The 226,111-nt window shown below is 48.4% G+C and carries 202 protein-coding genes, 3 tRNA genes, 1 rRNA gene and 2 pseudogenes; 54 read left to right on the top strand and 154 right to left on the bottom strand.

Translation table 11 applies throughout. The features are described from left to right. Both LX24_RS05380 and LX24_RS05375 read left to right on the top strand, forming a co-directional pair. The coding region (locus tag LX24_RS05380; protein ID WP_166511111.1) for a transposase at positions 1 to 225 on the top strand (225 nt) is incomplete at its 5' end. A 121-nt stretch (positions 226 to 346) separates the two neighbouring features. After that, positions 347 to 727: a copper amine oxidase N-terminal domain-containing protein gene (locus LX24_RS05375; RefSeq protein ID WP_166511110.1), complete on the top strand. Its 381-nt coding sequence runs from the start codon at positions 347 to 349 to the stop codon at positions 725 to 727. Between the two features lie 513 nt (positions 728 to 1,240). On the opposite strand, the gene LX24_RS05370 is transcribed toward LX24_RS05375, so the two are convergent. Continuing rightward, positions 1,241 to 1,852 (bottom strand): N-acetyltransferase, encoded by a 612-nt coding sequence (locus LX24_RS05370; RefSeq protein WP_166511109.1) that lies wholly within the window; start codon positions 1,850 to 1,852, stop codon positions 1,241 to 1,243. Next, on the bottom strand, positions 1,853 to 2,026 hold the full coding sequence (locus LX24_RS05365) for a hypothetical protein (protein WP_166511108.1): 174 nt from the start codon (positions 2,024 to 2,026) through the stop codon (positions 1,853 to 1,855). A gap of 490 nt (positions 2,027 to 2,516) precedes the next feature. On the opposite strand from LX24_RS05365, the gene LX24_RS14930 reads away from it, so the two are divergent. Then, positions 2,517 to 2,639, top strand: a complete 123-nt coding sequence (locus LX24_RS14930; RefSeq protein WP_243131625.1) for an HD domain-containing protein — start codon at positions 2,517 to 2,519, stop codon at positions 2,637 to 2,639. Between the two features lie 98 nt (positions 2,640 to 2,737). Here the strand turns inward: LX24_RS14930 and LX24_RS05355 are convergent, their stop codons facing one another. Together LX24_RS05355 and LX24_RS05350 are read right to left on the bottom strand one after the other, a co-directional pair. Beyond that, entirely contained in the window at positions 2,738 to 3,253 is a 516-nt protein-coding gene (locus LX24_RS05355) for a hypothetical protein (RefSeq protein WP_166511107.1), read from the bottom strand. Positions 3,254 to 3,269: 16 nt separating this feature from the next. Beyond that, the gene (locus LX24_RS05350; RefSeq protein ID WP_166511106.1) at positions 3,270 to 4,526 is read right to left on the bottom strand and encodes an HD domain-containing protein; all 1,257 of its coding nucleotides are present in this window, start codon (positions 4,524 to 4,526) and stop codon (positions 3,270 to 3,272) included. Positions 4,527 to 4,741: 215 nt separating this feature from the next. Between LX24_RS05350 and LX24_RS05345 the strand changes: the two are divergent. The 4 genes and pseudogenes from LX24_RS05345 to LX24_RS05330 form a co-directional block, all read left to right on the top strand. Beyond that, positions 4,742 to 5,117, top strand: a pseudogene (locus LX24_RS05345) (transposase); the annotation flags it as partial. Positions 5,118 to 5,409: 292 nt separating this feature from the next. After that, positions 5,410 to 6,864, top strand: coding sequence for an IS21 family transposase (gene istA / locus LX24_RS05340; RefSeq protein WP_166511105.1), 1,455 nt, complete (start codon positions 5,410 to 5,412; stop codon positions 6,862 to 6,864). Then, the gene (gene istB, locus LX24_RS05335; RefSeq protein WP_166511104.1) at positions 6,864 to 7,673 is read left to right on the top strand and encodes an IS21-like element helper ATPase IstB; all 810 of its coding nucleotides are present in this window, start codon (positions 6,864 to 6,866) and stop codon (positions 7,671 to 7,673) included. Before istA ends, istB begins: the two co-directional genes overlap by 1 nt. 81 nt (positions 7,674 to 7,754) lie before the next feature. Further along, the gene (locus LX24_RS05330; protein ID WP_279233182.1) at positions 7,755 to 8,123 is read left to right on the top strand and encodes an HD-GYP domain-containing protein; all 369 of its coding nucleotides are present in this window, start codon (positions 7,755 to 7,757) and stop codon (positions 8,121 to 8,123) included. A gap of 673 nt (positions 8,124 to 8,796) precedes the next feature. Here LX24_RS05330 and LX24_RS05325 read toward each other — a convergent pair. The 23 genes from LX24_RS05325 to LX24_RS05215 form a co-directional block, all read right to left on the bottom strand. After that, positions 8,797 to 10,191: a phosphohexomutase domain-containing protein gene (locus LX24_RS05325; protein ID WP_279233181.1), complete on the bottom strand. Its 1,395-nt coding sequence runs from the start codon at positions 10,189 to 10,191 to the stop codon at positions 8,797 to 8,799. 71 nt (positions 10,192 to 10,262) lie between these two features. Continuing rightward, positions 10,263 to 11,633, bottom strand: coding sequence for a UDP-glucose dehydrogenase family protein (locus LX24_RS05320; protein ID WP_166511102.1), 1,371 nt, complete (start codon positions 11,631 to 11,633; stop codon positions 10,263 to 10,265). Continuing rightward, on the bottom strand, positions 11,630 to 12,658 hold the full coding sequence (locus tag LX24_RS05315) for a glycosyltransferase family 2 protein (protein WP_166511101.1): 1,029 nt from the start codon (positions 12,656 to 12,658) through the stop codon (positions 11,630 to 11,632). The genes LX24_RS05320 and LX24_RS05315 overlap by 4 nt, the downstream gene beginning before the upstream one ends. A gap of 63 nt (positions 12,659 to 12,721) precedes the next feature. Further along, a complete protein-coding gene (locus LX24_RS05310) occupies positions 12,722 to 15,001 on the bottom strand; it encodes a hypothetical protein (protein ID WP_166511100.1) in 2,280 nt (759 codons plus the stop codon). A 60-nt stretch (positions 15,002 to 15,061) separates the two neighbouring features. Further along, positions 15,062 to 15,973, bottom strand: a complete 912-nt coding sequence (locus LX24_RS05305; protein WP_166511099.1) for a hypothetical protein — start codon at positions 15,971 to 15,973, stop codon at positions 15,062 to 15,064. 6 nt (positions 15,974 to 15,979) lie between these two features. Continuing rightward, positions 15,980 to 16,624, bottom strand: coding sequence for a class I SAM-dependent methyltransferase (locus LX24_RS05300; protein ID WP_166511098.1), 645 nt, complete (start codon positions 16,622 to 16,624; stop codon positions 15,980 to 15,982). 152 nt (positions 16,625 to 16,776) lie between these two features. After that, positions 16,777 to 18,159: a mannose-1-phosphate guanylyltransferase/mannose-6-phosphate isomerase gene (locus tag LX24_RS05295; protein WP_166511097.1), complete on the bottom strand. Its 1,383-nt coding sequence runs from the start codon at positions 18,157 to 18,159 to the stop codon at positions 16,777 to 16,779. Between the two features lie 59 nt (positions 18,160 to 18,218). Then, positions 18,219 to 19,391 carry a glycosyltransferase family 4 protein gene (locus tag LX24_RS05290; protein ID WP_166511096.1) on the bottom strand — a complete coding sequence of 391 codons (1,173 nt, stop codon included), beginning with the start codon at positions 19,389 to 19,391 and terminating at the stop codon, positions 18,219 to 18,221. Then, positions 19,388 to 20,293, bottom strand: coding sequence for a GDP-mannose 4,6-dehydratase (locus LX24_RS05285; protein WP_166511095.1), 906 nt, complete (start codon positions 20,291 to 20,293; stop codon positions 19,388 to 19,390). The genes LX24_RS05290 and LX24_RS05285 overlap by 4 nt, the downstream gene beginning before the upstream one ends. A gap of 29 nt (positions 20,294 to 20,322) precedes the next feature. Beyond that, a complete protein-coding gene (gene gmd / locus LX24_RS05280; RefSeq protein ID WP_166511094.1) occupies positions 20,323 to 21,357 on the bottom strand; it encodes a GDP-mannose 4,6-dehydratase in 1,035 nt (344 codons plus the stop codon). A gap of 23 nt (positions 21,358 to 21,380) precedes the next feature. Continuing rightward, positions 21,381 to 25,163: a glycosyltransferase gene (locus LX24_RS05275; RefSeq protein WP_166511093.1), complete on the bottom strand. Its 3,783-nt coding sequence runs from the start codon at positions 25,161 to 25,163 to the stop codon at positions 21,381 to 21,383. Continuing rightward, the gene (locus tag LX24_RS05270; protein WP_166511092.1) at positions 25,160 to 26,647 is read right to left on the bottom strand and encodes an FkbM family methyltransferase; all 1,488 of its coding nucleotides are present in this window, start codon (positions 26,645 to 26,647) and stop codon (positions 25,160 to 25,162) included. Before LX24_RS05270 ends, LX24_RS05275 begins: the two co-directional genes overlap by 4 nt. A 4-nt stretch (positions 26,648 to 26,651) precedes the next feature. Next, a complete protein-coding gene (locus tag LX24_RS05265; protein ID WP_166511091.1) occupies positions 26,652 to 27,887 on the bottom strand; it encodes an ABC transporter ATP-binding protein in 1,236 nt (411 codons plus the stop codon). Next, the gene (locus LX24_RS05260; protein WP_166511090.1) at positions 27,884 to 28,678 is read right to left on the bottom strand and encodes an ABC transporter permease; all 795 of its coding nucleotides are present in this window, start codon (positions 28,676 to 28,678) and stop codon (positions 27,884 to 27,886) included. The genes LX24_RS05265 and LX24_RS05260 overlap by 4 nt, the downstream gene beginning before the upstream one ends. Next, entirely contained in the window at positions 28,678 to 29,799 is a 1,122-nt protein-coding gene (locus tag LX24_RS05255) for a glycosyltransferase (protein ID WP_166511089.1), read from the bottom strand. The genes LX24_RS05260 and LX24_RS05255 overlap by 1 nt, the downstream gene beginning before the upstream one ends. 84 nt (positions 29,800 to 29,883) lie before the next feature. After that, on the bottom strand, positions 29,884 to 31,434 hold the full coding sequence (gene wbaP / locus LX24_RS05250; RefSeq protein ID WP_166511088.1) for an undecaprenyl-phosphate galactose phosphotransferase WbaP: 1,551 nt from the start codon (positions 31,432 to 31,434) through the stop codon (positions 29,884 to 29,886). Positions 31,435 to 31,487: 53 nt separating this feature from the next. Next, positions 31,488 to 33,917 carry an O-antigen ligase family protein gene (locus LX24_RS05245; RefSeq protein ID WP_166511087.1) on the bottom strand — a complete coding sequence of 810 codons (2,430 nt, stop codon included), beginning with the start codon at positions 33,915 to 33,917 and terminating at the stop codon, positions 31,488 to 31,490. Positions 33,918 to 34,450: 533 nt separating this feature from the next. Continuing rightward, positions 34,451 to 37,585, bottom strand: a complete 3,135-nt coding sequence (locus LX24_RS05240) for an efflux RND transporter permease subunit (RefSeq protein ID WP_166511086.1) — start codon at positions 37,583 to 37,585, stop codon at positions 34,451 to 34,453. A gap of 4 nt (positions 37,586 to 37,589) precedes the next feature. Then, positions 37,590 to 38,801 (bottom strand): efflux RND transporter periplasmic adaptor subunit, encoded by a 1,212-nt coding sequence (locus LX24_RS05235; RefSeq protein ID WP_166511085.1) that lies wholly within the window; start codon positions 38,799 to 38,801, stop codon positions 37,590 to 37,592. A gap of 15 nt (positions 38,802 to 38,816) precedes the next feature. Next, a complete protein-coding gene (locus LX24_RS05230) occupies positions 38,817 to 39,284 on the bottom strand; it encodes a MarR family winged helix-turn-helix transcriptional regulator (RefSeq protein WP_166511084.1) in 468 nt (155 codons plus the stop codon). A gap of 313 nt (positions 39,285 to 39,597) precedes the next feature. Beyond that, positions 39,598 to 42,024: an S-layer homology domain-containing protein gene (locus tag LX24_RS05225; RefSeq protein ID WP_166511083.1), complete on the bottom strand. Its 2,427-nt coding sequence runs from the start codon at positions 42,022 to 42,024 to the stop codon at positions 39,598 to 39,600. Positions 42,025 to 42,180: 156 nt separating this feature from the next. After that, positions 42,181 to 43,305 carry a TolC family protein gene (locus tag LX24_RS05220; RefSeq protein WP_166511082.1) on the bottom strand — a complete coding sequence of 375 codons (1,125 nt, stop codon included), beginning with the start codon at positions 43,303 to 43,305 and terminating at the stop codon, positions 42,181 to 42,183. A gap of 151 nt (positions 43,306 to 43,456) precedes the next feature. Continuing rightward, positions 43,457 to 45,688, bottom strand: a complete 2,232-nt coding sequence (locus tag LX24_RS05215; protein WP_166511081.1) for a copper amine oxidase N-terminal domain-containing protein — start codon at positions 45,686 to 45,688, stop codon at positions 43,457 to 43,459. Between the two features lie 567 nt (positions 45,689 to 46,255). On the opposite strand from LX24_RS05215, the gene LX24_RS05210 reads away from it, so the two are divergent. Both LX24_RS05210 and LX24_RS05205 read left to right on the top strand, forming a co-directional pair. Next, positions 46,256 to 46,858, top strand: coding sequence for a sigma-70 family RNA polymerase sigma factor (locus tag LX24_RS05210; RefSeq protein WP_166511080.1), 603 nt, complete (start codon positions 46,256 to 46,258; stop codon positions 46,856 to 46,858). A 20-nt stretch (positions 46,859 to 46,878) separates the two neighbouring features. Continuing rightward, the gene (locus LX24_RS05205) at positions 46,879 to 48,024 is read left to right on the top strand and encodes an anti-sigma factor family protein (protein WP_166511079.1); all 1,146 of its coding nucleotides are present in this window, start codon (positions 46,879 to 46,881) and stop codon (positions 48,022 to 48,024) included. A 25-nt stretch (positions 48,025 to 48,049) separates the two neighbouring features. On the opposite strand, the gene LX24_RS05200 is transcribed toward LX24_RS05205, so the two are convergent. The 8 genes from LX24_RS05200 to murA (LX24_RS05165) form a co-directional block, all read right to left on the bottom strand. Next, a complete protein-coding gene (locus LX24_RS05200) occupies positions 48,050 to 48,280 on the bottom strand; it encodes a type II toxin-antitoxin system HicA family toxin (RefSeq protein ID WP_166511078.1) in 231 nt (76 codons plus the stop codon). Next, positions 48,273 to 48,491 carry a type II toxin-antitoxin system HicB family antitoxin gene (locus tag LX24_RS05195; RefSeq protein ID WP_166511077.1) on the bottom strand — a complete coding sequence of 73 codons (219 nt, stop codon included), beginning with the start codon at positions 48,489 to 48,491 and terminating at the stop codon, positions 48,273 to 48,275. The genes LX24_RS05200 and LX24_RS05195 overlap by 8 nt, the downstream gene beginning before the upstream one ends. A 116-nt stretch (positions 48,492 to 48,607) precedes the next feature. After that, complete coding sequence (locus LX24_RS05190) at positions 48,608 to 52,723, bottom strand: S8 family serine peptidase (RefSeq protein WP_166511076.1); 4,116 nt, start codon at positions 52,721 to 52,723, stop codon at positions 48,608 to 48,610. A gap of 148 nt (positions 52,724 to 52,871) precedes the next feature. Beyond that, complete coding sequence (locus LX24_RS05185; protein WP_166511075.1) at positions 52,872 to 54,590, bottom strand: stalk domain-containing protein; 1,719 nt, start codon at positions 54,588 to 54,590, stop codon at positions 52,872 to 52,874. Between the two features lie 259 nt (positions 54,591 to 54,849). Then, the gene (locus LX24_RS05180) at positions 54,850 to 55,902 is read right to left on the bottom strand and encodes a rod shape-determining protein (RefSeq protein ID WP_166511074.1); all 1,053 of its coding nucleotides are present in this window, start codon (positions 55,900 to 55,902) and stop codon (positions 54,850 to 54,852) included. Positions 55,903 to 56,141: 239 nt separating this feature from the next. Next, positions 56,142 to 56,402, bottom strand: a complete 261-nt coding sequence (spoIIID, locus tag LX24_RS05175; protein ID WP_166511073.1) for a sporulation transcriptional regulator SpoIIID — start codon at positions 56,400 to 56,402, stop codon at positions 56,142 to 56,144. A gap of 347 nt (positions 56,403 to 56,749) precedes the next feature. Next, positions 56,750 to 57,712 (bottom strand): stage II sporulation protein D, encoded by a 963-nt coding sequence (spoIID, locus tag LX24_RS05170; RefSeq protein WP_166511072.1) that lies wholly within the window; start codon positions 57,710 to 57,712, stop codon positions 56,750 to 56,752. A 276-nt stretch (positions 57,713 to 57,988) separates the two neighbouring features. Next, positions 57,989 to 59,239, bottom strand: a complete 1,251-nt coding sequence (gene murA / locus LX24_RS05165) for a UDP-N-acetylglucosamine 1-carboxyvinyltransferase (protein ID WP_166511071.1) — start codon at positions 59,237 to 59,239, stop codon at positions 57,989 to 57,991. Positions 59,240 to 59,411: 172 nt separating this feature from the next. Here murA (LX24_RS05165) and LX24_RS05160 point away from each other — a divergent pair, with 172 nt between their 5' ends. Then, on the top strand, positions 59,412 to 59,810 hold the full coding sequence (locus LX24_RS05160) for a putative toxin-antitoxin system toxin component, PIN family (RefSeq protein WP_166511070.1): 399 nt from the start codon (positions 59,412 to 59,414) through the stop codon (positions 59,808 to 59,810). Between the two features lie 124 nt (positions 59,811 to 59,934). Here the strand turns inward: LX24_RS05160 and LX24_RS05155 are convergent, their stop codons facing one another. The 10 genes from LX24_RS05155 to LX24_RS05110 all read right to left on the bottom strand — a co-directional run bounded on the left by LX24_RS05155 (position 59,935) and on the right by LX24_RS05110 (position 67,369). Further along, positions 59,935 to 60,345: a F0F1 ATP synthase subunit epsilon gene (locus LX24_RS05155; RefSeq protein WP_166511069.1), complete on the bottom strand. Its 411-nt coding sequence runs from the start codon at positions 60,343 to 60,345 to the stop codon at positions 59,935 to 59,937. A gap of 2 nt (positions 60,346 to 60,347) precedes the next feature. Beyond that, positions 60,348 to 61,772, bottom strand: a complete 1,425-nt coding sequence (gene atpD / locus LX24_RS05150) for a F0F1 ATP synthase subunit beta (protein WP_166511068.1) — start codon at positions 61,770 to 61,772, stop codon at positions 60,348 to 60,350. Between the two features lie 115 nt (positions 61,773 to 61,887). Continuing rightward, entirely contained in the window at positions 61,888 to 62,736 is an 849-nt protein-coding gene (gene atpG, locus LX24_RS05145) for an ATP synthase F1 subunit gamma (RefSeq protein ID WP_166511067.1), read from the bottom strand. Between the two features lie 40 nt (positions 62,737 to 62,776). Next, positions 62,777 to 64,285, bottom strand: a complete 1,509-nt coding sequence (gene atpA, locus LX24_RS05140) for a F0F1 ATP synthase subunit alpha (RefSeq protein ID WP_166511066.1) — start codon at positions 64,283 to 64,285, stop codon at positions 62,777 to 62,779. A gap of 24 nt (positions 64,286 to 64,309) precedes the next feature. Next, positions 64,310 to 64,852, bottom strand: coding sequence for an ATP synthase F1 subunit delta (atpH, locus tag LX24_RS05135; RefSeq protein WP_166511065.1), 543 nt, complete (start codon positions 64,850 to 64,852; stop codon positions 64,310 to 64,312). Next, positions 64,846 to 65,352, bottom strand: a complete 507-nt coding sequence (gene atpF, locus LX24_RS05130) for a F0F1 ATP synthase subunit B (protein ID WP_243131624.1) — start codon at positions 65,350 to 65,352, stop codon at positions 64,846 to 64,848. The genes atpH and atpF overlap by 7 nt, the downstream gene beginning before the upstream one ends. A gap of 99 nt (positions 65,353 to 65,451) precedes the next feature. After that, on the bottom strand, positions 65,452 to 65,685 hold the full coding sequence (atpE, locus tag LX24_RS05125; RefSeq protein WP_166511064.1) for a F0F1 ATP synthase subunit C: 234 nt from the start codon (positions 65,683 to 65,685) through the stop codon (positions 65,452 to 65,454). Between the two features lie 96 nt (positions 65,686 to 65,781). After that, positions 65,782 to 66,531 (bottom strand): F0F1 ATP synthase subunit A, encoded by a 750-nt coding sequence (atpB, locus tag LX24_RS05120; RefSeq protein WP_243131623.1) that lies wholly within the window; start codon positions 66,529 to 66,531, stop codon positions 65,782 to 65,784. 35 nt (positions 66,532 to 66,566) lie between these two features. After that, positions 66,567 to 67,004, bottom strand: coding sequence for an ATP synthase subunit I (locus LX24_RS05115; protein ID WP_166511063.1), 438 nt, complete (start codon positions 67,002 to 67,004; stop codon positions 66,567 to 66,569). 137 nt (positions 67,005 to 67,141) lie between these two features. Then, entirely contained in the window at positions 67,142 to 67,369 is a 228-nt protein-coding gene (locus LX24_RS05110) for an AtpZ/AtpI family protein (protein WP_166511062.1), read from the bottom strand. Between the two features lie 520 nt (positions 67,370 to 67,889). Between LX24_RS05110 and LX24_RS05105 the strand changes: the two genes are divergently transcribed. Together LX24_RS05105 and LX24_RS05100 are read left to right on the top strand one after the other, a co-directional pair. Further along, on the top strand, positions 67,890 to 70,016 hold the full coding sequence (locus tag LX24_RS05105) for a sigma-54-dependent Fis family transcriptional regulator (RefSeq protein ID WP_166511061.1): 2,127 nt from the start codon (positions 67,890 to 67,892) through the stop codon (positions 70,014 to 70,016). Positions 70,017 to 70,022: 6 nt separating this feature from the next. Continuing rightward, positions 70,023 to 70,259: a hypothetical protein gene (locus LX24_RS05100; protein ID WP_166511060.1), complete on the top strand. Its 237-nt coding sequence runs from the start codon at positions 70,023 to 70,025 to the stop codon at positions 70,257 to 70,259. Between the two features lie 22 nt (positions 70,260 to 70,281). Here LX24_RS05100 and LX24_RS05095 read toward each other — a convergent pair whose 3' ends face one another. From LX24_RS05095 to LX24_RS05040, 12 genes are all read right to left on the bottom strand, one after another. Next, positions 70,282 to 71,394: a sodium ion-translocating decarboxylase subunit beta gene (locus LX24_RS05095; protein WP_166511059.1), complete on the bottom strand. Its 1,113-nt coding sequence runs from the start codon at positions 71,392 to 71,394 to the stop codon at positions 70,282 to 70,284. Positions 71,395 to 71,451: 57 nt separating this feature from the next. Next, positions 71,452 to 71,601, bottom strand: coding sequence for an OadG family transporter subunit (locus LX24_RS05090; protein ID WP_166511058.1), 150 nt, complete (start codon positions 71,599 to 71,601; stop codon positions 71,452 to 71,454). Between the two features lie 201 nt (positions 71,602 to 71,802). After that, positions 71,803 to 72,597 carry an enoyl-CoA hydratase/isomerase family protein gene (locus tag LX24_RS05085; RefSeq protein ID WP_166511057.1) on the bottom strand — a complete coding sequence of 265 codons (795 nt, stop codon included), beginning with the start codon at positions 72,595 to 72,597 and terminating at the stop codon, positions 71,803 to 71,805. 125 nt (positions 72,598 to 72,722) lie between these two features. After that, complete coding sequence (gene acd / locus LX24_RS05080) at positions 72,723 to 73,880, bottom strand: glutaryl-CoA dehydrogenase Acd (protein ID WP_166511056.1); 1,158 nt, start codon at positions 73,878 to 73,880, stop codon at positions 72,723 to 72,725. Between the two features lie 318 nt (positions 73,881 to 74,198). Beyond that, positions 74,199 to 75,371, bottom strand: coding sequence for a non-hydrolyzing UDP-N-acetylglucosamine 2-epimerase (wecB, locus tag LX24_RS05075; RefSeq protein ID WP_166511123.1), 1,173 nt, complete (start codon positions 75,369 to 75,371; stop codon positions 74,199 to 74,201). A 35-nt stretch (positions 75,372 to 75,406) separates the two neighbouring features. Further along, on the bottom strand, positions 75,407 to 75,733 hold the full coding sequence (locus LX24_RS05070; RefSeq protein ID WP_166511055.1) for a MazG-like family protein: 327 nt from the start codon (positions 75,731 to 75,733) through the stop codon (positions 75,407 to 75,409). Between the two features lie 11 nt (positions 75,734 to 75,744). Then, entirely contained in the window at positions 75,745 to 76,185 is a 441-nt protein-coding gene (locus LX24_RS05065) for a deoxycytidylate deaminase (RefSeq protein WP_166511054.1), read from the bottom strand. Then, a complete protein-coding gene (gene glyA, locus LX24_RS05060) occupies positions 76,163 to 77,440 on the bottom strand; it encodes a serine hydroxymethyltransferase (RefSeq protein WP_166511053.1) in 1,278 nt (425 codons plus the stop codon). Before glyA ends, LX24_RS05065 begins: the two co-directional genes overlap by 23 nt. 121 nt (positions 77,441 to 77,561) lie before the next feature. Next, entirely contained in the window at positions 77,562 to 78,023 is a 462-nt protein-coding gene (gene rpiB / locus LX24_RS05055; RefSeq protein ID WP_166511052.1) for a ribose 5-phosphate isomerase B, read from the bottom strand. A 255-nt stretch (positions 78,024 to 78,278) separates the two neighbouring features. Further along, the gene (locus LX24_RS05050; RefSeq protein ID WP_166511051.1) at positions 78,279 to 78,746 is read right to left on the bottom strand and encodes a low molecular weight protein arginine phosphatase; all 468 of its coding nucleotides are present in this window, start codon (positions 78,744 to 78,746) and stop codon (positions 78,279 to 78,281) included. Between the two features lie 97 nt (positions 78,747 to 78,843). Further along, positions 78,844 to 79,389 carry a manganese efflux pump MntP gene (locus LX24_RS05045; RefSeq protein WP_166511050.1) on the bottom strand — a complete coding sequence of 182 codons (546 nt, stop codon included), beginning with the start codon at positions 79,387 to 79,389 and terminating at the stop codon, positions 78,844 to 78,846. 77 nt (positions 79,390 to 79,466) lie between these two features. Continuing rightward, a complete protein-coding gene (locus LX24_RS05040) occupies positions 79,467 to 80,549 on the bottom strand; it encodes an L-threonylcarbamoyladenylate synthase (protein ID WP_166511049.1) in 1,083 nt (360 codons plus the stop codon). A gap of 584 nt (positions 80,550 to 81,133) precedes the next feature. Between LX24_RS05040 and LX24_RS05035 the strand changes: the two genes are divergently transcribed. Then, positions 81,134 to 81,454, top strand: coding sequence for a hypothetical protein (locus tag LX24_RS05035; RefSeq protein WP_166511048.1), 321 nt, complete (start codon positions 81,134 to 81,136; stop codon positions 81,452 to 81,454). A gap of 45 nt (positions 81,455 to 81,499) precedes the next feature. Further along, positions 81,500 to 83,425: pseudogene (locus LX24_RS05030) on the top strand (ATP-binding protein); the annotation flags it as partial. 16 nt (positions 83,426 to 83,441) lie between these two features. Here LX24_RS05030 and prmC read toward each other — a convergent pair. From prmC to LX24_RS05015, 4 genes are all read right to left on the bottom strand, one after another. Further along, entirely contained in the window at positions 83,442 to 84,311 is an 870-nt protein-coding gene (gene prmC / locus LX24_RS14925) for a peptide chain release factor N(5)-glutamine methyltransferase (RefSeq protein ID WP_243131622.1), read from the bottom strand. A gap of 1 nt (position 84,312) precedes the next feature. Then, on the bottom strand, positions 84,313 to 85,380 hold the full coding sequence (prfA, locus tag LX24_RS05025; RefSeq protein ID WP_166511046.1) for a peptide chain release factor 1: 1,068 nt from the start codon (positions 85,378 to 85,380) through the stop codon (positions 84,313 to 84,315). A gap of 81 nt (positions 85,381 to 85,461) precedes the next feature. Continuing rightward, positions 85,462 to 85,662: a 50S ribosomal protein L31 gene (gene rpmE, locus LX24_RS05020; RefSeq protein WP_006522307.1), complete on the bottom strand. Its 201-nt coding sequence runs from the start codon at positions 85,660 to 85,662 to the stop codon at positions 85,462 to 85,464. A gap of 140 nt (positions 85,663 to 85,802) precedes the next feature. Beyond that, positions 85,803 to 87,041 (bottom strand): radical SAM family protein, encoded by a 1,239-nt coding sequence (locus LX24_RS05015; protein ID WP_166511045.1) that lies wholly within the window; start codon positions 87,039 to 87,041, stop codon positions 85,803 to 85,805. A 284-nt stretch (positions 87,042 to 87,325) separates the two neighbouring features. Here LX24_RS05015 and mntA point away from each other — a divergent pair, with 284 nt between their 5' ends. The 3 genes from mntA to LX24_RS05000 are packed head-to-tail and all read left to right on the top strand — an operon-like array spanning position 87,326 to position 88,389. Further along, complete coding sequence (gene mntA, locus LX24_RS05010; protein ID WP_166511044.1) at positions 87,326 to 87,736, top strand: type VII toxin-antitoxin system MntA family adenylyltransferase antitoxin; 411 nt, start codon at positions 87,326 to 87,328, stop codon at positions 87,734 to 87,736. 57 nt (positions 87,737 to 87,793) lie between these two features. Further along, positions 87,794 to 88,201, top strand: a complete 408-nt coding sequence (hepT, locus tag LX24_RS05005; protein WP_166511043.1) for a type VII toxin-antitoxin system HepT family RNase toxin — start codon at positions 87,794 to 87,796, stop codon at positions 88,199 to 88,201. Between the two features lie 35 nt (positions 88,202 to 88,236). Then, the gene (locus LX24_RS05000; protein WP_166511042.1) at positions 88,237 to 88,389 is read left to right on the top strand and encodes a hypothetical protein; all 153 of its coding nucleotides are present in this window, start codon (positions 88,237 to 88,239) and stop codon (positions 88,387 to 88,389) included. A gap of 22 nt (positions 88,390 to 88,411) precedes the next feature. Here LX24_RS05000 and LX24_RS04995 read toward each other — a convergent pair whose 3' ends face one another. The 18 genes from LX24_RS04995 to sleB all read right to left on the bottom strand — a co-directional run bounded on the left by LX24_RS04995 (position 88,412) and on the right by sleB (position 107,656). Further along, entirely contained in the window at positions 88,412 to 89,320 is a 909-nt protein-coding gene (locus tag LX24_RS04995) for a M23 family metallopeptidase (RefSeq protein ID WP_166511041.1), read from the bottom strand. Between the two features lie 235 nt (positions 89,321 to 89,555). Then, positions 89,556 to 90,854, bottom strand: coding sequence for a transcription termination factor Rho (gene rho / locus LX24_RS04990; protein ID WP_423244323.1), 1,299 nt, complete (start codon positions 90,852 to 90,854; stop codon positions 89,556 to 89,558). 24 nt (positions 90,855 to 90,878) lie between these two features. Then, positions 90,879 to 91,352, bottom strand: a complete 474-nt coding sequence (locus LX24_RS04985) for a DUF2062 domain-containing protein (RefSeq protein WP_166511039.1) — start codon at positions 91,350 to 91,352, stop codon at positions 90,879 to 90,881. 13 nt (positions 91,353 to 91,365) lie between these two features. Then, a complete protein-coding gene (gene fsa / locus LX24_RS04980; RefSeq protein ID WP_166511122.1) occupies positions 91,366 to 92,013 on the bottom strand; it encodes a fructose-6-phosphate aldolase in 648 nt (215 codons plus the stop codon). A 113-nt stretch (positions 92,014 to 92,126) separates the two neighbouring features. Further along, on the bottom strand, positions 92,127 to 92,981 hold the full coding sequence (locus tag LX24_RS04975; protein WP_166511038.1) for a class II fructose-1,6-bisphosphate aldolase: 855 nt from the start codon (positions 92,979 to 92,981) through the stop codon (positions 92,127 to 92,129). A gap of 315 nt (positions 92,982 to 93,296) precedes the next feature. Next, positions 93,297 to 93,980, bottom strand: a complete 684-nt coding sequence (locus LX24_RS04970) for a hypothetical protein (RefSeq protein WP_166511037.1) — start codon at positions 93,978 to 93,980, stop codon at positions 93,297 to 93,299. A 124-nt stretch (positions 93,981 to 94,104) separates the two neighbouring features. Then, entirely contained in the window at positions 94,105 to 94,458 is a 354-nt protein-coding gene (locus LX24_RS04965; RefSeq protein ID WP_166511036.1) for a response regulator, read from the bottom strand. A 78-nt stretch (positions 94,459 to 94,536) separates the two neighbouring features. Then, on the bottom strand, positions 94,537 to 95,358 hold the full coding sequence (locus tag LX24_RS04960; protein WP_166511035.1) for a Yip1 family protein: 822 nt from the start codon (positions 95,356 to 95,358) through the stop codon (positions 94,537 to 94,539). 116 nt (positions 95,359 to 95,474) lie between these two features. Then, positions 95,475 to 96,392 (bottom strand): signal peptide peptidase SppA, encoded by a 918-nt coding sequence (gene sppA / locus LX24_RS04955; RefSeq protein WP_166511034.1) that lies wholly within the window; start codon positions 96,390 to 96,392, stop codon positions 95,475 to 95,477. A gap of 645 nt (positions 96,393 to 97,037) precedes the next feature. Next, positions 97,038 to 98,636, bottom strand: a complete 1,599-nt coding sequence (locus LX24_RS04950; RefSeq protein ID WP_166511033.1) for a CTP synthase — start codon at positions 98,634 to 98,636, stop codon at positions 97,038 to 97,040. 98 nt (positions 98,637 to 98,734) lie between these two features. Further along, entirely contained in the window at positions 98,735 to 98,899 is a 165-nt protein-coding gene (locus LX24_RS04945; protein ID WP_166511032.1) for a XapX domain-containing protein, read from the bottom strand. Positions 98,900 to 98,912: 13 nt separating this feature from the next. Beyond that, complete coding sequence (argS, locus tag LX24_RS04940) at positions 98,913 to 100,577, bottom strand: arginine--tRNA ligase (RefSeq protein ID WP_166511121.1); 1,665 nt, start codon at positions 100,575 to 100,577, stop codon at positions 98,913 to 98,915. Between the two features lie 313 nt (positions 100,578 to 100,890). Continuing rightward, positions 100,891 to 101,490: an indolepyruvate oxidoreductase subunit beta gene (locus LX24_RS04935; protein ID WP_166511031.1), complete on the bottom strand. Its 600-nt coding sequence runs from the start codon at positions 101,488 to 101,490 to the stop codon at positions 100,891 to 100,893. Next, positions 101,483 to 103,240 (bottom strand): indolepyruvate ferredoxin oxidoreductase subunit alpha, encoded by a 1,758-nt coding sequence (gene iorA, locus LX24_RS04930; RefSeq protein WP_166511030.1) that lies wholly within the window; start codon positions 103,238 to 103,240, stop codon positions 101,483 to 101,485. Before iorA ends, LX24_RS04935 begins: the two co-directional genes overlap by 8 nt. 105 nt (positions 103,241 to 103,345) lie before the next feature. Further along, positions 103,346 to 104,602: an aminotransferase class I/II-fold pyridoxal phosphate-dependent enzyme gene (locus LX24_RS04925; protein WP_166511029.1), complete on the bottom strand. Its 1,257-nt coding sequence runs from the start codon at positions 104,600 to 104,602 to the stop codon at positions 103,346 to 103,348. Then, positions 104,599 to 105,096, bottom strand: a complete 498-nt coding sequence (locus tag LX24_RS04920) for an Lrp/AsnC family transcriptional regulator (RefSeq protein WP_166511028.1) — start codon at positions 105,094 to 105,096, stop codon at positions 104,599 to 104,601. The genes LX24_RS04925 and LX24_RS04920 overlap by 4 nt, the downstream gene beginning before the upstream one ends. Before the next feature lie 420 nt (positions 105,097 to 105,516). Further along, positions 105,517 to 106,884 (bottom strand): germination protein YpeB, encoded by a 1,368-nt coding sequence (ypeB, locus tag LX24_RS04915; protein ID WP_166511027.1) that lies wholly within the window; start codon positions 106,882 to 106,884, stop codon positions 105,517 to 105,519. 40 nt (positions 106,885 to 106,924) lie between these two features. Further along, positions 106,925 to 107,656: a spore cortex-lytic enzyme gene (gene sleB / locus LX24_RS04910; protein WP_423244324.1), complete on the bottom strand. Its 732-nt coding sequence runs from the start codon at positions 107,654 to 107,656 to the stop codon at positions 106,925 to 106,927. A gap of 232 nt (positions 107,657 to 107,888) precedes the next feature. Here sleB and LX24_RS04905 point away from each other — a divergent pair, with 232 nt between their 5' ends. Next, the gene (locus LX24_RS04905) at positions 107,889 to 108,149 is read left to right on the top strand and encodes a hypothetical protein (RefSeq protein WP_166511025.1); all 261 of its coding nucleotides are present in this window, start codon (positions 107,889 to 107,891) and stop codon (positions 108,147 to 108,149) included. Between the two features lie 385 nt (positions 108,150 to 108,534). On the opposite strand, the gene LX24_RS04900 is transcribed toward LX24_RS04905, so the two are convergent. The 9 genes from LX24_RS04900 to LX24_RS04860 all read right to left on the bottom strand — a co-directional run bounded on the left by LX24_RS04900 (position 108,535) and on the right by LX24_RS04860 (position 116,312). After that, positions 108,535 to 109,956: a cobyrinic acid a,c-diamide synthase CobB gene (locus LX24_RS04900; RefSeq protein ID WP_166511024.1), complete on the bottom strand. Its 1,422-nt coding sequence runs from the start codon at positions 109,954 to 109,956 to the stop codon at positions 108,535 to 108,537. Between the two features lie 146 nt (positions 109,957 to 110,102). Next, on the bottom strand, positions 110,103 to 110,423 hold the full coding sequence (locus LX24_RS04895) for a TusE/DsrC/DsvC family sulfur relay protein (RefSeq protein ID WP_166511023.1): 321 nt from the start codon (positions 110,421 to 110,423) through the stop codon (positions 110,103 to 110,105). 40 nt (positions 110,424 to 110,463) lie between these two features. Then, positions 110,464 to 111,846 (bottom strand): (Fe-S)-binding protein, encoded by a 1,383-nt coding sequence (locus tag LX24_RS04890; protein ID WP_166511022.1) that lies wholly within the window; start codon positions 111,844 to 111,846, stop codon positions 110,464 to 110,466. A gap of 3 nt (positions 111,847 to 111,849) precedes the next feature. Next, positions 111,850 to 112,674, bottom strand: a complete 825-nt coding sequence (locus LX24_RS04885; protein ID WP_166511021.1) for a respiratory nitrate reductase subunit gamma — start codon at positions 112,672 to 112,674, stop codon at positions 111,850 to 111,852. A gap of 51 nt (positions 112,675 to 112,725) precedes the next feature. Further along, complete coding sequence (locus LX24_RS04880; RefSeq protein ID WP_166511020.1) at positions 112,726 to 112,911, bottom strand: ATP-binding protein; 186 nt, start codon at positions 112,909 to 112,911, stop codon at positions 112,726 to 112,728. Between the two features lie 429 nt (positions 112,912 to 113,340). After that, entirely contained in the window at positions 113,341 to 114,183 is an 843-nt protein-coding gene (locus LX24_RS04875) for an Mrp/NBP35 family ATP-binding protein (protein ID WP_166511019.1), read from the bottom strand. A gap of 47 nt (positions 114,184 to 114,230) precedes the next feature. Further along, positions 114,231 to 115,088 carry an ATP-binding protein gene (locus LX24_RS04870; RefSeq protein ID WP_166511018.1) on the bottom strand — a complete coding sequence of 286 codons (858 nt, stop codon included), beginning with the start codon at positions 115,086 to 115,088 and terminating at the stop codon, positions 114,231 to 114,233. Beyond that, the gene (locus LX24_RS04865; RefSeq protein WP_166511017.1) at positions 115,066 to 115,929 is read right to left on the bottom strand and encodes a nucleotide-binding protein; all 864 of its coding nucleotides are present in this window, start codon (positions 115,927 to 115,929) and stop codon (positions 115,066 to 115,068) included. Before LX24_RS04865 ends, LX24_RS04870 begins: the two co-directional genes overlap by 23 nt. Further along, positions 115,926 to 116,312, bottom strand: a complete 387-nt coding sequence (locus tag LX24_RS04860; RefSeq protein ID WP_166511016.1) for a NifB/NifX family molybdenum-iron cluster-binding protein — start codon at positions 116,310 to 116,312, stop codon at positions 115,926 to 115,928. The genes LX24_RS04865 and LX24_RS04860 overlap by 4 nt, the downstream gene beginning before the upstream one ends. 218 nt (positions 116,313 to 116,530) lie before the next feature. Between LX24_RS04860 and LX24_RS04855 the strand changes: the two genes are divergently transcribed. Further along, a complete protein-coding gene (locus LX24_RS04855) occupies positions 116,531 to 116,773 on the top strand; it encodes an FmdB family zinc ribbon protein (protein ID WP_166511015.1) in 243 nt (80 codons plus the stop codon). A gap of 59 nt (positions 116,774 to 116,832) precedes the next feature. Beyond that, the gene (locus LX24_RS04850; protein ID WP_166511014.1) at positions 116,833 to 117,999 is read left to right on the top strand and encodes a DVU0298 family protein; all 1,167 of its coding nucleotides are present in this window, start codon (positions 116,833 to 116,835) and stop codon (positions 117,997 to 117,999) included. An 85-nt stretch (positions 118,000 to 118,084) separates the two neighbouring features. Here the strand turns inward: LX24_RS04850 and LX24_RS04845 are convergent, their stop codons facing one another. The 5 genes from LX24_RS04845 to dsrA form a co-directional block, all read right to left on the bottom strand. Next, positions 118,085 to 118,726: a YkgJ family cysteine cluster protein gene (locus LX24_RS04845; protein ID WP_166511013.1), complete on the bottom strand. Its 642-nt coding sequence runs from the start codon at positions 118,724 to 118,726 to the stop codon at positions 118,085 to 118,087. Continuing rightward, positions 118,710 to 119,348 carry a tetratricopeptide repeat protein gene (locus LX24_RS04840; protein ID WP_166511012.1) on the bottom strand — a complete coding sequence of 213 codons (639 nt, stop codon included), beginning with the start codon at positions 119,346 to 119,348 and terminating at the stop codon, positions 118,710 to 118,712. The genes LX24_RS04845 and LX24_RS04840 overlap by 17 nt, the downstream gene beginning before the upstream one ends. Positions 119,349 to 119,514: 166 nt before the next feature. Further along, the gene (locus LX24_RS04835; protein WP_166511011.1) at positions 119,515 to 119,748 is read right to left on the bottom strand and encodes a dissimilatory sulfite reductase D family protein; all 234 of its coding nucleotides are present in this window, start codon (positions 119,746 to 119,748) and stop codon (positions 119,515 to 119,517) included. Between the two features lie 121 nt (positions 119,749 to 119,869). Next, positions 119,870 to 121,057 carry a dissimilatory-type sulfite reductase subunit beta gene (gene dsrB, locus LX24_RS04830; RefSeq protein WP_166511010.1) on the bottom strand — a complete coding sequence of 396 codons (1,188 nt, stop codon included), beginning with the start codon at positions 121,055 to 121,057 and terminating at the stop codon, positions 119,870 to 119,872. A 12-nt stretch (positions 121,058 to 121,069) separates the two neighbouring features. After that, entirely contained in the window at positions 121,070 to 122,488 is a 1,419-nt protein-coding gene (gene dsrA / locus LX24_RS04825) for a dissimilatory-type sulfite reductase subunit alpha (RefSeq protein ID WP_166511009.1), read from the bottom strand. Between the two features lie 671 nt (positions 122,489 to 123,159). On the opposite strand from dsrA, the gene hflX reads away from it, so the two are divergent. Beyond that, the gene (hflX, locus tag LX24_RS04820; RefSeq protein WP_166511008.1) at positions 123,160 to 124,971 is read left to right on the top strand and encodes a GTPase HflX; all 1,812 of its coding nucleotides are present in this window, start codon (positions 123,160 to 123,162) and stop codon (positions 124,969 to 124,971) included. A 127-nt stretch (positions 124,972 to 125,098) separates the two neighbouring features. On the opposite strand, the gene LX24_RS04815 is transcribed toward hflX, so the two are convergent. After that, a complete protein-coding gene (locus tag LX24_RS04815) occupies positions 125,099 to 126,793 on the bottom strand; it encodes a glutamine--tRNA ligase/YqeY domain fusion protein (RefSeq protein ID WP_166511007.1) in 1,695 nt (564 codons plus the stop codon). 498 nt (positions 126,794 to 127,291) lie between these two features. Between LX24_RS04815 and LX24_RS14920 the strand changes: the two genes are divergently transcribed. The 6 genes from LX24_RS14920 (at position 127,292) to LX24_RS04785 (ending at position 133,956) form a co-directional block, all read left to right on the top strand. Further along, entirely contained in the window at positions 127,292 to 130,030 is a 2,739-nt protein-coding gene (locus LX24_RS14920) for a M3 family metallopeptidase (protein ID WP_243131620.1), read from the top strand. 335 nt (positions 130,031 to 130,365) lie between these two features. After that, positions 130,366 to 130,827 (top strand): hypothetical protein, encoded by a 462-nt coding sequence (locus tag LX24_RS04805; protein WP_166511006.1) that lies wholly within the window; start codon positions 130,366 to 130,368, stop codon positions 130,825 to 130,827. A 106-nt stretch (positions 130,828 to 130,933) separates the two neighbouring features. Next, positions 130,934 to 131,395, top strand: a complete 462-nt coding sequence (locus tag LX24_RS04800; RefSeq protein ID WP_166511005.1) for a hypothetical protein — start codon at positions 130,934 to 130,936, stop codon at positions 131,393 to 131,395. Further along, complete coding sequence (locus tag LX24_RS04795; protein ID WP_166511004.1) at positions 131,392 to 132,033, top strand: accessory gene regulator ArgB-like protein; 642 nt, start codon at positions 131,392 to 131,394, stop codon at positions 132,031 to 132,033. The genes LX24_RS04800 and LX24_RS04795 overlap by 4 nt, the downstream gene beginning before the upstream one ends. A 4-nt stretch (positions 132,034 to 132,037) precedes the next feature. Further along, a complete protein-coding gene (locus LX24_RS04790; RefSeq protein WP_166511003.1) occupies positions 132,038 to 132,175 on the top strand; it encodes an AgrD family cyclic lactone autoinducer peptide in 138 nt (45 codons plus the stop codon). A 95-nt stretch (positions 132,176 to 132,270) separates the two neighbouring features. After that, positions 132,271 to 133,956: an ATP-binding protein gene (locus tag LX24_RS04785; protein WP_166511002.1), complete on the top strand. Its 1,686-nt coding sequence runs from the start codon at positions 132,271 to 132,273 to the stop codon at positions 133,954 to 133,956. A gap of 276 nt (positions 133,957 to 134,232) precedes the next feature. Here the strand turns inward: LX24_RS04785 and LX24_RS04780 are convergent, their stop codons facing one another. From LX24_RS04780 to LX24_RS04700, 16 genes are all read right to left on the bottom strand, one after another. Next, positions 134,233 to 135,435 (bottom strand): NADP-dependent isocitrate dehydrogenase, encoded by a 1,203-nt coding sequence (locus LX24_RS04780; RefSeq protein WP_166511001.1) that lies wholly within the window; start codon positions 135,433 to 135,435, stop codon positions 134,233 to 134,235. Between the two features lie 362 nt (positions 135,436 to 135,797). Next, positions 135,798 to 137,582 carry an NADH-dependent [FeFe] hydrogenase, group A6 gene (locus tag LX24_RS04775; protein ID WP_166511120.1) on the bottom strand — a complete coding sequence of 595 codons (1,785 nt, stop codon included), beginning with the start codon at positions 137,580 to 137,582 and terminating at the stop codon, positions 135,798 to 135,800. Between the two features lie 14 nt (positions 137,583 to 137,596). After that, entirely contained in the window at positions 137,597 to 139,324 is a 1,728-nt protein-coding gene (locus LX24_RS04770) for a NuoF family protein (RefSeq protein ID WP_166511000.1), read from the bottom strand. Beyond that, on the bottom strand, positions 139,315 to 139,848 hold the full coding sequence (locus tag LX24_RS04765) for an NADH-quinone oxidoreductase subunit NuoE family protein (RefSeq protein WP_166510999.1): 534 nt from the start codon (positions 139,846 to 139,848) through the stop codon (positions 139,315 to 139,317). Before LX24_RS04765 ends, LX24_RS04770 begins: the two co-directional genes overlap by 10 nt. Before the next feature lie 502 nt (positions 139,849 to 140,350). Continuing rightward, the gene (gene rlmH, locus LX24_RS04755) at positions 140,351 to 140,830 is read right to left on the bottom strand and encodes a 23S rRNA (pseudouridine(1915)-N(3))-methyltransferase RlmH (protein ID WP_166510998.1); all 480 of its coding nucleotides are present in this window, start codon (positions 140,828 to 140,830) and stop codon (positions 140,351 to 140,353) included. Positions 140,831 to 140,903: 73 nt separating this feature from the next. Then, the gene (locus LX24_RS04750) at positions 140,904 to 141,398 is read right to left on the bottom strand and encodes a spore coat protein (RefSeq protein ID WP_166510997.1); all 495 of its coding nucleotides are present in this window, start codon (positions 141,396 to 141,398) and stop codon (positions 140,904 to 140,906) included. A gap of 79 nt (positions 141,399 to 141,477) precedes the next feature. Next, positions 141,478 to 142,239 (bottom strand): imidazole glycerol phosphate synthase subunit HisF, encoded by a 762-nt coding sequence (hisF, locus tag LX24_RS04745; RefSeq protein WP_166510996.1) that lies wholly within the window; start codon positions 142,237 to 142,239, stop codon positions 141,478 to 141,480. A gap of 207 nt (positions 142,240 to 142,446) precedes the next feature. Then, positions 142,447 to 143,700 (bottom strand): UDP-N-acetylglucosamine 1-carboxyvinyltransferase, encoded by a 1,254-nt coding sequence (gene murA, locus LX24_RS04740; protein WP_166510995.1) that lies wholly within the window; start codon positions 143,698 to 143,700, stop codon positions 142,447 to 142,449. Continuing rightward, complete coding sequence (locus LX24_RS04735) at positions 143,701 to 144,639, bottom strand: peptidase MA family metallohydrolase (RefSeq protein ID WP_166510994.1); 939 nt, start codon at positions 144,637 to 144,639, stop codon at positions 143,701 to 143,703. A 102-nt stretch (positions 144,640 to 144,741) separates the two neighbouring features. Continuing rightward, complete coding sequence (locus tag LX24_RS04730) at positions 144,742 to 145,380, bottom strand: tetratricopeptide repeat protein (protein WP_166510993.1); 639 nt, start codon at positions 145,378 to 145,380, stop codon at positions 144,742 to 144,744. A gap of 105 nt (positions 145,381 to 145,485) precedes the next feature. Further along, positions 145,486 to 146,808, bottom strand: a complete 1,323-nt coding sequence (locus LX24_RS04725) for a peptidoglycan DD-metalloendopeptidase family protein (RefSeq protein ID WP_166510992.1) — start codon at positions 146,806 to 146,808, stop codon at positions 145,486 to 145,488. A gap of 205 nt (positions 146,809 to 147,013) precedes the next feature. Beyond that, on the bottom strand, positions 147,014 to 148,363 hold the full coding sequence (gene scfB, locus LX24_RS04720) for a thioether cross-link-forming SCIFF peptide maturase (RefSeq protein WP_166511119.1): 1,350 nt from the start codon (positions 148,361 to 148,363) through the stop codon (positions 147,014 to 147,016). Between the two features lie 54 nt (positions 148,364 to 148,417). After that, the gene (scfA, locus tag LX24_RS04715) at positions 148,418 to 148,567 is read right to left on the bottom strand and encodes a six-cysteine ranthipeptide SCIFF (RefSeq protein WP_166510991.1); all 150 of its coding nucleotides are present in this window, start codon (positions 148,565 to 148,567) and stop codon (positions 148,418 to 148,420) included. Positions 148,568 to 148,704: 137 nt separating this feature from the next. After that, entirely contained in the window at positions 148,705 to 148,872 is a 168-nt protein-coding gene (locus tag LX24_RS04710; protein WP_166510990.1) for a hypothetical protein, read from the bottom strand. A 102-nt stretch (positions 148,873 to 148,974) separates the two neighbouring features. Beyond that, positions 148,975 to 149,949, bottom strand: a complete 975-nt coding sequence (locus LX24_RS04705) for an SDR family oxidoreductase (protein ID WP_166510989.1) — start codon at positions 149,947 to 149,949, stop codon at positions 148,975 to 148,977. Between the two features lie 17 nt (positions 149,950 to 149,966). Beyond that, on the bottom strand, positions 149,967 to 151,346 hold the full coding sequence (locus tag LX24_RS04700) for a nucleotide sugar dehydrogenase (RefSeq protein ID WP_166510988.1): 1,380 nt from the start codon (positions 151,344 to 151,346) through the stop codon (positions 149,967 to 149,969). A gap of 566 nt (positions 151,347 to 151,912) precedes the next feature. Between LX24_RS04700 and LX24_RS04695 the strand changes: the two genes are divergently transcribed. Beyond that, a complete protein-coding gene (locus LX24_RS04695; RefSeq protein WP_166510987.1) occupies positions 151,913 to 153,004 on the top strand; it encodes an inositol-3-phosphate synthase in 1,092 nt (363 codons plus the stop codon). Beyond that, a complete protein-coding gene (locus LX24_RS04690) occupies positions 153,004 to 154,332 on the top strand; it encodes a sugar phosphate nucleotidyltransferase (protein ID WP_166510986.1) in 1,329 nt (442 codons plus the stop codon). Before LX24_RS04695 ends, LX24_RS04690 begins: the two co-directional genes overlap by 1 nt. Positions 154,333 to 154,406: 74 nt before the next feature. Here LX24_RS04690 and LX24_RS04685 read toward each other — a convergent pair whose 3' ends face one another. Next, positions 154,407 to 155,264, bottom strand: a complete 858-nt coding sequence (locus tag LX24_RS04685) for a histidinol-phosphatase HisJ family protein (RefSeq protein WP_243131619.1) — start codon at positions 155,262 to 155,264, stop codon at positions 154,407 to 154,409. A 334-nt stretch (positions 155,265 to 155,598) separates the two neighbouring features. Here LX24_RS04685 and LX24_RS04680 point away from each other — a divergent pair. Both LX24_RS04680 and LX24_RS04675 read left to right on the top strand, forming a co-directional pair. Next, positions 155,599 to 155,673 (top strand) — tRNA-Gly (locus tag LX24_RS04680). A gap of 207 nt (positions 155,674 to 155,880) precedes the next feature. After that, positions 155,881 to 156,432, top strand: a complete 552-nt coding sequence (locus tag LX24_RS04675) for a Uma2 family endonuclease (RefSeq protein ID WP_166510984.1) — start codon at positions 155,881 to 155,883, stop codon at positions 156,430 to 156,432. Here the strand turns inward: LX24_RS04675 and LX24_RS04670 are convergent. The 7 genes from LX24_RS04670 to LX24_RS04640 form a co-directional block, all read right to left on the bottom strand. Further along, positions 156,409 to 156,969 carry a 2-oxoacid:acceptor oxidoreductase family protein gene (locus LX24_RS04670; RefSeq protein ID WP_166510983.1) on the bottom strand — a complete coding sequence of 187 codons (561 nt, stop codon included), beginning with the start codon at positions 156,967 to 156,969 and terminating at the stop codon, positions 156,409 to 156,411. The genes LX24_RS04675 and LX24_RS04670 overlap by 24 nt on opposite strands. Further along, on the bottom strand, positions 156,966 to 157,778 hold the full coding sequence (locus LX24_RS04665; protein WP_243131618.1) for a thiamine pyrophosphate-dependent enzyme: 813 nt from the start codon (positions 157,776 to 157,778) through the stop codon (positions 156,966 to 156,968). Before LX24_RS04665 ends, LX24_RS04670 begins: the two co-directional genes overlap by 4 nt. Beyond that, positions 157,765 to 158,898 (bottom strand): 2-oxoacid:acceptor oxidoreductase subunit alpha, encoded by a 1,134-nt coding sequence (locus LX24_RS04660; protein ID WP_166510982.1) that lies wholly within the window; start codon positions 158,896 to 158,898, stop codon positions 157,765 to 157,767. The genes LX24_RS04665 and LX24_RS04660 overlap by 14 nt, the downstream gene beginning before the upstream one ends. Continuing rightward, complete coding sequence (locus LX24_RS04655) at positions 158,870 to 159,094, bottom strand: 4Fe-4S dicluster domain-containing protein (protein ID WP_243131617.1); 225 nt, start codon at positions 159,092 to 159,094, stop codon at positions 158,870 to 158,872. The genes LX24_RS04660 and LX24_RS04655 overlap by 29 nt, the downstream gene beginning before the upstream one ends. A gap of 297 nt (positions 159,095 to 159,391) precedes the next feature. After that, on the bottom strand, positions 159,392 to 160,222 hold the full coding sequence (locus LX24_RS04650; protein ID WP_166510981.1) for a hypothetical protein: 831 nt from the start codon (positions 160,220 to 160,222) through the stop codon (positions 159,392 to 159,394). A 54-nt stretch (positions 160,223 to 160,276) separates the two neighbouring features. Further along, positions 160,277 to 160,885 carry a hypothetical protein gene (locus LX24_RS04645; protein ID WP_166510980.1) on the bottom strand — a complete coding sequence of 203 codons (609 nt, stop codon included), beginning with the start codon at positions 160,883 to 160,885 and terminating at the stop codon, positions 160,277 to 160,279. A 121-nt stretch (positions 160,886 to 161,006) separates the two neighbouring features. Next, entirely contained in the window at positions 161,007 to 161,453 is a 447-nt protein-coding gene (locus LX24_RS04640) for a hypothetical protein (protein ID WP_166510979.1), read from the bottom strand. Positions 161,454 to 161,803: 350 nt separating this feature from the next. Here LX24_RS04640 and LX24_RS04635 point away from each other — a divergent pair, with 350 nt between their 5' ends. Further along, entirely contained in the window at positions 161,804 to 163,048 is a 1,245-nt protein-coding gene (locus LX24_RS04635) for an N-acetylmuramoyl-L-alanine amidase (RefSeq protein ID WP_166510978.1), read from the top strand. Positions 163,049 to 163,237: 189 nt separating this feature from the next. Here LX24_RS04635 and LX24_RS04630 read toward each other — a convergent pair whose 3' ends face one another. From LX24_RS04630 to LX24_RS04610, 5 genes are all read right to left on the bottom strand, one after another. After that, positions 163,238 to 164,215, bottom strand: a complete 978-nt coding sequence (locus tag LX24_RS04630; RefSeq protein ID WP_166510977.1) for an LCP family protein — start codon at positions 164,213 to 164,215, stop codon at positions 163,238 to 163,240. A gap of 113 nt (positions 164,216 to 164,328) precedes the next feature. Then, positions 164,329 to 165,270 carry an NAD-dependent epimerase/dehydratase family protein gene (locus tag LX24_RS04625; protein ID WP_166510976.1) on the bottom strand — a complete coding sequence of 314 codons (942 nt, stop codon included), beginning with the start codon at positions 165,268 to 165,270 and terminating at the stop codon, positions 164,329 to 164,331. Between the two features lie 67 nt (positions 165,271 to 165,337). Beyond that, a complete protein-coding gene (locus tag LX24_RS04620; RefSeq protein WP_166510975.1) occupies positions 165,338 to 165,964 on the bottom strand; it encodes a sugar transferase in 627 nt (208 codons plus the stop codon). Between the two features lie 2 nt (positions 165,965 to 165,966). Next, on the bottom strand, positions 165,967 to 167,007 hold the full coding sequence (locus LX24_RS04615) for a lipid II:glycine glycyltransferase FemX (RefSeq protein ID WP_166510974.1): 1,041 nt from the start codon (positions 167,005 to 167,007) through the stop codon (positions 165,967 to 165,969). After that, entirely contained in the window at positions 167,007 to 168,410 is a 1,404-nt protein-coding gene (locus LX24_RS04610) for a UDP-glucose dehydrogenase family protein (protein WP_166510973.1), read from the bottom strand. Before LX24_RS04610 ends, LX24_RS04615 begins: the two co-directional genes overlap by 1 nt. A 321-nt stretch (positions 168,411 to 168,731) precedes the next feature. Here LX24_RS04610 and LX24_RS04605 point away from each other — a divergent pair, with 321 nt between their 5' ends. Then, positions 168,732 to 169,058: a DUF3307 domain-containing protein gene (locus tag LX24_RS04605; RefSeq protein ID WP_166510972.1), complete on the top strand. Its 327-nt coding sequence runs from the start codon at positions 168,732 to 168,734 to the stop codon at positions 169,056 to 169,058. 123 nt (positions 169,059 to 169,181) lie between these two features. Here the strand turns inward: LX24_RS04605 and LX24_RS15105 are convergent, their stop codons facing one another. After that, positions 169,182 to 170,756 carry a PucR family transcriptional regulator gene (locus LX24_RS15105; protein ID WP_279233178.1) on the bottom strand — a complete coding sequence of 525 codons (1,575 nt, stop codon included), beginning with the start codon at positions 170,754 to 170,756 and terminating at the stop codon, positions 169,182 to 169,184. 182 nt (positions 170,757 to 170,938) lie between these two features. Between LX24_RS15105 and LX24_RS04595 the strand changes: the two genes are divergently transcribed. The 6 genes from LX24_RS04595 to LX24_RS04570 all read left to right on the top strand — a co-directional run bounded on the left by LX24_RS04595 (position 170,939) and on the right by LX24_RS04570 (position 178,198). Next, positions 170,939 to 172,093, top strand: coding sequence for an iron-containing alcohol dehydrogenase (locus LX24_RS04595; RefSeq protein WP_166510971.1), 1,155 nt, complete (start codon positions 170,939 to 170,941; stop codon positions 172,091 to 172,093). Between the two features lie 41 nt (positions 172,094 to 172,134). Further along, positions 172,135 to 173,841 (top strand): aldehyde ferredoxin oxidoreductase C-terminal domain-containing protein, encoded by a 1,707-nt coding sequence (locus LX24_RS04590; RefSeq protein WP_166510970.1) that lies wholly within the window; start codon positions 172,135 to 172,137, stop codon positions 173,839 to 173,841. After that, complete coding sequence (gene thiS, locus LX24_RS04585) at positions 173,841 to 174,041, top strand: sulfur carrier protein ThiS (RefSeq protein WP_166510969.1); 201 nt, start codon at positions 173,841 to 173,843, stop codon at positions 174,039 to 174,041. The genes LX24_RS04590 and thiS overlap by 1 nt, the downstream gene beginning before the upstream one ends. A 340-nt stretch (positions 174,042 to 174,381) precedes the next feature. Continuing rightward, positions 174,382 to 175,296 carry a glycosyltransferase family 2 protein gene (locus LX24_RS04580; RefSeq protein WP_166510968.1) on the top strand — a complete coding sequence of 305 codons (915 nt, stop codon included), beginning with the start codon at positions 174,382 to 174,384 and terminating at the stop codon, positions 175,294 to 175,296. Beyond that, entirely contained in the window at positions 175,293 to 176,789 is a 1,497-nt protein-coding gene (locus LX24_RS04575; RefSeq protein ID WP_166510967.1) for a lipopolysaccharide biosynthesis protein, read from the top strand. The genes LX24_RS04580 and LX24_RS04575 overlap by 4 nt, the downstream gene beginning before the upstream one ends. A gap of 185 nt (positions 176,790 to 176,974) precedes the next feature. After that, the gene (locus tag LX24_RS04570; RefSeq protein WP_166510966.1) at positions 176,975 to 178,198 is read left to right on the top strand and encodes a LysM peptidoglycan-binding domain-containing protein; all 1,224 of its coding nucleotides are present in this window, start codon (positions 176,975 to 176,977) and stop codon (positions 178,196 to 178,198) included. A gap of 48 nt (positions 178,199 to 178,246) precedes the next feature. Here LX24_RS04570 and LX24_RS04565 read toward each other — a convergent pair whose 3' ends face one another. From LX24_RS04565 to LX24_RS04555, 3 genes are all read right to left on the bottom strand, one after another. Then, a complete protein-coding gene (locus LX24_RS04565; RefSeq protein ID WP_166510965.1) occupies positions 178,247 to 180,550 on the bottom strand; it encodes an Ig-like domain-containing protein in 2,304 nt (767 codons plus the stop codon). 206 nt (positions 180,551 to 180,756) lie between these two features. Next, on the bottom strand, positions 180,757 to 183,330 hold the full coding sequence (locus LX24_RS04560; RefSeq protein WP_166510964.1) for a glycosyltransferase: 2,574 nt from the start codon (positions 183,328 to 183,330) through the stop codon (positions 180,757 to 180,759). 21 nt (positions 183,331 to 183,351) lie between these two features. Further along, positions 183,352 to 184,458: a glycosyltransferase gene (locus tag LX24_RS04555; RefSeq protein ID WP_166510963.1), complete on the bottom strand. Its 1,107-nt coding sequence runs from the start codon at positions 184,456 to 184,458 to the stop codon at positions 183,352 to 183,354. A 204-nt stretch (positions 184,459 to 184,662) separates the two neighbouring features. Here LX24_RS04555 and LX24_RS04550 point away from each other — a divergent pair, with 204 nt between their 5' ends. Then, entirely contained in the window at positions 184,663 to 185,775 is a 1,113-nt protein-coding gene (locus tag LX24_RS04550; RefSeq protein ID WP_166510962.1) for a GNAT family N-acetyltransferase, read from the top strand. Further along, complete coding sequence (locus tag LX24_RS04545; protein WP_166510961.1) at positions 185,775 to 187,199, top strand: polysaccharide deacetylase family protein; 1,425 nt, start codon at positions 185,775 to 185,777, stop codon at positions 187,197 to 187,199. Before LX24_RS04550 ends, LX24_RS04545 begins: the two co-directional genes overlap by 1 nt. Before the next feature lie 265 nt (positions 187,200 to 187,464). Here LX24_RS04545 and LX24_RS04540 read toward each other — a convergent pair whose 3' ends face one another. Continuing rightward, positions 187,465 to 188,871: a polysaccharide biosynthesis protein gene (locus LX24_RS04540; RefSeq protein ID WP_166510960.1), complete on the bottom strand. Its 1,407-nt coding sequence runs from the start codon at positions 188,869 to 188,871 to the stop codon at positions 187,465 to 187,467. A 233-nt stretch (positions 188,872 to 189,104) separates the two neighbouring features. On the opposite strand from LX24_RS04540, the gene LX24_RS04535 reads away from it, so the two are divergent. The 4 genes from LX24_RS04535 (at position 189,105) to LX24_RS04520 (ending at position 193,488) form a co-directional block, all read left to right on the top strand. Then, positions 189,105 to 190,118 (top strand): Gfo/Idh/MocA family protein, encoded by a 1,014-nt coding sequence (locus LX24_RS04535; protein ID WP_166510959.1) that lies wholly within the window; start codon positions 189,105 to 189,107, stop codon positions 190,116 to 190,118. Between the two features lie 36 nt (positions 190,119 to 190,154). Then, positions 190,155 to 190,763 (top strand): acyltransferase, encoded by a 609-nt coding sequence (locus LX24_RS15100; RefSeq protein WP_207706533.1) that lies wholly within the window; start codon positions 190,155 to 190,157, stop codon positions 190,761 to 190,763. A 101-nt stretch (positions 190,764 to 190,864) separates the two neighbouring features. Further along, positions 190,865 to 191,998, top strand: a complete 1,134-nt coding sequence (locus LX24_RS04525; RefSeq protein ID WP_166510957.1) for a DegT/DnrJ/EryC1/StrS family aminotransferase — start codon at positions 190,865 to 190,867, stop codon at positions 191,996 to 191,998. Positions 191,999 to 192,216: 218 nt separating this feature from the next. Further along, positions 192,217 to 193,488 (top strand): glycosyltransferase family 4 protein, encoded by a 1,272-nt coding sequence (locus LX24_RS04520; protein WP_166510956.1) that lies wholly within the window; start codon positions 192,217 to 192,219, stop codon positions 193,486 to 193,488. A gap of 203 nt (positions 193,489 to 193,691) precedes the next feature. Here the strand turns inward: LX24_RS04520 and LX24_RS04515 are convergent. The 15 genes from LX24_RS04515 to LX24_RS04445 form a co-directional block, all read right to left on the bottom strand. After that, positions 193,692 to 193,767 (bottom strand) — tRNA-Glu (locus LX24_RS04515). 5 nt (positions 193,768 to 193,772) lie between these two features. Next, positions 193,773 to 193,848: transfer RNA gene (locus tag LX24_RS04510), tRNA-Lys, on the bottom strand. Positions 193,849 to 194,187: 339 nt separating this feature from the next. Continuing rightward, the gene (locus LX24_RS04505) at positions 194,188 to 195,474 is read right to left on the bottom strand and encodes an adenylosuccinate synthase (protein ID WP_166510955.1); all 1,287 of its coding nucleotides are present in this window, start codon (positions 195,472 to 195,474) and stop codon (positions 194,188 to 194,190) included. A gap of 12 nt (positions 195,475 to 195,486) precedes the next feature. After that, a complete protein-coding gene (locus tag LX24_RS04500; protein ID WP_166510954.1) occupies positions 195,487 to 196,875 on the bottom strand; it encodes an NAD(P)/FAD-dependent oxidoreductase in 1,389 nt (462 codons plus the stop codon). A gap of 189 nt (positions 196,876 to 197,064) precedes the next feature. Then, positions 197,065 to 198,396, bottom strand: coding sequence for a replicative DNA helicase (gene dnaB / locus LX24_RS04495; RefSeq protein WP_166510953.1), 1,332 nt, complete (start codon positions 198,394 to 198,396; stop codon positions 197,065 to 197,067). A 24-nt stretch (positions 198,397 to 198,420) separates the two neighbouring features. Next, positions 198,421 to 200,346, bottom strand: coding sequence for a Lon family ATP-dependent protease (gene lonC, locus LX24_RS04490; protein WP_166510952.1), 1,926 nt, complete (start codon positions 200,344 to 200,346; stop codon positions 198,421 to 198,423). 34 nt (positions 200,347 to 200,380) lie between these two features. Further along, on the bottom strand, positions 200,381 to 200,827 hold the full coding sequence (gene rplI, locus LX24_RS04485; RefSeq protein ID WP_166510951.1) for a 50S ribosomal protein L9: 447 nt from the start codon (positions 200,825 to 200,827) through the stop codon (positions 200,381 to 200,383). 3 nt (positions 200,828 to 200,830) lie between these two features. Beyond that, positions 200,831 to 201,814, bottom strand: coding sequence for a DUF2232 domain-containing protein (locus tag LX24_RS04480; RefSeq protein WP_166510950.1), 984 nt, complete (start codon positions 201,812 to 201,814; stop codon positions 200,831 to 200,833). A gap of 178 nt (positions 201,815 to 201,992) precedes the next feature. Beyond that, the gene (rpsR, locus tag LX24_RS04475; protein ID WP_166510949.1) at positions 201,993 to 202,223 is read right to left on the bottom strand and encodes a 30S ribosomal protein S18; all 231 of its coding nucleotides are present in this window, start codon (positions 202,221 to 202,223) and stop codon (positions 201,993 to 201,995) included. A 12-nt stretch (positions 202,224 to 202,235) separates the two neighbouring features. Then, a complete protein-coding gene (locus LX24_RS04470) occupies positions 202,236 to 202,658 on the bottom strand; it encodes a single-stranded DNA-binding protein (protein WP_166510948.1) in 423 nt (140 codons plus the stop codon). Positions 202,659 to 202,702: 44 nt separating this feature from the next. Beyond that, a complete protein-coding gene (rpsF, locus tag LX24_RS04465) occupies positions 202,703 to 202,993 on the bottom strand; it encodes a 30S ribosomal protein S6 (protein ID WP_166510947.1) in 291 nt (96 codons plus the stop codon). Positions 202,994 to 203,185: 192 nt separating this feature from the next. Beyond that, positions 203,186 to 203,389: a DUF951 domain-containing protein gene (locus tag LX24_RS04460; RefSeq protein ID WP_423244322.1), complete on the bottom strand. Its 204-nt coding sequence runs from the start codon at positions 203,387 to 203,389 to the stop codon at positions 203,186 to 203,188. A 27-nt stretch (positions 203,390 to 203,416) separates the two neighbouring features. Continuing rightward, entirely contained in the window at positions 203,417 to 204,814 is a 1,398-nt protein-coding gene (locus tag LX24_RS04455) for an aminopeptidase (protein ID WP_166510946.1), read from the bottom strand. A 42-nt stretch (positions 204,815 to 204,856) separates the two neighbouring features. Further along, positions 204,857 to 205,537 carry a CvpA family protein gene (locus LX24_RS04450; protein ID WP_166510945.1) on the bottom strand — a complete coding sequence of 227 codons (681 nt, stop codon included), beginning with the start codon at positions 205,535 to 205,537 and terminating at the stop codon, positions 204,857 to 204,859. Between the two features lie 49 nt (positions 205,538 to 205,586). Next, entirely contained in the window at positions 205,587 to 206,642 is a 1,056-nt protein-coding gene (locus LX24_RS04445; protein WP_166510944.1) for a YkvI family membrane protein, read from the bottom strand. A gap of 131 nt (positions 206,643 to 206,773) precedes the next feature. Between LX24_RS04445 and yyaC the strand changes: the two genes are divergently transcribed. Next, positions 206,774 to 207,373, top strand: coding sequence for a spore protease YyaC (gene yyaC / locus LX24_RS04440; protein WP_166510943.1), 600 nt, complete (start codon positions 206,774 to 206,776; stop codon positions 207,371 to 207,373). A gap of 22 nt (positions 207,374 to 207,395) precedes the next feature. Here yyaC and LX24_RS04435 read toward each other — a convergent pair whose 3' ends face one another. From LX24_RS04435 to rpmH, 11 genes are all read right to left on the bottom strand, one after another. Further along, complete coding sequence (locus tag LX24_RS04435; RefSeq protein WP_166510942.1) at positions 207,396 to 208,088, bottom strand: DUF554 domain-containing protein; 693 nt, start codon at positions 208,086 to 208,088, stop codon at positions 207,396 to 207,398. A 39-nt stretch (positions 208,089 to 208,127) separates the two neighbouring features. Further along, the gene (locus tag LX24_RS04430; RefSeq protein WP_207706532.1) at positions 208,128 to 208,991 is read right to left on the bottom strand and encodes a ParB/RepB/Spo0J family partition protein; all 864 of its coding nucleotides are present in this window, start codon (positions 208,989 to 208,991) and stop codon (positions 208,128 to 208,130) included. Beyond that, entirely contained in the window at positions 208,984 to 209,745 is a 762-nt protein-coding gene (locus tag LX24_RS04425; RefSeq protein ID WP_166510941.1) for a ParA family protein, read from the bottom strand. The genes LX24_RS04430 and LX24_RS04425 overlap by 8 nt, the downstream gene beginning before the upstream one ends. A 142-nt stretch (positions 209,746 to 209,887) precedes the next feature. After that, positions 209,888 to 210,616: a 16S rRNA (guanine(527)-N(7))-methyltransferase RsmG gene (gene rsmG, locus LX24_RS04420; protein WP_166510940.1), complete on the bottom strand. Its 729-nt coding sequence runs from the start codon at positions 210,614 to 210,616 to the stop codon at positions 209,888 to 209,890. A 288-nt stretch (positions 210,617 to 210,904) separates the two neighbouring features. Further along, positions 210,905 to 212,785 (bottom strand): tRNA uridine-5-carboxymethylaminomethyl(34) synthesis enzyme MnmG, encoded by a 1,881-nt coding sequence (gene mnmG, locus LX24_RS04415; RefSeq protein WP_166510939.1) that lies wholly within the window; start codon positions 212,783 to 212,785, stop codon positions 210,905 to 210,907. 9 nt (positions 212,786 to 212,794) lie between these two features. Beyond that, positions 212,795 to 214,183: a tRNA uridine-5-carboxymethylaminomethyl(34) synthesis GTPase MnmE gene (gene mnmE / locus LX24_RS04410; protein WP_166510938.1), complete on the bottom strand. Its 1,389-nt coding sequence runs from the start codon at positions 214,181 to 214,183 to the stop codon at positions 212,795 to 212,797. A gap of 65 nt (positions 214,184 to 214,248) precedes the next feature. Next, positions 214,249 to 214,869 carry an RNA-binding cell elongation regulator Jag/EloR gene (gene jag / locus LX24_RS04405; protein ID WP_166510937.1) on the bottom strand — a complete coding sequence of 207 codons (621 nt, stop codon included), beginning with the start codon at positions 214,867 to 214,869 and terminating at the stop codon, positions 214,249 to 214,251. Continuing rightward, positions 214,866 to 215,528: a YidC/Oxa1 family membrane protein insertase gene (locus LX24_RS04400; RefSeq protein ID WP_423244321.1), complete on the bottom strand. Its 663-nt coding sequence runs from the start codon at positions 215,526 to 215,528 to the stop codon at positions 214,866 to 214,868. Before LX24_RS04400 ends, jag begins: the two co-directional genes overlap by 4 nt. A gap of 34 nt (positions 215,529 to 215,562) precedes the next feature. Beyond that, the gene (gene yidD / locus LX24_RS04395) at positions 215,563 to 215,772 is read right to left on the bottom strand and encodes a membrane protein insertion efficiency factor YidD (RefSeq protein WP_166510935.1); all 210 of its coding nucleotides are present in this window, start codon (positions 215,770 to 215,772) and stop codon (positions 215,563 to 215,565) included. Next, positions 215,769 to 216,122 carry a ribonuclease P protein component gene (gene rnpA / locus LX24_RS04390; protein ID WP_166510934.1) on the bottom strand — a complete coding sequence of 118 codons (354 nt, stop codon included), beginning with the start codon at positions 216,120 to 216,122 and terminating at the stop codon, positions 215,769 to 215,771. The genes yidD and rnpA overlap by 4 nt, the downstream gene beginning before the upstream one ends. A 46-nt stretch (positions 216,123 to 216,168) precedes the next feature. Continuing rightward, positions 216,169 to 216,303, bottom strand: coding sequence for a 50S ribosomal protein L34 (rpmH, locus tag LX24_RS04385; protein ID WP_166510933.1), 135 nt, complete (start codon positions 216,301 to 216,303; stop codon positions 216,169 to 216,171). A gap of 407 nt (positions 216,304 to 216,710) precedes the next feature. On the opposite strand from rpmH, the gene dnaA reads away from it, so the two are divergent. The 8 genes from dnaA to LX24_RS04345 form a co-directional block, all read left to right on the top strand. After that, positions 216,711 to 218,048, top strand: coding sequence for a chromosomal replication initiator protein DnaA (gene dnaA, locus LX24_RS04380; protein WP_166511113.1), 1,338 nt, complete (start codon positions 216,711 to 216,713; stop codon positions 218,046 to 218,048). Positions 218,049 to 218,182: 134 nt separating this feature from the next. Continuing rightward, positions 218,183 to 219,286: a DNA polymerase III subunit beta gene (gene dnaN, locus LX24_RS04375; protein ID WP_166510932.1), complete on the top strand. Its 1,104-nt coding sequence runs from the start codon at positions 218,183 to 218,185 to the stop codon at positions 219,284 to 219,286. 14 nt (positions 219,287 to 219,300) lie between these two features. Then, complete coding sequence (locus LX24_RS04370) at positions 219,301 to 219,528, top strand: RNA-binding S4 domain-containing protein (protein WP_166510931.1); 228 nt, start codon at positions 219,301 to 219,303, stop codon at positions 219,526 to 219,528. Then, positions 219,525 to 220,628, top strand: a complete 1,104-nt coding sequence (recF, locus tag LX24_RS04365) for a DNA replication/repair protein RecF (RefSeq protein WP_166510930.1) — start codon at positions 219,525 to 219,527, stop codon at positions 220,626 to 220,628. Before LX24_RS04370 ends, recF begins: the two co-directional genes overlap by 4 nt. Beyond that, complete coding sequence (gene remB, locus LX24_RS04360) at positions 220,629 to 220,862, top strand: extracellular matrix regulator RemB (protein WP_166510929.1); 234 nt, start codon at positions 220,629 to 220,631, stop codon at positions 220,860 to 220,862. A gap of 157 nt (positions 220,863 to 221,019) precedes the next feature. Continuing rightward, positions 221,020 to 222,918 carry a DNA topoisomerase (ATP-hydrolyzing) subunit B gene (gene gyrB / locus LX24_RS04355; RefSeq protein ID WP_207706530.1) on the top strand — a complete coding sequence of 633 codons (1,899 nt, stop codon included), beginning with the start codon at positions 221,020 to 221,022 and terminating at the stop codon, positions 222,916 to 222,918. A gap of 124 nt (positions 222,919 to 223,042) precedes the next feature. Continuing rightward, complete coding sequence (gene gyrA, locus LX24_RS04350; RefSeq protein WP_166510928.1) at positions 223,043 to 225,469, top strand: DNA gyrase subunit A; 2,427 nt, start codon at positions 223,043 to 223,045, stop codon at positions 225,467 to 225,469. 485 nt (positions 225,470 to 225,954) lie between these two features. Continuing rightward, positions 225,955 to 226,111 (top strand): 16S ribosomal RNA (locus LX24_RS04345); the annotation flags it as partial.

Here is a 226,111-nt window from a genome sequence, read left to right as displayed (position 1 = left end):
TTACCTGATCGTATGAAAAGGAAGTTGCGAACCCAAAAAGGACGGGCAAAATATGCCTTGCGAAAACAAACAGTTGAGCCTGTTTTTGGCCAAATTAAGGAAGCCCGGGGTTTTCGAAGATTTCTTCTCCGCGGGCTCGACTTGGTGCGCGGAGAATGGGTCCTTCTATGCCTTACGCACAACATTTTGAAGCTATTTGGAAATAAAAAGAAGTTGGCTTGGTAAATAGTTAAAGGGGCACCTCATTCTGCTTAAAATTTTTATATAAATTCATATGAATTTGTTTTAAGGCCCCTAACCACAGTTTTTTAAAGTATCAATTCTTAGACAGGCTGCTAGGCAATATGTGTTAGCAGTAACAGCCCTGGGTCAAGAGGTGGAATGGGACGCTGAAGACAAATCAATCACCTCCGGTGGCATTTGGTTACAGGTTAACAACCCTGTAGCTACCGTTGATGGAGAAAATGTAAATTTGGCGGTTCCCGCCAAGATAATCAACAATGTAACATATGTGCCCCTGCAATTCATCGCTGTTAGCCTGAATAAGGATGTCGCTTTTGACAGCGAACAAAACCGCATCGACATAACTGACGAGCCCGTTGTAGATGAAGAAGTTGATGAAGAGGCTGTAGCGGACGAAGATGTGGCCACCGATGAAGACGCGGATGTGGATGAAGATGCAGCCGCTGAAGAAGAAGCTGATGCTGAAGAGGTTGTAGAAGAATAGGGTGCTCCATGGATTTTTGCTAGACGCTAAATACCCCTTGCCCGGAAGTGGCAAGGGGTTTGGCTTCCGCTCACCCTCTCTGCTTTTATTTTACTGTTTAGCTAAGCTAAAAAATTTCTCCAACGCCAAAGCTTGCTTTAATTGTTCATTCTCTTCTTAAGCACAGCTATGGATTTATTGGTAGCTTTCATTTTAGCATTCAGCTGAAAAATCTTATAAAAAGCTGAACGATCCGCATGGGGTTTCCCGGCTGAAAGCCCTTTAATGCGTTAAAATGTTAGCACGGCGAGGGATAGGCACATACTGGGGGGTTCTGGATAAGGTCGAAGGGCTTAGTCCAGAACAGACCCGTTCATTAAAGCCTCTGGTTTACTGCATATTAAAACCCCGCAAACCCGCATGGCACAAGGGATTGGGGGCTTCTTAACTTTGCATTGTAGCCTTTATGGATATAATTATTAGCAGGTTCCATAAGGTTAGAAGAAATTAGATAATTATTCATAATAGATTTTCTTAGGGTTTAAGGTATTTTAGCAGCTGCACTAAATATTCCCCTTGCATTAAACCAACTTCATCCCTGTCTAACTTCCTTTTGCCGAACTGAACAAATCCGTTTGCCGAATAAAAATTTATTAACTTCGGGTTGTCCTCACACTCTAAATATACTACCCTGCCACCTATTTCTCTTTGTATTGCCTTTATCTTATCGCATGCGAGTTTTAGAAGTTCATCCCCGGAAATTAATTTGTCATAACCGTTAAAAAAGTTCTTTGATAGTTGCCCTATAAGCGGGGCAGGAAAAACATACCTCTTGAAGTCATTATCATACTGTGCAAATTTTGTTATTCTCTTGCGCAAGGTATTACTTAGGCTTGTCCTGTAAACCATAATAATTTTGGTAGCCAAGGTAAAATACCCTATTAAAACGTTTTCGTTTTTATTTGATGCAAATACCAAATATGTTATTGCTATTCCTTGCTTTGAGAACTCTATAGATTTAGATTTCAAAAAATCATCTACATCTTTATTTAGGGGGCACATAAAATTGGAGAGAATAATTTTAGTTTTATCCTCTCCAAGATGCTCAATCATTTCCCGCAAGTTTATAAGAGTATATCCCGTCATTTATATGTTTCCAAATATATCCTTAATTTTTTCTCCTTTTATCTCCCGGCATATACGACTTAACTCAACCTGTTTGCCCTTCTTGGCTTCAGATTTTTCCAATGCCAATATAAGGGCACGCCCCATTCTTCTTTCTCTAATATCTATATTTTTTAGTATACTTTTGGTGGCCATAAAACCATCTCCTGAATAACCTCAATTTTAAAATTTATTGCTTTTCGTTCCCTTCGGCCATCCTAGCTTCATTATACGGTAAAAGTGATCGCTGAACAAGGATTTTTTTACAGACTCAGGCAAGCGCCAACCCTTGTTACTATTATTATATCCAATTCACCCCGAAAAGTTCAGTGAGAAACATTATTACTGGTTTCTCAGAAGCGTTTCCACTTCCCGCTTAAACCCGTACCTGTGTAGATATTCTATCAAGGCTCCTCCCATGACTGAAAACGCTTTTTTAAATGTATTCCAAAAAAGGAACCAGACAAACAAAGGGGAATATACCGGAAAATGCCAGGGCATTAGAGAACAGCCGCATATACAACCGGCAGCGCACATTAATGAACAGTCTGCTCCGGGTTCTGGCCTCGGCCCTTGACGCCCGGGACCGCATATCGCGGGGCATTCCGAAAGGGTAAGCCGCTACTCGGTTTTAACGGCAGCCAAAATGGGGTTTTCTCCTGCCGAACTGGAGGCTCTGGAGCGGGCAGCATTGCTTCACGATGTGGGTAAAATCGGCATCCGGGATAATGTGCTTCTCAAACAGGGACCTTTGAATAATGAAGAATGATTTTTGACGACTCAGAACCCAAATACAATTGCCTCCGCAGTTGTTATAAACCCCTACTAACCCACTTTTTTTATCAATCTTAACTCAAGTTAAACCACTTATCTTGATTCTAATTTAAGCCTGACTCCTGTTAATTCGTTGTATGTAGTAAATGCTTCGTCAAAAAAAGATGCCAAGTGCCCTTTAAAAACATGCAGTTTTTCTTCTAGTGCCGCATCAGCATAGCCTTGATCTTTGAAAAAGATAATCGAGCTTAGCACCTCCAATACCCTTGATTCTTTGGCCGCTAAATATGTTACCAACTGTTTCACTTGTTCATCTTTTTCGATACCTGAAGCATTGGAGTTATCAACTGTTTCGATAATAAATGTGCGGTAACCATGCTCTTCCAGACACCTCTCCCGCAAAATACCGAAAATCTCCCCCACATTCAACTCGCTGGCTAATTCATCCGAATATACTCCGTAAAAGTTCCACCTAAACTCGTAGGGTTTTCTAAAGGGTTTGGCTAGCTGTTGTAATATATAGATAATTTTTTGCATTTTTTTGCGGCCTTTGATTTGCCCCCCAGCTAAATTAATAATATCTCGCACCATATAAATATTCTCCAACATGCTAATCTCTCCCCGACTAAACTTTTATGTACCACCGAATTATATCCTTGCTCAGGGTGGAACCCGCTTGACTGATTACGGTGTCCTCCACCGCTGACAGCGGTATTATTTCATTCTCGTTTTTGTATACAAATATCTCATCCGAAACACCCTTAGTGAGATATAAACTTTTATATGCCACATTTGTGGGCGTATCCTCATAAAAAAAATATTCCCTTTGCTCTTCAGTATCAAACTGCTTAAGGACCTTATCCTTTTGTGACGAGTATTCATTTGGCTTTGCAGAAGGATATATAACTTTATAAAAAGGCTTGCGGCAGAAAAAGTAATGCAACAATTCCTTTAAAATAGGATCATTAGTTTCATAGTACCATTCATTGAACCACCCAATTACAGTAAAGTCATCAAGCTTTAAATACAAATCCATATCCACATTACCGGAATATAAGGCTTTTATTTCTTGATACCCAACCAGTTTATCGTGTTCTTCTTTTATAACCCTCTTGATAACATTGTAAATAATGGTTTCAAAAGCCCTGATTACTTTATGATAGTACACGTGAACATACATATAGTACCTGCCTAAAATGTACTGTTCTAAAACGTTTAAGCCTTTATTGTAATTTATGCAAACCACGGTTTGCCCCTCTACCGTGGGAAAGGTAGCCTTTTCAATGCTAATATTTTTCAATAACCAGTCAACGTCAAACTTGCCGTAATTAGCACCAGTCATATATGAATCCCTTAACAAGTAATCGATACGGTCAGCATCGAACTGGCTGGATATAATAGAACCTACGTGTGTATTAGAATATTCTTTATTAAGAATCTGGCACACCTTATCGGCAAAATTTTCACCGCATTTCTGCAACCGTTCAGTAATATCCTGACATTCTTTGATAATTTGAATTGACATCTTTTCATGGTCAAAAAAACCACCCAGGTTTTTGATAACATTCTCAAAGGCGTGACTAAAGGGGCCATGACCGATATCATGTAATAAAGCAGCAATGGTAATTAACTTTTCTTCTTCCTTTTCCAAATTGAACTTTTTACTATTTTGTTTCAGAGCATTGATAATACGTTTGGACATACCATAAACGCCCAGCGAGTGTGTCAAGCGACTGTGCTCGGCTGCGGGGTACACTAACCAAGCTACCCCTAACTGCCTAATTCTACGCAAGCGCTGGAAGGCGTACGTATCAATGAGATTTATAACGTCATCTTCCACTTCAATTATATTATGGATAGGATCCCTTATAATTTTAGCCATGAATCTCTCACCAAAGAATATTTATTGGTTATTTATTCAACTTAATTGATCTTTTTCCTTCCGAATTTCCAGCATAACAAAGAGCAGCTTAATTAGGGCTTGCTGAATGAAGCAAAACCCCAATAAAATCAAGGATTTTGGAACATATTTGTCGAAATAAGATGCATGAAAAATGCGGTAAACGCTACAAAAACCGTGCACCTGGAGGTCAAAATATGTTCCGCAAGGTAGAAAACCAATTTTATCTGGAAGATTTCATATTGCCATTTGAAGGCAAGTTGGATGCCCATAACCGCTGGGTAAAACTGGCTAAAATTATCCCGTGGAAAAGCATCGAAGAACGTTACGCCAATTTATTTAACCAGCAACCTGGGGAAAAAGGCTAAACCCGTCCGAATGGCCCTGGGTGCCTTGATAATAAAAGAAAAACTAAAACTGACCGACCGGGAAACCGTAAACCAGATCGTCGAGAATCCGTACCTGCAGCTGTTTATCGGCCTAAGGGAGTACCAGAGCAAACCGCCCTTTGATCCCTCTTCAATGGTCCATTTTCGCGAGCGTTTTGGCCTTGGGGCACTAAAGGAAACAAACTGTAGATTCTCATTTTCAATTATCCAAAACCCCCGCTATTTTATCACATTGAACAATCTGCACCCGGTGTCAATACTAAAATAAACTGCAAAAAATTCTTAAATTACATTGGGATTAATATTAGTCAGTCCGTTGTTAACGGACATGATAAAATCCACATAAACGGTCACGAAAAACCCGCACAAATGGCCATCATATAGAGGGAAATAAAACTCGCCCCCTCGAATATCTCATTTACCTACAAACAACATGAGAGAGGGAGCGAGTAAAATTGACAGGGGTGTGGGAAATCGTGAAAATTCAAGAATTAAAGCAAGCCGGTCTTTACAAAAAAACCGTTGCGGAAATACTTTCTATGGATCGTGGAACAGTAGCAAAATACTGGAACTGTAGCGAACCTGAAAAGCAAAAACCAATCTATCATCGAAGCTCTATCCTTGACCCATATAAAGATTATATCAAAGAACGGCTAGAAAAGTGGCCAAAACTTTCGGCCGAAAGATTATTTAATGAAATAAAGGAAAAGGGCTACACCGGCTCTAACCGCACAGTGCGGCGTTACGTGGCCACAATCCGGCCACAGGGATCGAGAGAGTACAAACCCTATGAAACACTACCCGGTGAACAAGCCCAAATTGACTGGGGCCACATGGGTGAAATAATAGAGAATGGCCGACGGAAAAAACTATACGTTTTTGTATTCTGCCTTAGTTGGTCACGACAGCGTTATGTAGAATTCATTACCTCACTTAATTCCGCGGTATTCAATGGTTGTGTGCACCGGGCCTTAAATTATATAGGTGGTGTACCGGAAACAATACTTTTTGACAATGCTAAAACAGTTGTATCTGAACGAGTAGGTACTGTAATTCGTTTTAATGAGAACCTGATGCACATTGCTTTAAAGTATGGTTTTACCCCCAAAGCTTGTTGGGTTAACGACGCTGAAAGTAAAGGTAAGGTAGAATCCAATGTTAAATATGTCAAGCACGGCTTCTATTACGCCAGAGATTTTACCAGTGTTGATGATTTAAATAACCAGGCCATGGAGTGGCTAGAGACAGTGGCTAATGCTAAACCCCACGGCACAACCGGTTGTGTACCGGCGGAACAACTGATAAAAGAACAGAAATATTTAAAACCACTGCCGCCGATAAAAGAAGCACTACCCGTTACAGAAAAACGGAAGGCCACCAAAACCGCACTGATTTTCATTGACGCTAACAAATACTCCGTACCCGCACAATTTGCCCGTAAAACAGTGCGGTATCTACGTTACGAGGATCGGATTGAAATTCTTGATGATAAAAGCGTAATAGCAACACACCAATTGGCTAAAGGTAAAAATCAAACCATCATCAATGACAACCACTACCCATTACACAATCAACCGGCAAAAAAGCCTAAAAATGCCTTACAAGCTAAATTTGAAGCTCTGGCACCCGAGGCGGCAGAATATTTGCAAGGTTTGAGTAGGAGCCGGCACGGTCATTTAAGGGAACAGATGGAGAAAATTATTGCCCTAGCAAAACAGCATGACAGCGCAATCGTTAGTAATGCCATGAAAAGATCACTATCCTTTGGTGCCTTTGGATATGGCATCTTAAAGAGGATAATTGATAGACAAATCAAAGCACCTCGCAGCTTACCAGAACCCCCTAACAACACTAAAAAAGCCAAACTGAATACTCTCTATCATGTAGATGTCGAAAGACGGGATACGAGCTATTATGGGGGTGTAATGTAATGATTAATAAAATACCTGTTGCTGACAGAAAAGCCTTAGAACAAGGGCTAAAACGACTTAAACTGCGATATACCAGAGAAATTATCGATTCTGTAAATGAGTTGGCCATGGAAGAGGAACCAGGCTATATTGACTTTCTAGCCTATTTGGTTGAGCACGAAATTAAAATGCGGGATGAAGCCCAACGATTAAAAAACATGAAAAGGGCTAAATTCCCCCAGTTAAAAACCCTGAATGAGTTTGATTACTCATTCCAAAACTCCATTAACCAACAGAGCATCCGGGATCTAGCAAGTTTAGATTTCATGCATGCCAAAGAAAATGTCGTTTTTCTTGGCCCGTCTGGGGTAGGCAAAACTCACCTGGCCATCGGTCTAGGGGTAGTAGCAGTAAATGCCGGATACAAAGTACGATTCTATACCTTTACCGAACTGGTGGAGGATTTATATGCATCACTGGCCGATTCCAGCTTTAATAAAAGGATTGACACCATACTAAAAAACCACCTGATTATTTTAGATGAGCTAGGCTATGTATCTATGGATGAAACGGCATCAGACCACATATTCCAATTTATAGCAAGGGCTTATGAACAACGTTCCCTTATAGTTACCAGCAACCTTAATTTTGCCGAGTGGGGCACATTATTTGCCAACGCCAGCACAGCTGCTGCTACTTTGGATAGGCTGTTGCACCATGCCCATGTGTTTAACATGAAGGGTGACAGTTACCGTATGCGTAACCGCTTGATACCAACAAATATTGACCAACATAATGAATTACCCGAATTAGTTGACCAACATAATTAATAATCAAGCCATCTATTTATGTTGCCAAATGTGCTGGTTTTTCATGGCCAAAAATGGGGATTTTCAAATGGCCATTGACATTTGAGTAACGAAGAATGGGCCTTAATGAAAAGCCACGCGGAATTGGGTGCTAAAATTTTGGCTAATGTTAAGCCAATTCACCTGGCGGAGAAACTTTATAAAGGCGCATTATGTCATCAGGAAAAATACGACGGGACGGGCTACCCCAGGGGTATAAAGGGCGAGGAAATACCGCTGGTGGCCCGCATCATAGCTATTGCCGATACATTTGATGCCATAACAACAGACCGGCCGTACCGCAAGGGAGCAACCTTTAAAGATGCCCTGGCGGAAATTCAACGCTGCGCAGGCACTCACTTTGACCCCCGGGTGGTACCCTTCTTTATAAAAGCCATATCCCGGGAATTTAATATAGAGCAGCCAGCGTGATGATATCGCTGGCCAAATCTTTTTTACATAAACGCTATATTAAAGTAACCAGATGTATTTGCTAAAATAAAAGGGGGCCATTTTAGCCCTTAGCTCACCCAAAAGGGGACTACCTGATCAAAATTTCCTGTATGCTGTATATGATCAACTGTAGCGGACAGGAGGAAAGGAAATGATCAGCGTGGTCGATAAGATAAAGAGATTATCAGAAGGCTCTACCAAAAGTAAGGAAAATCCATGCGCTGGATAGCCCGGGGCTTAAAATGTCCCGAAAAACAGTACGGAAAGCCATATTTGACGATTCAGAACCCAAATACAATTGCCCGCTGGGATTTATCTTGTACAAGGTGCATCTTTCTGACAAGCTCAATATCAACCACCGAGGGCATCCTTTCAAATCCCCCCTGTAAATTGGTAGTTTAGCTCATTCCCATTTTACAGGTTTGGAAGATTTCGGTGGTATATTTTTTGTTACCCCAGCCGCCCTTTTGGGTACACTTTTAGTTTACCATTACAGTTCAGCATCGAACTGGCTGGATATAATAGGGCCTACGTGTGTATTAGAATATTCTTTATTAAAATTGGCACACCTTATCTTTTATTTTCCTTCGCAATACTATATTTATGACATTTAGACAAAAACAAGATAGCCGGCTTTCCAACCCTTAGTCAACTAAATAGTTTTATCAGACACAGAATCAATCAACGCAAGAATTTCATTTGTTTTTTGCTCAAGAAGTTTAAAATCGCCCTTTGTTTCCACATTTAATCTTAGCAAAGGCTCTGTATTTGACATGCGTACGTTAAAACGCCATGTATCGAATTCCATACTCAACCCGTCCGTTCGATCAATAATTGGTTTTTCTTTAGCAAACCTTTGCTCTATGTATTGTATAACTTTTCCCGGTTGAGCTACCCGGCGGTTAATTTCTCCGCTTACCGGAAAACGATTCATACGCTCCTGTATTAACTCCGATAAACGTTTTCCTTGACGGCTCATTATTTCCAGTACCAGTAACCAGGGAATCATTCCACTGTCGCAATAATTAAAATCTCTGAAGTAATGGTGGGCGGACATCTCCCCGCCATATAATGCATCCTCCAAACGCATACGTTCTTTAATAAAAGCATGGCCGGTTTTACTAAGCACGGGAACACCTCCGGCATCACGTACCAATTCCACGGTATTCCACGTTAACCGGGGATCATGTATTATCTTACCTCCCCGGTAACGCTGTAAAAAAGCTTTGGCTAATAAACCCACTATATAATAACCTTCAATAAATTTTCCCTGCTCATCATATAAAAAGCACCGGTCAAAATCACCATCCCAGGCAATACCAACATCCGCCCCCGATTCCCGCACCGCTTTGGCTGTGACATCCCTGTTTTCGGGCAAGAGAGGGTTGGGGATACCATTGGGAAATGTACCATCAGGTACGTGATTTATTTTAATAAATTGGAAAGGCAAGCATTGTTCTAATAAATCAATCACAGGCCCGGCGCAACCATTTCCGGCATTCACTACCACCTTGAAAGGGCGAAGAATGGATTGATCTACATAAGATAAAAGGTGTTGCACATATTCAGCCATAATGTCCTGGCGAATATATTTCCCTAAGCTAGCATCTGAAGACGGGCTTGACGTGTAAGCACTACTAATTACTCTTTCCTCCAGTTCACGCAACCCGCTATCTCCACTAATCGGCCTGGCACCGGAACGTACTAATTTCATACCGTTATAATCCTGCGGGTTATGACTGGCAGTAACCATAATGCCCCCATCAAGTCCCATGTGGAATGTTGCAAAATAGATTTGCTCGGTACCACATAGGCCGATATCTATAACATCACAACCACTTTCCATTAAGCCTTTGGCAAGTGCATTAACAAGAGCTGGGCTGGATACTCGCACATCATGACCTACCGCTATTTTTTTTGTTTTAAATAGATTTACATAGGCTCTTCCTATGCGGTAAGCTATTTCTTCATTTAATTCGTCCGGAACCTTACCCCGAATGTCATATGCTTTAAAAGCTGTACGGCAGGCCTCTATTGATTTATGCAATTAAATCACTCCATGTATTTCATCATTATTATCCAATATGATTACAATCATCTATGGGTTGGATATGAAAGTTATGATATATTCCATCTCTTTTCAGCAATATTGTAAACATCAACCATGCTTTCTTTTACAAAACCTCTATTCTCTACGGAAGGCCTGCCAATACATGAATAATAAAACCCGTTTGCAACAATAGTATGAGGGTCATATACATTGCGACCATCAATTAGTACTGGTTGTGCCATACCCTTTTTAAGCCTCTGCCAATCTATATTCAAAAATTCTTGCCACTCAGTTACCAGTATAACTGCATCCGAGCCTTCTGCGGCCGCATAAGGATCTGTACAGAAAGTAACCCCTTCGAATGCTCCCCCTACCGGTCCTTTAATGACAGGATCATATACCTGAACAACCCCGCCCAACCTGTTTATTTCTTTAATGATTAGAATTGAAGGGGCTTCACGAGTATCATCAGTACCTGGCTTAAAACTTAAGCCCCATATAGTAATAGTTTTTTTCTTAATATCCCCCAATAAAAATTCTAACTTTTCAACAACTTTCTTCCATTGCAAATTATTAACCTCTACCACAGCCTTAAGCAACTTGAAGTCATGGGCCACATGACCGGCAATTTGAATCAATGCTTTTGTATCCTTTGGAAAGCAGGAACCGCCATAACCAATACCGGCACGAAGAAAATCGGATCCAATGCGTTTATCCTTACCCATGCCGCGAGCGACCTCAATTATATCGGCTCCAACTTTATCACATATATTAGCTATTTCATTAATGAAGGATATTTTTGTTGCCAGAAAAGCATTTGAAGCATACTTAATCATTTCAGAGCTTCTAAGATCAGTAATTATAACAGGAGCATCAACAAATTCATAAAGTTTCTGCATTATATTCCTTGCTTTTTTACTACCGCACCCCAGTATTATCCTTGACGGTTCCCTGGCATCTTTTAAGGCCGTCCCTTCCCGAAGAAACTCTGGATTAGATACAACATCAAAATCGTATAGATCTTCTTGATTTTCACGAATAATCCGCTTTGCAAGATCACAAGTCCCTACCGGTACGGTACTTTTAATAACAATTACCTTGTAATCACGCATCAACTTTCCAATTTGGGTACAAACTTTAATTAACCCGGATAAATCAGCTTCCCCGGAAGGAAGTGACGGTGTACCTACAGCAATAAAAATAATTTCCGAATTATGTATTTTTTCTTTCAGATCTTGATGAAAGGAAATCTTTCGTTCTCTGATTAATTCATTTAAGGCCTGTTCCAATCCAGGTTCAAAAAATGGAGAGATACCATTTTTAAGCTTTTCCAGCTTGTCCATTTCTTTTTCAACAACACACACCTCATTTCCAGTTTCAGCCAATGACACAGCAGTAGCTAACCCAACATAACCGGCACCCACAACTGATATCCTCATTTACTTTCCCCCGTTTTCCTCCTTAACTGGATAAGTTCTATTCCTTTTTGCATACTACTTAAGTATAATGAATTACCCTTATTAATATCAGCATCTATTTTTCTCACCTTGGTTAAAATCTGCTCATTTAACTTTCTATTGTTGGCTATTAAATCAGCTAACATCCCAAAAATAATTAATTGGAATCCCATAATAAGAAGTACGGCCATAAGAATTAATGACTGTATATGTCCTATGCCTTGCCCCATAAAATAAAACACCAAATATCTGATACCGATTATTGAACCTAGTATCATGGAAAATATACCCATGCCCATAAAGACTTTTAATGGTTGATACATGGTATATATTCTAATAATGGTTGCTGCCGACCGTGATACATATTTTCTTATGCTACTAAACAATCTCGATTCCCTGAGCTTTTCGTTGGTAGATATGGGAACGGATTCTATTCCCATCCTTCGATGGCCGGCAGAGATAATGGTTTCCAAAGTATACGTGTAATCAGATGTCACGTTAATCTGTAAAGCAGCGTCCCGGCTATAAGCCCTGAACCCGCTTGTGGTGTCGGGAACATCTGTGGACGATGCTTTTCTAACTACCCAACTACCTAGTTTTTGCAACATAATTTTTGTTTTTGAAAAATGATCTATGGTTTCTACCTGTCTATCTCCAATTACAATTTCAGCCCTGCCCTCTAAAATCGGCCTAATCAGTTTGGGAATATCCGCACCGTTATACTGGTTATCCCCATCTGTATTTACAATAATGTCTGCTCCCAACCTCAAGCAAGCGTTCAATCCTGCTGCAAATGCCCTGGCCAGTCCTTTATTTTTAGGGAAACTCACAATATGATCCACACCGATTTCCCTTGCTACCTCTACTGTTTTATCAGAACTTCCGTCATCGATAATCAAAATTTCGACCTTATCAATACCGGGTATTTTTCTGGGTATATCAGCCACTGTTAAAGGCAATGTTTTTTCTTCATTATAACAAGGAATCTGCACTATAAGCTTTTTCATTTTAATCAGCCCTTTAAACACATATTAATTTTATTATCGCCCCTGCTGTTATACATAAAGTTATTATAATAAAGAAGGATTTTCGTTGTCATCGATGGGGATTAGTGAATAACCGGTTAACTCAATGTCCACCAGCTCGTCCACCCAAACCCGCACTTCCAAATCACTAACCGCCTTATCGAGCACCACTTTCTTATTGAGCAAGACAGTCTCATCACCCAAATTCACACCATCCACCCCTTCAAAACGCGCGAAAGTATGCTGTCCTTTATCACCTACCACATCCGTAATCACCCTTCCGTTGGTTGAATTGATCATACCACGCAATTCGAGCATGTAACTCCCTGCATTCATAGTTTTATACGGCCCATATACCAAAAACCCGGATTGACCAGTTGAACGTACTGCATTCGATACCTGTTTTCCTACTTTCATGGGGATGTTTTCATGTTCTGCCTCCCAGTGCAAGCATTTCGGCGGCTGGCAATTGTATATCCGAGAGGCCTCGCGTAAGGCTGATTGAATGTGTTGCATATTTGCATCTGGGGAAAGTGAAATTATTGCATATAATTTCTCATTCTTTACATTAAACAAAGAGTCTTTTTCAAAAATATCAACCACATGCGAAAACTTTTCCTTTCGAGTAATAATTTCATTTCTATTAGGAGGCCAAGCATGTGCACCCCAAAGCATATCGAAATATGGTATAACCACATAGTCAGCTATATCATCCAGAAGAATAATTTTTAGCTCTTCAACAAAATATGGACCCGGATTGAAAAGTTGCATTTGCTTAATAGGCTGGGGCCAGGCTTTTCGAGCCATTTCAAGATTTTTGTCTCCTCCAATATTAAAAGCGCGGTAGTTACCAGTTGCGGCCAGATAATTTACAATAAAATCGTTACCCGGTGGTGCAAAAAAGACTCTTGCCTCCTTTCCTAAATAATCTGCTAAGGGAGCGAAATCAGTATCCATCTGGTGCATTGCAATGTGATAATTTATTCCTTGTTTTAACCTGTTTGGAATATCCGGAAGGTTGGAAATAATTAAGAAAGCTATAATTATGCTACTTATAAAATAGCCTGTATAAGTTGACGACATTGATATTATGAAGAGTACTGAAAGACCCCAAAGTGCTGTAAACATCAACCCCGACCAGCGATAAGTTGCACGCATACTATTAAAACCAGGCACATGTTCGTAAATGATCGCATTACCTGTTGGTATTAATGCAGCCTCAGGAGGCATCAACTGCCCTTGCACCAGAACCTTCCCGTTCTCATCGACAGGACGAACAGAATTCACCTTTAAAGACGGGCCAAGAGAAAAATAAAACCCTATTAAGGCTACCAGCAGCAATGGAAGAGCGTAACGATTCCTTCTTGCAAAGCAATAGCCAACTACACCAACAATAATTAAAGGAAGCGCAAAGGTTGTCATCCATACTGAAGCATCGCCAAAGAAATCATTACTACTACGTGGAACACTTATTCCCAGTGCATCCCACAGCCATGCAACCCCCTGGCTTGGAATTAACAACATCACCAGATCAACCCCCCATCCACGGAAGAAACTCATAGGGGATGGGGAATACTCGGAAGTTCCGACATAAAGTGTGTAAAGCAAATAGGAGACTAACGCAGAGAGTAAAATGACCGGCAGTGACTGATAAACAAGTAACTTTCTTTTAACATCTTCACGTATAAATGCTACAAACCAAATGAGCCCACAAGCAGCAAAAAACATTACAAATGTATACCCATCCATAAACACGGAAAGCAATGAGACTGCAATAAATTTAAAGACTGTGATCAACCAATACCTTGAATACAATCTTGTTTTAGGCAAATCATAGATCACCCTGAACGCCAGATACAGATATAGAGGCAACAATGCAAAGCCAAAAGAGAGCATTGAAAAAATATCGTGCCGCCAAACAATTGGTAGAGTAAGATATATTAACGATAAAAAAGAGCCTAGCGCGAAACTGGTGCCAAGAAATTGGCAAAGCCTGATCGCCCCCCAAAGAGACAATGCAAGCCACAAAACGGCACCCATAGCATATGCATCCGCCGGGTGCATGCCAAAAATGGCAATGAATGTGCTTTGCAAGAATGCTCCGGCGAGACCGAAAGCAATTGCGGCATTATCGGGCAAACCAAAATTAAATGCTTTTATGGATGGCCAACCCGCATTAACAAAGGACTCGGCAAACCCTGAAGCCCATACTACTTGTGCTAGTGTGGGAACCGACAAAAATGGAATTGCACCATAAACAGTCAAAATTATTAAAAGTGCAATGCAATAGGCCGTAATAGCTGACCATTTACTCTTTATAAACATAGCCGACTCCCTTTGTGAATTGATTTATATAGAGAATTAGTTCCAAACATTCTTATCGTTTTATGGGTTACTGCTCTGATTTCCTGAACTTAGTCCATTGGCACTGGCATCAAACCCTTTTGTTCGCATAATAACCGCGATTAAATAATAAACCACATCCCCAACCACAGTCACGCTTCGCCCAAGCACAATGGCGGCAAGCAAATCAGCCTCACTGACCACAGTATGTAATATCGCAAACAACACAAACTCCCTAACACCAGCACCAGCTGGCGCACCCGGTGTCACCAATCCAGCCAGCCAGGAAACCACATATGCGCCGCAGATACCCGTAAAAACAGAATTAATAGCTGAGCCAGTAGGAACAATAAGATATAAGACAATAGCAAAAACGGTCCCCGACAACGCAAGAAAAACGACATACATACCCATGGACCTCGCAACCCAATAGCTAAGCCAACGATACGCAAGATACACACAAACCAAGACAGAGATGAGAAAGATTAATAATGCCGTCAAGCCCGTTATTTTGCCCACCAAAAAAGGTAGAACTAGAAGAGCAAATAAGCTGCCGGTAATTGAAATTACGCCCAACTCCCATAATGCCGATTTTGCCAATGGCCAGGCAGGCAATCCCGCCGCCACACCGACCGCCTGCCGCCCAGCAAGGTGAAAGATATTCCCAGGTACATATTTTGCGAGCTGAGATATTCCATAAACTCGGACAGTCCAACGTGCATTTGCATTTATGCCAAAATGATTCAATAGGTCACGCCAAGCAAACGCCAGCAAAAGATTAGCTATTCCGTATGCCACCGTCAGGCCGAACAACGAAATTAACGTACCGGCATCAAACTTTGAGTATTCAATTTGATCACCGTATTCCACCAGTTTTATAATAACAAACACAACACCGAGGGCACCAAATGCTCCCCCAACCAAGTGGAGCAACCGTTTCATGAACTTAGACATTATAGTTCAGGCAAGCCGTGAACGGCAGCGGCATAACAGCATTGTCCACGGAACAGGCTTGCGAACCTCCTCTATATCGAAATAACGGGAAACAAGTTGTATAAACTTACTCCGCGACCAACGTTGAATATGACCCGGAGTATTGCCCAAATTTCTTAAATACTTGCCTCTGACTATATTCATAATACTCCAAATAGGCTCGCACGGTACACTTACAATGAGGTAAGGGTTAGCAACCAACTGCAAACGCTGCAAACCATCCTGGGGCCTTTCCAAATGTTCTAGCACTTCGCAACATACAACTAATTCCGCAGCATCGGACGCAGAATCCAAATCATAGATACTACGAATCTTAAAAACCTCTGGGGAAAGGTTTCGCTCCAGCGCATTCATACGCGCCAACTCAATAACTTTCTCTGAAAAGTCACTACCGCGTACTGCAATACCCTGTTCTAGCCAGCGTAATGTCCAATAACCCTCCCCACAGCCCACTTCGTGAATATTAGACGGTTTTACCTTGTCTACCAGCTCCGTCAATGCAGATTCAAAACCTTTTATCAACCGTCGCGCTATAGGGTTACGCGAGCCATATTTATCATAACAATTACCTACAACCACACCTTTTTCAGTAAGACCACCGGAAATTTTCAATAAAATTCCTCCGTTCGTCCAACGAAAATCGGGCAACTGAATGCTATTAAAAGAAACGTCTTTTGTGCGCTAGCTTTACTCATACAGCTCAAATCAATTTTTGCGCCTTATATAGTACGGTCTAATTAAACAGAAGCATCTGCATCTCAAAATCAAGAATTACTAGTCGCCCTGCCAAAATCATCATCAAACCGGACTATATCGTCTTCTTCCAAATACTCGCCAAGCTGCACCTCTATTACCTCCAGCGAAACCTTCCCAGGGTTCTCCAAACGGTGTTTGTACCCTGTTTTTACAAAAGTGCTTTCACCGCTTCTAACGAAAGACTCAACACCTTCCACGGTAACCATGGCTGTTCCCTTGACCACGATCCAGTGTTCGCTACGGTGATGGTGAAGTTGATAACTCAATTTTTTCCCCGGCAAAACAGTGATGCGCTTTATTTTATAAAACAGCCCTTCCTCTAAAATCGTATAGGAACCCCAGGGCCGGTAAGTGGTCAAATGAAAATCCACCCTCGGGTTATTGGTATTCTTTAACCGGTCAACAACTTCTTTAACTTTTTGTGATTGGTCTTTTTTACATAATAACAACGCATCTTTTTGATCAACCACAATTAAATCCTCAACACCAATTAACGCTACGGTTTTATCCTTATTGGTGTAGAGAAGATTATTTGATGAATCAATTAATATATCACCATTAAAAGCAATATTTCCGTTTTCATCTCTGTCAAATCTTTCATAAAAAGCATCAAAACTCCCCAGGTCACTCCACCTAATGTTTAAAGGAATAACCGCCACCCGTTCAGTCTTTTCCATAACACCGTAATCTATGGATATATTTGGTGTTCTCTCATATATTTCATTAATATCGCTTGATTTAAAAGCCTCATAGACTTCTGGGTTAAACCGTTTTACTTCTTCTGTAAAAATATCCGTACGGAACATAAACATACCACTGTTCCACAAATAACCATTTTCTACGTAATTCAGCGCTGTTTCATAATCTGGTTTTTCTTTAAATTCATCTACTGTATAACCTTGCTCCAAAGGCAATGCAGGCTTAATATAACCGTAACCTGTATGTGGCTTGTTTGGACGTATCCCGTAAGTAATTAAATATTTTCCAGCTATATTTTCACCCTGCTTGATGGTACGGATAAATTTTTCTTCATCGTCAATCAACTGGTCAGACGGGATAACTACTACTATATCATCACCCTGTTTTTGAATTTCTTTTATAGCATAATAAACAGCCGGAAGCGTATTTTTGCCTGACGGCTCGACTAAAACATGATTCTCGTCGAATCTGTAACCTAGCTCCTCAATTTGTCCCAGCACTAAAAACTTATAGTTTATGTTTGTTACTATGTAAATTTCCGCCAATCTAGCGAGCTTAAGACATCTTTCAAGTGTTAGTTGGAAAATAGATTTATCCATATTTCTTAGTTTTAAAAACTGCTTCGGATACTGGTTTCTACTAAGAGGCCATAGCCTGGAGCCGCTACCCCCGGCCAAAATAACAGCTTTCATAAGTAGTCCTCCCATTTTTTCTTGATTGCATATATCAAAAAACTTTAAGTACATGAAATTCACTTTTTTAATGCAGCCCGATAAGCCTCGACTGTTTTAGCAATACAAGCTTCCCAGTTCAATTCCGATGCTCTACGAAGGCCTTCCTTAACAGCTTTAGAACGCCAGGATTCATCCTCTATCGCCGATAATAAGCCATCCCGAAGATCATCTACGTCTTCGGGCTCAACAAGCCACGCAGCCCCACCCGCTACTTCCGGCATTGACGAACGTTTAGATGTCAGTACGGGAACTCCGCTGGCCATGGCCTCTGCAATGGGCAACCCAAAGCCTTCGTAAAGGGAGGGATAGACAAATAGCCTGCAACCTGCATATAGCAAGGGTAGCAAATCTTGCGGAACAAAGCCCATATATTTCAGCCATCCTTCTTGCGAAGCCTGCATAATGGATCGGTGAATGATTTGGCTGTTCCATCCCGGCTCACCCACCAACACAAGGGGGTAACGATGGCGAAGACGAGCGGGCAACATCCGGTAAGAATTAATTAGGCGTACTAAATTCTTACGCGGCTCAATGGTAGAAACACAAAGGCAATAACCACCGGGCTGCAGGGCAAGTTTTCCGAGTGGCGTCCGTAGATAAGTCGTAGCCCTGGGTCTGAAAGTCGCATCAACACCTAGAGGTATAGCAACCACCCGATCCTCCGCCAAGCCAAAGTAAGACAGCATCTCCGCCCGGATTGCCTGGGAATCGGTAATGACCAGCCTGGAGTTAGCTATAGACCTGAGCATCATTTTATTTATTCGTTCCGCCCGAGGGGCCGGATGCCAGTCTCGGCTAACAAGGGTGGAGAGATCATGTACCGTAACCACACAGGGTAAATCTACCTCCGGCACAAAATAATTCGGCCCGTGAAAAAGGTCTGCAACTGCTTTGCGTAGTTTAGCTTTAGCCAGAAATGGTGCCCAAAAATCATAAATTCCACCCACAACCCGGTTCTGGCCAAAATAGCGATAAAGATTCCCAACTTTGCAGTCCGCACTATCTCTTTCAGCACCATACTTAAGCCCGACTTTTTCAATTGCCTCCGGACTTTTCCAACGGCCATGCGCCAAATACAATACAGATTGAATGCCATTATGATTTGGCAAACGGGTGGCCAGTTCCCAAGCATACCTGCCGATACCGGTAAGGGGCGGTTTTATTGCCTCCGCTGCCAACACCACCCTCATAATGTAGTTTCACCTGCATCGGCTCTGAATAAAGACAATTCATCTTCATACATCCATGCCAACGTCTCCCGCAACGGGCGCCGCGGTATTTCACCAATGAGCGACTGCAGCAAGCTGTTGTCTCCCCGAAGTTCCTTGACTTCGTTTGGACGCACAAAGTCCGGATTGACGCGAACTTCGATAGTATGCCCAGTAATCATAACCATCGTTTCAAGAACATGCTGCAAGGAGTATGAGGCGCCAGAACATATATTCACCATCAAACTGTGCGCCGGGCACTCAAGCAGGCAACGATAAATACGCGCTACGTCTCTTACATCCGACCAGTCTCGGGCCACGTCAAGATTCCCTAACTCAATCTCCGGCGCCCGGCGAACAAAATGATTAACAATCTTGGGCGGTAGAAATATTGAAGCTTGACCTGCACCGGTATAATTGAACGGTCGCGTTACTATAATCGGCATACGGTCAAACCACAACCTGGCCATGTGTTCCATGGCCAGCTTGCTAACCGCATAATCACTTACCGGAGCAGGGACACAGGATTCCAAAATGGGCGATTGTGTTTGGTTCCCATAAACATGAGCACTACTGGCCAGTATGATCTTATACGGACAACATTTGCTGTCTTCAATCGCCTTTAACAAGGATAAAGTGCCTAACAGGTTAACCCGGTAAATTTCTTTTATGGAATCGTGCGCCGCAAAGGATATACCGGCAAGATGTACAATAACATCCGGCTTTATATCAACCAGTAGCTTAGTTAAACACATCTGGTCATCAATATCACATGGATAGCTCACTGTTCCATCGATGCGGGTTTCCCGGTGTACCAAGCCAAAAACTTCGTAGCCGTTTGCATGTAGTTCAGTAGCTATATAACGACCTGTAAAGCCTCCCATACCAGTAATAAAAGCACGTTTGCCTGCACTCAGAAAGAGTACCCCCTTTCATTGCGGCGCAAATCCGCCTCCACCATCATTCGACAAAGTTCCTCCAAAGTAGTCTTGGGCTCCCAGCCCAGCTGACGTTTAGCTTTAGAAGGATCACCCAGAAGCATGTCCACCTCGGCCGGGCGGTAAAACTTCGGGTTAACACGCACCAGGGTTTTACCGGTTAATGTATCAATTGCTGTTTCTTCCAATCCTTCACCACGGAAGGCAAGCTCAATACCAGCTGCTCGAAAGGCCATGTGCACAAAATCCCTTACCGTTGTTGACCGGCCTGTAGCCAGCACATAAGTATCCGGTTGAGAAGCCTGCAACATCATCCACATACCCTCCACATATTCTTTAGCATAACCCCAATCCCGTTTAGCATCGAGGTTTCCCAATTCCAGGTAATCCAGCCGGCCAAGCTTAATTTTAGCTACAGCGTCGGTAATTTTCCGCGTTACAAATTCAAGACCCCGTAAAGGTGACTCATGGTTAAACAGAATTCCGCTGCAGGCAAAAATATCATAACTTTCGCGATAGTTGACAGTTATCCAGTGAGCATAGAGTTTTGCTGCACCGTATGGGCTACGCGGGTAAAACGGCGTTTGCTCATTTTGCGGTATCGCCTGAACTTTACCGAACATTTCAGAGGTAGATGCCTGATAAAAACGAATTTGTGGATTAACTATGCGCACAGCCTCCAGCAGGTTCAGCACCCCTAGACCGGTAATCTCAGCAGTAGTAATAGGCTGGTCAAAGGACAACGCTACAAAACTTTGCGCTGCCAGGTTATATACTTCATTTGCACCGGTTTTTTGCAGCAAACGAATAGCTGCACTCAAATCAGTAAGATCATATTCAACCAGATGAAGATTTGGATGTTTTGCTATGCCAAGTTCTTCAATGCGCCAAAAATTTACGGAACTCGTTCGACGGTAAGTACCATATACTGTATATCCTTTTTCCAGCAGAAGCTCAGCCAGGTAAGCCCCATCCTGGCCGGTGATACCGGTAATGACAGCTGTCTTCATATTATCTATCCTTTCTTCTATTATTAATTTTTGGTTAATTTGCTATTGGAAGCGGGCAGCCAGTGATGTATCCAATTAGGGTGGTTTGAATCTGTTAATAATTCAACAATTTGTTTAGTACTGTCCGCCCATGTCTGCCAGGGCATACCTTCTGGAAAAGGCACGGTTCCAGACTGCAAGGCTATTAGCCACTCCCTTAACGCCTCCGCCAGCTCTTCCGGGGTGTCAGCGGAAAAATAGCTGGCGTAGTCCCCGGCCACTTCTCGGAACACAGGAATATCCCGGGCCAAAATTGGCCGGCAATGCCGGGCGGCCTCGATTAGAGGAAGACCGAAGCCCTCCCCTTCGGAAGCTATAAGCACGCCAGTTGCCGTTTCATACAGCTTGAGCAGTGCCTCATCACTAATACCCTGGTACCAAAAAAGACGTTTGCCTAACTCCGGGTGATTTTGCAACCGCCCAGCCAACTCTTCAACCATCCAACCTTGTTTCCCGACAATCACCAAGTTTGCCTCCATCCCCTGCGCCCAAAGCCGTTCGAAGGCCGCCAGGGCCTGGGAATGCCCTTTGCGTGGCTCCACCGTGCCTACCATCAACACACTAGGCAGGGTGCGTAGCTGAGCTAGCTGGGCATCAAAACGATCGGGTAATCCTCTGGTGGGCAGGCTGGCATCGATGTCCGCACCTAAGTGAAACCAGCCGATTTTAAAGGGGCGATGACGATGCACTTGAACGCTTTCCAACCACATGGCAAGTTCATCCGCCACAGCGCGGGAAATACAGAGTGCGCCGTACCCTTGTCGGGTAATGGTGTTTAACCATTTTATATGCAAGTCACGAACAGCTGTAGAGAAAAAGTCCGGATATAGAATTGGCAAAATATCATATATAATAAAATACACATATCCACCCTGGTCACGCATTTTTGCGAAAAATTGGGAATGGTGTGGGACAATCCCTGAAGCCAGGTCAAGACCCAGAAAAATATCGCCTTGATGAAACTCAACGGGTTCATCAATAAGCACATCATCAGGACACGACATAAATTTCATAGTGAAACGGCGGGCATAATGATAAGGAACTTCCGTTTTGGCATATACAGGCTCCACCCGGAAACCCGCCGGAGGATGCTCCAATAATTCCATCAACACACTGCGCACCACCCGCTGGATTCCACTCTTAGCATCCTGTTCGACCAATACCGATATATCCACCAGTAATTGCTTTTGTGGTTGAGGCAACGGCAGATCCTCTGTTACAGCCCGGGCTAGATTAAGCCACGAACCTTCTTCGCCGGGGGCACCCTCAATGGCAACAATGGATTGTATTAATCGTTGGCGAAGCACCGCGGGACTATTATAAAAACTTTCAATGGCTTGAGTATACTGGTCGGCAATCCGACGCGGTGCATGATGCGCTAGTATATGATTGCTGGCTCGATTGCCAATAGCTTGACGCTGTTGCGGGTCACGCCATAATGCTTCCAGCGCCTGTGCCAACTGTTCGTTTGTAAAATCATCAGGGAGCATGACAACACAGTCTCCAGGAAGCTCCGCCAGTGAACCGTGGGCGTTTACCAAAGTTGGCAAGTTGTAATTCATACAATCCAAAACGGCTGCCGAAGTTTCGCCCCGAGAAAATGAACGAAGTTGAACGGCTACATCCGCTGCCGCCAAGTACTGCCGGTACTGTTCCACAGGCATAAAGCCCGTTATACTAATTCGATCAGCGCAGCCGCTTTTTCGAATAGCTTCAAGCATCTTGGCTCCGTATTCTCCGCTTTGATTTTCCCCCACGAAAAAAAGGCGGCAGTTTTTGTCTTTAGCCAAAGGTGTAGTCAACCAAGCCTCTAGTAGTCGATGGTTTAGCTTGGTAGGTCCTAGCATGCCAAAGCTACAGACCACAAAACCGGACTCCTCCAATCCCAGCGCCCGCCTAGCAATACTACGACTCAATGCATGCGCCGGTCCCCTGAGAAGGGGAATTACGTGCCATTCCTGTACCATCTCAGCACCATACCATTGAACTCCCAAACAGCGAGAAAACTCGGAATGCACAATAACACCTATGGCTTGCTGTAAAACAGAAAAATTACATGGATATTTTAAAATCACATTCGCCTTATCCGTCGCCTGAAAACGCTCACAGACAGCATGATAGCCATGTGAAAGATAAAGTGATTTAATCCATTCATATGTATTTGAACCAAGCTCCTCCATGTGTGCAATAATATTGCTTAAGAAAAAGTCGTGTAATACCACTACACCAGGGTGCTGATTCAATAACCCAAACATGTGCTGATGAAAGGGAGAATTACCGAAATGGTAAAGCACCCGATCATACTTATATGAGTTGACGGTAAACCATTCAGTGCTGCGCACCTGGCAGTTAGCCTTGACCCAGGGGTCTACAACTTCCCGCTGATTAACAATAACATCAATATCATAATAGCGCGCCAACTCGGGTAACAACTCAGCGCTATAGTCCGCAATACCGCTTTTCTCGGGAGGCAAAGGCGAAATATATGCTAGACGCGGTCTAGATGGCATATTGCAATATACTTGTTTACTGTTTACCTGTTGGCACGCTTTGTGTAAACGAGTCATGGCATCCAAAGCACGACGAGCACTGCGATCCCACGAGAACATCTTAGCTTGTTTGAGACCGTGCCGCTTTAGTTCAGCACGAAAAGATTCATCTATTAAGACCTTAGTTAACTTGGCAGCAATATCATCGTCATCAAAAGGATCAAACAGAGCATCTGCTTTACCAATCACTTCCGGCAGGCTGGAGGTGTTTGCACCAATTACCGCCACCCCGCAAGCCATAGCCTCCAAAACAGGTAGGCCGAAGCCTTCATGCAATGAAGGAAAAATAAAGGCATGGCAGAGATTGTATAAGGCGAGAAGATCCTCGTCCGGCACAAAACCGGTAAAAACGATCTCATCGGCAGCCACACCATGGGAGATAGCAAGGCGTTCTAAAGCTTGTTTATCCCCGGGCTGTATCGAGCAAACAATAGCTAGTTGATAAGTCTGCCTTATGGTCACCGAAAGCCTGGAATAAGCGCGTATCAATCCTTCAATATTTTTACGGTAATCAATGCCCCCGGTATACATAACAAAGGGTCGTACTAGTCCGTAACGCTTATGAACGGCCTCAACTTTGTCACCAGGCAGGTCAATCGGCCGAAAGCGAGCATCAGCAGCAGTAGAGATGTTGACTACCCACTCCTCTGGCAACCCCAGATATTCAATCCCTTCCTGCCGCGATGACTCTGATATAGCCAGCCACAAATGTGCCCGTCGCAAATGATCCAGTTTGCGCTGGTACCAGGCTTCCACCGCCGGTTTTTGTAAATAGTGTTCACGATAAATGAGGGGAATCAAATCATAAAGAGTAAGTGCAGTAGGCAATGTGTTGGTAAAGACGCCAACGCTAGTAATCGCATCGTCCATTAGGCCTTCGAATAAACTAGACACAAAAAGCACATCTGGCTTAAGGCTGGACATAAAGGCCTCACGCAGGCGCTCAGCTGCATGGCGTTGCCAAAGGTTACCAAAATTCATGTCCTGCACCGGTCCCGGCACATGCCAGAGCCGAATGTTCTCCTGGGGAATTAAGCCATCAAAGGTCGCTCTGACCAGTTCGACGGTTTCAGGAAATTGACTGTTTAAAGCAATTATAATCTCATGTTCTCCGGCTAAGCGTGCTATTGCTAGCGCCAGTGAAAGAGAATAACGGCCAATACCACGGTTACGACTACCTGTACTTTGAACACCTTGTAAATCCAGCACGATTCTCACGGGCACCCCTCCTTTTCCCGGTTTTGGACAACCTGGCCACGAGCTACCCAAAGCTGCAGGTAAGTTGTTCTAACTGAAGCCGGGCAACCGCTTAGGTCTAGACTGCCAGTGGGAACTATGGTAGATGGGGAGGAGGTCTTTATTGTTGTCTGATTATTTCGCGCTTCCGCAATAGCATAGATTTGCGCTTGTAGCCGCGGCCAGCGGGCCAGGAGACCTTTAATGTAGGCTTTACGCCTAGGGTGTCTACGCACATGGGCTAATCCTAACTCAAGAAACCACCGGGCAAGACGCCGAGGTAAATATTTAGCATATAATAATGTGGCTTTAATGTATCCGGGGATACTTTTTAAAAGTTTGTTCACCAACCGTAAAGGCTTTGTCAAGCGCCAAGACATGCTGGCATATACCGACTGCAGTTCACGATTAACCCCATCCGCCACCATCCACCATTGATGAATTTCACCGTTAAGTGCATCAATCTTAGCTTTTGCAGAGTTCCATTCATTATTTAACCACTCAGCCCGAGCCTGCAGTTCGCTATAAGCTGCCTCCTGCCGAACTTGATTAGACTCAAGTTCATGAAGACGTTTGTTTGTAGATTTCATGTTTTCCTCAATTTCTTCCCGTTCATGGTTTAGCCTTTCAACGCAATCATGCAGCTCGTTGTTCTTCCTTACTTGCTCTGCCAAAGCAGCCGTCAAATGTTGGTTTTCTTTTTTGCTTAGTTCCATTCGGGCATTAAATTCTTGCTCCCGCTGCTCCAATTTATTATTTAGCAACGCACAAAAAACATTACTGCTTGTTCCACTCAAAACAACACTATCAAAGACATTTGGGGGATATCGAAAATACTTCTTGAGCTCCTGATGAGCTCCCGAAACATAAAACCGGTTCAAACCATCAAAATAGACAAATTCGTAACCAAGTTCAAGGAGAATGGGCTCCCACTCACCATGTGTTTCTATTTGGGTTAAAGGCAAGGTGCTTTCGACCACAATTATCCACGGTCTAACCTCCGACGGAGACCAGCCCCGGATTACTTCGCTTTCCATACCCTCCACATCTATTTTTAACCAGTGAATCTGGTAGTCCCGGTAGCGCTCTAAAAATTCTGCCAGCGGCAGGCAAGATACTGCTGTTTCCTTAACACTAAAACCCGCCATCCGGTGTTTTTCAGCAATTTGCGCATCTCCGGTGCTTAGGCCCGTTTCATCAATTTCATAAAAACTGATCACTCCGCTCTTGCTTCCTACGGCGGCCTGGATAACGGTTTCATCAGGGCGTGCAAGACGAAGTTTATCCGCGTAATAAGATGACGGTTCTATATGAACCCCACGCCAACCATGTTCATAAAATGCCAGGCTCACCGAGTCAACCACGGGATCTTGAGCACCTATGTCAATGTAAAAACCCTTTTCCACATGCTTTAGTGCACGCCAAAGCATGACATCCTCAAAGTTTTGCGCATATGAAACAAACATGTCCCTACCTCCGGCTAATGTAAAAGACAGCGTCAAGCCAATTTGTGCCAATAAATGTATCCTTATCTGCATTTATTACGTCAAACACCAGGGCATTATCAACCCATTCATAATTGTTTTCAAGATGAGTGTCCGAACTTACGAGGGCGGGAGAAAATGAATATGATCCCGGTCCCAGGGTACAAGTAAAAGGTAAGCAAAATTCAACTTCATCCCCTGTTTTTAGGTCATGGATTACCTGCCTTGTGTGCCATGTATTTGTGCCCCACACAACATGTCCCGTTCTGTCCCGAAGCATATAACCCAATACCAAACGAGGAATATCCCCGTTAATTACAGCAGTGAGCTTTAATACCAGCCTTTGCCCAACTCTGGCTGTGTCCACAGGCTCTTGCGTGACCCCGTCCAATAATTTCAAGTCTTTTACGGTTGCCTTGAAATTACCTGAACGGGTAAGTAGCCATCCGTCGCGTTGCCGCTTTTGCTCTATACTCAGTTTGGCGTTTTCTTTTTCGGCAATCAGCGCGTTGTAATAATCAACAACTTCATCGGGTTGGCCATCTTTTATGATTTTACCATTGTCAAGCAAAATAACACGGTCACACAATGCCCTTACATCGCCCATGCTATGAGTCACTAACAGAATAGTAGTGCCCAGTTCCTTAAACTGTCTTATTTTATCAAAGCTTTTATGTTGGAAGTAACTATCTCCAACCGAGAGTATTTCGTCAACAATCAACACATCGGAGCGCACGGCTGTTGCTACAGAAAAGGCCAGACGTGCTTGCATGCCACTGGAATAAACGCGCAGCGGCTGTTCAAAAAACTCACCCAGTTCGGAGAAGTCTTCGATAACCGGGATAATTTCGTCAATCTGACGTGTAGAAAGGCCCAATAGGCCACCGGCCAAATAGACATTTTGTCGGCCGGTGAATTCCGGATTAAAACCCAGGCCAAGTTCAAGAATGGCACTGATGCGCCCATTGACGGTTATGCTGCCGGTGGTGTTACGCAAGGTGCCAGTGATTAACTTAAGCAAAGTACTCTTGCCAGCCCCATTCTGTCCAATAAGGGCAAGTGCCTCGCCCGCATGCAAAGTAAAAGAAACATCCCTGACCGCCCAGTATTCCTGCTCGGGACGAACAGGAAACCCGAACCATCTAAGAAAACGCGACAGATTGGAACGATAGGAGGCAAAACATTTACCAACATTTCGCACATCAAGAATAACGTCATTCATAAAGCATCCACCAGTTCCGGGCTGGCCTTACGAAACAGCACAAAGGAAAGCATAAACATTGACATAGCAACAACAGACGGGAGCCATAACGTGCTAAAATCAGGCCAGTGGTTGTAGAGCAAGGCATCCTGGTATATACGCACCAGCGGCACCATCAAATTGACATCAGCAAGCCAGCGCAGGTTTTGAGGAATAATTTCGTATGGATATACTATAGGGGTTAGCCAGAACCATATTTGCATAACCACACCCATAACCTGCCCGACATCCCTGGTAAAAACGTTGAATATGCCAAGCATAACCCCCAAACCAAAGGAAAACAGAGAGATCAGCAGTATCCCCAACGGAATAACAAGCCAGGCTATTCCAGGGTAATGACCGAAAAATAGAAATACCACTGTGATCGCCAGCAAAAGCAAGACATGATTGAGCAGGGCACTGCCCCAAACAATCATGGGCAGACACAGGCGGGGAAAGGAAATTTTTTTAAGTGTGCCACCATACTCGACAAAAATATTTAAACAGCGGTTTAATATTTCACTAAAAAGCCCCCACGCAGCCATTCCAGCCATGAGATATATGGGATATGCAGCTTTGTTCTCAACGTTTGGCAACTTGGCGCCAAGCACTTCAGCTAAAACCAAAGCAAATATGGTTGCCTGCGCCAAAGGGTGCAAGACAAACCAAAGGGCACCCAACCGCGAACGCGCGATACGTGACTTAAGTTCTCCCCGTATTGATGAAAGAATGAAGTGGCGATAATGCCATAGAGCTGTAAGCATATTTTTCATTACGTATAAACTCCATCTAATAAATTGGCTTTAAAAACCTTATACTTATCTGTTACAAATTTTTTTATTTCCATTTCGAATCTAGCCTGGCCAAAATGTTTGGCATGGGCTGTTATTGTTTCACATAAAAAATCATCTTCCGAATTAATAAACCTCTTAATAGCATCCTTCAAAGATTCAACCGTTTGCCTCTCAAAAAAGATGCCCGTTTGACCTTCTACCACTGTCTCAAGGGCTCCACCCTTACCAAAGGCAATTACCGGACGACCGCATGCTTGGGCTTCCAAAGGCATAATTCCGAAATCCTCTTCCCCGGGGAAGATAAAAGCCCGGCATTGTTGATACAAGCTACGCAATTCCGAGTCATTAACTTTTCCTAAAAACTTAACGCAGGAACCTGCTATTTTTTTAAGGTTTTTATATTCTTCACCATCTCCGACAACCCAAAGGGGAAGCCGTAGTTGTGAAAAGGCTTCTACTGCCAAATCTATTCTTTTGTATCCCACAAGCCTGCCGCCACATAAAAAAAATTCTTTTTCCTCCCCGCATGGGTAGTAAAAATCCGTATCCACCGGCGGGTAAATGACATAAGAATCACGCTTGTAATGTTTTTTGATTCTGTTAGCAATATAATGAGAATTAGCTATAAAATAATCCACTCGATCTGCACTGGTACGATCCCATTGCCTTATCCTATTCATCTGCCAGGCAATATAACCACGCATCATCAGACCCTTATTAGCGATATATTCGTGATAAAAATCCCAGGCATACCGCATGGGAGTATTGCAATAACATACGTGGCAAACATCAGCACCTGTAATTACACCCTTGGCGCAGCAGGATGATGAACTGAGTACCAGATCATATTCAGATAAGTTAAATTGCTCAACCGCCAGAGGCATAAATTGTAAAAACCACTGGTGTTTTTTGCGTCCGAAGGGAACCCGTTGCAGAAAGGAGGTCCTTATGTCCATCCCTTTGAAACTATCCGGCAAACGGCTCTGATCATAAAAAACTGTAAAAACCGGCGCTGTAGGGAAAATACGATGAAAACTCTCAATTACCTTTTCTGCCCCTCCATAGTTTGTCAACCAGTCATGTATCAGCGCAACTTTCATTAAATTAATTCTCCCACTATAAAACTCACTATTCAAAGTAAGTTCTTCTTATTTTCATATATTTCTTCAACAAGGGCATAAAATCTAATAAGCACCCTTACCCCTCAATACAACAGCCACAGTGCGCATCAATATTGTAATGTCAAGCCATAGCGACCAGTTTCTAATATACCATACATCAAGCCGCAGGCGTTCGTTAAACTCTACATCGTTTCGCCCGCTTACCTGCCAAAGTCCGGTTATCCCGGGCTTTGTTACTAAAATATCCTCTCGCCCCAGCATTTTTTCCTTTTCCCGTGGTAGATAAGGGCGCGGCCCCACCAGGCTCATGTCGCCCTTAATTACATTAATTATCTGGGGCAGTTCATCAAGGCTAAATCTTCTCAAAAAGCCACCCACCCTGGTAACACGGGGGTCATAATCCCTAAGCTTTGCATATTTGTCCCACTGTCGCCGTGCGGAATCGTTTGCCTTCAGATACTGGGCCAGAATTCTATCGGCATCGGGATACATTGTCCTGAACTTGTAACATTTAAATTCAGTACCTTCTTTACCGATACGGGTATCACTAAAAAAAACCGTTCCCCGCGAATCTATCTTAATTGCTATAGCTAGAACCAACATAAGGGGAATGAGTAAGACAAAAAGAATTATAGAGACTATGAACTCAAATATCGTTTTGGTAACTAGATTGGACCTATCGTTCAGGTTGTTCTTCAACTTCAAAACGAGAGTTTTTTCATTAAATAGATGTTGAATTTCCACACCTTCCATGGCCATACCAAAAAGATCAGGGACTACCAACAGGTTATATGTCTTACGCTGCAGCTTATTAACCAGCTGCACAAGTTTTTTACCCGTTAATCCGGGAGCAGCAACAATTATATCGCGAACCCTGCTTTTTTCCAGAACGGCTTCGGCAGCATCGAAACCACCCAGCACTGGAATCTTCTCTCCCGTGGGTAATTCAGGCGGGAACTTTTGCTTGTCAAGATCGTCATCCAAAAAACCAATGGGTTTATAACCAATAAAAGGTTCCTGGTAAAAGGCCTTCAGGATAAGTTTTCCTGTATCGCCGGCCCCCAGAATGATAACCGGTCTTTCCCAAATATGTGCTTTAAACAATAATCTTTTACTAAAGTACCGCAAGGCAGGCACCAGGAACAAGCTGATTATCCAGGCCAGTAGAACCAGTGTCCTTGAATTTTCGTCACCCTGTTTGGTTAAGAACACAAAACTTATCGCTGCTAAAAAAGCCAGTGTGGTAGTCTTGACTATTTGGCCTGCCTCCTGCCAAAAGGGAACCCGCCTGGTATATGCCTTTTCAAAGATAAAAAACATACAAACAAGCATGGGTAACCACCATAGCGCAAATACAAAATCCCATGTGGTTCTGGGTAGGCTGTTAAAAATCAGGGGCAAAAAGTTCACCCGAATTACATAGGCAATGATAATACTAATACAGAGAGCTATACAATCTACCGTCATTAGCAAAGGGGTTGCTAAAAACTGGCGCTTGCTGTAATTAGCCACCGGTATATTCACTGATTCACTCTTATTTGTTCCGGTATACGCCCCGCCCACAACGCCGGGTACCGGTGTTTTTACCATGCCCAAGCCGTTATCAAGACTCATTTATACCACAAGCCCTTCATCCGGAAACTCACCGGCGCTTTTGGGGCCGGTTTCTATAAAACGGGAAGACTCTTTAACGCTGCATAGTTTTGCATTAGTTGAGGGTTTAACTGGTTAATTTGGTCGATTAGCTTGTTAGCTTCCTCCTGGTTGCCTTTTCTTTCTTCAATTAATGCCAGCCAAAGCAAAGATCGGCCTTTTAAATCAGGGTCCTGGGACTGGGCAACCTGCTGTAAATAACCGAGGGACTCGGTAAACATGCCCAGGCAATAGGCAGCCTGCCCCTTTACAAGGTAAATCGCTTCAGTGTCCTCCAGCAGCGGACCCTCCCATAAACTTTTATCAATCTCAGTTAATGTTTCCCCTTGCCGGTTTAATAGATCACTTACACCTAACACCTTATTTAAATAAACCCTAGCATCCGTCTTGTTTCCCGATTGCAACTCTTGAGCCCCCAGGTTCAAGTAATGTTGGGCATACACTTCATAAGTTTCTATATTATTAGGCGCAAGCTCATATAATAGTTCATTTTCCTTTGCAGCCAGTTTATTTTCACCTGCGGCTATAGCAACTTGGATATAATTATTTCTGGTGTTAAAGGAATACTTGCTTTGCTGCACAGCCGTTTTTGCCTCTTCCACGGCTTTTTTGGAATTGCCCTGGTTAACATAGGCACGGGATAAAAGCATGCGATATTCAGGGTTCAAGGGGTTGCACGATGACGCCTTTTCAAGGTGATCAATTCCTGCAACCAGATTATTTGAATTAAGATACTTGTACCCTTTGCCGGCAAAGCTGTTGGCCTGAACAAGAACACCGGCCATCGAGAAAATAATTAGCGCTGCCGTGGTAACGGTCGCCACAGACAAATATTTTGAAGTTTGGCGCGCTGATTGTGGCCCTGGTTTGCCGGGAGCGGCACCCGGAGCGGCCATAGCGGAGGTCATACCAAATACTGACCATAGAACTATAGTTATTGCCGATAGCGAAAGATCAAAATCTATTGCAGCATGACCGCTGATCATTAAGAATATAGCAAAGAACAGCCATAATATTTGCCTGCGAAATATATTGTTTATGTTTTCCATAAAAAGCCTGTATGCTTGTACGATGAAGGAAATCCAAATGCCTAAAACAACTGCTAAACCAACAATACCTGTCTCCACGCCAGTCTGGAAATAGTAACTGTGCGCCTGACGGGTGGTGTAGCGAAAATTCAAAAAGGATTCGTAAGCTTCTTGCCAACCGCCACCGCCCCATCCCAGAACGGGTCGCTCCTTAATCATGTCCGTAGCGCTTTCCATATAATAAACTCGATGGTAGGCCGTCCAGAGATATTCAAAACTGGATATTTTATCAACAACCCCAGGTTTGCCGGAAATCCATATTACCCCGGCCACCAGTACCACCGCCACTAGTGAAGCAAAGGCTACCATGTATTTTTTACTGTTATCTATCCATTTGTTTTCCACAAAATTATGTATCAAGCTTAGCAACATTTGCCCGGCGATTGCAAGAAGAATTCCACCGGCAATCCAAAGCCAGCCCTGGCCGTAATTTTCGGTCTGAACTAAACTAATGAACTTACCACTAATAATATATGCTGCAGCGCCCAATCCCCCGGTCATAAGCAGTGCATACAGGCGTTTTTTACTTCCTACGCCCAGTAAGTATATAGCAAACACCAGTGCGAAGACCAGCAGTCCTCCCCTGGACTTGGAAGCAAACAACACCAACAGAAGCAAGAAGTTGCCGCAAGCATAAAAATACTCCACCAACCTGGTTAACACGCGCTGGGTTAGATATCTTCGTAGCCCTGAGTCGGCCAATGTCCCGTCAACCACAGTATGCAGTTGTTTACTGAAAGACTGATACCACAGGTATATGCCGACAAAGAAAACTGCTCCTAGGTATGTTGCCAATGCATTATGGTATTGAAAAGTTGATGATATGATACCTCCAGCATGGGGGGTAACATTATATCCATCTTTAATAAATACAATCCCCGTGGCCGTAGCCAGCCCGGCCAAAGCCACGCCAATAGCGCTAATATAAATAACGTGCAGCAGTTTATGTATATCTTCCTGGTTGCGGATAAGCCGCGAAGCTGACCAGTAGGTAAGGAAGTATAATATATTTTTAACCACTTCATCTATAGCTAAACCTTTATTAACCGCAGTAAAGCTTGATATTATGTAAACTAACGGCAGGGCCAGAGCAAAGTAATCCAGCGGCCCGCGCAGGAATTTATGATCATTTTGCAGCCAGCGCCAAAGGAATGTGAGCCAGAACACCAAAGTGGCCAGCATGAGCGCCTTTTCCTGCTCCGGGGCAAAGAAAAGTCCCCGGAAGTAGGGCGGAAAGAAGAGCAGCAGGGCCAGACCCCAGAATGCTATCTGGTGTAGCCAGTCGGTCTCTTGGTTATTTTTTATAACAGTTTGATTAACTGTTTCTTTTCTTATTCTTCTCTTTTTGGCAGTCATTGTATTGTTCTCCAACACGTTCTATTATATTAAATTGCCCCGGAAACCAAATTATCCCGGCGTATATTTAGAATAAGGAGGATTATGGATCGCATACTTGATAATCTAAACAACAAAAGAATCTTTCTAGTATTTGATTAAAAATAGCTTTGGAACACCAGGTTAAACATACTAATACTTCTACAGATTGTTACACGTTCCTGCAACATTTTGGCATAAAATTGTCCCTCTTCAATATAATATTGAAAAATTAGGCAGTAATTGCCGGTGCGAACGTTGTCTCGCCAGGATAGGATTACCGCAACAAATACTGCAATGGGGACAGGCAAAATGTCTGTCCCCTTTTCCATAACTAAAAGCAAGTTGTTAACATTTTTTCGACGGAAGCCCGCAATAGGTCTTCTTTGAATTTCAACGTTGGCTTGCCCCCGGCGCTCAACTATTCCCGTGTAAGCTTCGTCGCAAGCTTCGCTCCGAAGGTTTACGTGTTATCCGGTGGCACCGGGTATTGAAAGGCTGAAAATCAAGGATTTTCAACCTTTCATGCTTATATCACCAGCCTTACTTTTTCTCCTGAATATCTTCTCGCTTACCTTTTTAGTGAAATCATCCATCAACGTATACCCCACCGGTACCAACACAAGGGTAATCAGCGTGGAGAACAGCAGTCCGCCCACCACCACCGTGGCCAGGGGAGCCTGGGTTTCTCCCCCTTCACCGAGACCCAAAGCCATGGGGAACATGGCCATGACGGTGGTCAAAGCCGTCATGAGAATGGGCCGCAGGCGCACGGGGCCGGCCTGCAGTATGGCCTCGTTCCGCTCCATACCGCGCCGCCGTAAAATATTGATGTAGTCCACCAGTACAATGGCGTTTTTCACCACAATACCCACCAGCATGATCACGCCGATAAAGGCCACCACGCTGAAGGTACGGCCGGTGATGAGTAAAGATAACACCACCCCGGTTAGGGTTATGGGCACCGAGAACATGATTACGAAGGGGTAAAGCAGGGATTCAAACTGGGCCACCATCACCAGATACACCAGAATTATGGCCAGTACCAGGGCCAATCCCAGGGAACCGAAGCTTTCCATCATCTGTTCCTGCTCGCCGCCGTAGGTGACATTGTATCCCGAGGGCATATCGATTTCCGCTATTTTTTGTTGGATATCCCGGGTCACGCTGCCCAGGTCACGGCCGGCCAGCTGGGAGTTGATGGTTACAATACGGGCCTGGTTATTCCGGTTGATGGAATTGGGGCCTTGATCCTGCTTGATTTCCGCCACCTGGTCCAGGGTTACCAGAGCACCTAAGGGGGAGGTAATGGTTAAAGCGGATAGTTGGCCCGGGGTAAACTCGCCGGGGTTACCGGACAATTGCACCCGAATATCCACTTCTTCACCGCCCACCCGGTAGGTGGTGGCCACTGTACCGTCAACCGCCGTGCGCACTGTGGAGGCCACTTCGGCCAGGCCCAGCCCGTACATGGCGGCCCGGTCCCTGTTTACCACCACATGCATTTCGGGACGTCCCTCTTCCAGGCTGCTGGTCACCTCACGGGTACCGGGCACCTGCCGCACCGCGGCGGCCACTTGGTTACCTAGTTGGGCCAGGGTGTCCAGATCATCGCCGCTGATTTGTATTTGCACCGGAGCTCCGCCATCACCCATTCCCTGTTCCATAGCGGAGACGTTAATGTCGGCGCCTGGAATCCGCTGCAGTTCGCTGCTTAGCTGCGTGGCCAGTTCATCGGAGGATATACTCCTCTGGGTCAGGGGCAGCATTTTCAACACTATTTGGGCCTGGTTGGAATCCCCGCCCCCCAGCATGGAACCGCTGCTTCCCACACTGCTGGAAATGCTTTCGATACCCGGCTTGGTTTCCAGCACACCTTCGATTTCCCTGACCAAACGGTCGGTTTCACTTAGCGAGGTTCCCTTGGGCATTTCCACGGATATCGTAACATAACCCTGGTCCGCACCGGGCATAAATTCCATCCCCAGCAGGGGTATGGCAAACAGGGTCAGCACAAATATTACCACCACCAGCAGTATGGTCAGCTTGCGTCGCCGCAGTGCTTTTTGCAGCAGCGCGCGGTAATATGTGTCTATTTTGTTAAACCAGCGCTCCGATGCATTGTATACCCGTTTCCAGCCACGTGGGTTTGGCTGGTTTGCCGCCCCGTTTTCCCCGGTTTTATATACATTCAGCCACCGGGAGGATAGCAGTGGCACCAGGGTAATGGCCACCGCCAGCGAGGCCAGAATACAGAAGCTGATGCTTAGTGCCATGGGCTTGAATAGCTGGGCGGCCAGGCCTTCCACGAAAACAATGGGCAAAAACACCGATACTACGGTCAGCGAAGCGGCAATAACAGCCGAACCCACTTCATCGGTGGCCTGCCGGGAGGCGGTCACCCGGTCCAGTCCTTGCCCGCAGTGCCGGTAAATGTTTTCCAGCACCACAATGGCGTCATCCACAATTAACCCTATACCCAGGGCCAGGCCGCCCAATGTGACCATATTGAGGGTCATGTCGTTGAAATACAGCAGCACAAAGGCGCCGATGATGGCGATGGGTATGGATGTGGAGATGATGAGGGTGCTGCGGAAATTGCGCAAAAAGATTAGGATAACCAGTATGGCCAGGATAGCACCCTCTATGGCACTCCTGACCAGGTTATTGATGGAATCCTCGATATACTCCGCCTGGTCCATAATAATATCGAATTCTACCGCAGGGACTTCCTGCTGCAGCTTCTCCAGTTCAGCCCTAACTTCCCGGGAAGTGGCCACTGTATTGGCGCCGCTTTGCTTGTTGATCATCAGGGCTATGCCGGGCTCGCCGTTGACCCGGTTGATCTGGGTCACCTTTTTCTGCCCGTCCACCACCCGGGCAACATCTTCCAGGTACACCGGGGAACCGCCGAAATTGCCCACCACTATGCGGCGCACCTGGTCAAGGTTTTTAAATTCACCGGTGACCCTTAGCAGAAAGTCATCCCGGCCCTCCCGCACGGTGCCGGCGGAAAAGTTCAAGTTTTCACTGCCTAAAGCGCCGGTGAGGGTGTTCAGGCTCAGGCCATAGCCGTTTAATTTCACGGGGTCCACCTGCACCTGAATTTCCCTTTCCCAGCCACCCACATACCAGACACTGGCCACCCCGCTCACCCGTTCCAGGCGGGGAATGATCAAATCATCCAGCACCTGCTTTAGTCCCATTGGATCTGTACTGTGGGCCGCCACCTGCAGTATGGGCATCATATTCAGGTCGGCCTTGAAAATGGTCGGGGCACCCGCCCCGTCCGGGAGAACATCCCGAATGATATCGATTTTTTCCCGGATGTCCAGGGCAGCAAAGTCCATATCTGCTCCCCAGTCCAACATCAATATCACTGTGGAGCTACCCATGCTGCTGGTTGAAGATATGGTATCCAGATTGCTTACTGAGCTTAGTACCGATTCCAGGGGTTTGGTGATTTGCTGTTCAATCTCTTCCGGGCCTACCCCGGAATAACTGGTGCTGACAATGGCCACGGGCAATTCCAGCTCTGGGAAAAGATCTATGCTCAGCCGGGTCAGGGATACCCCGCCCAGCAAAAGCACGATGATTATTATTACCGTTACCAGCATCGGCCGCTTTATAGAAATATCAGTAATTTTCATAAGCTTACTTCACCTGGCTTTTTATTTCCACTTTGGCATTGTCCTTGAGCACGTTCTGGCCGGAAACAACCACCTGCTCTCCCACCTCAAGACCTTCGAGAACCTGAATTTTTTGCCCGTCACTGGCACCAACGGTGACTTCCCGGGTGGTTACCCGGTCTCCGTTCACCAGCCAAACAACATCGGTATCACCTGACTTGACAACGGCTTCCCTGGGTACCAGCAGAGTTTCCTGCAGAGGATTATCTATTTGTACTTCAGCAAACATTCCCGGCTTTAAAACATGCTGGGCATTATCTATCTGCACCTTGATGGGGTAGGCTTTGGTGGCCGGGTCCGCCGCCAGGGCTATGTTGGTAATCACCCCGGTAAAGGGCTCAGCCGAAACCGCGCTGATGAGCACCGGTACTTCCTGACCCTGCTTGATTTTGTTGATCTGGCTTTCAGTTACGTTGGTTTTAACTTCCACTTTGGACAGGTTAACCACGGTCACCACAGGGGCCTGTGCGGCAGGGCTGGCCAGCTCACCGGGATTGACATTGACGGCAGTGACCACACCACTGATGGGTGACTTGATCAGTGAGTTGTTTTGTTGTTCCTGGTATCTTTCCCTGGCCGCAGCCACGGCCGCCTCAGCACTAGCCAGCGCTGCAGGGGCCACCTGCTCATAATTAACCTTGGCTTGTTTGTATGGTATTTCATAGACGGTTTCAAAACCCGCCTGTCCCGCCTGGGGGATTGCCCCTGCGTCATAGAGCTGCTTGCCCCGCTCATAATTGGCCGCAGCTTGCTCAAAATTGATACGGGCAATTTCCAAATTGGACTGGGCCTGGGCCACACCCTGCTCGGCCTGGTGAATCGCCGCCGCCAGCGAAGCTTCAGAGGGATTTTCCAGGGTTATCAGCGTTTGCCCTTTACTGACCTGGCTGCCTACTTCCACATTAACGGCTAAAACCTTGCCGCCCGGACCGCTGGGCACAACATTAGAAGTAGCAATGGCTTCCAATTTACCAGTGACAACAATGGTGTCATTAATGACACCCCTTTCCACCGCCGCCGTTTGAACTGGAACGACTGTTTCTTCCTGTTCGGTATTTGGTTTATCCTGGCCGCCGCAGCCGGCCAGGGAAAATGATATAACCAGCAGGCTGATTAGTAAATAAATTACTTTGCGCTTAATCCTAACTCTCCCCTCTCTACTTGTGAGTTGACTCAAAATGTATAGGTAAAATTACACCTTGCCCGGTGTTTGCTGTGCCTCCTCCTGCCTCATAAAAGCTATTATTCTTTCGTAAATTTTTATCATATGTAATAAATCTTCTTCCGTGACCAGTTCCAGGTAGCGCATAATTATCCGCCTCCGCCCTTCGTCGCATAATTGAACCACCCGCCGCCCTTCCCCGGTGATTTCCAGCCAAACCACGCGGCGGTCTTCTTCGGAACGACGGCGTTCCAACATCCCGGCTTTGCACAACCGGTCCACCATCGCGGTAACGGCGCTTAAAGAGACGCCCAGGTATTCAGCCACCTGGGATACCGTCATCTGGCCGCCGTCTTTGATCATTTTGAGCACCACAAACTGGTGACCGGTAATGCTGGGGTCCAGCATGCCCACCAACTCCTGGTGAATGCGACGGATAAAGCGCCCCTGCATCTCCTCCAGGCGATCAATATAACGCAACATGATTTCCTGATTCATTCCCATCTCCCCCCTTTTTGTTTTTGTAGATTTTTTCAACACCCGGCACCCGCGCGGGCAACGCAAAAAGCCAGCCAGCCCAGGGATCACAAGTGGATCCCGCCGGGACTTTTCGGACAGTTTTTTGCAATGTTTGTTTGTGCCGTGAATAATTTACTGGGTTAAGTATAATTTGTTATGTTAATGCTTGTCAATCGCAATTTGAATGGGAGAAAAAGGAAAAAGCCGCCCTTTGCATTAAAGGACGACCTTTTTTGAGATAGTCATATGGAAGCTGTTCGCCAAAAATTCTTCATACTATTCGAAAGGACTCTTACTCAACGACAACCTCGTAAACCATATCCCGGAATGTATATATTACAACCCTGTAGCCGCTCTTTAAATCTCCTTTACCCAAGGTTTTTCCGCTTGCGTTGTGAATATACACATCACTGTGTAAATTATATCTCTCCCAGCTGTTACCCTTTACGAGGTAAATGCTATCGGCATCCCTTTCAGCACTAAAGGCCAGTTTGCTGGATACTTCCTCCATAACCCTGAACACATAGCCACCGTCACTGTTTTCTATAACTTCCACCCGGTCACCCGTGGTCAGGGCGCTCAGGTTGGAGTATGTTCTGCCACCATCGTTCACCATACTGCGGTTTCTGAAGTCAAGGGTGGTGGTTCTGCCGTTAAAGAGCTGCAGGGTTACGGTGCTGCGGGCGGTATCGATAAATGTCACCTGACCATACAACGGTTCCAGCACTTCCACGGACTTCAAATCATCTCCACTGAAAACAGCCCTTACCAGATCGCCCTCTTTCACATCTGAAACACCGGGGTAAGTTATACCGGGGATGATTAGTTTCACACCGGACCGGATATACAACCGGTCGCTGTCGTCATCATCATCCACCACATCCAACCGGTCTACGGAGTCCCTAACCCTTTCAACCCGGTAGATTATTGTACTCTTCAGGTCTATTTCCAGCACCTTATCGCCGGACAATGTCAGGTAAGCATACTCGCCCCTTCTAATTTCATCTATATCATCACGGTTATCCTTGCTGTTTACGTCGGCGCTTTTAGCTATAAAGTAGGTTTTTCTCTCGCCGTTATCCCTTTGAAACTCCATAATCAGGCTGTCGGCATCGATGCTGGTAATTATGCCGCCCACTTTGTTGTCGGTTTCCAGGTAAATGATATCCCCATCCTTGAGCCGGAACTTAACATCCATATCCTGTTTAAGGTCACTTAACTCTGCATCATCATCGTCATCTATTATGATACGGGCATTGCTCAGTACATCGTAAACATTTATTTTGCCATTGCGGTCTTTCAAGGTAACCCGGTCATTAACAGTATCCACGGCCATGATAGTGGCATTTAAATCATTGTCCCCCCGGCGACCGGTAACAGTCAGGGAAGTTATTTCGCCGTTATTGATGGTAGCGGTAACCGTATCCCCTTCCTGCACATCGGAAATATACGCATTGGTCATACCCGAAATGTTTACCTGAACACTGGCCGGCAGGGAATAAACATGCATTCTGCCGTCAACCTCCAGGTTGACAAAATTCATGGCGGTGTTGAGCGTAATAACTTTACCGGTTACGGTGAGCCGCGAGGCAACCTCTAGAATTTCAATGCCAATGACTTCGCTGCCTTCAACAGTTACTTTAACCCGGTCGCCTGTGATGATGTCATTCAGGGAAGGGAATCTGACCCCCGGAGCCGTTACATTTACATATTTGCCTAGCCGGTATGGCTGCAAGCGATTATCATTTAATTGAAGGGTTAACAGCATATTATCCAGATCCAAGTCAAAAACAGTGCCTTCCGTACCCGGATAACCGCTACGATCTGTCACACTGATGCTGATAACGTAGCCCCGGCTGTCCAGTCCAACACTTACCTCATCACCGGGCTGCAACGCATTTAAGCCCTGACTGCTGGAGCCCACCACGGAAATAGAGGCGTTTTCCGGCAAGTATAGTGTCCTGAGATTGCCACCGGCCTCCTCCACAACAAATGCACCGATTTCCGGGTAAACCTTTACTATCAAACCTTTGACCGTCCCGGCCGCCTGCTGAACGCCGACGCTACCAGTATTGCCGGCAACACCACCCGTTCCTGGCAGTTTATCCATGGCACGGCTTAAAAAGGAAACCATTTCCGCCCGGGTAACTTCCCGGTAAGGCTTAAATGATTTGTCCGGGTAGCCCGCTATCAAATCATAATCCTGGGCCACCCGCACATAGTAAACGGCCCAATCCGGGATCTGGGACATATCGGTGAACACGGGCATTAATAGTTCTTCCTGGGCTTCGGATTCTTTGCCGATCATCCGCACCAATAACCTGGCCACCCAGGCCCTGTTGGCAGCACTGTAAGCGCTGAATTGGTCGGTGTCCTTGATCAGGCCATGCTGCAGGGCAAGTTTGACATCGTTTTCCGCATAACCGGGTACAGGAAAAGTAATCTCAGGTAATGATCCCTGAGACGCAGCCTGCAGGCCCATGCTTCTAACAGCCATACACACCGCTTCCACCTGGCTCACGGTATTGTTTGGTTTAAAGGTGCCGTCTGGATAGCCGCTTACAATTCCTTTCTCCGACATTGTTTTAATTATATTGGCCGCCCAGTGGTCGGCCTTTACGTCTGAAAAACCGGCTAGTGCCGCTCCGCTGAAAAGCATGGCCAACAGCAAGGCCAGCGAAATAACCATGCATTTCCCAAGCAGGCTTCGCTTTCCCATGATATAATTCACTCCCCTGGTATTTCTTTCACCATTGCTTTAAATTTTAACTTCGACAAACATGATGCCAAGTCCTGTCCAAGAAGGGGAAAAACTTACACAATAATAAAGCGCAGCACCCTTTTGTGACGGGACTGCGCGTAAAAATTATAATACTTAGGCCATAAATGATAACCAGGGCTTTTTAAAATTCAGCTTGCTCAATTCGTAACTTATTGTTAGGTTAAGCAAAGCATTCTCGGCCCGGGCAACAGCCATCTCGCTATTTAAAACATCATCCTTAGTTATCATACCGGCCTCATATAAAATTTGGGCGTTCTTTAAATTCAATTGGGCGGTTGACAATGCCTCTTGGGCAGAAATATAGGAAGCCTCCAGTGTCTTCAGGGTTTCGTTTAGCTCATTCATTTTGTTGCGCGTCTCCACCCGGGCTTCTTCATAAGTCAGCTTGGCTTTATCAATATCAATTTTACCGGCTTCAGCAGGCTGGGTAATAGTCCAAGTATATTTTTTCAGCTCGTGGCCTTCTTTTAAAGACCACAAATAGGGGTTTTGGTTGGGATTCATTGCCCTTGCAATTTCAGCCTCCAAGGAAGGTATCTCCAATTTTTCAAAATTTACCGGCGTTGTCAATTGAGGTCTCAACTTTTCATCTTTGCCCATCAGTTTATTCAATGAACGGTAGGCGTTTTCCAAGCCGGCCTGGGCAGCTTCCAAAGCACTCCTGGCATTTTCCAGCTCCGCATTTTTGGCCTGTACCGTTGCTTCGGTGCCCATGCCCACTTGCTTTTGCATCCTGGCTATTTTGCAACCCCGCTCAGCTATTTCCACTGCCAACTTGGCCGTTTCTATTTCATTTTGTTTTTTAATAATATCATAATAGATTTGGGTAACCTGCATCGCTAAAGCATCGCAGGTTATTTCAAAGGTTCTCTTCTGGATGTGCGCCGCGCGATCTGCACCCAGGGCCTGGAAAAGGGAGTTATCATCCATGCCGGGCAAGGTCATATAAGCCTGTTCCGTTTCCACCCATGTTCGTTGCATCATGTAACCATGCAGATCCCAGGCCTTATCCCGGACTTCATTAGCCCGGTCAACATCAAGTTCCGCCTGTTGTATACTGAAACTGTTTTTAAGCGCGTTGTTTATTGCATCTTCCAAGGAAAGCTCTTCACGTACAGGTTCCTGCAAATTCTGTTCTTCTTCAGAAGCGAATGATACCAGGGCGAAACAGAAAATCATAGCAAAAGTAGCCAAAGTAATAACTACGGCCCGCCGCATGCCACCAACCCCTTTGATTGATAAATTATTTACCTATTTAAGTATAATAGTACTTGCCTGGCTAGTCAAGCCAACGCCATCATTACAAAGGGTCCTGTAATGTAAAAACCCGGGCTATAAAAGCCCGGGTTTTCCGTTCAATTAAGTTTAATTACTTAACGAACTTGAAGGTAGCGGTCTTGGTGGCGTCATCCCAATCGAGTTCTCCACCAAAGGCCATTTGAATGCCGCGCAGGGTTGCATAGGTGAAATCATTGATGATTTTACCGCCCTGGTCAACAGCAATTTTGGTGCCATTGATGTAGATGGCGTTTTCGCCCATCGGGAAGGCAACCACTTTGCCGTTCAGTACAAAGTAAGCAGTCTTGGTGACTTCGTCCCAGCTCTTTTGCATGCCGAGCACGTCACACAGTTTGTTTACTTGTACCAGAGTACGACCGTTCACAACGGCTACGCCTTCGTCACCAACTGCGAAGGTAGCAACGATTTCATTTTCGTTAGCGACGGTTGCGTTGGCTACTCTAGCAATTACGCCGGTGTCGTCGTATCTATCAAGATTGTTAGAAACAGAGTCACTGATATAAGTATTTAATGGAAGTTCTTCTTCGTTTGCAATAACTTCTGGGTCAACAAAATAAGCCTTAAGTTCCACATCACCGTTCAGAGCTAGGCGGCCAGTGTCGTAGTTGATGTTGTAAAGCCTGATTTCACTGGCATCAGAGCTTTCTTTTTTAACTTTAATAGCAATGTACTTATCGTCAACTACACTGATGTCACCGTCAAAGTTACCCTCTACTACGTCCAGCTTGGGCTTGCCGTTCAGCTCAATGCCGGAGGGCAGTTCCAATACCAATATGCCGTCTTTTTTCAGTGCTCCGTCACCAGTTTCGGTGATTGTTATGTCGCCGGCTTGTTGGTTCAAAGCTTCAGCAAGAATCGGGGTTTTCTCAGCACTAAGTGTAATGGGAGCAGCTGCCACACCAATGGTTACTTCGCCCAGATCACCGTAGTCGCCATCGATGGTCAGGGTGATGTCGCCGGGTTCAACATCGTTAGGTAAAACAATGTTGAAATTGCTCAAAGTAAATTTTTCTTCGCCACCGTTAAATGACACGTAGAAAGATTTATTGTTATTGTAAAGATCTACATCTTGACTACTACTGCTATTGTTAAATTTAACTGTAGGAACTGCATTAAAAACAAACTCACCTACATTGAGCGTAAACTCCATCGAATCGTCTTTCTTGAATTCAGCATCGCCTTCAGCTTCAATGGTTATTTCAACGTCCAAATCGGTCACTTGGCCACTGTATGCAATGGTGTCGTTGTCTTCCAGCTTATCAACTACCGCCTTGGTGTCGCCAACGGTAGCTACAACCACAGTGGTTCTGCTAATGGTTGAGGTGCTCTTGCCAGCAGTAAGATTGCTACCACTACCATCTGCTTTCGCACTGCTTACACGGATCTCAATTTCGCCAGTCACATCAGGGTCTACGTCAAGCTTTGGTGTGAATACAATATCCCCGGGGAATATTGAAGATGTCTTTGCAGGCTGATAAACGATCTGATCCTTGTCATTGTTTGTAATATTAACTGTTCCTCGATCACCTGTTGCATCCGTAAAGCTTGCTACCTGCCAATTAACCCATTGGTTGGAGCCATTAGTAGTATTATCATTGAATTTTACACCATTGGTCATAATATCGAACACTACTACTTCATCAACTGGAAATACGCCATTTTTGGTTTCGTAAACTTTAATGTCTGCACCTGTCTTATTTTTACCTTTAGTTATACTTTTGGGGGATTTAGCTGACACCATAACTTTTTCGGAACCTGCTACCTTAGCTATGGTAAGGTCATCAGACTCGCTCCATAACACCTTGTCACCCTTAATACCCCAAACTTCAACATTAACATCTATGTTACCAGTAAAATCTGAATCAATATCAATTTTCTTCTTAGCAAAATCAAACACTACGCTTGTTGTACCATTAGCATCCCAATCAGTAATGTTTCCGCCGTAATTATTTCCGCCTCTCACAGTTATACTAGAGGAATCGGATTTAATATACGTAAAAAGTAATCCAGTAAAGCTCACGAATTGACCACTGCCAACATCGCTACTTTTTGGTTTGTCAGTAAATTCTACACCGGATGGTAATGTTAACTTAATCTGAATGTCTTCAGCATCACCATAAGCTTTGGATTTCACAGTAGCAGAGCCTGCATTAACTTCGTCCTCAGCTGTAAGGTAGTTATAGGCACTACTAAACTTTGCATAATCAGTGTCAGCAAATGCGCTCATCGGCATAATTACTGTGAACAAGAACACCAGAGCAACTGCCAATGAAATTGTTCTCTTTGTTTTGGGTTTAAACAAAACCGTTTCCCTCCTTAAAATAATTGTTTCGTCGATTTTTCAATCAACCAAATACAAAAATCTAATGTTGCACATCCCTCCCCCGATTGGTGCAATGTTTGTCCGTGCGCCGTGGCACTTAACTGCCGGGCGCTTTCCTTACCCTTTTTGTATTGTGAGAGCAGGAGTTTTGCAAACTCCTGTTCCCCCTATTTACGGGTAAGACCGACAGGAAAAGCATATTCTACATTCTCCGCCAGTTTTCCTGCCTGTTGATTAAATTTATGCAGTTGTGTATCGACAAGGTTACGCAGTTTATGTTTTACTATTTTGGCTGCCCTCTCCTTGCCATCTGATTAATTAGACACAGTGGTTTCTTAAAAAGTTCCTTGGTTCCATAATTTTTTTTGCAGCTTAAATTTTAACCATTTGAAACGATGGCTTTTTTCAAGTACTATTAAGGAAGGGTAATATCACTATAAATGACTTTCAATATTCTTTAAAAAATTTCGCTCCCATCCGGAACTTTAGGGTAAGAATAATTGTCTAAAAATTAACCGGAGCGAAGTACGGAAGGAATGTCTTTACTTGGACAACACCGTAAAGCTGCTGGTGGATAAATCAAAAAAGGGACACACCGAGGCGTTTGAGCAGTTGGTCAAAATGTACCAAAACAAAGTTTATGCCCTTTGTTATCAATTGACTAACAGCCAATCCGACGCCCAGGATCTTGCCCAGGAGGCTTTTGTCAAAGCTTACCGCTCCCTGTCCGGATTTCGGAATGAAGCGGACTTCGGTACCTGGATACACCGCATCACCGTCAACCTGTGGATAAACACCAAACGGCGCCGGAGGCCGGAGTTGTCGCTGGACGCCACCATAACTACGGATAACGGTGAAGTGTCCTTTGATGTACCCTCGGATGATGAGTCTCCCGAAGATATCATTGAACGCAAAGAGTTTAGCTCTCTGGTTCAAAGGACAATGAATGGGTTATCCGAGGAGCACAGGACCGTTTTAATTTTAAGGGAAATGCATGGCTATAATTATGATGAGATTGCCCAAATTATGAACTGTTCCCTGGGTACGGTAAAATCAAGGATTAACAGGGCGCGGCAGAATTTAAAGAAAATGATTTTAAAAGAGGCCTGGGCCAGGGATATACAATTACCCGGCAAAAAAAAGCATTGAACTGACAGGCGGTGATATATATGCAATGCGACAATCATATAAAGGAAATGATTTCGGCCTGGCTTGACGGCGAATTGGATCAGGCCCAAGCCGAAGCAGTGGAAAGGCACCTGGGCGAATGCACCGCCTGCCGGGAAGACCTGGTAATTTTACAGGAGATTCAGGCAGAATTGCGCGCATGCGCGATGGAAATACCTGCACCCGAGGGGTTTTCTGCTGCGGTGATGAGCCGCATCGCCGAACCGGAAGCAGGTTCACAGAGCTTGACAGCCAGCGGCGGGCACAATAGTAGCAGGGGCAGAGTAGGAAGATGGGCGAGCGCAATGGCCAACTGGAAGCGGGGCATTGCCGCCGCGGCAGCCACTGTCCTTATTGCCTGCGGGAGTTATGCCATGGCCACCTACTCAGGCTTGACCGAGGGAACCCAGCTGGCCGGTATTAACAAAGCCCTGATAGAAAAAACAGAGCCTGGAGATAACGAAACCACCGCACCGGTTCAGGAACCCGGCAATGACACGGAAACTGTTCCCGGCGGTAACAATACCCCCGGTGACCGGGTTGGGGAAGATACCGGCCCTCAAAATAGTAACAGTGAAAATGACCACGATGTGAATACCCCGGATAATCCGTCAACAGGGAACGGGGACAGCGATACACCGCCGGCAAACCAGAATACACCTAACCCGGCCACCGGCACAGAGCAAGATCCTGAGATAGTCGCACTGCTCAGCACGGAAAAACAGAGGCTTATAGAAAGCACCCTGATTAAAACCAGGGTGGAAGAGCCCGAGACGGTCAGGGAGCAGGTAAATTCACTTGCGGGACAGCATAATGCAAACTTGCGCTTGATGGAATCCCGAAACACCGCCGGGGAAAAGTATTTGGCCTATGAGCTTACCGTAGACCAAAGTAACGCCGGCCAATTAATCGCCGGTCTGGAAAGGCTGGGGGCTCTGCAGGTTAAGGATAAAAACAGCAAGGATATCAGCGACCAGTACAATAACCTGGTGGAACAGTATCAATGGCTGGATGCTCAATTAAGGAGCGGCGCCAGTGCTGGAGAACAGGAAAAAACACAACAACGCATGAACGAAATCAAGCAGCAGTTAAAAGACTGGGAAAGCGATACTGGCAAGCATAAAATTGTCATTTGGTTAGAGCAATAAAAGGGAGCGAAATTCGCTCCCTTTTTTACTGTTCTTCACCTGTAAGTTCTTCAATACTCAGGCTGGCTTGTCTCAAAATTGAAGCCAGAGTCCCAGTCGCTAATTCTTTATGAAGCGGCACAATAACGATTCTACTCATCCCGTTACGCACGCCCTTTAATTTTACATGGCTTCCTTTCTGAGCCACTTTAACAAAGCCGAATTGAGATAGCAATTGAACAACTTGAGTACCTGATAGAACTGGTAGCTTAGCCATTGCAAATATTTACCTCAAGGGGTGCAATAATTGGTGTTTGGAAGTTTTCTGGGATTTTCTCATCTTCAAAGTATAATTCTAATGCTTCCTTCAGATTAGTTAAGGCTTCTTCTAATGTCTCACCCTGCGAAGTTACCTCCACTTCAAGGCTCCGGGCCACATACCATTTACCTTCCCTGGCAATGGCAGCAGTGAAACGCCTAATGGCCATCTTTCCAGCCTCCTAAAATTTGTTCTATTGCCTTTAATTATATCACATAATCGCTCGCTACAATAACAATTAAGGGTGGCGTTGCCCTATAGGAGCCGGCACCACCGGAAAGTACACTATTGTGCTTGGGCAGCGGGTCTGTTCAATAATTTTAGCAGCCGGTTCATTACCGCCGCTGTTTCTGCCCGGGTAATGTTTGCCTGCGGTTCAAACTTGTTGCCGGGCCTGCCGGTCAGCAGGCCCGCCCGCCCGGCACTATCCACACTGCTTAGCGCCCAATCGGGTATGCTGACCGCATCATTGTATTGGGGAGCGGGTTTTGTTTCATCCCAGCCCATATTCAAAGCCTGGGCCAACCGGATAAACATAACGGCAGCTTCCGCCCTGGTGAGCAGTGCCCGGGGGCGGAATGTGTCATCTTCATAACCTGTAATCAGTCCCCGGGAACTGGCCAGGTACACCGAGGACCTGGCCCAGCTGGGTATATCGTCATCATCTTTAAAGCCTTGCCGGGGTACGGTATTGTTTTGCCCCCCCAGCAACCGGGCCAGCATCACGGTAAACTCGGCCCTTGATATGGGTTGCCCGGGCCGGAAAGTATCACCGGCATAGCCGGCAATTAATCCCCGTGAAACCAGGCTCAGCACATCGGTCTCGGCCCAGTGCCCGTCCAGGTCTTCAAAGACCTTACCCTGGTTGTTGGGCAGTTTTACACTTATTCCCGTAACTGCGCCACTTGCTTCATCCACAGCCACAAGCTGCACACCGCCCCCGTGGGGGTAATATACCGGGTAATAGAATTCCCCGCCGGTCAACTGTACGGGCTCGGATCTACCGTCGGCATACCAGGCCGTAAGCTTGGTGGCCGGCGTCTTTCCCTTAATTATGGTGAACTCCTCAAAGGGTATGGTGGAGTCAACGGACAGGGACAAATTGCTGTTTTCAACATAGCTGCTGGCCGCTGCCGATACCAGTATCTGCTTGTTATTCTGCCCCCGCAGGGAAACCAGTGCAACCTCTTCCCCGGAACGCAAATCCCCGGCATGTACCGGGTAACCGTTTTTGGTTACTGATGTTTTGGAGCTGATAATATACTCCTTGCCGGATGTGGTGCTTAACCGGCTGTTTTGCCGGTCCCAGGACTCAATAACTTCCTGGCCCTGAAAACCGGTTTCGGCAATATCCACCCTGAATAGCGTGTTGGTGCCGGTATCTATAATTAAACGCACCCACTGGCCCGGCGCCAAAAGTGAAGTGTCCGAGGCCAGGCCCCAGCGGTAGACCTGGGTTTTGGGTGTAAATTTATACTCCCGGTTCACCTGGTTGTTGTCGGTAATATATAGGGTATTCTGGCCTGCAAAAAACACTTTCCCGTATACCCAGGTGGTGTAAACCGTAAGGCCCAGCAGCTGGTTGGTACCCGGGTTGACGGTGCCCATAACCAGGTCGCCTGGTCGCAATGCCTGCATTGATGATTCCCGGTTATTCCGGAGCATTTTAACACCGGGCAGTACCTGGTATTCCCCACCGGAAGTTAATGTAATTTTTCCGCCGTTTACGTCCACCGCTGCAATGCCGCCCACAACAATGTGGCGATCCAGCGCCATGTAATAAACGGTTTGGTCCTGGTCCATTATCAGGCGCACGGGCATTCCGGGCACAATATTTTCCACATCGCTGGACACCGGGGCACCGAAGGGCAGTGCCTCGGGATCACCTTCAACAATGGTGTCATTTAGCATAATGGCGAGATTGGGGTCGATCTTCAGCTTGTCATTATTTAATAGCTCCAGTTCCCGGTTATCAAGATCGAGGCTTTTAATAATCCCTTCCTGCTCGTGGCTTGTGGCTTGTACCCGCCATAACCTTTGGCTGGTGGGATTAACCGAGGCTTCAATACCAGCACCGGGTGGTATGCCCGTTGCTCCGGATAGTTTCATGCCATTGAGTTCAATGGTGTTTTTGGGATGCTCATCAATATAATACCCACCTTCCCGGTATTGTCGATTAATCCTGACCAGCAGCGTGCCCTCCTCTGAGGTGAGCACCTTGATACCCGGTACCTGCAGGTTCCGGCTGACTGCCAGCGCCGCCGGGTTAACGGACGGCCCGGCCAGGTAAAGGTCGGCACCGGGCAGCACAACTCCGGAAACGATTTCTCCGTTCAGGATGGTTTTTAAATTTTCGGGCCTGTCCACAGTAGTTCCATCAGCCAGGGTCAATTTGTCCTGTGCAACACCTGTTACCGTGCTTTGCACGGGTGGCTGCCCGTATACCAGGGCAAAATCCTGTTTCACCATGTTTAAAACCGCAGAGGCATTTGTATCCACGGAGGTACCGTACACTTCAATTTTATACTTACCGGGAGCAGGTTTTTCAATGACCACCTGCTCAACGTTATTTATGTTATCCTGCAGCCCGCGACCGTCGCGGTCATTACCCAGGTATTTTTTACCCCCGGGGCCTGTTACCACCAGATCCAAGTTATTAACCAGTGCAGTTTTGGCCGCCGGGGATGCCGGAGGATCTGTCCAGGCCAGGGTAACCTTAAAAGGTGCCTTGGAGTCTGTCACTTCAAATTCCCAAGCCAGCGTTTCCCCTTCGGCAACGCCCTTTTGCTCATCAACTAGATAGAAAAGGTCTTGTTCCAGAGCCAATATTGTTCCGGTCATGTCCAGCAAACCAAAACCGGTTTTGTAGAGATCACCCTCCAGGGAACGGGCACCGTTGATGAGCACTGCTTTGAACAGAGCCGCCGATGGTTTTTCAATACCGGTGGTATGGCGCTGTAAATACTCGGCCAGCAGGGCGGCCGATCCCCCAGTTACCGCGGTGGCCATACTGGTGCCCTGCATTCTGGTGTAATGGGTTTGACCGGGCCAATTGCTTTCCACCAGGCTGGAGCAAGCAGATATAATTGAAGTTCCCGGAGCCACCAGTTCAGGCTTGATTCTACCGTCACCGGCGGGACCGCTGCTGGAGAAGCCGGCCACCTGGAAGGTGTTGCCCTTGTCATTATCAAATGCCGGCCTGGGACTGCGGGAAGCGCCCACCACCAGCGCGTTTTTACTGTTGGCCTCGGTGGTCAGGGTACCGACATCCGGCCCGAAATTCCCCGCCCCGAATATGGGCAGAAAGTCAACCTGCCCGCGCACAAACCGGTCTATTTGGGCCGAGGTGCTGGTATATCTATTGTTTTTTCTCCCCCAGCCATTAACATGGATGCGCACGCCGGCTTCATAGGCGGGCATAAAAAGCCTTTGCAAATCCAGGGGGGGTGATATATTGCCGTTGGCGTCCACTATACCCTGAAAATATATACTTGCCTCCGGTGCTATGCCCGCGTATTTACCACCGGAAGCCGCGCCGCTGCCGGCAATGGTGCCCGCCATGTGGGTACCGTGACCGATTTTGTCGGCGGGGACACCGGTACCGGCCAGTGAGTTGATCATCAACACCCGGGGTTGTTTACCGGGATCATTGCTTAAATCGGGATGTAAATTACCCATTTTACCGGTGTCCAGGCCGCTGTCGGCCAGCCCGATAATTAAATTTTTACCCGTGAGGCCGCCCGGTGTAATGAAATCCGGTACTGCCAGCGGCGCGGCCCCGGTGATATCCCCGGCCCGGTCATTTAAAAATTCCGGCTGGTGATATTCTTCCACATATAGTACCCGTGGGGATGCGGTTAATTGTTCAAGGTTAGTAACGGGCAGTTTTATCCGCAGGTAAACGTCTGGTGTGGCAGCGCCATCTATAACCGCACCGCCGGACTGTTCCACCAGTTTAACTATGTCCAGTTTATCTTCCCCTTTGACCAGGGTAACCATTAATTCTATTTGTTCGCCGGCCGGCGGGTGTGTTCCACCGGCTGCCTCTCTGTCACCGTTGTTTTTTAATTCTCCAGTTATCTTCTCCTGGGGCTGGTATGTATTGATTTCCTTAACGTATGGCAGTTCCTTTAACCTGTTTATATTTTCAGGTTCAGTGCGCACCAGGATGGCATTACCTTCAAGCCGCCCCATCCAGTCAACCTTTTCAGCCAATTCATCCCTTTCACTGCTTGTCAGCGGGCGGCCCATTTGAATGCTGTATAGTTCCAGTGTTTCATCAACAACCCCACCGGTTTTTTCCGCCTCACCCGAATCCGGGCTCACACCGGATGGCCAGATGATTAGTACAACAGCCACCAGTGACAACGCCAGAAAAACCACTACCCTATTGGAACTCACTAAAAACCCCCTTCCAGACACCAAGGAAATTCTCCATAAGGAGTATATTATGTTGACTTTAGCCATAAATCACTATGTCTGTCATTTTCGACAGACATAGTGTAAAACCTCTTATTTGAAGTAATTAATATTTAACAATATTAACTAATTAAAAGGGAATTACCAATATATTCACAGGTAAATAAGAACCCCCCGGGGGAATGAATTGCAGCACTTTGCGCTCCCCTGGTTCGATAATACCCAGCAGGGCAGCTTCTTCCTTGGTCTTCATGATACCGCTTTCGGGAATATAAAAGGGTTCTCCGTCCCAACTGCCGGCCCCGGCAAAGGTACCTCCCCGGGGGTTCAGCAACAAACCAACTCTGTACCGGGACTCAATGGTAATACTGTAAACCACTCCGTAGTTGCCCACGTTTCTGGTATAAACCACATTTCGGCCACTGGTTAAGTCCTTGCCGTAAAGAAAGGTATCATCCTTTCCGTCGGCGATGATAAGTCTCGAGGGTTGGTTATCAGTTACGCGTACCGTCATGTTGCGGCTGGGCAATTGAAAGGTGCCTCTGGTATGGGTTTCCTCCCGGGGCAGCATAATTAGTTCATCATAATCATTTATGGGATCCTGTTTTCCCACCGCAACAACTGCAAAGGTGACAGGGTTATCCGAATGGACGTCGAAAATGCCATGCACAGTCTGGCCGGGCCTTAATGGATTTTTGGCGTCCTTGTTTAATATAACTTTTTCCCCCGGCTGCAGTTCCAGGGTATACGCCCGGGAGGGGTCAAATCCCAGGAAATTGTAGGCGGCCAAACGGCCTACGCCCATGGGGTCCGCAGGCCCCGCCACGCCATGCCGCTTCACCTGAACCGTAGCGGGTTCGGAACCGTTGTTAATGGCCAGCAAATAAACGCTTTTGTCCTGGTTTGTGCCGTTGGCGTGATGGTATAGAATGCGGTTGTCGCCCACAACCTCGTCTTTGTATAATATACCGTCCCTTTTAAAGGTCTCGGGATTGTCACTAAGTAAGAAGCTCTCTCTGGTCTGGGTAACCACCCGGTTCAGTGTATTGAGGCTCAGCACGGGTATCCCTGAAACATCGATGTTTTTACCCAGCACGGGATTGTGCAAGTAATAGGTCAATTGGTCCATGAGCTCTTCTTCGGTGATTTTTATATTCCGGACAAACGGTTCACTCCATGCACCACGGCTGTCCTTTACCGTGAGGGAAACTTGGTATTCTCCCGGCGCGAAATATGCGTTTTCCCTGCCTTCCCACTTTCTTTCGATAATTTCATCGCCGTCGGGGTCATAGCTGGTGTCTTCATATTCTATAGTTTCGCCCTGGGCATATGTTTCCCGGGACAGCTTGAACATGGCCACAGGAGGCTGGTTGGGTGGCGGTAGTTTTTTGATGCGAATTTCCTTGCTGTTTGTGTTGTAGTCAACTTGATAATTCATGTTCTGAGCCAAAAATCGCAGCGGCACCAGAGTGTTGCCATCCTGTATGATTGTGGTAACATCAAAGGCGCCCGGGGTAGCGCTATGGTAGGCTTTATTGTTACGGGTGTCAATTCGCATTGTATGCCCATCTTCCAGTTTCAGGTTAATAACTCCCGTGTATTGTTCCCACGTGGCCCTTAATCCGAAAATGTCCGAGATTGCCCGCAGGGGCACCAGCGTAACCCCTTCATGAACAGTTGGCGCCACTGGCATTATGTGGGCTTTTTCATCAACGTAGTACTTGGTTTGCCCCAGTGTCATTATCACACTGCCGGCATCCGGGTTGGCCCGGGCCATGCCGGGATAAACCAGGCACAATACGAAAACCATAATAAATACCCGGCTTAACCACTTTTTTACTACAATCACAGCGATACCTCCATAAGGACAATGATATTAAACTGATCAGACTCCTCTTTTGTTTTAGACGAACTAATCAAGTTTTTGTTCCTGCAAATTTTTCCTTTGGTTTAGTTTAAACAAAAAAATTGAGCTGTCCCATCGAACAGCCCGGTATAAACCTTGTTTAATATTTCCTCCATTTTCACCGGCAAGTTTCGGTAAGAATAAAATGTAATACACCAAAGGGATACATACAAACATGTTTGGTGAAAATACATGGTTCACTTTAACCTGCATAGTGGTTTGCCTTCACAGCTTTGCGAAGAGGACTTCTTTTCTGCTGCGGATTAAGCACATGCAGCATAGATAAGGCCCGTCCCGTACCTATAGCCACACAGGACAGGGGATCTTCGGCAATGATCACATTGAGCCCGGTTTCACGGGCAATCAATGTATCGATGTCCTGCAATAAAGCCCCGCCACCGGTGAGGACAATGCCCTTGTCTATGATATCCGAGGCCAGCTCCGGGGGTGTTTCCTCCAGAACTTCTTTAACGGTATTGACTATCAAAGACAGGTTTTCGCTAATGGCATGATATATTTGCCAGCTGTTTACCGTTATTTCCTTGGGAAGACCGTCCAGCAAATTCCGGCCCCTGACCTGCATTTCCACGATTGGCTTGTCTTCGGGGCAGGCGTTGGCAATTTCCACTTTGATTTCTTCCCCGGTACGCTCGCCAATGGCCAGGTTGAATTCCTTGCGTATGTATTTGACAATGGCCTCATCAAATTTATCGCCGCCCACCCTGACGGCGCGGCTGGCGACAATGCCGCCCAGGGAAAGAACGGCCACATCGGTGGTGCCCCCCCCTATATCAACCACCATGGTGCCCCCGGGCTGCGATATGTCCAGCCCGGCCCCCAGGGCTGCAGCCAGCGGCTCTTCAATTACGAAGGATTGCCTGGCACCCGCCTGAATGGTGGCTTCCCTTACGGCCCGCTCCTCCACCCCGGTTACGCCGGAGGGTATGCATACCATGACCCGGGGTTTGAATAATACTTTATTGCCATTGACTCTACCGATAAAATAGCGCAGCATTTTTTCGGTAACGTCATAGTCGGCAATTACACCGTCGCGCAGCGGCCGGATGGCCACTATGTTGCCGGGGGTACGGCCCAGCATACGCCTGGCTTTTGATCCCACCGCTATCACTTTGCCCGAGGATTTGTCTATGGCCACCACCGACGGTTCTTTAAGCACTATACCTTTACCTTTAACGTATACGTATATATTGGCTGTGCCCAGATCAATACCAATATCGGCACCCAAATGGAGCATCTGAACTTGTCCCCTTTCCGAATGACAAACAACAAGCCGCCCGGCATGTTTCACTGCGTAAGGCAGCATCCACCCAGCTTTAATGCAACAATTACCAATTTTGTTTAATTGGCGGGCGTTGCTTTATCGATTATACAGGGCTGCCCAATTTGTTTTGCAGTGAAATCAGCTATTTACTTACACAGACAGCTATTCGTAAGTGTATTTCTACCTGTTGGGACAAATTCCTCCAAGATATGCTAGTTTTGTTCCAAATCCGGCCGGTATTTTTTTCTGGTGGCCTCTCCGCCGCGCAAGTGCCTCTCGGACTTATTATAATCCAGTACCTTTTTTACCTGCTTAGCCAGTTCTTTATTTAATGAGGGAAGCCTTTCGGTCATATCTTTATGCACGGTGCTTTTACTAACGCCAAAAACTTGTGCCGCCTGGCGGACCGTGGCCTGTGTCTCCAGTATGTAGGTACAAATTTCCAGAACCCGCTTTTGGATGTATTCCTGCATTGCTTTACCTCCCCGGGCATTTAGTACATTATATGCAGGAGGAGGTTAGAAATGCTCTTACCGGCGGAACACTTTATATACATGATTGTAAAATTTTTGGAATAATGAAGCGGTGCGGGTTGCCGCCCATCAACCACCGCTTTAACCAGCGCCTGTGTTTTTCCAGCGCGTTTTGCTCCCGTAATCTTTTCCCAAAGGGCCACATAACCTATCCCCCTTTAAAGATTAGTGGTGGATGTAAAGCGGTGCCAGGTTTTCAAAATACTTGACACCGGGGGTTGTTGGACAGTTTTATTATGGCCCGTTGTTTATTTTTCATGCTTCCATTTTTCAGTTAATATTCGCTTTCAGTTATTATTGTTGATATTATTAATCTGAACCCCCGTATAGTAATGATTAATTATCTGTTTGTAATCGTAGCCGTGTTCAGCCAGCCCTTTGGCCCCGTACTGGCACATACCCACACCATGGCCGTAGCCGGTGGTGGCAAAGATAATTTGGCCGTCCCTGTACTGCCAGGTGAAATTCGTGGAGCGCAGGCCCAATTTCTGGCGCATTTCCGAAGCGGTCACATGCCGGTCACCAACCAGTAAAGTCTTGGGCCTACCGGTGGCTGTGCTTTCCACCACCTTGATAAGTTGAGCCTGGCCGGTGGAGACCGGAACCGGTTGCAGATCCACGCCCAGTGCACCGGCCACCTTCTCCAGGGGCAGGGCCACCCGGCGAACCGGTTCGGGATCCGCTTCATAGGGGCAGGCCACTCCCTTCAGGTAGGGCACGGCAAATTTCCACACGTCCTCCGCGTTTTCGGTATGCCCGCCGCAGGCGGCGTGAAACACCGGGTCAATGGGCTGCCCCTGGTGGGTGATAATCTCCCCGGCGGTATCATCCACGGCCATGCGAATTTTATAGTAATACTGGTAATACTTTAACTTCCCCCAGCGTTCCTTCATGGCTTCCCTGGTCAACCAGCCCTGGGCATGGCTGGGGTTGTCGCATGTATCGGCACCCTCGTGGCAACTGTTCACCACCCCGCCGGCCACCATACGTTTGACGACGTAGGTGCGGGCCGCCACGGCCTGGGCCTTTAATGCTTCAGCGGGGAATAACGCGGGCATTTCGGCCGCCACCACCCCCGTCACATAATCCTCCAGCGATATTAGCTCCACGGTGTCTGTATCATGCCTGTACAGTCGTACAATGGTGCCCTCTTCCTGCACCTTGGGCTCGGTCATTCGCTGCACCACCCAGGGCACCCCCAGAGCCAGCAGCAGTGCCAATATCAATGTAATTATAAATATTTTGCGCATGCGCCTTCACCCTTTAGGAAGCAGGGAGACGGTTCTCTTGCTTCCGTAATTATTACCATAGTGGCGATTCATTTGCCCATAAAGACTGCCGCTATACTTTTACCGATATAGAGCAGTATATGAGCTTATATAGGTAATTATTACCTAAAGGGATCCGGGTTAAACTTATTCTGCCGCAGAGGTGGGGGTGCGGGAGACGGGGGAGCACGGGGGCGTTGCTGCTGCCGAGGGAGCACGGGGACGGTTCTTTTGCTTCCCCTTGCTCCCCTTGCTTCCTCATGCCCATATGGCAGCGCCCAGGTTGCGTAATTTGTCCATGAGGTGTTCATAGCCACGCTGGATATGGTGGACGTTGCTCACCTCGGTGACTCCCTCGGCACATAAACCGGCCAGCACCAGGGCCGCTCCGGCCCGGAGGTCGGTGGCCTTGACCGGGGCACCGCTCAAATGAACCGGCCCCTGGATGACTGCGTTACGTCCCACCGTTTTGATCCGGGCCCCCATGCGCCTTAACTCGCTGACGTGCATAAAACGGTTTTCAAAGACCGTTTCGGTGATAATTGCAGTGCCGCGCGCGCGGGTCAAAAGGGCCATCATCTGGGGCTGCATGTCAGTGGGAAATCCGGGGTAAGGCATGGTTTTTACATCCACCGCAGTGTATTCTTGCTGCCCGATAACCCTAAGGCCGTCGTTCTCCTCATATACCGTTACGCCCATTTCCAGCAGCTTGGCCAGCACAGGTTTAACGTGGTTAGCAATGACATTCTCCACCAGGACATTTCCGCCGGTGATGGCCCCGGCCACCAGGTAGGTGCCCGCCTCGATGCGATCCGGTATTACCGTATGGGTTACCCCGTGCAGCTCTTTAACCCCGGTGATTTTAATCACTTTGGTGCCCGCCCCTTTAATTTTGGCCCCCATGGCACAGAGAAAGTTGGCCAGGTCCACCACTTCCGGCTCCTCGGCGGCGTTTTCGATCAGTGTTTGGCCCCGGGCCAGCACGGCGGCCATAATGATGTTTTCGGTGGCCCCCACGCTGGGAAAGTCCAGGTAAATACGGTTGCCCCGGAGTCCACCCTTTTCGGCCCTGGCCCGGATGCTGCCGTAACCGTGTTCTATGCGGGCACCCAGCATTTGCAAGCCTTTAAGATGCAGGTCGACGGGCCGGCTGCCGATGGCGCAACCGCCGGGCAGCGATATGGCCGCCAGGCCCGCGCGGGCCAAAAGCGGCCCCATCACCAAAAATGAGGCCCGCATTTGGCGTACAAATTCATAGGGTGCCTCGGTGCTGGGTTTTTCCGGCGGGTGGATCACCAGGGTTGTACCCTTTCGCTCCACCCGGGCGCCCAGGTGCTGCAACACCAGGCAAATGGTATGAACGTCCGCCAGGCCGGGTATATCCTCCAGGGTACACGGGGATGTGGGCAGCAGGCAGGCCGCGATAATGGGCAGCACGGCGTTTTTCGAGCCACTGACGCGCACTTTGCCGTGTAAAGGCCTGCCGCCCCTGATAAATAACTTTTCCACCGTATCCCTCCGTTGCAGTTGATTGATGTTACCTATTGTTACCAGTTTGCCTGTGGTGCATACCAGCGTTAATTACCAGTTATCCCGTGGGATAGGACATTCAGATTGAACAGCGTAAATAGATATTGCTGGGTAAGAAAAGGCATAATATAATACATGTAAGAATATCTTAATGAGGGTGGTAAGATGGAATGGCCCGGAAGCCGCTGTCATCGAAATGGTTCTGGAATCAAAGTTGGAGCTTTGCCTTTCGGCTCAGATATTAAGCGAATTTTACAGGGTGACTCAATATCCAAAATTCCGTTTTTCCAATGATGAAGTTGATGGTTTTATTGGAAGGCTTTTGCCTGTAATTACCTTTATAACTCCTACTGAAAAAATTGATATCGTTATTGCTGACCCTGACGATAACAAAATAATTGAATGTGCTGTTGCCAGCGGATCGAGTTATATAATTTCAGGCGATAAACATTTATTAAAGTTAGGTGAGTACAAGGGGATAGCTATAATTAAAGCGCCTGATTTTTTGCAATTGATTATAAATGATAAGATTTTGCAGGAAATTCCATAAAATATTTTTTCGAGTAAATGTAGCAAAGGGTTTCTTAACCCACCGGCACAGCAAACATGCCGGGCAAACACAAAAGGAAGCAAGGGAACCGTCCCCCTGCTTCCTTTTAAGTTTGAGTTAAAGTTTAAGCCTGGCCCGCCGCCTTGAGGCGGTTGAGGGCCCTTTTCAGAGCGGCTTCGGCTCGGACCACGTCGATGTCCGAACCGCCGGACGCCAGGCGTTGTTCGGCACGTTCCTTGGCGGCCTGGGCACGCTGAACGTCGATTTGGTCCTCCCGCTCGGCAGCATTGGCCAAAACGGTTACTCTGCTGTTACGCACCTCGGCAAAGCCGCCGCTGACGGCTATTTTTAATGTTTTTCCCTCATGCTGCACACGAACCAGGCCGGTTTTCAGGGAGGTGACCAGCGGGGCGTGCTCGGGTAAGATACCCAATTCACCCTCGGTGCCGGGCAGAACCACGAACCGGATATCCTGGCTGTATGTCTTTTTCTCGGGTGTAACAACTTCCAACCGTTGCAGTTTTTCTTCCGCCATGCTTATGCACCTTCTCCTGCCAGACGTTTGGCCTTGGCTACTGCCTCCTCAATGGTGCCTACCATGTAGAACGCATCCTCAGGCAGCTCATCGTGTTTACCATCCAAGATTTCCTGGAATCCACGGATACTGTCTTTCAGTGATACATACGCACCGGGATAACCTGTAAATGTTTCCGCCACGTGGAAGGGCTGGGAGAGGAAACGCTGCAGCTTCCTGGCCCGGGCCACAATTAATTTGTCATCATCCGATAATTCTTCCATACCAAGGATGGCGATGATGTCCTGCAGCTCTTTGTAACGCTGCAAAACAGATTGCACGCCCCGGGCTGTTTCATAGTGTTCCTGCCCGACGACGTTGGGGTCCAAAATCCTTGATGTGGAGTCCAGCGGGTCCACAGCCGGGTAAATACCAAGCTCGGCAATCTGACGGGACAACACAACGGTGGCGTCCAGGTGAGCAAAGGTTGTTGCCGGCGCGGGGTCAGTCAAGTCGTCAGCGGGCACGTAAACGGCCTGCACCGAGGTAACTGAACCTTGCTTGGTTGAGGTAATCCGCTCCTGCATCTGACCCATCTCAGTGGCCAGCGTGGGCTGGTAACCCACGGCGGAGGGCATCCGGCCCAAGAGAGCCGAAACCTCGGAACCGGCCTGGGTGAAACGGAAAATGTTATCGATGAACAGCAATGTGTCGGCACCCAGTTCATCCCTGAAGAACTCAGCCATGCACAGGCCGGTCAGGGCAACCCGGAGACGCACTCCGGGGGGTTCGTTCATCTGGCCGAACACCATAGTGGTTTTGGGCATAACGCCCGATTCGGTCATTTCATGGTAAAGGTCGTTACCTTCACGGGTACGCTCACCCACACCGGCGAAAACCGAGATACCACCGTGCTGCTTGGCGATGTTGTTGATGAGCTCCATAACGATAACGGTTTTGCCCACACCGGCACCACCGAACATACCGACCTTACCACCCTTGAGGAATGGTACCATCAGGTCGATAACCTTGATACCGGTTTCCAGCTGTTCCGTTGAAGTGGATTGGTCCACCAGCTTGGGAGCCGGGCGGTGAATGGGGTATTCATGATCACTCTTGATTTCACCTTTACCGTCAATGGGATTACCCAGCACGTCCACCATACGTCCAAGCACCGGCTCACCCACGGGCACGCTGATGGGTTTGCCCAGGTCTACCGCTTTCATGCCACGTACCAGGCCGTCCGTGGTGGACATGGCTACGGTACGTACTATGTTGTTGCCCAGGTGCTGGGCAACCTCCAGGGTAAGGTCTATTTTTCTGCCGAATGCATCTTCTTTCTCGCTGGTTATTTTAACAGCGTTATAAATATCAGGTACCTGGCCGGGTGGGAAACGAATGTCCACCACCACGCCAATGACCTGTACTACTTCACCTACGTTAGCCATTAACTATTCCGTACCTCCTTTGCCTTCAATTGTCGGAACATAATCAATTGGAGACATTCATCAGTTGGGGTATTCCCTTTCTCATACCGGCTACCGTACGGAACCCCCGCCCCGCTTACTCAAGAGCGGCAGCGCCGCTGACAATCTCGGTAATTTCCGTGGTAATGGCGGCCTGACGGGCACGGTTCATAGAAAGTGTCAGCCTTTCAATCATGTCCGCAGCATTCTTGGTGGCATTATCCATAGCCGTCATCTGGGCGCTGTAGAAACCGGCGTTGGTTTCCAACAGGGCCTGAAAGATCGAGTTTTGAATATACATGGGCAGTATTTGGCCCATGATGGTTTCCGCATCGGGTTCGAATATATAATTCACTTTCTTTTCGCCGGCCTCACCTTCCGGAGGTTCAACAGGCAAGATCTTCTGTACCACGGGTTTTTGTACCAGCACGTTTACAAACTGGCTGTATATCAAATAAACTTCATCATATTCTTCGGCTGTGTATTTGTCTATGACAAAGTTGGCCACTCTAATGGTCAGGTCAAGGTTGGCATCGCCGATACCGACATATTGCTGTGCAATGTTGTAGCCACGGTTGCGATAGTAATCCCTACCCTTGCGACCAATAGTTATAATATCAGCGTTCTGGTGCTTTTTCATCTCCTGAACGCTCGCTTTGATGACGTTGGCGTTAAAGCCTCCGCACAGGCCGCGGTCCGCAGTCACTATTACATATGCTACCTTTTGCGGCTCGCGTACGGCAAGCAGCGGGTGCTTCATCCCCACGGATGCAGACCCGACCCTGCCCAGCACATCCCGCACCCGCCGTGCGAAGGGCCTGGCAGCCAGCACATTCTCCTGGGCACGCCGCATTTTGGCCGCGGCCACCGCCTTCATGGCCTTGGTAATTTTCTGGGTGCTGCTGATACTCTTAATACGACGCCGCAGGTCGCGCAAACTAGCCATCTAGTGTATCACCACCTCGCTATATCATTCGCCGGGCGCTTTATTTAACAAAACTGTCCTTAAATTCCTTAATGGCAGCCATGAGCTTTTGTTCGATATCCTTGGTGATTTCCTTTTTCTCGCTTAATTCCTGGCGCACATCGGCTTTATTGCTCTTGATAAATTTGAGCAGTCCCGCCTCGAAGGGGAGTACCTTCTCCACCGGCAGGTCGTCCAGGAAGCCCTTGGCACCGGCGAAAATGGAGATGACCTGGTCTTCAACGTCCATGGGTACATACTGGTCCTGTTTGAGCAGTTCCACCATGCGCTGACCACGGGTCAAACGGGCCTGGGTGGATTTATCCAGGTCGGAACCAAACTGGGCAAAGGCCGCCAGTTCACGGTACTGGGCCAGGTCCAAACGCAAAGTACCGGCCACCTGTTTCATAGCTTTAATCTGGGCCGCGCCACCCACCCGGGATACCGAGATACCCACGTTAACAGCGGGACGTATACCGGCATAGAACAGGTCGGGCTCCAGGTAAATCTGACCGTCGGTAATGGAGATAACGTTCGTGGGAATGTAGGCCGAAACGTCACCGGCCTGGGTTTCAATAATGGGCAGCGCCGTCATGGAACCAGCACCCCGTTCATCACTGAGCTTACAGGCACGTTCCAGCAAGCGGGAGTGCAGGTTGAAAACGTCACCCGGGTAAGCTTCCCGTCCGGGAGGACGGCGCAACAGCAGGGAAAGTTCGCGGTAAGCGGCCGCTTGCTTGCTCAGGTCATCGTATACGATCAGCACGTGCTTGCCCTGTTCCATAAACTCTTCGCCGATGGCGGCACCGGCAAAGGGAGCGATATACAGAAGCGGTGCCGGTTCGGAAGCGGTGGCGGATACGATGATACTGTATTCCATGGCCCCGGTGTCCTTAAGTTTTTGGTGCACGTTGGCCACGGTGGAGTTCTTTTGACCCACCGCCACGTAGATGCAAATAACGTCTTTACCCTTTTGGTTGATGATGGCGTCCACCGCAATGGCGGTTTTACCGGTTTGGCGGTCGCCCAGGATCAATTCCCGCTGGCCGCGGCCGATGGGAATCATGGAGTCAATGGCTTTAAGGCCGGTTTGTAGAGGCTCGTGCACCGATTTCCGTTCAATAACACCGGGAGCAATACGCTCAATCGGGCGGAATTTATCAGTGTTGATGGGTCCCATACCGTCCAGGGGTTGGCCCAGCGGGTTAACCACGCGGCCAATCATGGCGTCACCTACGGGCACGGATATAATCCGGCCGGTACGTTTAACAGTGTCGCCCTCTTTAATGTGGGTGTAGGGTCCCATAAGCACGCAGCCGATATTGTCCTCTTCCAGGTTCAGGGCCATACCCATTGTGCCGCCGGGGAATTCCAGCAGCTCGCTGGCCATACATTCTTCCAGTCCGTAGACCCTGGCAATACCGTCACCCACCTGGATGACCGTGCCAACGTCACTGACCTCAATTTCGGCTTTATATTTCTCGATTTGCTGCCGAATGATCGAGCTGATCTCTTCAGGTCGCAAATTCATCTACTGTTTCACCCCTATCCACTATTAACTTATTTGTCTGAGGTGCTCGCGCAGGGTTTGCAAGCGGGTACGCACGCTGCCGTCGATGACCTTGTCACCGACGCGAACCACCAATCCGCCCAGCAATTCTTTATCCACATTATAGCTGAGCTTAACCTTCTTACCGGTGGACTTGGCCAAAACCGCAGCCAGTTTTTTCTTCTCCTCTTTGGTCAGTTCCACCGCCGATGTTACCTGAACATCACTGATATTGCGGGCCTTATTGGCCAAACCGGTAAAATATGCGGTTATATCGGCAATGTATACCTCCCGCTGGCGATCCACAACAAGACCAAGGAAATCCATGGCAATACCGGATATATGATCTTTAAAGAGGCCATTTAGCACTTCTTTTTTTTCAGCAGCGGTAATCCGGGGATGGAACAGCACCTTTTTCAGCTGTTCAGATCCCTCAATCACTTCCACTACGGACTTTAATTCAGCTTCCAACTGGTCAACCAATTTCTCTTTCAGCGCAATTTCATAAAGTGCCTCGGCATAACGCCCAGCTACAGCCCCTTTTAGCATGGCAGATCCCCTGCCTCTTTGATAAACTCATCAATCATGCCGCGCTGCACATCGGCAGTAATTTTTTCACTGACAACTTTGCTGGCCACCAGTATGGATAATGTAGCCACCTGGTCGCGCAATTCTGCAACAGCTTTCTCCTTCTCCCTGTTAATATCCTGCAAGGCGGATTCCTTGATGCGGGCGGATTCAGCCTTGGCGGATTCGATAATCTCCTGGGCTTGCACTTCAGCAGCTCTGGTCGCCTTCTGGACAATTTCCTGGGCTTCGGCTTTAGCTTTGTTTAATTCGTCCAGATACTGCTGGCGCAGTGCTTCGGCCTGTTTTCTTTCTTCTTCGGCCGCCGTCACACTGTTGGCGATATAGTTTTGCCGCTCTTCGAGGATTCTGACTATGTGCGGGTATACTACAACACGCAGGAAAATTAATAACATAATAAAGTTAAAAACCTGTGCCACCAGTGTATTGTTCAAGCCCAGAGCATTTATAACACCATCCACAACTTACCCTCCTTCCTTTAGGGCGTGGACAAAAGGAAGGCGATAGCGGGTTTGGCCCGCTACACCGCCTTTCGCCACATAATTCCTTGCGAGAAAGAACTAACCCATTCTACCCATTAAAATAAATGCGATAACAACGGCGATAATGGGCAGTGCCTCGATCAGACCTACGGAAATGAACATCATGGTCATCAGGTTACCCCTGAGTTCGGGTTGGCGGGCGATACCCTCCACAGTTCTACCGGTAACCAAACCGTTACCAATACCAGCGCCAATGGCTGCCAGGCCCACGGCCAGAGCAGTACCGATTGCAGCAGCAGCTGCTAATTCCATATTTTTCCCCTCCTTTCTCCTCAAAATTTAAACATAAATTATGGTGGCATATCTCTGTATATATGGTGAGATATAAACTGGTTACCGTAAAAAGCGTTAATGTTGATCAGTGGTCGCCTGTGAAATATAGGCTATGGTCAACATGGTAAAGATAAATGCCTGGACGAAACCGACAAAGATACTGAATGACAACCATACGACCGATGCGACGAAACCGCCGAAAATAGTGGCAGTCAGGGGGATTAACCCTAAAAGCACCGCGATAAGGACCTCACCGGCATATATGTTGCCATAAATACGAAAGCCCAGTGTCAGAGGCTTGGACAATTCCTCGACAATGACCAGTGGCAGGAAGAATACAAAGGGCTCTATGAAGTGCTTGAAGAACTTAAGTTTTTTGTAATAAAGACCTAAAATCTGTACCAAAATGAATACTGAAATAGACATCCCCAGTGTGGTGTTTACATCCGCCGTAGGTGACATCATAGTGGGGATAAGCCCCCACAGGTTACTGAACAGCAGATAGATGAACAGGCTGAAAACCAGGAACATCAGGCTGTTCGCTTTCTGGGTGCCCAGGTTTTCAACAGCCAGGCCCCGCAGGAACTGGAACACCTCTTCCACCATCAATTGCATCTTGCCGGGTCGTTTTAATTGCATGTTACGGGTGGCCGTAACGGTGAACAATATCACCAGCCCCATCACAACCCAGGTCATGACCAGTGTTTTCAGGTTTACGGGACCGAACCCCAAATCCACCGGCGCTTCGGGAAACCCCCAAAAGTTTAAATCATGGTGTACCCTGGTTAACATATCCTGACTTGCATGACCTGCATCTGCAGCCAACTCTCTCTCACCCCTTTCCCTTTAAAAAAATATTTTTATATTTTATCAACGGCATCATGCGCCGTATAATAACGGTACAGCGCCAAATTGGCATCCACCGTGGTAATAAGTGTGGGCAGTAAAATCCCCGCCCCCACACCGTAAACATTCAAGAAATCAATTTGGCTGGCCAGGGCACAGATGCCGATGATCATCCCCATCCGGGGGTAAAAGCCGGCCTGCATAAAAAATACAGCCTGCCGGTAGGAAGCGCCCTTATCGATGATTAACTGGGACAGGGTGTTGATACGCCGGGCCAGGAAGAAAATATTCAGCAGGCCGAAAACACCGCCCACGAGATAACCAAGGATCAATGCATCCCCGGGATTAATGATCAGCCCCGGAGATACGAGCACCATGGTAATAACCATCGCCTTTTTGGTGCGGGTAAACTGCTGGTCTATATTTCTTATGGGTGTTGGTTTGAACAGCAATTTTATCGCTCCTTAACCTACTTTTTACCCCGCTGACACTTGCTTGTTTCCTAATTTATGTAAGGCGGCATTTATTATTTATTTAATTAAACCGTAAATAGCCGGTGTCATCCCGGGGGAATCCCTTGCAGGCCGTCTCAACCGGGGAAAAACCGCTGCAGCGTTTTAACTATCCCCATAATGCCCAGGCCCACGCCTGCCAAAACACCGGCCACCAAAAACCAGGGTTCGGTGCCCAGCTTGTCATCCAGCAACCTGCCACCGTAAAATCCCAAAAGGGTAGTGATGGCTAGCTCGGTGCCGATGGTGGTGGTGACGGCTATGGCAGTCAGTGCCCCGTTTTTCTTACCCTTTGGTTCCCCCACAATAACCACGCCTTAATTTTGCGAAAATTGTCGTATAAAATGCATTTTATTGTCGCGCACTTTACATTTCGCTTAATGATTAGATTTCTACAAAAAAGATAGTATTCCTTCAGGGAGATCCGCACTTTTTGTAAATTTATTTTGCGCACTGTGTCGAACTTTATTTAACCCCATAACACAAACCATCCTACCAAAAATTGTATGACGGTATGTATAATTATATGATAAAATGCTGCTTTTCAAACAAACTCCTTTAAAGGATTCTCCGCTAAAGCTTTTTTTCCTTCAGTCTCTATGGATTATACAGGCCTTTTTGCACCACAAAATCTGGCATTATTGTTCGTCTTTAGCCTTTCAAACCACCACTGGTTATATGCATTACTGCCCCTTATTTGGTGCCGGGTGTTGAAAGGGGCACCAAAGCAAAAGGCAGCAAACCGGACCTTTTCGAACAGCCTGTTCAGGCGGTATAATTATTAAAAATATTCGCATATTACAGGGAGCCAAAGGCGGTGATAAAATGTTGGTAAAGGATATCATGCTCCCAAGCAACACCACTGTCAACCCGGAGCAATCCGCCCGTGAAGCCTGGCAAATTATCAGCCGGGCCGGGCTCATCGGCGTTCCCGTCACGGACCACGGCGGCCGCATCACCGGCATTGTGTCCCGGGACGAAATAATAAACGCCGGTCCCCGGGTACTGGATGACAACGTGAAAGTGCGAGACATCATGCAGCGGGAAGTTTGCATACTTAAAGAGGACGCCCCCCTTTCCGACGCCTGGACCCTGCCGGCCAATGTTATTCCGGTGGTGGATGATAGCGGTCGCTTTACCGGCATACTGGACCGCTCGGAAGTGGGCCATACCCTTTTTAAAATGGCCGCCCAAATGCTGCAGCAGGCTGAGACCATTTTGGACTCGGCCCATAACGGCATCGTGGCCATTGACAAGGATGGCATTGTCACCACCTTCAACCTGGCGGCGGAAAAGATCACCCGCCGCAGAAAAAGCGAGGCCCTGGGCCGCCACCTTTCCCAAGTTATCATTCCCCAGGGACTGCTGGATATTCTGGAGCACGGCAATTACCAGTCTCAATATAAATTCTCGGTGGAATATTCGTCGGGTACGCACATCTACCTGACCAATCGCAGCCCCATCATTGAAAACGGCCGGGTGGTGGGGGCCATCGGCGTGTTTCAGGATATATCGGAATTTGAATTTATTTCCGAGGAACTAAGCTCGGTCAAGCAGTTGAACAGGGAACTGGAAACCATCATCGAATCATCCTATGACGGCATTATCATCACCGACCGCCAGGGAAAAATAATCCGGGCCAACAAGGCCCATGAACGCATCACGGGCCTGCCCGGGGCCAGCATACAGGGCAAGACCATGGCGGATCTGGTAACTGCGGGGGTTTATGCCCGGTCCGTGGTGGATGCCGTAGTTGAACAAAACGGGGTCGTCACCTTGTCTCAATTGACCGCCCACCGGAATCAATTGCTGATTACGGGCAACCCGGTGTATAACCAGCGGGGTGAAATTGAGCGGGTGGTCATCAATATTAGGGATATGTCGGACTTGAACAGCCTGAAAAATCAATTGGAACAGAGCATTGCTTTGAGCGAGCGTTACCGGGGTGAACTAAACCAGCTGCGCAGCAAATTGATCCACCAAACCGGCATGATTGTCAAGTCCACCAAAATGCAAAAGGTGGCGGAGATGGCCCTGCGTCTGGCCCAGGTTGATACCACGGTGCTGCTGCTGGGGGAATCGGGCGTGGGCAAGGAAGTGGTGGCCAAAACCATCCATAAAAACAGCAAAAGGGGCAGCGGCCCCTTTATCACGGTAAACTGCGGTGCCATACCCGAAAACCTGCTGGAATCGGAAATGTTCGGCTATGAAAAGGGTGCTTTCACAGGGGCCGGCCGGGAGGGCAAGCCCGGTATGTTTGAACTGGCGGATAACGGTACATTGTTCCTGGACGAAATCGGCGACCTGCCCCTGCTATTCCAGGTTAAATTACTGCGGGCATTGCAGGAAAGGGAAATTACCCGTATCGGCGGGACCAAATCCCGGCCGGTGGATGTACGAATCATCGCGGCCACCAATAAACAACTGGAGGAACTGGTCAAGGAGGGCAAATTCCGGGAGGATTTATATTTCCGGTTGAACGTGGTGCCCATTACAATACCGCCCCTGCGGGAGAGAAAGGACGATATCATCCCCCTGGTCTACTGGTTTAAAAAGCAATTTGAAAAGTTGTATAACATTAAAAAGGAATTTGCTCCCGCGGTGTTCAAGGCGCTAGTGGAATACCACTGGCCGGGAAATGTGCGGGAAGTCAAGAATGTGGTGGAGCGGCTGCTGGTCACCTCCGCCGGGCCGGTTATTCAATCCGTGGAAATACCGCTGGACATGGCACCCCCGGTACTACCCGAGCAACTGCCCGGCGGGCAAAATCACATAACCGTGCGGGGGATTATTCCATTGAAAGCAGCCCAACTGGAACTGGAACGCCAGCTTATCGGAGCCGCCCTAAAAGAGCTGGGCAGCACTTACAAGGCCGCCAGGGCGCTGCAGGTGGACCAGTCCACCATTGTTCGCAAGGTAAACCGCCTAAGAGAGCAGGGGCTACCCCTTTGAGCACTGTTGCAGCAGCATTATAACGGTGCCGGCTACGACGGTGCCGGGCGTTGTTTCAACCTTGGAACACCCGGCACCAATGCCGGGGAGCGGGAACTACCGCCTTTATCCGTGGCGGCAGAAAAGCCCGAGCTTGGCGCAATGGCGGCGGGCAGCCTTTCAACCTGTATAAATAAAATTACCGGGCTGTGTAACAGACAGCCCGGCATTTTATTGTACCGTCAAGGTAACATATCTAATTAGTTGTTTAAATCAAGGGCTAAGGCTACATGATCGCCGCTATGAAAGCACCGGCGGCTACAGCCGTGCCGATAACACCGGCCACGTTGGGTCCCATGGCGTGCATCAACAGGTAATTTTGGGGGTTGGCCTCGGCACCCATGTTATGGACCACCCGGGCCGCCATGGGTACGGCGGACACGCCGGCGGCACCGATAAGGGGATTGACCTTATTTTTGACGAACAGGTTCATCAGCTTGGCGATCAATACACCGCCCGCTGTAGCAAAGGCAAAGGCCACCACGCCCATGGCAAATACGCCGATGGTTTTTGGGTTCAGAAAGGTTTCCGCCGTCATGGTGGAGCCAACGCCCAGCCCAAGGATAATAGTAACGATATTCATCAACTGATCCCGGCTGACATTGGTCAACCGTTCCACCGCACCGCTTTCCATGAACAGGTTACCCAACATGAACATGGCAATCAGCGGTGCTGACTTGGGCACCAGCAGCATAACAATAATTGACGTAATAATGGGAAAAATAATTTTCTCCGTTTTGCTGGGCATGCGGGTCATCTGCATCACCATGGCCCGCTCTTCTTTGGTGGTGAGTAATTTGGCAATGGGCGGAATAATTATGGGCACCAGTGCCATGTAAGAATACGCCGCCACCGCCACCGAGCCCATCATGTGCGGGGCCAGGTTGGCGGAAAGGAATATGGAGGTGGGGCCGTCGGCACCACCGATAATGCCGATACAGGCCGCTTCGGCAACGGTGAAACCCACCAGCAGGGCCCCAAAGAATGCTGCATAAACACCCAGCTGGGCAGCCGCTCCCAGCAGCAGTGTTTTAGGATTGGCCAACACCGGACCAAAGTCGGTCATCGCCCCCAGGCCGAGGAAAATAAGGGGCGGGATCAATTCATTGGCAATGCCGTAATGATAAAAGATATAAAACAGTCCACCCTCTTCCAATAGGCCGGTCAGGGGAAAGTTGGCCGCAAATATCCCAAAGCCGATGGGCAGCAGGAGCAGCGGCTCAACTCCCTTCTTGATGGCCAGGTAAAAAAGGACAAAGGCAACCAGCCACATGGTCACATTGCCCAGGGTCAGCTGCATAACCCCAATTCCACTAAATATTTCTGCCAGCTGTTCCATGAATAGAGAATCCTCCTAATGATATGATTTAATAAGGCCTAATTCAATTCAACTTATTCAGGTATTTTGTTTTTGGGATTGCTTTTTAGCCTGGCTGTCTATAACCATACCGGTGATTTGTACTCCGATTTGTAGCATTATCAGTACCGCAAAAACAGATACAATTCCCGATATAGCCACCGATGCGGCCATACCCCAGTCAACCATACACTTACCTCCCTATGCAAAGTTTTTTCAAAATCTTTCACGAATTTTCGTATTTCGCTGCACAATATTGATTTTCCTGCCAGAACTAAGTGTTAAATGATAGAAGATTAACGGTGAAGTCCCTAAACTGGTACCGGGTGTTGAAGTGTTGAAAGTTTTAACTTTCAACATTTCAACACCCGGTACCATCAGCACAGGTCTTTACTCGTCCCTGGTGGTAAAATTGGGCTTGCGCCTTTGGGCAAAGGACTTTATGCCTTCGGCGTGGTCTTCGGTAAACTGTACCACGGCAAAGTGGGATGAAATCATGTCCAGGGCCGTGCGCAGGTCTGTTCTCATGCACTGGTACACAGCCCGCTTAATGGCCCTGATGGCCACCTCCGGCCCCGTGGCCAACCTTTCAGCAAAGGAATAGGTTTCGTCCAGCAATTTGTCCCCGGGGTAGACCCTGTTCACCATGCCGATACGCAGAGCTTCCCGGGCATCAATAAAGTCACCGGTCCAGAGCAGTTCCAGGGCTTTGGCCGCGCCAACCAGCCGCGGCAGAAAATACGCGCCCCCATCTCCCGGCACCAGGCCCACCTTGACATACCCTTCGGAAAAACGGGCGGTGTCAGCGGCGAAGCGCAAATCACACATCAGCGCCATGTCCAGGCCCGCCCCCACGGCCACACCGTTTACCGCGGCGATAACAGGCTTATCAAGGTCTTCCAGGGTCAGCGCCACCCGGTGCACGTTTTTCCATAAAAAATTTTTACTATCCAGGGGCGTCTGGTCCTCGGGTTTGAGGGTGCCGACGTCGCCGCCGCTGCAAAAGGCATTACCCGCGCCGGTCACCACCACCACTTTTACAGCGGGATTGCTGCGGCATTCCTCCAGCGCCTCCACCCACTGGCGGATCATGTTTAAATTGAAGGCATTCTTTTTTTCCGGCCGGTTCAAAGTTATTGTTGCTATACCGTCCTGCAGGTTAAATAATATGTCACGACTTTCCACTCAAAGCCCTCCTTTAATCCTTTTCGGCTTGTTTATTAAATTTCCTATTTTTCTTCAGGTGGGGTAGAATCCCCACCTGAAGCCCGGTGCCCAGCTTTAACTGAACGAGTTTATTAATTATACGGTTAACGGTTGGCCTTGCGGTATCCGAGGGCATCCTGGGCAATGATAAATTTCTGTATATTGCTGGTGCCTTCAACAATTTGATAGGATTTGGCGTCGCGGTAGTAGCGGGCCACCGGGTATTCCTCGGAATAACCGTAGGAGCCGAAAATTTTCATGGCGCAATCCGCATTATAGTTGGCCGCTTCGCCGCAGTAGTATTTGGCCATGGAGGTTTCCAGGGTATGGGGTTTGTCCTGGTCCTTGAGCCAGGCCGCCTTGTACAGCAGCAAACGGGCCGCTTCGGTTTTAACGATCATCTGGGCAATAAGATCCTGGTTCATTTGAAATTTACCAATGGGCTGGCCAAATTGCACCCGCTGGTTGGCGTATTGCAGCACGGCATCAATACAGGCCTGGGCCACGCCGAGGCCGCCGGCGGCACAGCCCAGACGGGTGTCGTTAAGCTGCTCCATGCAGATTTTAAAGCCCTGCCCTTCTTCACCAAGCAGCGCTTCCCGGGGCACAGGGGTGTCTTCAAAGGTAATCACGCCCACCGGGGCGGCCCAGGTGCCCAGCTTTTCGGTGATGGGTTCCACGGTTATACCGGGGGATTTCATATCCACCGCAAATGCGGACATGCCCTTGACCCTGATTTCGGGGTTGGTATAGGCATATACCAGGGCCACGTCGGCCACGGGAGCATTGGAGATCCACATTTTGTCACCGTTTAGCACGTATTTTTCGCCATCCCAAATAGCTCTGGTTTTCATGCTGGCCACATCGGAACCGGCATTGGCTTCGGTAATGGCAAAGCAGCCCATTTTACTGGCATCCACAAGGCCGGGCACCCATTTTCGCTTGGTTTCTTCATTGCCATAGCGCAAAATAGTCAGCGCGGGGCCCAGGGCGTTCATATTGAAGGGCAGGCGCATGGAACTGTGTACCCGGGCTATTTGTTCGGCAATGAGAGTAATGGCCAAAAAGCCGGTTTCATTGCCGCCATATTCCTCGGGCACCACACAGCCAAAGAAACCCAGTTCGCCCATCTTTTCAACGATATCCCGGCGGAACCGGTGGGCCTTGTCATCCTCGTCCACAGTGGGGGCAATTTCCTTAAGGGCAAAATCCCGGGCCATCCTTTGAATATCAAGCAACTCCTCGGTTAATTCAAAATGCATCTTTAATCCTCCCTGTTATTCATTAGCTTGTTTGTTCATTTTCTCCCTCAATCAAATATTTAATTTTCAAATTTATTGTGCAATATATATGCCACCAGCAAAAGGCAGCGCAGCGGGAGGCAGCCAGGGCAGGGAAACCCCGTATTGCAACGATTTAATTTTTTTGCCGTGCTATGGTAACAAAAAACCGGCTTTGGTATCGCAAAGCCGGTGCTGCACTATTGCATCATTAATGCACTTTTGCAAGGTAATATCAGTAAGAGGGCTATACACAGCCATTCCCGGTCAATGCAATTTTGCATTGGAGGAATGCACCCTTTACAGCCCGAATTCCGCAGGCCGCTCAGGGGAAAGTTTAAAAGCGTGCCTGATGGCCTGCACTATCCGGTGGCAGGCCCGGCCGTCGCCGTAGGGGTTGACCGCCTCGGCCATGGACCGGTAATAGGTTCGGTCGTCAAGTAAACGCTCGGTTTCGCTGCGCACCGCGGCGCGGCCGGTACCCACCAGGCGCACCGTGCCGGCCTCCACGGCCTCGGGGCGCTCGGTGGTGTTGCGCAGCACCAGCACGGGCTTACCCAGGGAAGGGGCCTCCTCCTGCATGCCCCCGGAATCGGTGAGCACCAGGTGACAGCGGGCCATTAAGTTAACGAAGGGCTCGTAATCCATGGGCTCAATTAAATGCACCCGGGGCGAGTTACCCAGCACCTGTTGCACCACCCGGCGCACGGCTGGGTTTTTGTGTACCGGGAAAACAACCCGCACATCGGGATGGGTTTGCAAAACATCCCCCAGGGCCAGGTAAATATCCCGCATGGGGTCGCCCAAATTCTCCCGGCGGTGGGTGGTGATCAGAATCAACCGGTGGCGATCAAAATCCAGCCCGGCCAGCAGCGGGTCGTTGAATATGTACCCGGGACGCACCGTGGCCAGCAAAGCGTCAATCACGGTATTACCCGTGACATAAACCCGTTCCGGGTCCACTCCTTCCCGTAAAAGGTTGGCCCTGGCCCGGGCGGTGGGGGCAAAATGCAGGTCGCACAGCGCCCCGGCCAGGCGCCGGTTCATCTCTTCGGGGAAGGGGGAATACTTGTCACCGGTGCGCAGTCCCGCTTCCACGTGCCCCACCGGTACCTGCATGTAATAGGCGGCCAGGGCTGCCACAAAGGTGGTGGTGGTATCACCATGCACCAGCACCAGATCCGGCTTTTCGGCCTCCAGCACCCCCTGCAGGCCGGCCAGTGCCCGGCCGGTGATATCAAACAATGTCTGCCCGGTCTGCATAATGTTCAAGTCGTGGTCGGGCACAATATTAAATAGCCGCAGCACCTGGTCCAGCATTTCCCGGTGCTGGGCCGTCACAGCCACCCGGCACTCCAGCCCCCCGGCGCTTTTTAGCGCCTGCACCAGGGGGGCCATCTTGATAGCTTCGGGCCTGGTACCAAAGACCACCAGGATTTTGGGGTCAGGCTTAAAGTTTGTTAAACTAACCATATTATCTCCATATCCCAATTTCTGCATTATAAATCCTACTCATCACCCGGCCCGTGCACCAGGTACCCTTTGCGCAGCAACTTGGCCATATGCTCATCCAGGGCCTTTTCGATGCTGACGCCGTAGTTTTCCTCCAGCACAAACATCATGGAAACGGCAGTCTGGGCCACATCCAGCAGTTCCCGGGTAATACAGGCCAGCGCTTCGCTTTCGCTGGCGGTGCGGCTTTCCCCGCTCATGCCCCGCAGCTTGCCGATGGCCTGGGCCAACTCCCCCGCCTCTTCCATCAATTTAAGGGCGGTGGACTCCATGGTGGGGGTTAAATTATTCAATTTGGGCAGGGCGATGATCTTCTTTTGCATTTACTCAGACCTCACAGCCGTACCAGTTCGATGTTACATTCAAGTAACACATCCAGGGCCATCCGGTCGGGATAGGCTCCCCTGAAAACCACCTTGCTGATCTGGGCATTGGCAATCATTTTGGCGCAGAGCACGCAGGGCTGGTGGGTGACGTAAAAAACGCCCCCTGCAATGGAGATGCCGTGGAGGGCAGCCTGCAAAAGGGCGTTTTGTTCCGCATGCAACCCCCTGCAAAGCTCATGGCGCTCACCGGACGGTATCCCCTGCTTTTCCCGCAAACAGCCTACTTCCAGGCAATGGCGCATACCGGCGGGGGCACCGTTATAACCTGTGGCCAGGATACGGTGATCCCGCACGATCAGCGCCCCCACCTGGCGGCGCAGGCAGGTGGAGCGCCGGGACACCACACCGGTTATCTCCATAAAATACTCATCCCAACCGGGGCGCTGCATACATACCACCTTCTTCATACAAAGGGAAACGCCGGCACAAATCGGCGGCCATGGCCCTGGCCTGTTCCCGGCGACGGGCATCATTGCCGAAGCTCAGGGCCAGGTGAATGATCTCGGCCACTTCAACCATTTCGGCCTCCTTCAGACCCCGGGTGGTTACAGCGGGGGTACCGATACGAATACCACTGGTTACCATGGGGGGCTGCGGGTCAAAGGGAATGGCGTTTTTGTTCAGGGTTACACCCACTTCTTCCAGGGTATGTTCGGCCTCCCGGCCCGTTACCTGCTTGTTGCGCAGGTCCACCAGTATCATATGATTGTCGGTACCGCCGGAAATAAGTTCAAATCCACGCCGGACCAGTGCTTCGGCCAGCGCCCGGGCGTTTTTGACTATTTGCTGCTGGTATTCCTTAAAACCGGGCTGTAGCGCCTCGCCAAAGGCCACTGCCTTGGCCGCAATGACGTGCATCAGCGGGCCGCCCTGAATGCCGGGGAAAACCGCCTTGTCCACGGCGGCACCGTATTTTTCTTTACACAGTATCATACCGCCCCGGGGACCCCGCAGCGTTTTATGGGTGGTGGTGGTAACCACATCGGCATGGGGAACGGGGCTGTTATGCAGGCCCGCCGCCACCAGACCGGCAATATGGGCCATGTCCACCATCAGGTAAGCACCCACGGCGGCTGCTATTTCAGCCATCCGGGCAAAATCTATCTCCCGGGGATAAGCACTGGCTCCGGCAACGATCATCCGGGCCTTGCTTTTCTGCGCCGCTTCCATAACTTGATCATAATTGATACGGCCCGTGCTTTGTTCCACACCGTAGGAGACTATGTTAAAATACCGGCCCGAAAGATTCAGCGGGCTGCCGTGGGTCAGGTGCCCCCCGTGGGCCAAGCTCATGCCCAATATGGTATCGCCCGGCTGTAGCAGGGCGAAATAAACAGCCATATTGGCCTGGGAGCCGGAATGGGGCTGCACATTGACATGCTCGGCACCAAAGATTTCCTTGGCCCGCTGGATGGCCAGCGTTTCCGCCACGTCGACAAAGGAGCACCCCCCGTAGTAGCGCCGCCCGGGCAGCCCCTCGGCATATTTATTGGTTAGCACCGTACCCTGGGCCTCCATGACAGCCCGGCTGACAATATTTTCCGAAGCAATCAGTTCCAGGGTGCTGCGCTGCCTGTTCAGTTCCTGTTCTAAAACCCGGGAGATTTCAGGATCCACCTGGGCAAGGGGGCTGTAAAAACTCATTCCACTTCCTCCTAAACTTATTCAACAAAACTGTTTGCCTGTTAAAACAGCATGCCAGCATGTCTTTAATTAATTATTATTTGGTTCATCATGACCGGGTACCTGCGTTTTGCTGTTGCTGTTACCGCTTCTCTCCGGCGGCAATTTCCCTTTCCAGGGCCGCTATTTTTTCCAACCTGCGGGCGTGCCTTCCCCCGGCGAATTTGGCATTGAGCCAGGCTCCCACAATATCCCGGGCCAGGCCGGGGCCGATGACCCGCTCCCCCAGGGTGATAATATTGGCCATATTATGCTCGGTGGCCATGCGGGCGGAAAAAGTATCGTGACAAAGGGCGGCCCTGATGCCGGGTATTTTGTTGGCGGCTATACTTACTCCGATACCGGTGCCGCAACATAGCACGCCCCGCTCAAATTTACCGGATGCCACCGCTTCGGCCACCGCCCGGGCAAAATCGGGGTAATCCACCGAATCATTGGTATATGTACCGAAATCATGGTAGGCGATGCCCTGTTCCTCAAAGTATGCTATAAGTTCGTTTTTTAATTTAATACCTCCATGGTCACTGCCAATGGCCACCTGCAATATTGACACATCCTTCAAAAGTATTAAAAGCGCCAAGCTCTTTGCCGCACAAGACAAAATCCAACCGAAGGCTTGTCACCACGCGCGGCATAACTCATCACCCGGCTTTAACCAAAAATTATTCTACAATATTTGCCCCGTTTCCTCCATAATCGAGTCGAAATATAAAAGTTACCAGTATGTAAAAATAACGGGCGAGGAATTACCAAATGAGTTAATTATAATATTAAAATGCTATGGTTGCTTTAACAAACTTTAAGCCTGACCCCCTAATTTTCGCAGCATGGCCCGGGAGAGGTTGTCCAGCTCGCCGGCCACAAGGCGGTAAAACTCTTCGCTGGCACCGAAGGGGTCCGGTATATCATTGCCCGAACCCGCATATTCGGATAGAGTATATATTTTACCCGCTGCACCGGGCATGAGCTGTTTTAAATTATCCCGGTGCGTGCGGGTCATGGTCAGCACCAGGTCCGCCTGTTCAATATCCTCCGGGCCGAGCTGGGCCGCCTTGTGCCCGGTCAGGTCAATGCCCATTTCCTTCATTACATTAACGGCCTGGTGGGCGGCGGCGCCGCCCGGCAGCGCGGCAATCCCCGCCGAGGCAAATTCTATATCCTCCCGCCCCGGGAAGAGCTCGGCCAGCGCCCGGCGGGCCAGCGCCTCGGCCATGGGACTGCGGCAGGTGTTACCGGTGCATACAAAAAGGATTTTCCTTTTGGCCATAACCATCCTCCTTTATACGGGCTGTTCCAAATGAGCCATACCCGCTTGTGATCTCTACGCCGGCCGGCTTGTGCGCTTTCACGCAGGTGCCGCGCTTTTAGGATAACACCATGTGTATCCCGATCCCGATCAACAGTATACCACCGCCCAGGACGGCCCGCCGGCCCACCCGGACACCGACAAAACGACCAAGAACAAGGCCCGCAAAGGTCATCACCCCGGCCACAATACCAATCACTCCGGCGGTCAGGAGCAGGTTAACCTGCCTGGTGCCCAGGGAAAATCCCACACTCAGCGCATCCATGCTGACACTGGCCGCCAGCAAAAACAACCCCCAGGTATTGACCAGCACCACTTTGGGATCCAGAGAGTCACCGCCCTTGATTGAGGAGCGGATCATTTTAACACCAAGGTATACCAGCAACAATGCGCCGGCAATGCTGGCGGCCCGTCCCGCCAGTGTGCCTATGAATTCACCGGCGTACCAGCCCATCAGGGGCATAACGACGTGAAACACCAGCACGGTAACGCTGACCACCAGTATCTGGCGGCGGGTAATGCCGGCCGTACCCAGGCCGAGGCACATGGAAAAGGCGTCGGTACCCAGGGCCACGGCCAGGGCAAGCAGTGTATATAACTCCAAAATATTTCCTCCAACATGCTTTCTATGTAAAATTCCTCTTATTATATTTATGCAGTAAAAGTTGGTTTTATCTGTAATTAACGGTTTATCGTCACCACGTGTCCTCCCGCAGCACGGTACAGCCTGTTCATCACCGCCAGGCCCAGGCCGCCGGGGGGCATACCTTCGGCCAGTATCACATCCACCCCCAAACGGTCGAAACGACGCAGGGAATCGTACAATACAGCGGCCACCGTACCGGGATCGGAACGTTTACCGGCCACCACTACGGTATATCCCTGTCCATGGTACAGGGGTGCTGTCTCACTGTAGGCCAGTATGCCCACCTTGCGCCCCCCCGCGGCCAATCGCCGGGCCTCCGCCAGTACACCGGCCGCCACTTGCCGGTGATCAGGCCCTGCATAGAGTACCAGCGGGGCCCGGGGGGCGTAGTGAGTATATTTCATCCCCGGCGACCGGGGCCTGTCCCCGGGCCCGGCACCGCCGTCAACCGCCGGGTCCACGGCCACCGGGCCGAGCACTTCCTCCAAATCCCGCCGGGTCACGCCGCCGGGGCGCAAAATCACCGGCCGGGGGCCGGAAAGGTCCAGCACGGTGGATTCCACCCCCACGCCGGTGGGTCCTCCATCCAGCACCAGCTCTATTTTCCCGGCCAGGTCCTCCAGCACGTGGCCCGCCGTGGTGGGACTGGGCCGCCCCGAAGCATTGGCGCTGGGGGCCGCCACAGGTACACCCGCCGCCCGGATCAAGGCCAGGGCCACAGGGTGGCCGGGCACCCGCACCCCCACGGTACCCAGGCCGCCGGTCACCTCCGGGGGAAAGGCATGCCCGCCCCTTAAAACCAGGGTCAGGGGGCCGGGCCAAAACCGCGCCGCCAGTTCGGGTACCACGGATGGAATTTCCTCTATATAGCGACCAAGCAGCCCGGGGCTATCCAGGTGTACAATCAACGGGTTATCCCGGGGCCGCCCCTTGGCCACGAAAATACGGGCTACGGCCCGGGCGTCCAGCGCGTTGGCGCCCAGGCCGTAAACCGTTTCAGTGGGAAAAGCCACCAAACCGCCTTGCCGCAAAACCACACCGGCCTGCTGGATTAAGCCGGTTTCCGGGTGTGCGGGATCCACCGGCAGGCAACGGGTATTACAATTTGCCAACTCCATCTTACACCCTTCCCCCAAAGATCCGCTTTGCCCCTTAAAGCCCGGCGACCGCCGCCAGACCCGGGCAGGCCAAAGTTGCAAGCGTAGTTTCCTCTGGAGTAGTATACCACAAAGGACCAGGTGATAAAAGAACGGCAAAAATGTACCGGAATAGCTATACAAGTAAATAATCCCTTGACGGTTTATTAAACCGGGGTCGAAAAACCTTTATTTTTCAAACTATTTGTTGGAAATAATTTTCTTTTTCTTGCAGGTTTTTTTAGTTTTCAAGTGTAAACCTTCTACAAATACTACAATTTTACATTGTTCACCTGACACTGGCAGTCATACCCGGAAGGGAATTGATATTTTATGTCAAAGACAATACGGGTTATATCCCGTTACCTGGCCAGGAAAGCGGTTTGAATTCCGAAGTTTATATTTATGCCATTAAAGTAGTGCCGCTGAATGCCAATCCAATCGGTTTCTGTTTTTCCCTTCAGGTTTCCCCGGTTGCCATAATGGATTTTTCAGGGGTTATTAATTATAATTAGAAAGGAGGGGTTGGTAAAAATGAAAAAAAGCTGGCATTTGCATGCCGGCTATTGATAAACCTAAACGGCGTGCCGGGCATGCACACGGCAGTGGCCACCTTGACACCGGCACCGCTGGTATTTTTATTTTACCGGACACCCAAGCACCTGACCCTGGCTGTAAGCATTATTTGCATGGCCTTTATCACGCTGGGCGAGCTACTGACTTACCAGGCCCCGGCAATATTCTTCAGCCTGGAAATTAGTGAGCTGTCCAATCAAAAATTACTGTGGTTAATAGTCAACCGGCTACCCATCATTGCCACGGCTTTAACCGCTTTTTGGCTTTCCAAAACCAGGTGGTACATGAAATACGGTGCAATCAATCACTGAGGCACGGTAAACACCGTGCCTTTCACACGCACATACTGGGGGATTATGGTCATGAAGCTGGAGAAAGGTTTGATTCAGCTCAGAGAATGTTACATTTTTGCCCATCTGACCTATTGCATATTATCGGCTTCTTATTTGATGGGTTGGGTAAAAACCATCCAACTAAGCCAGTCAAACACCCAATTACGTATCCTTTGGCTGGCCTGTATGATTGCCGTACTGGCCCTGATACCGATCCAGCACAGGATTATCACCAAAACATTTTACCGTGTGGAGCAAGGATTATTATGGGATAAGATTATCTACAGCTTCACCATCTGCGCTGTTTACCTGCCCATTGTCCAGGTATTGCCCGGCGGTGCAGGAACGGGTATTTTGGTTATTGTACCGGTAATATTAAATTCAATTATCTGCGGCACGGTATACGGCATTGGCACATCACTGGTGATTTCAGTCTGGATATTAACGTCTCAAATCAGTGCAATTATAACGTCCCCGGAATTACTGACCAGCTATATAATTAATTTGTTGCTGCTTATCAGCACCGCCTGGTTTGTCGGCCAATCCTTTCAGTATATTAAAAAGCTATTTTACAATCTGGTGGAAAACGAGCGGCACCGCAATGATTTACTGGATAACCTGGGCGTTGCCACCCTTTATATTGACAATTCCGGTGATGTTGTATTTTGCAACAAGCGTTTCATTGATTTATTCGGCTCAGCTCAATTCAACAAGATCAATGTTCGAGACATCATTGAAAAGCATCTACCCTTTATACATATCGACAGTAACATTACCAAGGGTCAATTAGCCGGTTTTCTGCTGAAAATCCCTCCGGCATTCGGCCAGGCGGTGGACCAACGGGGCAAACAGCTGCCGGTGCAATGCTTTACTCACCCGGTAAGTTCCGGACTGGACGGGAAAAACGATATCGTTATCTGTGTGCATGATATTTCCTTATCCAAAACACTGGAAACCGAACGGGCCAGGTCAAATTACTTTTTTGATTTTTTCAATACCGGGTTAATTGTGACCGACAGCTCGGGAAAAATTATCGAAGCCAACCCCAGGGCTGAAGCATTGTTGAATATCAACAAAGACAACATATTAAACGATAACCTGGGCAACTTCATCAGCCGTTTAACAGGTTACCAGGCAAGCTTCGCCTTGCAGCAAAGCGCGAATTATGAAGTGGAGATAGAGAGCCGCACCATACTGCTGCATTGCACCGAGTTGAGCGGCACCACCCGGGATAGACTGGGCGGTTTATGTATTGTAGACGATATTACTGAAAACAAAGATATGGAGAGAAAAGTGCAGCGTTCGGCCACACTGTCCGCCATCGGTGAGCTGGCGGCCGGTACTGCCCATGAAATAAGGAACCCCCTGACATCAATCAGAGGATTCCTGCAGCTTTTGCAAGAAAAAAAGGAAGCCCGCATCGGCGATTACAATAATTATTTTACCATTATGCTACGGGAAGTGGACCGTATCAACAGTATTACCACCGAGTTTTTAAAACTGGCTCGAACGGAAAAGCCGGTTTTAAACAGGGTCAGTTTAACCGGGATTACCAACAGCATTTGGGAACTGCTTCAAAGCGATGCATTGTTAAAGGATATAACTCTGGTCCGTGAGCTGGATCCCCATATCCCGCCCATCATGGGCAACGACGATTTAATCAAGCAAGCAATCATCAACCTGGCTCAAAACGCCCTGCAATTCACCAGCCGTGGGGGAACCGTCAAGGTGACGGTGTCGAAAAACAACCGGAATGTTGTATTAACCGTCGCAGATAACGGCTCCGGTATTGACCAGTCCATATTGCCCCGCATTTTCGATCCCTTCTTTACCACCAGGGCCGAAGGAACCGGTTTGGGGCTGGCCATTACCAGTAAAATAGTCAACGACCTTGACGGCACCATCAGGGTAACCAGCCGGCCCGGCCAGGGTACCTCCTTCAGTATTAAATTCCCGGTAGCCGACCCTAACTATACCTCGTCCCCCAGACCAGGCGCGGGTGACCGGCCAGATCCCGTAACAGCCGGACCCGCCAACCCGCAGGCGCCAACAGAGACAAAGCGGCCTGCGCCTGTTCGGGCCCAATTTCCATGAACAGGTGCCCGCCCGGTGCCAGCAAAGTGCCCGCCCGGGGCACCAGGCGGCGGTAGAGTTCCAAACCGTCAACCCCGCCATCCAGGGCCAGAACGGGTTCATATTGACGCACGTCCCGGGGCAATCCGGCCAGGTCACGGCTGGGTATATAGGGCAGGTTGGCACATATTAGGGCCACTGACCCGGCGGGCAGCACCCCGTCAAGGGGGGTAAGCAAATCACCGGCATAAAAACTTACCGGTACGCTGTGCCGGGCGGCATTGGCCCGGGCCATATCCAGTGCCCGGGTTGATATGTCCGTGGCATACACCCGGGTACCGGGCGGTGCCAGGCGGGCCAGGCTTACCGCCACCGCACCGCTGCCCGTACCCACATCCACCGCAATCCGCTCTTCCCCGGACCAGCCGGCCAGAACCGCTAGGGCCTTTTCCACCATCAACTCGGTTTCAGGCCGGGGAATTAAAACATGGGGCCCAACCATAAAGTCAAGCCCCATGAATTCTTTATGTCCCGTCAGGTAGGCCACGGGTTCACCGCCCGCCCGGCGCCGGAGCAATGCCCGGTAGCGCAGGCGGCATTCCTCGCTAAGCACCAGGTCGGCCTCCCGGTACAGGTACACCCGGTCCCGCCCCAGCACATGGGCCAGCAACACCTCGGCGTCCAGCCGGGGGGTGGGGGCTCCGCTGTCCTTTAAATACCGGGCCGCCCGGCCAAGGCACTCCCGCAGGGTGTTGCCCGGCATGTTAATCCACCTGCTGCAGGCGCTCGGCCTGGTCGGTGGTTATAAGGGCATCCACCACTTCCTGCAAATTACCCATGAGCACTTCCTGCAGCCGGTGCAAGGTCAGCCCGATGCGGTGGTCGGTGACCCGGTTTTGGGAGAAATTATAGGTGCGGATACGCTCGCTACGGTCGCCGGAACCCACCTGGGATTTACGGGCCGAGGCCATTTGCTGCCGCTGTTCCTGCTGGGCCTGGTCCAATAGCCTGGCCCGCAGCACCCGCATGGCTTTATCCTTATTTTTATGCTGGGACTTTTCATCCTGGCAGGAAACCACTATACCGGTGGGGAGGTGGGTTATCCGCACCGCCGACTGGGTGGTGTTCACCGACTGCCCGCCCGGCCCGGTGGAACAAAAAACATCAATGCGCAGGTCGTTTGGGTTGATGTCCACGTCCACCTCTTCGGCCTCGGGCAGCACCGCCACAGTGGCGGCGGAGGTATGAATACGACCGCCTGACTCGGTGGTGGGCACCCGCTGTACCCGGTGCACACCACTTTCGAATTTAAGCTGGCTAAAGGCCCCTTTACCCTCAATGAGAAAAATTATTTCCTTGACACCGCCGATGTCGGTGTAATGGGCATCCATAATCTCGGTGCGCCAGCCTTTCAGCTCGGCAAAACGGGTATACATGCGAAATAAATCGGCCCCGAAGAGGGCCGCCTCTTCACCGCCGGTACCGGCCCTGATTTCCATGATCACGTTTTTATCATCATTGGGGTCTTTGGGTAGCAGCAGCACTTTAAGCTTGCCTTCCAACTCTTCTTTTTTACTGTCCAGCTCTTCTTCTTCCAGTTCCGCCATTTCCCTCATTTCGGCGTCCAGTTTGTCCTTGAGCATTTGCCGGACGTCTTCCAGCTCTGTTACTACCTTCTTATACTGGCGGTAGACGGTTACCACTTCACTTAATTCCGCATGGGACTTGACATACTGCTGCCAGCGACCCTGGTCCTCCATTACTTTGGGGTCGGCAATCAGCTCGCTCAATTCTTCATATTTTTTTTCCAGGCTTTCCAGCTTATCCAACACTGACCTCACCTCTGTTTAAACTGGCACGGCATACCTAAAAACAAATAAAATAAAAGCAGAGCACCCGCCCTGCTGATAAGACTATTTTAAGCCATACTTTTTGCGGAATTTTTCCGCTCGCCCGCCTGTTTCAACGGTCCGCTGGGAACCGGTGTAAAACGGGTGGCATTTGGAGCAAATCTCCACCTTGATTTCCTTTTTTGTGGAGCCGGTGGTAAAAGTTTCACCGCATACGCAGGTTACTTTAGCTTCTCCATACTTGGGATGAATTTTTTCCTTCACTGGGGCTCACCTCTTTCCGGTAAAATATATATGGGCAATCCGACAATAGCTTAAAACGAATATCTTTCCGTGTAAGACACTTAGTTATTATAGCATAACAGGGTTTGTCAAGCAAGAAAATATTACAATGACCAGGGAAACTACACCGGCCTTGAAAAGTTACCCAGCTCTAATCCCGGAATACCCCGCAGCGCCTCAATGAGCCCGTCAATGCCGCATATTTCCCCCGCGGCGGGTACGAAGCGGAAAAGAAAATCGGGGTCAATGTTTAAATTGCGCAGCTGCACCTTGTTCACACCGTTATCGGTAATAAATTTAACCATCGCCTCAATTTCGATGTCGCGGTCATTAAGACCGGGCAGCACCAGCAAGTTCAGCGACACATACACCCCCCTGGAGCGGGCGATGCTGATGGAGCGGGCCACATCGGCCAGGCGGTAGTCCCGGGGCCGGTAGTAGGCCTGGTACACCTGCTGCCGGGCACTGATCAAACTGACCCGCAGGGAATCCAACCCGGAGCGGCAAATTTTCTCCACCCCCCGGGTATACCCCCCGTTGCTGTTCATATTAATGGTGCCCCGGCCGGTTTTTTGCCGCACCCGTTCAATCACCGGCGCTATATCGCCCGCCGCCAGCGCCGGTTCCCCCTCGCAGCCCTGGCCAAAGCTGATGATTCCCTCCGGGGCGTGCAGCAGGTGGTGCAAAGCCACTTCCACCGCCTCGGAACCGGTGGGTTTAAAGGTGAGCCTGCTCTGGGGGGAGGGACAACACTCGGCGGGCTGCAGCGATATACAGCCCAAACAGCGGGCGTTGCAGGCCGGGGACATGGGCAGTCCACCTTCCCAGCGGGTGTAAAAAATATTTTGGGCGGTATAGCAGCTATACTCCAGGGCGCAGTGGGCCAGCTGGGCCAGTATCCGGTTTTTCGGTGCCCGGGCCAATCTCCTTTGCACCAATTGCGGCAAATCCGCCGTGTTATAATGTACCGGGTCCCAGCGGTCCGGCTCATCGGTGCGGGTGGCGGCCACATAAACCCGGCCGTCCCGCCAGGCCACCGCGGCATAACCCAGCAGGGGCAAGGGCTTGCCCGCCCGGCGCCGGTACCCGGGCAGCAGGGTGCGGGTATATCCCTGGGGCAGCAGGGCACCCACGGCCAGGGCCGGCCCACCTCCGCCGGGCACCCGCTGCAGCAGCTTGAAGTCACCGCGCCCGTCCATACCCACCGGAGTGCTGCCGGGTAACAACGTTAATGACGCCCCCGGCGGCAGCTCCAGCATATCTTCTTCAACTATCTCCACCAGGCGGTCACCGGTGCGGCCCACCGCCCCCAGCCCGTGGTCGTACATACGCCCCTGTTCATCGGCATACAATAATTGCATGACACCTGGCACTCCTGTTTTTCAACATTTTTTGTCTTGATCCACTTCAATTAAGTATAATGCAATTTGCCACGCAGGTGAAGCGGGTTGCCCGCCATGCAGTCGCCTATGGCAAATTATTATACCCGTGCCAGGCAGTCCTTGCGGCACCCATTTTTTGCTAGTATAATAAGATAACTATGTTATAGTTCCCTCCCTTTGCCTGAAAAACAGGTTTTGGTGCCGGGTGGTTTTTTCGAACGGACCCTTTAAAATAAAGTTTTATCATCAGAAGGTGTTTTTTATTGTATCTGGATAAGCACAAAATTGAGCTAATCAAGGCATATTTAGTGGAAAAAATAGCGCCTTATTTAATTATTGTTTTCGGCTCGGCAGCAGCGGACAAAATGCTGCCCACAAGCGACGTAGATATTGCCTTTTTGGCCGAAAAAAAATTCAGCGGCTACCGGCTGTTTATGATTGGCCGGCAACTGGCGGACAAACTTGGCCGGGATGTGGATTTGGTGGATTTACAATCCGCCTCCACGGTATTTCAGGCCAGGGTAATAACCACCGGAAAGATTATTTATTGTACCGACGAGACCAAGCGCATGTTATTTTACATGCTCACCCTGAAAAAATATGCCCGTTTGAATGAAGAACGCCGCCCGGTGCTTGATAAACTGTTAGCCGGGGGAAATAAATCCCACTGCTAAACAGCGGCTGGAACAACAACTTTAATTCATAGCCAGTGACAAAGGGGATTTTATACCATGACCAGTGATGTAATAATGAACAAAGTAATGACTATTAAACGCTGCATTAACAGGATCCATGAGGTATATGACAACAATCCGCGCAATTTATCAGACTATACCAAACAGGATTCCATAGTATTGAATATCCAGAGGGCCTGCGAGGCGGCCATTGACCTGGCCATGCATATTGTGGCCGAAAGGGACCTGGGCCTCCCCCAGAGCAGCCGGGAGGCCTTTGATTTATTACAGCAAAATGGTATCATTAACCGGGAGTTAAGTGCAAAATTGAAGGCTATGGTGGGCTTTCGCAACATTGCAGTGCATGATTACCAGGCTCTCAACCTGGATGTGGTACAGAACATTATCAATAAGCATTTGACGGATTTTAGCGCCTTCGCCGGTCGGGTATTGACCTTAAAGTAAAAAGTCTTTGCCCATCGCGGGCGACTTCCTTTTTTATGCAAGGCAGATACCCCGCCGGTGCTGTTGACAAACCCAATGGTGCCGGGTGCCTGCCGGTTGAAAGTTTTAACTTTGAACCGGCAGGTACCCGGCACCAGAGCAAGAAAGGCACCAGAGTAAAAAGTCAAACTTTTCGCCCGGTACGGTAAAAAGCATGCACTGGTTATGCTGTTAAGAATATGCCCGCTCCAGGCAAAGCAGCGGGTCCACCGGTGTACCGTTCAGCAGCACTTCAAAGTGCAGGTGCGGCCCGGTGGAACGACCGGTGCTGCCCACCAGGGCGATGCGCTGGCCGGCGGTTACCCGCTGCCCCTCACTCACCAAAACCCGGGAGTTATGGGCGTAAAGGGTGCGCAGCCCATTGCCGTGGTCGATGATTACCGTGTTGCCGTAAGTACCCCGCGGCCCGGCAAACACCACTTTTCCTTCCCTAACGGCCCGCACCGGCTGCCCATGGTCGGCGGCGATATCCAGCCCTTCATGCATGGAACCGTCCCGTATACCATAGGGGGAACTGATCCAGCCCACCACGGGCCATTTAAGCTGGCTCAGGGGCAAGCCCCGGGAAACCTGGCCCTCCGGGCCACCCCGGCCCGCCGGGATCAGCAACTGCTGCCCGGCCAGCAGGCGATCCGGGTCATCCAGATCGTTCATTTCCACCAGCTTTTCCTCCGGCACCCCGAACCGCACGGCAATTAAGCTGAGGGATTCGCCCCGGCCCACCTGGTAGGGTATCACATTGCCGGGCAGCATCAACACCTGCCCTTTAATGATATGATTATCATCCTTTAGATTATTAAGCTCCACCAACTGCTTTACATCGAGATCATACCGCGATGCAATATGGCTCAGGGTGTCCCCCTTTTGCACCACATAAACCCCGGGCACAGCCGCCACCGGCTGGTTCGCGTCCTGCCGCCCGGTTTGGCCGGCCACAGGTTCTGTCACATATGGTGCATCAGGGCTCAACAGTTCATCCAACCTGGCCTGGGCCGGCTTAAGCCCGGCGGCCAAAAAGCCCGCCACCAGCAAAACTGCCAGGCCCGCAATGATGATGTTATTTTTACTGCATTTAAACATTTTCTCCCTTAACCTCTCCCGCAATAATTAAAAAAATAATATACAATATTAGACTTGTCATCACCTTTAATTATTGCCAGGCAAGCCAGGGTTTATACTAATTTGCAGGATTTTCAGACTCTCAACACCCGGCACCAAAGCATTTAACGGCACCACGCTTTTCAACCAAAAACCCGGTTTGCACCGGGTTTTTCAGTGTTTAATGCAATTATGTTTCATCGAAAGAGTGGGGGGGTTAATCCGGAAAACCAGGGCATTCCCCCGGTTTGGAATTTTTTTGCCCGCGGATATTACAAAAGGCCCGGAGCAACTCTCGGTTGGATTTAGTCTTTTTCAGTCGCTCGCTGATGTATTCCATAGCTTCGGCGGGTGACAGGCCGGCGGTGGCTTTGCGGAAATACCAGTTCAGCTCCAGCTCGTCTTTGCTGAGCAGCAAATCTTCCCGCCGGGTGCCGGAACGGAGCACGTCAATGGCCGGGAAAATCCGGCGTTCCGCCAGGCGGCGGTCCAGAATCAGTTCCATGTTGCCGGTGCCCTTGAATTCCTCGAATATTACATCATCCATGCGGCTGCCCGTCTCCACCAGCGCGGTGGCCAGAATGGTCAGGGAACCGCCCTCCTCCAAATTACGGGCGGCACCGAAAAAACGCTTCGGCCTGTGCAGTGAAGAGGGATCCACACCGCCGCTCAACGTGCGACCGCTGGGCGGCACCACCAGGTTGTGCGCCCTGGCCAGGCGGGTGATGCTGTCCAGTAAAATCAGCACATCCCGGCCGTGTTCCACCAGCCGCTTGGCTCGTTCCAGCACCAGGTCGGCCACCCGGACGTGGTTTTCCGGCGGCTCGTCAAATGTAGAACTAATTACATCGCCGCGTACCGAACGCTCCATATCGGTAACTTCCTCGGGGCGCTCATCTATAAGCAGTACAATTAAATAAATTTCCGGGTGATTTGTGGTAACGCTGTTGGCTATGGACTTTAAAAGCACGGTTTTGCCCGCCTTGGGCGGCGATACCAAAAGCCCGCGCTGGCCTTTTCCAATGGGAGCAATCAAGTCGATGATCCGAGTGGAGAGTTTATCCTTATCGGTTTCCAGGGAAATCCGCTCTCGGGGAAATAGAGGGGTGAGTCCGGCAAAATGCAGCCTTTTAGCAGCTTCTTCAGGGTCGGTATTGTTCACCTGCTCAACACGCAGCAGCGCTGAATACCGTTCTGTGTCCTTGGGGCCACGGACTTGCCCGGCTACCAGGTCACCGGTACGCAAGTCAAATCGCCTGATTTGGGAGGATGAAACGTATATATCATCGTAACTGCGCAAAAAGTGTCCCGGCCTTAAAAAACCGTAACCGTCCGGGAGTATTTCCAGCACACCGCTGGAATACTGCAGGCCGCTTTTCTCCATCTGCGCCCTGACAATCTCGGCAACCAATTCCTTTTTGCGTAACCGGGAGCACCCGGTAAGTTCCAGTTCCTTGGCCAGGGCGTATAACTCAGCCAGTGTTTTACTTGCTAATTCATTTTCATTATAATTCAAGGGCATCCCACCTAATTAAAATAGTTAGCATTTTATATCCTTGCGTTTGATCCCTCTGCGGGTGTGCCTGGCCAGCAGCAAGCGCCGTACCACGAAATATAAGGCCAGCCAGGCCAGTAGCGCGTTCACCGCCGCCCCTACCAAAAACGGTATACCCAACTGTACCAGTTGGTCCATCCAATTGGCCGGCGTACCCGCCATGGCCATTGCCGCCATATCCTCTGGTAATTTAAAGCCCAGCAGCAGGTTGCCCGTAGCCACGTTCATCAGGTAGAAAAATGGTACCGCCCATTTAAAGAAAGCAGCCGTCAAAGCACCGGCCAGACCATTACCGCCCACCACCCGGGCCACCAGATAGGCAACGGGGATACTGATTACAGGGATGGGTAAAAAGTCAAGGGCCACCCCCAGGGCTGCGCCCCGGGCCACCTTGGTGGGCGCATCCGGCAGGTCCATTACCCGGTTGTAATAATCTTTGATGCGCCCGGTAATACGCAAAGGGATTACCTCCTTACTTTTTGGGCACCTTGGCCCAATCGGCCAGAAATTTTTCAATACCTAAATCAGTCAAAGGATGCTTGAGCATTTGCAGCAGTACTTTGTAGGGAACGGTGGCAATGTGGGCACCGGCCAGCGCCGATTGCGTCACATGCAGGGGATGACGGATGCTGGCGGAGATGATTTCTGTTTCCAGGCCATGCAGGTCATATATTTCGACAATGTCCCGGACCAGCCCCACCCCGTCATGGCCGATATCATCCAGCCGGCCCACAAAGGGGCTCACGTAGGTAGCTCCGGCCAGGGCGGCCAGCAAAGCCTGGTTGGCTGAAAACACCAGAGTAACATTGGTTTTGATTCCTTTTTTGGACAGCGCGCTGACACACTTTAATCCTTCACCGTTCATGGGTATCTTGACCACGATATTGGGGTGGATGGCGGCCAGCTCCTCGGCTTCGGGTATCATGGCCTCGGCCCTGGTACTCACTGCTTCGGCACTTATGGGGCCGTCCACAATGGTGGTAATTTCCCGGACCACTTCGCCAAAGTCACGTCCCTCCCGGGCAATTAACGATGGGTTGGTGGTTACTCCACTAATCACGCCCAGTTCGCTTGCCGACCTGATCTCATCCACATTGGCTGAATCTATGAATAGTTTAATAACCGGACACCTCCAAAATGGTTATCGCGCGTCTTAAAGCGCCTGGTGTCATTGCCGCTGCACCGGCATTGAAAAGTACGCCCGGTGCGGTGTCAATGGAAAAAAAACATGTACTAAGCTTTGCCGGAACTGCCGAAAATACTGATTTTTTCTCTAATCAGTTCCACCGCCGCCTCCCGGGCCGGGCCCAGTATTTTACGCGGGTCTATTTCATCGGGGTAATCGGCCAGCACTTTACGGCAGCGATCCACAAATGCTTCGCGGATATTGGTATCTATGTTTACTTTACAAACCCCCAACCGGATAGCCTCCCGGATAGCCTCCTCGGGTACTCCTGAAGAGCCGTGCAGCACAATGGGGATGTTCACCAGTGAGTGTATCTTTTCCAGCCGGGCAAAATCCAGCTTCGGTTCGCCCTTGTAACGGCCGTGGGCCGTACCGATGGCTACGGCCAGCGCGTCCACCCCGGTTTCCTCTACAAAAACCCGTGCTTCCTCGGGATCGGTAAAGAAAGCGTCGGCCTCACTGACATGAATGTCATCCTCCGTACCACCGATTTTACCCAGTTCGGCCTCAACCGATACCCCCACCGGCCTGGCGGCGGCCACAACCTGTTTGGTAAGGGCGATATTTTCCTCAAGGGCATGTTTTGAGCCGTCGATCATAACGGATGAAAACCCGGAACGGATACACTGCATCACCTGCTCAAAACTGGTGCCGTGGTCCAGGTGCAGCGCCACAGGCACGCTCACCATGGATGCGGCTACACCCACCATGGCGGTAATATATTCTATGCCGGCATATTTAATCGCCCCCTGGCTGGCCTGCATGATCACCGGTGCCCTTTCAGCTTCGGCGGCGGCGGCAATGGCCTGTACAATCTCCATGTTATTGCAGTTGAAAGCACCCACCGCATAACCGCCCGCCCGGGCTTCCCGCAGCAATGTACTTACCGGAACCAAACTCATATATAATCCTCCTCGTCAAATATATATACGTTATTTTACCTGAATTTTATAGCTATCCGTAAGATAATTTTCCAACAAAAACCTCAGTTATGCAACATTAACTTATCTTCCCGTAAAGCAAACCTTCGGTGATCTTCTTCTTGTGGTGGCCTCGCGCAAAAGGGCATAGTGACCTGTAAACCACACCTCGACAGGTGCCGGGTGTTAAGAGGTTGAAAGCCTTAGACTTTCAACCTCTTAACACCCGGCACCGAAAGCTTATTTTTTAAATAAGCTCCAAAAGTATTATACACCCCGCAGGGGGTGTTTATTATTTTATTTACGCCGGTGTTTGGGTTTTTTACCTGTTTTGGTGGTGTTGGACAAACTGTCCAGGCATTCAAAGCCGTTGCGGACCAGTTCAATGGTTTCAACTTCCCTGATCACCCGCAGGTCATCATCCGTCTCGGCGTAAATAATATTTACACTGTCGCAGTCCTTGCAGTGCAGTTCCAGGCGGTCGGGGAATATATCCACTTCAACGTCCCGGTTACCACACTGGCAGTAAAGTGACCCCTGCTCGGCAATATCATGCAGGCAATTAAGCACCTCGTACATTACTTCTGAGTTGTTGAAATATTCATCCTCGGCTTCAAAATCATCCGCCAGGGCCTCCATAGTTTCCTGCTGTGCAGCGGCCATGGCTTTAACCTCGTCACAAGGACCGATATAACCCAATTCAAGACCGGTTTCATGACAAAACAGGTAATTTACCCGCTCGGACCAAAGCATCTTTGAGCTAAAGGAATGTACGTGCTTGCTCTCGCAAACAACGCAGGGCACCTGAAGCCAAAAACTTTTACGGTCTTTGGAGGTTATGACAAGTTTCACATAACCGCATGAACAAAAAATTTCAACTCTTTTCCGGCCGCTAAAACTGAACCGGGAAAGATTGTGGTAATCCAGTTTTCCACATTCAGGGCACCGCATGGCTAGTAGCGTATCGGTATCTATAATCATGGCTATCCTCCTGCCCTACAGGTTTACTCATTTTAAGAGGTATTCGACATGTTAATAAACAAATCCTTTTTATTGCCTCTTCAACCAACCATGGGTGTGCAGCGACAACAAGATAATATTAAACTTATGCTCGCAGGTTTTCCCGCACTAATTTACGCAATTCGTTCAAATCAAAAGGTTTGGTGATCTGTTGGACGGTTTCCTCCATATCCAGCTCACCATAAGCCGTCATCATTACCACCGGCACCTGGCTGTCCACTTTTTTGATGGCCTGCAATGTTTCCAGGCCGTTCATCCCCGGCATTTTCACATCCAACAATATCAGGCGATATTTATTTTCGCCCAGCTTTGCCAGGGCCTCATAACCGTTGGCGGCCTGATCTACCGAATACCCCTCATCAATTAGTGCTTCACGGATTAACCAGCGTACACCGGCTTGGTCGTCAATGACAAGTATATCGCAATTAGGACCAGGCATATTCTAACCTCCCCGGGCAAGCATTTAAATCATTTTTCTCTAAGATTTTAAAAATACCTGCATTAAATCGTTGAATCGTTAAAAAATTTGCGGTGCCATAAAGGGAGCCATAATGGTTGAGGCAACGGTACCAATGAAGATCAACGTTACCAATACCATCAATAACAGCACCAGAGCGGGGGTAAAAACAGTGAGTACCGCCCTGCCCGTGCTAAAACCGTGTACTTCCCGCAGCCCGGTGATTAGCAGCACAACGCCCCAGACATACAGTCCCAGGGTCACAAGCCCGCTGGTGAAGCCAAACAGTCCCCCGGTGTCCAAAAGGCCGGCGGCTATTTGGACCGGTATCATAAATACGGCGGGTAAAGCGGCCGCGCCATATACCGCCCATACACTTTTCGCCCGGCCTGTACCGCCGTATAGTGCCGCCAGCAAGTGCAATAAACCGGCCATAAAAAACCATTTTATAACACTGAATAAAAAACCGGCCACGGCGGCAAACGACATAATGGTTTGGGCAGTTCCGGCGCTTCCCCAGGGCAGGTCCCTGAGATCCACCCGGTTAAGATATACCGGGGTGGTAAAAATAGCGGTCAAGGCCTCCGCCAGGTTAAGGGCCACAAAAAGGATTACGATTGCCCCAATGGGAGGATTTTGGGCAAAGCCGGCGAAAGTACGGGCCGGTTCAAAAAGAACGCCATAAAAAATTTCTAATATGTTATTTTTATCCTGGTGGTTATTAACGATATTATCCTTTTGTTCCGCTGTATATACATTTTCTTCGCCACTATTACGGGGAACAGGCTCACCGCCGGGCACAGCCAAGTTATCCACCGGTACGTGGCCGGCGGAATGATCCTCCGGCCGAAAATGCTCGTGGTTTGTTTGCCGGTTATCCATTCGTTGCCTCCCTTGCTCAACTTTTAACCAAGCGCTCGTATTAAAACAGCCGGTATACCCTTTCCACTTTTGCGCATCCAAAAGCTTATTACTTGATGCGGTCAGCTACTTAAAGCTTAATGGATTGGCGGAACATCAAGCAGTAACCAGGCCCACCGGTCAATGGACAACAGCCCTGATTCCAGGCCGCCGAGCATACCCCACCAGGGATATACGGGCGACAGGTTCAGTACCTCGGGCTCTCCCTGGATACCGGCCAAATCAGCCGCTATATCAATGGCATCATAATAGTTGCCCAGGTAATCCACCAGGCCGTTTTCCATGGCCTGGCTGCCCGTGAAAACCCGCCCGTCGGCCACTTCCCGCACCCTGGTCTCCTCCAGACCCCGCCCCTCGGATACGGTTTTTACAAATTGCCGGTACATATCATCCACCATACTCTGGAAAATGCGCTGTTCCTCTTCGGTAACGCCTCTAGAAGTCGAGCCCATGTCCTTGTGCGGGCCGCTCTTGAAAACCACGGGGTCCACACCCAGCTTTTCATAAAGACCCTGCAAATTCTGAGATTGCATAATCACCCCGATGCTGCCGGTCATGGTGCCGGGATTGGCCACTATTTTATCACAGCGACAGGCAATCCAGTATCCACCGGAAGCCGCCACATCGCCCATGGAAGCCACCACTTTTTTGCCCGCCCGGCGCAACCGGTCCACCTCCAGGGCGATTTCCTGGGAGGCCGCCGCAGTGCCGCCGGGGGTATTCAAACGCAGCACCACCGCTTTAACCGAAGGGTCACCGGCGGCCCGGCGCAACTGTTCCATGATGGACCCGGAACCGGCCACCACCGAGAACAGGCCACCGGATCCGGCGCCGCCGGCAATGGTGCCGTTAATATCAATAACCCCCACCACGTTGCCGGAACGGCCCTTACCGGGATAACCATCTCCCCCACCACCCCGGTACAGGGCGGCGGCCATAAGGGACAGTACAGCTATACCGATAATCAGACCGGCTATTATTTTACGTTTGAGCATAATTCACAACCTTTCCCAGATATATACAGCACCCTCAAAGGTAATACTGATCAATAGTATGTGGAGAATGGCCGGGTGATTTACTGCCAACAAATTGCAAAATAAAAATTTTCCCCTTACCGGCCAACAATGTGCGGGTAAATTGTGTTTGGCTGTTACTTTACCTGATTTCAACAGGAGTGGCAAATTAAACCTGTGGGTGTAAATGCAAAAAAAGCTTTGGGCTAATTCACCAAAGCTTATAAAGACTATGCGAAAAAAGACCGCGCGAGATCCACTTGTAATCTCTGTGTAAGCCGGCTTTTGCGGTACTCACGCAGGTGCTTTCATGACGTTTTGGGCCCGGGAAAGGCATGCATATAAGGTGTAAAGATTAAAATCTCTCAACCTTATATGCACCCGGCACCAAAGCATAATTTTAGAACAAGATCTTGATAGAAACATATACGGTTTATACTAATTATACGGCAAATCAAACTTATTCCATATAGTACAAAGGTGTGCATACGGCAGTACTTTTATACTATCAAATTAGAATTTACAGCCTAGTCTCTCAAGCATTAACACTACCAGCATCCCGGCACCGTATGGCAACGCCGGGGGCTATTAGCATCAACTTCCGGTTATAAATCCACGCCCGGTTATTTAATTTGCCAGCGCGGCCCCGATGAAATCCCGGAATAACGGGTGGGGTTTATAGGGACGTGACTTGAACTCGGGGTGGAACTGGGTGGCCACAAACCACGGGTGGTCTTTTAGCTCCACTATCTCCACCAGGTAGCGGTCGGGCAGGGTACCGCTGAATACCATTCCCGCCCTTGCCAGGTCATCACGGTAACGATTATTCAACTCGTAACGGTGACGGTGCCTTTCATAAATAATGTCTTCGGCGTAAGCGCTGTGGGCCAGCGTGCCGGGCTGCAGCCGGCAGGGATAGCGGCCCAGGCGCATGGTGCCGCCCATCCGGTCCAGTTCCTTTTGTTCAGGCAACAAATCAATCACCGGGTACTGGGTATGGGCATTGAATTCCGCACTGTTGGCCATGGTCCAACCCATAACGTTTCTGGCAAATTCCACCACCGCCAGCTGCATACCCAGGCAAATACCCAGGTAGGGTATCTTGTTTTCCCTGGCATAGCGAATGGCATTTATTTTGCCTTCAATGCCCCGGTCGCCGAAACCGCCGGGAACCAGAATACCGTCCACTCCGGCCAGGAACTTGTCCACCGGTTGTTCCTCCAAATCTTCGGCGTTAATCCAGCGGATATCCACCCTGGCACCGTGAAACAGCCCGGCGTGGCGCAGCGCTTCGGCCACGCTTAAATAAGCGTCGGGCAGGGCTACGTATTTACCCACCAGGGCAATGGTGGTATGCCGGTGCAGGTTTTTCATCTTTTCCACCATGGCCCGCCATTCGGTTAAATCGGGGACACTGGGGCAGTTCAGGTTCAAGCGCCGCACGGCTAAATCTCCCAGGCCCTCTTCTTCCATCATGAGCGGCACTTCGTAAATATGCGAGGCGTCCACCGCCTGCACCACCGCATCCAGGTCGGTGTCACAAAACAAGGCCAGTTTCTCCACCATTTCCCTGGAAAGGGGTTTTTCTGTACGGCAGACCAGCACGTCGGGCTGAATCCCGATACTGCGCAATTCCTTTACACTGTGCTGGGTGGGCTTGGTTTTCAACTCATTAGCCACCCTGAGATAGGGCACCAGGGTAACGTGTATGTACATCACATTCTCCCGGCCCAAATCACTCTTCAACTGGCGAATGGCCTCCAAAAAGGGCAATGATTCAATGTCACCCACGGTACCCCCGATTTCCACCAGCACCACATCGGGGTCCAGTTCCCGGGCCACCCGGTGCACCCGCTCCTTGATTTCATTGGTAATATGCGGAATGACCTGAATGGTGGCCCCCAGGTAGTCACCCCGGCGTTCCTTGTTGATGACCGACCAGTAAATACCACCGGTGGTTACGTTACTGCTTTTACTCAGATCCACATCAATAAACCGCTCGTAGTGACCCAGATCCAGGTCGGTTTCCGCTCCGTCTTCGGTTACAAAAACTTCTCCATGCTGATAAGGGCTCATGGTACCGGGATCAACATTAATGTATGGATCCAGCTTTTGAATGGCCACTTTCAACCCACGGCTCTTCAGCAATCGCCCCAGGGAAGCTGCGGTAATTCCCTTACCCAGGGACGAAACCACTCCCCCGGTAATAAATATGAACTTAGCCATAGGAGCCTCCTGTGTCAATATTATTTCAGCACAATAACATATATTGTATACATCCCCCGCCCCGGGTGTCAATACCCGATACCGGGCACCCGGGGTTGTTATTGACGAACCAGCCAGTTGTTGGCCGCCATATACCCCAAAAACATGCCCACAATGCCCATAACGCCGGCCAGGGTGGGCGGCGCGGGCACGGGCAGTTTGATCTTGGCAAAAATAAAGCCCACCACGAACCCGGCCAGGGTGGCCAAAATTACCTCACGCATATTTAACCCCCCGTTACATTTTCTCCGGAGCCCGTACCCCTAACAGGGCCAGCGCGTTGCGCAGCACCACCCTGGTGGCCTCCATCAGCAGCAGCCGGGCACTGGTTAATTCCACATCACCGGTGATGACCCGGTGTACGTTATAAAAACTGTGCAGCAGTCCGGCCACTTCGTGCACATAACGGGCAATGCGGTGCGGTGCCAGCTGGCGGGCCGCCAGGGCCACCTCTTCGGGGAAGTCCGCCAGGCGGCGGGCCAGGGCCAGCTCGGCTTCCTCCCGCAGCAGTTCCAGGTTTACATCGCCGGCCCGGGGAGGCTGCCCGCCCTGTTCGGCCAGCTGGCGGAAAATGCTGCAAATACGGGCATGGGCATACTGCACGTAATAAACCGGGTTATCGTTGGACTGGGTGCGGGCCAGGTCCAGGTCGAAGTCCAGGTGGCTGTCGGCGCTGCGCATGATAAAGAAGTAACGGGCGGCGTCCAGGCCCACTTCATCCACCAATTCTTCCAGGGTGACAAATTGACCGGTACGCTTGGACATGCGCACAATTTCACCGCCGGAAAACAGCCTGACCAGCTGCATCAACACCACATCCAGGGCGTCCGGGTCGTAACCCAAGGCTTTTATGGCACCCTTCATCCGGGCCACATGACCGTGGTGATCAGCACCCCAAACATTGATCACCCGGTCAAAACCCCGGTCAAACTTGTCCATGTGATAGGCTATATCAGCGGCATAATAGGTGGGAATGCCGTTTTTACGCACCACCACTTCATCCTTCTCCAAACCAAAAGCGCTGGCTTTAAACCACAGAGCGCCCTCCTGTTCATACAAAAAGCCCCGCTCCCGCAGGCGCTGCAAAGCCCCGTCCACCTTGCCGGTATCATGGAGCGACTGTTCCGAAAACCACACATCATAGTGCACCCCGAAATCAGCCAGGGCCTTTTTAATACCACTTATTTTTTCGGCCAGGGCATACCGGGCCAGGGTATCCAGCCGGACCCGGCGGTCAACATCCAGCAGTTTGTCCCCGTTTTCCTCTATGTAACGGCGCACCGTGTCGATGATGTCCTGCCCGTGATAACCCCCTTCGGGCACTTCCCCTTCCCGGCCCAGCAGCTCTAAATAGCGGGCTTCCAGGGAAAGGGCGAAATTTTCTACTTGGTTACCGGCGTCATTAATGTAATACTCACGGGCCACCTGCCAGCCCGCGAAATCCAGTATGGCCGCTATGGCATCCCCCAGGGCGGCACCCCGGGCATTACCCATGTGCAAAAGACCGGTGGGATTGGCACTGACAAATTCCACCTGCACCCTTTTATTAGCCCCCAGCTGCACCCGCCCGTAGTCGGATTGACGCTCTACCGCCAGCGGCACCGCCTGAAGCACCCACCGGGGGTCCAGGGTAAAGTTGATAAAACCGGGGCCGGCTACATCGATATGCTGCAGCCAGCGGGTGGTACGGGGCAGGTACTGGACCAGGACCCCGGCAATTTTCCGCGGGGCCATGCGGGCTTGTTTGGGCAGCAGCATGGCCAGGTTGGTGGCAAAATCCCCGTGCTCCCGCTCCCGGGGGACCTCCACCACAAAATCCGGCAATTCCACCGGCGGTAATTCCCCCGCCTGCACCGCTTTATCCACAGCCTCCACCAGGGCTTTCTCAAGCGCCGCGCGCATTTCTTCCACTACACTGGTTACTTCACTCACTGTGTTAAACAAGCCTCCTTGTTAAGGACGTTCTCCTCGCAAATCAACACTAAATTACAGTATATCACGTTACCTGCCACAGGAATAACCTTCTAAATACTTTTATGGATAAAACTCCTTCGTCGAAAATTATACACCAAATTCATAGTGCATATGCAAAGCGATTTAACCGCAGGGCATAAACACTTGGCCGTGCCCCCATAAAAAGGAAGATGGCACATGACGCCATCTTCCACAAAAGAAAGACTTAAATACCGAAAATTTCCTGTCACCCCTCAGCCATTCAACACCCGGCACCGGAGCCCGTGGCGGCGGTAAAGCCGGCGGTGAAGGCGGCGTTGTTTACCTCCAGGAAGCGGGGTGGTACGGTGGCCGCCAGGGCCTGGCGCCAGGTGGCTTCTTCGATGGGCAGTTTTTGGGCCAGGGCGCCCAGCAACACCACGTTGGCCGCTTTGGCGTTGCCGCATGCAATGGCTTGTTTCGTGGCTTCCAGCACCTGTACATTTATCCCCCGGGCTTTAATTTGGTCGATGATATTTTCCGGGTACTGGGCGGCACCGGCCAGCACGGGTACCGGGTAAATCTGCTGGTTGTTGATGATCAGTGTACCGCCCGGTTTGAGATAGGCAAGCCAGCGCAGCGCCTCCAGTTCTTCAAAGGCCAGAATAACGTCGGCTTCCCCCTGGGAAATCAGGGGCGAGTATACCTTTTCCCCCAGGCGCACCTGGGTGACCACACTGCCGCCCCGCTGGGCCATGCCGTGGATTTCGGAAACCTTGATATCATAACCGGCGGCCCGGGCCGCTGCGGCCAGTACTTTACTGGCCAGAATGGTACCCTGACCGCCCACACCTACCATTAAAACGTCCACCGGTTTAAGCATCAGCCTGACCCCCTTGGATTGCCCCGGTTTTACATACCTGCACGCATAAATTGCAGCCCACGCAGGCCCCTGCATCCACCAAAGCTTTATTTTCAATGACCGAAATAGCCGGGCAGCTCAGTCTCAGGCAGGTTTTGCACCCGGTGCACTTGTCCTGATCCACCGTAACGGCCGGCCTCACTTCCCGCTTGAGCAGGGCGCAGGGGCGCCGGGCAATGATCACCGACGGGCCGGGCGCAGCTGTTTCAGCCTTAATTACTTCCTGCAGCCGGGATATATCCAGGGGATCCACCACTTCCACCCTTTTTACCCCCAGGGACCGGCACAGCATGGTTATGTCCACTTCGGGGGCCTCGTGGCCCATCAGGTTGCGGCCGGTGGCCGGGTGGTCCTGGTGCCCCGTCATGGCGGTGGTACGGTTGTCCAATATAATTACGGTGCTGTCACTGTTATTGTAAACCGCGTTCAAAAGTCCGGTGATACCCGAGTGCAGGAAGGTGGAATCGCCGATAACGGCAACGGTGCGCCCCCTTAGCTCCGGAATCGCCTTGTCAATGCCGTGGGCCATGCCAATGCTGGCCCCCATGCATACGCAGCTGTCGATCCCCTCCAGGGGCGGTAGACCGCCCAGGGTATAGCAGCCGATGTCACCGGTGACGGTTAGTTTAAGCCGCCGCAGGGTATAAAACACACCACGGTGCGGGCAGCCCGCGCACAATACCGGCGGGCGGGGGGGCGCCTGGGGCAGGCCGGCCAGCATCTCCTCCTGCCCGGCCGGAGCGGGCAGCACCCCGGCTTTGGCCAGGCAGCGCCGCAGCAAACCCTGGTCAAATTCGCCGGTATCCGGGAATATTTCCTTGCCGGTCACTTTAATGCCCAGCATGCGGATTTGTTCCTCCAGGTATGGTTCCAGTTCTTCCACCACATACAGGGTCTGGACCTGGGCGGCGAACTTTTTAATCAATCCCACGGGTAGCGGGTTGGTCATGCCCAGTTTAAGCACTGCAGCTTCGGGTAGTACTTCCCTGACCAGTTGATAGCTGATCCCGCTGGTGATGACACCTATTTTATCACTCCCCGGGACAATAAAGTTCACCGGAGTGTTTTCACTATATTCCGCCAGCCTGGCCATCCTTTGGGCCAGGCTGACCCGGCGCAGGCGGCCGAAGGCGGGTACCATCAGGTTTTTCTTGACGTCCCGTTGGTATGGCTTTATTTCCCGGGCCACCGGCTCGCCCAGTTCCACCATGCTCTGGGAGTGGGCTACCCGGGTGGTGGTGCGCAGCATTACAGGAATGTCGTACTGCTCGCTGATGGTAAGGGCCAACCCCACCATGTCCTTGGCCTCCTGGCTGTCCGAAGGTTCCAATAGCGCGATTTTGGCAAACCGGGCGTAATAGCGGTTGTCCTGTTCGTTTTGTGAGCTGTGCATGCCGGGGTCATCGGCTGAAACCAGCACCAACCCCCCGTTGACACCGGTATAGGCTACGGTGAACAACGGGTCGGCGGCCACATTGACCCCCACGTGTTTCATGGTCACCAGCGCCCGGGCACCGGCCATGGCGGCACCGATGCCCACTTCCAGGGCCACCTTTTCGTTAGGTGCCCATTCGCTGTAAATCCCTTCGTAGCGGGACAGGGTTTCCAGAATTTCCGTACTGGGTGTGCCCGGGTAACCCGCGGCCAGGGTAATGCCATATTCATAGGCTCCCCTGGCAATGGCAGCGTTGCCGGAAAGCAATTCCTTCAATATTCCAACCTCCCCTACTTGAGTGGTCCATCATAAACTTTGCCGGGCACAGCCCGGCATGGTTGCATTAGTTATCGGTATAGTTAATGTAAATAAAATTTATTTCTATATTGTTTGACAAATTCCTTCAATCCGGGCACTTTGACTGCCTGAAATTTTTACCGGTGCGGAGATTACCCTGGGCCGTACACCACAGCGGCGTACAAAACGGGTCATGCGCCGGAAAGCCTCGCTCAAATCGTCAATGGAGGCGGCATAGGAAACCCTTACAAAACCTTCGCCGGACCCGCCGAAGGCGTTGCCGGGCACCAGGGCCACCTGCTCCTGTTTAAGCAATTGCTCGGCGAACTCCTCGCTGGTAAGGCCGGTCCCGGTTACCTGGGGAAAGGCGTAAAAGGCTCCGCCGGGCTCAAAACAGGGCAACCCCATATCCTTGAAGGATTGCACCACCAGGTGACGGCGGCGGTTATAGTGCTCCACCATCCGGCGCATGCCGGGCTGGCCGTTTTTCAGGGCCTCCAGCGCGGCCATCTGGGCGGTGATGGAGGTACACAGCATGGAATACTGGTGTATTTTAGTCATGGCACCGATAATTTCGGGATGACCGGCGGCGTAGCCAACTCGCCAGCCCGTCATGGCATAGGCTTTGCTGAAACCGTTGAGCAGCACGGTGCGCTCCCGCATACCGGGCAGTGACGACATACAGGTGTGCCGGCCGGTATAGGTCAACCGGTCATAGATTTCATCGGAGATCACCATCAGGTCGTTTGCCACCGCCACTTCGGCGATTTTGGCCAGTTCCTCCCGGTCCATCACAGCGCCGGTGGGGTTATTGGGATAGCACAACAATAAAACCTTGGTCCGGGGGGTAATGGAAGCCTGCACCTGCTCCGCCGAAATACGGAACCCGTTTTCCATCCCGGTGGGCATAAATACGGGTACCCCACCGGCCAGGGTGGTGCAGGGGGCGTAAGATACGTAGGAGGGTTCAGGTATCAACACCTCGTCCCCGGGCTGTAGCAGTACACGCATGGCCAAATCCAGCGCTTCACTGACCCCCACGGTGATCAGTATTTCGTTCCGGGGGTTATAGTTAACGTTATAGGTGCGGGCAAGATCGGCAGCCACGGCTTCCCGCAGTTCCAACAGCCCCCAGTTGGAGGTGTACATGGTGTAGCCCTTTTCCAGGGAATAAATGCAGGCCTCCCGGATATGCCAGGGGGTTACAAAATCAGGCTCGCCCACCCCCAGGGAAATTACGCCCCTGGTCTCGGCCACCAAATCAAAGAATTTTCTGATACCCGAGGGCGGTAAATTACGGACCACCGGGTTGACTTTATCCGACCAGTTTGTTTGCGTCATGGGGAAATCATCAGCCTCCTGTCTTCCTCACCATCTTCCATTATTACCCCGTCCTGTTTATATGTTTTCAGGACAAAATGTGTGGTGGTGCTGACCACGCCTTCAATGGTAGCCAGCTTGGTGGATACAAAATGGGATACTTCTTTCATGCTGCGGCCTTCCAAAAAAACCGCCAAATCGTATGTGCCGCTCATGAGGCGCATACTGCGCACTTCCGGGAACCGGTAGATGCGCTCGGCCACGGCATCGAAGCCGACATCCCGCTGGGGGGTGATACGCACCTCAATTAATGCACTGACCTTTTCTTCGCCCACCTTTTCCCAGTTAATCAGCGTCATATAACTGAGGATGGCTTTTTTGTCCTCCAATTCCCTGATAATGCCCTGCACCTCGGCCACGTCAATATCGAGCATGACCGCGATTTCCTCCGGTGCCAGTTTGGCGTTATCCTCGAGCAACTCCAATATTTGTCTGGTAATATTGTCCAACACCATCACCCCTTTCGGGTTAATATGACCCGGGTAACCGGGACATTAAAAAACCCCGTCCCCAAAAGCAAGGGACGAGGTATTAACTCGCGGTACCACCCTGATTGATCGCCATGCATTAATAAGGACGATCCTCTCGGGGCCCTTTAACGGGGGCTAAACGGCACAGCTTACTACCCGCGGCTCAGCCACGGTGTTCAGCCTGCGGCTCCGGGGCGGCACGGGCACACACACCCACCGGGCTCTCACCATTCCCGGCTCGCTGAGCGGTGCATAATCACCCTTATTCCCCTTCCCAGCCTTCTTCTGTCAACGCTGAATTAGCATTATTCTAGCACGGGCCATCAAAGGTGTCAATAATACCGGCCATAAAACCCGGGAGGAAACTGTTGTCGCTGATGGTTTGGTTTACCGGCCGGGCGCGTATTACAGGGTAAGTTCGCCACCGGCGCTCTTCACCAGTCGGAGCACATTTTCCTCATCTCCGGTGAGCGCGTTAATATACACCAGGTATGTCTCATTTCCCCGGGTACCCTTGAATTCCCAGGTTAGTATTTCATCCTCCACCCCCACCGGGATAACAGCCAGCCGACCCGTACCCTCTATGTTCAGCCTGTCACTGACCAGCAGGCGGGCCTGGCGCTCCGTTACCTTCGGCCTGGCCAGTTTGCGCGGGTGATGCGACATTAAGTAACTCCGGGCATCAAAGGCTACCACCTGGCCATTATCCAAAGCCACCGTCACCTTGACCAAATCCGGGTAGATGATGACCCCGTCTTGCTTGAGGGCATAATTAAAGGTTACTGTATGGTCGTTGCGCTGGTGGTAGCTGAGTTGCATATTTTTGTAGCCCCGGTCCTTTAAATATTCCGCGGCCCGAGACTGGGCTTGGTCTATGCTCCAGTTGGCCTCGTCTACGCTGCGGGGGATGACCATCCAGATCAGATGCCCCCCCTGTATGGAAACATCGGCCACTGCCGGTTCTCCCACCACTTTGCCCCCCTGGCGCCGGGCTATTTCCACCCGGTGGGCCCGGATATTGCCATCCACCTCACCGGTTACCTGGGCTACAACATTCACATCCCCGGGATTATCATAATATTGCATGGCTATGGATTTTGCCCTGGCCTGGCTGATATTTTCACCGGTTATACCGCGGGCCTTACCCTGTTCCAGGTGATCCGAAAAGGGGCCGTCATAAATAAGGGTAGGGTAGGCCTGCATTTGCCGGTCTATGGTTTGGAAGTTGTCGCTGGCCAGTTTTTGACCCTGCCGGGCCAGGCGGCTTGTTCCGGCCACGGCCAGCTCATAAAGGTTTAAACTTCCGTCAGCCATGCCGGCATGAATATTGTTCAATTCCTTATTCAGCTCCGATGCCTGATTATAAAGCCGGTTCAACGTATCCCACTGCTCGGGAGTGAGGGGTTTACCCTCGTCCACCTGCCGGGCCAGCATGTTGGAGTAGTCCCCCAGTTGGGTAATAAACTTGCTCGTCCGTCCCAATACGGCATCTCCCACCGGCAGCTGGGTCAGGCTGTCCAGCGCCTGGTTGGCTTGCTGCCAAATTTCTTCAAAAAACTGTTCACTTTTTTCCGGGTCCGCCAGGACCAAACTTTTACCCAGTAAAACCTCCATGGTTTGCACATGGTCGGTCAAATTATAAAATGCCCGCTGGTAGCTATTGTTTATAACCGTCTGCAAGGCCAGTTTGGAATTATGTTCCTGGTAACCCCAGTAGCCTATGCCAAGGGCAGCAGCAGCCAGTATCCCGAGCGCGGCAAACCATTTTCTCACAGGCCATCCCCCCTGTTTAAATAATTTCAATGTTTCCGCATTAACGGGCAAACACATGGCGGCCAATCCGGGTGATAATGTTCCTGCTCCAAATCCAGGGGCTGACCGGTTTGGACGGGTTCCAGAAAAATGTAGCGCCACCGGTGGGGTCCATCCCCGCCATGGCCTGCCTGGCCGCCTGCAATGATTCGCTGGTCAAGGGCCGGTTATATTGCCCGTTGGTGACCGATTCGAAGGCATGGGGCTGGTAAATAACCCCGGACAGGGTATTGGGAAAAGCGGAACTTTTCACCCTGTTCAAAATTACCGCCCCCACCGCCAGTTTGCCCGAGTATGGTTCATCAGCCGCTTCACCTTCAATAACCCGGGCCAGCAGCTGAATATCCCTGGAAGTTTCCCAAAAACCCCGGTCCACATATTGTGTAGTACCGGCACCGGTAATATTTTTGCCCCCTCCCATACCCAGGGCGGCCCGGGTTTGGGGACCCACTATACCATCGGCCCTGAGACCGTTCTTACGCTGAAAATCAACTACGGCCCGGTAAGTGGCGGAACCATAGGCACCGTCGACGAAACCATGGAAATATCCCCACTGTTTAAGCTTTTGCTGCAGTACAGTTACCTCACTGCCCCGGCTGCCCCAGTAAAGCGTCTTGGCCTGGGCCCGGGCGGCACTGCCCGGCAGCAATATCAGGGCGGCAGATAGTAAAATTATTGTGCTTATTATTACAGCGAAAATTTTTTTTACTGACCTCAACCTCGTCAATAACAGCACCCCCTGATTGATTTGCCCATAGTTTTTCTAAAAATAACAAAAGCTATGTGTGTTAAAAAAAATTTTGCCCCGCAAGCAAGGATTGGCAATAACAGGGCAGAATATATCAAGGGAGTGTAATTTTAGGATGGACCAAATAAGTGAAGTAAGGAGGTGGATGCCTGGTTTTTGGGGCGGGTTTGCTGTCCACCGTGTAGTCGAAACGGCATTTACAAAACCAGGTTAATTTTTGGTTAAACATATTGATGTGGACGAGTTTGTAAAACAAAGGCAGGATGAGATTACCGGGCTGGTCAATACAGCACTGAACCGGGCGGGGGAAATTGTACAGCAAAGGGTGTCCGCGGGCGAGGTAAACCCCACCATGCAGGACGTACTGCCCCTGCTGCTGTATGAGGTTCTGGTTACCAATACCGTGGCTACGCTGCGGCTGGTGGCGGAAATGATTAACTCGGAAGGTAACCCGGGGAACAGCGGTATGGATCACTAATGGATCTTTAGGAGTTGTTATTTTTGTTAACTATAAAATCAATATTATTTATCATTTTTCTGGCCGTGGGGGGCTTACTGGCCTTTGCATATGGAGCCTACTACGAATACCGCAAAAGAAAGCCGCAGTAACGGGCGAGTTTAGCGGGAAATTATGTACTGCTACTAACCACCAATGCAAGTCTTTACAGGTATACCAAAGCCGGCCAGTTATTGACCGGCTTTTAAAAGCTGTTGGAAAAAGCCCATACGGGAACCCCACTTATGATATCTACGTTAACCGGCTTTTGCGGTACTCACACTGGTGCCGGGTGCTCCCGGGGTTGATAGTGAAGAGCTTTCAACCCCGGGAGCACCCGGCACCAAAGCCTGCTTATCATACAAACTCACTTCCCGGTCCCGTACTTCTCACCGGCGGCCACCAGCCTGGATGCCCAGTTGGTGGTAACCAGGGCGTGCAGGTGGGTATAGCAAGCCAGTACATTTTTGTACAACAAACCGTCATATGCACCGTTGATGCCGTGCCCCCTGGTAACCCTGAAGGCAAATTTAATCTTATCCTCCTCCAGGTTTTCCACCCGGGAGTTATGAAACTCATGACCCTGCAGGCTTTCCCCGGCCTCAAAGTAGGGACTGGAGTTTTCCACCTCCAGGGTAATGTAACCGTGCCCCTGGGGCTTGTCCAGCATGGTCACTTCGAAGGGCAACGCACCGGTCATGGCGTGTTTGGCGCCCCGCCAACGGATACTGCGGCCCAAAAACATCAAGCCGCCGCACTCGGCGTAAACCGGCAATCCCGCTTCAATGCTCCCGCGCAGGTCACTGAGCAACCCCCTGTTGGCACTGATTTCACCGGCGAATATTTCCGGAAACCCGCCGCCAATATATGCCGCATCCACCCGGGGCATTTGGGTATCCACCAAAGCGTTCACCGGCACCAGCTCGGCACCGGCCGCCACCAGTGCCTCCAGGTTTTCCGGGTAGTAAAAGGTAAAGGCCCGGTCCCAAAACACCGCCACCCTGGCCCGGGGCATGGCGGGTTTTAACCCGTCCAACCCCGGCCCCGCCAGCACCGGGGTGTCACCCGGCAAAGTTTGCACCCCCAGGGGGGGGGCCTGGCGGGCTACATTGATTATACCGGGCAGGTCGAGAAACGCACCGGCCGTGCCCCCGGCCCCGTCCACCGCTTCAGCCAGGTCATCATCCTCGGCGGCCGGCACAAGGCCCAGGTGCCGGTCGGGTATACGGAATTTCTCCCCTTTGGGGATAACCCCCAGTACAGGTATGCCACAGTAACGCTCTATGGCCGCCCGGAGCAGGTTTTCATGGCGCGGGCGGGCTACTTTATTTAAAATTACCCCGGCCACCTGTACCCCCGGGTCAAAGTGCTGGTAGCCCGATACCATGGCCGCCACACTACGGGTCATCCGGGTGGTGTCCACCACCAGCAGCACCGGTGCTGCTATAGCTTTGGCCACTTCGGCCGTGCTGCCGCTGCCCTCCAGATCAACACCATCGAATAGCCCCATGGCTCCCTCCACCACCGCAATATCAACATCCATGGCGCTGCGGGCAAAGGAAGCCCGGATGATCTCCCGGTCCATTAAGAAGCTGTCCAAATTACGACAGGGACGGCCGGTGATCCTGGTCATCCAGCTGGGATCAATAAAGTCGGGTCCTTTTTTATAAGACTGCACACGGTATCCCGCTGATTTCAGGGCCGACAGCAGCCCGATGGTGGCGGTGGTTTTGCCGGAGCGCCCGTGGGGCGCGGCCATCACCACCCGGGGGATATCAAGATGCATCATATCTCATCACCGCCTTACAGGCGTTTATCCAATTGATAACCGCAGTGAAAAATAACAGGCACGGCATTCCCGTCGCCTGGCGCGCCGGTGATAACCTGTGCCTGAATATATTATCTCTATTGTAAGACATATTTACACAAACAACCTCAAACACATCCGGTCGGCTTGGCCAGCCCCGCCAGTTTGCAAGCGCCCCTGGCCGGGCCGGACGGGAAAAGCCTGTAAACGTAATTCAAGTTGTAGCCCGTATCATTACAGAGTTTTCGGACCATGGGCGCAATTTGGTATTGCTTGTAATAATCGCGCAGGTAGTTAATCACTTTCCAATGATCTTCGTTTAACCTGGCTATCCCCTCGGAGGCTGCCAAAGCAATGGCCACATCTTCATTCCACAAGTCCGGGTCAATCATGAAACCGTCCTCGTCCAGCTCTATTTCCACGCCGTTCACGACAATGGAACAAGGCATTGCTTAAAGCACCTCCAATTAAAGACAACCGCAAACATCATCACTTCCAAACCAGCGACATGCCTACGAGGTCAATTAATCCTTTGACTTCCACGCCCAGCTCGTGCTCTTCCACCATGGGATACAGCTGGGCCTTGCAAATGGAGCAAGGAGCGCAAAGGATGCCGTTGCCGTCTTTACCGACTCCGGTGGCCCGCACTTGCTCGGCCTTTTTCTTGCTCAGCAGAATGCGGCGCTGGTACATTTCCGGGTCGTCGAACAAAATGGCTGACCCGCCGCCGCAGCAGAAGTTATCCGCGCCGTTGGGGTACATTTCCCGGAAATCGGAAACGCAGGCCCGCATAATGGTGCGCATATTTTCGTTCAACCCGCAGGCCCGCACATAGTTACAGGGGTCGTGCAGGGTAACGGGCCGGGTGATTTTACCTGGATCGAGCTTCAACTCGTTTTTGCGAATCATGTCTGCAACTTCATCGTGGATATGGGTGATGGGCCAGCGCACCGGCCTATCCGCCAGGGACGGGATGTACATTTTAGCAGCCCGCCAGCCGTGCCCGCACTCACCCCAGACAATTTTCTTAACGCCCAGTTCTTGTGCGGCGTTTAACAGGCGCATTACATTACCCCGCTGGGTCCAGTACTGGTCAAACAGGAAACCAAAGTTACCGGCCTCGGTGACTGTACTGGGAATGGTCCAGTTGGCACCAATATAGGTAAAGTACATGCCCGCGCCCATCAGGGTGTAGGGGTTAAGCAAAAAGTCCGCCGACGAAGGTATATACATAATGTCGGATTCGGGCTTGTCAACGGGAAACTCCACTTCCACGCCAAATTCGTCCATGATTTCTTCGGACATAAACTCCAGGGTATCCACAATACCGGGTTTGGGCAAGGCAGTATGGTTACCCACCTTCTCCATGGCCGCACCAGTTGTGGCGTGCAGCTTGGGTGTGATACCCAGCCAGTGCAGAATCTGGCGGCCTATGAAGGTCACTTCACAGGTGTCAATACCGAAGGGACAGACATGGGCGCAACGGCGGCATTGACTGCACTGGTAAAAGTAAGAATACCACTCTTCAATGACATCCAGGCTGATATCTTCAGCCCCCACCAGTTTACCGAACCAGCGTCCCTCCAGGGTAAAATACCGCTTGTAAATCTTGCGGATAAGCTCAGCCCGGTTGGTGGGAATATTGTTGGGATCCCTGGTACCAAGATAGGTGTGGCAGTTTTCCGCGCACTGGCCGCACTTGGTGCAGGATTCCATAGCCAGCACAAAGGAACGGAATTTTTTGCGAATTTGATCCAAGTATTCCAATGCCTTTTCCGGCTTTAGCTCATCGGGCACCGGCTCAATGTGAATTTTACGCATTTCAGCATCTGTTGCCCGCTGTGGTTGCACCATACCTTTATATTCCGGCATAACTTACACCCCCTCCTCGGCAGCATCCCCGGCAGGCACACCAAGGCCGGCCTTACGGGCAGCCGCTACATCAACATTGGGCAAACCGGGGGCGGGATCGTGGTAGACCCGGTTGACGATATAGCGCTCGGCAAACATACCGAACAGGTGCATCAGTTTACTGAACGGGAACACAATCAGCAGAACCTGTACCAGCAGGTAGTGGGCCAGGAAAAATCCACTGTTGAGGATTTCCATGTGCACCACGGGCTGGAACATGATCAGCGCCGCGATATAGTCGAACACCATTTCATATTCAATATGGAAAGCGGGGATAAAACGCATAATATTGCCGATACCCACCAGCACCAGCAGGTAAATGAGCCACAGGTTATCGCTGGGCTTGGTTACCAGCTTGACTTTTTCCAGGGTGAAACGCCTGATCAGCAGGTACAATAAACCAACAAATAATGCTATACCCATAATAGAGCCTAACAAATCAGACAATTCCCTACTGAGTTCCGGGGTGATACCCAGGCCCGGAATCAGGGCGAACTGTTCACCCAAAAAACCAAAGCCCACAATGTGCCCGCCAAGAACGTTTAGCAGAGCAAAGTGCATCAGCAAGGCGCCGGCCCACAGGGCTTTATCGAACCTAAAAAGATTGCGGAATAAAAATGCTTCCGAGCCAATACGCACGGCAACCTGGCCATTGGTTTGCAGCCAGGGTGACAGTGTAATGTTATGCACTATGCGCGCACCGGCCCAGCGCCCCAAACGGTAAAGTATTCCGAGGGTAAACAAGGTTACCGTTATATACGGAAGTATTTGTCCAATTAATAACTTCACTCACACACCTCCCACGGAGCATAGCCCAAAGGCTACAGGTTAGAATCCGTATTAAGATTCTTCCACAGTAACAGCACCGCTGGGGCAGACACTGACACAAGTCTCGCAACCGAGGCAATCATCGGCATTTACCACAGCAGCTTTACCGTCCTCCATTTCCAGTACGGATGCCGGGCAATTATCGACACATTCACCACAGCCCTCACATTTGTCGCGGTCAACGGTAACTACGTACATTACGTTCACCTCCTTAGCAAAATTATGATTGTACACTTCTGCAGGCGGTCTCGCCCAGGGGCAAACCGCCTCCATCGAATAACGACGGGTAAAACCGTACAAATCCCCTATACCATATTCGTGGTTTGCGAAATTATTCCTTCCGCAAATGGACAATAAACAGCGTTTTTTTTCGAAGATAAAGAAAATACCCTCGAAAAAAACCAGCACTGGCGCTTCATAATGCACCTTTGTCAATTAACTGGTTGATCCCGCTGCTGTATAATTAATTGTATACCAGGGAGCAGAGCCAGTCCATAGGGTACTTATGGCAGTAAAGGGCCGGGTTATATGTGGCCCGCAGGGTAAAAACAGGCAAAACCGCCTGCCGCCAGGCGGTTAACTACATTGGAATACTGTTTGGCATGAGCGGGAAAATACCGGGGCATGTCAGGAAACGCTGGTCACCCGGTTGGCAACAATTTCATCCAGGCCATTGAACAGCTCCCGGTCATACTTTTCTATCTGACCGGTATCGCTAAGCTCGGCCAGGGCGGGGTCAATGGGCAGCCTTTCCAGCAGGCGCAATCCCATGGTGTTGGTCAGGGAAGCAGCGTGACTTTCCCCGAATACTTTAATTTCCTTGCCGCAGTCCGGGCAGCACAGATAACTCATATTTTCCACAAAGCCCAACACGGGAACATGCATGTGGTTTACCATGTTGATGGCTTTACGCACCACCATATTGGCCAGGTCCTGGGGCGAGGTGACAATAATCACTCCGTCCAGCGGCAGCGATTGCATAACCGTCAGGGGGACATCACCCGTTCCCGGCGGCAGGTCCACCACCATAAAGTCCACTTTCCCCCAGGCCACATCGGTCCAAAACTGTTTTACGGCACCGGCAATGATGGGCCCGCGCCAGATTACGGGCTGGTCCTCATTTTCCAGCAGCAGGTTCAGCGACATTATTTTAATGCCCTTATCCGTCAGTTTGGCATACATCACATTTTCATCATGCTGGGGAACACCGCTGACACCGAACATTTTGGGAATACTGGGACCGGTAATGTCGGCATCCAATATACCCACCTGGTATCCTTTGTTGGCCAGGCTGAGGGCCACCAGGGCGGACACCGAAGATTTACCAACGCCGCCTTTACCGCTCATCACGGCAATAACATGCTTGATGTCGTTATAATCATTCTGGGGTAAAATATCAATACCGCATTTATCGGGCGAACACCCCTCAGTTTTCTGATTGCAGCTGCTGCATTTTTCGTCTTGAGACATTTCCTCTCCCCCTTGTATTGTTAATATAGCATTCTTTCAAAATATTATCATATACCCAATTCCCGCTGCATGCAATGCCAGAGGTTAATAATATCCTCCACCACCGTACTGACCATTTGAATTACCGGTTTACCTTTGATGGCAGCAGCTACGAAGGCGGGGTCATAACCAATGCGACCTATTACAGGCACACCGACCTCCTGGCACATCTCCTCCACCCGCATGGTATTTTCCGGGTTTATATCCCACTTGTTTACACAAACAGCTGTTTTTACCCCAAAATGGTTAGTTAAATCCAGTACTCTGGACAGGTCGTGTATGGAGGAAAGGCTTGGCTCCACCACCACCAGTGCCAAATCCGTGCCCCCCAGGGATGAAATCACGGGGCAGCCGATGCCCGGCGGGCCGTCGGTAATAATTAATTCCTTACCTTCCTTTTCTGCCAGTGCCCGGGCTTCTTTACGCACCTGTGCTACTAATTTACCCGAATTATCCTGGGCTATACCCAGCCGGGCATGCACAAAGGGAGCAAATCTGGTACCACACACAAACCACTGGCCGGCGAGATTTTCCACCAGGCGAATGGCAGCTTCGGGGCAGGCATGGTAACATACCAAACAGCCTTCACAGCACAGCACGTCTACCCTTCCCGCTTTGATGGCACCGTAATGGCATAATTGTTCACACAACCCGCACTGGTTGCACTGGGTGGTGTCAATCTCCACCCGGGGCATCCCCCAAAAATTATTTTTTGTTTCAATATAGGGGTTTAACAACAGGTGCAAATTGGCCGCATCCACGTCACAGTCACAAAGCACGTGGTTTTCCGCCAGTACGGCCAAAGAGGCGGCAATGCTGGTTTTACCGGTGCCGCCTTTCCCGCTAATTATGGTTATTTCTTTCATTGGCCACCAGCTCCTCAATATCCCGGTATAACTGCAAGAAGTCGTTTTCCAGCTGTTTATCCAGCTCAATCATGGGTAAACCCCGGGAATAGGCTTCAGCAATTCTTTTACTATGTGGTATAGTCTGCAATACGGGCAGTTGTTCCCGTTGACAATATTGCTCAATTAGCCGGCTACCGTGGTGAGCGCGGTTAATCAACACACCGCAGGGTACGGAAAGGGTCCTTACCATCTGCACAGCCAGGTCAAGGTCGTTCAATCCAAAGGGGGTGGGCTCGGTTACCAGCAAACAAAAATCCGTGCCGCGCACAGTATGGATAACCGGACAGGAAGTGCCCGGAGGAGCATCCAGTACCGTAATATCGCTGGTGACACGGGATTTGACGGCATCCACCAGGGGAGGGCTGAGGGCGGCACCCACTTCCAGGCAACCCCGGGCGAATTTTATATCACCAGCCGCTCCCTTTTCCACCTTACCAATTTTTTTGGGTACCGGGGTGATGGCCTCCACCGGGCAGAAATACTGGCAGCCACCGCAGCCATGGCAGAATTCGGAAAAGGTAATCACGCTGTCCGTAGTGCAAAGCAATGCCCCAAAGGCACACAAATCGGCACACTTACCGCAGTAAGTACATTTTTCATCATTGATCCGGGGCACTTCAATAAATATTTCCCGGGTGTCCTCTATCTCAGGATTAAGAAATATGTGACCGTTGGGCTCTTCCACATCGCAATCGATATAGGCCACCCTGCGGTTGTCTGCGGACAGGGCCAGAGCTATGTTCGTAGCGATGGTGGTTTTACCGGTACCGCCCTTACCACTGGCCACCGAAATGATCATTTTACCACCCGCCCGGATTCTTTTACTCCCGAATGCTGGCGTGCATTGGGCTCGGTTACAGGCACCAACAGGCCCTCTCTATATTTATCCAATGTCTGGGCAACCGTGCCGGAAACACCGGTATAGACCGCTACACCAGCGTTGGATAGGGCGGTCATGGCTTTTGGACCCACCCGGCCCGTCAAAACCACATCCACATTGTGCCGCAACAGAACCTGGGTGGTTTTAATCCCCGCCCCTTCGGCGGAAGCTGCCCCTTTATTATTGATTACTTCCAGCAGATTACCCTGCTCGTCAAATAAAATAAAATAGGCACAGCGGCCGAAACGCTCTTCCGCCGGAGCACCGGCATCCGGACCGGCAGCGCTAACCGCTATTTTCATGTTCATCATCCTTTCGGGGTACTGAGCATTTAATATATTCATTTTTACATTTCTACTATAAGCTTTTTATGAACCTATGTCAATAATAAATATTAAAAAACTGCTCGTCCCGAACTGTTTGACGCTTATTGACTCTATTGATATACTAAAAATACAGGCCGCTTTTAATACTTTGGATATAAATGCAAAATATTAATTTTTATAAGGAGAAGGTAAACATGCCCATTTTTGAATTCCGCTGTTTAAAATGCGGTAAAATTTTCGAGAAGTTGTTTATTACCAGGCAGGAAGAGTTTGTAGTGAACTGCCCCCAGTGCGATAGTGATTCCCTGGAGCGCGTAATAAGCAAAACCAATTATGTTATGGGACCCGGCAAGGGCGGCGGCAAAACTAAAATGACCACCAAATCCTGCAGCAGCGGCAACAGCTGCACTTCCTTTGAAATACCCGGTCCCGAGTGATCAAGTTCACCACCGGGAAGCAGTCATTTTTTTGTAAAGGGGCGCGTTTTTAGTTTCCCATGAATAAAAATAAACGTAACCTGATGGAAGAGTATACGGGCCGGGACCCGCGGGTAAAGGCTGCATGCCCTTTTTGCGGGCTGCCCGTTGAAAGGCCCGCTGAGCTTAAGACACATAGACCCTTTGAGATGCCGGTGGGGGCATGTTCCTGCGGAGCTGTGTATGCCTATGATGCTACGGGACACAACCTGGGCACCGCTTTTTCCGAAGCACTGGTCTTTGCCAGTAATATGGACTGGGACCTGGCGTGGAATTTGTTGCCTGGTGAGGATTATTTGGAAGATTTGGTGGAAAATTATGACATTGAGAGCAATTGTATCATACCGGTGGGGGCATACGAGGGCAGGCGTATTTCCGGGGCCCTTTATTTTATTAGAATGCACAATGACATTCAAGAGGTGACCCGGCCGGGGGTGCAGTCAAAACTAAAACAGGCCAAACCCGTTGCCCGGCCTGTGCCTGCTGCTAGACAAAAAAGGCCTAAAAAAATTGACAAAAAAGAAATTGAGCAATTGGTGGCCGGCTACCAGCTGGAGCCGCTGCTGGATATTGCCGCCGGCGACAAAGGAATTATCAGGTATCTACAACGCATGCTTTATACCGGTGACGAACTGTTGCGCTTAAAAACAGCAGATGTCCTGGGCCAGGTTAGCGCAGTCATTGCCCGGTACGAACCCAACGCGGTTTCCAGGCTTTTGCAAAGGTTATTTACATCCATCTCCGATGCCGGTTACGGTTCCTCAAACTGGGGCGCCGTTGATACCATAGGCGAGATTATCGCCGGCTCTCCGGATATATTCGGTGGTTATACACCCACTTTGTTTCAGTTTCTGGAGGAAGATGACGCCAACCTCAGACCGTCGGTATTGAGGGCCATGGGGGTTATTGCCCGGGTCAAGCCTGAATTGATTAATAAAACCTATTCATATTTTACCGGGTTTATCCGCATGGAGGATGACCGGACCAGGGGTTACGCCGTTTTACTAATAAAACACCTGGCTTCATCCACAACCACCAGGCCCGGCGTACCCGAAGCCAAAGCCGAACTGGCGGCTGTCACCGGTGACCGGCGCGTGATCGGCATTTACACCAGGGGAGTCCTGGAGCAAAGAAGCATTGGCCAGCTGGCCACAGAGGCGCTGGAGGCACTGGGTGGACAGGGATAACATACTTATAAAGCACTTCCCTTGTTACGGGAAGTGCTTTTTTGACGTTGGGGCCATAACCGGGTGCAATGGGATAAGGGGTACCTCACCGGGGTTTTACGCCCTTGAGCAGGTCCTCCACCGGTGTTTTGATGGATTTGGATACCGATAGCAGCAGTGAGGCCCGCTCCGGATCGTTCACGCCGGCCCTCTCCAAAAATTTATTGGATAACCGGTAAAGCTCCCGGTAAACACCGTCCAGGTTAAAGGCTGGGTAGGATTGGCCTTTTTCAAAGCCGGCCTTAAAACAGGCGTGCACTTTGCCGTTAATCAGGGTAGGGATACCGTAGACCCGGCAGGTAACCGGCCTTGCTGCATAAAGAGCGCATTTTTCATCGTCGCCCAATAACGGGCACCTGACCCGTTCCTTGCCGATGGCCTCGGTAATTTTTTCAGGGTCATCGCCCTTTGTTTCCCGCAGCCTTTTTTCCATGGCCAGCAAAGCTTCGTCGGCCTGATCCGCCCGGGCCAGCAGGGCCTTCTTGCTATCTTCATCCAGGGCATCGACCTTGCTATTGAGGTACGCTGATTCAATCAGAAAGAGGCCAAACACAGCGTTGCAGCAATCGGAACACTGCTCGGCACACTTAATACATGACGGGTAATCCTTCTCCATATCCCGAAAAGCTTTATCCGCCCTGGCCTGCAGCTGTTCATATTCTTGAAAAATATCATCGTATGGTTTCATTTTTACGATATGGCTCCAATTCTTTTAGAAAGTCAGGGTGTACCCCAAAGCCAACTTCCATCGCCCTGTCAACATGTTCAATGGCTTTTTTATAATTGCCCTTCAGGTAATAAGCAAAGGCAAGATTGTTTTGTCCCAGGCCGAATTCCGGGGCGAAACCGACCAGTTTCTCGCCGGTGGCAATGGCGTTGTCGATATCGTCCTTTTGGATATAGGCGTTGATTAAATTGCTCCAAGCCTGAACAATTTCGGGATTTAATTCAATAGCTTTCTTCAGCACTTCAATGGCCTCATCCGGCCGGGACATTTGCAGGTAGGCAAAGCCCTGGTTGGCGTAGCCCCGGGCGTACCTGGGCTCTATTTCCACCGCTTTTTTGTTGGCCTGGACGACCTTTTCCAGATCTCCCAGCTTAAAATAGATGTAACCCAGGTTGACACAGGCCTCAAACATGCGGCCACTGTTGGCTATGGCCTCTTCGAAAAAGTTAATGGCCTCTTCAAATTTGCCCTGCTGCATGAGGGAAACCCCTAAATTATACTGGGCGTTGGCACATTCAGGGTTTTCATTGAGCATGCTAATTTGTTCTTCAATAAATTCTCTGGAATCCTGTGGGCTGGTCATTATTATCGGCCTTTCTAACATAAATTTACAAATGTATTATTAATCAGCATACCCCGACCGCCGGTTATCTATTAATTCAATCTAAAGCGCGGGATTTTCAGACTCTTTAAAAAGAGAGGCTATAGTCCGAACGGGCTAACAGCCTCTCCCCCCAAAATTCAACGATTTATTCCGGATCCTCGGTCATACCCCGGCCTTTGAGACCGTACATGGTGCTGCTGCCGGTGGAAAAGTAAATCAGTGTTCCTTCATTAATAAGTGCTGTGCAGGCTTTTTTAATGTCCCTCATTTTGGCGTCCGGGTTGACCTTCTGCACGGCTTTTTCGATATCTTTAAAATAAAACTTGGTTTTCTTGCTGTTCTCGGCAAATTCCACAATGGCTTTTTTAATTTCGTCCATATTGACACCCTCTCTTTCCCTTAAACAAGTTTAACGCGTATAGTGTAAATAAAGGGTTAGCCCTGCTGCTGCAATTGGTTTTGCAGCAGCAGGTCTAAACCCTACCTTAATTCGGATAAAATTATTCTATCCCGCCAGCCGTTTTTGATACGTTCCAGGCCGCATCAGTAAACTTGAACTGAGTGCTGGTCCGCCAGGTATCGTAAGCCAGACGATAATCGTCAATGAGGTGCTCGGTGAATTCCAGGCCGGTCTTTTCGAAGAATTTCTCCCAGCCGATCCGCTCGGCCCAGTCACCCAGGCGCTCATACTTGTTGGCATCGGCAGCGTAGGCTTCCAGAATTTTCTTAACGTTTTCCACCACTTCCGGGAATCTCGGGAAGTTGTTCGGCAGCCAGGGCACAACAACCTTGGAGAATTTGGGCTGGCTGATCCGGTTGGAAATCTTGCCACCGGCCAGAATGGTCACGCCGTCGCCTTCCTTGTCGGAAAGAGGCAGCGCCTGGCACATGGTGTAGCAGTTACCGCAGAACATGCAGCGATCTTGCTTAATTTTGACGGTTTTGCCGCCTTCGGGAGTTTTGTCCGGGGAAATGGCGCCCACCGGGCAAGCTGCAATGGCCAGCGGAATTTCGCAAACCTTATCGATAACTTCGTGGTCGATAATGGGAGGCTTGCGGTGGTATCCCAACAGGGCGATGTCGGAGCAGTGCACGGCACCGCACATATTCAGGCAGCAGGCCATGGATACGCGCACTTTGGCCGGCAGTTGCATGCCCTGGAAGTATTCAAACAGCTCATCCGCCACGGCCTTAACCATGGAGGAAGCATCAGTGGCCGGGGTATGGCAGTGTACATAACCCTGGGTATGCACGATATTGGTTACGCCGGCACCGGTGCCGCCGATGGGGAACTTGTAGCTGCCGGATACGAATTTACGGCTTTCCAGGTCCTTCTTCAGGGCTTCCAGTTTTTCAACGCTGTCCACCAGGAACTCGATGTTGTTACGGGTGGTGAAGCGCACATAGCCGTCACAGTATTTATCAGCGATGTCACAGATTTCCCTGACGTGCTGCACGGTCATAAACCGGGCCGCACCGCATCTTACGGTGTATACTTTGTCACCGGTTTCGGATACGTGCACCAAAATGCCGGGTTCCAGTACTTCGTGATAAGCCCATTTACCATAGTTATTCTGAATGACAGGAGGGAAGTACTGCCAGAAGTGTCTGGGTCCCAGGTCTGTCAACCTGTCCTTCAGGGGATCCTTGGGATCATACAATCCGAGTCTTTCTGTAGATAACGCCATGAAACAAACCTCCTATCTCTTATGTCTGGCCCGATATTCTTTAATATCCCTGGTCCAGCCGCCGGGTACGTCCTCTTCCTTCCAGAAAATGTACGGGTTTTCACGCGGGGTTTTAACCATCTGCGGCGCCGGAGGCAGGCCGATGATTTCAAGGAATTTAGGCAGACCAAAGCGCTGCATTAATTCACCCAGACGCTCACGGTTTTTACCTTCTTCCATCCAGAATTCCCATACTTTTTCGATAAACTCTTTAATGTTGTCATAAGGCGGTTCGGCCTTCATAAAGGGAACAATCAGGGTAGCCATTTGAGCGCCTTCCAGAATGGGGGCCTTGGCACCCAAAAGGATGCTGATACCGGTGTCTTTACCGGGTTTAAGGGCTTTGGGCATTACGTTGATGCAGTGCATGCAACGGGTGCATTCTTTATTGTCGATGACAAGCTCGCCGTCCACCAGGGACATACACTTGGTGGGGCACAGGTCAATAACTTCTTTCTGAATATCAAACTTACCCCAATCTCTTCCCTTATGGGCACCGCCGTTGGGTACGACATCCCCGGCGATGTATGCTTTAACGGCATCCTGGTCAATGCGGATGTCATCTCTCCAGGTACCGATGAAGGACATGTCGGAACGGGCAATGGAAGCCACGCAGCCGTTCGGGCAGCCGTCAAACTTGAACTTGAATTTATACGGGAAAGCCGGACGGTGCAGCTCGTCTTGATAGTACTGGGTCAGTTCATAGCACAGATCCTGGGTGTCGTAGCAGGCAAATTCACAGCGGGCCTTACCAATGCAGCAGGAAGGTGTCCGCAGGTTGGAACCGGAACCACCGATGTCCTGGCCCAGCACGTGGGTCAATTCGAAGAAAATGGGCTCCAGCTGTTCGGTGGTGGTACCCAGAAGTACCAGGTCACCGGTGGAACCGTGCAGGTTCATCAGGCCGCTGCCCCGGTATTCCCACATGTCACAGACAGTACGCAGGAAATCAGAATTATAAAACTTACTGGCCGGCTGGTTAACCCGGATAGTATGGAAATGGGCGATGGAAGGATATTTTTCCGGAAGGTCGGAATACCTGCCGATAACACCGCCGCCATAACCAAACACGCCGACGATACCGCCGTGTTTCCAGTGGGTTTCACCGTCGTCAAAGGATACCTGGAGCTGACCAAGCATGTCCTCGACAACATCCCGGTCGATGAGCATTCTGTCATCGGCCAGTTTCCTTCTATGCAGGGCTTCCTGCTTGGCGTCGGCCACAAAGCTGGGCCACGGACCTTTTTCCAGTTCTTCCAAATCAGGAATGTCATGCTTGATTTTAAAATTTTTCAGTTCTTCTTCTGTATAGTTCATTAATTCTTCATCGGAGTAAATTCTTGTCTCCTGGTACTTAATTTCCTTTTGTGGTTCTTTTGGCTCAAAAGGCACTGCAATACCTCCTTTTGTTAAATAAGCTTAATAGCAAATAAAATGTATGTTTAATGGCCTGACTTCAGTAGCCCGGTGACACCTCCTTCCAAAGTACAAATAATAAAGCCGCAAAAACGCGAAAACCCAGCCTCACCAAACGAATGCTCAAGCGTTTGAGGCTAAGGAATAATATCCTGGTATAACATTACAAAAAGCCGTCTTAGTATGAAATTCGTTATTTTCTGCATTATTCCTGCCGGTCAACCTCATTTTTTTAGAAACTTGTCCATAACAAAGCCTTGTTTTTATTGTAACTAATTAATCAAGCCTAGTCCAGAGGTGGTAGATGGCAATTTACCGGCAGCGCTTTGAAGCGTTTTTTTCATACCGGGCTGAAATTACATTTAGCCGCTACACAGCACCGGGTATGTTAAAAAGGTCACAATAGAGTATACACCGGACATGCGACTTGACTATATGGCGGTAATAAGTGGTAAATATATGGACTGGTGTTCGGTCTGAGTTTTGAACCCGCACCCGGGAGGGCCGAAATCTCCAACTACCATCTAAACTATTCGCTATGCTTTATTATATTCCTCCCCAGCTGCCTTACTTTTTTAAATTATCCGGTTATTTATTGCTGCTTTACATATGTTATAATGTTGTTGAATTTAAGGATGTGATCTTTTTTGGGCCAAACCGTTTACGGAAATACCCGGGGTTTAAAAAAGGTTGACCTGGATTCGTTACAAAGCATTTATGATATGGTAATTGATAAGGACCAGGTCATCTCTCCGGAAATAGCCCGAACCATGGCTGTAATTTCAAGCGGCAGCCAGCGGGAACTGGCTGTGTTTATTGACCGGCAGGGGCGAGTGGTATCGGTCGGTGTGGGTGACGCCGCTACGGTACAGCTCAAAGCGCAAAGCAAACGGCGCAGTGCTTACCGGCTATCGGGCCTGCGCTGTATCCATACCCACCCTGCAGGCGGCGGGCAATTAAGCGCGGTGGACTATGCCGCCCTTTATGATATGCGCCTTGATGCAATGGTAGCCCTGGGGGTGCTGGACGGTAAAATAAAGGAAGCCCGCCTGGCTTGTCTGGAGCCCCGGGACGGGCAGCTTACCCAAAATTTTCGGGACTTTGGGCCGCTGTCCCCTGAGCAGTTAACCGGTTTTCCCTTAACAGAGCTGATTAAAAGCATTGAGGACAATATCATACCCCCTGCTTCAATTACCACCACCGCAGACCGCCAGGCTGAAAAAGCTATACTGGTTACCATAGATGGTGCAGACTCTTTGGACGAACTGGCCTTGCTGGCCGAGACCGCCGGGGCGGTGCCCGTAGCCAGGGTGTCCCAGCGCAGGCAGCGGCCCGACGCGGCATTTTTTATCGGGCGGGGCAAGGTGGAAGAATTGGCCCTGCACAGGCAGCGCCTGGGGGCGGATTTGGTGATATTTGACGACGAACTCAACCCCACCCAGACCCGCAACCTGGAAAACTCCATCGGCTGCCGCGTTGTAGACCGCACATCTTTAATATTGGATATTTTTGCCCGGCGGGCCCGCACCAAAGAGGGCCAGTTGCAGGTGGAACTGGCCCAGTTGCAGTACCTTTTACCCCGCCTGACCGGGCTGGGCACCGTCCTGTCCCGCCTGGGCGGCGGCATCGGGACCCGGGGACCCGGGGAAACCAAGCTGGAAACTGATCGCCGCCACATCAGGCGGCGCATTGAAGAGCTAACCGGTGCCATTGAGCAAGTGCGGCGTCACCGCCGCCGGCAGAGGCAGGGCCGCCGTAAAGCAGCCGCGCCCGTGGTGGCACTGGTGGGCTATACCAATGCGGGGAAAAGCACTTTACTAAACACTTTGACCCGGGCTAAAGTATATACGGCAAACCAGCTTTTTGCCACCCTGGATCCCACCACCCGCCGCCTGGTACTACCCGGAAACCGGGAGGTTCTTTTAACCGATACCGTGGGGTTTATCCGCAAATTACCCCACCACCTGGTAAAGGCCTTTCATGCCACCCTGGAAGAGGTGGTGGAAGCGGATCTCCTGCTCCACGTAGCGGACGCATCCCATCCGGAACTGTTGGCACAAATTACCGCCGTGGAGGGTGTTCTAAAGGAACTGGGCGCCCGGGACAAGAACACCATACTGGTTTTAAACAAAATAGATCAACCGGTAAACCACAAGCTTGTGGAGCAGGTTAAACTCTCCTACCGGGGCCAGGTGGCGGAGGTGTCCTCCCGGGACGGTACCGGCCTGGACCGGCTCAAGGATCTAATCATCCAAAACGCCCTGGGCCTGCGCCGGCGGGTTAAAGGCTGGCTGCCCTATGACAGAACAGATTTGCTGGCATTGCTGCACCGGCACGGGGAGGTTTACAGCGAACAGTACACCCCCCGGGGTATCCGGGTGGAGGCGGCGGTGGATGAAAATCACTGGGCGGCCGTGGCACCCCACATACAGCAAAACGACTTTGAACCACCGGTTTGACCGGGGCCACCGGCACCGGCAACTCACCCATTAACGCGCCCTGTGGTACAACCCATGGCAAGCAATGTTATTACCCGCTAAATACCCAAGAACCTCTCCGGGAATTGCCGGAGAGGTTCTTTGATGTTTATTTATTACCCTGTGCCCTTTGTATTTTGGCCCAGGTGTCCTTTAACGAGACTACCCGGTTGAACACCGGCCTTCCGGGGACAGTGTCCCTATCGACGCAAAAATAACCTTGTCTCAGGAACTGGTACCTGCTCCCCGGCCGGGCACCGGCCAGGCTGGGTTCCACCAGGCAGGAGGTTAACACCTCCAGGGAATCAGGATTCAAATTGGCCCTGAAGTCTTCGTCCTCGTCCGGGTTTTCCTTGGTGAACAAGTGGTTATACAAGCGCACTTCCGCTTTTACGGCGTGGGCGGCCGAAACCCAGTGCAGCGTGCCCTTGACCTTGCGCGTTTCGGTGCCCGTGCCGCTGCGGGTACCGGGATCATAGGTGCAATGCAGTTCCAGCACTTCACCGGTCTGCTCATCCTTGACCACATGCTCACATTTTATTATATAGGCATGTTTAAGGCGCACTTCACGGCCCGGGGCCAGGCGGAAGAATTTTTTGGGAGGATCCTCCCGGAAATCATCCCGCTCTATATACAACTCCCGGGAAAAGGGTACCTGCCGGGAGCCCATCTCGGGACGCTCGGGATTATTCTCGGCCTCCAGCATTTCCACCCGGCCTTCGGGATAGTTGTCAATGATAACCTTCAGCGGGCGCAATACCGCCATGGCCCGCATCGCCCGGGCATTCAAATCCTCCCGGATGCAATGCTCCAGCATGGCTATATCAACAACACTGTTGCTTTTGGCCACCCCGATCCGCTCACAAAAGTCACGAATCGCTTCCGGCGTATAGCCGCGCCTGCGCAGGCCCGATATGGTGGGCATACGGGGGTCGTCCCAACCGCTGACCACCCCATTTTCCACCAGCGCCCGCAGCTTGCGTTTACTCATCACGGTATGACTGAGGTTAAGCCGGGCAAATTCAATTTGCTGCGGGTGACAGGGAACGCTCACATTATCCAGCACCCAGTTGTACAATGGCCGGTGGTCTTCAAATTCCAGCGTGCAAACCGAGTGGGTAATACCCTCAAGGGCATCCGAAATGGGATGGGCAAAGTCATACATGGGATAGATGCACCATTGATCACCTGTACGGTGGTGGTGGGCCCTTTGGATGCGGTACAGCACCGGGTCACGCATATTCAAGTTGGGGGAGGCCATATCTATTTTGGCCCGCAGCACCCTGGATCCGTCCGGGAATTCCCCGGCCCTCATCCTCTGGAATAAATCCAAATTTTCTTCCACAGTGCGGTTGCGGTAGGGACTGTTTTGCCCCGGTTCCTTCAAAGTGCCACGGTACTCCCTGATTTGCTCCGGGGTCAAATCACAAACATAGGCCTTCCCGGCCTGGATCAGTTCAACAGCGTAGCCGTAGAGCTTTTCAAAATAATCAGATGCGTAATAAAGCCGGTCGTCCCAATCAAACCCCAGCCATTTAACGTCTTCCTTAATGGAGTCCACATACTCCACTTCCTCTTTGGTGGGGTTGGTGTCGTCAAAACGCAAGTTGCACAGCCCGCCAAAGGTCCGGGCCAGGCCAAAATTCAGGCAAATGGACTTGGCATGTCCTATGTGCAGGTAACCGTTGGGCTCGGGTGGGAACCTGGTATGCACCCGCCCGTCATTTTTATTATTTTTTAAATCTTCCTTGATAATATTGTGGATAAAATTCATGGCCGGTAATTCGTTGTTCAGAGCCGTCATATTTTGAGATTTCCTCCTTAAACAGGGCATTGTACGGGTATAATACTGGTTCATATTTCCATATATTGCCCCGAAAGATTACCATTTATGTGCATATCCATTTTCGTGTTCTACATTTATATCCATAATCCTTTAAAAGACTGTCCAAAAAAGCCTGCGGGAGATCACTTACAGTCTCCAAGTTGGCTGGCTTTTGCTGTGCTCATACAGGTGCCAGGTGCTCCCCAGGTTGAATGAAATTCCTTCATGACGTTTTGTGCCCTGGAAAGGCATGCACATAAGGTTAAAAAGTAAGCCTGCTTTTCGGACAAACCCTTTATTCGGACAAACCCTTTAATTTAATTAAGATTCCGCAAGTGGCATATAATACTTGGGCCGGCCCAATGGCTCATTAAGTATTTTTCACCTTGCGGCAGGATATTTTAACAAAATTTATAAATTTAACCGTGAGGGCAATAAACCACACAGAAAAAGAGCTTATCAGGAGGTAGCGCAAAAGTGTTTAACAATAAGAGCCGGTTATGGCTTTTTATACTGGCCTTTATCTACATGCTGGCCATAACCATACCCGCAGCCCATGGAGCGACGGGTGCCGTAAATCCATTACTGGGACCATTCAATACCCCCCATCAAACACCGCCCTTTGACCAAATTAAAACCGGGCATTTTATGCCGGCCATTGAGGAATCCATAAAACAGGGCCGGGCAGAAATTGAGAACATTATTAACAACCCCGAAACGCCTACCTTTGCCAACACCATCGAGGCACTGGAGAAAAGCGGGCGTTTACTGAAAAGAACCGCCAGTATTTTATTTCAGTTGAACGAAGCCGACACCAATCCGGAGTTACAGGAGGTTGCCGCGGAGGTTTCCCCCATCCTGGCCGATTTTTACAATGACATCACCCTTAACGAAAACCTTTTCGCCAAAGTAAAGTATGTTTACGAAAATTGTGACCGCAACCTGCTTACCGCCGAACAAAAAACACTGCTGGAGAATACCTACCGGCAATTCGTCAGAAACGGTGCCGAACTGGAGGATGGGGAAAAGGAAAGAATGCGGCAAATTTCCCGGCGCCTTGCGGAGCTGGAAATGAGGTTCATGGAAAACGTGCTGGCGGACACCAAAAACAGTTATGTACACGTCACCGATAAACGCGAGCTAGCCGGCTTGCCCCAAGCTGTGGTGGAATCAGCGGCAGATACCGCCCGGGCACAGAACATGACGGGTTGGGTGTTTACCCTGGATTACCCCACTTATATTTCTGTGATGAGTTATGCCGATAACCGCGGGTTAAGGGAGCGGATGTATAAAACTTACGGCGGCCTGGGCAGCAACGGTAAAAATGATAACAGTGCCATCGTAGTGGAAATAGCCAACTTGAGACTTCAGGCAGCCAAGTTACTGGGCTACCCCACCCATGCCCACTATGTGCTTGAAGAACGCATGGCGCGAAACCCCCGCACGGTGGAAGATTTTCAAAACAAGTTGTATTATGCCCTCCAGGGTGCGGCCAAAGAAGAGGTTCAAAAGCTGCAGAAATTTGCCGCCGGGCTGGGGTTGGAATCAGAGCTGCGGCCTTACGACTGGAGTTATTATGAAAACAAACTAAAGGACCAAAAATTATCCTTCAACGAAGAAGAACTCCGGCCCTATTTTCGCCTGGAGAACGTCCAGAAGGGTGTTTTCCAACTGGCCGGGCGTTTATATGGTTTAAAATTTAAGGTTAATAAAGACATACCGGTCTACAATCCCGAAGTAACGGCCTATGAGGTTTTTGATGCCGACAACAGCTTTTTGGGCGTGTTATACCTGGATTATTTTCCCCGGGCCGGTAAGGCCGACGGGGCCTGGACCGCACAGCTGGCCGCCCCGGAAAAGTACCAGGGACAGAATTTAAGGCCTCAGGTGATGGTGGTATGTAATTTTACTAAACCCACCAAAACCGAGCCGTCATTGCTGACATTGCACGAAGTAACCACATTACTCCATGAGTTCGGGCATGCGCTCCATATGCTGCTTGCGGATGTTACCTATGCTGCAACCTCCAGTTATTATGCCCACTGGGATTTTATTGAATTGCCTTCGCAGCTTATGGAAAACTGGGTCTACCAAAAAGAGTTCCTGGACATGTTTGCGGTGCACTATAAAACAGGAGAAAAAATACCTGCGGCATTAGTGGAAAAAATCCGGGAGCAAAAGAGGTTCCATATTGCCTTTAACAGGCTGCAGCAAGTGCGCCTGGGAAATATTGATCTGGCCTGGCACACCATCACTTCCCCGGTGCAAGTGCCGGTAAGCCAATTTGAAAGGGAAGCCAGTGAAGAGCCCGCACTGCTGCCCCTTGTGGAAGGGTGCCTGGTAAGCAACAGCTTCTCTCATATTTTTGCCGGCGGATATGCTGCGGGGTACTACAGTTATTTGTGGTCCGAAGTCCTGGCCGCCGACGCCTTTGTTGCCTTTGAAAAGAACGGCATCTTCAACAAAGCCACGGCTGCATCATTCAGGGATAATATCCTTGCCAGGGGGGCCTCGGAACACCCGGCGTTGCTTTACCAGAGATTCCGCGGCCGGGATGCCGGTATTGACGCGCTGCTGGAAGATTTTAATATTGAAACAAAACATTTTATACCGGAGGGGTTTGTCTATCTGGATGAAGTAATACCCAACGTGGAGTTGGATATCCGTTACTTTGGGGAGAACAATTTCACCGGGCGGCCGGTGGACGGTTATCTGGCCCCCCGGGCCGTAATCTCCGAACCGGCGGCCAGTGCTTTGAAAAAAGTGCAGCAGGAATTAAATCAACAGGGTCTGGGATTAAAAATATTCGACGCTTACCGGCCCCAGCGGGCGGTTGATAATTTTGCCCGGTGGGCCGCCGATGTAAAAGACACCAAGATGAAAAGTCAATTTTATCCTGACATCGATAAAAGCAACTTATTCAACCTGGGATACATTGCTCATAAATCCGGTCACTCCCGGGGCAGCACCATCGACCTGACCATCATCAGGCTTGATAACGGAGAGGAACTGGATATGGGCAGTCCCTTTGACTTTTTCGGCCCCATTTCCCACCATGATACCGAATTGATTACAGAGGAGCAAAGGGAGAACCGCCAACTACTTAAGGGCCTGATGGAAAAGCACGGTTTTGCGGCTTACCCGGAGGAATGGTGGCATTATACATTAAAGGATGAACCCTACCCGGATAAGTATTTTGATTTCCCGGTGCAATAAATAAATGTATTATTGTTAAAAGCTCAACTGCCCTCCCGTATGCGGCAGTTGAGCTTTTTTTGCCAAATCTGAATGCCCGTCCCCGGACCGGGACCACCACCACATGCCACTTCAAATTGCCGAAATTTGGTGGTTGGTCGCGTAAATTGCGATAAAAACATGCTGTATTTAAAAGGATTTTTTGCTAAACTGTTGAAAAGAAAGTTTTTGCAATACTGGGTATAGTTTCTATGGCCAGCTTTGCTGGATTACGCGGGTTTTTGCGGTTTCCCACCGGGGCGGCTGTTTGGCACCGTCCGGACAAAACCCCACTGTACTGCCATTTGAGGTGCGTAATGTTGCAGACATTATTGTTCTTTACCCAGGGAATTCCTGAATGCACGGGGCTGCTTGCCTGCACTTTGGCTCTGGTCAGGGTGGAGATTCGCTGGAAAATAGTTATTACCACCGCCGTTGTTTTTACAGGGATTATTTACATCATAAGAAATTTACCCGTCACCTTTGGTTTGCATACCGTAGTGGCTATCTTAATTTACGCTGTGTTCATTTCCAAAGCCACCAGAGTTCCCCCTTCAATAAGCTTTATGGCGGTATTTATCACTGTGGCTGTTTTATTATTTGTGGAGGCCCGCATCAGCGAACTGTTTCGAGCTCTGCTAAGCAATGAAATAACCATCATGCTATCGGCTTATTCTTTATGGCAATTAACAGGATTGCCCCAGGGCATATTGCTGATTGCAGGTGCGATATTAATTTCAAAATACAGGAAACCGGTGGATGATATGTGGAGAATATGAACCGCCTTCATTGCCCGGTATAAGATAAGCTGATTAGGATTTAGCGTTTACGCCGCCGCCAGGCACTGGTTGTCCCTTTGACACTACCGCTTATTGAGGTGTGAAGATGCTGCAGACACTTTTGTTCTTTGCACAGGGAATCCCCGAAACTGCAGGTGTTGTTGCCTGCAGCCTGGCTCTGGCCAGGGTAAAACTGCGCTGGGGGGTGATCCTGGCTTTTGCGAGCGCATTAACCATGGTAATTTATGTTATCAGAAATATGCCGGTCACCTTCGGGCTGCACACCTTGGCGGGAATATTGCTGAGCACACTGTTCATCGCCAGGTTTACCAGGGTGCCGCCATTCACAAGCTTTATTGTCGTGTTCGCTGCCTATGCTCTGCTGGGATTATTGGAATTAGCCGTATACGAATTATTCGGAACACTTCTAAATACGGAAGCCAGCCTTTTAATGTCCAATCAGCATACGCGAACGTTAATCGGGTTACCCCAGGGCTTTATTCTGATCGCTGTTGCCTTTATTACCGCAAAATATAGAAGAGCCCAGGAAGGAATGTGGAGAATATGAGTTATCTATCCTTCAGCAAGCGCTGGGCGGGTTATCTTAGCCGGAAAACTCGCCTCACAGCAGAGCAGGAAATCATCCTGGCCTATGTTTTGGAGGTGCTGGCATTAAATTTTTTGAATATTTCTTTCACCCTCCTGCTGGGGGCATTGCTGGGTGTGCTGCCCGGCACCATCGCCTGCCTGGCCACCACTATATTGTTCAGGCACAGCGCCGGGGGAGCCCACTCCAATTCCCCCTGGCGCTGTGCTACCGTCACCATTGCCGTTTTTCCCCTTTTGGCCCTGCTGGGTGCATATTTTAGCGGCCTGGGACAGATGTTTGTCGATATACTTACGGCCATAGCCTTTGGGGTGGGGATAAACGCCATGCTATTGCTGGCCCCCGTGGATTCTCCCGCCGCCCCCATTATATCCCCGCTGCGCAGGGCAAAACTGAAAAAGATCTCTGTTTTATTTGTTGTGCTGGCCACCGTCATGGCGATATGGCTTAGAAATACTCCATGGCCGTATACCGAAACAGCCCAGCCGTGTATTGCCTTAACTTTGTTCTGGAGCAGTTTTATGCTTACCCCTTGGGGGCATAAGTTAATGTCGCTTGTGGACAGTATTTCATTAAAAACCAAACCAAAGGAGGTGTAATGAAATGAAAAAGATTACGTCCCGGCTTTGGGTATTTGCCGTTGCAGCACTGTTGTTGTTGGCCAAAGTCACCGCTGCCGCCGCCTCTGCCTGCCTGATTTCCGCCTACCAGCCCGAAGTGCCTGAAGCATTAAGAAAATAAATTAGCCTGTATTTGCTAGTTTATCGCGTTCCGCCATTGCATTGGGGTGGTAATTTCCACCCCTATTTCCTATTTTATGAAAAAGGGTGAAGACCATGACAACAGACAATTTGCGTCAAAGGGAAAATGAAGTACAGGAATATTTAATCACCACCCATATGCTTTGCCTTTTGATCATGATATCTTCACTGGTGCTCAGCAATAAATTTTTTATACCGGACCAAATATATCCTGTTATAAATGTTCGTTTCTTTATTATGGCCGGGCTGGTTGGGCTGTGCTTTATTGTACTTGTAAAAACCAGAAACGGCTCTTTAACGGACGGTATCAATACTATTTCTCTAACCAAGGCGACTTACATATTCTTTCCCTTTACGGTCACAGTGACCACGTTACTGGTTGTAAATAACAGCATCGATAACACCGAAACTATCCTGCTGCTGCCCGTTCTGGTAACCGCTTCACTGACCGGCAAAACAGGCGGGTTAGCCACGTCCACCCTTTGCACTTTGATATTGTTGCTCTATAACAAATTCTTTATTGGCAGCACAAACATTTACCAGGCCATGGAAGCGAATTTGCTTTTTATCGGCATGATGTATGTGGTGGGCTGGCTTGTAGGGGGATTGACCAGCATGGAGGCGGAACACCGCAAGCATTTGCACCGAAGCCTGCAAACACTGAAAGAAGAGATTACTTCCAGAAAAAAGGCCGAAGAACAACTGAGGGTATTATCCTGTGCTGTGGAGCAAAGCCCGGTGATGGTGGTAATAGCAAACACCAGCGGCATAATAGAGTATGTCAACGACAGTTTTACCCGCACCACCGGCTATATGCCCAAAGATGTCATGGGTAAAAATTTTTTTAACTTTATGGAGAACCATACCGGAAATTTAGATGAATTATCGGAGATAATCAAAACGGGTAGGAATTGGAAGGGTGAAATAATCAGCAGAAAAGCCGGTGGAAAATATTACTGGGAAAATGCCTTCTTTTTTTCCCTCAGGGATTCCGGTGGCCGGGTTACACATATTTTAAAATTTGCCGAGGATGTCACCGAGAAAAAGCAGTTGGAAAAGGAAATGGCCAACCTGGAACGGCTGAACCTGGTGGGCGAAATGGCCGCCGGCATAGGGCATGAGATAAGAAATCCCATGACTACGGTGCGTGGTTTTTTACAATTATTGAGCGGCAAGGAGAACTGCCGGGAGTACAGGGAATATTTTTATTTAATGATCCAGGAACTGGACCGGGCCAACTCAATAATTACGGAATATCTTTCCCTGGCCAAGGACAGGCCCGTTGATTATAAGCTGCAAAACCTCACTGATATTGTAGCGGCCATAACCCCGCTGATAACGGCCGATGCTACCAACGCGGACAAAATCATAGAACTTGATTTACAGAAAGTGCCTGACCTGCTGCTTGATGAAAAGGAAATCCGGCAGTTGTTGCTGAATCTGGTGCGCAACGGGCTGGACGCCATGGAGCCCAAAGGCAAACTAACCATAAAAACATTTGTCAGCAAAGATGATGAGGTAATATTAGCAGTAAAAGATCAGGGCTGCGGAATTAACCCGGAGGTGCTCGATAAAATTGGTACACCTTTTTTTACCACCAAAGCGGAAGGGACGGGGCTTGGCCTGGCGGTTTGCTACAGTATCGCCGCGCGCCACAACGCAACCATTAAAGTGGATACCGGTACCGGTGGCACCACGTTTTTCGTTGTTTTCAGGCGATCAGGGCCACAGCTTAATATCCTGTTAAGTAATTTAACTTGAAATCATTTTTTTATTTGTTTATTCAGTTTGCCATTATCATAGCCGCCACTTGCCTATCCCTTTACAACGCGCCTCGTAAATAACTTCGCCTGGCTCGCAGGTAAATGTTGCTGGCAATTGTCATACTCAAGCTTGCAAAAACAGACAGGGTTGTTTAAGGAGAGACAAAAGGCCTGGCTGCCGGGCATTATGGTATGCAGCAGCCAGGCCTTTTGCAAATTGCCCGCTATTATACTTACCGTATTCTTACTCTCTGCCTGCGCTTGCTCACATGCCTTAACCGCGCCCCAAACGGGCTTTAACTTCCTGCAAAAATTCCCGGGTATTGACTATCCTCTTCTCCCCTTCCGCCAGCTGTGCCAGATCCCTGGTCATAATCCCCGCTTCTATGGTGTCAGTGACCGCCTTTTCCAAATCGCCGGCGAATTGCACCAGGGCGGGAATACCGTCCAGTTCACCCCTTTTTTTCAATGCCCCGGTCCAGGCAAACAGGGTGGCCACCGGGTTGGTTGATGTTTCCTTACCCTCAAGGTACTGGTAATAATGCCTGGTTACCGTTCCATGGGCGGCTTCGTATTCATAGCAGCCGTCCGGCGAAACCAGTACCGATGTCATCATGGCCAGGCTGCCGAAGGCGGTGGCCACCATATCGGACATCACATCACCGTCGTAGTTTTTACAAGCCCAGATAAAACCGCCGGAGCTGCGCACCACCCGGGCCACGGCGTCATCAATCAGGGTATAGAAATACTCAATCCCCGCCGCCGCGAATTTACCCGCGTATTCCCTGTCATAAATGTCTTGGAAAATGTCTTTAAAATTATGGTCATATTTTTTGGAGATGGTATCCTTGGTAGCAAACCACAAATCCTGCCTTTGGTCCAGTGCAAAGTTAAAGCAGGCCCGGGCAAAACTGGCAATGGATTTGTCCAGGTTATGCATGGCCATGATAATGCCGGGACCGGCAAAATCATGAATTACCTCCCTGGTTTCCCGTCCATCTTCCCCCGTAAAAACAATCTCAGCCCGGCCCGGCCTCTCGACCTTCATTTCCACCCCTTTGTATATATCACCGTAGGCATGCCTGGCGATGGTGATGGGCTTGATCCATGTCTTTATAAAGGGTTTGATATTATTGACCACTATGGGGGTACGGAAAACCGTGCCGTCCAAAACCGCCCGGATAGTCCCGTTGGGGCTTTTCCACATTTGTTTCAGGTTATATTCCTGAACCCGCTGGGCGTTGGGGGTGATGGTGGCGCACTTGACCGCCACACCATATTCTTTGGTGGCCCGGGCAGCTTCCAATGTAATGCGGTCTTCAGTTTCGTCCCTCTTTTTCAGCCCCAGGTCAAAGTATACCGTTTTCAAATCTATGTAGGGGGTTAACAGAGTATCTTTGATATCCTGCCAGATAACCCTGGTCATTTCGTCGCCGTCCATTTCCACCAGCGGAACTTGCATTTGAATTTTTTCCATGTTAAGCTACTCCCCTTTTTGCAGCCGATTTTTTGTCAGCGGATATTAATAAATAACTCAACACCCGCTTTAAGTTGGTCTTTTGGTTATGTTATCCTCTATTTTATACTTGATATCCACTGAATTGTAAAGCTAAGCTTTAATCATTCAATCAACGCTTACCGCTCCCGGTCGCCTTCAAGTTTAAACTTTGGTGCCGGGTGTTGAAAGTATGAAAGAAATTCCTTCACGGCGTTTCGTGCCCTGGAAAGGCATAAATATAAGGTTGAAGGATTTTCATCCTTCAACCTTGCACCCCGGCACCGGGGCATTGTCCCTATCCCTTATAATCATCAACTGTAAGTGCTGTACAGCGTTGCCACCTATATTCTTTCCCTTTCCTCAAAATGGGTATGAAGAAGTTCACGGGCCCGCTGGCCAAAGGGCTTGCCCAGGTAATTTTTATAGAGTTCCAGGATCTCCTTATTCTCATGGGATTTTCTTATTTTTTTGTTTCTATCCTCGGCATATATGGCTGCTCTGCGTTTCTTGATAATTTCATCATTGCCATGGTGGTAGGGTTGTCCCCCTCCGGCGATACAACCGCCGGGGCAAGCCATGATTTCAATGGCATGATAATTAGCTCTGCCATCCCGAATATCCTCCAGAATATGCCGTGCATTACCCAGCCCGCTGGCAATGCCGATATTAAGCTCCTGGTCACCTATTTTAACGGTAGCCCTGCGAACACCTTCCATGCCCCTTAACTCCTCAAACTCAATCTTTTCCAGCGGTTTACCCGTCATCCATTCCGCAGCGGTTCGCAGTGCCGCTTCAATGACTCCTCCGGCTGTGCCGAATATAACTGATGCACCGGTTGCTTCCCCCAGGGGACTGTCAAATTCGCTGTCCGGCAGCTTAACGAATTCAATTCCCGCTTCTTTAATCATTGCTCCCAATTCCCGGGTTGTAATGACGATATCCACATTATTATGGGCATCCTTGGTAAGTTCCGGGCGCTTGGCCTCGGCCTTTTTGGCTATGCAGGGCATGACCGATACCACCACTATATTATCAGGGTCCAAACCCTTTTTTTCTGCATAATAAGTTTTGGCAATGGTGCCCAGCATAATATGCGGTGACTTGCAGGTGGAAGGAACATTGATCAACTCCGGAAATTGGTGTTCAATAAACTTGACCCAGGCGGGACAGCAGTTTGTTAATATCGGTAGCGTTTTGTTGTTTTTCAGGCGATAAATAAACTCCGCAGCTTCCTCCATAACAGTAAGGTCTGCTCCAAAATTGGTATCGAATACCGCGTCAAATCCCATCCGTTTTAAAGCCGTCACCATTTTGCCGGTAACAACCGTACCGGGTTCCATACCGAAAAGTTCCCCCAGGGTAACACGGATGGCGGGGGCGGTTTGGACCACCACATGCTTATCGGGGTCATTGATGGCCTCCCAAACCTTATCGCAATGAAAGGCCTCGGTGAGGGCTGCGGTGGGACAAACCTGCACGCATTGTCCACAATAGGTACAGGAAGACTCCACCATGGGGATATTGGCAAAGGGGCCTACAAAGGCATTAAAGCCACGGCCAATGCCGGAAAGAATACCGCAGGTCTGCACCTCATTGCAGGCAGTCTCGCAGCGCCGGCAATAGATACACTTGTTGGCATCCTTAACGATGGCGTCGCTGGATATATCCTTGGGATAGTCCATCCGCTCCCCTTCCCAGCGAATCTCCCTTACATTCAGCTCCTCGGCAAGGGATTGAAGCTCACATTCCAAATTTTTGGGACATGTGAAACATTCATTGGGATGGTTTGATAATAACAATTCCACCGCCATTCTCCTGGCGGTAATGGCCCGAATGGTATCGGTGCGCACCACCATGCCCTCCTGTACTTTGGTAACGCAGGAGGGCACCAGTTTATTGCGATTACTCCTTGTATCTACCAGTTCCACCATACATACTCTACAGGAAGCTGTTTTATTGTATAGTTGGAAATCGTGCAAGTCCAGGTGGCACAGGGTGGGTATCTTGACACCCGCTTCATGGGCAGCCTCCAGGATTGTTATACCTTCGGGGACGCTTAACTCCTGGTCGTTGATACGGATATGTATTTTTTTCCTTTCTGCATCATGATGCTGTTTGGCTAAAATTTTTCACACCCCCTTTATGATTTCAAGCCAATTTTATTCTTGGGCACATACCTTCCCTCTCCCCGGGGATGATCCACATCCTTGACAAAGGCCAAATATTCGGGCCAGAAATGTTTCATGGTACTAATGATGGGATTGGGGGCTGTCTGGCATAGCCCGCACAGAGAGCTGTCCTTGACCATGTAGGCCAACTGTTTTAAGGCATCCAGGTCCGCCATGGTAGCCTGGCCCGATGTTATTTTGTGGAGCATTTCAAAAAGCCTTTTGGTGCCTATGCGCCCCGGCACGCACCTGCCACAGGCCTCATCCATGGTAAACTCAAGGTAAAACTTGGCTATGTTGACCATATTGTCGTCTTCGTCCATAACAATCATGCCGCCCGAACCCATCATGGAACCTATCTCCAATAGGTTGTCATAATCAATGGGTGTATCCAGGTCCTTTTCGGTGATTACCCCGCCGGAGGGACCTCCCGTTTGCACGGCTTTAAACTTTTTCCCATTGGGAATACCTCCGCCGATATCAAAAATTATTTCACGCAAGGTAATTCCCATTGGCACTTCCACCAATCCCACATTATTTATCTTACCCGCCAGGGCAAAAACCTTGGTACCTTTACTTTTTTCCGTACCCATGGCCGCAAACCAATCCGCTCCCCTGGATATAATCACCGGGATATTGGCAAATGTCTCCACATTGTTTACACAGGTGGGGTGTCCCCAATAGCCCTCTTCAGCCGGGTATGGCGGCTTATAATTAGGTTCGCCCCGCTTGCCTTCACAGGAGTTGATCAGGGCGGTTTCCTCTCCACAAACAAAGGCACCGGCACCATATTTGAGTCTAATATCAAAGTTGAAGCTTGTGCCAAAGATTTCCTTACCCAGAAACCCCAGTTCCCTGGCTTGCTCCATGGCCGTGGTCAACCGGGAGATGGCCAGGGGGTATTCGGCCCGAATATAAACTATACCCTTATCTGCACCGATGGCATAGGCACCGATGGCCATCGCCTCTATTACACTATGGGGATCACCTTCCAAAATACTCCGGTCCATGAAGGCACCCGGGTCACCCTCATCCGCATTGCAGATAATGAATTTCACTTCATCTTCTTGCTGTTTAGTAATCTCCCACTTGAGCCCCGTTGGGAACCCCCCGCCTCCCCGCCCCCGGAGGCCGGATTTTTTTATGGTCTCGATAACCTCGTCCCGGGACATTTGGGTCAGTGCCTTTCCCAATGCTTCATAGCCGCCCAGTGCTATGTATTCATAAATATCCTCGGGATTAATCAACCCGCAGTTGCGTAGTGCAACACGAAGTTGTTTTTTATAAAAGGTCATCTCTTCCTGGGTATGAACCTTTTCCTTTATCCGTGGATCTTCATACAAAAGCCTGTCTACCCTCTTGCCCTTCATGATGTGCTCTTCTACAATTTCCTTGACATCCTTTAGTCCCACCCGGACATAAAATACATTATCGGGTTCTATTTTTACGATGGGCCCCTGCTCACAAAATCCAAAGCAACCTGTGCGGACTACCTTCACTTGCCCGGCCATGCCCCGGGTTTTCAACAGGGCCGTCAATATTTGAATGATTTTATCGCTATTGTTGGCCAGGCAACCCGTGCCTCCACAGACTAAAATATTTTTCTCTTCTGTTGGAGCATCCCGGTGCAGCCTCGGCCTTACGGCGCTTATGGCCGACTGTTTTATTTTATTTAACTCCGCCAGCGATTTTACCCGCATACTGCCCCTCCTGTTCGCCGGTATGTATTTATAATATCGTCCACGTCCTCCACCTTAACCTTGCCATAAACCTTGTCATCCACCATGACGACAGGGGCAAGGCCGCAAGCGCCGATACAGCGAACATCCTTGATGGTAAACAGCCCGTCCCCGGTGGTTTCATTGGATTCAATACCGAGCCTTTCTTTAAATCTTTCAGCAATTTTATCCGCTCCCCGCACAAAACAGGCTGTTCCCATGCAAATATTGATGGTATGTATCCCGCTGGGCTTGGTGGTGAAGTAGGAGTAGAAGCTTACTACTCCATGCACCTCTGCACCGGGAATACCCAGCTTGCGGGCAATAAAAAGCTGCACATCCCGCGACAGGTAGCCAAAAATATCCTGGGCTTTATGAAGGATTTCAATTAAAGCCCCCTTGGTGGTTTCTAAGCTGTTGATAAAGGATTCCAGCTGGTCATATTTCTCCTTGGAAAATTCTCGCTCCAGGGGCTTAGTAACATCGATTTCCTGAGGTTGCGTCAAAACAATCATCACCTTTTCCCAAAATACAAATAATATGTTCCTCCTATATAATTCCAAGAATGCAAGATTTGATTCAGAATCCGGTTTAAAACCCTATCATTTTAAAGCGGCGCAAAAAAAACTCCTTTCCGGTTTAATTGTTAAATTGCTCCCGGAAAAGAGCATCACCCCTGTTGCTACTCTAGCCACAGGGGTGAAAGAAAATGTTTATATGACAACTTCGATTTGCTGGACTCCTACAAACTCATTTGGGAAGAACCCATCATCTTCTGTTTCCAGGCATAATTCAATTGCCTCTTTTATTCTCGGAAGCAATTCTTCTACTGTTTTAGCCTGAGTATGGCAACCTTTTAGTGCAGGAACAGAAGCAATATATATTCCATCCTAATCCTTTTCAATAAGGATTGTGAAATTCAACTTTCTCATCATTACCACCTCAAAGTTATTATACCACTATCCATATAGAACGTTTACAAAAACCTTAATGAAACCTACTTTAGACTCATTTGTGGTAGGGCTCACCACGGGATATTTTAAAGGCCCGGTAAATCTGCTCCAACAGCATTACCCGCATCAGCTGGTGGGGGAAGGTCAGGCGGGAAAAGGACAAACGCCAGTGGACCCGCCTCAGGGCCTGGTCCGGCAGTCCCAGGCTGCCCCCAATGATAAAGGTAACATCACTGCACCCGTCCAAAGCCAGTTTATCCAGGCGGGCTGAAAGCTGTTCCGAGGATACCTGTTCCCCCCGCACGTCCAGGGCCACCAGGTAGGTGTCCGGGCGAAGCTGCCGGGTTATTTTCTGCCATTCCCGCTGTTTTATCTTCTCTTCTTCCGCCGCCGGTAGTCCCTCGGCATAGCCCTCGTCGGCCACCTCTTTTATCTCCAGGCGGCAATAGGCTCCCAGCCGCTTACTGTATTCGTATGCGGCCTCGCGCCAGTATTTTTCCTTTAATTTACCCACCGCAGCTACCGTTATCCTCATCTTGAACCGCCTTCCTAAACCACAAAAAAGGCGCCAAATGACGCCTTTTGCAACTTAAGTTTAATGGTTTTTATTACTGCACCTCGTACGCGCCCTGGCTTTGCAAATAATTGAAGATAGCTTCACCATGCTGCTGTTCTTCTTTTTGAATGTGGTTTAATACCTGCCGGGCATTGGAATTGGTGCATTCAAAAATAGTATTATCGTAGGTACCGGAAATATATTTTTCGGTAACCAGCATATCGTTACACAAATCAATATCATTCTGGTTTGCCGTGCCCGGAGTCATGTTTTGGGCAGCCTGCAGGTACTGGTTTTGGTTCTGGCCCTGGTTTTGGCCTTGCTGGTTTTGCTGGTTTTGGTGGAGATTGGGAACCTGGCCGTTCAACAACTGGTTTATGGTATTCAAATGCTGTTGTTCTTGCTGGGCCAGCGAATTAAACAGCTGTTTAAGTTGAGGATCCTGAGCCTGCCGGGCATAACTTTGATACTTTTGTATACACAGCTGTTCATGTTTCTTTTGATCCTGCAGCAGTAAGTTTTCCTTTTGAGATAGGTTAAATGCCAACCTGGTCCACCTCCTGTAAATGATTACTGTTAGTATTTAACCTATCTTGTTTTTTATACTGGCATGCAAGGGTAGTCCATCACGCTGTGGCCACGCCGTTATCCCGCAGGTACTTTTTCAAGTCAGCAATAATAATTTCGCCGAAATGGAAAACAGATGCCGCCAGCAGTATATCAGCCCCGCCAATTTTCACCGCTTCCAAAAAATGTTCCATTTTTCCGGCACCCCCCGAGGCGATAACGGGTACCTGTACTGCATCTTTAATGCCCTTGATCAAGGGTAGATCATACCCGCTTTTGGCACCGTCACAGGCTTTGCTGGTAGGTAGAATAATTCCCGCACCCCTGGCTTCAGCTTGTTTGGCCCATTCTACGGCGTCCGTCCCGGTGGCGGTTTTGCCCCCGTCTATGTACACCTCGTAACCCGATGGTAACGAAGGATTTTTATCCGCGTCAATGGCCACCACCACTTTTTCCGAGCCGAACCTTTTGGCGGCTTCCTCCAGCAATTCCGGGTGGCGATAACCCGCGCTGCTGATGGAAACACGGTCCGCCCCGGCCGCCAAAACCGCCTCGGCATCGGCCAGGGTGGCAATGCCGCCGCCTACTGTAAAGGGAACAGTGGTTACCCCGGCCACCCGGCGCACCACGTCCAGGGTGGTCTTTCTTTTTTCCAAAGTGGCGGTAATATCCAGAAAGGCCAATTCATCGGCCCCGTTTTCACAGTATGTACGGGTACATTCCACGGGATCGCCGGCATCACGCAAATTAACAAACTGAACACCCTTGACCACCCTGCCCTCTTTGATGTCCAGGCATGGCATAACCAGTACTTTTTTCATAAGTAATGCTATCTTCCCTTCACTAAAGAATAACTACCTGTTTATTCTTCAAACTGTTTTGGAAACCCCTTTCACGAGTATAACACCTGCTTTATTTCTTTAGCAAGCTGTTATTCTAAAAAAGCGGGCAAGTTGGAGCGGTCTTTACTTTACTGGTGCCAGCAAAGTAAAAAAGGCGCAAATTGACGCCTTTTGTAGATAAGTTGATCAAACTTTAAGCCTGACCCCAAGGCTTTTCAGCTTTTCATCCAGCATGTGATAACCACGTTCAATATAATGGGTGTTTTCTATTTCGGTTTGCCCTTCGGCCATGAGGGCTGCAATCACCAGGGCCGCGCCGGCCCTTAAATCCGTGGACTTTACCCTGGCGCCGTGCAGCTTGGTTACTCCCTCGACCACAGCCATACGGCCCTCCACCTTGATACAGGCCCCCATTCTTTTCAACTCATCGGCGATCTGAAACCGGTTCTCAAAAATATTTTCAATGATAATACTGGTACCCTGCACGGTGGATAAAAAGGCCATCATTTGCGACTGCATATCGGTGGGGAAACCGGGATAAGGCATGGTTTTTATATCCACGGGACGCAGTTCGCCCGTGGCGTCAACGGTAAGCATATCATCTTCTTCCCAAACCTGTACACCGGATTCACGCAGTTTGGCGCAGATGGGTTCCACGTGCAGGGGGATGACATTTTCCAGCACTAAATGTCCCCGGGTGGCTGCAGCGGCCACCATGAAGGTGCCGGATTCGATACGGTCCGGAATGACGGCATAACGCACACACCCGCCCAATTCGGGCACCCCTTCCACCTTGATTACATCGGTACCCGCTCCCCGTACTTTGGCGCCCAGGCAGTTAAGGAAGTTGGCCAAATCCACTATCTCGGGTTCCTTGGCCACATTCTCCAGCACAGTTTGTCCCTCAGCCAGGCAGGCCGCCATCATAATGTTTTCCGTGGCCCCCACACTGGGGAAGTCCAGGTAAATACGGGCCCCCTGCAGGCGACCGGCGGTTTTGCCCACGGCGTATCCGCTTTCCAGGCTGATTTGCGCCCCCATACCGGCCAGTCCTTTAAAATGTAAATCCATGGGCCTGACCCCGATATTGCAACCACCGGGCAAGGAAAGCTTGGCGTATCCAAACCTGGCCAGCAGCGGTCCTAAAAGCAGGTTGGAAGCACGGAGCTTTTTAACCAAGTCGCAAGGCGGATCTGCCGCTATGCGAGAGGGTGCCATGATCTTGAGCGATGAATTGCTCAGCCATTTTACCTCGGCCCCGATATGTTTTATGATCTCGATCATTACCCGCACATCGCTGATATCAGGGATATTTTCCAATACTACTTCATCGCCGGCCATAATGGCTGCGCATAAAATAGCCAAAGCTGCATTTTTAGCACCGCTGATACGCACCTTCCCCTGCAGCGGCCGCCCCCCGTCAATAATCAGTTTGTCCATTTAAACCTTATCCTCCCGCTTAATATACAATGGCTGGTTCAGTTCCCCGGACAGCCAGGTATGCCACCCGTTTTCAAACTGTTCCGGAGTCGTTCCCAGGGCCTGTATCATCGAGTCGTGAAAGTTTTTACCCTGTGCCAGATTGTTAATAATTTTATGCAACCCGTCTTCCCCATAGACCGCTACAATGTATTCCACCGCCGATAACGATTGCCTGTAAGCCAGGGTTTGATCGAGCAGTGCATCAAAATTCCGGTCCATGCGTTCCAACGGGTATAATCCCCGATCCCAGATTCCCGGCGGCTGGCTGAACAAAAAACCGGTAATTTTGTATTCTTCGTACTGGGCCAGGCCTTCTGTAAACCAGCGGGGATAATTGCCCCGGGCCACGTAATCCAGCACCAGGTGAGTCATTTCATGGGCCATGGGGCCGGCCTGCCAGAAAATTCGTTTCATTGCCTCGGGATCATCTTCATTTATCCAGGCCCGGGGTGCCAGTACCCTGATCACGCCCCCCCAGTATACGCCCATGGCGTTTTCACTGGCCGGCCAGCCGAAACTGGCATTTAATTCTTCTCTGGAAGCATGGATAATGATGGGAATCTTTCGGGCCGGTGTAAAATTAAAATCGTCACAGATGCGCTGGTAAAAAAGCCGGGTGGTTTCCTGTACCAGTTCCGCTCCCTCTTGATCACCCCGGTAACGGATAATTAAATAGTCATCCTCGGCATGCTGCCACCCGTGGGTGCGCAGTAGCGTCTGAGCCCGGGCTATTTCTCTAAAGAACCCGTATAAATATCCCTTGATACCTCCCGGTACCCTGATCAACATAAATGTGCCGACCATGAACAGCACTGCCAGCACTACGGACAGCAGCTTTACTATATGTGAAGCGGGTTGCTCCTGTTCCTGCAGTATATATTGCTGCTTCATGGTCATGCCAATTCCCCTTTAACTTAGTTAATAATTCAATTATATAATCAACTAAAATACATGCCTACGGTAATTTATAACAGAAAGAGCCAGGTAGCCCTGGCCCGTCTAATTAGTTTGGCCCGCTTGTAATTCATTGATATACTGCTTGGCCTTTTCCACATCAGGTCCTTCTTTTTGGAGGCGCACAAATTCTTCCAATTCTTTTATGCCCTTGCCAACATCACGGCCTTCGTCACTGCGGAAAGCATAAAACTGGCCGGCGTAATAATGGGCATAGGCATCGTCCGGTTTTAATTCCAATGCCTCATCCATCTGGGCGGTGGCCTTGTCATAATCGCCCAGCAAGAAATAAGTTACACCCAGTTCTTTGTGCATTTCCACATCGTCCGGCTTAATTTTAAGCGCTTTATTATAAGTATCCACCGCCTTTTGGCCTTCGCCGTTATCTCTGTACAGCTTGGCCAGCTGGCCCATTAATGCCGTGTTTTGCTGGTCCTCTTTTAATTGGGATTCCAGATCGGCTATTTTTTGTTCGGTGGAACCTGCTTGCTGCACGCCAGCCGTGCCGGCTTTGGATGGTATATTGCTATCGCCGAAGGCCCAAAACATGGAGGAGCCGACCAACCCCACCCCAAGCACCACAGCAAGTATACCGAAAACGATTTTTTGCCGCTTTTTCTTCCTGGGTAAATTGGCAAAGGAACCTGTATTTTTTGCAGACTGCTTGTTATCTTTTTTAACCAAGACTGCTGCCCTCCCTACTTTATTTCCACACATTTTTACACAAATATATTATACATTAATCATAAGGGATAGGAAACAGCATTCCCTGGCAATTTATTTAATGTTTTAAATAAATAAAGCGGGGTTTTTTGGCACACCGTTAACTATTACCTCGAAATGCAGGTGTGGTCCGGTGGAATTGCCCGATGAACCGGCCCGGCCGATAAACTGGCCCCTTTCCACACGCTGCCCCGGTTTTACCGCCGCAGAGGATAGGTGCGCGTACCGGGTCACCACACCGCTACCATGACTTATATCAATACAGAGTCCATAGCCGCCCCGGTAACCGGCCCGCTGTACCGTACCGGCTTCAGCCGCCACCACCGGGCTGCCGTAATTGGCCGCAATATCCACTCCCTCATGCACTCTCCCCCAGCGCTGGCCAAAGGGTGATACAATGGAACCTACGGTGGGGTAAGCAAGGCGCCCGTTGCCGCCCCTGAAGGCCAGCAACTTTTTATTACCTTTGGCGATAACCTGGGGTACCGGCTCTTTGATTACCTTCTGTTCCAAAACCCTCCGTTTTGTTTCCAGGCCGTTTTCCAGGGTGACTTCGTAAACCACTTCCCGCTGGCCGGGGCTGCCCTTTTGCACCAGTTTTTGTTCACCCCAGTAAAGGTTTTGGTCAACCTTCTCCTGGACCCTAAAGCTCATCTCTTCCCGGCGCACATCTTGATAAGTGGTTAGCACATCAACCAGCGGCGCGGGCCGGGATATTTTTATTTGCTGTCCGATTTGCATGGTTTCAGGTGTTAAGTCCGGGTTGGCCTCCATTAGCTCCTCAACCGGCAGCTTGGCCGCAATGGCCACATCCCACAAGGTATCCCCTTCCTTAACCTTGTACTCCCGCACTTCCACACCGCCAAACCGGATATATTCCACCGCCCGGTCAGCATCCATTAAGTCATAACGGTCCACGGTAACCGGTTTAATTTCCACCTGTTGCTTAAAGGACAATTTTCCCTTTTCATCTTCATCGACACTGTATGTATTTAATAGTTTATCCAGTACTTGTTGGGCCACCGCTTTATCTTTAACTGCCACGATTTGTTTGCCGTCAACGAAGATACCGCTGGCTTCATACTGGTGGTCCAACTTTTGCGCCAAACAAAGCTGTATCTCCTTTTTATCCTCCACCGCACCAAACCGCCAGGTGGGGCGATATTTGACAGTATCCGCATTTATTTTGACAGGCATCCCCGCCGAGCTTTCCAATTGCTCCAGGTAATCATTGACAGCAGCTTCAGCAATTTCACGGTCCCTGGCCACCACCACAACCTCACCGTCCCAGACCACGGCACAGCGGGTCAGGCTGAAGAAGGCACAAATAACAAGTACGGGAATACCCAATAACAACAGTGTTTTAATACCCGTACGGGAACCTAGCATTTCCGTCCAGGCAGCTTTTAACTTACCGGTTAATTGGTGTATATTATTTTGAATGTCAATCCCTCCCCTGCACAAATATGCGTAATTTAGCAGAATAAATCAAACTTGGGCAGTATTCATTATAACATCCAAAACATTTGTCGTAAACTTTACATGTACACAAAAAAGGGAAGCACGGCGCTTCCTTTTTTGTGTCTATGTGCAATTAATCCACCCTGGTCTTAATTTTAAGATATAACGCGCACTCCAACCTTTTGCGGGCCAGTATACATCCCAGTGAGTAAGGTTTAAGCAAATCGCCGTTAAAGGCATAGGCATTGGCATGACAGCCGCCACTGCAATGGAACTTGGCCCAACACTGGCAGCATTCGTTTTTATTATAAATATGCGCGCTGCGGAATATATTTGCTATATTTTTTTTGACAACCCCTTCATAAACCGTGCCAACCTGGAAGTCATCTTTGCCCACGAACTGGTGGCAGGGGTACAGCACCCCGCCGGGCACCACCGCCAGGTATTCGGAACCGGCGCTGCAGCCCGTGAGACGTTTGGGCAGGCAGGGCCCGTCCTCCAGATCGATATTGAAATGGAAAAAATCCACCGGCCGGCCCTGGCGGTGCCTTTCCAGTAAATACCTGGTCAGCTTGTCATACTCCTCCATCAATACCGGTATGTCCTCATCTCTAAAGGTATAATCAGTGTCAGCCCCGGCCACCACGGGTTCTACGGAAATGTGGTTTAACCCCGCCTCGGCCAGGTGTTTCACATCGGCGGAAAAATCCAGGTTGTGGCGGGTAAAGGTACCCCTGATGATATACTCCCGGCAATGGGGCGAGCCCGTGAATTCCATGATTTTATCCATCACCTGCCGGTAACTACCCCCGCCTGCTGCGGTAACCCGCATGCGGTCATGCACCTGGGGTCGCCCGTCAACGGAAAGAACCACCGCCAGATCGTGATGGCCGATAAATTGCTGCATCTCCCGGTCCAGCAGGGTGACATTGGTGGTAAGGGTAAACTTGATCTCCTTACCCGCCTCCCGGGCTTTGGTCCGGCCATACTCCACCAAATCCGCCAGCACCGCCCGGTTCATCAGCGGCTCGCCGCCGAAAAAATCCACCTCCACATGCCGCCGATCACCCGAGGCCCGCATTAAAAAATCCAGGGCGGCCCGGCCCACTTCCGCCGGCATCAACTCACGCCCGCCGCCAAAGTCACCCTGGCCGGCAAAACAATAGCGACAGCGCAAGTTGCAGTCGTGGGCCAGGTTCAAACAAAGCGCTTTGACCGTTTCACCCCCGGGCGGCTCGTACCCGCCCGGCAGCGGGTCCGGGGAAAAAAGCAGGCCGCTGTCCGTTAGCTCTTTAATCTCCCCGATTATTTCCATTACCACATCGTTCCCGTAAATAGGACCGTATTTATGCACCAGCCCGGTTTCGGACATGGCCTGGTAATCTTTTATAATTTGCAAGGTGGGCTCATCCACCTCATGCACGGCATTACTGTTGACATCCAGCACTATATTGGTGCCGTCAAAGGTAAAGGCGTGGATCAACTTTATCATTCCCTTCAAAAAAAAGACCTCATCCCGAAACGGGATCAGGTGCAGTTAGTTTTTCTTTTTGGCGCAAGCCTGGTTGCCCACCGTGCAAGATGTCTTGCAAGCCGATTGGCAAGAAGTCTGACACTCACCGCAACCCCCGCTGCGCACGGTGCTTTGCAGCGTCCGGCTGTTAATGGTCTTGATGTGTTTACCCAATATACTTGCCTCCTTGTTAATTGACTAATAAAATTATATGCCAACCAGGGAATAATAAGCAAGGAGTTTTAGCTGTTATTATCTTTTAAAAGACAGCCTTTACACCCGGTCACGCCGGGTTAATCCCAAAATTGCTTTCAGGCCAGCTTATTCAGGTATTTTATTTGTTCAATTTGAGCTTGCCGCAGCCGGCGTTTAAGCCTGCGTTTTTCCCGGGGGTCCGCAGCTTCGGCCACCTGCTGTTTAAGTTGTAAGATCTGCTCTTTATTTTGTTCGATGATTATTTTGTGATCAGCAGTGGTCATTTACCTTCACCTCTCACCTAACTTCAACAAAAAAGAAAACTTTCCTGCCTGCCCGGTGATATGAAATAGTTAAACTGCAGCAGAACATGGCAGGTAAAAAAATCACAATTTCTCCTTATACCAATCAATGGTGAGCGCCAATCCCCGGGCAAAATCATAGTCGGGCGCATAACCCAGCATACCCCTGGCCATGCTTATATCGGCATGGGAATGCTTGATATCGCCTTTACGCTCTGGTCCGAATCCGGGTTCAATGTCTTTACCCAACGCCCTGCACAGTGCATAATAAATATCAATCAGGTAATCCCTGGCACCGCAGGCGATGTTATAGGCCATGCCGGCCGCGGCACTGGGGGCCTGGCAGGCTTTTAGATTGGCCCCGATGACATTGTCTATATAGGTAAAATCACGGCTTTGTTTTCCATCGCCATAAATGGTAGGGCGCTGGTCATTCATTAACTGTTTGATGAATTTGGGAATAACGGCGGCATAGGCACCATTGGGGTCTTGCCTTGGGCCAAATACGTTAAAATAGCGCAAGCCGTAAGTATCAAGATTGTATAGCTTGCTGTACAGCCTGCCGTATTCTTCGTTGGCGCGTTTCGTCAAAGCATAGGGTGATAAAGGGCGTCCCTCCCGGCCCTCCCTTTTGGGCAGGTTTGGCTCATCACCGTAAACGGAGGAACTGGAAGCATAAACGAATTTACGCACCCCCTGCCGCCTGGCCGCCTCCATCATGTTGAGCGTTCCCCTGATGTTTATTTCTTCATATAGTAAAGGCATTTCTATGCTTTTGGGCACGCTGCCCCAGGCTGCTTGATGCAGCACATAATCCACGCCGGCACAGGCCCTCATGCAAACATCCAAATCACGAATATCGCCTTTAATGAAGGTAAAGTTGGGATTACCCGCAAAGGGGGTTATATTCTCCGGCTTCCCGCTGGAAAAATTATCAAGGCAGCGCACCCGGTAACCCTTTTTTAACAGCGCTTCGCACAGGTTGGCACCAATAAAGCCCGCCCCCCCGGTAACAAGAAAAACCGCATCCCTGTCAAACACAACATCCTTATAACCCATGGTCAGGTATTCTCCCCTCAAAGCCTCCAATACAAAAAATTCATGTCCTCCGCCTCTTTTTTGTCAAACATTCCTTTAACGTCAATTAGCACATATACATTTTGCCCCTGGCCCGCACCGGGCTGGGTTGCTGCGGCAGATTCGTCCATGGTACGGGGATATTGGTCTTGATGATTGAACATTTTCTTAATATCTTTTAATTTGATGGACTTGAAAGCTTCATGGGGCACCGCAAAAATTACCGCATCCATATCTACAATTTCTTCCGCATTACGGGGGCTGATTTTATAGGTCTCCCACAGGTCCTCTTGATCAGCCACCGGGTCCACTATTTTTACCTCAATGCCATACTCCTCCAGTTCTTTAACGATATCCACCACTTTGGTATTTCTGACATCCGGGCAGTTTTCTTTGAAGGTTACGCCGAATATCGCCACCTTTGAGCCTTTAATTTGCTTGTTGGCCTTGATCATTTTCTTAACTACGTTTTCAGCGACGTATTTGGGCATGTGGTCGTTTATCTGCCTGCCGGCCAGGATAATTTGGGAGTGGTAGCCCATTTCTTCCGCTTTATAAGTCAGGTAGTAAGGGTCAACCCCTATACAGTGGCCGCCCACCAGCCCGGGGTAAAACTTTAGGAAATTCCATTTGGTCCCCGCCGCCTTCAAAACAGCCTTGGTATCAATGCCCATTTTGTTGAAAATAATGGAGAGCTCATTCATGAAAGCAATATTAATATCCCTTTGGGAATTTTCAATCACCTTGGCTGCCTCGGCCACTTTAATACTTTCGGCTCTATAAACACCGGCCTTAACCACCAGCTCATAAACCCTGGCCACGGTATCCAGCGTTTCATGGTCCATGCCTGATACTATTTTCACGATATTCTCCAGGCGGTGATTCATATCACCCGGGTTGATACGTTCCGGAGAATAGGCGATTTTAAAATCACTGCCGCCCTTTAAGCCCGATTCCTTTTCCAAGATGGGCAGGCAAATTTCTTCGGTGACACCCGGGTATACCGTGGATTCATAAACCACAATCGATCCCCGGGCCAGGTTTCTGCCCAGGATACAACTGGCACTTTTAAGTGCCGTCAAATCAGGTGTGTGATCCTTATTTACAGGAGTCGGCACGGCAATAATGTGAAACCTGGCCTCCCTTAATTTTCTTTCGCCGGCGGTGAATTCCACGGTGGTATTTTTTATAGCTTCGCTGCCCACCTCGCCGGTGGGATCAATACCGGATTTATACAAACCAATTTTTTTTGTATTGACATCGAAACCAATAACCAATGCCTTCCTGGCAAAGGCAATGGCTATGGGCAGACCAACATAACCCAAACCAATCACAGAGATTTTTTGTTGCCTGTTGACTATTTTTTCGTATAAACTCATGCATGCCCACCTGTTCACGTTTTCTTGACAACCACCCCGCCAACCGGGGGTTGATATACCACCAAAATATGCAAAAAAGTGTAATATGCCACCTGGCCCGGCTGGCAAAAATAACCGGGGCCTAAATATATGGCAGGGGCGGGTTGCGTCTCAACCGGCCCGGGGTGTTCTCTACCCTGAAAATAGCGTTAGGTAATTTTTATCCTCTGCTGGTGCCGCGATAGCGGCATGGGTGTCTACCCTGTAAAAAGAATATACTGGCATTTATACTCAATACTTGAAAGATAGGACAAGTTTTGCTATATTATTATCAGCCAAATTAGTTGAGTGCTAACAGCTGCAAATAATGATTGGAAAGGCTTCTGATTTTATTAAGATTGGCGAATTGGGAGTGATTCCAAATTACTACAACAGCAATAACACTCCCAGCTTATGCCGGGGGTTTTTTTATGGTACCAAAAAGGAGGTGCGTTGAAGGCATAAAAATCCATTAACAAACATTGCAATTGCCAACAAATGTAACTGTCTATAGTTAGATTTTTTTCATTACAAAGGGAGGTATTGTATTGTCTAAAATCAACATAGCCATTGCAGGCGTTGGGAATTGTGCAAGCGCTTTATTGCAAGGAATAGAAATGTACAAAAACTCGCCCCAAGAGGCTGTCGGGCTGATGAATTATGAGGTTGGCGGTTACAAACCGGGTGACATTAACGTAGTTGCAGCCTTTGATATTGATAAGCGGAAAGTGGGCAAAAAGCTGCAGGAAGCAGTGTTTGCCAAACCAAATTGCACTGCTGTGTTTTATGACCAGTTACCTGACTATACGGTTGAAGTGCAGATGGGGCCTGTTATGGATGGCGTTTCAGAACACATGGCTGATTACGAACCGGATAAGAGTTTTGTGGTCGCCGCTGAAGAACCCTGTGATGTGGTTAAAGTGTTAAAGGAAAGCGGCGCGGAAATTTTAATCAATTACCTGCCCGTGGGCTCTGAAAATGCCGCCAAATTTTATGCCCAAGCATGCCTTGAAGCCAATGTCGGTTTTATCAATGCCATGCCGGTGTTCATTGCTTCAGATGAAGCCTGGGCCAAAAAATTCAGCGATAAAAATATTCCAATTATCGGTGATGACGTAAAAAGCCAGGTGGGAGCAACCATTGTCCATCGCACGTTAACCAAGTTATTTGAGAATCGCGGTGTAATCCTTGACCGCACTTACCAGCTGAATTTTGGCGGGAATACTGACTTTTTAAATATGCTTAACCGCAGCAGGCTTGTTTCCAAGAAAAAATCAAAAACCCAGTCGGTGCAGGCCGAACTGAAAACTGCCCTGGCTGATAACAATATTCATATTGGACCCAGCGATTACATCCCCTGGTTAAATGACAATAAAATCTGCCATATACGCATGGAGGGGAGAGGGTTTGGCAATGTTCCATTAACCCTGGAGGTTAAACTTTCCGTGGAGGACGCGCCCAACAGCGGAGGCGTTATGATAGATGCCATCAGGTGCATGAAACTGGCTTTAGATCGCAAAACCGGCGGTATATTGAATTCCATCTCAGCTTTTACCATGAAATCACCGCCAGTTCAGTATACCGATACAGAGGCGAAAAGGATGGTGGCTGAATTTATCAGTGGCGGGAGGGAGCGCTAGTGAGAGCTGTCCTGCTTGCTGCCGGCGAAGGAAAGAGGCTAAGGCATTATTTTAAGAGGCCCAAGCCTCTTATACATTTATTGGGGCTCCCTTTGATAGAACGGAATATTCTTACCCTACGGGAATGCGGTATTAAAGATTTTATAATTATAACCGGTTGTTATGACAGTGCACTGCGGGATTGTTTGGGTACCGGAGAAAAAATGGGGATAAATATAAAATATTTGTATAACCCGGATTGGAAACTGGGCAACGGTTTATCAGCACACACTTTTCATAAAGAATTTAAACGGGATGAAAAATTTATTTTAATGATGGCGGATCATATTATTGGATCTGATGTAATAAAAGATTTTGTTGCCGAAGCAGGCAATATTAAACAAAATGAAATTTTGCTTGCCGCCGACAGGCGATTGGAAGGTGTTTATGACTTACCCGAGTGTACCAAAATCAAAGCCGAAAACAATTATGCCCTAGAGCTGGGCAAAGGCCTGCAGGAATTTAACGCTGTGGACTGTGGTCTTTTTATTGGTACCGGAGCACTTCTGGATGCTTTGTCCGGCTCCATAGCCGAGGGAAGGTATGCCCTCACCGATGCGGTAAACAGGCTGGCCGGGCTAAATAGGGTTAAATTGCATTTTATAGACGGTCCCTGGGTGGATGTGGATGATTTAGCCAGCTATAAACATGCCGAAAAAATGCTGTTGCAATCATTAATACCACCAAAGGACGGTTTGGTTTCCAAGTTTATTAACCGCAAATTCTCCCTGGTGATTACAAAATTTTTGGCCCAAACCGGGGCAACACCAAATCAAATTACCTTTTTTTCGTTCTTGATCGCTGTGGCTTCAGCTATTTGTTTTGCCACGGCTAACCCCCTTTGCGGGGGGCTTCTGGCGCAGTTCAGTTCCATAGTTGATGGGGTTGATGGAGAAATGGCCCGTTTAAAATTTCTCAAAAGCAATTACGGAGGAATTTTTGATTCTATCCTGGATCGTTATGCAGATTTTTTGATTATTATTGGCATGACATATGCCTGGTATGCTGCCACGGGCAACACCACAGCGCTGCTGGTTGGTTCGGCCGCACTGACCGGGATGCCCATGTCCATGCTTTTCAAGGAAAAATTTCAGGCCGTCACCGGCAAGCCCTTTTTACCCGGTTATGACGGCATATCCCGTTACCTTTTGGCCAACCGTGACGGCAGGCTGTTTATTATCATGCTTGGCGGTATTTTCAATCTGCTTCCATTTACTTTGATTTTATTAGCGGCAGTAACTCACCTGCAGACATTGATCCGCCTTTACAATGCCCGTAAACTAGCGTAAAAACAGGCAGCCATGCTGCCAGCGCAGCACCGGCAGGAGATGAAAATCACCCAACCCTATTTTCAGAATAGCTGTTAAATGATGGGACGGGCGCGCCTGCGGGTAAAAACGTGATTGGAAAGATTAAATTCTTCCAACAAAGCCAGGGCTTCATCTATATATTCACCCAGTTCACCGGGAGTATGGGCATCGGAACCCACAGTAAAAACTTTAAGGCCTTCCTTTGCCGCCAGGTCGATTATCTCCCTGGTGGGGTGAAATTCATTTAGCCCCCTGCGAATGCTTGAAGTGTTGATTTCCAATCCCATTTCCCTGCGGGCCATTTCCCTGAAAATTGGTTCTATAACCCCGCGATGTATGGAAAGCACCCCTGGACCGTAATGCTGGATACCGTATCGCCGGTAAAGATCAACATGGGCAATACAATCAAAAAACCCGGTGGCCACTGCCTCTTTCAATGTTGTAAAATAATCCGCGCGCAGTGCATGTAAACTTTTGGCCTGGAAATAACGCGGGCTTTCTTTCCTGGAAGAAATGGCAATGTGGTCTAAGCAATGAATAGCCCCCATTACATAATCAAATGGATAATTGTTGATAATCTTTTCAATGTCTTTTTCCACACCCCGGCAGTAACCGATTTCCACTCCGGCTTTTATTCCAAGGTTTTCCATTTTAAACTCCTCCTGGAGCCCGGTAATTTCGAGAAAATATTTTTCCAGCCAGGTGTGGTTTAATACCGGTATTCTTTCCCCGTCCAAAACAGCAAAATTATCCATTTCACTTCGCACCGGGTCCAGTTCAACATGGGTGGTGAAACAAATCTCAGCCAGCCCCAATTCCAACGCTTGATAACAATAATCCTTCATCTGAACCGGAGAGGCATCTATGGAATAGTTTGGGTGAATGTGATAATCGGTTTTGATAGATTTCACAGGTAACCCCCTTATTTTAATTATTACAAAATAAACGACCATTAAAAAAATACAGCTGGAAAATGCAGCGCCCTCTGAATATTGTTTAATTTTTTCACCCGTTGCAAAACAATTGCAGGCGAAAAATAAAAAAGCCCCCTGTTTTTTGGTAAAATGAAAGCGGCCAAACCAACACCCACCAAAAGCAAGAGAAGGTCCTCATTAAGTTATATTATACTCCAGGCGGGCAAGTAATTTATCATGGAAAAGCAGTGATAGCCGGTACTATTGAACCTTGTACGGCATCTTGACTTTTGGGGGTATAATGCGCTATAATAAATTGCGTTCGATACATGCGGGTGTAGCTCAATGGTAGAGCATCAGCTTCCCAAGCTGAGGGCTGAGGGTTCGATCCCCTTCACCCGCTCCAGTACAAAAAGGCCTCCGTGGATTTACTAAAATCCCGCGGAGGCCTTTTTGTTGCCCGTATGGTGTTCCGGTGGTTTTATTTCGTTTTACCCGGTGCCGGCATCCATTGTTCCCGGACCCCGTTAACGGTAACCGGTGACTGGTTGCTGGACTATTGTTTGGAGAAATGTTTATAATGGAGCAAAGAAACTTTAAGGGGTGATCTGGGATGCCGGTAGTTTTATCGGACAGGATCTACACCGTTGAGGATTATATGAAAATGGATGACGGCAGGCGATATGAGTTGATTGGGGGGGAATTGTTTGTGGTACCTAGCCCAAGGCCAAAACACCAGAAGGTTAGCGGGAGGATTTTTTACCAGTTTGAGAACTTTCTAAGAAACAATAACCTGGGAGAAGTTTTTCACGCTCCTATTGATATTGTTTTAGGAAAACATATAGTTCAGCCTGATGTAATATTTATTGCCAAAGAACGATTGGATATTATTGGGGAACTAAACATCCAGAGCGCGCCGGACCTGGTGGTTGAGGTATTGTCTCCTTCCACCGCCGCCCACGATAAAAAGAAAAAAAGCCAGTTATACCTTAAACACGGGGTAAAGGAATACTGGCTAGTGGATCCGGATGCTAAAATTGTAGATGTGTTTAAAGCCGGTGAGCAAGAATGGCGATGGGTAGGCACCTTTGACCAGGATGACATTTTGAATTCCACCTTGTTACCCGGACTGGAAATAAAACTAATTGAGATTTTTCAGGGGTGAAAAAGTGTATTTTTCCGATCCCCCAACTTCCATGCCTTTCCGGTAGCAGCGCAGGTTAGCCTCCAGCAAAGCCGGTGCAATATTTTCCGCTATGGCCCTTTCCACGTTTTCAGGTGTAACTAAACCGAACAACGCGGTAATTACCCCCAGGGAAAGAATGGCCACCCCTTTGGGATTATCCAGTTCTCCGGCCCACCGGGCCAGCGGCAAGCCGTATTTTTGCTGCCCCGGTGCCAGGGGCACATAATCGCTGTCGAATATAATATGCTCCACATCATGCCCCGGGGTGACGTTTTTTTGGTAAGCCTCTTCGGTGAGCACCAGCAGCAGGTTGGGTTGTTCAATTAAAGGAAAATAAATATTACGGTTGTTTATCACCACCCCGGATGCACTGTATCCACCCCGGGCCCTGGCCCCGTAGCTTTGACTCTGAACGGCATATAAGCCATCGTACAGAGCAGCCGTGGCCAGTATTTTGCCCGCCAGGCCCAAACCCTGCCCGCCTGACCCGCAAAGCAGTATTTGCCATCTTTTCATTGGTTTATCCCCCTATCCCGGTAACGGCTTAAAAAATCAGGCTTGTCGTGCTTTGCCAGTACTCCTCGCCAGAAGTGTTCCTGCTGCTGCCGTTCATTCATTTGACGGAACCGGTCCAGCGGCACTGTTTTTTTCTTCAACCATTCCATCATATCCACCGCGCTGCCCAGCTTGTTATAACGCCCGAAATAAGTGGGGCAGGGGGTTAATATTTCCACCAACCCAAAACCACCGGTTTTCAGCGCCTCCCGGATCATTTTTTGCGCTTCAAAGATATGGTAAACCGTGCTCCGGGCCACGTAACCGGCACCGGCACTTGCAGTCAGGCTGCACAGGTCAAGGGCGTCCCCAACCTTACCCGGACGGGAGGTACTGGTGACGGATGCATCCGGGGTGGAAGGAGAATACTGCCCGCCGGTCATACCATAATTCAGGTTATTGGCTACGATGGCAGTGATATTTATATTGCGCCGGGCGGCATGGATCAGGTGGCTCAATCCAATGGCCCCGCAGTCCCCGTCACCCATCAAACATACTACGGTTAGCCGGGGGTTGGCCAGGTGGATGCCGGTGGCAAAGGCAATGGCCCGGCCGTGGGTGCCCTGAAAACGGTGAAAATTTACATAGTCACCGGCCCGGCCGGAACAACCGATGCCCGAAACCAGCACCGCCTTTTCCCTGGCAATCTGCAATTCGGCCAGGCCCGTCAGCAGTTGTTTTAGAATGAGGCCGTTGCCGCAGCCCGGGCACCACATATGGGGCAATTTGTGCTGAGCCAGGTACTGGTTGATATCTTTAACCGGTTGCACAGGCACACCTCTCCTTCACGTAAGAGATTATTTCCCCGGGCATGATTACCCTGGTATCGGTACGGTTAAGCCCTATGGCCCGGGTTATACCGGCAGCCTTAACTTCCCTGAGTATTTGTCCTTTGTTCATTTCCGCCACCACCACCCGGGGGGCACGGGCACAGATTTTTGCCACGGCCTGCTCCGGGAAGGGCCAGATGGTTTTTAGTTTCAGTACCCCCAGGGAAATTCCCTGGCAGCGAATGCGCCGGGCGGCGGCCAGGGCGGAGCGGGCGGAAATACCGTAGGAAATAATTATCACGTCGGGGTTCTCCGGCCCGGTATATTCGGGTTGCGGCAATTCGCGGGTGTAGTTTTCTATCTTATCAATCAAGCGGTTTACCAGTTGGCCGCCCACATCCGGGTTATCCGAGGAATAGCCGTATTCATCGTGCACCAGGCCGGTGACCCGTAATATATATTCATCGCCGAAATTAGGCGGCACGGGCACCAGGTTCTCCCCCGGGGCATAAGGCCGGTAGCCTTCCACCGGTCCCGAGGGCCTGGTCCGGTTAATAATTTTGACCTGCTCCGGTATATATACAGATTCCCGCAGGTGGGCAATCACCGCGTCGGTGAGCACCACCACCGGCGTGCGGAAACGTTCAGCCAGGTTGAAGGCCTCCACAGTAAGATCAAAGCACTCCTGAACCGACGACGGCGCCAGGGCTATAATACTGTGGTCCCCGTGGGTACCCCACCTGGTGGCCATAATGTCGCTTTGTCCCGGTTGGGTGGCAATTCCGGTGGAAAGGCCGAATCGTTGCACATTAATAATTACGCAGGGCACTTCGGCCATGATAGCCAGGCCGATATTCTCCTGCATTAGCGACAAACCCGGCCCGCTGGTGGCGGTAAAAGCTTTCATACCGCCGAGACTGGCACCGATAACGGCGGCGATACTGGCGATTTCGTCCTCCATTTGGATGAATACGCCCCCTTTGGCGGGCAGCAGGTTGGAACACAATTCCGCTATTTCGGTGGCCGGGCTGATGGGGTAACCGGCGAAAAAAAGGGCTCCCGCAGCCAGGCCACCGTAAGTGCATGCTTCATTACCCTGCAGAAACTGATTCCCGGTCAAAATCCTTCACCTCCAGTGCAAAGTCTGGGCAGCGATGATAACAAAGATAGCACTGTTTACATTTTTCCGGTGCCGACACGTAAGGGTAACCCTGCTTGTCCCGGGCGATAACCCCCTGGGGACAATAATGGCTGCAGAGCCCACACTTTTTGCATCTGGCGGTATTAAATTCAATAATAAAGTCCTGGCCGGACAAAATACCAAACCTCCCGGGGCAAAAATTTTGAACACTGACTGATTATAGAAATAGAGCTAGAGGCCTGCGTAACGGAGATGTAACGTTTGCCAGGCTGTACACTTGATTCTTGCCGGTTGTGGCATATTCTAATTATTCTGCATTTTTACCTGTAACTCCTTTGAAATATTTATAATTTTATTATAATTATTATTATTAATGAACCGCAAAAGAAAAATGGCCGCCCGGGGTGACCATATTGGAGGTGGGGACGGCCTTTATTCATTGCCTGCAGAAAATAAGCCGGTTTGAAATGTATTATGAGTATGTGCTTTTGGCTGGATCAAGTTCTTCTTTGGGCTGGTGCACCTCTGGTGAGGTTGCGGGCTTACGCCAGAGGCCGGGAATAGTTACCTTTATTTTATCCAACAGGGTTTGTGGGGCAAGGAGGCCGGGGTTCCCAACCCGAATGGCGTCATAATAGCAATCTAAAATGGATTCGTAGTTTTCTGCACCGGCAATCCAGACTGAACCTAACCAGATTTTCATCAGGGGTTGTGTTCCGGGCCAGTGAGTGTTCAATATTTCCAAGTCGTTATGGTATAAAGATAACTTACTTTCAGAAGTGTTAACATAAATTTGAACCTTTTCCCACTTTCCCAGAGTCAGGCGCTGAGTACTGTATTGAACAGGTTCAAAAAGCCCAAATGCTATTCCGAGGTATCTGTCCTTGTTTATCACCACCGTTATCTCTCCGGTAGGAAAATCCAGGGAGGCCAGGGTGACTACACCGGCAATGTTCTCTAATTTAACATAGAATTCAACGACAATCTGATTACTATGAATTGGAGTATCAAGCTTATAGCTTAAATATGGAGACAGGTAGACTTTCCTGGCTACTCTGGCTGAGGTATTGTGAACTACTCCCTGGTCGTTAACCCAGTTAGCGTCTAAATATTCCCAGTCCCCCAGGCCGTGCTCAAAATATTCCTCAAACCAGACTTCCTCCGGTGGAGTCGGTTTTGGGGAACAACAATGGCACAATACTACAATAATGATAATAATCACTAATAAGGTGGCCAATATAAAAAATTTCTTTTTACCTGGCTTCTTGCCTGAAATTACTTCTGTTTCGTGGTTATCTGACAATTATTTTCCTCCTTCCCTCACAAATAGGTGCGTGCTTTATTAACGGCACATCATTTAAATGATGATAGTTTCTATTACAGTAATTATGATCCGGTATGTTGCAGGAAGGTTCTTTGTAGTAATCTTTATTCCGCTATTTCTGATATCTATCGAATTTTGACCCCACATTCCGACTACTTGTTCCGGTGACTCGAAGGAACCAATATTGCCGATTAGTACGTCATGGGCGTTGAAAACCTGAACAACATAATTGAAAATCGCTCTTTCTGAAGAAAGAACGGCTTTAGTGGTCATCAGGGTGTAATTAATGTATAAGTAGTTCGACTTTGAGTTATAGCCGGCAACCTGAATGGTGATAGGAAAACTTAGATTATGTATTTGATTGTTTTCAGCCTCAAGAGGGATGTAAAATTCCGACTGGTCTACGTCGTGTACTGGCTCAGGCAAAACTTCCACAGGCTCCGCCATGTGTGCTTCGCCGGCAGATTCATGTGATTCACCAACATATGCCGGCACAGGAGAGTTCATGACCGGCTCAGGATTTTGCAACTCATCCGGTTCATTTTGGTAATTTGGTGAACCACGGGCCCACTCCGCAAGAAATAAAAAGTTCAGCATCAGGGCAATTATAAAAAAGCTTAATAAAATTTTGAACGGTCGCAACTCTATCCCTGCCTCACAATCACTTCTCGATATCACTATATGAACAAGCAAGGTTTGCTGCTACTATAAAACAGGGAAACAAATACTGGATGGAACAAAGCTCCATCCAGTATTTGTTAATTTAAGCCACTGCTGTTTCAACGATTGTAATCACAACCCGGTAAGCGGCAGGAAGCCCTGGGTCAGCAATTGTGATTTCGCTGTTTTCTACACTCGCGTCACTGGAACCTACTTCCCCGGTGGCTGTTTCAGGAGTATCAAAAGTGCCCAAATTACCGATTTGTGCACCATTTTCATCAAATACCTCAATTACATAACTAAAAGTAGCAGTTTCTGAAACTCCAACATCCTTTGTGGTATGCAGTGTATAGTTTAAATAATATCTTTTGGTTTTTTGGTCATAGCCGGCGACTTGAATGGCGGTGGGGAAACTTTCACCGGATATAAAATGGAAGCCTTCCCCTTCGTATGAGTTCTGTGCCGGGTCCTGAGCCCATACTCCTGAAACCGAAGCAAACAGCAACATCAAAGTAGTTATTAATACTAATAGATACTTTGGTTTTTTCATTAAATCCCTCCTACCTTGAATTTGTAACCATATTATGATTTAAGATAGTAAATGGATACAAAAACTCATATTGCAAATTATAGTAAAATATGTCCATATTGGGATATTTGGGAAAACACAAAAAACCCAACTTTCCTTCCTAAATTAACCAAAGGAGAAAAGCAAATATAACAGGTGAAAAAAGCTGCTCTCCGGTAACGGCATTTAATTGATTAACTTAATAAATCTAAAATCGCCGCGTAAATCAAGTAAAAGAACAAAAATAACATTAAATGTATATTATAATAAAATAATCTGGTAAACTCAGCCAATAAAATAAATTAATGAACAACCGGAGGTGCTAAAAAACCGTGTTAAAGATTGTTCTTGATCCGGGACATGGAGGCAATGATCCCGGGGCTACCAACGGCAGCCATTATGAAAAAAATTTCAACTTATCCATTGCCGGGGAAACAGCCCGTCACATCAACAGGCGATACAATGCAGCGGTCTACCTGACCAGAATATCGGATATTACCATGGAACTTTCCGAAAGAGCTAATTTTGCCAATGACTTAAAGGCTCATTATTTTGTATCGCTGCATATTAATGCCGGGCGGGGCACAGGTTTTGAAAGTTATATCTACACCGGCGCCGGTGCCGCAACACGCAGTTACCGGGATCTGCTGCATGACCGGGTGGCAGCTTTTTATAAAACCAAGGGCTTCCCGGACAGAGGCAAGAAATCAGCTGATTTCGCCGTACTCCGCGACACAGCCATGCCGGCGATACTGCTGGAGAATTTGTTCATCGATAACAGCCATGACCTGTCGTTATTAACCAACCGAACCGGGCTTATGCAGCTGGGGGAAGCCATAGGTGAAGGCATCGCCCGGGCGCTGCAATTAAATACCAAAACTGCGGGGACCGGTGCTACCCCCACCAGGATCCCCACCGCCGCCTCGCCGGCCAAAGCCAGGCAGTTGCTTAAATCCCGCAACCCGGCAGCCCCGGATTACGTGGCCATATACGTTAAAATGGGAGATATCTACCGTATCCGCTGGGATGCCGTATTTGCCCAGTCCTTGAAGGAGACCGCTTACTGGAAATTCGGCGGTGATGTCCGGCCGGAACAAAACAACTTTGCCGGGCTGGATGCCTTTAACGGCCGGGAAGGAGCCTCCTTTGCCACTCCCGAAACGGGCATTGAAGCCCAATTTCAACACTGGCACGCCTATTTTTACGGCAATAAGCTGCCCCCGGGCAGACCCGTCCTGGACCCCCGGCGAAATGCGGTTTTAAGCGCGGGCTGGGGTGGCACACTGCACGCAGTGGAAGACCTGGGGGGCAAATGGGCGCCATCCCCGGATTACGGGGTCAGTATAGTGAGGGATTATATGACTAAATTTGTAGATGAAGTTACGCCATCGCCCCCTAGGCCGGCAAACAGCCCGCAAAACAGTGGTGGCTGGAATCCCCAGGCCGAGATTGATCGCCTTAAAAATGACGGTTTAATAGTGAATGATCACCTTCCCAATACGCCGGTAACCTGGGGGGAATTCGCTGCGGTCCTGAACCGCTTGCGGGATCGACTGTCCCCCGGTACGAGGCAATAAACACTTACACAGAATTGTTTTCTCATCTAACAGTTGGCTATTCGGTAAATTATCAAATTGACTTACTCCAAAACCAATAAGAGGCTGTTCGGAAAGCCCGCGTAAGGTCCACTTATATTATCAATCTCCAGGTTGGCAGGCTCTTGTGGTGCTCACGCAGGTGCCGGGTATTGGAAAGGTTGAAAGATTTTAATCTTTCAACCTTTCAACACCCGGCACTGAAGACAACTGCACCGGAGACAATTGCCGGTGCAGGGTTCTCAGGCTTTGTTGATCCGCTATCCAGTAACTGATGCCGTGAATGTATTCCGGTTTGCCCGGCAATGTCTGCATGCTGAGATTGTCCATACTCAACTCCCGGGCAAAAAGAACTAACTTTAGCGTGTCCGCCAGGGAAAGGGATATTTCCGAGCTTTTTCTGAATTCCAGGTACATCCGTACCAAATCAAGCCCCCCGGCTTTATCTCGTACTGTTTCCAGCAGAGCACGCAAAAATAGCTGCTGCCTTTCGATGCGGGCGATATCCCCCTGCGGCTCATCCCGGCTGTGAATATATTCATAGGCCGTGCGCCCATCCATCATTTGCTTGCCGGGCTTAAAATGCATGTGATTGGTTACTGCCTCCCTGGGCACGTCAATTTCTATGCCGCCCAGTATATCCACCATACGGGCAAAGGTTACATAGTCAAGGCTCATATAATGATCCACCTGCACTTGAAGCAATTCCTCCACCGCAGCAATGGTAAGGGGCATGGCACCGTAAGCATGGGCGTGGGCGATTTTTTCCGTACCGTGCCCGGGAATATGGGCCCTGGTATCCCGGGGAATGGATAAAAGGCTGACCTGCCGGCTATCCGGATCCACCCGGACCAGTATAATAACATCAGCCCGCCAGGGACCCGGGCGGGGCGGGCCGTTAATGGAGGAAGCCTTATCTATGCCAACCACCAGTATATTTAAAGGATCCGTCAACCGGGCTACTTGCGGCTCAGCCGGGGGCGGCTGTTCTTCCAGACCGGCTCCAATACCGGTGGACTTTGCAACAGTTGGCGGGGCAATGAAAGACTGTAACCCCTCTCCCGCCCAGCCGGTGGCATAGATAAAACCCAGCGCAGCGGCCACCAGCAGCACAGCCGGCACAGCATATAATAACTTTCTTTTTTTCACCAAGCTCTCGCCTCACCCTGTATTAATCCTTGCCCTTGAAAAAGTTCAGGCTACCTATAACCACGACCTCAATTTGTGTACTCCAGGCCCGTGGAAAGGGCGCATCCCGCCCGTTATTTATAAAAACCGGGATTTTGCCGCAACCAGTCCCTGGTTTGGGCCAAACCATCCCGGATATGCACCGGTTGACCCAATTGCAGCGTTTGCCTGGCCAGGGTGCCGTCTATTTCCAACCGCCGGTCATCGGCGGGCATGTTTTCTTCCAACACCACCGGGCTTTGGCTGCCGGTAATCCCCTTTACCAGCAGCGCCAGCTCATACATGGAAACCACCTGATCCCCGGCGATATTGAACACCCGGCCCACCGCGGCCGGGGTAACCAAAACCCCCAGTACGGCCTGGACGAAATCATCCACATAGGTATAGGTCCGGGACTGCCGGCCTGAGCCAAATACCCGCAAAGGCTGCCCGGAAAGGGCGTTCATCAAAAACCTCACCGGCACGCTGACCCTGGTATTTCTAGGCCCGTAAATGTCCGCCACCCTGAGTATCACCGCCCTAAGGCCGTGACTGTGGCCCAATGCCCGGCACAGGTGCTCACCGGCCAGTTTCATGGCCCCGTGCAGCATCACGGGCTCCAGGGGATGGTTTTCATCCACGGGCACGTACTGCTGGTTACCGTAAACCGCAATGGAGGATATATAAACGAACAATGCATTACCAGCCACGCATTCTTTGAGCAAATTAAAAAGCCCGGCCAGGTAATCCACCAAAACCCCCGTTTCCAGGGATCGCTCCCGCATGGCCATGGGGAAGGCGGTATGCACCACGGCATCAACACCACGGCAGGCCAACCGTACTTTTTTTTCATCGGCCACGCTGCCATTAATCATTTCCAACCGTTCTTCAATACCAGCCAGGTTATCCGGCCGGCCCGAGGCAAAATTATCTATCACCTTCACTTGAGCCCCGGCATTAACCAGTGCCCCACAAAGGTGGGAGCCCATAAAGCCCCCACCCCCGGTAACCAGCACTGTCAAATCCTTTAATTCCATGTTTTACCTCCCATCTCATACGGTACACTTTGGCCCACCGGCTCGCATCCTTCGCCGGCCAAACCCTTCACATTTTCATAAAGGGGTCCACATCCTTGCGGTCCGGTTGGGCAGTGGTACTTTTCCGGTCAAAAACCGCCCAGGCTGTCTTGGCTAAGATCAGCAGGTCCAAACCCGGGGAGTAGTGGTCGATATACCACAAATCCAGCTCTATTCTCTGGGGCCAGTAAAGGGCCACCCGGCCGTTTACCTGAGCCCATCCTGTAATACCGGGCTTAACCTGCAGCCTGCGTCTCTGCCGGCTGTCGTATTTGTTGAGGTGAAACACAGGAGCGGGCCGGGGACCGACCATGCTCATGTCGCCCTTTAACACATTAATTAATTGAGGTAGTTCATCCAAGCTGGTTTTACGCAAAAATCTGCCCACCGGGGTAATCCTGGCGTCATTTTCCTGCAACAACATGCCGGTGCCTATAAACTCAGCGTTTTTTACCATACTTCTGAATTTGAGCAGGTAAAATATTTGACCGTGCCGGCCCAACCTCTGCTGCCGGTAAATCACTTCCCCGGGCGATGTCATTTTAATAACCAGAGCGATTATAATCATCAAGGGGAAAAAAAGGGTCAGCAATATCAGGCACAGGACAATATCAAACCATCTTTTAATTATTTCCTGGGTGTTACTAATAACCATGCTCACCTCCGGTAAGGGGGAAAGAACCCCGGCCCGGTATCCACCTGGCCGGTGGAGCCTGTTAACTCGGCCACGGCCCGGTGATTGTGAATTTTTTTACCGACGTAATACCCGGCCAGATTTCCCGAAAAAGTTTTCTTAAATTTAAAGATACCGTCTTCGTCACTGCGACCGCCGCCCAGTATGAAATACCTGATACCCTTGCCTTTTGCCCACTTGATAACCTCATGTTTGAGCAGGTTATTGGGGCGGTACGGGAAATACTCCGCCAGGGTGCCCCCCAAAAAGGAATGTATATAATGCCGGTTGTAAACCAGCAGTTCGGTGGACACAATTTGTCCTTTAAGCCAGGCGTGGGCATAGAGGTAATGGTTTTTTATACCCCGGTGCAGCCTGTCAAAAAAGCCGGGGGAGAAATAATAAAACCGGTCGGCCTGGTTTCTGTCCATGGTCTGATTGTAAACAGTGATAAATTCGGTGATGTGGCGGGGTGATGACTCAATGGTCACCGCGACCCCTTCCCGCAATGCCTTATTTACATTTTTGCGGCAGCTGCGCTGGTAGCCCGACCAGATTTCATCCAGGTTTTTCGACAGATCAATATATACCACCGTGGAGTTTCTTTGCACGTCAACATGGTCTTGCATCAAAAGATGGTTCTGAAGTAAAGGGTGAAAGCGAATAAATTCGGTAATAATTTGGTTCTCCCGGCAGTATTGTTTAAAGCAGGTGTAAAAATCATCAATGATAGCTTTATCCGTTCCGGCTGTATAAACAGGTCCGCCAAAACCGTAAGGGGAAGTTATATCGTAGTATGTTTGGCTCGGGTGACCCGCCGGCGAGCTGTGCACCCGGCGCAGTATAAAAGGATACAAAACTAACTGGCCGTTCCGCTGGTAAACAAACAGCCTGGCCTCGCCTTCCCGGCTGAAAATTTGGGCATACCCGGGAGTAAAATGTATATCCGGGGCCACGATTTTCTCCAATAGGGCCAGCCAGGCCGCACTGTCCCGGACACCCAGTACGCGGCACTCCACCATCATCACTGCCCTTTCGGAGCGGCTGCAGCAGTATTTTCCCTAACATGCACATGCCTGCCCACACCACGGTATACAAAACCTGACTGTTCCATAAACCGGGGGTCAAGGAGGTTTCTCCCATCGATAAATATATTTTTTTTCATTAACGAGCGCAGCGCCGGCCAATCGGCGTTTTTAAACTGTTCCCATTCAGTTAACAATACCAGCGCATCGCAGCCGTCAGCTAAATCTGCCAGGTCAGTGGCATACTCCACAGGTAAATCCGGGTACAGCCTTTGGAAATTATCCATCGCCATGGGGTCATAAACTTTAATGAAGGCGCCCATGTTGAGCAATTCGGCAATTAAACCGGTGGCCGGGGTTTCGCGGCAGTCGTCAGTGCCGGGTTTAAAGGCCAGGCCCATGATACCGATGGTGCTGCCGGGGACGGTTTTTAAAGTGGAACGAATTTTTGACGTCACCAGTTTTTTCTGCCTGTTATTTACTTCAATGGCCCCCTGCACCAGGGGAAGAGAATAGCCGTATTTTTTGGCGGTGTACAGTATGGCCCGGGCGTCTTTACCGAAACAACTGCCTCCCCACCCCACTCCGGCCTGTAAAAATTTATTGCCGATTCTACTGTCCAGCCCCATGCCGTAAGCTATCTCGACAATATCAGCGTTAAGCAGTTCCGCCAGCCCCGCAAATTCATTGACAAAGGAAACTTTCATAGCCAAAAACGCGTTGGATGCATATTTAATAAGCTCAGCGTTTAGTGGATTGGTGGTAAATAAAACAGGCCCGTTATAACCTTCCGGCCTGGGTAAACTGGGTGGCGCGGTGAAATTTTGTTCTATGATGGGTTGGTAAAGTTCGGTGAGCAGTTCCCTGGTTGATGGCTCCGCGGCACCTACAACTATCCGGTCGGGATACAAAGCATCCCAAAAGGCACTTCCTTCCCGCAAAAATTCGGGGTTGGATGCCACGTTTACCCCCGGGGATAATCCCCTGCCGGACAATACGTTGTTAACCAGCGTATTCACCCTGCTGGCTGTCCCCGGTGGCACCGTGGATTTGTTAACAATAACCGGGTAACCGGTACCGCTAAGGCTGTGGGCTATTTGGGTTACCGCGTCCTCTAAAAAACCAAGGTCGGCATCCCCGTTTTCTTTGGAAGGTGTCCCCACTGCTATGAGGATAACCCGGGATCCGTCGATCCCGGCATAGGAAGTAGTAAAGGAGATGTTCCGGCGAGCCTTTGGCAGCAACACATCCATACCGTATTCATAGATGGGACTTTTACCCTGTTCCAAAGAACTTATTACTGCCGGGTTTTTATCCACCAGTGTAACCTTATGTCCCAGGTAGGCCAGGGTTACTCCGGTGGTTAGACCCACATAACCCGCTCCAATGATAGTTACCTGCATGATTTTTGTTTCCTCCATGGCATTATCTTTTAAATAAAGATATGATTTGGAAAAATATTGTGTTACAAAAGGTCAGTCAATTATTAAGGGAGCGGTGGCTACGCACCCGGCAAACCGGAGGACATATCGATAAAACTAGCGGATATTAATGAACTTTAAAGGTCCTTCGAAAGGTATGTGAAATTAACATTCCCGACAGCGCTTTTCAACCTTATATGCATCCCCTTTCCAGGGCACAAAACGTTATGAAAAAATTTCTTTTACGACTTTCAACACGGCACCGGAACTTGTTTTCAAACCGGCTCAAAAGCAGGTGATAATTTGCTGTTGGCGGCATTTTTGGTAACCCTTGGCGGCCATTATTTCACGGAATATACTTTACAAAAAACAAGGCTGGGCATCTTAAAACGAAAAAGTTTTTGGGGACTTATCATCCATACCTCACTGTGGACCCTGGCCATGTGCCCCGGCCTCTGGCTGCTGGACCTGTTCGCCCCGTGGAAGGCACTCTTTCTTTTTGCCACCCACACCGTAATAGATGCTGTGAAAATGAGCATTGTCAGCAGTAAAAAAAATTACTTTCATCCCACCAATATCATCGATCAACTGCTGCACTTTTTAACGGTGGTTTTCGTATATATAAAATAAAAGGAATTGCCGAAAACCGTGGTAAACAGTTTTCAACAATTCCTTTTTACAGGCTCTACCCCTTAAATTTTTCGTTGCCTAAACTGGTGGCACCCGGCTCCAAAGCCGGCAACTATTCGGCCCCTACCTGTGTAAAACATCCTTACCGGCGGAGTTTTGATGTTCGGAGTCCTGGATAACAGGCAGGCCGGATTCGGCCAAAGCCTTTAAAAAAGCTTCAATTCTGAAGGAATCCACCAGTGAATATACAACGTTAACATTGCCCAGGTCCAGTTTGAGGAGCTCATTTATGCGATTGATTCTGTAAACCAGTGTATTTCTGTGTATAAACAGTGCCTCCGCAGTGGCCCGGAGGTTGTTTTTATGTTCCAAATAGGTGCGTAAAGTAACGTAAAGCTCGGTGTTGTTGGCCCTGTCATATTCCCGCAGCACCCGCAAAGCAGGATGGCAGTAGTGTTCCAAGGGTATCTTTCCGGTATAGTTGTATAACAGATCATAGTAGTTAAAATCGCTGTAATCAAAAACCTCGTTGACCCGGCCGAAGCGCTGGGCCTGTTTTATGGAGGACACCGCCTGGTTAAAATGCCTTTTAAACTCGGCGATATTGGAAAAAGGCCAGCTAATCCCAATGCTGATATCCTCGTTCACGGCCAGCCTGGCCAGCTCTTGGACTTGTTTTTCGGATACCTCCGAAACCAAAATGCTTATATAGCTTTTATACTGGACTGAATACCCTTTGGGAAATATGCGTTCCAACTCCATACTGAGGGTTCGTTTGATGTAGCGGTTTTCCATCGGGCGGACGAAACGGGCCACCACCACACGCATTTCCGCCGGAAAGTCAATGTTGGACATGGTGATATATTCCACAGTATTGGAAATATTAGGTTCATCCAACAGATTATATAAGATAGCACTGTAAAATGATTCGTGGGCTCCCCCGGTATCCGAATTGCGATAATGGACATCAAAGAGCAACCTGCCCACCAGCGGAAGCAGTCGCTTGTGGCTGCGGGCAATAGGTGTATGATGTTCAATCATGACAACGGCACCGGCAACGTGACCCCCGTGAACAATCCTGGCCACCAGCTTGGGCTGCATATCGCCGGGTAAAGTAATGAGCTGGGTTTCATTCCCCCTTCTACTCCATTCCTGCATATGCTTGCTGGTGCGAACTTTTTGTACGAATTCATAGGAGCAGTATCCCCGCTCTATATTCTGGGCCCACAAGGGGTCCATAATTTCATAATTGGTGGAATGCGCCAGTACCTTCTGACCCAGGTCCACAAGGATTAGGGCATTGCCCAGCAATGTAGCCGCGGCATTGATGATACAACCCATTTTCTTTTCACCCATGGCCATTTGGGCCAGTTCAAAAAATATGCTCTTCCCTCGCAAGTCCTCAAAAATCAGATCCTTCGCCGTATTGAAAATATCATTAACATCTTCCTGGCGAATACGGGCATAACTACTGCCCCGGGGCAATACAGGGGCTTCATCCACGGATAATATCATAATGGGCCGGTCCGGCGGGTTATTTAACCGGGCAAGGCTCCCCACATACAAAACATGTTCATTCCAGTTCCGTTCGTTCCTTTCCAGCAGCCGAATATCTATGATGGCCGGGGAGCTACCGCCCAAACGGGTATCTATAGCAAATGTCCCTTGCAGAATTTCAATCAGCTCGTTATAACGCACCCTCTCACCACCTTCTCTATATGATAATACAATTTAATAAATAAAAACAATTCAAAATAGTACAGATTACACAAATATTGCCCTTCTTTTTGTATCAGTGGTACATTTATCACCAAACGCCGCAGTGATACCATTAGGACAAATGATAGCTTTAGCATTAAAAAGGAAGGAGCAGGTGATAAATGATTACATCGTATGATATTTTTGTCCCTGTTATCATGGGCAGTGGTTCCTCACTGCGCACCGGCTTGAAGGTACGTGAACTGGGCTGTAAAAAAGTACTGGTTGTCTACGACAAAGGGCTTAAAGATGTGGGTATTGCCGGCACAATTGTTGAGAATATTCAAAACGCCGGAATTGAAACTGTTATCTTTGACGGTGTGCTCCCCGACCCCCCGGATACCATGATCGAGCAGGCGGCGGAAATGGCTCGCCGGGAAGCGGTGGACGGTATTGTGGCCGTGGGTGGAGGCAGTGCCATGGACACCGCCAAGGGCATCAATGTGCTCATCAACAACACTCCTCCCATTATGAAATATTTTGGTGTGCAAAAAAACCTTAAGCCGGGTGTGCCCATGGTGTTTATACCCACCACCAGCGGTACCGGTAGCGAAGTTACCAATATGTGCGTTGTTTCCTGTACTTCCCTGGGCAAGAAGGATACCGTGGTCAGCAATGTTTGTTTGGGCACCCTGGCCATTGTAGATCCCGATCTTACCCTGGGGCTACCCCCAAAAATGACCGCGGCCACCGGCGCCGACGCCCTGGCCCATGCCCTGGAGGCCCTTACCAGCGGGCATGCAAACCCCCTCTCAGATGCTTTGGCGCGGGAGGCAACGCGTATGATTGCCAGGTGGCTGCCCGTGGCTTACCGTGACGGCTCCAACCTTGAGGCCAGGGAGCAGATGATACTGGCCTCATTATATGCCGGAATGGCCTTTACCAATGGTTTCGTGCACCTGGGCCATTGCATCGGACACACCCTGGGTGCTAATTTCCACATACCCCACGGAATTGCTTGCGCATTGGCACTGCCCGAAGTCATTGAGTATGCCGCCAAAACCGAATATAAAAAAGTACGCATGATCTGTGAATGTTTGGATGTGACAGTCCCTGAGGAGGCTTCACCCGAGGAAATCGGGGCCGCTGCCCGTAAGGCCATACGCTCCCTGCTCAAGTCCGTGGATTTACCCAATATAAAAGAACTGGGCATTCCCCTGGAGGCGGCCATGAAAGTGGCACCACTTGTCACAGCGGATACGGGATTTGCCCTGGTACCTTATCGTATCACCGCGGCCAGGGTGGCTGAGATGATCCAGTCTGCCTACGATGCTTGATAATATTTTACTGGCCCACTATATGAAAGGAGAGTAAGACTATGTGGTCAAAATTAGTGGTTGATATGCAATCCCTGACGGTCAGCAAAGAGCCCCTGGATGATGCTTACCGGGAGCTGGGCGGCAAAGCACTGATTGCCCAATATATGATTAATAACGTTCCTCCCCAGTGCGATCCACTGGGCGCCCAAAACCAGCTGATTTTATGTACATCGGTATTTGCCGGGACCAAATTTACCACCACCCACCGCCTGTCCATCGGTGGCAAAAGCCCGCTGACCGGGGGAATCAAAGAGAGCAACGTAGGGGGCTATGCTGCGGCTTTATTGGCCGAGCAGGGTATTAAATTGATTGTAGTTAAAAATATACCCGCCGGTGACGGCCTTTGGATGTTACACATTGATGCCGCGGGAAACGCTTCACTGGAGGACGCCGGCGCTTATGCAGGGGTCAACAATTACGAGTTTGCCGGTAAAATGCGGGAACGCTTTGGTGACAAACTGGCCACTGTTTCCATAGGCTCTGCAGGGGAACGTCTTTACAAAAGTGCCTCCATCCAAGTTACCGAATTCGGCTACGGACACCCCAGCCGGGCAGCCGGGCGAGGCGGCCTGGGCGCGTTAATGGGCAGCAAGCGCATTAAAGCGGTGGTTATTGAAAAGCCGAAGGAACCATTTAAAGTTCAATACGCCGATGAGGCCAAGTTCAACGAAGTGTGCCAAAAGCTGAACAAAATGATTGCCGCAGGAGCTAAAAACGATCCCTTCCACAACATCGGCACCATTTCCACCATTGAAGCCACCGGTGCCAACGGTATTCTCCCGGTGGACAACTTCTCCGGCAAACTATTCCCGGCTTACACGGAGGTAGGCGCCAATAAATTTATGACCAACCTGGCCACCAGAGGCGGCCGTAATAAACTGGCCTGCCAGCCCGGCTGCGTGGTACAGTGTTCCAACATATACAACGACCAGGACGGCAATTACCTTACCTCGGGCTTTGAATATGAAACCATCGCCCTGTTCGGCCCCAACTGCCACATTGCCGATTTGGATGCCATCGCCAAAATGGATCGCATCTGTGATGATATCGGCGTGGACACCATCGAAACAGCGAACGCCGTGGCCATGTGCATGGAAACCGGCAAAATCAAATGGGGCGATGCGGACGCCGCCCTGGCACTGCTGGATGAAATGGTCAAGGGCACGGAATTCGGCAAGCTGCTGGGCAACGGCTGCGAGGCCGTGGGACAAAGTCTGGGCTGCCAGCGCATCCCGGTGGTAAAACACCAGGCCCTACCCGGTTATGATCCACGCAACACCAAGGGTACCGGGATCACCTATGCCACCAGTCCCATGGGGGCGGACCATACTGCGGGTCTTACCATGGGCCGTGCCTTTGACGATTGCGGGCGGGCGGCCCAGGCCTACGCCTCCAACAAGCTGCAGGTGGCCATGTGCTTTGCGGACAGCATGATGTGCATTTTTGCCTTTGCCCACATGGTCCCCGGCATACCGCTACTGGCAGACATGATGGCAGCCCTGTACGGCGGCAAAGCCGATATCACCCGGGTCACCATCGGCCTTGGTGTAAAAACGTTATTAACCGAAAGGGCCTTCAATAAAGCAGCGGGAATGACCGCCGAAGACGACAGGCTGCCTGAATTCTTCTATAAAGAGCGCTCCGCCGCAACAGGTTCACAGTTCGATATCAACGACTACGAATTAGAGGTGCTATTCGACTTCTAATGATTAAGGTCAATGAAAAGCAAATCCCGTTTACGCCAGGTATGACAGCGGCGGATGCTTTGAAAGCGGCCGGAGAGTCCCCCGGTGCCATGACCCTGGTGGTTGTGGACGGAAAGGTTGTGCCCCGGGACCGCCTGGACATGGAACCGCTGGCCGATGGGGCGCACATAAAACTACTTACCATCGTATCCGGAGGATAAAACAACCAAACAAAAGAGGACAGAAACCGTTTGTTTGTTAACGGTTTCTGTCCTCTTTTTATACCGGAAATATCAGAATTTTATTGTTCTTTAACCATAGTCTCCAACTGGTTCAATGGCTTATAGGAATATCTCTGCGGTAAAGATTCTAAGCAAGCTCCATGCTTTTCACCCATTGTGATAATTTCAAAACAATTATATTTTAGCGTAACATAAGTCAATTTATTCCACCCACCATTTGGAATTTATAATAACATCCCCCATCCCGGAAACGTATTATAACTGAGGAGCCATTGCATTTGCCCATAGTATGGCAGTCCCAAGAAAGGTTTGAGAGATTATGGAAGAACCTTTAATCAGCGTGATTATTCCCACCTGCAAACGCCCCCCGGCCATGGTTAAAAGGGCGCTGGACAGCGTCATTAACCAGTCTTATAAAAACCTGGAAATAATCGTTGTGAATGACAGCCCGGCTGATTTTGCCCAGCGGAAAGCGGTGGAACAGTTGATAAAAACCCTGGACGACCACCGCCTGCGCTACATCAAACACGATCAAAACCTGGGCGGCAGTGCAGCGAGAAACACCGGGCTTTTAGCCTCCCGGGGTGAATTTATCGCTTTTTTGGATGATGACGACCAGTGGCTGCCCGGAAAACTACAAAAGCAAATGGCTAAAATGTCTGATGCAAATACCGGCCTGGTTTACTGCAACTATAAAATGGTTGACTCCACCACTCAAAGTACCCGGTTAATTGACCGCTGTATAGCGGGCAGTGTTTTCGATGATTTAATGCTGGGGAACTTTATCGGTTCAACTTCTTTTGTGCTGGTCAGGCGCAGGTGCTTTGAACAGTGCGGCCTGTTTGACACCAGTATGCTATCATCCCAGGACCACGATATGTGGCTGAGAATTGCCCGCAAGTTCAAGGTTGATTGTGTAAATGAATCACTGGTTATTTATCATATCCACGACGGAGAAAGAATCACCACCAACCCCCGGAGCAAAATTCAGGGTATCCAGGCTATTAACAAAAAATATGCGGATTATTTAGCTACACATCCAAAGGCTAAAAGTACACGGCTTATTATGCTTACCCCGTACTACCTGCAACTGGGTGACGGAAAAAAGGCCCTGGCCATATACTGGCAATCAGTCAAGCTGGCCCCGTGGGCGATCAAGCGCAACCTCGCTTACCTGAAACATATAGCCAGGTTTTTTCTTTTCCGTAAATCCTATGGGAAGAATGCACCATGAGAACCAGGAAAGCATTATATAACACCGCGGCTTCACTGGCCCTGCAGGCAATAACCATTATCTGCGGTTTTATTGTCCCCAGGTTGATCATCGGGTCCTTTGGTTCCAGTGTTAATGGCTTGGTTTATTCCATCAAGCAATTTTTAGGTTATATCACCCTGCTTGAGTTTGGTGTGGGCGGCGTGGTACGGGCGGCCCTGTACAAACCGCTGGCTGATCATGACCTGAACTCCATAAACGGTATTGTTAAAGCTACGGAAAACCTTTTCCGGGTCATAGCACTGGTCTTTGTTGGTTATTCCCTGCTTGTGGCGGGATTGTTCCCGTTTCTGGTGGGAAATGAATTTGAATGGCTGTTTACCTTTATCCTGGTGTTAATTATTGGCGCCGGTACCTTCGTACAGTATTACTTCGGGATTACCTATCAAGTGTTGTTACAGGCGGACCAAAAAAGGTACATAGCCTCGTTAACACAAATACTGGCCACGGTTTGCAGCACCATCCTGGTTGTAATCCTTGTTAAACAAGGCGCCGGTATACACATGGTTATGCTGGGCAGTGCAGTTGTTTTTATCACCAGACCGATACTACTTAGCATTTATGTCCGGAGCAAATATAAAATAACCAGCCGCTGTACCGCTGATCAAAGGGCTATCAAACAAAGATGGGATGGACTGGGTCACCATTTAGCTTATTTTTTGCACCGGCACACCGATGTGGTAGTGCTGACATTGTTCACCAACACCAGGGAAGTTTCGGTGTATTCCATATATTATATGGTGGTATCCGGGATAGAGAAAATAATGACCACCTTTTCGTCCGGCCTGGAGGCCGGCTTTGGCAACATGATCGCAAAAAAAGAAACCGTAGCCCTAAACGCCAACTTCCGCCTGTATGAATTTATTTCCTTTACCGTTACCACCATCTTTTTTACCAGCGCGGCATTGTTGGTATTGCCCTTTGTCTCGGTGTATACCGGCGGCATCACCGATGCTAACTACCACAGGCCGGCCTTTGCATATATTCTGATCATGGCCGAAGCAGTATACTGCATCAGGCTCCCCTACCACTCTGTAACGCTGGCAGCGGGACATTTTAAGCAAACCAGAAACGGGGCCTTTGCCGAGGCAGCAATTAACATCATCTTGTCTATTGCTTTAGTAATCCAATACGGCCTGATGGGGGTGGCCATTGCAACTCTATGCGCCATGCTGTTCAGGACCATCCAATATGCCATATATCTTTCGAACAATGTTTTACACAGAAGTATCCGGCTTTTCATTAAAAGATGTGCCGTAAATATTTTAGCCGCCGCAGCCATTGTTTTGCTAGCTCAATTGCTTCCGGCCATGCATATTGACAGTTATTTAAGATGGTGCCTGTATGCCTGTGAAATCATGTTTGTTGCAACCACCGTAACCCTTGGTATAAACGGCATATTTTACGCCAGGGATTTAAAAAACATTGCTGCAGTTGCCAGGCGCTTGCTATAAAACCACTGGTGCCGGGTGCTGAAGGTTTTACCATCGACACCCGTCACCAGTGCGATACCACTACCATTTACTTACTGCTAGTCTACAATGACATAACTACCAAACAGCGCATAATGTAAAATTACCTGTTCTATTCTTTTACATAAATTAAAAAGGAGGAGAAAAAAATTAAAGGTAAGAATTTATTGGTTATAGTATTAACCGCAATTTTTGCTCTGGTGGTCCTTTATTTTGTTTACAACAACCTTAATTCCCAGACCTCAACCAACCCCGGTGCTAAAGCCGCTGTTGACGCACCGGCCGGTACCGAAAACCCTGACACCGTCTTTTTGGAAAAACCCGCCATAATAAACGGGGATTTTGAACAGGGAGGCCTTGGCTGGAATAATAATTACGCCGTGCAAAAGGATGAAAACGGAAATCACTATATCATGAACAACGCCAGTTGGGACATCCGGCAGGACATGAATTTGCTTCCCCACACCACCTACCAAATCAAAGCCCAAACCAAAAAGGGCACGGCCCAGGGACCGGCCAGGATAGTTTTTACATTCCATGATGTCAATGGAAACAAATTGCCCCAGTACTATGATATCCGGCACACCCATACCGGTAACGATTGGGAGGACATAGCTCAACAATATATCGCCATACCCGAAAAAGCCGCCATAACTAAAATATACCTGCTAACCAGTGACCCCAAAGGTTACCACTATTTTGACAATATCGTGGTTACCAGGACCAGTGCAGTGGGTGACCGGGCAAACCTGCAGGCGGACCAAAATGAAAAAATAGCCAATGGGGATTTTGAACTGGGACTGTTTGGTTGGGTTGGAGAATCATCTTTAATTACCGAGGAGAATGATAATAAATTTTTAAGGAACGGGTATAACTGGAGTCTTTACCAGCAGGTTGAGGTTGAGCCGGAACAAATTTACGTAGTCAAAGCCACAACCAGAACACCGGACGTGCAAGTGCCCACCCGCATCAAAGTAGTATTTTTAGATGAGCAAGGTCAGAGAATTCCGGAGTTTTATAACATTGTGCGCAGTCACACCAACAATGAATGGAATGATGTAACGGAAGTTATCAAAATACCTGCCGGCATTCACCAGGCCAGAATATACTTGCTGGCCAACGATGACTCGGCTGCGGTGGCCTGCGACTTCGATAACGTATCTTTAAAACTGGCCACTGGCGCGGAATTAAATAATCTGACCCGGGCCCAAACCGAAGACTCCCGGAACTACCTGGGTAACCATACTGAATATGTTGTAAAACCCGGGGATACGGCCTCAGGCATAGCCGAAAAGTTTGGCGTTGACCTTAAAACATTGATTGACGAAAACAACATCACCAACCCCAACAGTTTAGAGGTAGGTCAAATACTATATATACCGGTCAATTAACACCAAAAGGGGAGACGTCCAACGTCCCCCCCCTTTTGGTGTTAACTTTTATTTAACTGCCGTCAATGTAACATCATCAAAGTGGTGGTAACCATTGTCACCGGGTTCAACGGTCAGGAATACCCTGGCCTTAACTACCGTGCTGGGTACCTTAATGGCCATTTCCCGCATGGACTCCCAGGTCCTGCCGGCATGCTGGTGCTTGAAGGCGTATTCCGTGCTGTGACTGCCGTCACGGTAATAATATACCACCACAATCATGGCTGCTTTTTTGGAATTACCCGCGTGGGTCCGGGCATTCAGCTTATAATTGCCGGGCTTAAGACTGATTTCCTGGAAGAAATCATAGTTGGATGTATTGGTTAAAGCCGGGTTGCCGGCAGAGTCACGGCTGATTTTAGCTGAATTGTTCTTGTTTGACCAACCCTGTAAACCCGCGCTGAAGTCACCGTTTTGGATTAAATTGCCCGCCGGTGCCGGGTTTTCAACCTTGTTCTTTACTTCATATTTAGCCGCCGGTGAAAAGCCCATGTTGCCCGCTGCGTCTGTGGCACGGGCCAATACATAGTAGGTGCCGTCTGCAAGGCCCGATACATCCCAACTCAGTTCCCAATTGCCTTCCGTTGCGCTGCCGCTCTTTAATTCCGCTGTGCCTTTAAACTCGGTCCACGGACCCTTGGCGCTGGGACCGTAACCCAGGACCAGCTTGTCTACTCCGGTGTTATCGCTGGCCGATACCTGGAATACTGCGGTGCCCTTTAGCTGGCTGCCGGTTGCCGGGGCATTTACTTTAACCACGGGACGCTGGGTGTCCTGGGGCGGTTCCGGTTCTTCCGGTTCCGGTTCCGGTACGGCGTTCTTTACTTCATATGCTGCCGCCGGTGAAAAGACCATGTTGCCCGCTGCGTCTGTGGCACGGGCCAATACATAGTAGGTGCCGTCTGCAAGGCCCGATACATCCCAACTCAGTTCCCAATTGCCTTCCGTTGCGCTGCCGCTCTTTAATTCCGCTGTGCCTTTAAACTCGGTCCACGGACCCTTGGCGCTGGGACCGTAACCCAGGACCAGCTTGTCTACTCCGGTGTTATCGCTGGCCGATACCTGGAATACTGCGGTGCCCTTTAGCTGGCTGCCGGTTGCCGGGGCATTTACTTTAACCACGGGACGCTGGGTGTCCTGGGGCGGTTCCGGTTCTTCCGGTTCCGGTTCCCCCGGTCCCGGGCCCGGAGCAGGGTCAACTGGGTCAGGGGTCTCTCCATGGGCATTAAAGTAGTTCAGCATGGCTATTCCGATGAGTTCCATGGGGTAAGTTGAAGTTCTGTTTTTGACTATATTATAGCTAGTATCCAGTAAAGACGGTGCCCAGGGCTCAAACCACAACCAGTGCAAGAATTTGCCGGGTTGGGTACTGGTACCGCTGCCGTTTAACCTTTCGGCAACTGAGCCGTTGCTTCTGGCCAGGGTTTTGGTGGCGGTATTGGCGAATCTTTGCATGTCGTTATTATTAAAAAGACCGCATTTATAGCTAAGGTAAGCAAATTCAGTGCCCAGCGTGGAATGGCTTAAATCCTCTATAACGTTACCGTATGAGGGGTGACCGGGGAAATACTTCCAATAATAGCCGTTGGTAGCCGGGTTTACGGTAAGCTGCTGTTTAAAATAATTGGCTATTTTTGTTCCTCTATCCAGATATGACTTGTCCCCCGTAGCTTCGTAAATGGCCAGCAAAGCACTGCCATATGCTAAGCTCATGTTAAGAGGCCTTTTCAAATACATGGCATTACCATCTTCAATCCAGTTATTATCGCTGTAAATATATCTTGAGTCGCCGGGTTTTTCATGAATGGCCACTGCATCCCTGGCCGCCTGCAAATAAATATTAGCTTTGGCATTGTAGCTGGCCAAAGCGGGATCACTTTTCACCACCGTGGCGAATTGAGCCAGGGGAGTGGCAATCATCCCGGTAGCCATGACGTAATGCATATTTTGTTTTGGGTCAAAATGGTTACTACTCCAGCCCGGCAGTCTTAAACCACGAAAATCGGTCTTACCCACCACGTTATCCCGGCGCGCCAGTACGCTGTCGGCAAAACTGGTAAAACTATTAAGGTATTTCTTGTCACCGGTGGACTGGTACATTAACAGATAAGCGCGCATAACGTAAGAATCGGTGTAACATATTTGATAACCGTCCGGTTTATTGCTGCTGGCTTTCCATTTTGACTGGTTATCCACCTTATCAAACAAATTTTTCAAGGTATCTGCATTGGTTGCAGCATTCACAGCTTGCACCGGTATCAGAAACAACAGTGCAACCACCAACGCGATACAAATTTTTCTCAAACAACTCATTTCCTAGGGTGCCCTCCTTATTTATGTCATCTCGGATGACTAATTTCTACAATTACCTACAAAACCCTTTAAAATTTAGCACCCCAATTTATTCCTATTATCTTTTTTATCACGGCATATAGTAACGTGTCCTGTGTTGTATTGTATAAAAGAAAACCCGAACCTTGACCCAGGCCGGGTTTCTTTATTTAGAAATATTTGTTTATTCATTGCTTGCGATGATTCCCTTCCACCAGTTGATCATATAACTGCCTGTATTCATAAGCAGTTTGCCTCCAGCCAACCCAACCGCTTTTTATTAAATTGCGTCCTTGGCTGCCCATACGTGCGGCGGTGTCACGATCATCCAGCAGTTTAATCAGAGCCTCCGCCGCAGCAGCACTGTTGCGGGGTTCAACCAAAATACCGTTTTTACCGTCCATAACCAGCTCCGTAATCCCCACCGCTTTGGTGGCCACCACGGGCCTGCCGCAGCTCATGGCCTCCTTGAGAACATTGGGCACACCTTCATGGTAGCTCAGCAGAACGCTGATTTCACAGGCTGCATACCACCAGACCAGTTCAGCATGGGGCACCTGTCCCGCAAAGGTCACTTTGGATTGCAACCCCCTGGCTTCAACCAGCGAGTTTAATGACTCCTTATCCTGGCCACTGCCCACCAGAACCAGGCGCGCGGCCGGGTATTTCCTGGCCACCCAGGTAAAGGCATCAATTAGTTCATAAATACCCTTTTGCTGGATAAGCCGTCCAACATAAAGTATAATCCGGTCATTCACCTGAAGCCCCAATTTTATCTTGGCCTGAACCTGGCTGATACCCGAGGTGTCAAACATATTATCATCCACACCTTCGTATATCACCTTGACTTCCCTGGTTTCTCCACTTAGTTTTTCAGCCTGGCGAGCTAATTCTTGCCCCACCGCCACCACTGCATCGGTATTTTGCAGTGTATACCTGGCCTTCTGGGATACACCGGCGGGTTTTTGCCCCACCATATTAACATCGGAACCTATGGCGGTACATACCGAGTATACACCCAGCTTTTCCGCCATCAGTAGACCCACATAACCGGTGGGCACAAGACCGTAGGAATGGATTATTTTATACCGGGCCACCGCATTAAAGGTACTTACCAGCGGCAAAAGGGACCAGTACATGAAGCGCATATTCCATTCGTCATATTTGCCCCCGGGCAGGCAGAGGAAGCGAGGATGATATATTTCCACCCCGTCAATATTTTCCCTCCAGGGTACCCGTCCCATATTGCGCCATTTTTCCTTATACCACAGCACCACCGGGCTGTAGGGCACCGGGGCAATCACCTTTACATTAACCCCGGCAGCCTGCAGGTTTTGGATCATCCTGAAGGCAAAAATGCCGCTATTTATGTTGAATTTATTGGGGAATATCGGGGATAAAAATATCACGTTATCCGGGCTGCCGGAAGGTCGAAAACCCCGTAATATGCCGAACTGGGCCATGATAGAGGGAACCAGCATGCCCAGGTAGAAGAATTTAGCATGATGGTCCATACAAGTTAGGCCGGCCAGAGCCATAAAAAGGGTAAGCATCCTGCAGGCAATCATATCCGCCGGCTTTTCCGTTTGCCCGCCCAGTCGCCACATGGAAACAAACAGGGCCAGCAGCAGTATGAGACCCGGTAACCCCAGTTCCGCAAAGGCGGCCAGGTAAATATTGTGGGGACCTTTGTTCAAACCAACCCCGGAAACCCCTTCCGTGGCCGGGAGGTACCGGGTGTAAGCATAGGGGAAATTATCCAAACCGACCCCGTGTAAAACATTATTTTTACAAATTTCCGCCCCCACCAGCCAGATATCAAAACGACCCGCTGCCCGCTCATCGGAAATTTCGTTGAAGCTCTGGGCGCGCTGGGATATCACCGGCATTTCCTTAACAGCATATGCACCCAGACAGCAGGCTATGATTACGACCGCTATTAAACCAACCAGTACCGTTCTTTTATTTAAAGCTTTGATTAAAAACCTGGCGCCAAGGATATTACCTGCCAGTAAGGTTAAAAACATAGCCAGCCAGGCTCCCCGGGAACCCGACAGTAATATTGCCAAAAGCATAACGGCACAGGCGGAAAGGCAGGCTAGCCGCATTAATTTGTCTTTGGTGGTAAAAGCAAGATAACCACCGAATATCACCCCCAAGCCCAACAGCCTGGCATACAGGTTGGGGTCCTGCAAATTACATATCACCGCCCTGGTGGTGAAATCATGCAGGTAGCCGTTATATATGCCCAGAAGCGCCGCTATAAAGGCACCAAATAGGAAGCTTCCCAGAATGTAATGAACGTCTTTCTTTTTTTCCACCAGGTTATAACCCAGCACCACCATGGCCAGTAATTGCACCAGAGATATCATTCGCCGCATACTCTGCTCTGGTTCGATAGCCCAGGCGGTGGATAAGAAGCTCCAAAAAAGATATAACACCAAAATAAATATAAAGTTATTTAGTTTAAAAAACTTCCTGGCCAGGATTAAATGCATTAACCAGCCCCAAAAGGTAACTATCCCGATTAACTTTATTACAGTAAAGGACGGGAAAATCACAGTTAAATCTTCCAGGGGGATAAAAAAAACCATTACGCAAAAGCCTACCAGCGGGCGCCAAACAATCAATGCAATGAGGGGCAACCCCCAAAGCACCAAAAAGGGCAGCCAGTTACCTGTAAATAGACCATATACCCCCAACAGGAATGCTATGGCCAATAAAAGACCCAGTGGCCAGTACTTATAATAATCCCCTTGCATACCATCCTCACCTTTTTTTCTTTAACCAAGTAATTTTTCATATAAACCAAGCAATTTTTTTTCTTCAGTCAACCAGTTGAATCTCTCCTCAAAGGCTTTGCGTCCGGCCATGGCCATATCTGCACGTATTTGAGGGTTATCTACCAAGTATTTGATTTGCACCGCAATCTCTTTAGGATCCAGCGGGTTGGCCGTTACCCCCGCCTTTACTTCCCCAAGGAGCTTCTTCCAACCGGGAAAATCCGACACCACCATGGGCAGGCCAACAGCCATATATTCAAATATTTTCGTGGCCAGGGATTTTAAGAAGTTATCCACGGGATAGAGCAGGCCTAAACCGATATGGGCATACCGGTAATACTGGTAAACCTGGTCATGGGAAACCAGGCCCGTCATGGTTATATGGTCCTGTAACCCGTAGGTGCGGGCAAGCTCGTTCAGTTTTACCTGTAAACCGGGTTGATTTACCGGCCCCACCAGGTAAAGGTGCGCATTTACCGCTGCACTGCGTAAAATATGCAGTGCCTCCACCATTTCCACGGCCCCCCTGATGGCACTGATATTACCGGCATAAATCAGATTGACCCGCCCGTGAACCTCCACCGGGCGCTCCATGGTGTTGGCTTTGTAAAGGGGATAATTAAGGATCTCCACTTTAGTTGTCTTAACGTTTTTAAAACTCTCCTGGTAACCCGATTCTGCCAGCACAACAGCATTGAAAAACGACGCGCTTTTCTTTTCCACAAAATTAAATACCCTGGAAACTAGCTTTCTGGCCCAACCGGGTATCCATGTTTTATGCAATATGGCATCGGGATAATCCTCATGCACGTCATAAATAACCTTACGACCCAGCAGTCTCAGCACCAGCCCCACGGGAATCAGTTCAGGATCGTGAAAATGATATAAACCGGCCCTGGCCCTTAAAGCCCGCACCAAAAGACGGCACCAATTGAGCGGCCTTGTGTAAAGCCTTTTGCTTTTGGGCAAGCCGAATAATTTAACACCGTTTTTGCGGGCAAATTTAAAATCTCCTATGGCATGTAACTCTACATCGTATTTTTTGGCCAGTGATGCCGCCTGTTTGACCGAAACCCGGACATCGTGACAGGAGTGCAAACAGCTCATAATAAAGACTTTTTTTTCATGCTTTCACCTCTTAACTTTATTGGTTTTTTTTCTTACATATGTAGCCATAATACGCAGCCCCGAACCCGTGAGTTACTGATTAAGCCCCGGATTTTTAAAAAGAATCCGGGGCTTAATTAGTAACAAATATTTAAATTTTACGTATTCTAACAATAAACTTAGAAAAAAATGGGGTTTTTGTCCATGGAAGGTATAAATATCCGATTTATCCAGCCTGAAGATGGCGAAGCCTGTAATGAATTCCACAATAATTTTTATGGAAAAAACCGGACCCTGGCCCAGTGGAATTGGGAGTTTTTACATTCCGGGCTGCCTGATATACCCTTCGTGATAGCGGAAAAAGACCGGAGGGTTTTAGGCACGCTGGCTCAGATTCCCACCCGCATGATTGATGAGGAAGGGGAATTTTTAACCGGTAAATCCGAGGAGGCACTTTTAGATCCGGTTATCCGGGGCACTGGAATCTACCCCGCCCTGTTCGACAAGATTTTTTCTTATATGGAGAGCCAGGGGGTTTTAGTGGTCTGGGGATTTACCCCCGCCATAAAAGCCAATAAAAGGGCGGGTTTTGAAGTCCACACCAGCATCGGCCAATTGTTTTTTCCCTTGCACGGGGATGCCGTTAACGCGCTGCTTAAAAACAATCTCTCATCGCCAATCAAAACCAGGGGCATAAAAATGCTCTGCAGCCTGGCCGGTGTTTTTTCATCCGCCGTTTTATGCTGTTCCGGATGGAGAATTAACAGGTCACTGGCCCGAGATATTCGAATACAAACGTTATCCGCGCCTCCCAGGGAATGCGCGGATTTATGCCGGGCCTTTGTGAGGCAGTGGGGGGGCACAACTGTATTAAGGGACGAGGCATTTTTAAGGTGGCGGATATTTGAAAACCCCCACCTCCGGGCCACGTTTCGGGCAGCTTACTTGAACAACCGGCTACTGGGGTGGGTGGCTTATGCCCTGGACGATAATTCGGTGGGGCATATTGTGGATATAATAGCTGCTTCAAAACAGCTTCATCCGAAAAATATAGAAACCGTCGTGGCGGCTTTATTAATAGACGCGGTAGTGAAACTGCGCAAAACAGGTGCCCTGGGGGTCAGGGCCTGGAAAGTAAACAACCATCCCTTTGATAACCTGGTAGCCCGGGCGGCCCGTAAAGTGGGGTTTTATTATATCCCCCGCGGCGAGTGGATGGTGCTCCATTACTTACAGGGCGCCGCTGCCCGTCCCTCATTACAATCACTGGACAACTGGTACATTAACAGAATTTATACCGAAGGGGTGTTGGGATAATGGGGGCAAGCAACAGGGTGATGAAACCCGGCGAGGTAAACTACTTGTGGCGGCAAATACTGCAGCACACGGAACGTTTTTTTACCCGGGAAGCCCTTGACATGCTGCAAACAGCAGATATTCGTTTTCTATCCTATACCGAAGCCATCCGGATAAGGGAACCTGTCATTGCCATAACAATTGATATAAATAATTCAGTCCGTCCTAAAGCTCCGTATAAGGTGCCCTTTAACGGTACGGAACTGACCCTCTGGAACCCGCTACCCCCTCCCCCGGGAGACGGTTGGTCCAACCTGCCCTGTACTGCAACCCCTCTGTGGTACCGGCATGAACAGGGCACCCTTATTCCCGCCTGGCATATCTTTGCCAACCTGTTTGATTTGTTAACCCTGCGGGAGGAAAGGGAAAGCCCCCGGCGGGATGCCCACGGCCGGTTCACCGGGTCCATGAGCCCCAGGCGGGAGGACAATTTGTTGGAGGTACCGGCCTTTAACGAAGGGGTGGCGGTGCTGGTGGCCGCCTGCCGGGGTCTCTTAAAAGAAAACTATCCCGGGTTTGATTTAAAGGGTTTGGTACAGCCCCCGGTGGTTGTTCTATCCCATGATAATGATATTTTGCGGGGCAACGATGTGTGGACCCAAGCGGTGCGCTTTTTAAGGATTTTCCAACCTTTACTGAAATTTAAGCCTCCCCGCCTGGCCAATTTTTGGTGGATACTGCGCAATACAATGTATCCCAAAGCTTATTATTTAGAAAACCTGGCCGGGATGGTGGACGTGGAGAGGATGTTTGGCTACACTTCATCTTTTTATTTCCTAAACGGTACCGGGGGCCGTTTAGGTGCCAGAAGCGGCTCAGCCATCATACCCGAAGCAATAAGGCAAATCCCGCCTGAGTGGCCGGTGGGTATACACTATAACTACGACACTTTGCTTAACGCTGACCGGTTTAACAGCCAGTTGACTGAATTATGCCGCTATGTGGGTAGGCCCATTATATCCGGCAGGGCGCATTACCTGCGTTTTGACCCCGAAAAGTCCTTTTCCTTCCTGGCATCCATGGGAATACAATGTGATGAAAGCCTTGGTTATTCCGATTATGTGGGCTACCGTTGCGGCATCGCCGGGCCGTTTCAACCATACGACCACACCTCGGGCCAGGCCCTGCCCCTGTGGGAAGTGCCTTTGACCATGATTGAAAACACGCTGCTGGGCCAATATCCCCGGGACCCGGCGAAGGCTTTTCATAACATGCTATACCATATCAGCCGCATTGGCGGAGCCATCAGCCTGTTGATTCATCCCGGCCTGTTCTTCAATCCCGAGTTTCCCGAAACCAGGGGACTCTACCGCCGCCTGCTGCGGGTGGCCTGTCAACTGGAGGCCCGGGGGGAAGCCGCTGTTAATTTGCTGCCGCCAAAGTGAAAGATGTGTAACGGAAATAATATTAGCATGCGGGGGCAGTTATACTACCCCGCATACCTGCCCCTTACTGTAGAAAGCGCAACCGTCTAAGTTTTGTTCAGCGGATACGCGGCTAAACAGGTGATCAAAACCGTTGTGGATATAATCCATTTGTGGGCAAAGTGTACCTGTTGAAGCAAAAAACCGCCGCCGGGCGGTTTTACCATTTACAAAGGATTTTATTTGAAAAACTCCTTATTTCACTGCAATGTTCATCTTATATCCCTCACCCCAAATACGGCCGCAGCAAACTCCGAATATCCTCCTCCGCATAGGAAAAACCCGGTTTTTCCAGCGTGGCCAACAACTCTTTAACCCGGGCGAAGTTATCCACAGAGCTGTAAACCGCAAATATCTTTTTATGCGGGGTAGTCTTTACTTGCTCATCATCCCCCACCAGTACTTCGGTGATCTTTTCTCCCGGCCTGATACCGGTATATTCAATGGCAATTTCCTTTTCGGGCTCCAGCCCTTTCAGCTTAATCAGTTTATAGGCTAAATCCTTAATGCACACGGGCTCCCCCATGTCCAAAACAAATACTTCTCCTCCCCGGGCGATGGCTCCCGCCTGGATAACCAGCCAGGCGGCCTCGCTCACCGTCATGAAGTAACGCATCATTTGCGGGTGGGTAATGGTAACCGGCCCGCCCCGGGCGATTTGCTTTTCAAACAAAGGAATGACGCTCCCCCTGCTACCCAGTATGTTACCGAAGCGAACAGCGGAAAATTTAGTTTGGCTTTCCCTGTTCATCATAAGCACAATGGCTTCGGCTATCCTTTTGGTTACACCCATGATACTGGTGGGCTTCACAGCTTTGTCGGTGGATATTAACACAAATTTATCACAGTTAAACTCGTGGGCCACTTCACACATCACCTTGGTACCCAAAATATTATTCTTTACAGCCTCCTCGGGTATTCTTTCCATGTAGGGTACATGTTTGTGCGCGGCGGCATGGAAGACCACCCCGGGTTTGTATTTTTGAAAAAGCCTGGTTATCCTGCCACGGTCTCTGATATCGGCTATCTCGGTGGCTATATCCACCCCGGAGCAATTCATTGTTAACTTTCTTTCCACTTCATAAATACTGTTCTCTCCCCGCCCCATTAATACCAGTTGCCCGGGATTGCTGTTGGCTATATTCATGCTCAATTCCGTACCCACCGAGCCTCCCGCCCCGGTTACCAATACCACCTGGTCCTTTAAATAATTGTTTATACTGTTCAAATCAAGGGATAAAGGTTTACGGCCCAGCAAGTCCTCCAGTTGCACTTCCCTTATGGAAATAGGGTTTAGGCAACCTGTTTTTAAATCATAGGTACCGGGTAATATTTTAATTTTAACTCCGGATAACCCTTTACAAATCCGAACAATGTCGCTGACCGCATCGGGAGGCGCTGAAGGCAGGGCAATGACTATTTCGTTCACCTTGTGCCTGTCAGCTATACGCGGAATATCAAAACGATTGCCTAGAACAGGTAAACCGCACACTTTTAAGTTCAGTTTATTTCGATCATCATCAATAAAGCCAATAATCACCGGTCCTTTCCCTGAACTGCTGATGGATTGAACAGCCAGGCTACCGGCTAACCCCGCACCCACTATCAATACCCTACTTTGCCTGTCCTCCACTGTATAACCCCTCTTTTTATACCATGTAAGGTAGTGTTTTATTTTCTATGATATGGAAAAAGGTCGAATATGGTGATTAAAAAACCGCCGGGCTATCAAATATAGCCAATACCAAAATAGTTATCTTAATCGCCCGCCTCACCATTTAATGATTGTTTCAAGTAACCATATGATAATTAATCGCGTACTGTGTAGGAATAATTAAAAATTTTACCAGAGCAGGAGGGGAAATTTTGCTGGATCGTAAACCAGCCGGGGTGGTTAAGTATGGCATCATCGGCTGTGGAGCAATAACCAAACGTTATATCGACGTGTTTGAGAATTTAAAAATTGCCTGCGTTGCCGCAGTGGCCGACAGCGATGGGGCAAAATCAAAAGCCATGGCCCAGTGCTTTAATTGCCTGGCCTATGATGATTATCATGAACTTTTGACCAACCGGGACATTGACGTAGTTATTATTGCTACGCCAAGCGGTCTGCATGCCCAAATGGCCCTTGACAGCCTCGGGGCGGGTAAACATACCGTGGTGGAAAAACCAATGGCCATGACACCGGAGCAGGCCGGTGCTATGATCAACGCGGCCCGAAGGGCCGGGCGCATTTTAACGACGGTATTAAACAATCGTTTTTTGCCGGCCAGTACTTTCTTAAAAAATACGGTGGATCAGGGAATTATGGGACGAATGTTATTCGGCAGCGCCTGCGTGCACTGGTACCGGCCGCAAAGATACTATAACGAAGCAGCCTGGCGGGGAACCAAGTTAATGGATGGCGGGGTATTGTTGAACCAGGCTATCCATCACCTTGACCTTTTACTATACTACCTGGGCGACGTTAAACAATTACAGGCTTACCGCGCCACGCTGGCCCACGACATAGAAGTAGAAGATACCGCCGTGGCCATAGTTGAATTTACCAGCGGGGCCATCGGTACCATCAACGCCACCACCTGCGCCTATCCCCGAAACCTGGAGGAAACTGTAACGGTGATCGGTGAAAAGGGCAGCGTTATTCTGGGCGGCCCCAAACTTAACGGTTTTCGTGCCTGGCGGGTTGACGGTGTTTCGGAACCCGAAGTCAAAGAAGTACCCAAATGGTACGGTCATTATAAGGTTATCGAAGATGTAACCCTGGCCATTATGGAAAAAAGAGAGCCCTTGATTAAATGCGAGGACGGTAAAAAGGCCCTTGATTTGATATGGAGCATTATGAGCAACTCCAAAATTAAATTGAACCATAACCCATAAATGCAGTTATGTTTTCTATGCGAGGAGCGAAGAGAAGTGTCCGGCGAATACAAAATTTATTCCAACGTTAAAATTGGCAGTAACGTTCAAATCGGTGCCTATGTAATTATTGGCCTGCCGCCAAAGGGCCGGGCCGACGGTGAACTGGAAACAATAATTGGCGATAATGCCGTTATACGTTCCCATACCGTGATTTATGCCGGCAATAAAATAGGTTCCGGTTTTCAAACCGGTCATAACGTAATGATCCGGGAAGAGAACGTAATTGGCAACCAGGTAAGCATCGGCACCGGCAGTGTAATTGAACATCATATTGTAATAAACGACAATGTGCACATTCATTCCCAGGCTTTCATACCCGAGTTCAGTATCCTTGAGGACGGTGCCTGGATAGGCCCCAACGTAGTTGTCACCAATGCCCGGTACCCGCTGGCGCCGGGGGTTAAAAACAGCTTAAAGGGCGCCCATATCAAACAAAATGCCAAGGTGGGAGCAAACAGTACATTACTGCCCGGCGTAGTCCTTGGTGAGCACTGCCTGGTTGGGGCCGGGTCAGTGGTAACCAAGGACGTGCCCGCCATGGGTGTGGTGGCCGGTAACCCGGCTAAAATAATCAATTACTTGAACAACCTGCCTTATAAATAAAACACGGCTGAACTTTAAATTGCACCATTACCGCCACTCATCCCCCACCTTGTAGAGGGTGGAGGTCTTTAAGGCGAGAAAAAATAAAAAGGAGCTGCGCTATGCAAAAAATCCCCTTTATGAATCTTCCCGCCCAGTACGCTAAAATAAAACCCGAAATCCAGCAGGCCATCAATGGTGTATTAGATTCCGCAAGTTTTATTATGGGGCCGGAAGTGCAACTGTTTGAGCAGGAATTCGCTTCCTTCTGCCGGGCCAGGTATTGTGTAGGCGTCAGCAACGGTACCGATGCCCTGATCCTGGCCCTTGAAGCAGTGGGGGTTGGCCCCGGGGACCTGGTGATTACCGTGCCCAATACCTTCATCGCCACCACCGAAGCCATCACCCGGGTGGGGGCCAAACCCGTTTTCGTCGATATAAACCCGGATACATTATTAATCGACCCCCACCGGCTGGAGGACAGAATTAAGGAACTTGTGGGAAAGAATTTACCGGTCAAGGCAGTGATAGCTGTCCATCTCTACGGCCAGCCCTGTCCTATGGATGATATCAATGAAATAGCCGGCAGATACGGGTTAAAGGTTATTGAGGATGCCGCCCAGGCCCACGGGGCCGAGTTTAAGGGTCAAGCAGTCGGTACGCTGGCCGACGCCGCCTGCTTCAGCTTTTACCCGGGAAAAAACCTCGGCGCCTACGGTGATGCCGGGGCGGTGGTAACCAACAACCAGCAGGTGGCCCAGCGTATCGCCATGCTTAGAAATCACGGGCGTACCCAGAAATATGAACATTTAATGGAGGGATATAACTGCCGCCTCGACAGCATACAGGCCGCAGTACTACGGGTCAAACTGAAATATCTAGACCGGTGGACGGAGCAACGGATTGTAAATGCCCGGCATTACGGGGAAGGTTTGGCGGGCCTGTCATCCATTAAACTACCGGCCGTGGCACAAGGGGTAAAACACGTTTATCACCTGTATGTAGTCCGGGTCAAACAAAGGGAGGCATTGCAAAAATATCTTAAAGAAGCAGGCATATCAACAGGAGTGCACTATCCCATACCGTTACACCTTCAACCGGCATACCGGTATCTCGGTTACCGGCCAGGGGATTTCCCCGTTGCCGAGGAGGCCAGCCGTGAAATATTAAGCCTGCCCATGGATGCGGAAATTTCCCGGGACCAAATTGACTACATCAGCCAGTGCGTCAAAAAATGGTTATCCAGGAATGACTAAGTGCACCCGTTATCATTAACACCCTGGTGCCGGGTGTTGAAAGTCTAAAAGAAATTCTTTCATGGCGTTTCGTGCCCCGGCAAGGCATGCATATAAGGTTGTTTGACTTTCAACCGGTAGGCACCCGGCACCATCAATATAAGACGTCAACATCAAAATCGACTCGCAGTTGGTGGCTGTTGGTTAGTTACGGTATTAAAAATACGGGAGAGAGCGTTATGCCCAGACTTTGGATATTGAATCATTACGCGGTGGGACCCAATGAAAGCGGTGGCACCAGGCATCTGGATTTGGCCGGTGAACTGGTGCAATTGGGCTGGGAGGTGGCTATATTTGCCGCTTCCTTTAATCACCAAACCCATAGCGAAGCCCACTTGGCACCAGGTGAAACAATCAAGGAGGAGTACCATAACGGTGTGCGCTTTGTTTGGCTGAAAACCGCAGCCTACCAGGACAATGGCCGGGACAGGGTGCTGAACATGCTTGAATACACCAGAAGGGTGATGCAGGTGGCCTGGAACCGGGAAAAACCTGATATGATCATTGGCTCCTCGGTGCACCTCCTGGCCGTGCTGGCCGCTTACTGGCTGGCCAGACATCACCGCTGCCCCTTTTTTTTCGAGGTACGCGATCTCTGGCCCCAGGTGCTTATTGACATCGGTAAGATTTCGGAACGTCACCCCGTAATCAGGTTGTTAAGAAAGCTGGAAGTTTTTCTTTATCGCAAAGCCGACGGGATCATTATACTTTTACCCGGAGCCGGTGAGTATATAACCCGGTTTGGTATCCCCGGGGAAAAAATATTCTACTTACCTAATGGAGTCAATTTAAGCCGTTACAATACTGATACCCCACCCTTAGGGGATGAACTGGAAAAAATATTGGCCGGCTTATCGGGAAAATTCATTGCGGTATATACAGGAACTCACGGTATAGCCAATGGATTGGATACTATACTGGATGCCGCAGGTGTGCTAAAAAGGCAGGGTGACACGCGGGTACACTTTTTACTGGTGGGCAACGGTCCTGAAAAACCACGGCTGCAGGATAGAGCCGCCCGGGAACACCTGGACAATGTCACCTTTGTTGACCCGGTGGCTAAAGAGTATGTGCCATCTTTGTTAAAAAGGGTTAATACCGGGCTGCATTCCTTTCAGGATTCCCCTGTGTTTCAGTGGGGGGTCAGCCCCAACAAAATATTTGATTATATGGCTGCCGGTCTGCCTGTTATTTTTCTATGTGACCGGGCCGGCGGTAATCCCGTTGATTTAAGCGGCGGGGGTGTTGTTCTACCGGGAGGTAATGTGGAAGCCCTGGTGCAGGCCTTGCTGGAAATGGTGCAGCACCCCGACCGGGCCGCCCAAATGGGTAAAAAAGCACGGCAATATGTAGAAGCCGAGCATGCCTCGACAGTGCTGGGGCGGCGACTGGCAGCGTTTTTACAGCGAGAAAATCAAACCACGGCACCCGCAATATACAACGAAAGGTAGTTACCACCTACACCTTTCGTTGGAGCGGAGAAATTCGCCGCTTATTATCCGCCTCGTTCTCATCAACAAACCCGCAGGTCACACCTTCCCTGCAATACCTCCTCTGTAAGGAGTATGTCCCGCATATAACCTCACAGCCCGCATAAGCTTTCCTTAAATAGTAAAAAAACCACCTTTCCGGTAATGGAAAGGTGGTTTGGCTTTGGTGACCCCACCGGGATTCGAACCCGGGTTACCGCCGTGAAAGGGCGGTGTCTTAGGCCTCTTGACCATGGGGCCGTTTTTGGTGAGCCATCCGCGACTCGAACGCGGGACACCCTGATTAAAAGTCAGGTGCTCTACCGGCTGAGCTAATGGCTCACTGACGTCTTACAGTTGTATAGTTTACAGTAAATTAATCAAAGTGTCAACAATTTTTATTATGACAAGATAGAGTTTTTTTGCTAAGCGAGGGAACTATTACGTCGTTCCTATTATAAATATTATTACATTTGGTGCCGGGTGTTGAAAGTCGTAAAAGAAAATCTTTCATGACGTTTTGTGCCCTGGAAAGGTATGAATATAATGTTGAAAGTCAAGGGCTTTCAACCGGTGGACACCCGGCACCAGCTTCACACAAAATATTTCATTCCTTCCAACTAATATACCCTGTAAAGTCATATGTTTTATTTCTACAGGTTTATGGTTTAATAATAATAACTAAAAAATCTCCTTTAACACCAGTGTTTGATCCCTACCCGGACCCACGCCCACAATGGCCACTGGTACACCGGACAGTTCCTCCAGGTGCTTAAGATAATCCCTGGCTGCCCGGGGTAAATCATTGTAATCGGTAACACTGGATATATCCTCCTGCCAGCCCGGAAACTCCCGGTATACCGGCTCGCACTGGGCCAGCATTTTTAAACTGGCCGGGAAATCATTGATAATTTCACCTTTATAGCGGTAACCCGTGCATATCTTCAGTGTTTCAAGACCGGTCAGAACATCCAGTTTAGTAACGGCCAGGTAGGTCAGGCCATTGATCCTGGCTGCATAACGGGCTATGACCGCATCATACCATCCACAACGGCGCGGGCGGCCGGTGGTGGTACCAAATTCACAGCCCCTCTCCCTGATTAAATCACCCAAATCGTCATGTAATTCAGTGGGGAATGGGCCTTCACCCACCCGGGTAATGTAAGCCTTGGCCACGCCAACCACAGTCTTAATTTTGGTCGGTCCAAGCCCCGCACCGAGGCACGCTGCAGCGGCAATGGGGTGACTGGATGTGACGTAGGGATAGGTGCCATGGTCGAGATCCAGTAAAGTACCCTGGGCACCCTCAAATAAAACCTTGTCTCCCCGGTCAATGGCGTCATTGACCAGTACCGATACATCCGCCACATAATCTCTCAACCGGTCGGCATACCCGGAATACTGTTCCAGCACTTGCTGGTAATCAAAGCTCTCCCCGGCTCCATAGAGGCGAGATAAGATATTGTTTTTTGACTCCAGCGTATAACGCAGCTTTTCCGCCAGCTCCTCCGGGTCAATCAACTCCGTCATGCGCAGGCCCACCCGGGAAGCTTTATCTGTATAAGTCGGACCGATGCCCCGGCATGTGGTACCGATTTTACGACTACCTTTACTTTCCTCTTCTACCATGTCTATGCTCTTATGGTAAGGAAAAATCACATGGGCCCGGGGGCTGATCCTTAAGTTGGCAGTGCTGACACCCTGTTTTTCCAGGGTATCCAACTCGGAAAGCAGTACACCGGGATCAATCACCACCCCGTTGCCAATCAGACATTGTTTGTCTGCATATAAAATACCCGAAGGGATTAAATGCAGTTTATATGTCTGACCGTCCGCCACCACGGTATGCCCGGCATTGTTTCCACCTTGGTAACGTACTATCATTTGTGCCTGCCGGGCCAAAAAATCAGTAACCTTACCTTTACCCTCGTCTCCCCATTGCGCACCAACCAATACCACCGTAGACATTCGGTATCCCCCTTATATTCTGCTAAGAATTTCCCTGGCAGCCACAATACCCGCCACCGAAGCCTGAGCCAGACCCCTGGTGACACCGGCACCGTCGCCCACCGCAAACAAGTTTTTAATCCGCGTTTCCAGGCCATTGGTCAAGGCCAACCGGGAAGAGTAAAACTTGACTTCCACGCCATATAGCAGTGTATAGCGGGAATAAACACCGGGAGCAATAGCATCCAGCGCTTTAAGCATCTCAACAATGGCTACCAGGTGCCGGTATGGAAATACCAGGCTGAGATCACCCGGCGTAGCCTCTTTGAGAGTGGGTGTTACCAGGCATTTTTGCATGCGATCCACCGTGGACCGGTGCCCGTCCAGTAAATCACCCAAACGCTGAACAATTACACCGCCACCAAGCAAGTTAGCCAGGCTGGCCACATATTTGCCATAGGCAATGGGTTCCCGGAATGGTTCTGTAAAAGTTTTGCTGACCAATACGGCAAAGTTAGTGTTATCCGTTTTATTAAAGGCATGGCTGTGCCCGTTAACCGTCACCAACCCGTCATTGTTTTCCATAACCACTTCCCCGTGCGGGTTCATGCAAAAGGTACGCACCCGGTCATCAAAGGCCCGGGAATAATATATTAGTTTAGATTCATAGAACACCCTGGTTAAAGGCTCCATAACAGCCGCAGGTACTTCCACCCGCACCCCTATGTCAACCGGGTTGACTCCGGTTTGCAGTTCCAACCGGAAAGCTTCCCGGGCCAGCCACTCGGCCCCTTCCCGCCCCGGTGCCAGTATCACGTGATCACCGGTAATCTCTTCACCGCCGACAGTACGAACACCCTTAACCCGGTTCCCGTCGGTAATAATTTGGTCCACCATCGTCCGGGTACGTACTTCAATACCCTTATCAACAAGATGCATATACATATGCTGTAAAATTTCCTGGCAACGCCCGGTGCCCAAATGACGTATAGCCACTGGAATTAATTTTAAATCAGCCATGGTAGCCCGGCGCTGAAATTCATGTATCTCGTCCTGGTGTTCCAAGCCGTAAACCTGCTGGGGAGCACCAAATTCGAGATATATCCGGTCGATTTCTTTAATCATTTCGTTTAGTTTTTCCACACCCAGGTATTGCTCCAGACTACCACCTATCTCTGATGAAAGGGTCAGCTTGCCGTCACTGAAGGCACCGGCACCACCCCAACCACATACTGTGGAACAGGGATGACAATTAAAGCAACTGCCACCCTTTTCCCGGGAGGGACAATTGCGCTGATCGATATCACGGCCCTTCTCTAATATCAATATCCGCAAGTCCTTCCTTTTCCCGGATAATTCCAAAGCAGCAAAAATTCCGGCTGGACCGGCACCCACAATAATTACGTCATAATGCTGCGTCATTGGGCAAACCCCCTGTTTTTCCTTTAAATATTTTGCACACCCAAACACAAAAATAACCCAAACGGGTGCTGTGTTTGAGTCAATTAATTACGATATTTAGGGCATCTGTATATTGTTACATATTAACTTGTGCACAACAATAAAATATTATCAAATAGGAATTTTTCTGTCAAGGTTGATTATGAACGCTCATTCACCGTCATTGCGCCGGGATAAGGTCATAAACTTGGTATACTCCTTCAAAAAAGCCAGTTCCACCACTCCAGTGGGACCGTTTCTTTGCTTGGCTACAATTATATCGGCAATGCCTATTTTTTCAGTATCGGGATTATAATATTCATCCCGGTATATAAACATAACCACATCGGCATCCTGTTCAAGACTGCCACTTTCACGCAAGTCGGACATAATAGGTTTTTTGTCCTGGCGTTGTTCCACGGAACGGCTTAACTGGGCCAGCGCCAGAACCGGCACACCCAGTTCTTTGGCCAGAGCTTTTAATGAACGGGAGATATTGGCAATCTCCTGCTGCCTGTTTTCGCTACGACCGCTACCCTGCATTAACTGCAGGTAGTCTATCACAATTAAGCCCAGCCCTTTTTCCATGTGCAGGCGCCGGGCTTTAGACCTGAGCTGGCGCACCGTAAGGACGCCCGAGTCATCGATAAAAATGGGCAATCTGGCCAATTCACTGGCCTTTTGGGTAAGCTTGCCCCAGTCCTGGTCACCAATAAAGCCGGTGCGTATTTTATGCTGGTCCACCATGGCTTCAGCACAAAGCATCCGCTGCACCAGTTGTTCCTTGGACATTTCCATGCTAAAAATAGCCACGGGTTTATTAATTTTTTGCGCTGCATGATAGGCAATACATAAACCAAAACTGGTTTTGCCCATGGAGGGACGCCCCGCAACAATTACCAAATCCCCGGGCTGTAAGCCCTGGCAGAGACGATCAAGATCTATAAAACCGGTGGGTACCCCGTTTATTTCCCCTTTGTGTTTATAAAGGTGTTCCATGTGCTTAAAGGCATCCACCAGTATATCTTTAATTTCGGTAAACAATGCCGAAGTACGCCGTGAACCCAATTCCAGCAGCATTCTTTCGGCTTCTTCCATCAACCTTTCCGCATCTTCACTACCCTCGTAACCCATGCCGGCAATGCGGGTGGCCAGGTTGATTAAATTACGTAATAGCGCTTTCTCCTCCACAATGCGAGCGTAATACTCGGCATTGGCGGCGGTGGGGGCAATATTACTGAGGGTGGCTACATAGGTAGCCCCACCCACCTTTTCCAGTGTACCTTTGCGCCGGAGTTGGTCCGTTACCGTTACCAGGTCAACGGCCTGGCCGTTCTCCTCCAAATCCAGGATAGTTTTATAGATAACCTTGTGGGCCTCCATATAGAAATCTTCCGGTTGGAGAAAGCGCGTTACGATGGCAATGGCATTGTTATCCAAAAACAGCGCGCCTAAAACAGACTGTTCGGCGTCTATATTGTGGGGAGGGACTTTATCCCACATAAACATCATCACCTGCTAAGTTATTCAACTGACTGGCCTGGCATGATCTGAAAAGATATGCTCGATAATTTCTTCCAATGTTTTGACTGTTATAACCTTTACACCCCTGGCGTCCGACGGTATATCCTTTTTATTTTCCCAGGGGATAAACACGGTATCAATGCCACACTGTCTGGCGCCGTAAATTTTTTCCGGTATACCGCCAACAGCTCTGATCATGCCCTGTATGGAAAGCTCCCCGGTAACGGCGATATTTTGGGGCACGGGCAGGTTTTCCAAAGCACTATAAATAGCCAGTGATATGGCCGCACCGGCTGATGGGCCATCAATACGACCGCCACCAACCACGTTTACATGTACATCATAATCATATAAATCACGGCCCGTCAATTTGCGTAGCACCGAGGCTGCGTTAAACACGGAATCCCTGGCCATACTACCGGCAGTTTCATTGAAGCGGATCACCCCGCCTTCCTTGCGCCTGGCCGGAAAAGCCACCGCTTCAATTTCCAGGGCCGAGCCAATAAACCCGGCCACACCGAGGCCGAAAATCCGGCCCACTTCTTTATTTTCAGCAGCCCGCCGTATCACATATGGTGTCAGGCGGCTGACCTGTATAACTTCATAAACATCGGTTTCACTAATGGCCGGGTTGGCATCATCCGGCGACCTGTGGCAGGCCAGTGCATAGGCATCCGCCAAAATATTAACCGCCTTGCGCCCTTCAATGGTATATTCGGCAATGAGATTGGCCACTTTTTCATTTATGGCCACATTTAACTTTTGGGCGGCCTGGTATACTATCTTATAAATGTCGGAAGGGGTTAACGGCTCAAAAAATATCTCGGCACAGCGGCTGCGGATAGCCGGGTTGATTTCCTCCGGTTCCCTGGTGGTGGCACCGATTAATATAAAATCCGCCGGTGCACCCTCTTCAAATAATTTTTTAATATATTTGGGAACATTGTTGTCCGACGGATCATAATAAGAGGATTCAAAGAACACCCGCTTATCCTCCAGCACTTTTAACAATTTGTTTTGTAATATAACATCCAGTTCCCCTATTTCGTCAATAAACAGCACACCACCATGGGCGTCTGTCACCAAGCCGGGTTTAGGCTCGGGCACGCCGCTATCAGCCAAATCACGCCTGGCCCCCTGGTATATGGGGTCATGTACCGAACCCAAAAGCGGGTTGGTCACCTCCCGGGGGTCCCAGCGCAGCGTAGTCCCGTTTACCTCCACAAAGGCAGCATCGGTTTCAAAGGGACTGTGTTTTAATCCCCGGGCCACCGCCAGGGCTAATCTGGCTGCAGTGGTTTTTCCCACTCCAGGGGGCCCGTAAAGCAGTATATGCTGGGGAATAGGCGACGCCAGTTTGGAGAGTAATGCCCGCACCGGTCGCTCCTGGCCTATAATTTCATCAATACTGGCAGGCCGCAAAATATCCAACGCAGAACGGACCAAACTTTTTTGTTCCAGTTTTTCCAGCACTGCAAATTTCTTCAATGTTTGAGCATTTTCCGGCCCGGCATTTTCCTTAATGATCTGCATTTTTATTTCGCGTACATACTCCTCGTGGCGCTGCTGCAACCGTTCATTGATCTTCTTTTCCAGTTCATCTTCAAGAGTACGCCTGGCTATTATATCGGCAATCTCATTCTCTATCTCATCCAATATCCCTGGTATATCATCCAATTCCGGTACGGTTTCGATAGTAGGATCTTCAAAAACAAGCTTCTGCAGGGCCAGTACCTGTTCAGGCAAATAATCGGAACGCATCGCTTGTAAAATATTCAATTTTCCGGCCCGCAGTACAATTTTATCCGAACCGTATAAATCACTGAGCAGGTTAAACAAGGAATTAACCTGCCGGCGCAACTGTTCCCGTTCCCTGAACTTGGCACTTAAATCGGTTTTACCCTTTATTTTTTCCAGAATACTTTTCATTGCTGTCAAATCTCCTTAACTGTCAGTTGTTAACCTACTCCGGAACGACTTCCACATTGATTTGTACCTGTACCGCCGGGTGCAGCTTAATGGTAATACCGTACTCACCCAATGCTTTGATGGGGGTCTTTAAAATAATTTTTTTCTTGTCAACGTTGAAGCCATGCTTATGCTGTAAAAATTCCGCGATATCCTTATTATTAATGGCACCGAATAATTTACCGGCATCACCCACCCGGGCCGGAATAACCAGCTTCAGGCCTTCCATCTGTTGCCCCAGGGCTCTGGCCTCATCCTCAGCTTTTTTTCTCTGGGCTGCTTTAACCTCATTTTGTTTTTCCAAATCCTTTAGCCTGCCTTTGGATGCTTCCACGGCAAGACCTTTGGGAATTAAAAAATTACGGGCATAACCCTCGGCTACCTTTATTACCTGGCCCTTTTGGCCGAGCTTTTTAACATCTTCCAAAAGAATGACCTGCATTGTTTAGCCTCCCTTGTTTTTATTGTCGTCATTATTCGGCAGTCGGCGGAAATTAATCAAAGGGTCAATTACACCAATGGTTAATACCATCATGGCAGTAAAGGGTAAATACAGTAGCATTGCAAACAATACAATAAATTTTACTATTTTGGAAACTCCCCATATCTGTATATAATGAGCAATCACAGCCATACCCAGTACAAAAAAAATAAAAGCCGCAATATACAGTATATTTTTACCTGTTACCTCCATCAACTGCCAGGATAACTCGTCACCGCCCAGGGTCAGCGCCAGGCCGGTAATAATCAACCAAATAGAATACCAGGGCAAACGCCACTGGGTAAAATAATAATTGGTCGACTCGCACAAACCAAGGCTGCGCATCAAGTGCCTGGCAATAAAATAAGTGAACATGGTCATCATGATATTCCACACGGCCACACTACCGGGCAAAAAGGTTTGCACAAGCTCAATCATTTGCCTGGTAAGGGCCAGGTACTGTTCTTTATCTGCCTCATCAATCAAGCCGTTTTGGCTATATAACTGAGACGTTTGCTCCATAGTGGCACGAAACTCGTCGGTCACCTGGGATATACCGGCACCACCAATGAAAAAACTAAACATTAGATTCAGACCCGCTATGGTAAGCGCCCAAAAGAAGAGCACCGCCATACTTTTATCCACAGTCACCTTGTTCTTTAACATTAAGCCAATTAAAATACCTAAGGGAGCAAATTGTAAAACCAGCAACCCCACCGGCCTGATGCTGGTAAAGGAAATAAACAGCATAATCATGGTTAGTATTACGGCCAGTAATCCATGATATAAATCGCGCCTTAAAATTAGATAAACCAGCGGCATGGGCAATAACAACATGGTTAAAAAATACAGCGGTGCGATGTAAAGGCCCAGTAATCCCAGTAAAGACATAACGGTGCCCGCAATAATTATTTCTATTGCGCCCGGGTACCTTTTTATCGGATGCAAAAAACCACCTCAAATTTGTTTTATCCGGCTTACATCACAACAAATTATATTTCTGCACCGGTACAGTTTTTCCTTCATTACGCTGCGTATATCAAACTGTTATTTATTGATTAGCATACCAGGTTAAAAAAAGCAAGGGGAACATAGCGTTCCCCTGTAAAAGACTGTAAAGTTTAAATTATTCTGCGGTGAATGGCAAAAGTGCTATATTTCTGGCCCGTTTAATCGCCAGGGTCAACATACGCTGGTGGCGGGCACAGTTGCCGGATATGCGGCGGGGTAATATCTTACCCCTCTCGGTGATATATTTTTTTAAACGCGGTACGTCTTTATAATCCACACTTTCCATCTTGTCGACGCAAAAACTGCAAATACGCTTTTTGCCCCGACGCCCACGTTCACGTCTCATTGTACTTCCCTCCTAAAACGGAATATCCTCCTCATTAAAGCTAATTTCGCTGGCAAAGTGCTCACCTTCGGCGGCTTGGTTTCCACCCATGACCGGACCCCGGGCATCTCTGGCGGAATCCAAAAATCGAACATCGCTTGCCACAACTTCAACAACTTTACGGCGTATACCTTGTTTATCATCATAAGAACGTGACTGCAGTCTTCCTTCCACCGCCACCAACCGGCCCTTGCCCAGGTAATTGGCACAGGTCTCAGCCAGCTTTTGCCATACTACAATATCTATATAATCCGTTCCATCCACTCTTTCACCCTGCCGGTTTGTGTACTGGCGGTTTAATGCCAGGGAAAAAGTTGCCACCTGCATACCGCTAGGTGTATGGCGCAGTTCGGGATCCCGGGTTAATCTACCGATCAATATGACTTTATTTAACATTATATCACCGCCTTGGTCTTGCTTTATCTCTATATACTTATAGATTACTTTTCATCTTCGCGAACAATCATGTACCGCAGTATATTTTCGGTAATTTTCAGTACCCGGTCCAATTCTGCGGCCACCGCTGCGTCACCTTTGAAGTTCATTATGACGTAATAACCTTCACGGGTACGCTGAATCTCGTAGGCCAAACGACGTTTGCCCCACTTTTCAAGCTTGGTTACCTCGGCGCCATTGGTTTCTGCAATAGTCCTTACCTTTTCAATCAAAGCCTCGGTGGCTTCTTCCTCAAGGTCTGTCCTAATGATGAATACTAATTCATACTGACGCACGATATTCACCTCCTCCCTGTGGACATAAGGCCCCACTGTGTCCGTGCGGTAAACAGACAAGCGACAGCGTCATCAAGTCGCCTGGTGTAATTTACCCCGAAAGTGGAGCAGGGCAGGTCCATATAATATAATAACATTGCCAAAATTGGCTATAAAATTATAGCACAGATAATTGAACAGGGCAAGCAGAAACTAACTTTTATCACCGGCACTGGAATGTATAATTTTTTTCACACTCTTTTCAAACTTGGGCCTGGGCAACATTAATACCCGCCCGCATTTTGTGCACCGAATGCGAAAATCCACCCCGGTGCGCATTACCTCCCACTCATCACCACCGCAGGGATGCGGTTTACGCGTTTTAACTATATCTCCCACACTATATTTAACCAGCATAACCAACCACCCAGCATAATTGTATTTTTAAGCCTTTAAAAAGGCCTGGTACCCCTTGTACATCATATAAATATCAGCTTTATGGCTAACTTCAAAAGGGGAATGCATACCCAGTAAAGCAACACCGCAGTCCAGCACATCCATGCCTAAATTGGCCATCATATAGGCAACGGTGCCGCCTCCTCCCTGGTCCACCTTGCCCAATTCCCCTGTTTGCCAGATAACACCCTGGTCATTGAATATTTTTCTTACCCGGGCCACAAATTCAGCATGGGCATCATTGGATCCTTTTTTACCCCCGGAACCGGTATATTTGGTAATTACCGGCCCACAACCAAGACGGGAGGCGTTATTTTTCTCCATTACATCTTCAAAATCCGGGTCAACGGCCGCGTTAACATCAGCCGACAAAGCCCGGGACCTGCTCATGGCCCTGCGCAGTACCAGTTCATTATATTGACCGGTGGTTTTACCAACCAGTTCAGCCATAAAATTGGTAAAAAAATTCGATTCCATACCTGTGTTACCCACACTGCCGATTTCCTCTTTATCAGCAAAAACACCTATGGCGGTGTTAACAGGATGCTGTATTCCAGCCATCGCCATCAATAAACCATATGCACATACCCGGTCATCCTGGCCGTAGGCTCCCACCAGGGAACGATCAAACCCTATATCCCGGGGAGTAGTGGCGGGCACCAGTTCCAATTCGGCACTGATAAAGTCCTCCTCAATAATACCGTAATGCCTGTTTAATATGCCCAGTATATATTCCTTGACCCTTTCTTTAACACTAATGTCATCCACCGGCAGGCTGCCACATAGAGCATTTAATTTTTCACCCGGAAAGGCCTCGATTAATTTTTTGTCCATTTGATCCTTGGCCAGGTGAGGCAGTAAATCCGTAATTAAAAAAACCGGGTCCTGGTCATCTTCACCCAGACATATGTAAACCTTTGAGCCGTCATTTTTAATAACCACCCCGTGCAAGGCCAGTGGCAGTGACAGCCATTGGTATTTTTTAATACCGCCGTAATAATGGGTCTTTAATAAAGCCAGTCCACTTTGTTCGTACAGCGGGTGCATCTTTAAATCCAGCCTGGGACTATCCACATGGGCTCCGATAATATTTGCACCCTCAACCAGGGGACGCTGGCCGACTACAGCCATGACCAGCGCCTTACCTTTTATCTCCTGGTACACCCGGTCACCAGTATCAAGTGGCCCCGTGACTTTATCCACCGGTACATAACCATTATTCTCAATGTACTCTTTGACCAGTTTAATTGTTTCCCTTTCTGTTTTAGCTTGCTTGATAAATCTTTTATAATCTTCACCCATTTGCATTACAGCTTCTTTTTCCTGGTTGTTTAAATGTTCCCAAACGGTTTTTCTACTATAAGCAAAGTTACTAATCTCTGACATAAGGAACCTCCCATATATTTTAGTGCAATTATTATAGCCTGTTTATATATATCTACATCCATGCATCACAATCAAATCAACCGGGGATGCACTCAACGGGAAATGGAGATTAATAACATCCAATATCTGATAAGCGTAAGGAATTAATAATGAACCCGCCACGGCGCGACTGATTGCACCATTTTGTTCATAACCTGCCATTACCCCGGTGGATAACACAGGTTCTAGAAACAGCGCCACCAACAGAACTATTACCAGACCACGGGCCAGGCCCAGCAGTAGTCCCCCAATGTGGTCCAAAGGGCTTAAAAAGGTATGGGCTACTGCGCCGGAGAAAAACTGCATAATTATTTTTACTACCATTGCCACCGCCAGCAATATCAATACGAAAGATATAAACTCCAGCACTGATAAAGCCAGTTGATGGGCAATACTATCCAAACTCCCGGGGATAGTTTGCTGCAATCCGTCCATGGATATTTTTCCGGCCAAATCCGGAAGCAGTGAATTAGAAAAATGATTAATTAGGAATCCGGCAATACTGTCTCCCCACCCCCACTGGGCATCAAGGTAGGCGGCCAACCGGCGGTAGCACGTAAAAGCTGCCGCAATACCCAGTATTAACCCCAGTAGCCTGGCAACCCCGGCGAAAAAACCGGTGGACAACCCCCTCAGGGCGGAGAGTGTTATCACCAGGATTAATACCCAATCCAACCAGTTCATATAATCCCTCCTGTGTTAGTTCACCAATTAATTAATTTCTTGCAAATTTTTAACGCAAATATTTAACAGGTGGAACCACCAGTAAAATAATAATTAGCAATAAACCTGCATATCCAAATATAGGGTATATTATACCAACCAATTTGTCAAAATCTAACCTGGCCAGTGGAATAGCCAGTAGTGTGATCCCAATACCTATCATTTTATATCTATAACTTCCGGGTTCAGCCACCCGGGAGGCAAAACCATGGGCATTGGCCACAGTTGTGGTTAAAATAGCCAGCCAAATCAACAATCCCATAGTATTCCTTAAGCCGGCGCCAATGATGCCGGCCATATAAATCATGGGCACCTTATAATTTGTAATTTCGGGGTAAACAGTTAATCCGGCTATAACCATGACCCCTGCAGTAACACCCAGTCCCAATCCCCCCAGTATGCCACCGGCTATGGCACTTTTAGTATTTATATCTTTTCCAATGGTGGATAACACGGCAATAACTAAAATCATATTATACGAGACATATAATAAACCGGAGAAAGTCCAGTGTCTGATATTTTCTGATTGCTGCACGGCAAGATTTGCTGTTATGGGGTTATTTTGCAATTGTATTAGTAATAATGATGTTATAAGTATAGCGGTTATTTTTAAGGGCACCAGAATAACATTTATCCATAAAACACCATGCATACCGCATAGTAAAACCAGGCAATTTATACCTGCTATTATTAGTATTCCATACCAGGCGGGAATGTTAAAATGTTCGCTAAAAACAGCTCCACTGCCGGATAACATTACACTCAGTCCACCGGCCAGCATTAATAAACTTATTATATCAATTAATTTGGCCAGTTTTTTGCCCACTAAAAAATTCAATAATACTAAATAATTGTTGGTACCTAATTTCCTCGACAGATATAGTGTTATCGCTCCCAGATAGCAAAACAGAAAGGTAACCAGCACTACTTCTTTAATACCATCTTGACCATGCACTATGATAAATTGCAGAATTTCCTGGCCAGACGCAAAACCCGCGCCAATCACTGCACCCATATACATAGCTGCAATTTTCGGCACGGAGACTTGTTTACTTAGTGCCAGCACATTCACCTCCATAAACCCTATAAAATGAGTTTATGCAAAGATCAAATACCTTTTAACCAAAATAAGAATAAAAAGCGCGGTGCCAGGAAATAAATATATTAGTTGTTTGTTTTTTAAGAAGAGGTGATTATGTGGCTATAGCTAATCCTGTGTTTAACGAAACCACAAAAAAGATCAAAGTACATGTTGAGGATCCACTGGCATCAGAAAAAATATGCATGGCAGTTATAGATAAATTCAACCGGTATAACATTAGCAGCGGCAAGCAAATTGTGTTGTTATGTATTGGCACCGATCGTTCCACCGGAGATTGCTTGGGACCGCTGGTGGGCAGTAAATTAGTTTGTAAGAATAATAATTTTTTTGAACTATACGGAAATCTTGACCAACCGGTCCACGCGGGTAATTTAACGGACTGTCTTGACGAAATAAATAAAAAATATCCCAATCCCTTTATAATTGCGCTGGATGCATGCCTGGGAAGTGTAGATAATATAGGGCAGATATCTATAAGTGAGGGCGCATTAAAACCCGGAGCCGGTGTAAATAAATCACTACCACCGGTTGGACATATTCATATTACCGGTATTGTTAATGTTGGTGGTTTCATGGAGTACCTGGTACTTCAAAACACCCGGCTTAACCTGGTTATGAAAATGGCAGATGCCATTGCCAACGGGTTATCCAAAGTAGCAGTGGAATATAGTAAAGGAAAAGTCTGGAGTTGTTAATGGCTCCAGACTTTTTAATATTTTAAACCAGGTTTAGATTTTTTACTATGTAAGACAATGGGACAATGATAATAATAGCGGGTAATAAATTACCTGTATTAATTTTCTTGAGCTCAAGGATATTTATAGCAATACCAACAATCAATAAACCACCGGTAGCTGTTAACTGGTTTATAACGAAGGGATTAAGAATATCCTTTAAAAATGATGCCGTTAATGTGATGGTTCCTTGATAAATTAACACTGGTATACAAGAGAAAATCACTCCAATGCCCATTGTCGAAGCAAAAAAAATAGCGCTTACCCCATCAAGTATGGCTTTGGTGAATAATGTGTTTGGATTACCGGTTAAACCATCCTCAATAGCACCCACAATTGCCATAGCTCCAACACAATATATTAAACTTGTTGTTACAAAGGCACTGGCTATATCACCACTTTTTTTACCAACTAAGTTTTGTAGCCATAAACCCAATCTATGGAGATTATCTTCAATTTTCAGTAACTCTCCACTTATACCCCCAAGGGCCAAACTTATAATCACTAAGATTATCTGGTTACTTTGCAATGACATTTGTAAGCCCACCAGTAAGACAGACAGGCCAATAGCCTGCATAACGGTTTTTTTAACCGAGGGCTTAATACCTTTTTTTAATACCAATCCAGCTATCGCACCGGCGCAAATAGCCAACACGTTTACTATGGTGCCTAGCATGTCTACTCCTTTATACAATAATGTTTCACGTGAAACAATTTAACTGATTTTTATTTTATTTATCAAACTTACCAGTTCATCGTTATCTTTGTATTCAATTATTATTTTTCCACTACCATTGGGGTTGCTTTTTATTTTTACCTTTTTATCAATACCCTGTAATAATTTTTTCTGCCACTCTAAAATCACCGGATCAGTTTTATTTTTTTTAGTATCCTGTTTGATTTCTATATATTTTTTTACCATTTCCTCAGTTTTACGCACACTTAACTGCTGTTTGATAACCTTTAAAGCTAATTTAATTTGTGTTTCATGATCCGGTAAAGATAATAATGCTCTGGCGTGCCCGGCAGTAATTACTCCCTCCATCAACATATCTTTTATGGCATCGGGTAAAGCTAAAATTCTTACCATATTGGCGATAAATGACCGGCTTTTTCCAACTTGCGCTGATAATTCTTCCTGAGTTAGACCATATTTATCCATTAATTTTCTGTATGCGCTGGCCTCCTCAATTGTGTTTAAATCTTCCCGCTGGATATTCTCTATCAGTGCTGCTGCTGAAGCTTCCAAATCACTATAGTTTTTAACAACCACAGGTACTTTATCTAAATTTAATTTTTTACATGCCAGCCATCGTCTTTCTCCTGCTATAATCTCATAGCAATCATCTTTTGCGGGCCGCACAACAATGGGTTGAATCAGCCCGTGTGTTTCTATTGAGTATACCAGTTCATTTAAACTATGTTCATCAATTTTTTGCCTGGGTTGATTGGGATTGGGATATATTTTATTAATATCGACTTCCTTCATTTCGTTTTCACTTATGCCATTATCATTAGTTTCTTCTTTAACCGGTATTAAAACGGAAAGTCCCTTGCCCAAACCTCTTTTTTTACTCAATGCCCATCACCTCACGCGCTAATTCCTGGTAAAGTTCAGCTCCCCTGGAACGTCGATCATACAACATTACCGGTTTACCGTGGCTCGGCGCTTCACTTAATCTTACATTACGGGGGATGATACTTCTAAATACCTTATCCTTAAAATATTTTTTCACCTCATCAACAACCTGAATGGATAAATTGGTACGGCCATCAAACATAGTCAAGACCACGCCCTTGATAACTAATTCCTTATTTAAGCCCTGCTGCACAAGGTTAATGGTATTCATCAACTGGCCGAGTCCTTCCAAAGCATAATATTCACACTGTAATGGTACAATGACAGATTCAGCTGCTGTAAGGGCATTAATGGTCAGCAAACCCAACGATGGTGGACAATCAATGATAATATAATCATACTTGCCCTTTTCCTTAATTAATATATTTCTTAATAGATATTCTCTTTCTTTTATATCCACCATTTCTATTTCCGCACCGGCCAATTCTATTGATGAAGGTATTATATCCAATTTATCCAAGATGTTTTTTATTTTTACCAGGCCGGTTTCCACGTTACCTAAAAGCAAATCATATACACTGTATTCAAGGGCATCCTTATTAACACCAACACCGCTGGTGGCATTTCCCTGGGGATCGATATCAGTAAGTAGTACTTTACAACCCAGTAAGGACAACCACGCGGAAAGGTTAACCGCCGTAGTGGTTTTACCTACTCCTCCCTTCTGGTTGGCAATAGCAATTATTTGTCCCACAATATGCACCCCTTAGATGCTTCTTTCCTTTACAAATTTTTATTCCACATAAATTACCTTACTTCCTCCCCACATTCAGGCAATAAAAAAAACAGGGCTGAAAACCCCGCCATTTTGTTACTTTATACATGTCTTTAATAAGTCATAGTGGTCGCTTTTTTGGTATACCGGCCCTTCTCGGGTATTTATCCGGGGTGTTGTTTACCTTTTCAATAGTGATGATGGATCTTCCCTCATGACTCAAAGGTAAAGCTATATGGCGAGTACCAATTATTTTCCCACCAAGGATTTTTATTGCACGCTCAGCCGAACTTAATTCATCCTGAACATTGGGACCCTTGGCTGCAATAAATAGACCCCCTACTTTAACAAGGGGAAGAGCGTACTCAACCAAAACCCGCAGTTCCGCCACAGCCCGGCTAACAGCCACATCATATTTTTCTCTACCGGTTACTGACAACTCTTCAGCCCTGATATGTATGGCCCGGGCATTATCTATATCCAGTTCTTTTATTACCTGCTGCATAAAGTTTACTTTTTTACCCACCGCATCAATTAATGTGATGATGATATCCGGTTGATATATTTTTAGTGGCAAACCGGGAAAACCGGCACCACTGCCTATATCCACCATTGAAATTGTTGTTGATATACTCTTATCCCTGGATATATCCTGATACAGCAAAATCGAATCTATAAAATGTTTTTCAGCTGCTTCCGCAGGGTCAGTAATAGAAGTTAAATTAAATTCGCTATTTTTTTGACACAGTAACTGGTAATATTTTTCATATTTTTTTATAACATCACCGGGTATTTCAATCCCTGCCATTGTGCATCCACGTACAATGGTTTGTTTAAACACATCATTCATATCACATCTATCCCTAAAATATTTTAATTTCAAAACTTGTTGGAAAAGCAGGCTTTGGTGCCGGGTGTTGCAAATGCCTTTCCGGTGCGCAAAAAATCTAAAAGAATTTCTTTTTAGACTTTCAACACCTGGCACCTGCGTGGGCACCACAAAACCAGCCAACGTAAAGATTATAAGTCGATATATCCTAAAAATATCGTCGGTAATTTTCATCCTCTGCTGGTGTCGCGTTGGCAGCATGGGTGTTTAACACGGACTTTTCAAACAGCCTCTTACCAGTAAGCTTGTTTAACCTTCTGCCCGCCTTTGCTGTTCCAAATAAATCAATAACACAGATATATCCGACGGGTTCACACCGGAAATACGGGAAGCCTGGCCAATGGATACCGGTCTTATCTTCTCCAATTTTTCCACCGCCTCTACAGCCAAACCCTTAACTTTGGAGTAGTCAATTTCATCCGGTATCTTCATATGCTCTATCTTTTCGAATTTTTTCACCTGAGATTCCTGCTTTTTTATATAGCCCTCATATTTAATTTGAATTTCAACTTCCTCTTTAACATCCTCATCCAATTGTGGGTGCTCCACTGGTATTCTTTCTAAGTCATGGTAATTTATTTCCGGTCTCTTTAATAACGCGGCCAAGGTAATACTGCCCTGAAACATAGATGAGTTTTTTTCTTCAAGTATGGCTTTAATTTCCGGGCCCGCCATAACCAAAGTACGCTGCAACCTTTCTTTTTCCTCTTCCACTGCTTTACGTTTTGCCATAAAGCGCCGGTAACGGGCAGGAGTTACCAGACCAATTTGGTATCCCCTTTCTGTGAGCCGCAGATCAGCGTTATCCTGTCTTAACATTAAACGATATTCAGCCCGGGATGTTAATAAACGATATGGTTCCGTCACTCCCTTGGTTACCAGATCGTCAATCAATACACCTATATATCCTTCAGCTCTGGATATAATGAATGGTTCTTCCTCCTTAATATACCTGGCAGCGTTAATGCCCGCTATGATACCCTGAGCTGCGGCTTCCTCGTAACCCGATGTTCCGTTAATTTGACCGGCAGTAAAAAGCCCCTTTATTTCTTTGGTTTCCAATGTCAACTTAAGCTGGCTGGGGACAATGTAATCATACTCTATCGCATAACCGGTACGAATGATCTCCACCCTTTCCATACCCGGTATGGTTCTTAACATGGCCAATTGCACATCTTCCGGCAAACTGGTGGACATGCCCTGAACATACATTTCATTTGTTTTTCTTCCTTCCGGTTCGACAAAAACCTGGTGGGCAGGTTTATCTGAAAATCTGACTACTTTTGTTTCAATGGACGGGCAGTATCGTGGTCCTACACCTTCAATAACGCCGGTAAATAGTGGCGATCGATGTAAATTTTCCTTAATAATATTATGGGTACGCTCATTACTGTAGGTAAGCCAGCAGGGAATTTGTTCCCTTTCCTTAATATCAGAAATGAATGAAAAATTATAAACCCTATCATCCCCCGGTTGTATATTCATTTTTGAAAAATCAATACTGCGCTTGTCAACCCTGGCCGGTGTGCCGGTCTTAAAACGCCCCAGGGTAAATCCCAAATCCTTTAAACAATCGGACAGCTTAATGGACGGAAAATTACCATTCGGTCCGCCGGAATAAGCCACGTCACCAATAATAATGCGCCCCTTTAAAAAAGTACCGGTGGCAATAACCACCGCCCTGGCTTGAAATACGGCACCTGTATGTCCAACTACTCCAGCAATTCGTCCCGCTTGAACCAGTATTTTCTCCACCATGACTTGCTTTACATCCAAATTTTCCTGGTTCTCAAGTACTTGCTTCATATTGATATGATAATTTATTTTATCGGCCTGGGCTCGCAATGCCTGAACCGCCGGGCCCTTTGCGGTATTAAGCATGCGCATCTGAATAGCAGAACGGTCGGTGTTGATGCCTATTTCTCCGCCCAAAGCATCCACTTCCCTGATTAACTGTCCCTTGGCCGGACCGCCCATGGCCGGATTACACGGCATCATAGCAATATTATCCATACTAATGGTAAGTACCAGTGTTTTCATACCCATGCGGGCCGCCGCCAGCCCGGCTTCACAGCCTGCATGCCCGGCTCCTATAACCACCACATCATAATTACCGGCCAAATATTCCATGGACTTTCCTCACTTTCCAATACAAAAATCGGCAAATATTTTATCTACAATATGCTCGGTCACCGCAGTACCGTTTATCTCGCTAACTGCCTCCCAGGCACCTCGAATATCAACGGCTATCAAATCAAGGGACATACCCTGTTCAATGGCATCCCGCACATCTGTCAAGTGTTGCAAAGCTTTAACCAATTGATTTTTATGTCTAACATTGCTAACCATTATACCATCCCCGGGTATAACCTGCCCCCGGGTAACCATGTTTACTATCTCTTGCTCCAATTTTTCAATATTCCTTTCTTCAAGTGCGGAGATATCCACCAACGGCCAATCCGGTAATATAATTTTAAGCTGCTCTTTAAGGCTTGGGTTTTCTTGCTCTTGCAAATCAATTTTGTTTAATACTTTAACTCCCTTTTTGGGTTGGACCAATTTAATTATTTCATTATCTATTTCATTTATCCCATCCAAGGCATCAAAGACCATAATAATGAAATCAGCTGCCTTTATACTCTCCCTGGTTTTTTGTACTCCTATTTTTTCAATAACATCTTCTGTCTCCCGAATCCCTGCCGTATCAATAATTTTCAGCGGTATACCGCCGATATTGATTACTTCTTCAATCAAATCCCGGGTAGTCCCGGGTATATCAGTAACAATGGCCCTGTTTTCCTTTAATAAAACGTTTAGCAGTGAAGATTTACCCACATTTGGTTTACCAATAATAACGGTTCGTAAACCTTCCCGGTATATCTTGCCTGTCTCTGCGTTTTCTAAAAGCTTTTTTATTTCTTGCATTATTTGCTCAACCTGCAGTTTTATATCTGTTAAATTATACTCATCAACGTCTTCTTCAGGAAAATCAATATTTGCTTCAATAAGGGCGGTTATCTGCAGTAACTGTTGCTGAATTGCAGTTATTTTATCGGATAGTCCCCCGGATAATTGACCTACGGCCAGGCGCATTGCATCATCTGTACTGGCTCTTATAATATCGATAATCGACTCAGCCTGAATCAGGTCCAACCTGCCATTTAGAAATGCCCGCTTGGTAAATTCGCCGGGTTCCGCCAATCGTGCACCCAAATTCAATACCAATTCCAATATTTTACGTAACGGCAATGCCCCGCCGTGGCAGTTAATCTCCACCACGTCCTCTTTGGTATAGGAATATGGTGCACGCATTATGCCAACTAAAACTTCATCTATAACATTTTTAGTTTCAGGGCTATATATATAACCATAAACAAGCTTGAAATTTTGCCTGGACCAGTCTTTATTTTTGGCGGCACGAAAAATTTTTTCAGTTATAACTATAGCTTCCGGTCCACTTAACCTGACTATACCGATGGCGCCCTCACCAGGTGGTGTTGATATAGCTGCAATGGTATCTCCGATCATTTCTATGGTAACCTCCGTTTGAAAAAACCCAGCCCGGTTTTTCCGTGCTGGGTTTTTTGCCCTCATTATTTTTTCGGTGCAATTATAATTTTACGATAGGGTTCCTCTCCCTCGCTAAATGTGTATATGTCATCCCTACCCTGCAGTGCGGTGTGAATAATTCTTCGTTCCATGGAATTCATAGGTTCCAAAATTACATTACGTCCCCTTTGACGTGCTTTATCCGCAAGTTTATAAGCTAATTTTTTTAGTGTATCCTCCCGCCGTTTGCGGTATCCCTCAATATCAATAAATATTCTCTTTCTTTTTTCCATATTTTTATTTGCGGATAAATTTACCAAATACTGTAATGCATCTAAAGTTTCCCCACGCCGTCCTATTAATATACCCAAATCGGGGCCGTTAATATTTACCAGTATCTTTTCATCTTTTTCAATAATATCTATATCCACATCGAGATTCATTAAACTCATTATTTTACCAAGCAATTCCCTGGCTTGTCTCGCTGCGGTCTCTTTTATTTTAACCTTCACCCGTGCCGGTTTAACACCGATAAATCCAAATAATCCTTTACTGGGCTCTTCAATAACTTCTATTTCAACTTCATCTTTCTGCACATTTAATTCAGCCAAAGCGCTCTCCACAGCCTCATCTACAGTTCTACCGCTTTTTTCAATAAAACTCACTTCGAAGGAGCTCCCTCCTTTGCTTGCTCAACTTGCCTGTTAACAAAGAACTGTTGGGCAAATCCCAGTATATTAAAGACCACCCAATACAAGACCAATCCGGACGGCACAGTAGTACTAATCCAGGCAAGAAATACAGGCATCATGTATAGCATCATACGCTGAGTTTGGTCAACAGTTGATACGGTCAACTTTGATTGCATATATGTGGTGACGCCCGCCAATACAGGTAAAATGAAAAGGGGATCCTTATCCGACAAAGAATTTATCCAAAAAAACCCCGCATGCTCAATATTTTTAAAATCTATGTGTAGTAAAGAACGATATAGAGCTATCAATATGGGCATTTGTACCAGAATAGGCAAACAACCGGCCATTGGATTTACATTATGCTCTCTATATAATTCCATCATTTTTTGCTGCATCTTTTGCGGGTCTTTATTCTTATATTTTTCTTGTAGTTCTTTAATCTTGGGTTGTATCTCCTGCATACGTTTCATTGATACCATTTGTTTTTGGTTCAATGGAAACAATACCAACTTTATTAGTACAGTCAATAAAATTATGGCCAGGCCATAACTTGGTACCCCGGCACTTTCCGTCAATCCGTATAGCCAATGGGTCAATGAAGTTATAGCATCAACCAGAGCCTGAAACAATTCCCCCAAACCATCGCCTCCTATAACCTACAGATCATTTAACCGGGTCATATCCCCCCGGATGAAAAGGATGGCACTTTAATACCCGAATTATTACTTTTATAGTTCCTTTCCATATACCATACATTAAAAAAGCCTGTACAGCATATTCCGAACACGTAGGGTAAAACCTGCAAGTTGGTCCTTTAAGGGGTGAGATATATTTCTGGTAAAAACGAATAAAACCAATTACTATTATCCTCATGCTTTAAGTTTCCCTACCATAAGTTTACTTATTCTGTACGCCAATTTTTCCATCCCACTCTGTAGAGAGCTGAAACTTATACCTTCTATCCCTTTACGGGCAATTATAATATAATCATATCCGTCTAAAAACCATTGATTGTTTAACCTGCATATTTCTTTTAATCTTCTGCGTACCAAGTTACGTTTAACAGCCTTACCTATTTTCTTACTCACAGAAAAACCAAATCTTTTTGTGTTCCGGTCGTTTTTACAAGCAAAAATAACTGTATACCAGTTTGCTAATGATATACCGTGTTTGTATATTTTTCGATATTCGCTGTTCTTTTTAATCAAATATTTTTTCTGCATTTATTTCCCTTCATACATTAGCAAAAGGCCACTTTATCAAGCGGCCTTACGCACTGAGTCTTTTTCTTCCTTTGAGCCTTCTTCTCTTGATAACGTTCCGCCCTGCTTTAGTTGACATTCTTTTTAGAAATCCATGTACCCTTTTCCTTTGCCTGTTCTTGGGTTGAAATGTTCTTTTCATTTAAGTAAGCATCCCCTTTACCGCTTGTTGGATTAGCAAAAATATGGAAAATAATAGGCGTACACTTTCATTATATAGTATACGCTTATTTTCAGTCAAGCAACGGTTTTGCACTATAACTGGTAATAGTTTATACTATAATACACAGCCTGTTAATAATAATTGTGAAAAGGTGTGCATGTTTTTTTTGTTCTTTATATTTTTAATTAACCGGGTGGAAGTCTATATCTCCTAGCATTAATTGAAGCCCATTGAATATTGGAATTTGTTTATTGAATAGATGATTAAGTTTTGATATCATTTTACTTAGCCTACTAGCACACAGACTTATCCACAACATGTGGATAAGTCTGTGTGTAAATTGTTATTATTAAAAATTATGTTATCCTTAGGGGGACCAGACGTTGATCACCAGTAATGTGAATTCTATTTGGAAAAAGGCTATTGGCCAGTTAAAAAACAGGTTAAACCCCCAATCTTATTCAACATGGATAAATACCATGCAACCTGTCGCCATGAAAAATAATTTTTATTACATTAATGTATCGGATCAATTTTCCAAGGATTGGCTCAATAATAATTATGCACCTTTATTTACAGAGGTTATTTCAGATATAACCGGTACTAAAACTGCAGTCCAATTTATTCTGGAAGATGAAATTAATCAAATTAACGAACAAAGCAGCTTAATCATGGACGATTTAAAGGACTTAAAATATTCCGTTCTTAACCCCAGGTATACCTTTGAAAATTACGTGGTAGGTGCTAATAACAGATTTGCTCATGCTGCTTGCCTGGCAGTGGCTGAATCACCAGCCAAAGGTTATAACCCCCTTTTTATTTATGGTGGTGTCGGTTTGGGTAAAACGCATTTAATGCACGCCATAGGACATTATGCCAGACAAAATAACAGCAATGATTATATTGTTGCCTACGTCACTTCGGAAAAATTTACAAATGATTTAATTAGAGCCATACGTGAAGAAAAAACAGTGGAATTTAAGAACAAATACCGCAGCATCGATATTCTACTAATTGACGATATACAATTCCTGGCCGGTAAGGAAGCAACACAGGAAGAGTTTTTTCATACCTTCAATACCCTTTACGAAGCTAATAAACAAATTATTATATCCAGTGACCGTCCTCCCAAGGAAATACCCACCCTTGAGGACAGGCTTCGTTCTCGTTTTGAATGGGGTCTGATTACAGACATTCAACCTCCGGATTATGAAACAAGAATAGCAATATTACAAAAGAAAGCCCAGATGGAGAATCTCACTGTCTCTGATGAAGTGATCGCATTCATAGCTGACCACATTCAATCCAACATCAGAGAGCTGGAAGGCGCCCTAATCAGGGTAACTGCATTCAGTTCTTTAAATGATGAAGTAATTGATAAAGATAAGGCTGCCGAAATATTAAAAGACATGCTTCCTGATAAAAAACCGGTGGAAATCACCGTCAATTTAATTCAACAAAAAGTAGCCGCGTATTTCAATATTAAGCTTGAAGACATGAAATCAAAAAAAAGAACCAGGGCTATTGCTTACCCCCGGCAGATCGCCATGTACTTATGCCGTGAATTAACCACGGAATCCTTACCACAAATCGGCAATCATTTCGGCGGCAAAGATCATTCAACAGTGTTACACGCGCATGACAAGATTTCCAATGAGATAGCCAGTGGTGCAACCCTCGCCCAGACAATACAGAAATTAATTGACAACATAAAACATAATTAAAACCTTTTTTACTAACAATCTTATTAACCGGTTTAATCGTTACCGCCATTGATTTGTTATTACTTATCCACTAATTCACAACTACTACTATAACTGTTACTAACTTTATATTTTATTATATTAAGGTGGTTTATATGCATCTTACAGCGCCCAGAGACAAGTTAAACACCATCATACAAATTACACAAAGGGCAGTTTCACAACGCAGTCCCATGCCCTTACTCTCCTGCTTACATTTCGAAAGCAAGGATGATTTACTATTTTTGTCTTCCACTGATCTGGAGTTCGGCATCCGCTGTACCATACCCGTTAATACCATTGTTAACGGGTCAACCGCCATACCCGCCAAATACGTAACCAGTTTATTCAGCCGATTGCCGAACGAAGATATTAATATCAAGTGTGATATCGCAAGTAATACAACAACATTTATGTATGGCGAATCAGAAGTTGTTTTAAATGGTTACCCGGCAGATGAATTTCCCGTATTCCCTTCATTGCCGGAAAATCCAACTCTTGTACTAAATCAAAACCAATTAAAAAATATGCTCAAACATGTTATTTTTGCCGTTTCCAATGAAGAGCACCGGCCGATATTTACCGGTATAAACTTCACCGTTACCCCAAAGGGCACCCTTTCTTTGGTGGCCACCGATATAAGAAGGCTTGCGCTATGTGAGGAAAAACTGGTTACGCCACCGGAGCAATTAATAAATATAATCGTTCCCGGTAAAACTCTTAACGAATTGTATAGAATATTGGATGCAGTTGATGATAATATTTATATTTATATTACCGATAATAAAATATTTTTTACCATTGATAATATATGCATAATGTCCCGGCTTATCGCCGGCCAGTTTCCAGATTATAGAATTGTGATACCGGAAAGTTATATTTGCGAAGCAAGGGTGCCGGTAAGTAGTTTACTGGACGCCGCCGAAAGGGCTTCACTGTTGGTTAATACTAATAGAAATGTTTTTAATATAAATTTTAGTCCCAGTGGTTTAATGATTTACTTTTATACCGAAACCGGTCGAATAAGGGAAGAATTAGCTGCTGAATTTACCGGTGAACCTTTGGACGTCGGGTTTAATGTTCGATTCTTTATAGATGTATTAAAATCTATGGATAGTGAAGAAGTTATTATAAAATTAAGCGGCCGGGAAAGTCCATCTTTAATAATTCCCGTTGATGATGAAAGGTACTTTTCCATTCTTGTACCGGCCGTACCTTAAGGGTGTATAATTATATGGTAAAGAAAATTATGGTTAGGAATAAGATAGCACTGGACCAGTTTTTAAAATGGTGCCGTGTTGCTTCCACCGGGGGACAGGGTAAATATTATATTATAAATGATATGGTTCGGGTTAACGGAGTGATTGAAAACCGTAGATCCCGTAAATTAACCAACGGGGACCTGGTGGAAGTTAAAAACACGGGCTCTTTTCTTGTAGTTTCTCAGTTGGAGGATACATGATTTTAAAGAGCATTGATATCAACTGTTTTCGTAACTACAATAGACTGCACTGGCAACCACATGCGGGTATAAATTTTATTACCGGTGCAAACGCCCAGGGAAAAACAAATTTACTGGAAGCAATTTTTTTCAGCGGCAAAGGCTATTCCTTCCGAAGAAAAAACAGTGATGTTGTCGGCTGGCACGGTACAGACGCTTCCATTAAGGCAACCTATCAAGTAAACAATATGGAGATGGATGTATCTGTAAACATTAACCAGAACGGCAAGAAAAAACTGTTTATCAACGGAGTTGAAGAAAAACGAAAATTTTTACCCGGCCGTTTCGGTATTATCTTGTTTAAGCCGGACGACCTGCAGATTATCAAGGGTTCTCCGTCCGGAAAACGTGATTTTATTGATCACAATATCGGTACAATTGATCCGCTTTATCTGCAAAAATTAATACAATATCGCCGGGTAGTGGAACAAAGAAACTTTTTATTACGTAGCGGTAGGGCAAGGAATAACGATTCATTTCAAATTTGGAATGAATCGTTTTATCAATATGGAGCAGAGGTATTGGCGAGGCGCATTGGATTATTAAAAAAATATATACCACTGGTGCGAAAGACGTATGCCGGTATTACCGGTGGTCGTGAAGAATTGGACATGAAATACCTGTCCACGCTAAAAATTACCGAAAAAACAGATATGGAACAAATTATTATGGAATTTAAGTCTGAAGGGAAAAACAGACAACAAGAAGAATTATATAAAAGGCAAACAATCTTCGGACCGCATCGAGATGATATTATTTTTCTAATTAATAATAAAGATGCCCGTTACTATGCTTCCCAAGGACAGATAAGATCTATAATTTTAGCATTAAAAACCGCTCAAATAGATTTATATTTTTATGAATATGGTGAATCTCCCATTTTGCTGCTTGATGATGTATTGATGGAACTGGATGAACAACGCCAGCGATATTTATTAATGTTAATTGTTAATAATAATGTACAGTCTTTTATAACAACAACTGAACTAACCGGTAAAATTGGTCATTATGCAAATAGGGTATACTTAATTAATAACGGTCAGTTAAGGGAGGTTATTTAATTGTTTCTACACCTTGGCGGGGATGTTATTGTTCCTAAAAAGGATATTGTGGCAATTTTAGATATTAGATCTAAATCTTCAGCTATAACCAGTGAATTTTTGGATACAGCCGGAGATGAAGGTTTTATTGTCAATATTTCAGAACCGGGTAAAGAAAAAACCTATGTCATCACCGGTAATGAAATATACTTATCGCCAATTTCATGCACTACGCTAAAAAAGAGGGCATTATAACATTAATCCCGTTAACCGCTATCAGGACTCCCGCCTGTAAAGGCGGGAGTTAAATGGCGATAAATTCGAAATAAGTGCGACCAGGGTTCAGATAGGGTCAAAACCCATCCGAATCAAGTCTTCTTAATTACTATAAACAGAAACGGAGGATATTTTTTTGGATAACAATGCCAAGTACGGCGCTGAGGAAATTCAAGTACTTGAAGGGTTGGAAGCCGTTCGTCGCAGACCAAGCATGTACATTGGCAGTACCGGACCCAGGGGCCTGCACCACCTGGTTTACGAAGTGGTGGATAATAGTATTGATGAGGCTATGGCCGGTTTTTGCGATAAAATTGAGGTAACTGTCCACCATGATAATTCCATTACAGTAAATGACAACGGAAGGGGTATACCTGTTGATATTCATCCCAAGATGGGGCGGCCTGCCGTGGAGGTCGCATTAACGGTACTACATGCCGGCGGTAAGTTTGGCGGCGGTGGATACAAAGTGAGTGGAGGTTTGCATGGAGTAGGCGTTTCAGTGGTTAATGCCCTGTCGGAATGGCTGGAAGTGGAAGTGCGCAGGGACGGTTTTATTTATCGCCAGCGTTATGCCCGGGGTGTGCCCGTCACCAGTTTGGAGACCGTAGGTACAGCTAAAAACACCGGTACTAAAGTAACTTTTAAGCCTGATTATGAAATTTTTGACGAATTGGAATTTAGTCAAGAAACACTGGTCCACCGGTTGAGGGAGTTATCATTTCTTAACAAAGGTTTAAAAATAACTTTCAACGATAAACGGTTTGAGCAGCAATTTGTTTACCAGCACACCGGGGGTATAAAGGATTTTGTGTCATATTTAAATAAAAATAAAAACGTACAACACAAACCCGTGTATTTCGAGGAAACCAGAGACCAGGTCATGGTGGAGGTGGCATTTCAATATACAGACGGGTTTGTGGAGAATTTATTTTCGTACGTGAACAATATTCATACCATTGACGGTGGTACCCATGAAACAGGTTTTAAAGCGGCGCTAACCCGGGTAATCAATGATTATGGTAAAAAGTATAACATTTTTAAAAATGGTATATCGAGCTTGCAGGGGGAAGACATTCGTGAGGGATTGACATCTGTGATCAGTGTCAAGGTTCCCGAACCGCAATTTGAGGGACAAACAAAGGCCAAACTGGGTAACAGTGAAGTGCGCGGCCTGGTTGAAACACTGGTGGCGGAAAAATTAAGCACTTTCCTGGAAGAGAACCCCGCCACAGCCCGTAAAATCCTTGAAAAATCTATTAATGCAGCCCGGGTAAGGGAAGCGGCAAGGAAAGCCAGGGAGCTAACCAGACGTAAAACTGCCCTGGAAAGTTCTACTTTACCGGGGAAACTAGCCGATTGTTCCGAGCGTGACCCGGCTTTAAGCGAACTATTTATCGTTGAGGGTGACTCCGCCGGTGGTTCGGCTAAGCAGGGCAGAGACAGGCGATATCAAGCAATTTTGCCTTTACGTGGTAAAATATTAAACGTTGAAAAATCACGCATGGATAAAATATTAGGCAATCAGGAAATACGTTCTTTAATAACTGCGCTGGGAACCGGTATTGGAGATGACTTCAATATTGAAAAAGCCCGGTACCACAAAATTATCATCATGACCGATGCGGACGTGGACGGGGCTCATATTCGTACTTTATTACTTACATTCTTCTACCGCCACATGCGGCAGTTAATAGAAAACGGGTACGCTTATATAGCTCAGCCTCCACTATACAGGGTGCGTAAGGATAAAAAGGAATATTACGTTTATAGCGACAGGGAACTGGAAGAGCTGCTTGATAAAATCGGACGAGATAAAATATCTTTACAGCGGTATAAAGGCTTGGGTGAAATGAATCCCGAACAACTCTGGGAAACTACAATGAATTATGATACACGAACCATATTACAAGTACAGTTGGAGGATGCCATCGAAGCTAACCAGATATTTTCCATGCTTATGGGGGACAAGGTTGAGCCGCGCCGGGAATTTATCCAGGAAAACGCACGGTTGGTGAGAAATCTGGATATATAACTTTATTATAAAAAGCGGGAATGTGCTTCCCGTTTTATCTGTTAAATTACGGTTCACCATAGATAAATAAGGTAATTATAATAATAGTATATTTATTTTTATATTAATTTTGAGGTGAAATATATTGCCCGCATTTACCGGAAAAGTTATTCCCATTGATATTAACGAAGAAATGAAACATTCTTACCTGGATTATGCCATGAGCGTAATTGTTGGTAGAGCCTTACCTGATGTAAGAGACGGCTTGAAGCCTGTGCATCGCCGGATACTTTATGCCATGCATACCCTTGGTGTAACCCCGGATAAGCCGCACCGCAAGTCGGCATATATTGTGGGTGAAGTAATGGCCAAGTATCACCCCCACGGTGATGCTGCTATATACGATACTCTGGTAAGGATGGCCCAGGATTTTAACTTGCGTTATCCACTGGTTGACGGTCATGGTAACTTTGGCTCGGTAGATGGTGATTCAGCAGCGGCCATGCGTTATACCGAAGCCCGTTTATCCAAAATTACCACCGAGCTGCTGGCTGATATTGATAAGGAAACCGTTGATTTTATACCCAATTACGACGAAAGCGGTAAGGAACCTGCAATTCTTCCCTCCCGTTTTCCCAATTTGCTTGTCAACGGTTCGGCCGGTATTGCCGTGGGTATGGCCACCAATGTACCTCCCCATAACCTCTCAGAGGTAATTGACGGTGTAGTGACACTTATTGATAATCCTGATGTGGATATAAATGATTTAATGAAGCATATTAAAGGTCCTGACTTTCCCACCGGTGCCATTATTTTGGGCCGTGATGGTATTCGCTCGGCTTATAAAACCGGTAGAGGTACCATCAAAGTAAGGGCCAAAACTGACATAGAGGAAAGCGGTAAAAAAACAAGTATCATAGTTTCCGAGCTACCTTACCAAGTAAACAAAGCACGTTTAATTGAAAAAATCGCCGAACTGGTCAAAGATAAAAAAATCGATGGCATCACTGATTTAAGAGATGAATCGGACCGGGATGGTATGCGCATTGTTATTGAATTGCGTAAGGATGCCAACCCCAAGGTGATATTGAATCAATTATACAAGCATACTCAGATGCAGGATACTTTCGGCGTTATCATGTTGGCTTTGGTTAATGGCGAACCCAGGGTTTTAAACCTGAAGGAAGTATTGCATTATTATCTTGAACACCAAAAGGAAATAATTATACGCCGTACAAAATATAATTTACGTAAAGCAGAAGACAGGGCCCACATAGTGGAGGGATTACGCATTGCCCTGGCCAATATGGACGAAGTAATAAAAATTATTCGTGGATCCAAAAACATTGATGTAGCTCGGACTGGCCTTATGAATAGTTTTGACCTTTCGGAGAAGCAGGCCCAGGCTATATTGGACATGCGGTTACACCGTTTAACCGGTTTGGAAAGGGAAAAACTGGAGGCCGAATATAAGGAGTTAATCAAGAAAATAGAGTATTATCGTTCTGTATTGGCAGACGAAAAAAAGGTTCTGGCTATAATTAAAGAAGAAATAACAGTAATAAAGGAAAAGTACGGAGATGAACGGCGTACCGTTTTTTCCAACGATGAAACTGAGTTTGATGATGATGACCTGATTATGGAAGAGGATGTGGTTATCACCATCACCAATAACGGCTATATAAAAAGAATGCCCCTTGATACATATCGCAGCCAGCGCAGAGGCGGTCGCGGTATTCATGCTATGGGTATCAAGGAGGGTGATTTTTTACGGCATTTATTTATTGCCACAACGCACCATTATTTTTTATTTTTCACCAATAAGGGCAAAGTATATAGATTAAAGGGATACGAAATTCCTGAGTCCGGTCGCCAGGCCCGGGGAACTGCCATTATTAACCTGATCTATATAGATCAGGATGAATATATAACAACCGTTATTCCTGTTAAGGACTTCGAAAATGACAATTACTTGCTCATGTCCACCAGCCGTGGAATTATTAAAAAAACACCCCTCAATGAATATATTCATACCAAACGAGATGGAATTATAGCCCTTAACCTTGACGACGGCGATGCACTGGTAAATGCTTTATTAACCGACGGGACAGAGGAAATTATTATTGGTACCAAAAATGGCTTGGCTATTAGGTTTTCTGAAGAAGATGTGCGTTCCACCGGTAGGGTTACCAGGGGTGTAAAAGCAATTACTTTAAATGATCAAGACAAAGTTGTATCCATGGATTTAGTTCGTGAAGATTCGGATTTACTTGTTGTTACCAGCAAAGGATATGGAAAACGAACTAAAATCAGCGAGTATAGAACTCAGTCCAGGGGCGGTAAAGGAATTATAAATATAAAATGCACTGAGCGCAATGGATATGTTATATCATTGCAGGTGGTTAAACCCGAAGATGAAGTGTTAATGATCAGTGCAGAGGGCATAATGATCAGAATTAAAGCCGATGATATATCTTTATTTGGCCGGGTAACCCAGGGCGTTTTATTGATGAAATTGGGTGAAGGTGATCATATTGTGGCAGTAGCTAAAGTTATTAGCGGGGAAGATTAATCTCCCCGCTATTTAAATTGAACAAGAGGTTAACTTATAGAGTCTGTTTGAAAAGTATATAGAATTAACTTTCCCCGATGGCACTAAAGCTTACTATTCGAGCGGGCTCTTAATAAAACATTTCAGAGGATTATTTTTCAATTGGCAATAAGTCCAGTATTTATAAGTTGATAAGTTTATACTACGGTGTTATTATAAATAAGTCGCCACGAACGGCGATAAAAAAATAAATTTAGTGTTGACATTTAAAATCTTAAACGATATAATTTATAACGTCGCCATGAGTTGCGACATTGTTATAAACGGTCCTTGAAAACTAAACAGTGCAAAGAGATGAAAGTTGAACCTAGTTCAACACATCAAACCTCGTCAAGCAAAAGCTAAGAGCCGGTGCCCAAGCCAACCGGCGGCGGCAGAGGCTTTTAGGCAAGCGCTAAAACGAGTAATTCATTAAACGAGTCAAAGATTAAATTTTTCATAAAACTTTTATGGAGAGTTTGATCCTGGCTCAGGACGAACGCTGGCGGCGTGCTTAACACATGCAAGTCGAACGGGGTTTAACGAGAAGCTTACTTTTTGTTAAACCTAGTGGCGGACGGGTGAGTAACGCGTGGATAACCTGCCCAATAGCCTGGGATAACG

Source organism: Desulfallas thermosapovorans DSM 6562 (assembly GCF_008124625.1).
Taxonomy (GTDB): Bacteria; Bacillota; Desulfotomaculia; order Desulfotomaculales; family Desulfallaceae; genus Sporotomaculum; species Sporotomaculum thermosapovorans.
The sequence above is the reverse complement of the archived record's forward strand: the minus strand, read 5'-3'. Positions and strand labels throughout refer to the sequence as shown.

Coding starts and splice junctions, on each gene's coding strand:
- spoIID (WP_166511072.1), bottom strand. CDS start 57,712: ATGCGCAAAATATTTATAATTACATTGATATTGGCACTGCTGCTGGCT.
- LX24_RS05225 (WP_166511083.1), bottom strand. CDS start 42,024: ATGGGAAAGCGAAGCCTGCTTGGGAAATGCATGGTTATTTCGCTGGCC.
- LX24_RS04435 (WP_166510942.1), bottom strand. CDS start 208,088: ATGCTAGGCACCATAGTAAACGTGTTGGCTATTTGCGCCGGTGCGATA.
- LX24_RS04855 (WP_166511015.1), top strand. CDS start 116,531: ATGCCCATTTTTGAATTCCGCTGTTTAAAATGCGGTAAAATTTTCGAG.
- dnaB (WP_166510953.1), bottom strand. CDS start 198,396: ATGTGGGATAAAGTCCCTCCCCACAATATAGACGCCGAACAGTCTGTT.
- LX24_RS04875 (WP_166511019.1), bottom strand. CDS start 114,183: ATGTCTCAAGACGAAAAATGCAGCAGCTGCAATCAGAAAACTGAGGGG.
- LX24_RS05310 (WP_166511100.1), bottom strand. CDS start 15,001: ATGTTTATAAAGAGTAAATGGTCAGCTATTACGGCCTATTGCATTGCA.
- LX24_RS05095 (WP_166511059.1), bottom strand. CDS start 71,394: ATGGAACAGCTGGCAGAAATATTTAGTGGAATTGGGGTTATGCAGCTG.
- LX24_RS04500 (WP_166510954.1), bottom strand. CDS start 196,875: ATGACGCAGCATTATGACGTAATTATTGTGGGTGCCGGTCCAGCCGGA.
- LX24_RS04565 (WP_166510965.1), bottom strand. CDS start 180,550: ATGAGTTGTTTGAGAAAAATTTGTATCGCGTTGGTGGTTGCACTGTTG.
- LX24_RS04675 (WP_166510984.1), top strand. CDS start 155,881: ATGCCGGTAGTTTTATCGGACAGGATCTACACCGTTGAGGATTATATG.
- LX24_RS05065 (WP_166511054.1), bottom strand. CDS start 76,185: ATGCAGCGCCCCGGTTGGGATGAGTATTTTATGGAGATAACCGGTGTG.
- LX24_RS04550 (WP_166510962.1), top strand. CDS start 184,663: ATGGAAGGTATAAATATCCGATTTATCCAGCCTGAAGATGGCGAAGCC.
- LX24_RS04860 (WP_166511016.1), bottom strand. CDS start 116,312: ATGAAAATAGCGGTTAGCGCTGCCGGTCCGGATGCCGGTGCTCCGGCG.
- dnaN (WP_166510932.1), top strand. CDS start 218,183: ATGCATCTTACAGCGCCCAGAGACAAGTTAAACACCATCATACAAATT.
- LX24_RS04735 (WP_166510994.1), bottom strand. CDS start 144,639: ATGACCATGAAGCAGCAATATATACTGCAGGAACAGGAGCAACCCGCT.
- LX24_RS04670 (WP_166510983.1), bottom strand. CDS start 156,969: ATGAAAAGATGGCAAATACTGCTTTGCGGGTCAGGCGGGCAGGGTTTG.
- LX24_RS05240 (WP_166511086.1), bottom strand. CDS start 37,585: ATGAAAATTACTGATATTTCTATAAAGCGGCCGATGCTGGTAACGGTA.
- LX24_RS04615 (WP_166510974.1), bottom strand. CDS start 167,007: ATGATGGTGGAGTGCCGCGTACTGGGTGTCCGGGACAGTGCGGCCTGG.
- atpG (WP_166511067.1), bottom strand. CDS start 62,736: ATGGCTAGTTTGCGCGACCTGCGGCGTCGTATTAAGAGTATCAGCAGC.
- LX24_RS04555 (WP_166510963.1), bottom strand. CDS start 184,458: ATGAGCTGTTTGCACTCCTGTCACGATGTCCGGGTTTCGGTCAAACAG.
- LX24_RS04895 (WP_166511023.1), bottom strand. CDS start 110,423: ATGCCTTGTTCCATTGTCGTGAACGGCGTGGAAATAGAGCTGGACGAG.
- LX24_RS04865 (WP_166511017.1), bottom strand. CDS start 115,929: ATGATCATTTCGGTGGCCAGTGGTAAGGGCGGTACCGGTAAAACCACC.
- recF (WP_166510930.1), top strand. CDS start 219,525: ATGATTTTAAAGAGCATTGATATCAACTGTTTTCGTAACTACAATAGA.
- LX24_RS05040 (WP_166511049.1), bottom strand. CDS start 80,549: ATGGAGTTGGCAAATTGTAATACCCGTTGCCTGCCGGTGGATCCCGCA.
- sppA (WP_166511034.1), bottom strand. CDS start 96,392: ATGCTCAAACGTAAAATAATAGCCGGTCTGATTATCGGTATAGCTGTA.
- LX24_RS14930 (WP_243131625.1), top strand. CDS start 2,517: ATGGGGTTTTCTCCTGCCGAACTGGAGGCTCTGGAGCGGGCAGCATTG.
- LX24_RS04800 (WP_166511005.1), top strand. CDS start 130,934: ATGCTGCAGACACTTTTGTTCTTTGCACAGGGAATCCCCGAAACTGCA.
- atpH (WP_166511065.1), bottom strand. CDS start 64,852: ATGCTAAAAGGGGCTGTAGCTGGGCGTTATGCCGAGGCACTTTATGAA.
- LX24_RS04525 (WP_166510957.1), top strand. CDS start 190,865: ATGCAAAAAATCCCCTTTATGAATCTTCCCGCCCAGTACGCTAAAATA.
- LX24_RS04850 (WP_166511014.1), top strand. CDS start 116,833: ATGAATAAAAATAAACGTAACCTGATGGAAGAGTATACGGGCCGGGAC.
- LX24_RS04900 (WP_166511024.1), bottom strand. CDS start 109,956: ATGATGCATCTTGATATCCCCCGGGTGGTGATGGCCGCGCCCCACGGG.
- mnmE (WP_166510938.1), bottom strand. CDS start 214,183: ATGATCGGAGATACCATTGCAGCTATATCAACACCACCTGGTGAGGGC.
- LX24_RS04925 (WP_166511029.1), bottom strand. CDS start 104,602: ATGACGCAAACAAACTGGTCGGATAAAGTCAACCCGGTGGTCCGTAAT.
- LX24_RS05155 (WP_166511069.1), bottom strand. CDS start 60,345: ATGGCGGAAGAAAAACTGCAACGGTTGGAAGTTGTTACACCCGAGAAA.
- wbaP (WP_166511088.1), bottom strand. CDS start 31,434: ATGAGTCTTGATAACGGCTTGGGCATGGTAAAAACACCGGTACCCGGC.
- LX24_RS04595 (WP_166510971.1), top strand. CDS start 170,939: ATGATTACATCGTATGATATTTTTGTCCCTGTTATCATGGGCAGTGGT.
- LX24_RS04640 (WP_166510979.1), bottom strand. CDS start 161,453: ATGAAAAAACCAAAGTATCTATTAGTATTAATAACTACTTTGATGTTG.
- rpmH (WP_166510933.1), bottom strand. CDS start 216,303: ATGAAAAGAACATTTCAACCCAAGAACAGGCAAAGGAAAAGGGTACAT.
- LX24_RS04945 (WP_166511032.1), bottom strand. CDS start 98,899: ATGCGTGAGGTAATTTTGGCCACCCTGGCCGGGTTCGTGGTGGGCTTT.
- acd (WP_166511056.1), bottom strand. CDS start 73,880: ATGCATTTTGAATTAACCGAGGAGTTGCTTGATATTCAAAGGATGGCC.
- LX24_RS05290 (WP_166511096.1), bottom strand. CDS start 19,391: ATGAGGGTGGTGTTGGCAGCGGAGGCAATAAAACCGCCCCTTACCGGT.
- LX24_RS05320 (WP_166511102.1), bottom strand. CDS start 11,633: ATGAGGATATCAGTTGTGGGTGCCGGTTATGTTGGGTTAGCTACTGCT.
- LX24_RS04575 (WP_166510967.1), top strand. CDS start 175,293: ATGAGAACCAGGAAAGCATTATATAACACCGCGGCTTCACTGGCCCTG.
- yidD (WP_166510935.1), bottom strand. CDS start 215,772: ATGAGGATAATAGTAATTGGTTTTATTCGTTTTTACCAGAAATATATC.
- rpsR (WP_166510949.1), bottom strand. CDS start 202,223: ATGAGACGTGAACGTGGGCGTCGGGGCAAAAAGCGTATTTGCAGTTTT.
- LX24_RS05350 (WP_166511106.1), bottom strand. CDS start 4,526: ATGGCTAAAATTATAAGGGATCCTATCCATAATATAATTGAAGTGGAA.
- LX24_RS04590 (WP_166510970.1), top strand. CDS start 172,135: ATGTGGTCAAAATTAGTGGTTGATATGCAATCCCTGACGGTCAGCAAA.
- LX24_RS05220 (WP_166511082.1), bottom strand. CDS start 43,305: ATGCGGCGGGCCGTAGTTATTACTTTGGCTACTTTTGCTATGATTTTC.
- LX24_RS05015 (WP_166511045.1), bottom strand. CDS start 87,041: ATGCAATTATTGTATGCCGATGAACAGGGGCGTATGTACGACCACGGG.
- LX24_RS05265 (WP_166511091.1), bottom strand. CDS start 27,887: ATGAATGACGTTATTCTTGATGTGCGAAATGTTGGTAAATGTTTTGCC.
- LX24_RS05160 (WP_166511070.1), top strand. CDS start 59,412: ATGAGGGTGGTAAGATGGAATGGCCCGGAAGCCGCTGTCATCGAAATG.
- LX24_RS05180 (WP_166511074.1), bottom strand. CDS start 55,902: ATGCTCCATTTGGGTGCCGATATTGGTATTGATCTGGGCACAGCCAAT.
- LX24_RS05255 (WP_166511089.1), bottom strand. CDS start 29,799: ATGAAAGTTGCGCTGATACATGACTGGTTGACAAACTATGGAGGGGCA.
- LX24_RS05295 (WP_166511097.1), bottom strand. CDS start 18,159: ATGAAAGCTGTTATTTTGGCCGGGGGTAGCGGCTCCAGGCTATGGCCT.
- LX24_RS04460 (WP_423244322.1), bottom strand. CDS start 203,389: ATGCTGGTTAAATATAGTGTGGGAGATATAGTTAAAACGCGTAAACCG.
- LX24_RS04845 (WP_166511013.1), bottom strand. CDS start 118,726: ATGAAACCATACGATGATATTTTTCAAGAATATGAACAGCTGCAGGCC.
- LX24_RS04470 (WP_166510948.1), bottom strand. CDS start 202,658: ATGTTAAATAAAGTCATATTGATCGGTAGATTAACCCGGGATCCCGAA.
- LX24_RS05050 (WP_166511051.1), bottom strand. CDS start 78,746: ATGGCCAAAAGGAAAATCCTTTTTGTATGCACCGGTAACACCTGCCGC.
- istB (WP_166511104.1), top strand. CDS start 6,864: ATGATTAATAAAATACCTGTTGCTGACAGAAAAGCCTTAGAACAAGGG.
- LX24_RS04835 (WP_166511011.1), bottom strand. CDS start 119,748: ATGGACGAAATTAAAAAAGCCATTGTGGAATTTGCCGAGAACAGCAAG.
- LX24_RS05200 (WP_166511078.1), bottom strand. CDS start 48,280: ATGGCTAAGCTACCAGTTCTATCAGGTACTCAAGTTGTTCAATTGCTA.
- LX24_RS04935 (WP_166511031.1), bottom strand. CDS start 101,490: ATGCTTAAACCGGTGGACGTTTTAATGGTAGGTGTGGGCGGTCAGGGT.
- murA (WP_166510995.1), bottom strand. CDS start 143,700: ATGGACAAACTGATTATTGACGGGGGGCGGCCGCTGCAGGGGAAGGTG.
- LX24_RS04960 (WP_166511035.1), bottom strand. CDS start 95,358: ATGGATAACCGGCAAACAAACCACGAGCATTTTCGGCCGGAGGATCAT.
- wecB (WP_166511123.1), bottom strand. CDS start 75,371: ATGGTTAGTTTAACAAACTTTAAGCCTGACCCCAAAATCCTGGTGGTC.
- LX24_RS04450 (WP_166510945.1), bottom strand. CDS start 205,537: ATGAACTGGTTGGATTGGGTATTAATCCTGGTGATAACACTCTCCGCC.
- gmd (WP_166511094.1), bottom strand. CDS start 21,357: ATGAAGACAGCTGTCATTACCGGTATCACCGGCCAGGATGGGGCTTAC.
- LX24_RS04625 (WP_166510976.1), bottom strand. CDS start 165,270: ATGGAATTAAAGGATTTGACAGTGCTGGTTACCGGGGGTGGGGGCTTT.
- LX24_RS04700 (WP_166510988.1), bottom strand. CDS start 151,346: ATGAGTTTATACGAAAAAATAGTCAACAGGCAACAAAAAATCTCTGTG.
- LX24_RS04890 (WP_166511022.1), bottom strand. CDS start 111,846: ATGCCGGAATATAAAGGTATGGTGCAACCACAGCGGGCAACAGATGCT.
- LX24_RS05105 (WP_166511061.1), top strand. CDS start 67,890: ATGTTGGTAAAGGATATCATGCTCCCAAGCAACACCACTGTCAACCCG.
- LX24_RS05365 (WP_166511108.1), bottom strand. CDS start 2,026: ATGGCCACCAAAAGTATACTAAAAAATATAGATATTAGAGAAAGAAGA.
- LX24_RS04970 (WP_166511037.1), bottom strand. CDS start 93,980: ATGATTATAGATACCGATACGCTACTAGCCATGCGGTGCCCTGAATGT.
- rnpA (WP_166510934.1), bottom strand. CDS start 216,122: ATGCAGAAAAAATATTTGATTAAAAAGAACAGCGAATATCGAAAAATA.
- hepT (WP_166511043.1), top strand. CDS start 87,794: ATGACCAGTGATGTAATAATGAACAAAGTAATGACTATTAAACGCTGC.
- thiS (WP_166510969.1), top strand. CDS start 173,841: ATGATTAAGGTCAATGAAAAGCAAATCCCGTTTACGCCAGGTATGACA.
- LX24_RS04790 (WP_166511003.1), top strand. CDS start 132,038: ATGAAAAAGATTACGTCCCGGCTTTGGGTATTTGCCGTTGCAGCACTG.
- LX24_RS04725 (WP_166510992.1), bottom strand. CDS start 146,808: ATGCTAGGTTCCCGTACGGGTATTAAAACACTGTTGTTATTGGGTATT.
- LX24_RS04920 (WP_166511028.1), bottom strand. CDS start 105,096: ATGGTGTTGGACAATATTACCAGACAAATATTGGAGTTGCTCGAGGAT.
- LX24_RS05230 (WP_166511084.1), bottom strand. CDS start 39,284: ATGAATCAGGAAATCATGTTGCGTTATATTGATCGCCTGGAGGAGATG.
- atpE (WP_166511064.1), bottom strand. CDS start 65,685: ATGGAATTAGCAGCTGCTGCTGCAATCGGTACTGCTCTGGCCGTGGGC.
- LX24_RS04880 (WP_166511020.1), bottom strand. CDS start 112,911: ATGTACGTAGTTACCGTTGACCGCGACAAATGTGAGGGCTGTGGTGAA.
- LX24_RS04780 (WP_166511001.1), bottom strand. CDS start 135,435: ATGGAAAAAATTCAAATGCAAGTTCCGCTGGTGGAAATGGACGGCGAC.
- glyA (WP_166511053.1), bottom strand. CDS start 77,440: ATGAGTTTTTACAGCCCCCTTGCCCAGGTGGATCCTGAAATCTCCCGG.
- spoIIID (WP_166511073.1), bottom strand. CDS start 56,402: ATGCAGGAATACATCCAAAAGCGGGTTCTGGAAATTTGTACCTACATA.
- rplI (WP_166510951.1), bottom strand. CDS start 200,827: ATGCAGGTCATTCTTTTGGAAGATGTTAAAAAGCTCGGCCAAAAGGGC.
- LX24_RS04610 (WP_166510973.1), bottom strand. CDS start 168,410: ATGCAGGTAACTATCATTGGAGCGGGTTATGTGGGTCTAACCACCGGA.
- LX24_RS04995 (WP_166511041.1), bottom strand. CDS start 89,320: ATGTTTAAATGCAGTAAAAATAACATCATCATTGCGGGCCTGGCAGTT.
- LX24_RS04705 (WP_166510989.1), bottom strand. CDS start 149,949: ATGGGTTATAAGGATGTTGTGTTTGACAGGGATGCGGTTTTTCTTGTT.
- LX24_RS04815 (WP_166511007.1), bottom strand. CDS start 126,793: ATGACGGCTCTGAACAACGAATTACCGGCCATGAATTTTATCCACAAT.
- dsrB (WP_166511010.1), bottom strand. CDS start 121,057: ATGGCGTTATCTACAGAAAGACTCGGATTGTATGATCCCAAGGATCCC.
- LX24_RS05000 (WP_166511042.1), top strand. CDS start 88,237: ATGCAAGGCAGATACCCCGCCGGTGCTGTTGACAAACCCAATGGTGCC.
- LX24_RS04840 (WP_166511012.1), bottom strand. CDS start 119,348: ATGACCAGCCCACAGGATTCCAGAGAATTTATTGAAGAACAAATTAGC.
- LX24_RS05070 (WP_166511055.1), bottom strand. CDS start 75,733: ATGCAAAAGAAGATCATCGCCCTGCCCAAATTGAATAATTTAACCCCC.
- LX24_RS04785 (WP_166511002.1), top strand. CDS start 132,271: ATGACAACAGACAATTTGCGTCAAAGGGAAAATGAAGTACAGGAATAT.
- LX24_RS04770 (WP_166511000.1), bottom strand. CDS start 139,324: ATGCGGGTAAAATCGCTGGCGGAGTTAAATAAAATAAAACAGTCGGCC.
- LX24_RS04975 (WP_166511038.1), bottom strand. CDS start 92,981: ATGAGTTTGGTTCCGGTAAGTACATTGCTGCGGGAAGCCCGGGCGGGC.
- mnmG (WP_166510939.1), bottom strand. CDS start 212,785: ATGGAATATTTGGCCGGTAATTATGATGTGGTGGTTATAGGAGCCGGG.
- hisF (WP_166510996.1), bottom strand. CDS start 142,239: ATGAAAAAAGTACTGGTTATGCCATGCCTGGACATCAAAGAGGGCAGG.
- LX24_RS04950 (WP_166511033.1), bottom strand. CDS start 98,636: ATGGCTAAGTTCATATTTATTACCGGGGGAGTGGTTTCGTCCCTGGGT.
- LX24_RS04560 (WP_166510964.1), bottom strand. CDS start 183,330: ATGCAAGGGGATTATTATAAGTACTGGCCACTGGGTCTTTTATTGGCC.
- rsmG (WP_166510940.1), bottom strand. CDS start 210,616: ATGAATGATGTGTTTAAACAAACCATTGTACGTGGATGCACAATGGCA.
- LX24_RS04805 (WP_166511006.1), top strand. CDS start 130,366: ATGTTGCAGACATTATTGTTCTTTACCCAGGGAATTCCTGAATGCACG.
- LX24_RS04545 (WP_166510961.1), top strand. CDS start 185,775: ATGGGGGCAAGCAACAGGGTGATGAAACCCGGCGAGGTAAACTACTTG.
- prmC (WP_243131622.1), bottom strand. CDS start 84,311: ATGCCGGGCAACACCCTGCGGGAGTGCCTTGGCCGGGCGGCCCGGTAT.
- LX24_RS05270 (WP_166511092.1), bottom strand. CDS start 26,647: ATGTTTGTTTCATATGCGCAAAACTTTGAGGATGTCATGCTTTGGCGT.
- LX24_RS04965 (WP_166511036.1), bottom strand. CDS start 94,458: ATGCCTGGTCCTAATTGCGATATACTTGTCATTGACGACCAAGCCGGT.
- LX24_RS05370 (WP_166511109.1), bottom strand. CDS start 1,852: ATGACGGGATATACTCTTATAAACTTGCGGGAAATGATTGAGCATCTT.
- LX24_RS05195 (WP_166511077.1), bottom strand. CDS start 48,491: ATGGCCATTAGGCGTTTCACTGCTGCCATTGCCAGGGAAGGTAAATGG.
- LX24_RS04710 (WP_166510990.1), bottom strand. CDS start 148,872: ATGACCACTGCTGATCACAAAATAATCATCGAACAAAATAAAGAGCAG.
- LX24_RS04370 (WP_166510931.1), top strand. CDS start 219,301: ATGGTAAAGAAAATTATGGTTAGGAATAAGATAGCACTGGACCAGTTT.
- LX24_RS04505 (WP_166510955.1), bottom strand. CDS start 195,474: ATGTCTACGGTGGTATTGGTTGGTGCGCAATGGGGAGACGAGGGTAAA.
- atpD (WP_166511068.1), bottom strand. CDS start 61,772: ATGGCTAACGTAGGTGAAGTAGTACAGGTCATTGGCGTGGTGGTGGAC.
- lonC (WP_166510952.1), bottom strand. CDS start 200,346: ATGAAAAGTATTCTGGAAAAAATAAAGGGTAAAACCGATTTAAGTGCC.
- atpA (WP_166511066.1), bottom strand. CDS start 64,285: ATGAATTTGCGACCTGAAGAGATCAGCTCGATCATTCGGCAGCAAATC.
- argS (WP_166511121.1), bottom strand. CDS start 100,577: ATGCGCGCGGCGCTTGAGAAAGCCCTGGTGGAGGCTGTGGATAAAGCG.
- rlmH (WP_166510998.1), bottom strand. CDS start 140,830: ATGAGGATAACGGTAGCTGCGGTGGGTAAATTAAAGGAAAAATACTGG.
- LX24_RS05315 (WP_166511101.1), bottom strand. CDS start 12,658: ATGAAAAAGCTTATAGTGCAGATTCCTTGTTATAATGAAGAAAAAACA.
- LX24_RS05285 (WP_166511095.1), bottom strand. CDS start 20,293: ATGGGAGGCTTTACAGGTCGTTATATAGCTACTGAACTACATGCAAAC.
- LX24_RS05260 (WP_166511090.1), bottom strand. CDS start 28,678: ATGAAAAATATGCTTACAGCTCTATGGCATTATCGCCACTTCATTCTT.
- LX24_RS04795 (WP_166511004.1), top strand. CDS start 131,392: ATGAGTTATCTATCCTTCAGCAAGCGCTGGGCGGGTTATCTTAGCCGG.
- LX24_RS04870 (WP_166511018.1), bottom strand. CDS start 115,088: ATGAAAGAAATAACCATAATTAGCGGGAAAGGCGGCACCGGTAAAACC.
- LX24_RS04580 (WP_166510968.1), top strand. CDS start 174,382: ATGGAAGAACCTTTAATCAGCGTGATTATTCCCACCTGCAAACGCCCC.
- LX24_RS04520 (WP_166510956.1), top strand. CDS start 192,217: ATGCCCAGACTTTGGATATTGAATCATTACGCGGTGGGACCCAATGAA.
- LX24_RS05355 (WP_166511107.1), bottom strand. CDS start 3,253: ATGTTGGAGAATATTTATATGGTGCGAGATATTATTAATTTAGCTGGG.
- LX24_RS05245 (WP_166511087.1), bottom strand. CDS start 33,917: ATGACTGCCAAAAAGAGAAGAATAAGAAAAGAAACAGTTAATCAAACT.
- LX24_RS05090 (WP_166511058.1), bottom strand. CDS start 71,601: ATGGTTGACTGGGGTATGGCCGCATCGGTGGCTATATCGGGAATTGTA.
- LX24_RS05205 (WP_166511079.1), top strand. CDS start 46,879: ATGCAATGCGACAATCATATAAAGGAAATGATTTCGGCCTGGCTTGAC.
- LX24_RS04455 (WP_166510946.1), bottom strand. CDS start 204,814: ATGTCAGAGATTAGTAACTTTGCTTATAGTAGAAAAACCGTTTGGGAA.
- LX24_RS05305 (WP_166511099.1), bottom strand. CDS start 15,973: ATGTCTAAGTTCATGAAACGGTTGCTCCACTTGGTTGGGGGAGCATTT.
- LX24_RS04620 (WP_166510975.1), bottom strand. CDS start 165,964: ATGGTTATTAGTAACACCCAGGAAATAATTAAAAGATGGTTTGATATT.